Annotated in this window: 217 protein-coding genes, 1 tRNA gene and 2 pseudogenes (1 of these 220 running past the window's edge); 87 read left to right on the top strand and 133 right to left on the bottom strand. The window is 61.9% G+C overall.

Translation table 11 applies throughout. The features are described 5' to 3' along the window. From J5J10_RS11720 to J5J10_RS11675, 10 genes are all read left to right on the top strand, one after another. A partial coding sequence (locus tag J5J10_RS11720) for a glycoside hydrolase/phage tail family protein (RefSeq protein ID WP_249116723.1) occupies positions 1–3,816 on the top strand: 3,816 nt, incomplete at its 5' end. A gap of 20 nt (positions 3,817–3,836) precedes the next feature. Continuing rightward, a complete protein-coding gene (locus J5J10_RS11715; protein WP_211929999.1) occupies positions 3,837–4,043 on the top strand; it encodes a hypothetical protein in 207 nt (68 codons plus the stop codon). A 97-nt stretch (positions 4,044–4,140) separates the two neighbouring features. Continuing rightward, positions 4,141–4,410 carry a hypothetical protein gene (locus J5J10_RS11710; protein WP_208548955.1) on the top strand — a complete coding sequence of 90 codons (270 nt, stop codon included), beginning with the start codon at positions 4,141–4,143 and terminating at the stop codon, positions 4,408–4,410. Between the two features lie 58 nt (positions 4,411–4,468). Next, the gene (locus J5J10_RS11705; RefSeq protein WP_208548956.1) at positions 4,469–5,140 is read left to right on the top strand and encodes a response regulator transcription factor; all 672 of its coding nucleotides are present in this window, start codon (positions 4,469–4,471) and stop codon (positions 5,138–5,140) included. Continuing rightward, on the top strand, positions 5,130–6,530 hold the full coding sequence (locus J5J10_RS11700; RefSeq protein ID WP_208548957.1) for an ATP-binding protein: 1,401 nt from the start codon (positions 5,130–5,132) through the stop codon (positions 6,528–6,530). Before J5J10_RS11705 ends, J5J10_RS11700 begins: the two co-directional genes overlap by 11 nt. A 102-nt stretch (positions 6,531–6,632) precedes the next feature. Continuing rightward, complete coding sequence (locus tag J5J10_RS11695; RefSeq protein ID WP_211929998.1) at positions 6,633–7,061, top strand: hypothetical protein; 429 nt, start codon at positions 6,633–6,635, stop codon at positions 7,059–7,061. A 116-nt stretch (positions 7,062–7,177) separates the two neighbouring features. Beyond that, positions 7,178–8,344 carry a c-type cytochrome biogenesis protein CcmI gene (gene ccmI / locus J5J10_RS11690; protein WP_208548958.1) on the top strand — a complete coding sequence of 389 codons (1,167 nt, stop codon included), beginning with the start codon at positions 7,178–7,180 and terminating at the stop codon, positions 8,342–8,344. Then, entirely contained in the window at positions 8,341–8,793 is a 453-nt protein-coding gene (gene ccmE, locus J5J10_RS11685) for a cytochrome c maturation protein CcmE (RefSeq protein ID WP_208548959.1), read from the top strand. Before ccmI ends, ccmE begins: the two co-directional genes overlap by 4 nt. Beyond that, positions 8,790–10,781, top strand: coding sequence for a heme lyase CcmF/NrfE family subunit (locus J5J10_RS11680; RefSeq protein ID WP_211929997.1), 1,992 nt, complete (start codon positions 8,790–8,792; stop codon positions 10,779–10,781). The genes ccmE and J5J10_RS11680 overlap by 4 nt, the downstream gene beginning before the upstream one ends. Before the next feature lie 17 nt (positions 10,782–10,798). Next, complete coding sequence (locus J5J10_RS11675; RefSeq protein ID WP_211931216.1) at positions 10,799–11,266, top strand: cytochrome c-type biogenesis protein; 468 nt, start codon at positions 10,799–10,801, stop codon at positions 11,264–11,266. A gap of 5 nt (positions 11,267–11,271) precedes the next feature. Here the strand turns inward: J5J10_RS11675 and J5J10_RS11670 are convergent, their stop codons facing one another. The 7 genes from J5J10_RS11670 to J5J10_RS11640 form a co-directional block, all read right to left on the bottom strand. Further along, positions 11,272–13,263: an EAL domain-containing protein gene (locus J5J10_RS11670; RefSeq protein ID WP_249116721.1), complete on the bottom strand. Its 1,992-nt coding sequence runs from the start codon at positions 13,261–13,263 to the stop codon at positions 11,272–11,274. 109 nt (positions 13,264–13,372) lie between these two features. Next, positions 13,373–16,348 (bottom strand): bifunctional [glutamine synthetase] adenylyltransferase/[glutamine synthetase]-adenylyl-L-tyrosine phosphorylase, encoded by a 2,976-nt coding sequence (locus tag J5J10_RS11665; protein ID WP_211929996.1) that lies wholly within the window; start codon positions 16,346–16,348, stop codon positions 13,373–13,375. Between the two features lie 73 nt (positions 16,349–16,421). Continuing rightward, positions 16,422–17,804 carry a HAMP domain-containing sensor histidine kinase gene (locus J5J10_RS11660; RefSeq protein WP_211931214.1) on the bottom strand — a complete coding sequence of 461 codons (1,383 nt, stop codon included), beginning with the start codon at positions 17,802–17,804 and terminating at the stop codon, positions 16,422–16,424. Positions 17,805–17,830: 26 nt separating this feature from the next. Next, positions 17,831–18,568: a response regulator transcription factor gene (locus J5J10_RS11655; RefSeq protein ID WP_348646477.1), complete on the bottom strand. Its 738-nt coding sequence runs from the start codon at positions 18,566–18,568 to the stop codon at positions 17,831–17,833. Positions 18,569–18,695: 127 nt separating this feature from the next. Beyond that, positions 18,696–20,249, bottom strand: coding sequence for a Do family serine endopeptidase (locus J5J10_RS11650; RefSeq protein WP_211929995.1), 1,554 nt, complete (start codon positions 20,247–20,249; stop codon positions 18,696–18,698). 146 nt (positions 20,250–20,395) lie between these two features. Further along, on the bottom strand, positions 20,396–21,004 hold the full coding sequence (locus tag J5J10_RS11645; protein WP_349252063.1) for a DUF922 domain-containing protein: 609 nt from the start codon (positions 21,002–21,004) through the stop codon (positions 20,396–20,398). 51 nt (positions 21,005–21,055) lie between these two features. Then, the gene (locus tag J5J10_RS11640; protein WP_211929994.1) at positions 21,056–23,368 is read right to left on the bottom strand and encodes a PAS domain-containing sensor histidine kinase; all 2,313 of its coding nucleotides are present in this window, start codon (positions 23,366–23,368) and stop codon (positions 21,056–21,058) included. A gap of 230 nt (positions 23,369–23,598) precedes the next feature. Here J5J10_RS11640 and J5J10_RS11635 point away from each other — a divergent pair, with 230 nt between their 5' ends. Further along, positions 23,599–24,486, top strand: a complete 888-nt coding sequence (locus tag J5J10_RS11635; protein WP_211929993.1) for a DUF4344 domain-containing metallopeptidase — start codon at positions 23,599–23,601, stop codon at positions 24,484–24,486. Positions 24,487–24,571: 85 nt separating this feature from the next. Here J5J10_RS11635 and pepN read toward each other — a convergent pair whose 3' ends face one another. Continuing rightward, on the bottom strand, positions 24,572–27,223 hold the full coding sequence (pepN, locus tag J5J10_RS11630; protein WP_211929992.1) for an aminopeptidase N: 2,652 nt from the start codon (positions 27,221–27,223) through the stop codon (positions 24,572–24,574). A 185-nt stretch (positions 27,224–27,408) separates the two neighbouring features. Further along, complete coding sequence (locus J5J10_RS22640) at positions 27,409–28,518, bottom strand: methyl-accepting chemotaxis protein (protein ID WP_211929991.1); 1,110 nt, start codon at positions 28,516–28,518, stop codon at positions 27,409–27,411. A 317-nt stretch (positions 28,519–28,835) separates the two neighbouring features. Here J5J10_RS22640 and J5J10_RS11620 point away from each other — a divergent pair, with 317 nt between their 5' ends. Then, on the top strand, positions 28,836–29,774 hold the full coding sequence (locus J5J10_RS11620) for a DMT family transporter (protein WP_208548967.1): 939 nt from the start codon (positions 28,836–28,838) through the stop codon (positions 29,772–29,774). Between the two features lie 59 nt (positions 29,775–29,833). Here the strand turns inward: J5J10_RS11620 and J5J10_RS11615 are convergent, their stop codons facing one another. Beyond that, positions 29,834–31,081, bottom strand: coding sequence for an MFS transporter (locus J5J10_RS11615; RefSeq protein WP_211929990.1), 1,248 nt, complete (start codon positions 31,079–31,081; stop codon positions 29,834–29,836). Between the two features lie 352 nt (positions 31,082–31,433). Between J5J10_RS11615 and J5J10_RS11610 the strand changes: the two genes are divergently transcribed. Further along, entirely contained in the window at positions 31,434–32,315 is an 882-nt protein-coding gene (locus J5J10_RS11610) for a hypothetical protein (RefSeq protein WP_211929989.1), read from the top strand. Positions 32,316–32,397: 82 nt separating this feature from the next. Here the strand turns inward: J5J10_RS11610 and J5J10_RS11605 are convergent, their stop codons facing one another. From J5J10_RS11605 to J5J10_RS11595, 3 genes are all read right to left on the bottom strand, one after another. After that, on the bottom strand, positions 32,398–32,562 hold the full coding sequence (locus tag J5J10_RS11605; RefSeq protein WP_208548970.1) for a hypothetical protein: 165 nt from the start codon (positions 32,560–32,562) through the stop codon (positions 32,398–32,400). Between the two features lie 106 nt (positions 32,563–32,668). Beyond that, entirely contained in the window at positions 32,669–32,854 is a 186-nt protein-coding gene (locus J5J10_RS11600) for a hypothetical protein (RefSeq protein ID WP_208548971.1), read from the bottom strand. 144 nt (positions 32,855–32,998) lie between these two features. Beyond that, a complete protein-coding gene (locus tag J5J10_RS11595) occupies positions 32,999–33,889 on the bottom strand; it encodes a uracil-DNA glycosylase (protein WP_211929988.1) in 891 nt (296 codons plus the stop codon). Positions 33,890–34,147: 258 nt separating this feature from the next. Between J5J10_RS11595 and J5J10_RS11590 the strand changes: the two genes are divergently transcribed. Then, positions 34,148–34,822 (top strand): DUF5343 domain-containing protein, encoded by a 675-nt coding sequence (locus J5J10_RS11590; protein WP_211929987.1) that lies wholly within the window; start codon positions 34,148–34,150, stop codon positions 34,820–34,822. Beyond that, positions 34,815–35,303, top strand: coding sequence for a TIGR02391 family protein (locus J5J10_RS11585; protein WP_211929986.1), 489 nt, complete (start codon positions 34,815–34,817; stop codon positions 35,301–35,303). Before J5J10_RS11590 ends, J5J10_RS11585 begins: the two co-directional genes overlap by 8 nt. Positions 35,304–35,493: 190 nt before the next feature. Here J5J10_RS11585 and J5J10_RS11580 read toward each other — a convergent pair whose 3' ends face one another. The 3 genes from J5J10_RS11580 to J5J10_RS11570 all read right to left on the bottom strand — a co-directional run bounded on the left by J5J10_RS11580 (position 35,494) and on the right by J5J10_RS11570 (position 38,132). After that, positions 35,494–35,709 (bottom strand): hypothetical protein, encoded by a 216-nt coding sequence (locus tag J5J10_RS11580; protein WP_208548974.1) that lies wholly within the window; start codon positions 35,707–35,709, stop codon positions 35,494–35,496. A gap of 101 nt (positions 35,710–35,810) precedes the next feature. Further along, the gene (locus tag J5J10_RS11575) at positions 35,811–37,103 is read right to left on the bottom strand and encodes an Hsp70 family protein (RefSeq protein ID WP_211929985.1); all 1,293 of its coding nucleotides are present in this window, start codon (positions 37,101–37,103) and stop codon (positions 35,811–35,813) included. Between the two features lie 144 nt (positions 37,104–37,247). Beyond that, the gene (locus J5J10_RS11570) at positions 37,248–38,132 is read right to left on the bottom strand and encodes a LysR family transcriptional regulator (RefSeq protein ID WP_211929984.1); all 885 of its coding nucleotides are present in this window, start codon (positions 38,130–38,132) and stop codon (positions 37,248–37,250) included. Positions 38,133–38,241: 109 nt separating this feature from the next. Here J5J10_RS11570 and blaOXA point away from each other — a divergent pair, with 109 nt between their 5' ends. Further along, positions 38,242–39,060 carry a class D beta-lactamase gene (blaOXA, locus tag J5J10_RS11565; protein ID WP_211929983.1) on the top strand — a complete coding sequence of 273 codons (819 nt, stop codon included), beginning with the start codon at positions 38,242–38,244 and terminating at the stop codon, positions 39,058–39,060. A 1-nt stretch (position 39,061) separates the two neighbouring features. On the opposite strand, the gene J5J10_RS11560 is transcribed toward blaOXA, so the two are convergent. From J5J10_RS11560 to J5J10_RS11550, 3 genes are all read right to left on the bottom strand, one after another. Further along, on the bottom strand, positions 39,062–39,265 hold the full coding sequence (locus J5J10_RS11560; RefSeq protein ID WP_211929982.1) for a hypothetical protein: 204 nt from the start codon (positions 39,263–39,265) through the stop codon (positions 39,062–39,064). A 47-nt stretch (positions 39,266–39,312) separates the two neighbouring features. After that, positions 39,313–39,537, bottom strand: a complete 225-nt coding sequence (locus J5J10_RS11555) for a hypothetical protein (protein ID WP_211929981.1) — start codon at positions 39,535–39,537, stop codon at positions 39,313–39,315. Between the two features lie 97 nt (positions 39,538–39,634). Next, entirely contained in the window at positions 39,635–40,420 is a 786-nt protein-coding gene (locus tag J5J10_RS11550; RefSeq protein WP_211929980.1) for an SDR family oxidoreductase, read from the bottom strand. Positions 40,421–40,598: 178 nt separating this feature from the next. Here J5J10_RS11550 and J5J10_RS11545 point away from each other — a divergent pair, with 178 nt between their 5' ends. After that, on the top strand, positions 40,599–41,516 hold the full coding sequence (locus tag J5J10_RS11545; protein WP_211929979.1) for a DMT family transporter: 918 nt from the start codon (positions 40,599–40,601) through the stop codon (positions 41,514–41,516). A gap of 44 nt (positions 41,517–41,560) precedes the next feature. Here the strand turns inward: J5J10_RS11545 and J5J10_RS11540 are convergent, their stop codons facing one another. The 7 genes from J5J10_RS11540 to minC form a co-directional block, all read right to left on the bottom strand. Further along, positions 41,561–43,096, bottom strand: coding sequence for a bifunctional diguanylate cyclase/phosphodiesterase (locus J5J10_RS11540; protein WP_211929978.1), 1,536 nt, complete (start codon positions 43,094–43,096; stop codon positions 41,561–41,563). A gap of 151 nt (positions 43,097–43,247) precedes the next feature. Then, on the bottom strand, positions 43,248–43,547 hold the full coding sequence (locus J5J10_RS11535; protein WP_211929977.1) for a hypothetical protein: 300 nt from the start codon (positions 43,545–43,547) through the stop codon (positions 43,248–43,250). Between the two features lie 96 nt (positions 43,548–43,643). Next, positions 43,644–44,555, bottom strand: a complete 912-nt coding sequence (locus J5J10_RS11530) for an NAD(P)-dependent oxidoreductase (protein ID WP_211929976.1) — start codon at positions 44,553–44,555, stop codon at positions 43,644–43,646. A 117-nt stretch (positions 44,556–44,672) separates the two neighbouring features. Continuing rightward, a complete protein-coding gene (locus J5J10_RS11525) occupies positions 44,673–46,076 on the bottom strand; it encodes an FAD-binding oxidoreductase (protein WP_211929975.1) in 1,404 nt (467 codons plus the stop codon). Positions 46,077–46,217: 141 nt separating this feature from the next. Continuing rightward, positions 46,218–46,481 (bottom strand): cell division topological specificity factor MinE, encoded by a 264-nt coding sequence (gene minE, locus J5J10_RS11520; RefSeq protein WP_211929974.1) that lies wholly within the window; start codon positions 46,479–46,481, stop codon positions 46,218–46,220. Beyond that, on the bottom strand, positions 46,478–47,293 hold the full coding sequence (minD, locus tag J5J10_RS11515; RefSeq protein ID WP_208548985.1) for a septum site-determining protein MinD: 816 nt from the start codon (positions 47,291–47,293) through the stop codon (positions 46,478–46,480). Before minD ends, minE begins: the two co-directional genes overlap by 4 nt. 31 nt (positions 47,294–47,324) lie before the next feature. Then, positions 47,325–48,068 (bottom strand): septum site-determining protein MinC, encoded by a 744-nt coding sequence (gene minC / locus J5J10_RS11510; RefSeq protein WP_211929973.1) that lies wholly within the window; start codon positions 48,066–48,068, stop codon positions 47,325–47,327. Between the two features lie 259 nt (positions 48,069–48,327). Between minC and J5J10_RS11505 the strand changes: the two genes are divergently transcribed. The 3 genes from J5J10_RS11505 (at position 48,328) to J5J10_RS11495 (ending at position 51,223) form a co-directional block, all read left to right on the top strand. Continuing rightward, positions 48,328–48,630: an antibiotic biosynthesis monooxygenase gene (locus J5J10_RS11505; RefSeq protein WP_211929972.1), complete on the top strand. Its 303-nt coding sequence runs from the start codon at positions 48,328–48,330 to the stop codon at positions 48,628–48,630. A gap of 4 nt (positions 48,631–48,634) precedes the next feature. Further along, positions 48,635–49,387 (top strand): AraC family transcriptional regulator, encoded by a 753-nt coding sequence (locus J5J10_RS11500; protein WP_211929971.1) that lies wholly within the window; start codon positions 48,635–48,637, stop codon positions 49,385–49,387. A 171-nt stretch (positions 49,388–49,558) separates the two neighbouring features. Beyond that, positions 49,559–51,223, top strand: coding sequence for an electron transfer flavoprotein-ubiquinone oxidoreductase (locus tag J5J10_RS11495; RefSeq protein WP_211929970.1), 1,665 nt, complete (start codon positions 49,559–49,561; stop codon positions 51,221–51,223). A 3-nt stretch (positions 51,224–51,226) separates the two neighbouring features. Here the strand turns inward: J5J10_RS11495 and J5J10_RS11490 are convergent, their stop codons facing one another. Both J5J10_RS11490 and J5J10_RS11485 read right to left on the bottom strand, forming a co-directional pair. After that, positions 51,227–51,601 (bottom strand): type II toxin-antitoxin system VapC family toxin, encoded by a 375-nt coding sequence (locus J5J10_RS11490; RefSeq protein ID WP_211929969.1) that lies wholly within the window; start codon positions 51,599–51,601, stop codon positions 51,227–51,229. Continuing rightward, positions 51,598–51,804 (bottom strand): type II toxin-antitoxin system VapB family antitoxin, encoded by a 207-nt coding sequence (locus J5J10_RS11485; RefSeq protein WP_211929968.1) that lies wholly within the window; start codon positions 51,802–51,804, stop codon positions 51,598–51,600. The genes J5J10_RS11490 and J5J10_RS11485 overlap by 4 nt, the downstream gene beginning before the upstream one ends. Positions 51,805–52,012: 208 nt before the next feature. Between J5J10_RS11485 and J5J10_RS11480 the strand changes: the two genes are divergently transcribed. Continuing rightward, the gene (locus J5J10_RS11480) at positions 52,013–53,161 is read left to right on the top strand and encodes a low temperature requirement protein A (protein WP_211929967.1); all 1,149 of its coding nucleotides are present in this window, start codon (positions 52,013–52,015) and stop codon (positions 53,159–53,161) included. Positions 53,162–53,164: 3 nt separating this feature from the next. Here the strand turns inward: J5J10_RS11480 and J5J10_RS11475 are convergent, their stop codons facing one another. Then, positions 53,165–53,935: a helix-turn-helix transcriptional regulator gene (locus J5J10_RS11475; RefSeq protein ID WP_211929966.1), complete on the bottom strand. Its 771-nt coding sequence runs from the start codon at positions 53,933–53,935 to the stop codon at positions 53,165–53,167. A 99-nt stretch (positions 53,936–54,034) separates the two neighbouring features. On the opposite strand from J5J10_RS11475, the gene J5J10_RS11470 reads away from it, so the two are divergent. After that, complete coding sequence (locus J5J10_RS11470) at positions 54,035–54,955, top strand: DMT family transporter (protein WP_211929965.1); 921 nt, start codon at positions 54,035–54,037, stop codon at positions 54,953–54,955. Positions 54,956–55,067: 112 nt separating this feature from the next. Further along, a complete protein-coding gene (locus J5J10_RS11465; protein ID WP_211929964.1) occupies positions 55,068–55,679 on the top strand; it encodes a L,D-transpeptidase in 612 nt (203 codons plus the stop codon). 79 nt (positions 55,680–55,758) lie between these two features. Here the strand turns inward: J5J10_RS11465 and J5J10_RS11460 are convergent, their stop codons facing one another. Continuing rightward, positions 55,759–56,664, bottom strand: a complete 906-nt coding sequence (locus tag J5J10_RS11460; RefSeq protein ID WP_211929963.1) for a DMT family transporter — start codon at positions 56,662–56,664, stop codon at positions 55,759–55,761. 124 nt (positions 56,665–56,788) lie between these two features. Here J5J10_RS11460 and J5J10_RS11455 point away from each other — a divergent pair, with 124 nt between their 5' ends. Continuing rightward, complete coding sequence (locus tag J5J10_RS11455; protein ID WP_211929962.1) at positions 56,789–57,265, top strand: Lrp/AsnC family transcriptional regulator; 477 nt, start codon at positions 56,789–56,791, stop codon at positions 57,263–57,265. A 1-nt stretch (position 57,266) separates the two neighbouring features. Here J5J10_RS11455 and J5J10_RS11450 read toward each other — a convergent pair whose 3' ends face one another. The 3 genes from J5J10_RS11450 to J5J10_RS11440 form a co-directional block, all read right to left on the bottom strand. Then, entirely contained in the window at positions 57,267–57,575 is a 309-nt protein-coding gene (locus tag J5J10_RS11450) for a type II toxin-antitoxin system RelE/ParE family toxin (protein ID WP_211929961.1), read from the bottom strand. 1 nt (position 57,576) lies between these two features. Then, positions 57,577–57,822 carry a type II toxin-antitoxin system ParD family antitoxin gene (locus tag J5J10_RS11445; RefSeq protein WP_211929960.1) on the bottom strand — a complete coding sequence of 82 codons (246 nt, stop codon included), beginning with the start codon at positions 57,820–57,822 and terminating at the stop codon, positions 57,577–57,579. Positions 57,823–57,932: 110 nt separating this feature from the next. Beyond that, positions 57,933–58,949: a zinc-binding alcohol dehydrogenase family protein gene (locus J5J10_RS11440; protein WP_211929959.1), complete on the bottom strand. Its 1,017-nt coding sequence runs from the start codon at positions 58,947–58,949 to the stop codon at positions 57,933–57,935. Positions 58,950–59,071: 122 nt separating this feature from the next. Between J5J10_RS11440 and J5J10_RS11435 the strand changes: the two genes are divergently transcribed. Then, positions 59,072–59,497, top strand: coding sequence for a helix-turn-helix domain-containing protein (locus tag J5J10_RS11435; RefSeq protein WP_211929958.1), 426 nt, complete (start codon positions 59,072–59,074; stop codon positions 59,495–59,497). On the opposite strand, the gene J5J10_RS11430 is transcribed toward J5J10_RS11435, so the two are convergent. Next, positions 59,483–60,703: an MFS transporter gene (locus tag J5J10_RS11430; protein WP_211931212.1), complete on the bottom strand. Its 1,221-nt coding sequence runs from the start codon at positions 60,701–60,703 to the stop codon at positions 59,483–59,485. The two genes, J5J10_RS11435 and J5J10_RS11430, sit on opposite strands and share 15 nt — an antisense overlap. A gap of 233 nt (positions 60,704–60,936) precedes the next feature. On the opposite strand from J5J10_RS11430, the gene J5J10_RS11425 reads away from it, so the two are divergent. Continuing rightward, a complete protein-coding gene (locus J5J10_RS11425) occupies positions 60,937–61,869 on the top strand; it encodes a diacylglycerol kinase family protein (protein WP_211929957.1) in 933 nt (310 codons plus the stop codon). On the opposite strand, the gene J5J10_RS11420 is transcribed toward J5J10_RS11425, so the two are convergent. Then, complete coding sequence (locus tag J5J10_RS11420) at positions 61,854–62,288, bottom strand: RbsD/FucU domain-containing protein (protein WP_211929956.1); 435 nt, start codon at positions 62,286–62,288, stop codon at positions 61,854–61,856. The two genes, J5J10_RS11425 and J5J10_RS11420, sit on opposite strands and share 16 nt — an antisense overlap. After that, positions 62,272–63,522 carry an ROK family transcriptional regulator gene (locus J5J10_RS11415; RefSeq protein ID WP_211929955.1) on the bottom strand — a complete coding sequence of 417 codons (1,251 nt, stop codon included), beginning with the start codon at positions 63,520–63,522 and terminating at the stop codon, positions 62,272–62,274. Before J5J10_RS11415 ends, J5J10_RS11420 begins: the two co-directional genes overlap by 17 nt. Positions 63,523–63,756: 234 nt before the next feature. On the opposite strand from J5J10_RS11415, the gene J5J10_RS11410 reads away from it, so the two are divergent. The 4 genes from J5J10_RS11410 to J5J10_RS11395 all read left to right on the top strand — a co-directional run bounded on the left by J5J10_RS11410 (position 63,757) and on the right by J5J10_RS11395 (position 67,441). Next, a complete protein-coding gene (locus tag J5J10_RS11410) occupies positions 63,757–64,782 on the top strand; it encodes a sugar ABC transporter substrate-binding protein (RefSeq protein WP_208549003.1) in 1,026 nt (341 codons plus the stop codon). Between the two features lie 144 nt (positions 64,783–64,926). Then, on the top strand, positions 64,927–66,006 hold the full coding sequence (locus J5J10_RS11405) for an ABC transporter permease (RefSeq protein ID WP_208549004.1): 1,080 nt from the start codon (positions 64,927–64,929) through the stop codon (positions 66,004–66,006). After that, the gene (locus J5J10_RS11400) at positions 66,006–66,788 is read left to right on the top strand and encodes an ATP-binding cassette domain-containing protein (RefSeq protein WP_208549005.1); all 783 of its coding nucleotides are present in this window, start codon (positions 66,006–66,008) and stop codon (positions 66,786–66,788) included. Before J5J10_RS11405 ends, J5J10_RS11400 begins: the two co-directional genes overlap by 1 nt. Beyond that, positions 66,785–67,441 carry a nucleoside triphosphate hydrolase gene (locus J5J10_RS11395; protein WP_211929954.1) on the top strand — a complete coding sequence of 219 codons (657 nt, stop codon included), beginning with the start codon at positions 66,785–66,787 and terminating at the stop codon, positions 67,439–67,441. The genes J5J10_RS11400 and J5J10_RS11395 overlap by 4 nt, the downstream gene beginning before the upstream one ends. Here J5J10_RS11395 and J5J10_RS11390 read toward each other — a convergent pair. The 6 genes from J5J10_RS11390 to J5J10_RS11365 all read right to left on the bottom strand — a co-directional run bounded on the left by J5J10_RS11390 (position 67,411) and on the right by J5J10_RS11365 (position 73,351). After that, complete coding sequence (locus tag J5J10_RS11390) at positions 67,411–68,250, bottom strand: GNAT family N-acetyltransferase (RefSeq protein WP_211929953.1); 840 nt, start codon at positions 68,248–68,250, stop codon at positions 67,411–67,413. The genes J5J10_RS11395 and J5J10_RS11390 overlap by 31 nt on opposite strands. Before the next feature lies 1 nt (position 68,251). After that, positions 68,252–68,998 (bottom strand): aspartate/glutamate racemase family protein, encoded by a 747-nt coding sequence (locus J5J10_RS11385; RefSeq protein WP_211929952.1) that lies wholly within the window; start codon positions 68,996–68,998, stop codon positions 68,252–68,254. Between the two features lie 6 nt (positions 68,999–69,004). Then, the gene (locus J5J10_RS11380) at positions 69,005–69,823 is read right to left on the bottom strand and encodes an ABC transporter permease (RefSeq protein ID WP_211929951.1); all 819 of its coding nucleotides are present in this window, start codon (positions 69,821–69,823) and stop codon (positions 69,005–69,007) included. Between the two features lies 1 nt (position 69,824). Further along, the gene (locus J5J10_RS11375) at positions 69,825–70,730 is read right to left on the bottom strand and encodes an ABC transporter permease (RefSeq protein WP_208549010.1); all 906 of its coding nucleotides are present in this window, start codon (positions 70,728–70,730) and stop codon (positions 69,825–69,827) included. 186 nt (positions 70,731–70,916) lie between these two features. After that, a complete protein-coding gene (locus J5J10_RS11370; RefSeq protein WP_208549011.1) occupies positions 70,917–72,212 on the bottom strand; it encodes a PotD/PotF family extracellular solute-binding protein in 1,296 nt (431 codons plus the stop codon). A gap of 50 nt (positions 72,213–72,262) precedes the next feature. After that, positions 72,263–73,351: an ABC transporter ATP-binding protein gene (locus tag J5J10_RS11365; RefSeq protein WP_208549012.1), complete on the bottom strand. Its 1,089-nt coding sequence runs from the start codon at positions 73,349–73,351 to the stop codon at positions 72,263–72,265. A 255-nt stretch (positions 73,352–73,606) separates the two neighbouring features. On the opposite strand from J5J10_RS11365, the gene J5J10_RS11360 reads away from it, so the two are divergent. Next, entirely contained in the window at positions 73,607–74,320 is a 714-nt protein-coding gene (locus J5J10_RS11360) for a GntR family transcriptional regulator (RefSeq protein ID WP_208549013.1), read from the top strand. Between the two features lie 15 nt (positions 74,321–74,335). On the opposite strand, the gene J5J10_RS11355 is transcribed toward J5J10_RS11360, so the two are convergent. Beyond that, positions 74,336–75,682 carry a glutamine synthetase family protein gene (locus J5J10_RS11355; RefSeq protein ID WP_211929950.1) on the bottom strand — a complete coding sequence of 449 codons (1,347 nt, stop codon included), beginning with the start codon at positions 75,680–75,682 and terminating at the stop codon, positions 74,336–74,338. 200 nt (positions 75,683–75,882) lie between these two features. Here J5J10_RS11355 and J5J10_RS11350 point away from each other — a divergent pair, with 200 nt between their 5' ends. Then, entirely contained in the window at positions 75,883–77,250 is a 1,368-nt protein-coding gene (locus J5J10_RS11350) for an aspartate aminotransferase family protein (RefSeq protein ID WP_211929949.1), read from the top strand. Between the two features lie 98 nt (positions 77,251–77,348). Next, the gene (locus J5J10_RS22635; RefSeq protein WP_211929948.1) at positions 77,349–77,561 is read left to right on the top strand and encodes a ribbon-helix-helix protein, CopG family; all 213 of its coding nucleotides are present in this window, start codon (positions 77,349–77,351) and stop codon (positions 77,559–77,561) included. A 63-nt stretch (positions 77,562–77,624) separates the two neighbouring features. Here J5J10_RS22635 and J5J10_RS11340 read toward each other — a convergent pair whose 3' ends face one another. Both J5J10_RS11340 and J5J10_RS11335 read right to left on the bottom strand, forming a co-directional pair. Beyond that, a complete protein-coding gene (locus J5J10_RS11340) occupies positions 77,625–78,401 on the bottom strand; it encodes an SDR family NAD(P)-dependent oxidoreductase (protein WP_211929947.1) in 777 nt (258 codons plus the stop codon). Positions 78,402–78,504: 103 nt separating this feature from the next. After that, positions 78,505–79,500: an AraC family transcriptional regulator gene (locus J5J10_RS11335; protein ID WP_211929946.1), complete on the bottom strand. Its 996-nt coding sequence runs from the start codon at positions 79,498–79,500 to the stop codon at positions 78,505–78,507. 142 nt (positions 79,501–79,642) lie between these two features. Between J5J10_RS11335 and J5J10_RS11330 the strand changes: the two genes are divergently transcribed. Next, complete coding sequence (locus J5J10_RS11330) at positions 79,643–80,836, top strand: SEL1-like repeat protein (RefSeq protein ID WP_211929945.1); 1,194 nt, start codon at positions 79,643–79,645, stop codon at positions 80,834–80,836. Positions 80,837–80,908: 72 nt separating this feature from the next. Here the strand turns inward: J5J10_RS11330 and J5J10_RS11325 are convergent, their stop codons facing one another. Continuing rightward, positions 80,909–81,196: a DUF2218 domain-containing protein gene (locus J5J10_RS11325; protein ID WP_211929944.1), complete on the bottom strand. Its 288-nt coding sequence runs from the start codon at positions 81,194–81,196 to the stop codon at positions 80,909–80,911. A 2-nt stretch (positions 81,197–81,198) separates the two neighbouring features. After that, positions 81,199–81,777 carry a PadR family transcriptional regulator gene (locus tag J5J10_RS11320; RefSeq protein WP_211929943.1) on the bottom strand — a complete coding sequence of 193 codons (579 nt, stop codon included), beginning with the start codon at positions 81,775–81,777 and terminating at the stop codon, positions 81,199–81,201. A gap of 161 nt (positions 81,778–81,938) precedes the next feature. On the opposite strand from J5J10_RS11320, the gene J5J10_RS11315 reads away from it, so the two are divergent. After that, positions 81,939–82,412, top strand: a complete 474-nt coding sequence (locus tag J5J10_RS11315) for an OsmC family protein (RefSeq protein WP_208549022.1) — start codon at positions 81,939–81,941, stop codon at positions 82,410–82,412. A 9-nt stretch (positions 82,413–82,421) separates the two neighbouring features. Here J5J10_RS11315 and J5J10_RS11310 read toward each other — a convergent pair whose 3' ends face one another. Then, a complete protein-coding gene (locus J5J10_RS11310; RefSeq protein WP_211929942.1) occupies positions 82,422–83,306 on the bottom strand; it encodes a LysR family transcriptional regulator in 885 nt (294 codons plus the stop codon). Between the two features lie 99 nt (positions 83,307–83,405). On the opposite strand from J5J10_RS11310, the gene J5J10_RS11305 reads away from it, so the two are divergent. Beyond that, complete coding sequence (locus J5J10_RS11305; protein WP_211929941.1) at positions 83,406–84,509, top strand: aldo/keto reductase; 1,104 nt, start codon at positions 83,406–83,408, stop codon at positions 84,507–84,509. A gap of 36 nt (positions 84,510–84,545) precedes the next feature. Here J5J10_RS11305 and J5J10_RS11300 read toward each other — a convergent pair whose 3' ends face one another. From J5J10_RS11300 to J5J10_RS11290, 3 genes are all read right to left on the bottom strand, one after another. After that, positions 84,546–86,048 (bottom strand): AMP nucleosidase, encoded by a 1,503-nt coding sequence (locus tag J5J10_RS11300; protein WP_211929940.1) that lies wholly within the window; start codon positions 86,046–86,048, stop codon positions 84,546–84,548. Positions 86,049–86,186: 138 nt separating this feature from the next. Further along, positions 86,187–86,363 (bottom strand): hypothetical protein, encoded by a 177-nt coding sequence (locus tag J5J10_RS11295; protein WP_208549026.1) that lies wholly within the window; start codon positions 86,361–86,363, stop codon positions 86,187–86,189. Between the two features lie 28 nt (positions 86,364–86,391). After that, on the bottom strand, positions 86,392–86,547 hold the full coding sequence (locus tag J5J10_RS11290; RefSeq protein WP_211929939.1) for a hypothetical protein: 156 nt from the start codon (positions 86,545–86,547) through the stop codon (positions 86,392–86,394). Between the two features lie 186 nt (positions 86,548–86,733). Between J5J10_RS11290 and J5J10_RS11285 the strand changes: the two genes are divergently transcribed. Continuing rightward, positions 86,734–87,606 carry an alpha/beta hydrolase gene (locus J5J10_RS11285; protein WP_211929938.1) on the top strand — a complete coding sequence of 291 codons (873 nt, stop codon included), beginning with the start codon at positions 86,734–86,736 and terminating at the stop codon, positions 87,604–87,606. Between the two features lie 18 nt (positions 87,607–87,624). Here the strand turns inward: J5J10_RS11285 and J5J10_RS11280 are convergent, their stop codons facing one another. Next, the gene (locus J5J10_RS11280; protein ID WP_208549029.1) at positions 87,625–87,915 is read right to left on the bottom strand and encodes a hypothetical protein; all 291 of its coding nucleotides are present in this window, start codon (positions 87,913–87,915) and stop codon (positions 87,625–87,627) included. A 231-nt stretch (positions 87,916–88,146) separates the two neighbouring features. Further along, positions 88,147–88,596 carry a cupin domain-containing protein gene (locus J5J10_RS11275; RefSeq protein WP_211929937.1) on the bottom strand — a complete coding sequence of 150 codons (450 nt, stop codon included), beginning with the start codon at positions 88,594–88,596 and terminating at the stop codon, positions 88,147–88,149. 191 nt (positions 88,597–88,787) lie between these two features. On the opposite strand from J5J10_RS11275, the gene J5J10_RS11270 reads away from it, so the two are divergent. After that, positions 88,788–89,696, top strand: a complete 909-nt coding sequence (locus J5J10_RS11270; protein ID WP_211929936.1) for a LysR family transcriptional regulator — start codon at positions 88,788–88,790, stop codon at positions 89,694–89,696. An 18-nt stretch (positions 89,697–89,714) separates the two neighbouring features. Here J5J10_RS11270 and J5J10_RS11265 read toward each other — a convergent pair whose 3' ends face one another. Further along, positions 89,715–90,608, bottom strand: coding sequence for a LysR family transcriptional regulator (locus tag J5J10_RS11265; protein ID WP_211929935.1), 894 nt, complete (start codon positions 90,606–90,608; stop codon positions 89,715–89,717). Between the two features lie 105 nt (positions 90,609–90,713). On the opposite strand from J5J10_RS11265, the gene J5J10_RS11260 reads away from it, so the two are divergent. Genes J5J10_RS11260 through J5J10_RS11250 form a run of 3 tightly spaced genes read left to right on the top strand, consistent with a single transcriptional unit; the run spans position 90,714 to position 92,583 of the window. Then, positions 90,714–91,451: an SDR family oxidoreductase gene (locus J5J10_RS11260; RefSeq protein WP_211929934.1), complete on the top strand. Its 738-nt coding sequence runs from the start codon at positions 90,714–90,716 to the stop codon at positions 91,449–91,451. An 11-nt stretch (positions 91,452–91,462) separates the two neighbouring features. Then, complete coding sequence (locus J5J10_RS11255; RefSeq protein ID WP_211929933.1) at positions 91,463–92,359, top strand: SDR family oxidoreductase; 897 nt, start codon at positions 91,463–91,465, stop codon at positions 92,357–92,359. Between the two features lie 11 nt (positions 92,360–92,370). Beyond that, positions 92,371–92,583: a 4-oxalocrotonate tautomerase family protein gene (locus tag J5J10_RS11250; RefSeq protein ID WP_211929932.1), complete on the top strand. Its 213-nt coding sequence runs from the start codon at positions 92,371–92,373 to the stop codon at positions 92,581–92,583. 95 nt (positions 92,584–92,678) lie between these two features. Here J5J10_RS11250 and J5J10_RS11245 read toward each other — a convergent pair whose 3' ends face one another. After that, positions 92,679–93,014, bottom strand: coding sequence for a DUF2147 domain-containing protein (locus J5J10_RS11245; RefSeq protein ID WP_208549038.1), 336 nt, complete (start codon positions 93,012–93,014; stop codon positions 92,679–92,681). A 536-nt stretch (positions 93,015–93,550) separates the two neighbouring features. Between J5J10_RS11245 and J5J10_RS11240 the strand changes: the two genes are divergently transcribed. After that, the gene (locus tag J5J10_RS11240) at positions 93,551–93,817 is read left to right on the top strand and encodes a sel1 repeat family protein (protein WP_208549039.1); all 267 of its coding nucleotides are present in this window, start codon (positions 93,551–93,553) and stop codon (positions 93,815–93,817) included. Between the two features lie 185 nt (positions 93,818–94,002). On the opposite strand, the gene J5J10_RS11235 is transcribed toward J5J10_RS11240, so the two are convergent. From J5J10_RS11235 to J5J10_RS11225, 3 genes are all read right to left on the bottom strand, one after another. Beyond that, complete coding sequence (locus tag J5J10_RS11235) at positions 94,003–94,641, bottom strand: glutathione S-transferase family protein (RefSeq protein ID WP_211929931.1); 639 nt, start codon at positions 94,639–94,641, stop codon at positions 94,003–94,005. Between the two features lie 10 nt (positions 94,642–94,651). Further along, positions 94,652–95,761, bottom strand: a complete 1,110-nt coding sequence (locus tag J5J10_RS11230; RefSeq protein ID WP_211929930.1) for a pyridoxal phosphate-dependent aminotransferase — start codon at positions 95,759–95,761, stop codon at positions 94,652–94,654. Between the two features lie 101 nt (positions 95,762–95,862). Further along, complete coding sequence (locus tag J5J10_RS11225; protein WP_246745799.1) at positions 95,863–96,288, bottom strand: PilZ domain-containing protein; 426 nt, start codon at positions 96,286–96,288, stop codon at positions 95,863–95,865. Between the two features lie 227 nt (positions 96,289–96,515). Here J5J10_RS11225 and J5J10_RS11220 point away from each other — a divergent pair, with 227 nt between their 5' ends. Continuing rightward, a complete protein-coding gene (locus tag J5J10_RS11220) occupies positions 96,516–96,971 on the top strand; it encodes a host attachment family protein (protein ID WP_211929929.1) in 456 nt (151 codons plus the stop codon). A gap of 44 nt (positions 96,972–97,015) precedes the next feature. Here the strand turns inward: J5J10_RS11220 and J5J10_RS11215 are convergent, their stop codons facing one another. Further along, a complete protein-coding gene (locus tag J5J10_RS11215) occupies positions 97,016–97,369 on the bottom strand; it encodes a PilZ domain-containing protein (protein WP_208549043.1) in 354 nt (117 codons plus the stop codon). Positions 97,370–97,664: 295 nt separating this feature from the next. Between J5J10_RS11215 and J5J10_RS11210 the strand changes: the two genes are divergently transcribed. Beyond that, entirely contained in the window at positions 97,665–98,108 is a 444-nt protein-coding gene (locus J5J10_RS11210) for a glyoxalase superfamily protein (protein ID WP_211929928.1), read from the top strand. A gap of 66 nt (positions 98,109–98,174) precedes the next feature. Here J5J10_RS11210 and J5J10_RS11205 read toward each other — a convergent pair whose 3' ends face one another. Further along, a complete protein-coding gene (locus J5J10_RS11205) occupies positions 98,175–99,398 on the bottom strand; it encodes an acyl-CoA dehydrogenase (protein WP_249116720.1) in 1,224 nt (407 codons plus the stop codon). 159 nt (positions 99,399–99,557) lie between these two features. Continuing rightward, complete coding sequence (locus J5J10_RS11200) at positions 99,558–100,586, bottom strand: calcium-binding protein (protein WP_208549045.1); 1,029 nt, start codon at positions 100,584–100,586, stop codon at positions 99,558–99,560. A 180-nt stretch (positions 100,587–100,766) separates the two neighbouring features. Between J5J10_RS11200 and J5J10_RS11195 the strand changes: the two genes are divergently transcribed. Beyond that, positions 100,767–101,984 (top strand): FAD-dependent oxidoreductase, encoded by a 1,218-nt coding sequence (locus tag J5J10_RS11195; protein WP_211929927.1) that lies wholly within the window; start codon positions 100,767–100,769, stop codon positions 101,982–101,984. 16 nt (positions 101,985–102,000) lie between these two features. Here the strand turns inward: J5J10_RS11195 and J5J10_RS11190 are convergent, their stop codons facing one another. The 4 genes from J5J10_RS11190 to J5J10_RS11175 form a co-directional block, all read right to left on the bottom strand. After that, complete coding sequence (locus tag J5J10_RS11190) at positions 102,001–102,948, bottom strand: site-specific integrase (protein WP_208549047.1); 948 nt, start codon at positions 102,946–102,948, stop codon at positions 102,001–102,003. 223 nt (positions 102,949–103,171) lie between these two features. Further along, complete coding sequence (locus J5J10_RS11185; RefSeq protein WP_208549048.1) at positions 103,172–104,239, bottom strand: porin; 1,068 nt, start codon at positions 104,237–104,239, stop codon at positions 103,172–103,174. 159 nt (positions 104,240–104,398) lie between these two features. Continuing rightward, a complete protein-coding gene (locus J5J10_RS11180; RefSeq protein ID WP_211929926.1) occupies positions 104,399–106,918 on the bottom strand; it encodes a hypothetical protein in 2,520 nt (839 codons plus the stop codon). Between the two features lie 512 nt (positions 106,919–107,430). Further along, positions 107,431–107,521, bottom strand: a tRNA-Ser gene (locus tag J5J10_RS11175). Positions 107,522–108,152: 631 nt separating this feature from the next. Here J5J10_RS11175 and J5J10_RS11170 point away from each other — a divergent pair. After that, positions 108,153–109,160, top strand: coding sequence for a porin (locus J5J10_RS11170; protein WP_211929925.1), 1,008 nt, complete (start codon positions 108,153–108,155; stop codon positions 109,158–109,160). Between the two features lie 95 nt (positions 109,161–109,255). Here J5J10_RS11170 and J5J10_RS11165 read toward each other — a convergent pair whose 3' ends face one another. Continuing rightward, entirely contained in the window at positions 109,256–110,125 is an 870-nt protein-coding gene (locus tag J5J10_RS11165; protein WP_349252062.1) for an alpha/beta hydrolase, read from the bottom strand. A gap of 64 nt (positions 110,126–110,189) precedes the next feature. Further along, on the bottom strand, positions 110,190–112,256 hold the full coding sequence (locus J5J10_RS11160; protein WP_211929923.1) for a lytic transglycosylase domain-containing protein: 2,067 nt from the start codon (positions 112,254–112,256) through the stop codon (positions 110,190–110,192). A 218-nt stretch (positions 112,257–112,474) separates the two neighbouring features. Here J5J10_RS11160 and dapA point away from each other — a divergent pair, with 218 nt between their 5' ends. After that, a complete protein-coding gene (dapA, locus tag J5J10_RS11155) occupies positions 112,475–113,359 on the top strand; it encodes a 4-hydroxy-tetrahydrodipicolinate synthase (RefSeq protein WP_211929922.1) in 885 nt (294 codons plus the stop codon). Between the two features lie 336 nt (positions 113,360–113,695). Further along, complete coding sequence (locus J5J10_RS11150; protein WP_211929921.1) at positions 113,696–114,391, top strand: proteasome protein; 696 nt, start codon at positions 113,696–113,698, stop codon at positions 114,389–114,391. A 164-nt stretch (positions 114,392–114,555) separates the two neighbouring features. On the opposite strand, the gene J5J10_RS11145 is transcribed toward J5J10_RS11150, so the two are convergent. Continuing rightward, positions 114,556–115,986, bottom strand: coding sequence for a hypothetical protein (locus J5J10_RS11145; protein ID WP_211929920.1), 1,431 nt, complete (start codon positions 115,984–115,986; stop codon positions 114,556–114,558). 304 nt (positions 115,987–116,290) lie between these two features. Between J5J10_RS11145 and smpB the strand changes: the two genes are divergently transcribed. Further along, positions 116,291–116,770 carry an SsrA-binding protein SmpB gene (gene smpB, locus J5J10_RS11140; RefSeq protein WP_208549056.1) on the top strand — a complete coding sequence of 160 codons (480 nt, stop codon included), beginning with the start codon at positions 116,291–116,293 and terminating at the stop codon, positions 116,768–116,770. Positions 116,771–116,777: 7 nt separating this feature from the next. On the opposite strand, the gene J5J10_RS11135 is transcribed toward smpB, so the two are convergent. Then, entirely contained in the window at positions 116,778–117,656 is an 879-nt protein-coding gene (locus J5J10_RS11135; protein ID WP_211929919.1) for a LysR family transcriptional regulator, read from the bottom strand. A 91-nt stretch (positions 117,657–117,747) separates the two neighbouring features. On the opposite strand from J5J10_RS11135, the gene J5J10_RS11130 reads away from it, so the two are divergent. Continuing rightward, the gene (locus J5J10_RS11130) at positions 117,748–117,966 is read left to right on the top strand and encodes a hypothetical protein (RefSeq protein ID WP_211929918.1); all 219 of its coding nucleotides are present in this window, start codon (positions 117,748–117,750) and stop codon (positions 117,964–117,966) included. On the opposite strand, the gene J5J10_RS11125 is transcribed toward J5J10_RS11130, so the two are convergent. The 4 genes from J5J10_RS11125 to J5J10_RS11110 form a co-directional block, all read right to left on the bottom strand. Next, entirely contained in the window at positions 117,951–118,715 is a 765-nt protein-coding gene (locus J5J10_RS11125) for an isocitrate lyase/phosphoenolpyruvate mutase family protein (protein ID WP_211929917.1), read from the bottom strand. The two genes, J5J10_RS11130 and J5J10_RS11125, sit on opposite strands and share 16 nt — an antisense overlap. Then, entirely contained in the window at positions 118,712–119,806 is a 1,095-nt protein-coding gene (locus J5J10_RS11120; protein WP_211929916.1) for a trifunctional transcriptional activator/DNA repair protein Ada/methylated-DNA--[protein]-cysteine S-methyltransferase, read from the bottom strand. Before J5J10_RS11120 ends, J5J10_RS11125 begins: the two co-directional genes overlap by 4 nt. An 87-nt stretch (positions 119,807–119,893) precedes the next feature. After that, on the bottom strand, positions 119,894–121,399 hold the full coding sequence (locus J5J10_RS11115) for a globin-coupled sensor protein (RefSeq protein WP_211929915.1): 1,506 nt from the start codon (positions 121,397–121,399) through the stop codon (positions 119,894–119,896). A gap of 248 nt (positions 121,400–121,647) precedes the next feature. Further along, on the bottom strand, positions 121,648–122,229 hold the full coding sequence (locus J5J10_RS11110; protein ID WP_208549062.1) for an NYN domain-containing protein: 582 nt from the start codon (positions 122,227–122,229) through the stop codon (positions 121,648–121,650). 301 nt (positions 122,230–122,530) lie between these two features. Between J5J10_RS11110 and rpoZ the strand changes: the two genes are divergently transcribed. The 9 genes from rpoZ (at position 122,531) to era (ending at position 129,785) form a co-directional block, all read left to right on the top strand. Then, the gene (gene rpoZ / locus J5J10_RS11105) at positions 122,531–122,926 is read left to right on the top strand and encodes a DNA-directed RNA polymerase subunit omega (RefSeq protein WP_208549063.1); all 396 of its coding nucleotides are present in this window, start codon (positions 122,531–122,533) and stop codon (positions 122,924–122,926) included. A gap of 96 nt (positions 122,927–123,022) precedes the next feature. After that, a complete protein-coding gene (locus J5J10_RS11100; RefSeq protein WP_211929914.1) occupies positions 123,023–125,239 on the top strand; it encodes a bifunctional (p)ppGpp synthetase/guanosine-3',5'-bis(diphosphate) 3'-pyrophosphohydrolase in 2,217 nt (738 codons plus the stop codon). Positions 125,240–125,312: 73 nt separating this feature from the next. Further along, the gene (locus tag J5J10_RS11095; RefSeq protein ID WP_211929913.1) at positions 125,313–125,867 is read left to right on the top strand and encodes a hypothetical protein; all 555 of its coding nucleotides are present in this window, start codon (positions 125,313–125,315) and stop codon (positions 125,865–125,867) included. 162 nt (positions 125,868–126,029) lie between these two features. Then, positions 126,030–126,176, top strand: coding sequence for a DUF3563 family protein (locus tag J5J10_RS11090; RefSeq protein ID WP_208549066.1), 147 nt, complete (start codon positions 126,030–126,032; stop codon positions 126,174–126,176). Between the two features lie 146 nt (positions 126,177–126,322). Beyond that, the gene (locus J5J10_RS11085) at positions 126,323–126,838 is read left to right on the top strand and encodes a DUF2062 domain-containing protein (protein ID WP_249116719.1); all 516 of its coding nucleotides are present in this window, start codon (positions 126,323–126,325) and stop codon (positions 126,836–126,838) included. Positions 126,839–126,866: 28 nt separating this feature from the next. Further along, on the top strand, positions 126,867–127,271 hold the full coding sequence (gene acpS / locus J5J10_RS11080; RefSeq protein ID WP_208549068.1) for a holo-ACP synthase: 405 nt from the start codon (positions 126,867–126,869) through the stop codon (positions 127,269–127,271). Between the two features lie 86 nt (positions 127,272–127,357). After that, a complete protein-coding gene (gene lepB / locus J5J10_RS11075; protein ID WP_208549069.1) occupies positions 127,358–128,101 on the top strand; it encodes a signal peptidase I in 744 nt (247 codons plus the stop codon). Next, positions 128,098–128,811, top strand: a complete 714-nt coding sequence (rnc, locus tag J5J10_RS11070; RefSeq protein WP_208549070.1) for a ribonuclease III — start codon at positions 128,098–128,100, stop codon at positions 128,809–128,811. Before lepB ends, rnc begins: the two co-directional genes overlap by 4 nt. 11 nt (positions 128,812–128,822) lie before the next feature. Then, a complete protein-coding gene (gene era, locus J5J10_RS11065; RefSeq protein ID WP_211929911.1) occupies positions 128,823–129,785 on the top strand; it encodes a GTPase Era in 963 nt (320 codons plus the stop codon). A 6-nt stretch (positions 129,786–129,791) separates the two neighbouring features. Here era and J5J10_RS11060 read toward each other — a convergent pair whose 3' ends face one another. Then, positions 129,792–130,955: an AbrB family transcriptional regulator gene (locus tag J5J10_RS11060; RefSeq protein WP_211929910.1), complete on the bottom strand. Its 1,164-nt coding sequence runs from the start codon at positions 130,953–130,955 to the stop codon at positions 129,792–129,794. Between the two features lie 90 nt (positions 130,956–131,045). On the opposite strand from J5J10_RS11060, the gene J5J10_RS11055 reads away from it, so the two are divergent. Continuing rightward, positions 131,046–131,678: a TetR/AcrR family transcriptional regulator gene (locus tag J5J10_RS11055; protein ID WP_211929909.1), complete on the top strand. Its 633-nt coding sequence runs from the start codon at positions 131,046–131,048 to the stop codon at positions 131,676–131,678. 46 nt (positions 131,679–131,724) lie between these two features. Further along, a complete protein-coding gene (recO, locus tag J5J10_RS11050; protein WP_211929908.1) occupies positions 131,725–132,492 on the top strand; it encodes a DNA repair protein RecO in 768 nt (255 codons plus the stop codon). Here the strand turns inward: recO and J5J10_RS11045 are convergent. The 4 genes from J5J10_RS11045 to J5J10_RS11030 form a co-directional block, all read right to left on the bottom strand. Further along, on the bottom strand, positions 132,426–132,674 hold the full coding sequence (locus J5J10_RS11045; protein WP_211931307.1) for a hypothetical protein: 249 nt from the start codon (positions 132,672–132,674) through the stop codon (positions 132,426–132,428). The two genes, recO and J5J10_RS11045, sit on opposite strands and share 67 nt — an antisense overlap. A gap of 406 nt (positions 132,675–133,080) precedes the next feature. Continuing rightward, on the bottom strand, positions 133,081–134,304 hold the full coding sequence (locus J5J10_RS11040; protein WP_211929907.1) for an MFS transporter: 1,224 nt from the start codon (positions 134,302–134,304) through the stop codon (positions 133,081–133,083). Positions 134,305–134,414: 110 nt separating this feature from the next. Next, positions 134,415–135,263 (bottom strand): MOSC domain-containing protein, encoded by an 849-nt coding sequence (locus J5J10_RS11035; RefSeq protein WP_211929906.1) that lies wholly within the window; start codon positions 135,261–135,263, stop codon positions 134,415–134,417. Positions 135,264–135,272: 9 nt separating this feature from the next. Beyond that, positions 135,273–135,917 (bottom strand): HD domain-containing protein, encoded by a 645-nt coding sequence (locus J5J10_RS11030; RefSeq protein WP_211931210.1) that lies wholly within the window; start codon positions 135,915–135,917, stop codon positions 135,273–135,275. A gap of 246 nt (positions 135,918–136,163) precedes the next feature. Here J5J10_RS11030 and J5J10_RS11025 point away from each other — a divergent pair, with 246 nt between their 5' ends. The 4 genes from J5J10_RS11025 (at position 136,164) to nadC (ending at position 140,287) form a co-directional block, all read left to right on the top strand. Next, positions 136,164–136,508 (top strand): hypothetical protein, encoded by a 345-nt coding sequence (locus J5J10_RS11025; RefSeq protein ID WP_211929905.1) that lies wholly within the window; start codon positions 136,164–136,166, stop codon positions 136,506–136,508. Positions 136,509–136,661: 153 nt separating this feature from the next. Beyond that, positions 136,662–137,732: a quinolinate synthase NadA gene (gene nadA, locus J5J10_RS11020; protein WP_211929904.1), complete on the top strand. Its 1,071-nt coding sequence runs from the start codon at positions 136,662–136,664 to the stop codon at positions 137,730–137,732. Between the two features lie 32 nt (positions 137,733–137,764). Next, positions 137,765–139,357: an L-aspartate oxidase gene (locus J5J10_RS11015; RefSeq protein ID WP_211929903.1), complete on the top strand. Its 1,593-nt coding sequence runs from the start codon at positions 137,765–137,767 to the stop codon at positions 139,355–139,357. Between the two features lie 21 nt (positions 139,358–139,378). After that, positions 139,379–140,287 carry a carboxylating nicotinate-nucleotide diphosphorylase gene (nadC, locus tag J5J10_RS11010; RefSeq protein ID WP_211929902.1) on the top strand — a complete coding sequence of 303 codons (909 nt, stop codon included), beginning with the start codon at positions 139,379–139,381 and terminating at the stop codon, positions 140,285–140,287. Here nadC and J5J10_RS11005 read toward each other — a convergent pair. The 9 genes from J5J10_RS11005 to J5J10_RS10965 form a co-directional block, all read right to left on the bottom strand. Next, a complete protein-coding gene (locus J5J10_RS11005) occupies positions 140,284–141,180 on the bottom strand; it encodes a mechanosensitive ion channel domain-containing protein (RefSeq protein ID WP_211929901.1) in 897 nt (298 codons plus the stop codon). The two genes, nadC and J5J10_RS11005, sit on opposite strands and share 4 nt — an antisense overlap. Before the next feature lie 61 nt (positions 141,181–141,241). Next, a complete protein-coding gene (locus tag J5J10_RS11000) occupies positions 141,242–142,216 on the bottom strand; it encodes an NAD regulator (protein WP_211929900.1) in 975 nt (324 codons plus the stop codon). After that, positions 142,213–142,743 carry a tyrosine phosphatase family protein gene (locus J5J10_RS10995; RefSeq protein WP_211929899.1) on the bottom strand — a complete coding sequence of 177 codons (531 nt, stop codon included), beginning with the start codon at positions 142,741–142,743 and terminating at the stop codon, positions 142,213–142,215. The genes J5J10_RS11000 and J5J10_RS10995 overlap by 4 nt, the downstream gene beginning before the upstream one ends. Beyond that, positions 142,740–143,369, bottom strand: coding sequence for an HD family hydrolase (locus tag J5J10_RS10990; protein ID WP_211929898.1), 630 nt, complete (start codon positions 143,367–143,369; stop codon positions 142,740–142,742). The genes J5J10_RS10995 and J5J10_RS10990 overlap by 4 nt, the downstream gene beginning before the upstream one ends. A gap of 3 nt (positions 143,370–143,372) precedes the next feature. Next, positions 143,373–144,209: a folate-binding protein YgfZ gene (locus J5J10_RS10985; RefSeq protein ID WP_211929897.1), complete on the bottom strand. Its 837-nt coding sequence runs from the start codon at positions 144,207–144,209 to the stop codon at positions 143,373–143,375. A 336-nt stretch (positions 144,210–144,545) separates the two neighbouring features. Continuing rightward, the gene (locus J5J10_RS10980; RefSeq protein ID WP_211929896.1) at positions 144,546–145,313 is read right to left on the bottom strand and encodes a hypothetical protein; all 768 of its coding nucleotides are present in this window, start codon (positions 145,311–145,313) and stop codon (positions 144,546–144,548) included. A gap of 7 nt (positions 145,314–145,320) precedes the next feature. Then, positions 145,321–145,578, bottom strand: a complete 258-nt coding sequence (locus J5J10_RS10975; protein ID WP_208549085.1) for a hypothetical protein — start codon at positions 145,576–145,578, stop codon at positions 145,321–145,323. 101 nt (positions 145,579–145,679) lie between these two features. Then, positions 145,680–146,093, bottom strand: a complete 414-nt coding sequence (locus J5J10_RS10970) for a TIGR02301 family protein (protein WP_211929895.1) — start codon at positions 146,091–146,093, stop codon at positions 145,680–145,682. A gap of 1 nt (position 146,094) precedes the next feature. Beyond that, entirely contained in the window at positions 146,095–146,538 is a 444-nt protein-coding gene (locus J5J10_RS10965) for an NUDIX hydrolase (RefSeq protein WP_211929894.1), read from the bottom strand. Positions 146,539–146,637: 99 nt separating this feature from the next. On the opposite strand from J5J10_RS10965, the gene J5J10_RS10960 reads away from it, so the two are divergent. Further along, positions 146,638–147,405, top strand: a complete 768-nt coding sequence (locus tag J5J10_RS10960; RefSeq protein ID WP_211929893.1) for an SOS response-associated peptidase — start codon at positions 146,638–146,640, stop codon at positions 147,403–147,405. Positions 147,406–147,450: 45 nt separating this feature from the next. Here the strand turns inward: J5J10_RS10960 and J5J10_RS22630 are convergent, their stop codons facing one another. From J5J10_RS22630 to J5J10_RS10950, 3 genes are all read right to left on the bottom strand, one after another. Further along, on the bottom strand, positions 147,451–147,585 hold the full coding sequence (locus tag J5J10_RS22630) for a hypothetical protein (RefSeq protein WP_282959986.1): 135 nt from the start codon (positions 147,583–147,585) through the stop codon (positions 147,451–147,453). A gap of 159 nt (positions 147,586–147,744) precedes the next feature. After that, entirely contained in the window at positions 147,745–148,590 is an 846-nt protein-coding gene (gene pssA, locus J5J10_RS10955) for a CDP-diacylglycerol--serine O-phosphatidyltransferase (protein ID WP_208549089.1), read from the bottom strand. Between the two features lie 18 nt (positions 148,591–148,608). Beyond that, entirely contained in the window at positions 148,609–149,316 is a 708-nt protein-coding gene (locus tag J5J10_RS10950) for a phosphatidylserine decarboxylase (protein ID WP_348646478.1), read from the bottom strand. A 176-nt stretch (positions 149,317–149,492) separates the two neighbouring features. Here J5J10_RS10950 and J5J10_RS10945 point away from each other — a divergent pair, with 176 nt between their 5' ends. After that, on the top strand, positions 149,493–150,806 hold the full coding sequence (locus J5J10_RS10945) for a GGDEF domain-containing protein (RefSeq protein WP_211929892.1): 1,314 nt from the start codon (positions 149,493–149,495) through the stop codon (positions 150,804–150,806). A gap of 4 nt (positions 150,807–150,810) precedes the next feature. On the opposite strand, the gene J5J10_RS10940 is transcribed toward J5J10_RS10945, so the two are convergent. Next, positions 150,811–152,697, bottom strand: coding sequence for an ABC transporter ATP-binding protein/permease (locus J5J10_RS10940; RefSeq protein ID WP_211929891.1), 1,887 nt, complete (start codon positions 152,695–152,697; stop codon positions 150,811–150,813). Positions 152,698–152,818: 121 nt separating this feature from the next. Further along, positions 152,819–154,867, bottom strand: a complete 2,049-nt coding sequence (locus J5J10_RS10935; RefSeq protein WP_249116717.1) for a LysM peptidoglycan-binding domain-containing protein — start codon at positions 154,865–154,867, stop codon at positions 152,819–152,821. 159 nt (positions 154,868–155,026) lie between these two features. Here J5J10_RS10935 and J5J10_RS10930 point away from each other — a divergent pair, with 159 nt between their 5' ends. After that, positions 155,027–155,644, top strand: coding sequence for a TIGR00730 family Rossman fold protein (locus tag J5J10_RS10930; protein ID WP_211929890.1), 618 nt, complete (start codon positions 155,027–155,029; stop codon positions 155,642–155,644). Between the two features lie 15 nt (positions 155,645–155,659). On the opposite strand, the gene J5J10_RS10925 is transcribed toward J5J10_RS10930, so the two are convergent. From J5J10_RS10925 to J5J10_RS10815, 23 genes and pseudogenes are all read right to left on the bottom strand, one after another. After that, positions 155,660–155,806, bottom strand: coding sequence for a hypothetical protein (locus tag J5J10_RS10925; RefSeq protein ID WP_208549095.1), 147 nt, complete (start codon positions 155,804–155,806; stop codon positions 155,660–155,662). A gap of 133 nt (positions 155,807–155,939) precedes the next feature. Next, positions 155,940–156,265: pseudogene (locus J5J10_RS10920) on the bottom strand (DHCW motif cupin fold protein). Between the two features lie 35 nt (positions 156,266–156,300). Further along, on the bottom strand, positions 156,301–157,209 hold the full coding sequence (gene rarD / locus J5J10_RS10915; protein WP_211929889.1) for an EamA family transporter RarD: 909 nt from the start codon (positions 157,207–157,209) through the stop codon (positions 156,301–156,303). 150 nt (positions 157,210–157,359) lie between these two features. Continuing rightward, entirely contained in the window at positions 157,360–158,976 is a 1,617-nt protein-coding gene (gene cimA / locus J5J10_RS10910; RefSeq protein WP_211929888.1) for a citramalate synthase, read from the bottom strand. A 52-nt stretch (positions 158,977–159,028) separates the two neighbouring features. Continuing rightward, a complete protein-coding gene (gene pip / locus J5J10_RS10905) occupies positions 159,029–160,000 on the bottom strand; it encodes a prolyl aminopeptidase (RefSeq protein WP_211929887.1) in 972 nt (323 codons plus the stop codon). Then, positions 159,997–160,686 carry a hypothetical protein gene (locus J5J10_RS10900; RefSeq protein ID WP_211929886.1) on the bottom strand — a complete coding sequence of 230 codons (690 nt, stop codon included), beginning with the start codon at positions 160,684–160,686 and terminating at the stop codon, positions 159,997–159,999. Before J5J10_RS10900 ends, pip begins: the two co-directional genes overlap by 4 nt. A gap of 101 nt (positions 160,687–160,787) precedes the next feature. Next, positions 160,788–161,258, bottom strand: a complete 471-nt coding sequence (locus tag J5J10_RS10895) for a GFA family protein (protein WP_211929885.1) — start codon at positions 161,256–161,258, stop codon at positions 160,788–160,790. A 122-nt stretch (positions 161,259–161,380) separates the two neighbouring features. Then, positions 161,381–161,860: a GFA family protein gene (locus tag J5J10_RS10890; RefSeq protein ID WP_211929884.1), complete on the bottom strand. Its 480-nt coding sequence runs from the start codon at positions 161,858–161,860 to the stop codon at positions 161,381–161,383. Continuing rightward, a pseudogene (locus J5J10_RS10885) lies at positions 161,857–162,030 on the bottom strand (cysteine--tRNA ligase); the annotation flags it as partial. The pseudogene J5J10_RS10885 and the gene J5J10_RS10890, both read right to left, overlap by 4 nt. 8 nt (positions 162,031–162,038) lie before the next feature. Further along, positions 162,039–163,631 (bottom strand): cysteine--tRNA ligase, encoded by a 1,593-nt coding sequence (cysS, locus tag J5J10_RS10880; protein ID WP_211929883.1) that lies wholly within the window; start codon positions 163,629–163,631, stop codon positions 162,039–162,041. A gap of 211 nt (positions 163,632–163,842) precedes the next feature. Then, on the bottom strand, positions 163,843–164,253 hold the full coding sequence (locus J5J10_RS10875; protein WP_249116716.1) for a hypothetical protein: 411 nt from the start codon (positions 164,251–164,253) through the stop codon (positions 163,843–163,845). A gap of 123 nt (positions 164,254–164,376) precedes the next feature. Continuing rightward, the gene (locus J5J10_RS10870) at positions 164,377–164,721 is read right to left on the bottom strand and encodes an SMR family transporter (RefSeq protein ID WP_211929882.1); all 345 of its coding nucleotides are present in this window, start codon (positions 164,719–164,721) and stop codon (positions 164,377–164,379) included. Beyond that, on the bottom strand, positions 164,718–165,278 hold the full coding sequence (locus tag J5J10_RS10865) for a TetR/AcrR family transcriptional regulator (protein ID WP_211929881.1): 561 nt from the start codon (positions 165,276–165,278) through the stop codon (positions 164,718–164,720). The genes J5J10_RS10870 and J5J10_RS10865 overlap by 4 nt, the downstream gene beginning before the upstream one ends. A gap of 77 nt (positions 165,279–165,355) precedes the next feature. After that, on the bottom strand, positions 165,356–166,234 hold the full coding sequence (locus tag J5J10_RS10860; RefSeq protein ID WP_211929880.1) for a DMT family transporter: 879 nt from the start codon (positions 166,232–166,234) through the stop codon (positions 165,356–165,358). A gap of 83 nt (positions 166,235–166,317) precedes the next feature. Next, positions 166,318–166,935, bottom strand: coding sequence for a hypothetical protein (locus J5J10_RS10855; RefSeq protein WP_211929879.1), 618 nt, complete (start codon positions 166,933–166,935; stop codon positions 166,318–166,320). Between the two features lie 8 nt (positions 166,936–166,943). After that, the gene (locus J5J10_RS10850) at positions 166,944–167,171 is read right to left on the bottom strand and encodes a DUF2188 domain-containing protein (RefSeq protein WP_208549107.1); all 228 of its coding nucleotides are present in this window, start codon (positions 167,169–167,171) and stop codon (positions 166,944–166,946) included. Positions 167,172–167,249: 78 nt separating this feature from the next. Beyond that, complete coding sequence (locus J5J10_RS10845; protein WP_211929878.1) at positions 167,250–167,990, bottom strand: SDR family NAD(P)-dependent oxidoreductase; 741 nt, start codon at positions 167,988–167,990, stop codon at positions 167,250–167,252. Positions 167,991–168,097: 107 nt separating this feature from the next. Next, the gene (gene purF, locus J5J10_RS10840; protein WP_211929877.1) at positions 168,098–169,591 is read right to left on the bottom strand and encodes an amidophosphoribosyltransferase; all 1,494 of its coding nucleotides are present in this window, start codon (positions 169,589–169,591) and stop codon (positions 168,098–168,100) included. A gap of 126 nt (positions 169,592–169,717) precedes the next feature. Next, positions 169,718–170,329, bottom strand: coding sequence for a CvpA family protein (locus J5J10_RS10835; protein WP_211929876.1), 612 nt, complete (start codon positions 170,327–170,329; stop codon positions 169,718–169,720). A 95-nt stretch (positions 170,330–170,424) separates the two neighbouring features. Then, complete coding sequence (radA, locus tag J5J10_RS10830; protein ID WP_208549111.1) at positions 170,425–171,828, bottom strand: DNA repair protein RadA; 1,404 nt, start codon at positions 171,826–171,828, stop codon at positions 170,425–170,427. Between the two features lie 97 nt (positions 171,829–171,925). Beyond that, positions 171,926–173,092, bottom strand: a complete 1,167-nt coding sequence (gene alr / locus J5J10_RS10825; RefSeq protein WP_211931207.1) for an alanine racemase — start codon at positions 173,090–173,092, stop codon at positions 171,926–171,928. Positions 173,093–173,200: 108 nt separating this feature from the next. Continuing rightward, positions 173,201–174,634, bottom strand: coding sequence for a mechanosensitive ion channel domain-containing protein (locus J5J10_RS10820; protein ID WP_211929875.1), 1,434 nt, complete (start codon positions 174,632–174,634; stop codon positions 173,201–173,203). 4 nt (positions 174,635–174,638) lie between these two features. After that, positions 174,639–175,541: a DUF3365 domain-containing protein gene (locus J5J10_RS10815; RefSeq protein ID WP_211929874.1), complete on the bottom strand. Its 903-nt coding sequence runs from the start codon at positions 175,539–175,541 to the stop codon at positions 174,639–174,641. 185 nt (positions 175,542–175,726) lie between these two features. Between J5J10_RS10815 and J5J10_RS10810 the strand changes: the two genes are divergently transcribed. The 3 genes from J5J10_RS10810 to J5J10_RS10800 all read left to right on the top strand — a co-directional run bounded on the left by J5J10_RS10810 (position 175,727) and on the right by J5J10_RS10800 (position 177,654). Beyond that, entirely contained in the window at positions 175,727–176,587 is an 861-nt protein-coding gene (locus J5J10_RS10810; RefSeq protein WP_211929873.1) for an AraC family transcriptional regulator, read from the top strand. A gap of 72 nt (positions 176,588–176,659) precedes the next feature. After that, entirely contained in the window at positions 176,660–177,358 is a 699-nt protein-coding gene (locus J5J10_RS10805) for an AzlC family ABC transporter permease (RefSeq protein WP_211929872.1), read from the top strand. Further along, positions 177,355–177,654, top strand: coding sequence for an AzlD domain-containing protein (locus J5J10_RS10800; protein WP_211929871.1), 300 nt, complete (start codon positions 177,355–177,357; stop codon positions 177,652–177,654). The genes J5J10_RS10805 and J5J10_RS10800 overlap by 4 nt, the downstream gene beginning before the upstream one ends. A gap of 33 nt (positions 177,655–177,687) precedes the next feature. Here J5J10_RS10800 and ftrA read toward each other — a convergent pair whose 3' ends face one another. After that, entirely contained in the window at positions 177,688–178,683 is a 996-nt protein-coding gene (ftrA, locus tag J5J10_RS10795; RefSeq protein WP_249116715.1) for a transcriptional regulator FtrA, read from the bottom strand. Positions 178,684–178,766: 83 nt separating this feature from the next. Between ftrA and J5J10_RS10790 the strand changes: the two genes are divergently transcribed. Beyond that, positions 178,767–179,162 carry a rhodanese-like domain-containing protein gene (locus tag J5J10_RS10790; protein WP_211929869.1) on the top strand — a complete coding sequence of 132 codons (396 nt, stop codon included), beginning with the start codon at positions 178,767–178,769 and terminating at the stop codon, positions 179,160–179,162. 38 nt (positions 179,163–179,200) lie between these two features. Here the strand turns inward: J5J10_RS10790 and J5J10_RS10785 are convergent, their stop codons facing one another. From J5J10_RS10785 to J5J10_RS10760, 6 genes are all read right to left on the bottom strand, one after another. Continuing rightward, entirely contained in the window at positions 179,201–180,697 is a 1,497-nt protein-coding gene (locus J5J10_RS10785; RefSeq protein WP_208553336.1) for a replicative DNA helicase, read from the bottom strand. Positions 180,698–181,004: 307 nt separating this feature from the next. Next, positions 181,005–181,580 carry a 50S ribosomal protein L9 gene (gene rplI, locus J5J10_RS10780; protein ID WP_211929868.1) on the bottom strand — a complete coding sequence of 192 codons (576 nt, stop codon included), beginning with the start codon at positions 181,578–181,580 and terminating at the stop codon, positions 181,005–181,007. Between the two features lie 13 nt (positions 181,581–181,593). After that, positions 181,594–182,577, bottom strand: coding sequence for a DUF2232 domain-containing protein (locus J5J10_RS10775; protein ID WP_211929867.1), 984 nt, complete (start codon positions 182,575–182,577; stop codon positions 181,594–181,596). Between the two features lie 186 nt (positions 182,578–182,763). After that, entirely contained in the window at positions 182,764–183,009 is a 246-nt protein-coding gene (gene rpsR / locus J5J10_RS10770; RefSeq protein ID WP_208549121.1) for a 30S ribosomal protein S18, read from the bottom strand. A 12-nt stretch (positions 183,010–183,021) separates the two neighbouring features. Beyond that, positions 183,022–183,468 (bottom strand): 30S ribosomal protein S6, encoded by a 447-nt coding sequence (gene rpsF / locus J5J10_RS10765; RefSeq protein WP_211929866.1) that lies wholly within the window; start codon positions 183,466–183,468, stop codon positions 183,022–183,024. A gap of 289 nt (positions 183,469–183,757) precedes the next feature. Beyond that, positions 183,758–185,758, bottom strand: a complete 2,001-nt coding sequence (locus tag J5J10_RS10760; protein WP_211929865.1) for an EAL domain-containing protein — start codon at positions 185,756–185,758, stop codon at positions 183,758–183,760. A 278-nt stretch (positions 185,759–186,036) separates the two neighbouring features. Here J5J10_RS10760 and J5J10_RS10755 point away from each other — a divergent pair, with 278 nt between their 5' ends. Beyond that, a complete protein-coding gene (locus tag J5J10_RS10755) occupies positions 186,037–187,083 on the top strand; it encodes a class I SAM-dependent methyltransferase (protein WP_211929864.1) in 1,047 nt (348 codons plus the stop codon). Positions 187,084–187,169: 86 nt separating this feature from the next. On the opposite strand, the gene J5J10_RS10750 is transcribed toward J5J10_RS10755, so the two are convergent. Next, a complete protein-coding gene (locus J5J10_RS10750; RefSeq protein WP_349252089.1) occupies positions 187,170–188,081 on the bottom strand; it encodes a calcium/sodium antiporter in 912 nt (303 codons plus the stop codon). 132 nt (positions 188,082–188,213) lie between these two features. Next, positions 188,214–189,257, bottom strand: coding sequence for an aldo/keto reductase (locus J5J10_RS10745; protein WP_211929862.1), 1,044 nt, complete (start codon positions 189,255–189,257; stop codon positions 188,214–188,216). Positions 189,258–190,045: 788 nt separating this feature from the next. Between J5J10_RS10745 and fabD the strand changes: the two genes are divergently transcribed. The 8 genes from fabD (at position 190,046) to J5J10_RS10705 (ending at position 198,817) form a co-directional block, all read left to right on the top strand. Further along, positions 190,046–190,990 (top strand): ACP S-malonyltransferase, encoded by a 945-nt coding sequence (gene fabD, locus J5J10_RS10740; protein ID WP_211929861.1) that lies wholly within the window; start codon positions 190,046–190,048, stop codon positions 190,988–190,990. A 27-nt stretch (positions 190,991–191,017) separates the two neighbouring features. Beyond that, positions 191,018–191,755: a 3-oxoacyl-[acyl-carrier-protein] reductase gene (gene fabG, locus J5J10_RS10735; RefSeq protein ID WP_211929860.1), complete on the top strand. Its 738-nt coding sequence runs from the start codon at positions 191,018–191,020 to the stop codon at positions 191,753–191,755. A gap of 273 nt (positions 191,756–192,028) precedes the next feature. Then, a complete protein-coding gene (locus J5J10_RS10730; protein WP_120663470.1) occupies positions 192,029–192,265 on the top strand; it encodes an acyl carrier protein in 237 nt (78 codons plus the stop codon). A 111-nt stretch (positions 192,266–192,376) separates the two neighbouring features. Continuing rightward, positions 192,377–193,639 carry a beta-ketoacyl-ACP synthase II gene (gene fabF, locus J5J10_RS10725; RefSeq protein ID WP_211929859.1) on the top strand — a complete coding sequence of 421 codons (1,263 nt, stop codon included), beginning with the start codon at positions 192,377–192,379 and terminating at the stop codon, positions 193,637–193,639. A 143-nt stretch (positions 193,640–193,782) separates the two neighbouring features. After that, positions 193,783–194,949: an endolytic transglycosylase MltG gene (gene mltG / locus J5J10_RS10720; RefSeq protein WP_211931206.1), complete on the top strand. Its 1,167-nt coding sequence runs from the start codon at positions 193,783–193,785 to the stop codon at positions 194,947–194,949. Between the two features lie 19 nt (positions 194,950–194,968). Then, on the top strand, positions 194,969–195,859 hold the full coding sequence (locus J5J10_RS10715) for a YicC/YloC family endoribonuclease (RefSeq protein WP_208549130.1): 891 nt from the start codon (positions 194,969–194,971) through the stop codon (positions 195,857–195,859). 2 nt (positions 195,860–195,861) lie between these two features. After that, complete coding sequence (gene gmk / locus J5J10_RS10710) at positions 195,862–196,509, top strand: guanylate kinase (protein WP_211929858.1); 648 nt, start codon at positions 195,862–195,864, stop codon at positions 196,507–196,509. A 127-nt stretch (positions 196,510–196,636) separates the two neighbouring features. Beyond that, the gene (locus J5J10_RS10705) at positions 196,637–198,817 is read left to right on the top strand and encodes a methyl-accepting chemotaxis protein (protein ID WP_211929857.1); all 2,181 of its coding nucleotides are present in this window, start codon (positions 196,637–196,639) and stop codon (positions 198,815–198,817) included. Positions 198,818–198,854: 37 nt separating this feature from the next. Here the strand turns inward: J5J10_RS10705 and rsmA are convergent, their stop codons facing one another. The 6 genes from rsmA to J5J10_RS10675 form a co-directional block, all read right to left on the bottom strand. After that, positions 198,855–199,685 (bottom strand): 16S rRNA (adenine(1518)-N(6)/adenine(1519)-N(6))-dimethyltransferase RsmA, encoded by an 831-nt coding sequence (rsmA, locus tag J5J10_RS10700; RefSeq protein ID WP_211929856.1) that lies wholly within the window; start codon positions 199,683–199,685, stop codon positions 198,855–198,857. Next, positions 199,685–200,710 (bottom strand): 4-hydroxythreonine-4-phosphate dehydrogenase PdxA, encoded by a 1,026-nt coding sequence (pdxA, locus tag J5J10_RS10695; protein ID WP_211929855.1) that lies wholly within the window; start codon positions 200,708–200,710, stop codon positions 199,685–199,687. Before pdxA ends, rsmA begins: the two co-directional genes overlap by 1 nt. A 21-nt stretch (positions 200,711–200,731) precedes the next feature. After that, complete coding sequence (locus J5J10_RS10690; RefSeq protein ID WP_208549135.1) at positions 200,732–201,679, bottom strand: peptidylprolyl isomerase; 948 nt, start codon at positions 201,677–201,679, stop codon at positions 200,732–200,734. 160 nt (positions 201,680–201,839) lie between these two features. Then, positions 201,840–204,104 (bottom strand): LPS-assembly protein LptD, encoded by a 2,265-nt coding sequence (locus J5J10_RS10685; RefSeq protein WP_249116883.1) that lies wholly within the window; start codon positions 204,102–204,104, stop codon positions 201,840–201,842. Positions 204,105–204,202: 98 nt separating this feature from the next. Then, positions 204,203–205,285, bottom strand: coding sequence for an LPS export ABC transporter permease LptG (lptG, locus tag J5J10_RS10680; RefSeq protein WP_208549137.1), 1,083 nt, complete (start codon positions 205,283–205,285; stop codon positions 204,203–204,205). Next, positions 205,282–206,457 (bottom strand): LptF/LptG family permease, encoded by a 1,176-nt coding sequence (locus J5J10_RS10675; RefSeq protein ID WP_211929853.1) that lies wholly within the window; start codon positions 206,455–206,457, stop codon positions 205,282–205,284. The genes lptG and J5J10_RS10675 overlap by 4 nt, the downstream gene beginning before the upstream one ends. Before the next feature lie 334 nt (positions 206,458–206,791). Between J5J10_RS10675 and J5J10_RS10670 the strand changes: the two genes are divergently transcribed. Both J5J10_RS10670 and J5J10_RS10665 read left to right on the top strand, forming a co-directional pair. After that, complete coding sequence (locus tag J5J10_RS10670) at positions 206,792–208,288, top strand: leucyl aminopeptidase (protein WP_211929852.1); 1,497 nt, start codon at positions 206,792–206,794, stop codon at positions 208,286–208,288. 17 nt (positions 208,289–208,305) lie between these two features. Next, positions 208,306–208,755, top strand: a complete 450-nt coding sequence (locus tag J5J10_RS10665; RefSeq protein WP_208549140.1) for a DNA polymerase III subunit chi — start codon at positions 208,306–208,308, stop codon at positions 208,753–208,755. A gap of 45 nt (positions 208,756–208,800) precedes the next feature. Here J5J10_RS10665 and J5J10_RS10660 read toward each other — a convergent pair whose 3' ends face one another. Continuing rightward, positions 208,801–210,681 carry an ABC-F family ATP-binding cassette domain-containing protein gene (locus J5J10_RS10660; protein ID WP_211929851.1) on the bottom strand — a complete coding sequence of 627 codons (1,881 nt, stop codon included), beginning with the start codon at positions 210,679–210,681 and terminating at the stop codon, positions 208,801–208,803. 130 nt (positions 210,682–210,811) lie between these two features. Next, a complete protein-coding gene (locus J5J10_RS10655) occupies positions 210,812–211,861 on the bottom strand; it encodes a GGDEF domain-containing protein (RefSeq protein WP_211929850.1) in 1,050 nt (349 codons plus the stop codon). 626 nt (positions 211,862–212,487) lie between these two features. On the opposite strand from J5J10_RS10655, the gene J5J10_RS22415 reads away from it, so the two are divergent. Then, a complete protein-coding gene (locus J5J10_RS22415) occupies positions 212,488–214,077 on the top strand; it encodes a methyl-accepting chemotaxis protein (RefSeq protein WP_249116714.1) in 1,590 nt (529 codons plus the stop codon). Between the two features lie 60 nt (positions 214,078–214,137). Here J5J10_RS22415 and J5J10_RS10645 read toward each other — a convergent pair whose 3' ends face one another. Further along, positions 214,138–214,647, bottom strand: coding sequence for a DinB family protein (locus J5J10_RS10645; protein ID WP_211931204.1), 510 nt, complete (start codon positions 214,645–214,647; stop codon positions 214,138–214,140). Positions 214,648–214,782: 135 nt separating this feature from the next. Here J5J10_RS10645 and J5J10_RS10640 point away from each other — a divergent pair, with 135 nt between their 5' ends. The 3 genes from J5J10_RS10640 to J5J10_RS10630 all read left to right on the top strand — a co-directional run. Beyond that, complete coding sequence (locus J5J10_RS10640; RefSeq protein ID WP_211929849.1) at positions 214,783–215,466, top strand: glutathione S-transferase family protein; 684 nt, start codon at positions 214,783–214,785, stop codon at positions 215,464–215,466. Positions 215,467–215,583: 117 nt separating this feature from the next. Next, positions 215,584–216,006 (top strand): nucleoside-diphosphate kinase, encoded by a 423-nt coding sequence (gene ndk / locus J5J10_RS10635; RefSeq protein ID WP_113459297.1) that lies wholly within the window; start codon positions 215,584–215,586, stop codon positions 216,004–216,006. Between the two features lie 179 nt (positions 216,007–216,185). Continuing rightward, positions 216,186–216,392, top strand: partial view of an RICIN domain-containing protein gene (locus tag J5J10_RS10630; protein ID WP_211929848.1) — the beginning only. The gene runs 294 nt beyond the window's last position; 207 of the gene's 501 nt are visible here — the first part of the coding sequence; it begins with the start codon at positions 216,186–216,188; its stop codon lies beyond the right edge, outside the window.

Raw genomic sequence — 216,392 nt, 5'->3', positions numbered from 1 at the left:
ATATTCGGGCCTCTGGGCGCAATCGTCGGGCGGGCGGCGGGGGCGTTGGCGGGGAATGTGCTGGATAGGGCGCTGCTCGGGGGCGGGAATACCGTCACCGGGGCGCGGCTTGCGGTGGCGCGGGTGCCGGGTGCCTCGGAGGGCACGGCGATCAACCGGGTCTACGGCACGGCGCGGATCGGCGGCACGCTGATCTGGGCGACGCGGTTCGAGGAGGAGGTGACGGTCGAGCGCGTCGGCGGCAAGGCGGGCGGGACCAAGGTCGAGAACTTTCGCTACTTCGCCAACCTAGCGCTGGGTCTTTGCGAGGGGCCGATCGCGGGCGTGAGACGCGTCTGGGCCGACGGGCGGGAGATCGATCTCACCGAGATCGAGATGCGCGTCTATCGCGGCACCGAGAGCCAAGAGCCCGATCCGCTGATCGAGGCGAAGCAGGGTTCCGGGGCGGGAGGAACGGGCGGCGCGCCGGCCTATCGGGGGCTCGCCTATGTCGTGTTCGAACGGCTGCCGCTCGACGGGTTCGGCAATCGCATTCCGGTGCTGCAGTTCGAGGTGATGCGGCCGGTGGGCACGCTGGAGGGGCAGATCCGGGCGATCACGATCATTCCCGGCGCCACCGAACATGGCTATGCGACGGTGCCGGTGAAGGAGAAGACGGGCGCGGGTGCGGCGCGCATCATGAACCGCAACGGGCTGACGGCGGCGACCGACTGGGCGGCCGCGATCGACGAGTTGCAGACGCTCTGTCCGAACCTCGAACGGGTGGGGCTTGTCGTGACCTGGTTCGGCACGGATCTGCGGGCTGGCGAATGCCGCGTCGTGCCGGGTGTCGAGGTGCCGGCGCGGCGGGACGAGAGCCGGCCCTGGTGTGTATCAGGGATTTCGCGCGGGGAGGCGCATGTGGTGAGCCTGCACGACGGTTCGCCAGCCTATGGCGGCACGCCCGACGATGCGAGCGTGGTGGACGCGATCCGCGACCTGAAGGCGCGGGGGCTCGAGGTCTATCTCTATCCCTTCGTGATGATGGACGTGCCTGACGGTAATGACCTGCCGGACCCCTATGGCGGCGGAGAGCAGGCGAGCTATCCCTGGCGGGGCAGGATCACCTGCCATCCGGCGCCGGGACGGCCGGGATCGCCTGACAGAACGGCGGCGATCCGCGACGCGGTGGAGGCATTTTGCGGCGAGGCGGAGGTTTCCGGTTTTGGCGTCGGCGGGACGAGTGTCGCCTATGCCGGGTCTGACGAGGGCTATCGGCGGATGGTGCTGCATTATGCGCTGCTGGCCGAGGCGGCGGGCGGGGTGGACGGGTTTCTCATCGGGTCGGAATTGCGCGGGCTGACGACGCTGCGCGATGAAGACGACGATTTTCCGTTCGTGGCGGCGCTGGTCGATCTGGCGGCGGATGTGCGCTCCGTGCTGGGGGCGGGCACGAAGATCACCTATGGCGCCGACTGGAGCGAGTATTTCGGGCACCAGCCGCCGGACGGGTCGGGCGACGTGTTCTTCCATCTCGATCCGCTGTGGGCGAGCCCGGCGATCGACGCTGTGGGCATCGACAATTACATGCCGCTCGGCGACTGGCGCGACGACGATCTCGGGGCGGAGAACCCTGATGGCTTCCGGACGGCGGACGATCCCGATGGGCTCGAAGGGCAGGTGGCGGCGGGCGAGGGGTTCGACTGGTACTACGCAAGCGAGGCGGATCGGCGGGCGCGAGAACGGTCGCCGATCACCGATGGCGGAGCCGGCAAGCCCTGGGTCTACAGGTACAAGGATATCGAAAACTGGTGGGGCAACCGGCATTACGAGCGGACGGGCGGGGTGGAGAGGCCGACCCCGACGGCCTGGCAGCCGGGAATGAAGCCGATCTGGTTCACCGAACTCGGCTGCCCTGCGGTCGACAAAGGCGCCAACCAGCCGAACGTCTTTCCCGATCCGAAATCCGCCGAGGGCGCTAGGCCCTATTTCTCCAGCGGTGCGAGGTCCGACTCGGCGCAACGGCGCTTTCTCGAAGCCCATCACCGCTACTGGCGCCGGTCGGCGCGGCCGGCGGGCATGGTGGATGCGGATCACATGTTCGTCTGGGCCTGGGATGCGCGGCCCTATCCGGCCTTTCCTTTTGATCGCGACCTTTGGGCCGACGGCGACAACTGGCGGACGGGACACTGGCTGAACGCGCGGCTGGGGGCCGGCACGCTCGCAGACACGATCGCGGCGATCCTCGAGGATCACGGCATCGACGACGTGGATGTCTCGCAGGTCTCGGGCGATCTGACCGGCTATGTGCAGGGCACGGTCGCCTCGGCCCGCACGCTGATCGAGCCGCTGGCGGAGGCCTTCTCGCTCGATTTCTTCGAGCGGGGGAGCGGACTCGTGGTGCGCTCGCGCAATGCCGCGAGCCTGCCACCGCGGGCGGTGACGGTTCTGGCCGATCTGGAGGGTGAGGCGTTGTGGCGCGAGACGCGCGGGCATGATGGCGACCATGCCGGCGAGGCGATCCTGACCTTCTTCGACGAGGCGGGCGGCTACGTGGAGGCGAGCGTGCGTTCGCGGCGCGTGGACGCCGGCACCGACCGGGTGCTCGGACGCGATCTCGCGGCCGTGTTGCCGGAGGAGACTGCGGCGCTATCGGTCGAGGCCATGCTGCGCGATCACCGGCTGTCGCGCTTCCGGCTGGAGCTGTCGCTCGGGCCGGACAGGATCGACGTGGAGCCCGGCGACGTGCTGACCTTTCCCGACGGCCCCGTTGGTCGCTTTCTGGTGACGCGTATCGAAGATGGCGCGGCGCGGCGCCTCACGCTGACGAAGGTGGCGCCGATGGCCGGGCGTCCCGTTCCGGCCGTGACGCGGCCGCCGAAACCGGGAGGCGGCGGCAGCGACGGGTTCGCGCCCGAGATCGTGTTCATGGATCTGCCGCCCTACGAGACGGGCGACGTTACGACGTTTGCCCGCGTGGCGGCCCTGACGCGGCCCTGGCGGCGGATCGCGCTGTCGTCCTCGGTCGATGGCGAGAGCTATGCCAGCCGCCTGCTGCTGGAGCGCCCGGCGACGATGGGCCGGCTGACGGCGCCTCTGTCAGCGGGTCTGACGACGGAATTCGACCGGGCGAATGCCGTGGAACTGGACCTCGATTTCGGGGAACTGTCCTCGGCAAGCGAACTGGCGGTGCTGAACGGCGCGAACCGGATGGCCGTGCTGGCTGCAAACGGGGCCTGGGAGGTGCTGGGGTTCGTGACCGCGACGGAGATGGCGCAGAACCGCTGGCGGCTGACCGATCTGCTGCGCGGCCTCGGCGGCAGCGAGGGCGCGGTGGCGGCAGGGGCCGCTATAGGCGCGCGGGTCGTGCTGCTCGATCAGGCGGTGCGGCCGCTGGGGCTTCGCGAGGATGAGATCGGCTTGCCGCTTTTGTGGATCGCCGAGGCTGTCGGACGGACGGGGACGGCGACGGCGCCGGTCGAGTTCATCGGCGGCATGAGAGCGGCGACACCGCTTGCGCCAGTGCATCTGAGTGGCATGCGGCAGCCGGACGGTAGCGCGCGGTTCGAGTGGGTGAGGCGCGGACGGGTCGATGCCGACGGCTGGCAGGCGAGCGAAATACCGCTCGACGAGCCGTTCGAGCGCTACCGGATCGAGATCCTCGACGGCGGGGTCGTTCGGCGAAGCCAGGAGGTAACGCAGCCAGCCTTCGACTATCCGCTAGCCAGCGAGCTCGCCGATTTCGGCGCGGTCCAGCCGGCGATCGAAATCCGGGTGCGGCAGATCGGCCGCAGGGTCGCCGACGGATTGCCGGCCGAGACGATCATCGTGTTCTAAAGCGAAGAAGGAGAGACGACATGCAGGATGACAAGGAATGGTATCGGTCGAAGACGGTGTGGGGCGGGTTGATCGCGGTGGCAGCACCGCTGCTCGACCTCGCGGGCTTTCCGATAGACCAGGCAATGCAGGCGGACCTGTCCGACAAGCTGGCGCTGCTGGCGGCCTCCGTCGGCGGATTGCTGGCAATCTGGGGGCGGTTGACGGCCACTTCCACGATCCGCTGAGGATCGGCGGATCGTTTCGGCCCTATTCATTTGCCATTCAGAAGGGCTCCGGTACATAGTGCCCATACTGATTTCCTCGAAGTTGAAGAGCGAAAGCATGGCATTCTCAGTGACGACGGCCGCATTGGCCGCCATGATGGCATTGACATCAGCACCAGATCTTCCGGCGATTGCGTCGGAGGCGCCTGTCGTGTTTGTGCAGGCCTCGGGCGACTGCAGCGCCGCCGCGGCGGCGGCCGTGCGGGAAACGGGCGGCAAGCTTTTGTCGGCACGCCCCGTCGGCGGCAACAAGTGCGAGATCATCGTGCTGGTGCCCGGCAAGGGCAAGGATCGGCCGGAACGCCGCAAGGTGACCAAACCGATGTAATACGCCGTCCGCGATCATATCGCGGGCGGTTCTTTGGACGACAGGGGCAGGAATTTCGATGCGCATTCTCGTGGTGGAAGACGACCGCAATCTCAACCGGCAGCTCGCCGAGGTGTTGCAAGAGGCGGGCTACGTGGTCGACACCGCCTTCGATGGCGAGGAGGGTCACTTCCTCGGCGACACCGAACCCTATGACGCTGTTATTCTCGACATCGGCCTGCCCGAGATGGACGGTATCACCGTTCTCGAAAAGTGGCGCGAGGCGGGACGGGTGATGCCTGTGCTGATGCTGACGGCGCGCGATCGCTGGAGCGACAAGGTCGCCGGCATCGATGCGGGCGCCGACGATTACGTGACGAAACCCTTCCATGTCGAGGAAGTGCTGGCGCGCATCCGCGCCCTCATTCGTCGCGCGGCCGGCCACGCTTCGTCCGAACTGGTCTGCGGTCCGGTGAGGCTAGATACCAAGAGCTCCAAGGCGACGGTCAACGGAACCGCGCTGAAGCTCACCTCGCACGAATTCCGGCTGCTCTCCTATCTCATGCATCACATGGGGGAGGTGGTGTCGCGCTCGGAACTCACCGAACACATGTACGACCAGGACTTCGACCGGGATTCCAACACGATCGAGGTGTTCGTCGGACGGCTGCGCAAGAAGCTCGGTGTCGACATGATCGAAACCGTGCGCGGTCTCGGCTACCGGATCCAAGCGCCGGCCGATGCGGGTTAGATCGCTTACCGAACGGGTTCTTTTGCTGGCGACGCTGTGGTCGGCCGTGGCGCTGATCAGCATCGCGGTGGTGATTTCCGCGCTCTACCGACAGGGCGCGGAACGGTCGTTCAACAATCTGCTGCATGCCCACCTGTTCAACGTCATCAATGCCATATCGATCGGGGCAGACGGCAATCTGTCCGGCAATGCCGAACTGGGCAATCTGCGGTTCTCGCAGCCGGCCTCCGGGTGGTACTGGCTGGTCGAGCCGCTCGGAAGCTTCGCCTCCGTGCGGCTGACCTCCACATCCCTCGGCGTCAACAGTCTGACGGTCCCGAGCGTCGTCGAAGCGCCGTTCGACGAGAACTACGAGCGATACTATGAAATCGAGGATTATGCCGGGAACCGTTTGAGGGTGGTGGAGACGGAAGTCGTGCTCGACGGGGAAAACCACGCCGCGCGGTTTCGCGTCGCCGGTAACCTCACCGATGTCGAAGAGGACATCGCCGCCTTCCAGAGCCGCCTCTATATCGCGCTGGCGATCTTCGGCCTCGGCGGCCTCTTGCTCAATGCCTTCGCCATTCTCTACGGGCTGCGTCCGCTTGTCGGCGCCAAACGGGCGCTCGAGAAGATCCGGGCCGGCGAGGCAGCGGGGCTGGAGGGCGATTTTCCGCGCGAGATCATGCCGCTCGTCAACGAGGTCAACGCGCTGATCGAATCCAACCGCCGCATCGTGGAGCGGGCGCGTATGCAGGTCGGAAATCTCGCCCACTCGCTGAAGACGCCGATCGCCGTCCTGCTCAACGAATCGCGGGCGCTTCCGGGACAGAAGGCCGACGTGGTGCGCAGTCAGGCGGAGGCTATGCAGGCGCAGGTGACTTCCTACCTCAACCGCGCCCGGATCGCCGCCCAGCGCGAATCGGTGCTGGCGCGCTGCGAGCTCGATCCGGTGGCCGAGCGGCTGACGCGCGTGATGCGAAAGCTCAATCCGGGCATTGCCTTCGACTTCCGGCCGGAGCACCCGGGTCTGGCGCTTGCGATGGAGCAGCAGGACCTGGAAGAAATCCTTGGAAACCTGCTGGAAAACGCCGGACGCTATGCCCGCGAGCGCGTGTTGGTGACGGCGCGACCGATGCCGGACGAGGAGCCGAGCGCGGACGCCGTGCGGCGGCTCTGGATCGAGGTTCTGGTGGAGGACGATGGGCCGGGACTCGAGCCGGACCAGATCACCGAAGCGTTGAAACGCGGTCGAAGATTGGACGAATCCAAGCCTGGAACCGGGCTCGGACTTTCCATCGTCAAGGAAATTTCATCGGAGTATCAGGGAACCTTCTCACTCTCCCGCGCGTCTCAGGGCGGGTTGCAAGCCCGGCTTAAGCTGCCGGCGGTAACCCGCGAAAGCGCATGAGGGGGATTTCCATTGCTGACCGAACATGGCCATAATGATGCCACTTCGACTCCGCATCCGGAAAGCGGATCGATAATTGGCGATAAGCGACGGACGGGAAGAATGGCAGGAGCGATGATCAAGCAGGGGACGGTGATCGTTGCGGTGGTGTCGGTGCTGTCTGCCTGCACCACCTCGAGTGGGTCCTCCGGTGGCGGACTGCTCGGCGGACGCACGAACAAGAATTCAACCGTCTACATAACCGCACTGCAGGGCGGCATCGTCCAGCGCAGCGGCGTGCAACTGTCGTCCTCGGATCGCCAGCGGGCGCTTGAGGCCGAGTATCGCGCGCTCGAGGCCGCGCCCGGTGGCCAGCCGGTCGTCTGGAGCGGCGGAAACGTGCGCGGCGAGGTCGTCGCGGCGGCGCCCTATCAGGTCGGCGCCCAGAATTGTCGCCAGTACAGCCACAAGGTCACGACCGGCAGCCGGCTCGCGGAAGCCCGTGGAGCCGCCTGCCGCAACAGCGACGGAACCTGGACACCCTTGACTTAAATCAAGGTTGGTATTGTCTGGCAGGCCTAGAGGTCGCGTTGCGGCCAAACGCCTCAAATCTCCGTCAACGGGCGTTTGTCGATTGGAATGCCGCGCCCGTTACAGTATTTGAGCTCATGGTGTTCTGGATACTCTCTGCCGTCCTGACCTTCGCGGTCGCTGTTGCCCTTCTGGTACCCCTTTGGCGCGGGGCGGGGAGCCGTGTTCCGGCCGTCGCCGGCGAAACAGCCGTCTATCGAGACCAACTGCGGGAACTCGACCGCGACAAGGCCGAGGGTCTCATCTCAGCCGAAGATGCCGACTACGCCCGCGCCGAGATCGCGCGTCGGCTGCTGGCGGCTGCCGGTAGCGATGAAACGCAGCGGACAGGCAAGGGCAGGCACCTTGCGGCCCAGACATTCGTTCTTCTCTGTCTTCCCGCCATCGGGCTCGGTCTCTACCTCGAGACTGGCAGCCCCGGCCTGGAGGCGCAGCCGCTCGCCGCCCGGCTTGAAAACCCGGGCAACGACCTCGAATTGCTGGTCGCCAAGGTCGAGCGTCATCTGGCCCAGAACCCTGACGACGGCTCCGGCTGGGATATACTCGCGCCGATCTACGTGCGCATGGGCAGGGCCGAGGACGCCGAGCTCGCCTATCGCAACGCCATCCGGCTGGTTGGCCTCAGCGCCGAACGCCTGAACGGGCTGGGCGAGGTTCTGCTGGCAAAAAGCGGCGGCATCGTCACCGACGACGCGCGTTCTGCCTTCGAGGGCGTGTTGCGGCTGAGCCCCGGCAACCCGCAGGCGCAGTTCTATCTGGCGCTGGCACTGGAGCAGGGCGGCAAGCGCGAGGAAGCGAGGGCGGCCTACGAGGCGCTCGCCGCAGCGTCGCCCAAGGACGCGCCCTGGCTTGCCCTGGTCAATGAGCATATTGCCATCACCGGCGGCGCGCCTCTGGCGAATGCCGTTCCACCCGCCGGCGCACCGGCAGCGGGTTCCCCTGCGGCGCCGGGAAACCCGACCGGCGAGGATATCGCGGCGGCACAGCAGATGTCGGCCGAGGATCGCGACCAGATGATCCGCGGAATGGTGGAAAACCTTGACGCGCGGCTGAAGGAAGACCCGAACAATTTCGAAGGCTGGATGCGGCTCGTGCGCTCCTATGCCATGCTGAAGGAACCCGACCGCGCGCTGGACGCGCTGCGGCAGGGGCTCGCCGCGTTTCCGGCTGACGGAAACCAGGGCGGTCAGCTGGTGGCGATGGCGCGCGAACTGGGCCTGCCTGTGGAGGAAGCGCTGAAATGACCCGCAAGCAGAAACGTCTCGCCGTGATCGCCGGCGGCATGAGCTTCATCGTCGCCGCCGTGCTGCTGGTGATGTTCGCCTTCGGCCAGACCATCGCCTATTTCTACGTGCCGGGCGATCTCGCCAAGGTGCAGCTCGAACCGGGCACCCGCATTCGGCTGGGCGGCCTGGTCGAGAATGGATCGGTGAAGCGCGGCGAGGGCTCGACCGTGAGCTTCACGGTGACGGATACGCTGAGCACCGTGCCCGTGACCTATACCGGCATCCTTCCCGACCTGTTCCGCGAAGGGCAGGGCGTGGTTGCCGAAGGAAGCTTCCAGGCCGGCAGCTCCGTTTTCGTCGCCGACACGGTGCTCGCCAAGCATGACGAGACCTACATGCCGAAGGACGTGGCCGACCGGCTGAAGGCGCAAGGGGTGGAACTCTCGGGCAAGGAAGTGGTCAAATGATCATCGAACTCGGTCACTATGCGCTGGTTCTGGCGCTCGCCGCCTCGATCGTGATTTCCGTTTTGCCGGTGATCGGTGCGCGACGCGGCGACATGGCGCTGATGACGACGGCGGTGACCGGCACCTACGCGCTGTTCGCGCTGATCGTTCTGTCCTTCTCGGTGCTGACCTGGGCCTATGTCGTATCGGATTTCTCGGTGCGCAATGTCTGGGAAAACTCGCATTCACTGATGCCGACGATCTACAAGTTCTCCGGCGTCTGGGGCAATCACGAGGGATCGATGATGCTCTGGCTCTTGATCCTGACGCTGTTCAGCGCGCTCGTTGCCTACTTCGGCGCCAACCTGCCGGACCGCCTGCGCGCCAACGTGCTCGCTGTCCAGGGCTGGATCTCGACCGCTTTCCTGCTCTTCATCCTGCTGACCTCCAACCCGTTCGCGCGGCTCTCGCCGGCACCGGCGGAGGGGCAGGACCTCAATCCCGTCCTGCAGGACATCGGCCTCGCCATCCATCCGCCGCTGCTCTATCTCGGCTATGTCGGCTTCTCGGTCTGTTTCTCCTTCGCGATCGCGGCCCTGCTCGACGGCCGTATCGATGCCGCCTGGGCACGCTGGGTGAGGCCGTGGACGCTCGCGGCCTGGACCTTCCTGACCGCCGGCATCGCCATGGGCTCGTACTGGGCCTATTACGAACTCGGTTGGGGCGGATGGTGGTTCTGGGACCCGGTGGAAAACGCCTCCTTCATGCCGTGGCTTGCCGGCACGGCGCTGCTGCATTCGGCTCTCGTCATGGAAAAGCGCGAGGCCTTGAAGATCTGGACCGTGCTGCTGGCGATCCTGACCTTCTCGCTGTCATTGCTCGGCACCTTCCTGGTGCGCTCCGGCGTCCTGACATCGGTGCATGCCTTCGCGACCGATCCGTCGCGCGGCATCTTCATCCTTGGCATCCTGACCCTCTTCATCGGCGGCGCGCTGGCACTGTTTGCCCTGCGCGCCCCGCTTCTGAAAGCCGGCGGCCTGTTCGCGCCGATCTCGCGCGAGGGCGCGCTGGTGCTCAACAACCTGATCCTGACGGTCTCGACCGGTACGGTATTGATCGGCACGCTCTATCCGCTGATCCTCGAAACGCTGACCGGTGAAAAGATCTCGGTCGGCCCTCCGTTCTTCAACCTGACCTTCGGCCTGCTGATGGTGCCTCTGCTGGTCGCCGTTCCCTTCGGCCCGATGCTTGCCTGGAAACGCGGCGATCTGCCCGGCGCGCTGCAGCGGCTCTACGCCGCCGTGGCTCTGGCCTTCCTGACGGCACTGGTCGTCTACTACATCGAAAACGGCGGCCCGGTGATGGCGGTTCTCGGCATTGCGGCCGGCTTCTTCCTGGTCTTCGGGGCCCTGTCTGACCTCTGGTACCGCGCCGGCTTCGGCAAGCAGACGCTTTCCGTCGCCTGGCGGCGATTCAAGGGACTTCCCCGCTCGGCTTACGGCACGGCACTCGCCCATCTCGGACTCGGCATAACGGTGCTCGGCATCGTCGCGGTCACCACCTACGAAACGGAGACCGTTGTCGAGATGCAGCAGGGCATGTCGGCCGATGCCGGCGGCTACAGCGTGACCTTCGACGGAATGAAATCGGCGATCGGTCCGAACTTCACGGAGGAGCAGGGCCATTTCACCATCAGGCGCGCAGGCGTCGAGGTGGCCGATGTCTGGTCGTCCAAGCGCATCTACACCGCGCGGCGCATGCCGACGACGGAAGCCGGTATCGTCACCTTTGGCGTCAGCCAGCTTTATGTGTCGTTGGGCGATCCCATGGACACGGGCGGCATTGTCGTGCGCATCTGGTGGAAGCCGTGGATCCTCTGCATCTGGTACGGTGCTGTCATCATGATGGCTGGCGGCTTCGTGTCGCTCTCCGACCGCCGCCTGCGCGTCGGCGCGCCGACGCGGCGGACGAAGACTGTGTCGGCCCCGGCACTGGGGGCGGCGGAATGAGACGGTCACCGGTGGCGATCCTCAAGGCCCTTCTGGTTACAGTGCTGCTGTCGCTGTCGGCGCTTCCGGCTTTGGCCGTCAATCCTGACGAGATCCTGGCCGATCCGGTGCTGGAGCAGAGGGCGCGCGACCTGTCGGCGCAACTGCGCTGCATGGTCTGCCAGAACCAGTCGATCGACGATTCGAACGCCGAGCTGGCCCGCGATCTCCGGGTGCTGGTGCGCGAGCGGATCGTCGCCGGCGACAGCGATGAGGACGTGATCGACTACGTCGTCTCCCGCTACGGCGAGTTCGTGCTGCTCAATCCGCGCGTTTCGGCGAAGACCTATCTGCTCTGGGGAACGCCGGCCGTGCTGTTTGTCCTGGGGGCGATAGCGGTGTTCGTCTACACCCGCCGCCGTCCCGAGCCTGGTTCCGCCCGTCTGACGGCGGAGGAGGAGGCGCGGCTCGAAGCGTTGCTCAAGGACGATGCCGGGCGCGGCTGAAGCGGTCAGCCGGCCTGCCGGAGGTGATGTGCCGCATTGCCGGCGGCCGCGAGCTCGCGAGCTTCCAACGCCGGCATCGGGCGCGTGAAGTAGAAGCCCTGGACCCAGCGGGCGCCGAGCGTCCGCAGGACCTCCAGTTCCTCCGCCGTTTCCACGCCCTCTACGACCGCCTCGATACCCATGTCGGCGCAGAGCGCCAGCACCGACTTGACGATCTTGCGGCTCGGCTCCTCGGTATGGATGTTGCGCACGAAGCTGCCGTCGATCTTGATCTTCGACAGTGGCAGCCGGTGCACGTGGCTGAGGCTGGAGAAGCCGGTTCCGAAATCGTCGAGCGAGACCGACGTGCCGAGATGGCGCAGCATCTGGGCCGAGGCCTTGGCCTGGGCGAAATCGTGCATGACGGCGGTTTCGGTGATCTCGAAATTGATGCGGCGCGGATCGATGCCGCTGACGCCGACGGCGGCGATGATGCGCATGGTGCCGTCCTGCGTGGCCAGATCGTGCGGCGACAGGTTGAACGACAGATAGACGTCAAGCGGCCAATGCTTGGCCTCCGCCAGCGCCTTGTCGAGCAGGATGCGGGTGATCAGCGCGATGCGGCCGGCATGTTCGGCGATCGGGATGAACTCGGCCGGCGAGACGCTGCCGATCTGCGGACTGTTCCAGCGCGCCAGCGCCTCGAACCCGGCGCAGCGGCCGGTCGAAAGATCGATGATCGGCTGATAGGCGAGGGAAAGTTCGCGCGACAGGTTGGCCGCGAGCAGCGCTTCCTCGACCACCTTCTGGCGCGACAGCTCCTGAGCCTGCTTGTGATTGAAGATCACGGTGCCGGCACGCTGGTGGCGCTTGGCGGTGTAGAGCGCGTAGTCGGCGCGCTCGTAGAGATCCTGCCCGTTGCTGCCGACATCCGGATAGATCGCTACGCCGAGCGATCCCGTCACCTGGACGGTGGCATTGGAAATCTTCATCGGTTCGGCGATCGCGTCGCAGATCGAGACGCCGAGCGACATGATGTTGGTCTCGTCGACGTCGCCGATGATGATGAGAGCGAACTCGTCGCCGCCGAGACGGTGAACCTTGAGGCTCTCGCTCTCGAAACTGCCGAGACGGGCGCCTATCTCGACCAGCACCTTGTCGCCGGCGGCATGGCCATACATGTCGTTGATCGGCTTGAAGCCGTCGAGATCGATGACGCCGACGGCAAGGCGTTCGCCGGTTGCAGCAGCGCCCGAGAAAGCTTTTTCGAGATTGTGGAAGAAGCTGCGGCGGTTGGGGATCTGCGTCAGGCTGTCGAGGTTGGCGAGCCGCAGGTTCTCGTCCGACAGCGCCTGAATCGCCGCATTGCGCTCCTGCAGTTCCTGGCGGGAATGGCCGAGCTGGCGGAAATCGCGGTAATGGGTCAGCAGCACGACGATGAGCGCGAAGCTGACAAGGAGGATGTTGAGACCGGTGGCGACGAATGTCTCCTCGCCGGTCATCAGCATGGCGACGAAGAAGGGCACGTTCACCAGTACCGTCACCATAAAGGCCGCCGAGCGCAGGTGCATCAGGCAGAAGATGATGCCGATGACGGTGATCGCCATGTAGAAGGCGACATGCGCCTGCTGGTAGGCGTTTCCGGTCGGCAGCAACGCAAGCGACCAGCCGACGCACACGATGGCGATCGGCGCGGCGAGCCGGTTGGTGGCGGTGAGACCGGCATAGGCTTCCGCCGGCGTGACCTGTCGGTGGCGTTTGCGCAGCCAGCCGAGGCCGCGGATCAGGAAGATCGAACAGAGAGCGCCGGGAATGTAGAGGACAAGCGTGTCCGACGCGACGTTGCGGTGGGTCCAGGCGACCGACACCGTGTTGACGAACAGGATGAAGTAGAGCAGCGGTACCTGCTTCGAGAACGCCTCGAACTGGGCGAGCGTCAGGGCCGGGTTGTCATTGGGCACGCGCAGGAAATTCAGCGCGCGCCAAAGCCAGCTTTTCGGTCTGTCGTGTTCCGGCATGCGTGCATTCCCCCGGATAACCCGTCCCCTCGTTTGTGCTGTTTTAGCAGGCATTGAGTTAAGGATGGGTTTGGCCAGAAGAGCCTCTCTCCGGCCTTTTTTGGGGTGTTCACGCGGAAATGATGCCGTTGAAAATCTTCCGCACCGCCTTCGAAAGTCGTTTGACCTCGCCTTCCAGCGTCTTGAGATCGGGGCAGTCTCCGGCGCGGCAGACGAGGTCGACGAGGCCGGCAGGCACCGTCGGCGGATCGAAGGGGCCGTCGATGCAAAGCCGGGTGACCTGCGACAGTTCGGTGTAGAGCGAGAGTGCTTTCAAACAGGTGTCGAGATCGTTGCGGTCCATGAGGCGACCGCCGAGCTGGCGCAGGCTTTCGGCGGTGCTGACGCCGGACGTGCTGAGATCGACTCCCCGGCCGGGACCGACCAGCGCCAGGAACTGGGCGATGAATTCGAGGTCGATTAATCCGCCGGGGATGAGCTTGAAGTCCCAGATGTCGCGCGGCGGCTTTTCCTTTTCGATCAGCGCGCGCATTTCGCGAACGTCCGTGGCGATCGCCTTTTCGTCACGGGCTGAGCCCAGCACCGCGTTGAATACCGTTTCGGCCCGTTCGATGAGCCCGGCATCTCCCGCGATCATGCGGGCGCGGGAAAGCGCCATGTGCTCCCAGGTCCAGGCTTCTTCCCTCTGGTATTTCTCGAAAGCATTGATGCGGGTCGCGACGGGGCCCTTGTTGCCGGAGGGGCGGAGCCGCATGTCCACCTCGTAGAGCACGCCTTCGGCTGTCGGCGCCGAGAGTGCTGCGATCAGCCGCTGGGTGAGGCGGGTGAAGTAGCGCACGGCGTCGAGCGGCTTTGGACCTGTGGATTCAGCTGCGTGGGAGTCGTAATCGTAGAGCAGGATGAGATCGACGTCGGAACCGGCGGTCAGTTCGAAACTGCCGAGCTTGCCCATGCCGGCAAGTGCCACCTCGCCGCCCGGATAGAGGCCATGGGCACTTTCCATCTCGTCCCGGACGGCTTCAAGCGCGGCGCCGATGACGAGACCGGCGAGGTCGGTGAAGGCGTGCGCCGCCTGGGTGCCGCCGATCGAGCCGGTCAGCAGGCGGATGCCGATCAGGAAGCGCTGCTCGGCGGCGAAGATGCGCAGCCGGTCGAGGATGTCCTCGTAGTGCGTGGCACCCTGCAGGAAGGATGAGAGACGGGCCGACAGATAGTCCTTCGTCGGTATCTCGACCATAAGCGCCGGATCGAGCATGCCGTCGAAGACGTGCGGGCGGGCAGCGATGATGTCGGCAAGCCGTGGCGCCGACGACATGATCACGACCATAAGGTCGAGCAAAGCCGGGTTGTTGCCAAGCAGCGAGAAGAGCTGGATGCCGGCCGGAAGACCGGAGAGGAAGCTGTCGAAGCGCAGAAGCGCCTCGTCCGCGCGCCGGCTCTCGCCGAAGGCCTTCAGCAGTTGCGGCGTCATTTCGGTCAGCCGCTCGCGGGCTTCCACCGATTGCGTGGCGCGGTAGCGTCCGTAATGCCAGGTGCGGATGACGCGCGAGATGTCCTCCGGACGCTCGAAACCGAGCGAAGCGAGTGTCTTCAGCGTATCGGGATCGTCCCTCTGGCCGGTGAAGACCAGATTTCCGGTGGCCGACGACAGTTCCTCCTCCTGTTCGAACAGGCGGGCATAGCGCTTCTCGACGGTCCGGAGCACCTCTTCCAGTTCCTGGGAAAAGGCGGCGGTGTCGGCAAATCCGCTCATCAACGCGATGCGCTTGAGTTCCGCTTCGGTCGAGGGGAGCAGGTGGGTCTGCTCGTCGTGGACCATCTGGATGCGGTGTTCGACGTCACGCAGGAACCAGTAGCAAGCCGTCAGTTCCCGCGTCGTCGCCTCGTCGATCCAGTTGGCCTTGTTCAACGCCTTCAGGGCCTCCTCGGTGGCGCGGACCCGGAGCTCCGGCATGCGCCCGCCGGCGATCAGTTGCTGGGTCTGGGCGAAGAACTCGATCTCGCGGATTCCGCCGCGACCGAGCTTGACGTTGTGGCCCTTGACCGCGATGGCGCCGTGACCCTTGTGGGCGTGGATCTGCCGCTTGATCGAATGGATGTCGGCGATCGCCGCATAGTCGAGATACTTGCGGAAGACGAAGGGCGTCAGTTCCTTGAGGAAGCCTTCGCCAGCCATGAGATCGCCGCCAACGGGTCGCGCTTTGATGAAGGCAGCGCGCTCCCAGTTCTGCCCACGGCTCTCATAGTAGAGGAGGCCCGCCTCCATCGGCACGGCGAGCGGTGTCGAGCCGGGATCGGGCCGCAGTCTCAGATCGGTACGGAAGACGTAGCCGTCGGCGGTGCGCTCCTGGAGTATCCGCACCAGCCGACGCATCATGCGGCCGTAGATTTCGGTGCCATCATCGGGATCGGGCAGGATGCCGGAATTCGGATCGAAGAACACGACGAGATCGATGTCGGAGGAATAGTTGAGCTCGCGGGCGCCCATCTTGCCCATGCCGAGCACGATGAGGCCGCTGCCGCGCGACGGCTCGCTCCGGTCGGCGAGCCTGACCTTGCCTGTTTCGTCGCCGGCAAGCAGCAGGTGGTCGATAGCGGCGGCGACTGCGGCGTCTGCCATGGCGGTCAGCCAGTCCGTGGTGCGCCGGGCATCGAAAAGGTGGCCGAGATCGGCGAGCGCGACGAGGAAGGAGAGGCGACGCTTGGCGACACGCAGACGCGTCATCACCTGCGCCTCGGTCGGGACTACCTCTCCGTCTTCCGGCTTCCAGGCATCGCGCGCCGATGCCACGAGGGTTTGCAGGACAGGTTCCAGCGGCGCGGACAGCGCATCGGCCAGAAGCTTCGTTTCAACACGGGCCGTATCGCGCAGGTAGGGCGAGAGAGTGAAGGCGGCGGCGACAAACTGCCTGAGCGGGCTATCTCCTGCCACGAGCGCAGCGAGAGCCGGCTCGGCTTTGGCCAGATCCTTGAGAAGCGAGTTGACCGTCTTCAGTTCCGTCTGATTGTAGGGCCGGATGACCTCGGCCGGGACGTCCTCAAGCCTCGTCTCCCTGTCATCCGTCATCGTTTCCTCCCGAATCATTCCCCCGGTCCCTTATAACAAGGCCGGACGTCCGCCTCACCCCGCCAGTCGATGACGGATGATCGCGGCGGCTTCAGGCGCTGGGCGGAAAGACCATGGTGACGGTGAGCCCGGGGAAGTCGGTTGAGGCTTCATCGGTGGCGGAGAGTTCCAGCCGACCGCCGTGCAGGTCCATGACGGCCGATACCAGCGAGAGGCCAAGGCCCGTTCCGGGCTTGGAGCGGCTGGCATCGAGGCGGACGAACCGCTTGACGACGTCCTCTCGCTTATCGGCGGGGATGCCGGGTCCATTGTCGGCAACGGCGATCGCAATTTCCCCACCCCGGCGATCCAGCGTGAGGCGGATGAGGCGCTTGTCCGTGCCATCGGCATATTTGACGGCGTTGTCGATCAGGTTGGCGATGGCCTGTCCGATGAGTTCGCGATTGCCCCGGACGGAGAGGCCTGGCGCGATCCGGCTTTCCAGCGTGAGACCGGCATCCTCCGCGACGGGCTCGTAGAGTTCGACAGCGTCGGACGCGACAGCCGAGACGTCGAGATCGGTGAGTTCGGCGGCGATCGATCCGGATTCGACGCGAGAGATCATCAGCAGCGCGTTGAAGGTTCGGATCAACTGGTCCGACTCGGCGATGATGCCCTCAAGCGCCGTGCGTCGCGATGTCTCGTCGCTTTCCGAAAGTGCATCGGCGGCCTTGTTGCGCAGGCGCGTCAGTGGCGTCTTGAGGTCGTGGGCAATGTTGTCCGAGACCTGGCGCAGGCCCTCGTTGAGTTTCTCGATGCGGCAGAGCATCTCGTTGAGGTTTTCCGACAAACGGTCGAATTCGTCGCCGGAACCGCTGACGGGGAGGCGCTGCGACAGGTCGCCGGCAATGATCTTGCGGCTTGCGGCGGAGACCCGGTCGATGCGTTTGAGCGCATTGCGGCCGATTGCGAACCAGATGATCAGCGCGCCGCCGCCCATGATGGCGAGCGCCACCATCAGCGCCTTGCGCACGAGAAGCCGGAACTTGGCCGGCTCTCCGAGATCGCGGCCGACCATGATACGCAGGCCGTTGTCGAGCTTGAAGATGTAGGCAATCGCCAGATGCGGACGTGTGTCGCCGTTGTCGGTGAAGCGCTCATAGCGGAAGGGCGGCATCGTCCAGCCCTCCTTGTCGAACACGCCCGGCTGCACGGAGGCGACATTGCCGGCGAAAATCTCGCCGACCGGGCTCGCGATGACGTAGAGATTGGCGCCGGGCTGGCTGGCGCGGCGCTCCATCACCCGCATCAGGGTGGTCATGCCGCCACGATTGTAGGCCCGCTCGATGTCGGAGACTTCCGTCTGCAGGCTTTCGCGCGTCTGCTGGTCGAGCAGGCGCTCGGATAGGGCTGTGACATAGAAGACGAGGAAGGCGGCGCAGAGCGCGAACAAAATGATATAGAGCGCCGAAAGGCGCACCGCCGTGGATTTCATCACGGTACCAAGACGGCTGGCCAAGATCAGCCCTCGTCCTTGATCATGTAGCCGGCGCCGCGCACGGTCTTCAGAAGCGGCTTGTCGAAGTCCTTCTCGATCTTCGAGCGCAGGCGCGAGACGTGCACGTCGATGACATTTGTCTGGGGATCGAAGTGATAGTCCCAGACATGTTCGAGGAGCATGGTGCGGGTCACCACCTGGCCGGCGTTCTTCATCAGATATTCGAGCAGACGGAATTCGCGCGGCTGCAAGAGGATGTCCTTGCCGGCGCGCTTCACCTCGTGGGAGAGGCGGTCGAGTTCGAGATCGCCGACCCGGTAGACCATGTCCTGTTCCGGCGCGCCCTTGCGGCGGCCGAGCACCTCCACGCGGGCAAGCAGCTCCGAGAAAGCGTAGGGCTTCGGCAGATAGTCGTCGCCGCCGGCGCGAAGGCCGGTGACGCGGTCGTCCACCTGGCCGAGCGCCGAAAGAATGAGGACGGGCGTGTTGACGCCGCGCCGACGCAGCTCCGAGATCACCGACAGGCCGTCGCGGCGCGGCAGCATGCGGTCGATCACCATCACGTCGTAGGAATTCTCCGAGCCCATGAACAGGCCGCTTTCGCCATCGCTGGCGTGGTCCACCACGATGCCCGCCTCGCGAAAGGCTTTCGTCATGTAGGCGGCGGCTTCAAGATCGTCTTCGATTACCAGTATCTTCATGCGCGCGACATTACCGCCGTCGATCGGGGCGGCACAACCGGAATCGGTCGGGGCGTCGATGTTCTGCGATGGCGTCACGTGTCTTACTCCACTCCAAAAAGAAAAGGGGTGCCGCGGGCCTGGACCGCGCGGCACCCTCCAATGGCCCGGCGCAGGCGGGCGCCGGGTAAAGGATGCTCCGAAAGGATCAGCCCTGATCGAGCGGAAGCGCCACGAAGCGGTTTCCGTTGTCGGTCTGGATCAGCACCAGAACCTTGGTGCGACCGGCTTCCTTGACGGCTTCGATGGCCTTCTGCGCGTCGGCGACCGAGGAAACCTCCTCGTTGTTGACGGCAGTGATCCGGTCCCCGGCCTTCAGGCCGAGGTCGGCGGCTTCGGAGTCCGGATCGACGGAGACGATCGCGAGGCCCGAGCCGTCATCGGACGGCTGGACATCGAGGCCGAGGCCGGCAAGCGCCTGTTCGGTCGACGGTGTCGGCGCGGCCGGCTCGTCCTGCTGGTTGCCGGCCAGCTGCTGGTCGGTCGGGAAGGTGCCGAGTTCGACCGTCTTGGTGATCGACTTGCCTTCGCGCCAGATCGACAGCTCGACCTTGGTGCCGGGCGTCATCGTGCCGATACGCTTGGCCAGATCGCGGTTGTCCTTGATCTGCTCGCCATCGACGGCGACAATCACGTCACCCTGCTCGATGCCGGCCTTGGCTCCGGGCGAACCGTCCTGCGGAGCGACGACAATGGCGCCGGCAGCCTCGGCCAGGCCGAGCGAGTCGGCGATGTCCTTGCTGACGGCATCGATCTGGACGCCAAGCCAACCGCGTTCGACCGTGCCTTTCTCGATCAGGTCGTTGACGACGTTCTTGGCAAGCGACGCGGGGATCGCGAACGCGATGCCGACATTGCCGCCCGACGGCGAGAAGATCGCCGTGTTGATGCCGATGACTTCGCCGCTGAGGTTGAAGTCCGGACCGCCGGAGTTGCCGCGGTTCACGGCGGCGTCGATCTGGATATAGTCATCGTACGGACCAGAGCCGATGTCGCGGCCACGGGCCGACACGATGCCGGCGGTCACGGTGCCTCCGAGACCGAACGGATTGCCCACGGCCACGACCCAGTCACCGATCCGGGCGCCGTCACCGTCGGCGAACTTGACGTATTTGAACTTCTGCTTGGGTTCGTCGACCTTGAGGACCGCGAGATCCGTGCGGCTGTCCTTGCCGACCAGCGAGGCCTTGAGTTCGGTGCCGTCGTTCATGACGATCGTAAAGGCTTCGCCGTCGTTGACGACGTGGTTGTTGGTGACGATGTAGCCGTCTTCGGAGATGAAGAAGCCGGAGCCCTGCGAGGTCGGACGCAGCTTGCCCTTGCCGGCATGCGGCGCCGGACGCTGCTGACCTTCTCCGTCTGGCATCGGAATGCCGAATTCGCGGAAGAAGCGCTTCATCGGATGGTCGTCCGGCAGTTCATCGAAGCCGCGGCCACCCCAGCCAAAGGAAAAGCCGTTCCCGTCAGCGGCGGCCGGCTGAACGGCCGATTCGACACGAACGGAGACGACGGCCGGTGAAACAGCCTCGACGACATCGGCAAAGCTTGGAATATTCGGCGCCTCGACGCTGACGGGCTCGGCATAGGCGGGGGTAATGATCGCCGGAACGCCTCCCGCGACGATGGCGGCGGCGAGCCCCATGGCGGTGGTGCTCCTCAGGATTTTTGCCAGACGGTTCTGTCCAGTCACGCGGTTGAACATGGTAGCTCCCTTCGTCTTCAGTGTTTTCGTCACATCGGAGGTCGATGCGAGGCGGTGGATGGCCTTTGATATAGAGGGCGTCAGCTTACGATGAACTGTCCGGGGGATGAATTCTTGGTAATGTTCACCGGTCGCGTGTGGACCGATTACGGGCCGTTGACCAGCGCCAGGATAAGGCGCTGCACATTGCCGCCATTGGCGAACTCGACCTGATCGAATTCGCGCTGCTTCTGCCGCTCGGCGCGGGAGATTTCTCCGAGCACAGGCTGCATCTTCTCGCGAATCTTGCGGCATTGCGGATCGTTTGGTTCGGCAAGCCCGATCGTCGCCTTTTCGATTTCCTTGACCATCGCCTTGATGTGATCACCGTGCACGCGCTCGTGGGCTGTCACGCCGTCGATGAAGGTCTGCCAGCTTTGCTGCAGGGGGCCGGAAAGAGGCACTGCCGGTTTCGGCAGGACGGTGGTGATGACGAGCGTCGGCACGGCGGAGGCGAGCACACAGTCAGTGCCGCGGGTCTGATAGTCGCGCTTCCAGGTGAGCCGGAAGGAGGTATGCGCGATGGTGCGGGCGATGCCAAGCTTGGGACCGTTTTCGCCGATCGAGGCGTAGAGCTCGGCGCCCGTGCTGCCCCTGACAGGATAAGTCTCGACCTTGTCGATCGCCTGCCATTCGGCATTGGCCGACGTCACTGTCGCGCCGACCATAATGCCCGCGCTAAACGCAGCCTTTGCAAGTTTACGCAGTCTTGTCATCGTGGCGAACGCTACCGGTTTGAACCGGCATTGGCAATGCGCTGCCAAGGCTCACGCCCGCCGTCTCGCGGCCTCCGGCTGGTGCGGGATGACCATCTGCACCACGGTGCCGCAGCCCTCGCGTGAGCGGATCTTCAGACCGCCGCCATGGAGCGCCACCAGCGACCGGGAGATGGCGAGCCCAAGGCCGGAGCCGCCCTTGCTCTTGGCGTACTGGCTCTGCACCTGCTCGAACGGCTGGCCGATCTTGCCGAGCGCTTCCGAGGGGATGCCGATACCGGTATCGGCGATCGTCAGCGTCACGCCTTGTTCGCACTGGCGCGCCCGCAGCATCACCCGCCCGCCTTCATTGGTGAACTTGACGGCGTTCGACAGGATGTTGAGCAGCACCTGCTTCATTGCCCGGCGGTCGGCACGGACGGAGAGATCGGGCGCGATGCGCTGCTCGACGCGGATCTTCTTTTCCTCCGCCGGCATGGAGGTCAGTCGAAGGCTTTCGCTGATCAGCGTCGACATGTCGATGCTTTCGCAGCGGATCTTCATCTGGCCAGCCTCGATCTTCGACATATCGAGGATATCATTGATGACGTTGAGCAGATGCATGCCGCTCTCGTGGATGTCGCGGGCGTATTCCTCGTATTTCGGCGATCCGATCGGTCCGAACATGCCGTTCTGCAGGATATCCGAGAAGCCGAGGATGGCATTGAGCGGCGTCCGCAGTTCGTGGCTCATATTGGCCAGGAATTCGGATTTCGCCTTGTTGGCGGCTTCCGCGCGTTCCTTCTCGGCCTGGTACTTGGCGTTGGTTTCGGAGAGCTCTTCCTTCTGCCGTTCGAGCTTCTTCTGCGAGGCCGAGAGATCTCCGATCGTCGCCATCAGGCGGCGTTCCTGGTCGCGCAGCCGTTCCTGGTTCCGCTTCAGCTGCGAGATGTCGGTGCCGACCGAAACAAGGCCACCGTCACGGGTACGGCGCTCGTTGATCTGGAGCCAGCGCCCGTCGGCGAGTTGCACCTCCGTTGTGCGCGAATTGCCGCTCTGGTCCGGATCGACGACCCGGCGCTGGACAATCGGGCGCACCGTGGCGGCCAGTACCAGCGCGCGCTCGGTCCCCGGCACGAGCACGTCGTCCGGCAGGCCGTAGACCTTCTGGAAATGCGCGTTGCACATCACCAGCTTGTCGTTCTTGTCCCACAGCACGAAGGCTTCGGACGTGCATTCGATCGCATCCGCAAGACGCTGGTCGGCTTCCGCATAGCGCTGCGCCAGGCGGTGCTGCTCGGTGACGTCCATCGCGATGCCGATGACGTGGGTGCGGCCGGTCGACGAACGCAGCACCTGGGCGCGCGCCCGCATCCAGACGAAATGGCCCTTGTGATGGCGCATGCGGAAGACATGGTCGATGTGGCGGCTTTCGCCACGGGCCAGCTTGCGCGCGATGGCGTAGAGATTGCCGTCCTCGGGATGCATCATCCGCGCGGCGTCGCCGAAGCAGAGCGACTCGCCGGAGGGCTGCATGCCGAGCATTTCATACATCGAACGCGACCAGTAGAGACGGCGCGTGCTGAGATCGAAGTCCCAAAGACCGCAGCGTCCACGCGACAGGGCCGTTTCGACCCGAAGGTTGGACTCCATGAAGATGTCGTCGCTTTCCCGGGCGCGTTTGGCCTGCAGGAAATAGGCGTAGACGATGATCAGCAGGATCATCGAGACGCCGGCGAACAGCGTGACGTTGAGCGCCACTTCGCCGCGCCAGAAGTTGGCGACCCCCTGTAGCGAGTGGGCCGCGACGATCATCGCGCCGCTGTCCATCTCCTGGAACACGGCATAGTGCGGCGCACCGTTGATATGCGTTTCGACTGCGCCGGTGCGATCGGCAAAACGACGCACGGTTGCGACTTCCGGGAGCAGTGCCGTCAGCCTGTAGCCGACGAAGCCGCTCGCCGAGGTCGAACCGGCGAATACCTTGCCCGTTGTGTCGATGAGCAGCACGAAGGCCTGCGCGTCGAGACGCGCCTGCGGCAGGAACGATTTCAGCAAAGTCTCGGCCGCCTGTCTGTCGGCGGCGGCGAAGACCTCCTGTCGTTCGGCAAAGACGGCGGCTGCCACATTGGCCGACAGCGCGGTCGACTGCCTGACGGCGCCCTCCATACGGGCATGCTCTCCCAGGATGCCGATGGCGCGCGCCGTGGCGAGCACGACCAGGAACGCCACGATGAGAACGGGGATAGCCCTTCGGAAGAAAACCTCCGCCCGCCGCGAACTCACGCTACCCTCGGACACAAACTCGTCGATGTACCCAGATACCCGTGAAAACACCAGCCGCAGCCATTCGTCGGCTGCGGTTGCCCGCCGCGCGTTCGCCATTGTCCCGCCTTGTCCCTCGTGCGATTCAAGCGCCGCTCGCCCGAATCTGCGGTCAATGAATCAAAGGTGATTCGCCTTGTCCAGACCGTACGGGTGAACAAAATCTTAAGTGCTTAATCCGAATCGTCTTTTTTTCTCGGCAGCGCGGCAAAGCGTTGAATCTGAAAGAAAAGATTAGGCGATAGCGGCTAGTCTGGGCCAGTAGCCAGGGGCCGACGAAGGGGGCATGCATGAGATTTCGAAACGCGGCGGCGTGTCTTGCGCCAGTGAAGATGCTTATCGGTGCGACTGCGCTGTCGCTGGCCGCCGCAACCGCCGGCGCGGTCGAGCCTGAACAGCCCGAACTCTACGCCGAACTTTGGGACGAACAGATCGAGGAGGCCAACCAGTTCGTGATCAATACGGCGATCGCGACGGTCTTCCACGAGGCCGGCCACATGCTGGTGTCGGAGCTCTCGCTGCCCGTGCTCGGGCGCGAGGAGGACGCCGTCGATGGTCTGGCGACGATCCTGCTTCTGGAGGCCGAGGACGAGGAGCTCAATGTCGTGGTCGAGGACTGGGCGAATGTCTGGTTCCTGACGGCGGGCGCGGCCGACGAGGACGAGGAGCTGGCGTTTTGGGACACGCACGGGCTGGATGAGCAGCGCGCCTACAACACGATCTGCATGATGATGGGAAAGAACCGGAAGCGGTTCGAGGAATTCGCCGATTCGGTCGAGTTTCCGGACTATCGCAAGGAGCAGTGCGTCTACGAGTACGAAGGCCTGAGGACGAGCTGGGGAAAGGTTCTTGAGCCGCATAAGGCGGGCAAGGGCGACAGCACGGCATTCAAGATCGAGTACAAACCGACCACCGATCCACATCTTGCGTACTTCCGCGACATGATCGTCGAGGCCGGCCTGCTGGAAATGGTCCGCGACGTGTTCTCCGGCACGTACAAGCTGAAGGACGGCATCCGTCTGACAGCGACCGAATGCGGCGTCGCCAACGCCTTCTGGAGCGCCGGCGACCGCGAAATGACGCTCTGCTACGAGGATCTTCTGAACAGCGCCAATCTCGACGCGCAGTGGTACATCGACAATCCCGACGAGGATGAGGCGGCGGAAGGTGAGGAATAGGCGCCGGCGTCTTCAGGACGTACCCACGTTAAGCGCCGCGGGGGGGCTTCTCCCCGCCTGAGCGGGGAGAAGGAATAAGGCTTCGTCAGGCCTTCAGCATGCGTTCGACGATGTCGCGCACATCCGTCGAAAGGCTGGCAGCCGATTCGATCCGAACCAGCGCAGCGCGGGCCTTGTCGGCGCGCGACGGCTCCAGGAGGCGCCAGGAGCGCATCGAGGTCAGCAGACGGGCGGCAAGCTGCGGGTTCTTCTTGTCGATGTCCAGGATCTGCGACGCCAGCAGCTCATAGGCCGCGCCGTCGGGGCGGTTGAAGCCGGTGGCGTTCGAGAAGGCGAACGAGCCGATCAGCGAGCGGACCCGGTTGGGGTTGTCAGCCTTGTAATGCTTGTTCGACATCAGGGCGACGACACGGTCGAACGTGCCGGCGCCCGGAATGGCGGCCTGGATCGCAAACCACTTGTCGATGACGAGCGCGTTTTCGGCGAACCGCTTCTCAAACGAGGCAAGCGCTTCGGTGGCCTCTTTCGAGTCCGGGAAGTTGTGCACCAGGATCGTCAGGGCCTGGGCGAGATCCGTCATGTTGTCGGCCTCGGCGAACGCCTTTGCGGCCAGCAACGGTGTCTTTTCCGCAAGCGTCAGATAGGAGAGGGCGGCATTCTTCAGCGCTCTCCGTCCCGCACTCGCCGCATCCGGGCTGAATGCCCCCGTGGCGGATGACAGTGAGGCGAAGAGCCCACCGAAGATGTCCTTGCCGGCTACGGCAATGGCAGTGAGCACGGCCTGACGACCGTCGCGGATCGCATCCGGGTCGTTGTTCGCACCGAGTTCGCGAGCGACGTCGGCTTCGCTCGGCAGGGCGAGTGCCTGGGCGCGGAAGGCGGGCTCCAGAGCCTCGTTGCCGGCAATGTCGAGGAGTGCCTTGGTCAAGGCTTCGCCGACCACGACGGGCGCACCGTTGCGGACATTGGTTGCCGCCGCTGTGAGAGCCGGCAATGCGAGATCGGTGATGGCCTGCCAGCGGGCGAAGAGATCGCTTTCGTGGCGGGCGATGAGGCCGAGGTCGTCATCGCTCTGCGCGAAATGCAGGGTGACCGGGGCGGAAAAGCCGCGATTGAGCGACAGCACCGGACGCGAGCCTATGCCGGAGAAGACGAGTGTCTGTGCGCGATCCGTCAGATGCAGCACATCGCCCGTGACTTCGCCGCCCTCGATACCGCCGGGCGACATTTCCGATCCGTTGTCGGACAGCAGCGCGAACTTCAGCGGGATGTGCATCGGCTCCTTGGTCGACTGGCCAGGCGTCGCGGGCACCATCTGCTCGAGCGAGACGGTGAACGTCTTGGCCGAGGCGTCGTAAGCGGTGGAAACAGTGATCTGCGGCGTGCCGGCCTGGTGGTACCAAAGCGAGAACTGCTTGAGGTCGCGACCCGTCGCATCCTCGAAACTCTTGACGAAATCCTCGACCGTCGCGGCATCGCCGTCATGACGCTCGAAGTAGAGATCCATGCCCTTCTTGAAGCCTTCGGCGCCGAGGATCGTGTTGATCATCCGGGTGACTTCGGAGCCCTTCTCGTAGACCGTCGTCGTGTAGAAGTTGTTGATCTCGCGATATTTCGTCGGGCGAACCGGGTGGGCGAGGGGACCGGCATCCTCCGGGAACTGCTCCGAGCGCAGATGACGGACTTCGGCGATGCGCTTGACGGCGCGCGAGCGCATGTCAGCTGAGAACTCGTGGTCGCGATAGACGGTCAGGCCTTCCTTCAGGCAGAGCTGGAACCAGTCGCGGCAGGTGATGCGGTTGCCGGTCCAGTTGTGGAAGTATTCATGCGCGATGATCGCCTCGATATTCGCGTAGTCCTGGTCGGTTGCGGTTTCGGGATCGGCAAGAACGTACTTGTCGTTGAAGATGTTGAGACCCTTGTTCTCCATGGCTCCCATGTTGAAGTCGGAGACGGCGACGACCATGAAGATGTCGAGATCGTATTCGCGGCCGAAGACTTCTTCGTCCCACTTCATCGACCGTTTGAGCGCGTCCATGGCATAGGCCGCGCGGGCCTCCTTGCCGTGCTCGACGTAGATTTTCAGCGCGACTTCGCGGCCGGACATGGTCGTGAAGGTGTCTTCCACGATACCAAGATCGCCAGCGACCAGCGCGAAAAGGTAGCTTGGCTTCGGATGCGGATCGAACCAGGCGGCAAAATGCTTGTCCGGACCGAAGCCGGCGCCGCCGAGGAAGTTGCCGTTCGACAGCAGGAGCGGGTTGGCTTCCTTGTCGGCGATGATGTTGACCGTGTAGACGGACAGCACGTCCGGGCGGTCGGGGAAATAAGTGATGCGGCGGAATCCTTCGGCTTCGCACTGCGTGCAGTAGATGCCGTTGGAGCGGTAGAGACCCATCAGCTGGGTATTGGCCTCCGGATTGATCATCGTCACGACGGTGATCTCGAACGGTTCGGTCGCTGGCAGGTCACGGATGACGAGGCTGTCCGCGGTCGCGGTATAGCGATCGGTCTCCATCTCGATCTGGTCGAAGAGCAGGCTGGTCATCGTCAGGTCGTCGCCATCAAGCACCAGCGGCGCCGACGGATCGGCACCTTCACGCCGATGGAAGATCAGACGCGCTTCGACCTTGGTCTCCGTCGGGTCCAGCTCGAAGGTCAGATCGACCCGTTCCAAGACAAAGTCGGTGGGTCGGTAGTCTGCCAGATGAATGACCTGGCCCGTATCTGTTCGCATCGTCTGTCCTGATTATTTTAAGCTAGGTCCCTAGCTTCGTTCCGCCCCTGGAGCCAGTCTCCCACGAGGCCGGCAAGTCTAGGCGATGATTGCATCAATTTCTGAACGATTGTTAAAACACGCGACAAGTATTCCCGATTTTGCCCGCCGGAGCGGGCCTTTTTCGGACTTTGGCGCGGGTGCTTTTACTTGATGCCGAGGCTGGTGCGGACGGTTTCATCCGATTCTGTCTGCTGCACGATGACGCCATACCAGCCAAGCCCGTCATAATCTTCGTATCCAAGTGTCCGGGCATAGGCGACGATGCTGCCATTACTGTCGTAGTAGCTGCCGCGCGGCGCGCTACCCGGATTGTGGAGCGCGAAATGGGTGAAGCGGCGGGCCGGGTTACTGGCGGCGATGACGCGAAGATTGCCGTCGAGCAGCATCACCTCCGTGCGCGCGGCGACCGATGGCGGGAGGTTCGCTTCCTTCTCTACGATCGCGCGGCCCTGCTCCTGCCAGTCGAAATAGACGCCGAGCGTGCCGAGCAGAGCGCCATCGGTGCGGCCGCCCTCGCGGATACCGGTGGCGTAGACAAGGATGTCGCGGTTGTCGTGCAGGCTGCTCGATTTGACTTCGTCCACCACGTAATCGTCGCCGCTATTGCAACGACGGGCGGCCTTGAACCAGCTGTCGTCGGCGAGGTTGCGGTCCTTGAGCCCCCGCTGGTAGCGCGGATTGGCGGAGGCCACCACCTTGCCCTTGGCGTCGGTCATCACAAGGTCGAGATAGACGGTATAGAAACGGTTGATGACGCCGAGTCGTTCGGCCGCGTAGTCGGCGGCGGTTTCCGTCGGCTCCTGCAGCGCCTGCCAGAGTGCCGGGTCGGTCGCCCACCAGCGAACGTCGGCGGTTCTTTCGAACAGGTTGCGGACGATGAACTGGACGAGCGTCTGCGCCAGATCGGTCAGGCGCACGCCCTCCATCTCCTCGACGAGCGAGTCCGCCATCTCGCGGCCAAGCTCGATACGGCCGACGACGTTTTCCTGGAACCGCGCGGCGATATCGGCGGCATTCTGCGCCAGGCGCTGGACTTCGTTGGCGACCACCGCGAACCCCTTGCCTGTCTCGCCGGCGCGGGCCGCCTCGATCAGCGCGTTGATGGCGAGCAGCCTGATCTGCCGCACAACGTGGCGATTGTCTTCGCTGAAGCGTCCGACATCGGTGCCGATGCCTTCCGTCACCAGTCGCATCGCTCGAGGGGTCACCGGAACATCTTCGGTTAACTTTGCGACGGCCTGCTTTTCGGTCATGAAACTACTTTCGCGATAAAGCTGATGGAAGAAAGGGCTTGTATAAATCGGCGGATTAACTTGAATGGCTGGATAAAATTTATGATCTCTTGGTTTGCAAACCGTTAAAATCCAGCGTTTCCGGGACTTTTAACGGTTTGAATCGTCAAAAAAGTCGCCTTTTTGGCCTCTGATGGTGCGTCGCATCATCGACGGCTTTGGCCTTGCCTCCCCAAGGCCGGCATGCGAGTCTATCGCTCGTCGAACGTCTGCTTCGTCGAGACCAGCGGCTAAAGCCGCCCCGCCCAGCCGAATTGAAGGCCGCCAGCCGAGTGAGCATGCCACCCGATCAATCCAATCCGCTGCGGGGGATCCTGATGAAGGTGACCTCGATCGTCTTCTTTCTCAGCATGGCAACCTGCATAAAGCTTGGCGGTGTCGGCGTTCCGCCTGGCCAGATCACGTTCTACCGCTCCGCCTTTGCCCTGGTCCCGATCGTTGCGTATCTGGCGTGGCAGGGAACGCTGCGGGCCGGCATGCACACCAACAACCCGCTCGGCCACTTAAAGCGCGGGATGATCGGCATCTGTTCGATGGGGGCGGGCTTCTATGGCCTCGTCCTGCTGCCTCTGCCGGACGCGATCGCCATCGGCTATGCCATGCCGCTCTTTGCCGTCCTGTTTGCGGCCGTCTTTCTGCGCGAGACGGTGCGGCTCTATCGCTGGACGGCGGTGATGGTGGGGCTGGTGGGCGTGATGATCATCTCCTGGCCGAAGCTCACGCTCTTCGAGGAGCAGGGCCTGCAATCGACCGCCGCCGTCGGTGCTATATCGGTCCTGATCTCCGCCACGCTCGGTGCCGCCGCCATGCTGCAGGTTCGGCAACTGGTGCGAGAGGAGAAGACCCCGACGATCGTGCTCTACTTCTCGCTGATCGCCTCGCTGTTGTCGGCGCTCACCTGGTTCTTCGGCTGGGCGGTGCTGTCATGGGAGGCGCTCGGGCTCATGGCGATGGCCGGATTCTTCGGCGGCATCGGGCAGGTGCTTTTGACGGAAAGCTACCGTTACGCCGATGTCTCGACGATCGCGCCGTTCGAATACACATCGATCATCCTCGGCTCGGCGATCGCCTATGTCCTGTTCGACGAGGTGCCGACGCTGACGACGGCGGCCGGCGCCGCGATCGTTGTCGCAGCAGGCATCTTCATCATCTATCGCGAACACAGGCTGGGCCTCGAACGCCGCGCCGCGCGCAAGGCCTCGACGCCGCAAGGGTGATGTTCTCGTCTTTGTCGCAAGGCGCTGGCCGAAGCGGAACGGTTTCGGCTGCGAATGCTCTATCGGCTGTCCTCGGGGTCGCTCAGCAGCGTGTTCGGTGCGCCGGCGGGGTCCGTTCCAAGCACCGGGATCGGCATGGCCTGGAAGTCCGCCTTGTCCGACACCTGGCCGACACGACGCGTCATGCGCCAGCCGGAGTAGCCCGCATAGGCGGCAAAGGCAGCGGCAAGGAACCAGATGAGGCCGAGCGGACCGAACCATTCCATCAGAGTGCCCGCCATCAGCGGACCGGACACCGTGCCGAGGCCGTAGAGGATCATGATGGCGCTCGATATCGTCACATATTCGTCCGGCTCGGCCAGGTCGTTGGCATGCGCGGCATTGAGCGCGTAGACGGGGTAGAGAACGGAGCCGACGAAGAATCCGGCGATGTAGACCGGAACGGTGCCGACGCCCTGGAAGGCCGCCATCACGGCGCAGGAGAGGAAGCCGAAGGCGCCGGAGAAGATCATGACGTAACGGCGATCGATCCGGTCGGAGATACGCCCGAGCGGCACCTGCGCGATGGCGCCGCCCGCCAGGAAGGCCGAAAGCAGCGTGGCGCCCTGGGCGGTGTTCATGCCGATCGCCTGCGTGTAGACCCCGCCGAGGCTGCCCCAGGTGCCGGAGAGCGCGCCCGACAAGAGCGAGCCGATGAAGGCGACCGGCGAGCGGCGATAGAGCCGCATCAGGTCGAACCGCGCCTGGGCGATCGGAGCCGGGGATTGCGCCGTGGAGAGCGCCGTCGGGAACAGCGCCAGCGAGAAGATCAGCCCGCACAGGATGAAGAGTTCGAAGCCGTCGGGATTGCCGAGCGGTACGAGATACTGACCGCCGATCGAGCCGACGAGGCAGGTGACCATGTAGAACGAATAAAGCGCGCCGCGATTTTCGTTGGTCACCCGTTCGTTCAGCCAGCTCTCGATCACCAGATAGGCTCCGGCGATCGCGAAGCCCGCGATGCCGCGGAACAGGAACCAGGCCCGCCAGTCGACGACGAGCGCGCAGGACAGGATCGACACCGTCAGCAGGGTGATGAGCGCGCTGAACACGCGCACATGCCCGACGCGCCGCACGAAAATGGGTGTAACGATGCACGACAGCGTGAAGCCGAACGTGTAGCCGGTGGCGATCACCGAGATCGTGAAGGTCGACCAGCCCTCGGAAATGGACCGAAGCGGCACCATGAAGTTCATCAGTCCGAAGCCCGCCATCATCAGGAGGGTCGACAACATCAGTGTGGCGATCGAGGCGAAACTGGCGAACATCGGTGACTTTCCGGAAGCAGGTTTTTCAGCTTGCCCTTAATCGGTTTTGCATGGGCTGTCGATTGCGACACGCCAAGGCTTTCCTGCGGCCGCAACGTTGCCGCACGGGGAGGTTCTGCGGCAGCGCAATCGCAGCCGGCGGTAGAAAATTTGATTTAAGTCGTATTCTTCTAAACTTCCGCTTGCCAAGACACCGCGAGATACCGAAAATGGGCCAGAGTTAGCGGGGGCTGGCGAAGCTGAGTATCATGGGACGTGCGTTGGGTTCATGCCTGCCGGATCGCCTTTGGTTCGGCCTATCTGATCGGCCCGGTTGCTATGGTCGAGAGAATTATCTGCCGGGGGATCTGACATGGCATTGACAGCGACGGAGCTTCAGTCCTCGCCGCGCTTCGTGACGGCGCTGAAAGGACTGGCGACGCAGCTTCAGGGACAGTTCGACGGCAATCCGAAACTGTCGCGCTTCATGGCATCCCACCAGCGCTGGCTGCTCAGCCAGGCAGCATTCGCGCTGCAGCTCGAATACGATCCCGCCGTTGGCGGCAGCGGACTGACGACCGGCCGGCTCAAGGAGATGATCCTGACGGTCAAGGCGGCGAGCCGCAACACGGTCCTGAATTTCTTAGATCAGCTGATGGCCTATCGCTACATGCGGCGGGCCGACGACGGGGGCAGGCGGCCCCGTCGCTTCGAGGCGACGGACATCAGCACGCAGGCGATGTACAACTGGTTTCTTGCCAATCTCGCCGCGCTCGACTCCGTCGACGACGGCAACCGGGTCGCCGAGGCCGTGGCCGAGCCACGCATCTTCCGGCTTGCCCAGCCGCGCATCGCGAGGCACTGCATCGCCGACGACCGCTGGCGCGAGCCGCCGCCGCGCGTCGCACTGTTTCTGTGGACGGAATCCGGCGGTCTGGTGATGGACGAGATTGTCAGCCGGATCGAGGTTGGCGTCGACGAGGACCGTTTCGACCTCGGCCGGATCGATGCCCGCGCCATGGCAGGGCGGTTCCTGATGTCGCGTACGCATTTGCAGCGGCTGCTGCGCAAGGGCGTGGAGCTCGGCTGCCTTGCCTGGCACGACGAGGCGAAGAAGACGCATATGTGGATGACTCGCGACTACCTCGACGAATATTGCGGCTGGCAAGCGGTCAAATTCTCGATCGTCGACGAGGCCTTCGACTGGGCACGGGCCGAACTGAAGTCGCGCGCCGAACCGCAGCCGGCCGAATGAAAATGCAAAACGACCGCGCCGGACTGGCCGGGCGGTCGTCTACCGAGTATCTGAACCGGCGCCGCCGGGCTGCTATGACCGCTCAGAGCGGGATGAATGAACCCGACTGACCGAGACGGGTGTGCAAGACCCCGTTGCGGCGATCCTCGGCCGCGGCGCGGGTATATTCGGCCGAGGCGCTGACGGCGAACCCGATCTGGTCGAGCGTGTTTCGCAGCGCGGCGAGGGGGCGGAATTTCTGGCTCATCTCTGCAATTCCTTCATGGCTCGTTGGGTGTCGAGTTGCCGACGCGATCGCGCTGCGGACGTCGAGATTGTGCAATGCACAACAGGACGGCAGGTGCGTTTCGGCTTTAGAGAACGCGGGCGAGACCGGCGACAGGGCGGGCCACCCGGGTGGAATGGCCGGCTGCCATGGCCGTCATCTGCTCGTTGGTCGGAGAGGCGAAAGCGCGGCGTCCATCGCCCGGACGCATCCGCTCGCCTGCATGACGCAGACCGCCGAATTGGCAATGGATGGGACGGAAACGGGTGGTCACGACAAGGCTCCTTGCTACGTTGTCCTCCCGACACTGCCTATATTGCGCTGCAACATCGATTCGGCAAGCGGAGCGAGCGCGGGTCAGCTATGCGTTGAGCGCAAGCCTCTGTCATTTCGCTGACATGTTCTGCCGCTTTTTCGATCAATTGCCGCTGTCGATGCGCCGACGGAAGTCGAGCAGGTCGCGCCAGGCGAGCGCCTTGCCCGCCGGCGCGGCGAGGAGCTCCAGCGGATGAAGGCAGGCAAGTGCCGGCACGGCATGGCTGCCGCCGGCGATGTCGCGCCACTGGCCACGCAGGCCGTGGATCGTTTCCTGCGCGTTGAAGAAGAAGCGGGCGGTAAAATTGCCCATCAGCAGCACCAGCCGGGGCTCGGCGAGTTCGATCTGGCGGTCGATGAACGGCCGGCAGATGTCCGCCTCGAGCTTGGTCGGCGCCCGGTCGCCGGGCGGCCGCCAGGGGATGACGGTCGTCAGCACGATCCCGCTCCGTGCAAGGCCGATTGATGCGAGCATGCGGTCGAAAAGCTGGCCGGCGCGTCCCGAAAAGGCTTCGCCCTCGCGGTCGTCGTCGGCGCTTGGCATGCCGCCGATCACCATGATGCCGCCGGCGGGATCGCCATTGGCGAAGATCGTAGAGCGCGCACTGGTCTTCAGATTGCAGCCGGCAAAACCTTCCAGCGCCGTCTTCAATTCGGATAGCGACCGCGCGCTCTCGGCGGCGAAGCGCGCATCGGTGACGGCGTGTTCGTCCGGGATCGCCATGGCCTGTATGCGCTGCGGTTCGGCGGGTTTTGCGGCCGGACGCTCGCGGGCGGGCCGGTCGCGGGCTATGGGCGCACCGGCAGCGCCGGTCGCGTCCGCCACGCCACCGCGCGCGGCATCCACCAGCACCGTCTTCGCCTCTCTCTCGGCCAGGAAGGCTGCCACCTGGTCGACCGGCTCCTCCTCCACGAGCCACTCCACGCCCGCATCCGCATAAAAATGCAGAAGCGCGGCGAGCTCGGCAGGCGTCATGTCGCGGGCAGGGATCATGGCTTCGTTCTAGAGCAGAGCCGGGAGGAAGGAAACCGTTTCGTTATTAAACGCATCGGGGACCAGCGCCTGCATCTGCGCACTACCGAGTATTTCCGCGATGATACGAGGAAGCTCTGGCATTGAATGTAAGAACGGGATGCACACCGTTGAGGTGGAAAAGATACTCTCAAAACTTGTTAGTGGCTCAATATTGATTACTATAACATGTAGGAAAGCGTAATCGAATGTCATTGCAGGGCAGGAGGAGAGAGGAAATTGGCGTCGCATCCATATATTTCAGGCGCAGGCAATATTGCGCAGATGATTGGCTTTCTTCGCAAGAATTTCCCGGCCACGGTGAACTCTGAGACTGTGAAGAAATTTGGGCTAGCTTCAAACAACGAAAGCTATGTAATCAACGCGCTGCAATTCATCGGAGTGCTTGATTCAGAAAGCAAGCGTACGGAAAAAGGGCATGACGTATTTGTCTTGGACGATAGCCAATTTCCTAGTGCTTTCGAGGGATTGATCCGGGATGCGTACAAAGACCTCTTTGATTTGCGCGGCGACGATGCGTGGTCGCTCACCAAAAGCGAACTGACCTCATATTTTAGAACAACTGACAAGACGAGCGAAGCAATCGGTAGCAGACAAGCCTCTGTTTTCATAATGTTTCGAGGGATGGCAGGGCACGAACAGGCGGCCGACAGGGCGCCCTCCGTTGGGGCAAAGGCTCCATCCACACCGAAGGCAAAACCAACCGCGCAGAAGAAACCGGCTGTTGCTGAAGTAAAGGCGCCACAGTTGCGAAATGAAAATTCGCCCCCATCAGACGGTCGTAAGGATGTTGCGTTAACTGTAAGAATTGAAATAAATTTGCCCGCGAACGGATCTCAGGAAACGTACGACGCCATTTTCAAGAGCATTAGAGCCAACCTCATCAATGAGTAACGCCTTAACTAATTTTGAGAAGGTTGTCAGACTGGCCGGGGTGCTCGGAGTTGAGCGGCCCGAGGTGGAGCAGATAGCCGAGCAAACGCCGTCTCACCCCTTCGACGAGCGCAACATACATCCAAGCATCAGTTCGGTGTCGTTAAAGCTCTTTGATGACGGGCATTACGCCCAAGCTACATTCGAGGCTTTTAAGTGTCTTGATAACAAAGTAAAGTTCCTCTCTGGCATCAATGATAGCGGCTACAAGTTGATGATGTCGGCATTCGCAGAGGCCAATCCAAAAATAAAACTAACTGCCCTATCAACGCCTAGTGAGGTTGATGAGCAAATGGGGTACAAATTCATTTTTGCGGGCGCGATGTCAGCAATTCGTAATCCACGTGGCCACGACAACATTGTTGATCCAATTGAGCTTTGTTTGGATAATCTAACAATTGCCTCAGTACTAGTGCGCCGCCTAGAGAAGACGGTGCCCTGATATCCTCAAAGATTGGAAACGAGTCCACAATATCACCGACTGGGTGTGCGGAAGCAGTTCCGGGGGGGTAAAAAACAAGGATGGCGGGAGCCTGCTAGTCCCCTTGGGTGTAGAGGCCGGCGGAACCGCCTTCTCCGACTTAATGAAACATGTCAAGGCGATGAAAGCGGCGCGGCGCTAGGGCGGTCCGTTACCGCCGGCGGCGGCGCTGGAGGAGTTCGGACCAGACGAGCAGCGCAAAGCCGCCGACCAGGGCGGCTATGCCCCGGCCGATCCATTCCGATTGATCGACCACCATGGTCGCCCCGGACACCGGATAGTTGCCGAACCCCTGACCGACCCAGATGAACCCGATCAGGAGCGAAAGCGACCCGAGCACGATCAGCCCGAGTTTCGCCACCACCATAAGCCCGCCTCTCCTTTAGCTAAGGCCGAAGGATAGGGGGGAAGCGTTAAAAGTTCGGATGCATGCGACCGATGCCGGGCTACGGTGACGGTCCGATGCGCTCAGACCGTCCATTCGCCGATGTCGTCGCGCTCGCCGATCAGCGCGAGACCATGGGCGATGGAGACGAGTTCGCCACCGCTTTCGATGCGGGAGCCGTCGAAGCGTTCGGAGAAGATCCGCCGGACGGCGGGCACGAAGGACGTGCCGCCCGTGAGGAAGACGCGGTCGACATCGGCCGCCGTCGTCCCGGTGCTTGCGAACAGGCTGTCGAGGGCCGTTTCCATCTCGGCGAGGTCGCCGGCGATCCACCGTTCGAAATCGGCGCGCCTCACCATCTTGTGGCCGGCGGCACCAAGCGGTGCGAAGCGGAACTCCGCCTCTTCCGCCGAGGAGAGCGCCATCTTGGTCGCCGAGACCGCCTGGTAGAGCGGGTATCCCTCGTCGTTCTCGATCAGGTCGATGAAGAGCTCCAGCTTGTCCGGCTCCACCGCCTGGCGCACCAGCGATTTGAGGTCGGCATATTCCTTCGACGTCTTGAAGACGGACAACTGGTTCCAGCGCGAGAAGTTGATGTAGTAGTTGCTGGGCACGTCGAGCAGCTTGTCGAAGCTCTTGAACAGGCTGCCCCTGCCGATCTCGGGCGCCACGAGATGTTCGATGATGCGGGCGTCGAACTGGTCGCCCGCGATGCCGACGCCGGAATGGCCGAGCGGCCGGGCGGAGAGCCGTCCCGCCGACTTCTCGAACCGGATCAGCGAATAGTCCGTCGTGCCGCCGCCGAAGTCGGCGACCAGCACGGTGGCATCCGTCTTAAGCGTGCGGGCAAAATAGAAGGCCGCCGCCACCGGTTCGTAGACATAGTGGATTTCGGGAAAATCGAGGCGGGCGAGTGCGGCGTTGTAGCGCTCGACGGCGAGCGCCGGATCGGCGTTGGCGCCTGCGAAATGGACCGGCCGGCCGGCCACGACACGCCGCATGCCCCCCGGCCAACCGTCGCCTGCATAGGTTTTCAGCCGGTTGAGGAAGACCTCCATCAGGTCCTCATACTGGAAGCGCCGGCCATGCACGATCGTGCCCTGGAACAGCGGCGAGGCGGCGAAGGTCTTGATCGACTGCAGGAAGCGGCATTCGCCGGGATTGTCGATGAAGGCCCGGATTGCCGCCTGTCCGGCCTCCACCTTCAGCGCGCGGGCGCCAAGCTGCGGGTCCTTCAGGAACGATAGCGCGGTGCGCATGCTGTCCGTGGTGCCGGCCGGCGAGGTGAAGGCGAGCGACTGCGTCTCATCCGCACTTGCCGCGAGCGACAGCACCGTATTCGTCGTGCCGAAATCAAGCCCCAGCGCCTCAGCCATGACTGCCGCTCCTTCTGTCCGTAATCGTCGATGAACCGGCAAGGCCGGCGAAAGGCGGGCATCAAGCCCTGACTGCGAGGCCGGCCTTTTGGCATGTCGATCCGCCGGTGGCAAGGGCGCGTTCGGTTTTTGCGGGGAGCCTCGTCAGGTCGCCGACTTCACCCCTTGCGCGGCATCGTCGAGCCAGTTGCGGAAGGCGGTCATGGCTGGTGTCTCGGCCTTCGACTTCAGTCGCGTGAGCCAGTAGCAACCGGTCGCGACGGCGATCGGAAAGGGCTGTATCAGCGTTCCGGCGGACAGATGTCGGGCGAACATCAGCGGCGGGGCAAGCGCGATGCCGATGCCGCTCAGCGCGGCCTCGACCATGAGCGAGGAGGAATCGAAGACCGGCCCGTGCACCGGCGGAGCGACGCTGCCGGCCGCCGCAAACCACATCGGCCATTCGTCGCGGCGATAGGAGCGCAGCAGCGTGTGGCGGGCGATGTCGTCGGGCCGTTTCAGGCTCTGCGCAATCGCCGGAATGCAAAGCGGCGACAGCGGCGCCTCGAACAGGGAATGCGCCTCCGTGTCGTGCCAGGCGCCGTTGCCGAAGCGGATGGCGAAGTCGAGCCCTTCGGCCGCGATGTCGACGCGGTTGTTGTTGGTCGAGAGCCTGAGATCGACATGCGGATGGCGGGCGCGGAACTCGGCAAGGCGCGGCAGCAGCCAGCCGACGGCGAACGTGCCGACGGCGCCGATCGTCAGCACCTCGCGCAGATGCCCGCCCTCGAAGCGTTCCAGCGTCGCTGCCATCCGGTCGAAGGCGTCCTTCAGCACCGGCAGCAGAGCCTGTCCCTCCTCGGTGATCATCAGCCCGCGCGGCAGGCGGCGGAACAGGCTGACGCCAAGCCGCTCCTCTAGCACTTTCACCTGATGGCTGACGGCCGCCTGGGTCACGCAGAGCTCGATCGCCGCACGGGTAAAGCTCAGGTGCCGGGCAGACGCCTCGAAAGCGCGCAGCGCGTTGAGTGGCAGGTGCGGACGAACCATGACATTCCTCAAGCCCTAGAAAAATTGATGGCTCGCCGCAGATATCATCGTTTGTCGCCAGCAGCCATCGGCGATTAGAGAGGAGCGGCATTCAACGCGGGAGAGCAGCATGGTTTTGCGAAGGAAGTTTGTGGTGGCGCTTGGAATGGCCGCTTTCGGGGCATTTTCATTGCCGTCGGTCGCCTCTGCGAAGGATATCATCCATTGTACCGTTATCGCCGATCTCGACAGCGGCGACGTCCTGCACCGCGAAGGGACATGCGACAAGGGTTTTTATCCGCAGTCGACCTTCAAGCTGCCTTTGGCCATGATGGGTTATGACGCGGGCATCCTGATCGACGAGAAGACGCCGCGCTGGGATTACAGGCCGGAGTTCAACCGCTCGAAGCGCGAGCAGAAATCCGTCGATCCGACGATCTGGGAAAAGGACTCCATCGTCTGGTATTCGCAGGAGATCACCCGCAAGCTCGGCGAAAACCGCTTCGCCGACTATGTCCAGCGGTTCGGCTACGGCAATCGCGATGTTTCCGGCGGGCCCGGCTCCGACAGCCTCACGGAATCCTGGTTGATGTCCTCGCTTCTGATTTCGCCCGACCAGCAGGTCGATTTCCTGCGGCGCTTCCTCACGGGCGCGCTGTCGATTTCCGATGCGGCCCTTGATTATACGAAGGCGATCACGCCCCGGTTCGAGGCGAAGGACGGTTGGACGGTGAAGGGCAAGACCGGCAGCGGCTGGCTGCGCGACAATGCGGGCAAGACGGACCGCAACCGGCCCCTCGGCTGGTTCGTCGGCTGGGCCGAACGGGATGGCCAAACCCTGGTCTTCGCCCGCATGCGCGTCGCCGACCGGCCGCAGGAGGAACCGATCAGCTTCGGCACCCGCGACGGCCTGATCGCCGACCTGCCGAAACTGGCGGAAGACTTCTGAGCTAGCGCTGGAAGCGGCGGGAGACGAACATCAGAACGATGCCCGCCGCAGCCAGGAGGATGCCGTAGAGAACCCACGGCGCCTGGTTGATCATGAAGCTGGAGGCGGGGTAGGGGAAAAGTCCCGTGCCCTGGCCGACCCAGACAATGCCGATGATGATCGCCAGAAGGGCGACGATGCGGATGAGACGTCGTGCGATGGTCATGGAGCGCTACCTTCGACGGGCGGTGCCCGTCTGGACGGTCGCCGCATTCAGTGGATGTGGTTGCCATCCTTGCGCAGCAGGCGCCGGGTTGCAACCAGCACCAGGAGACCGAAGGCCGCGACGAGCGCGCCGTTGATCACCCAGACACTTTCCTTCGAGATGAAGCCGGTGCCGGGAAGGCTGATCGCGCCGGTGCCATGGCCGACCCAGAGCAGGCCGACGACGAGAATGAGACCGCCGATCACGGTCAGGCCGAAACGAATCTGTTCCATGTACTCCTCCGGTGGAGCGATTTGTCGCACCACTATAGCGCAGCTTCACCGTTTCACCAGAGGAATTTGCGACAACCGGTCGCAGGGCGGTTGTCGTTCAGAGCGACTTCGCCGCGCCGCCGTCGACCCGGATCATGCTACCGGTGATGTAGCTTGCCTGCACCGAGCAGAGGAAGGCGGCCGTCGCGCCGAATTCCTCGACCCGTCCCAGACGTCCCGTCGGGATCGACTTCAGTGCGTTTTCGCGGATTTCCTCGATCGGCGTGCCGGTCCGCTTCGCATTGGCGGCCTGGAGTTCGTCGATGCGATCTGTGTGGATCGAACCGGGCAGCAGCATGTTGGCCGTGACGCCATAGGAGGCGACTTCGGTGGCGAGCGTCTTGTTCCAGCCGACCAGTGCGCCGCGCAGCGTGTTGGAGAGCGCGAGATTCTGGATCGGCTCGAAGACGCCCGACGACGCCACAGTGACGATCCGTCCGAAGCCCTGCGTCTTCATCAGCGGTACCAGAGCATTGGTGAGCGTGATCACCCGCACCACCATGGACTGGAAGAAGGTGTAGAGCTTGTCCGCATCCATCTCCTCCGCCATCCCGGGCGTCGGGCCGCCGGTATTGTTGATCAGGATGTCGATGCCGCCGAGCTTGTCGTGCACGGCGTGGATCATCTGGTCGGCGAAATGCGCGTCGGCGATGTCGGCGACGACATAGTCCGCCTTGCCGCCCGCGGCCCGCATCTCCTCGACATTGGCCTTCAGCTTTTCTTCCGTACGGCCGCAGATCAGCACCTGGCAGCCTTCGGCGGCAAGCGCTTTTGCAATGCCGAGGCCAAGCCCCCGCGAGGCGGCCAGCACGAGAGCGCGTTTGCCCGACAGTCCGAGATCCATGGCGATTTCCTTCCAGAAATGATTTGCATTGGGCGGACCCTAGCAAGGGCGAGGGGCAAAAGAAAAGGGCGGGTGCGACCCGCTGTCGTGTTCTCGACAGGCAACGTCCTCAACCCGTTATGTTCTTCCCGTCACGGCGATGCTAGACGAGGATGAAAAACAGAGGGGGAAGCCCACCTTGGACAGCCGCAAGCCACTCGACATACGCGCCATCTCCTTGATGCTGCTGATCTGCTTCATCTGGGCGATCCAGCAGATCGGCCTGAAGGCGACCGAACCGCTGGCGGGGCCGGTGCTTCAGATCGGCATACGCTCGGGCGTCGCCGCGCTCTGTGTTTGGCTGCTTGTTCGGTTTCGGGGCGGCCATATCGCCTTTACCGGCCGGACGGCGGCCATGGGCGCTCTTGCCGGCCTGATCTTCGGCATCGAGTTCCTGATGGTCGGCGCGGCGCTGGAGCACACGACCGCCTCGCACGTCGTCGTCTTCATGTATACAGCGCCGATCTTCGCCGGCCTCGGCCTGCACTGGAAGCTGCCGTCGGAACGGCTGGCGTCCATGCAATGGTTGGGCATCGGCCTTGCCGCATGCGGTATCGCGATCGCCTTTCTGGGACGTGAGGGCATGGCGGCGGAAGGCGTCACACTGCGAGGTGATCTGATGGCCCTGCTCGCAGGCGCGCTCTGGGGCTCCACCACGGTGCTGATCCGCTCGACCAGCCTCTCCCGCATTCCCGCCACCCACACGCTGTTCTACCAGCTCGTCGGCGCCTTCGCGATCCTTGTGGGCACGGCGGTGCTGACGGGCAAGGCCGATATCGTGCCGACTGTGGCACTCTTTGCCCATCTTGCCTTCCAGTCGCTCGTCGTCGCCTTCTTCTCTTTCCTCATCTGGTTCTGGCTGCTGACGAAATATATGGCCTCGGCGCTCGGCGTCTTCTCCTTCATCACCCCGCTTTTCGGCGTGACGCTCGGCGTACTGCTGCTCGGAGATCCGCTGACGCCGCCCTTCTTGGCGGGCGCGGCGGCCGTGATCGCAGGTATCCTGATGGTCAGCGCCTGGCCGTGGGTGCGGATGAAACTGGCACGGTCATCCTGACCATGCGGTCGGGCACGGAGACTGCGGTGCGGAAACGGTGATGACTATCCGGCCGCTTGACCGGCGATCGACGCGACGGCGCGTGGCGGCTGCGCCTTGCCGTGGAGATAGCCCTGAAAGCGCACCGCCCCGGCAATGCGAGCGCAGGCGTGCTGTTCTTCGGTCTCTATGCCCTCCGCAACGACGGACATGCCGAGCGCCTTTGCGATCTCGCCGACAGCGGTGACGAAAACCTGGGATATCTTGTCGGTTTCGAGCCGCTGCGTATAGCTCTTGTCGATCTTGATGAAATCGACCGGCAGGTCGCGCAGCAAGGCAAAGGAATTATTGCCGGTGCCGAAGTCGTCGAGGGCGATCAGGAAGCCCATCGCCCGCAATTCGCGCAGCGTGCGCAACACTGCCGGCGTGGCCCGCAGCACAACCGTTTCGGTGATCTCAAGTGTGAAGCGCGAGGCGTCGCACCGGGTCTCGCGCAAGACGGTCCGCAGCATCGGCACCAGCCTGTCGTTCTTCAACTGCGCGCCGGAGACATTGACCGAGACACGTGGAAAATCGACCGCCTTGAGATCACGGCAGGCGCGTCGGAAGACCCACTCGCCCAGCCTGTCGATCATGTCCGACTGTTCGGCCACCCGCACGAACTTGTCCGGCGGCACGTAACCGCCGACATTGTTGCGCCAGCGTAGGAGCGCCTCGACGGCGGCGAGTTCGCCATCAAGACCGACGATCGGCTGGTAGTGAAGTTCGAGTTGATCGAGCAGCAGCGCCGCCTGAAGATCACGCGCGATCTGGCGCTGCTCGGCATGCTCGCGCTCCATATCCTTGTGGTAATATGTGATGTTGCCGCGACCGTTGCGCTTGCCGACATAGAGCGCGACATCGGCCTTGTTCAGCAGGTCATGGGAGTTGGCGGCATCGGCGGGGGCGCTCGCGACGCCAATCGAGACACCCTGGTATCCGCGCGTCTTTTCCTTGTCTCGAAGCTCGGCCGCGAGTTCCTGACAAAAGCGCCGGATGCGGTGATCGAGCGAACGGTGATCGGTGTCGTCCACGATGATGGCGAATTCGTCTCCGCCGAGGCGGCCGGCAGTCCAGCCGGACTCCGCGAGCGCCCGCCGCCCGAGTGCCCGTAGCACGTCGTCGCCGCTCGCATGACCGAAGCCGTCATTGATCATCTTGAAATGATCGACGTCGATCAGCAGCAGCGTCAGGTCTTGCGTTTGCTGTCTCCTGATCTGCCGGGAGGTGATGTCGGAAAGCCTCTGGTCGAGGATTTCCATGAAACGGCGGCGATTGAGGCAGCCCGAGAGATCGTCGATATTGGCGCGGCGTTCGGCCTTTTCCCGTTGTGCACGAAATTGTCGCCAGATCGAGGTGAAGGGCAGGACATGGGAAATCAGGGCGGCGCTGGCCAAGGCGCTGCAGAGCGCGGCCGCCGAAGCGAAACTCACGTCGGCCGTCGTCTCGGCTCTGGGCCCGATCAGCGCCATGAGGCCGAATCCGACGGCCGTGGTCGAGAGGCAGGTCGCGCCGACATAAGCGATGCGAATTCGGTGTATCACGCTTAGAACGTCGCGCACGCTCGCTTACCCGGTTGCTGGCCGTAACGTTGCCGTGAAGCGCGATCTGGATCACCCTTCCTCGGTCACGACAGTAGACCGAGTTCCGTTTCGGTCCGGTTAATCGACCATCAAAAAAGGATCTTGCGGGCTTGGTGGCAGCGCATCGGTCTCAAGACGGGGAAGGCACCGTCACCGCGTCCTCCGCGTTTGCCTTAGCACTCTTTCGCGGTTTTGGCGGCTTGCGGTCGAAGTCCCTCAGCTTCGTCTTCACAGCAAATGCCAGGATCGTGTTGAGCACGTTCCGATCGATCAGCTTCGGGTCCTCAAGGCCCAGAACGGCGGCGCGCAGGATCTTTCGCGCGGATGCATTCGGGCAGCGCTCAATGATGTAGCTGAAGAGGTCGCGGTCACTCCGCCCTTCCGTTGCCCCGTCGACCATCGCGGCATAGATGTTTTTTCTCTCCCCCAATGGGTGCTCCTGTTGCTGTCTGTCACAAAAAATTCATATAACAGAACCTGCTGATGGAAAAGCCTGAAACGGGAGGATACGCTCTCTGGCGCGCGTCTAAAGCTCCGCCGGAAAGCCGGGCGCTCGCAGATCGGTGCCGACGGCGTCCTCCAGGAGCTTCACCACCTGGGACGACCAAGCGTCGCCGCCGTAAACGGAACGGGCGCGGATGAAGGTTTGCAGGGCGTGGGAGGCGAGGTCGAGGGGGACGCCGAAGTCACGGCCGAAGCCCATCGCGAAGCCCAGGTCCTTGCAGGCAAGGTCCATGGTGAAATTGATGTTGTAGCTGCCGTTCAGGATCACCTGGCCCTCGGTCTCGTGCACGAAGCTGTTGCCGGAGGACGCCTTGATGATGTTGAAGGCGTCGGTGAGGTCGATGCCGCCCTTCTTGGCCAGCATCAGCGCCTCGCCGGTGGCGATCAGGTGGATGAAGGCCAGCATGTTAGTGATCACCTTGATCACCGCCGCCTTGCCGAGCGGACCGGCCCGGAAAATGCGTTTGCCCATGGCCTGGAAGGCCGGCAGGTGCAGGGCGTAGAGGTCTTCGTCGCCGCCGATGATCACGGTGATCTCCGCCGTCGCGGCGAGATGGACTCCCCCCGTCACCGGCGATTCGACCATACGCACGCCATGCTCTGCCGCGATTTTTGCAAGACGCAGCACCTCCTGCTCGTCGAGCGTGCTCATCTCGATCCAGGTGCCGCCGCTTTTGAGCCCTGAGAGGATGCCGCGCTCGCCGGTCAGGACCCGCTCGCTCACCTTGGGCGAGGGCAGGCAGGTGATGACGGCATCGACGGCCTCGGCGACCGCCTGCGGATCATCGGCCCAGCGGGCGCCTGCGTTCAGCAGGTCTTCCGCATTGCCACGGTCGAGATCGTTGACCACGACCGAAAAACCCGCCCGCACCAGACTGCCGGCCAGATGCCGGCCGAGATGGCCGAGGCCGATGAAACCGTATGTAATCGTCATTGCGCCGTTCCCCGTTTCTTGTGCCGGGAGAGTGCGCGAAACCGTGTCAGGCTTCAAACGGAGATTACGGTTCGGCTAGGTGATTTTTGGGGAGAGTGGACGCGGAGGTTGCGCGCCCTAGAAGGGTACTTTTCCCGGGTTGAAGAGACCCTTCGGATCGACCGCCTGCTTGACCAGCCGTGCCAGATCCCGCTTCGTCTTCGGCACGTTGGCCTCATAGGCATGCCGCTTCTCCAGCCCGACGCCGTGTTCGGCCGAGAACGAGCCGCCCGCCGCCTGCACCCCCGAATAGATCGCACCTTCCACCGCCAGCAATTCGCGCTCCGGTAGCGGTCCCGGCTTCTTCAGCGTCAGGTGCAGGTTGCCGTCTGCGATATGGCCGTAGACGTAGAAATCGTAGGACTCATCGATTGCCTTCAGCCGTTCGGCGACCCCCGCCACATAGGTGTCCAGATAACTTGGCGGCACGGAGATGTCGAAAGAGGGCGCGTTTGGGATTTCGGCGTAGTAGAAGCCTGAGTCTTCTCGGATGTCCCAGAATTTCCGGGCCTGGTCGAGCGACTGCGCGAGGATCGCGCCCCTGATGCCGACCGGCTCCCAGAGAGCCTCAAGCTCCTCTTCCAGAGCGGCAGAGGCGGCCTCCTCGGTCCCGGCCGAAACCGAGACCAGCAGGGCTCCTGCATCATCGCCGTCCAGCCACGAGAGGTCGAAGCCCTTGAGCGCCGCGTGGTCGCGGATATAGCGCGGCCACATCAGTTCGGCACCCTCCAGCAGGATGCCCGATCTCGAGCGAAACTTTCGAATGACGGCCAGCGCCGAAGCAGCGTCACCCACGCCGACAAAGGCTGTCGCGCGATGCGGTCGGATAGGCTCCAGTTTCAGCACGATCTTGGTGACGAAGCCGAACGCGCCTTCGCCGCCGATGAAGAGATGTTTGAGATCGGGGCCGGCGGACACTTTCACCACGCGCGTCAGGTCCGAATAGATCTCGCCCGACGGCAGCACGGCCTCCAGTCCCAGCACCTGATGGCGCATCACGCCGTTGCGGAAGGCGAGGATGCCACCGGCATTGGTGGACACCATGCCGCCCACCGTCGCCGTGCCGCGCGAGCCGAGATCGATGCCGGTCGTCAGGCCGTGCGGCAGCAGCGCCTGCTGCAAGGCTTCCAGCGCGACGCCCGCCTCGACCTCCACTGTCATCTCGTCGGCATGCACCGCAACGATGCGGTTGAGTCGCGACGACGACAGGATGACCTCGCCGGCGTGGCTGATATTGCCGCCGACGAGCCCCGTGAGTCCGCCCTGGGGCACGATTGCGACGTCGTTCTCACGGCACCAGCGCACGAGCGTCGCGGCGGCCTCCGTCGAGGCTGGCTGTGCCATGACGCCGCCCGCGAAATTGTCCGGATGTTCGCCCGGATGGCGCGACCGCAGGACCTCGGGTCCGAGGACGGTGAGATCGGGATGAAGATCGGCAATCTTTTCGAGGATATCTTCGGGCGTGAGAGGGGGGAGGGGCATGGGTGGCTCCGCTGGAAGAAGATCGAAAATCTGTAGCTCCGGCGGAGACCCTAGACAATCGGCGTTAGCTCTCGGCACAAAACGAAACCGCCGGCGCTCGCTTTTCGCGGACGCCGGCGGTGATGGTTGACAGGGCTAGCCTCAGGCCGCCTTCATGTCCTGCTGCAGCGGGATCTCGACGTCGATCTCCAGAACCGAGACGGTCGGGCCGCGATCCATCGTGACGACCACCTTCTCAGGGTCGATGTTGACGTGCCGGGCGATGACCGCGACGATTTCGCCGCGAAGAAGCGTCACGAGGTCGGACGGGTCGCCGGCGAGGCGTTCATGCGAGAGGAGCACTTGCAGACGTTCCCGAGCGGTTGGCGCCGAGCTTTCCCGGCGGAAAATCCGGAATATGTTCATGCCGCCCTCCGGCCGAAGAGCTTGTCGAAGATGCCGCGCTTGTCGCCAGGCATGGTGACCGGCACGTCCTCGCCGGCAAGGCGGCGGACGGCTTCGCTATAGGCCATGGCCGGAGCGGAACGCGGATCGGCGAGCGTGACGGGCGTGCCGAGGTTCGAGGCGCGCAGTACATCGGTGCTTTCCGGGATCACGCCGAGCAGTGGGATCGACAGGATTTCGAGCACGTCGTCGACCTTCAGCATGTCGCCGCGCTCGGCGCGGTTGACGTCGTAGCGGGTGAGCAGCAGGTGCTTTTCCATCCGCTCGCCGCGCTCTGCCTTCTGGGTCTTGGCGTCCAGCAGGCCGATGATCCGGTCGGAGTCGCGAACGGAGGAAACTTCCGGATTGGTGACGACAACGGCGGCATCCGCATGGCGCATGGCAAGTGTGGCGCCGCGCTCGATGCCGGCCGGGCTGTCGCAGACGATCCAGTCGAAATAGCGCTTCAGCTGTTCCATGACATCATCGACGCCTTCGGTCGTCAGTGCGTCCTTGTCGCGGGTCTGGGAGGCGGCGAGCAGGAAGAGGTTGTCGAGCCGCTTGTCGCGGATCAGCGCCTGCGGCAACTTCGCATCGCCCTGGATGACGTTGATGAAGTCGTAGACGACGCGGCGTTCCGCGCCCATCACGAGATCGAGATTGCGCAGGCCGACGTCGAAATCGATGACGACGGTGCGTTCGCCGCGCTGGGCGAGCGCGGCCCCGATGGCGGCGGTGGTCGTGGTCTTGCCGACCCCGCCCTTGCCCGATGTGACGACGATGACTTTGGCCATGTTCTTCTCCTCTGGTCCGGCCGCTGACGGCTCAGGCAATGGTTTCGGCAACGATCGATTCTCCGTCGAGCCACAGATGCGCGGGCTTGCCGAGCATTTCCGGCGGCAGGTCTTCGGCCGTCTTGTAGATTCCGTCGACGGCAAGCAGCTCCGCCTCGAGCTTGCGGCAGAAGATCGCCGCGCTGGGGTTGCCGGACGTGCCGGCGAGCGCGCGTCCGCGCAGCGTGCCGTAGACGTGGATCGAGCCGCCGGCGATGACTTCGGCACCCGAGGCGACCGAACCGAGCACGGTCACGTCACCCTCGGGGAAGATCACGGTCTGGCCGGAGCGCACCGGCTCGCGCAGCACCAGCGACGAGGAACCGTGTACCGCAAAAGCGGGGCCGGACTTCTCGGCGGCCTTCTGCACGGCGGCCGGCTTGCGTTCTCCTGCATTGTCTTCCGGCACTTCGATCTCGGCGCCTTCGAGCCCGCCCTTGAGCTGAGGCGGCATCGTGGCATCGAACAGCGACGGGCGACCACCCTCGATGCCCATGATCCGGACATTGCGGGCGGCGAGCTCGTCGATCAGCTCCCGCAACTCGGCACGGCTGATGTCGAGCTCGGCGATGTCGAGCACGACGGGGCGCGAGAGAAAGAAACCCGCCGAACGCGCGGCGAGGTCTTCCAGCCGGGCCAGCCAGTCTGCGACCGGCAGTTCCGGGGTCAGGACGACCGCGAGGAAGGAGCGGCCCTTGATGCGGATTGCACGAGCTTCTGTTAGCACTTTGCTCATCTCGGTTAAGAAATCATTTCGAAAATAGCTATCTGCGTCGTGGTTAACGAAGGGTTAACGCAGGCCATTCAAACGGCCCGTAATTTAAATTTCGTTCACACATGGTGAGGTGTTGCCGCGATGCATCGCAGGCGTGACGGGTGACTTGGGCGGTTTGGCAGATTGACGCGCGAAAATGTCCCTCCCGCGTTGGCGCGCCATGCCTCTTCCCGGCATGAGTGTCTGCGTGTTCATTCGCTAACGACAAGGACAAGGCACCATGCGCATCGCTCACCTCTTCTTTTCCGTCGATCCCGCTCGCCGCGCGGAGGCACTCGCCCTTCTGGTGGCCGAAGCGCCGGCCATACGCGCCATGAAAGGCTGTATGGCTTTCATGCCCTTCGCCGATCCGACGACCGAGACCGGGCTGGGCGTGCTGCACGAATGGGAAACCGACGCCGATTTCACCGCCTATACGGGCTCCGAGATCTTCGCCGAGACGGGACGGATGCTCCGCCCGATGATGTCTGCGGCGCCCGTCAGTCGCCGCTTTGACGCCGAACTCGTCCAGACGGTAAACTGACGGCATGGAGCCGGACGCCTATTGCTTTCACAGGAGCTTCGAACCCGCTGGCCCGACCGAATTCCGGACGGACCGGCATTATCTGCTCTATGCGCTGGAAGGCACGATCCGGCTGGAGGCCGGCGGACGGCGGTGGACATTGCCGCCAGCTCGCGCGGCCCTGATTGCGGCGGGCGAACCCATCACCATCTCGATCCTGTCGAAGCTGGTCTCTGCCTCCGTGCTGTTTTCACCGAGTTTCATGCCGGCGCCTGCTCGCGCGCTGACCGTCTTCGACGTCTCGCCGCTTGCCCGCGAACTCATCGCCGAATGCCGGCAATGGGGGCAGGAGACCAGTTCGCTCACGTCTTACGCCCGCCAAATCTTCAAGACACTTTCGACCGTTGCGCTTCGTCTCGCGGAAACGCCAAGTCCCTGCGTCCTGCCCGCCCCGGCAAGCGAGGGGCTGGCCCGGGCGCTGGCATTGACGGAGGAGAGGGCGCGCGGCGAGCCTGACTTCGACACAATCGCCCGCGACAGCGGCCAGTCGCCACGCACGCTCGCCCGCCGGTTTTCGGAGGAAATGGGCATGACCTGGCGCGAGGCGCTGCGCCGCATCCGCATCATCCGCGCCGTCGAGGCGCTTGCAATGACAGACGCCTCCGTCACCGATATCTGCCTCTCCGTCGGCTACACCTCGCTCTCCGCCTTCAACGCCGCGTTTCGCGACCTGACGGGCAAAACGCCCACCGAGTACCGCGCCAGCTTTCGGGCGTGAGGCGCCTTGTTTTTCGATCTTGTTGACGTTAACGTAAACGTAATTTCGCGCGCGACCTCTCCGCTGGAGATGAAATAGGCCATTGCCTGTCGCGTCGTGGCTCGACAAGCGGGCTTCGTTTTGCCAAGGAAGGAGGCAAATCGGGGCACCAGGAAAGAAAAAGGTGAGGATATGACCGAGGCGATGGAACTGCCTGAGCGCGAGAGCATGGAATTCGACGTGGTGATCGTCGGCGCGGGGCCGGCGGGCCTGTCTGCCGCGATCCGTCTCAAGCAGGTCAATCCGGACCTGACGGTCGTCGTGCTCGAAAAGGGTGCTGAAGTCGGCGCCCATATTCTCTCCGGGGCCGTGGTCGATCCGATCGGTGTTGACGCGCTGCTGCCCGGCTGGCGCGAGGAAGAGGGCCATCCCTTCAAGACGGAAGTTACCGACGACCACTTCCTGTTCCTCGGCCCTGCCGGCTCGATCCGCCTGCCGAACGCCTTCATGCCGCCGCTGATGAACAATCACGGCAATTACATCGTCTCGCTCGGCAATGTCTGTCGGTGGCTTGCGACCAAGGCGGAAGAACTTGGCGTCGAGATCTATCCGGGCTTTGCCGCATCCGAAGTGCTCTATAACGACGAGGGCGCCGTGATCGGTGTCGCGACCGGCGACATGGGCATCGAGAAGAATGGCGAGCCGGGTCCCAACTATACGCGCGGCATGGAACTGCTCGGCAAGTATGTTCTGATCTCGGAAGGCGTGCGTGGGTCGCTGGCCAAGCAGCTCATCGCGAAGTTTGATCTGTCGAAGGACCGCGAGCCTCAGAAATACGGCATCGGCCTCAAGGAACTCTGGCAGGTCAAGCCGGAGAACCACAAGCCGGGTCTCGTGCAGCACTCCTTCGGCTGGCCGCTCGGCATGAAGACGGGTGGCGGCTCCTTCCTCTATCACCTCGAGGACAACATGGTCGCCGTCGGCTTCGTCGTGCACCTGAACTACAAGAACCCCTATCTCTACCCCTTCGAGGAATTCCAGCGCTTCAAGACGCATCCGGCGATTGCCTCGACCTTCGAGGGCGGCAAGCGGCTGTCCTACGGCGCCCGCGCCATCACGGAAGGCGGCTACCAGTCGGTGCCGAAGCTCTCCTTCCCGGGTGGTGCGCTGATCGGCTGTTCCGCCGGCTTCGTGAACGTGCCGCGCATCAAGGGGTCCCACAACGCCGTGCTGTCGGGCATGCTGGCGGCAGAGAAGATCGCCGAGGCGATCGCCGCCGGCCGGGCCAATGACGAGCCGGTCGAGATCGAGAACGCCTGGCGCTCCACCGCGATCGGCAAGGATCTGAAGCGCGTGCGCAACGTCAAGCCGCTGTGGTCGAAGTTCGGCACCGCGATCGGCGTCGCGCTCGGCGGCCTCGATATGTGGACCAACCAGCTGTTCGGCTTCTCCGTCTTCGGCACGCTGAAGCACGGGAAAACCGATGCCGAGAGCCTGGAGCCGGCGGCGAACCACAAGCCGATCGACTATCCGAAGCCCGATGGCGTGCTGACCTTCGATCGCCTGTCGTCGGTGTTTCTCTCCAACACCAACCACGAGGAGGACCAGCCGGTTCATCTCAAGGTGAAGGATATGGACCTGCAGAAGCGCTCCGAACTCGGAGTCTATGCCGGCCCTTCGACCCGCTACTGTCCGGCCGGTGTCTATGAATGGGTAGAGAAGGACGGTGACGAGGTTTTCGTGATCAACGCCCAGAACTGCGTCCACTGCAAGACCTGCGACATCAAGGACCCGAACCAGAACATCACCTGGGTGCCGCCACAGGGCGGCGAGGGGCCGGTTTATCCGAATATGTAAGACTCAGTGCAGGTAAACCGGCGCGGCCACCTTCAGCGTGGTCGCTATCCGGTGAAGTCTCTTGTCGCGCGTCCACAATTGATGTTCGGGAACTAGGTTCACGGAAGCGAGAAGGTGTGCATCCACATAGCCTATTCCTGTACCGAACAGGCTTTTGCTGCGGATGAGATGACGAACCTCGGTGTCATGCGCGGTAGCTATCGTGGGAAGGTCGGCCAGCATGGTCATGATCTGGTCGTATCGGGGAATATGCCCGAGCGACAGTTCCCCAATCACAAAGGGATGAATGATCACCTGTTCGCTGTTCAGCAGGGCCTGCAGGCCAGGGTCGACCGATCGCAGGTGATCGATCCAGATGGAACTATCCGCCAGGATCATTCAGTGTCCACGGGATCAAAGCGACGCCTTGGCGGGGCTTCTAGGTCGGGTGCGGAACCTCCCAAGAGTGCAAGGCGCCGTGCCGCTTCCCGCTGCACCAGGGATTGCAGCGCCATGCGGACAAGTGTGGGGGTTTCTTCTATTCCCGTGTAGTCGCGGGCTTTTGCAAGCAAATCATCGTCGATGGTAATCGTCGTTCGCATCCGCGTTCTCCTGATGCATCAAAAATAGCATCACCTGATGCGGCATTCAATGCGGGCTGCCTCGCGCTCGTGGCGAGATTGTCCTTTGGGCGCACCTCTAAAATGCCTTCCTCTGGGCGACAAAATCCTCTCGCCACGCGACCGCAACCACTGGACAGATACGCCCGCACGTTGTTTTCTTCCGGGATGACGCGGCGGCGGAGGTTGCATGTCCGGCATGAGCGAGCACCCGGCGCCCTTCCGCGCCCAGACCATCGAACTGTTTTTCGACCTGGTCTTCGTTTTCACGATCACGCAGATCACCCACCTCGTCGAGCACGCCCATGGGGCGGTCGACTACCTCTATGCGCTCTCCGTGCTGATGCTGGTCTGGTGGATGTATGGCGGCTACATCTGGCTGACCAATCACGCGCACACGCCAAAGACCATGCGGCTGGTACTGGTCGCGGCGATGGCGGGTTTCCTTGTCATGGCGCTCGCCATCCCCGAGAGCCATGGCGATGGCCGGCTGGTCTTCGGTCTTGCCTATCTCTACATCGTCGCCCTGCATTTCCTGGCGTTTTTCTGGCAGGGCGGCAAAGCTGCCGCGCGGGCCATGCTGCGCATCGTGCCCTTCAACATCGCCGCAGCCCTGCTGGTGATCGCCGCCGGCATGATCGAGGCGGACTGGTCCTGGATCCTGCTCCTGGCACCGGCGCTCCTCTACGTCGTCGTGACAATCGCCAATACGGGGGATGGCTTCGCGCTCGATGCCGGCCACTTCGTCGAGCGCCACGGCCTGCTGCTGATCATTGTGCTCGGTGAGATCATCATCGCCGTCGGCAGCGGCTTTGGTGGCCTGCCGCATGACCTCAATGCCTTTGCCATGCTTCTCCTGGCTGTCGCGCTCGTTGCCACATTGTGGTGGAGTTACTTCGACCGTGACGATGCGCTGGCGGAACACCGCATGCTGCAGGCGGACAACAGGAAGCGGACGCGCATCGCTCTGTTCGGTTATAACGGGGCGCATCTCTTCATGATCGCCGGATTGATTCTGATCGCGGCCGGGCTGAAGGCGGGCACCGCCGCGCTCGCGGTTGCCGACGCGGCAGGGCACGGTGCCGATGCGGCTCACGGCTCCGACGCCATCCTGCTGTGGGGCCTGGCGCTTTATCTCCTTGCCGATGCCGCCTTTCGCGCGTTCGCCGGTCTAGGTCCGCTCGTGCTCCGATTGCTCGGAGCGATCGTCTTCGGGGCGCTGGCCGCGTTCGTTCATGGAATTCATGGCACGCCCCTGGTGGCGCTGGCGCTTGGCATCCTTCTTCTCCTGCTCGTGGTCGAGGCCATGCTATCGCGGGGCAAATCCGCGATCGCGTGACTGTCAGAGCCCGGCGCGCCCGGCCTTGGGGCTCGTTCCCGTCAGCCGCCGGAACATGGCAATGAACGCCGATGGATTGCCGTAGCCGAGGCGGCGCGAAATGGCCTGGACACTGTGACCGTCCTCCAGAAGCGACAGGGCGGCCAGCACGCGCAACCGCTGTCGCCAGTCGTTGAACGACATGCCAAGCCTCTCCTGGAACCTGCGCGACAGGGTTCTCTCCGTTTTCCCCACAAGCCGTCCGAACTCCGCCAGTGATCTCCGGTCCCCGGGGTTCTCCTGCAATTGCAGGAGGATTGGTGCGACGAGCGGGTCGTCGGAAACGGGCAGATAGTGATCGAAACGGCGCGCCGAGCGGATGCGGTCGACGATGACCATCGCCAGCCGCAAGTCCTCCTCCGTTCGGGGATGCCGGATACCGCGCTCGGCGAAATCCGCATGGATCGCCTTTAGAAGCGGCCCAAGCTCCAGCATGCATGGCTTTTGTGGCAGATCGTGGCAGAGGTCGCGCGCGACGTAGGTGGTGACATAGCGGATGTCGCGACGGTTGCTGGCATCATGCTCGGCGTCTGGCGGAATCCAGATCGCATATTGCGGCGGCGACAGATAGCGAACGCCCTCGACCGTGATCTCTGCAACGCCCTGCAGCGCATAGTTCAACTCGCCCCAGACCTGCCGCTTCGGCGGGAAGACCATGCCCGCCGGATAATACTCGGTGCGGAAATAGATTGGCTCCGGAGGCTCGCCATCAACTCCACCGTACTCGATGACCATGACCGGACTCCGTCATATGATTTCCGCTATTCGCTATATAACGCGTTTTCGACAGTTGCTAGAGGAGAGACCCGAAGCGCGGACGGCAGGAGCAGACCAATGGTGGATACGGCAATAGGTGAAACTCGGCCTGCCGCTTTGGCCGATGCTTTCTACCCCATCGCCACGATTCTGATCTGGTCGGGCAACACGATCGTTACCAAAGCATCCGCTGGTGTCATCGCGCCGGAATCGATCTCGTTCTATCGCTGGGTGATCGCCCTTGCCGTGCTGACTCCGCTGGTTGCTCCGAGCGTCTGGCGCCACCGAGCGCTCGCTTTCGCGCACCTGCCCAAGCTTTTCGTGCTGGGCATGCTCGGCATGGTCATCTACCAGTGCCTGGCGTATGTGGCGGCGGAGACGACAACGGCGGTCAACATGGGCGTGCTCGTTGCGTCGATGCCGCTGATCTCGGTGCTGCTGGCGTCGGCGCTCGCGGGCGAGGGGCTGACATCCCGGACGATTCTCGGCGGGCTTGTCTCGCTCGTCGGTCTCGTCTTTCTCGCCGCACGCGGCGATCTTGAAGAGCTTGTGCGAAGCGGTTTCCATATTGGCGACGTACTGATGCTGGTCGCCATTGTGGCGAATTCCTTCTACGGCGTGCTGTTGCGGCGCTGGTCGCTGGCGCTTCCGATGTGGCCGCAATTGTGGTGGCAGATCGGGTTTGCGGTTCTGGTGCTCTTTCCCCTCTGGCTGATGAGCGATATCTCGCCGGTCACGGCGGAGAGCCTGCCGCTGGTGCTGTTCGCCGCGCTCCCGACCTCGCTGCTGGCTCCGTTTCTGTGGATGCAGGCGATCCGCAAGCTGGGAGCGGCACGCAGCGCGCTTTACATCAACCTTGTCCCGGTGTTCGTCGCGACGCTTGCCTGGCTGGTGCTGGGCGAAGCCCTCCAGGGCTACCATCTCCTGGGCGGCGGTTTGGCCTTGCTCGGCGTGGCGGTCGGGGTGTCGAGCCGCCGTCCGATGGCGAAGGCTGGCTGAAGCTCCCACATTTTCGACGCATTGATGAACGCATTGCGACCTGCATTAGCAGTTCATTAACCATAAAATCCTTAGTTTGCGTCAACTCCGACGCATTACCAAGGATCATCCGATGACGATTTCCCGCCGTGGCCTCCTGATTGGCCTGCCGCTGTTTCTTGCCGGCTGCCAGACCAACAGCGATCACGCCAATTACGGTCAGGTTGAGGACAATGGCTACAAGATCGCCAAGATCCCGCTCGACAAGTTCGACAAGGACCTGCGCCGGCAGGAAGTCGCCTACACCACCTCGCACGACGCCGGGACGATTGTCGTCGATACGCCGGCGCGGCGGCTCTACTACGTGCTCGGCGGTGGACGCGCCATGCGCTACGGCATCGGCGTCGGCCGCAACGGCTATGCGCTGGCCGGCACCGCTTATATCGGCCGCAAGGCGGAATGGCCGAGCTGGACGCCGTCGCCGAACATGCTGCGCACCAATCCGGAAAAGAACATGAAATATGCCGGCGGCGTGCCCGGCGGCCCGAACAACCCGCTCGGTGCCCGCGCGCTTTACCTCTATCGCGGCGGCAACGACACCATGTTCCGCATCCACGGCACCAACCAGCCCTGGTCGATCGGTCAGGCCATGTCGTCCGGCTGCGTGCGCATGATGAACCAGGATGTTATCGACCTCTACCAGCGCGCCAAGGTCGGCGGCAAGGTCGTCGTCCTCCAGGCCTGAGGTCGGCCGGCGCTGACAGTTTGGAAAACCCCGTCGGAGTGAAGCCACCGGCGGGATTTTACATTCATGCAGTATGTATCTAAGTTCGCCGCGATAGAATCCCGGTCGACAGAAGCACACCGACCCCGGTGATCATCGCGGCCGTGATCGTCGCCCAGCCGAGTGGCTCTCCGAGAAAGAACGCGCCCCCAAAGGCGGCGGCGGCCGGCGTCACGGCGGTATAGGCGGCGGCCTGCGTGCCTCCAAGCGACCGCACGGCGGCTCCATAGAGCACGGTCGCGGCGAGACCCGACAGCAAGCCCTGCGTCACCACCTGCAATCCGATTTCGGCCATCGGTGCCTCGTGCAGGTGCGTGCCGAGGAACGGCAGAAGCAGGAGGTTGATGACCGTCGACCAGAAGCAGATCAGCGCGCCGCCCTCGAACGCCGTCAGCCCGGAATGGCGGAAGGCGTGGGTGTAGACCGCCCACAGCGTCGCGCCGATCGGCAGGATCACGAAGCTTTTCCACGTCAACCCGGCATCGGCGGAGCCACCGAACAACAACAGCAGCCCGCCGGCGAGGATCGCGAGAATGCCGAGACGGCGCAACGGATCCGGTCTTTCTCCAAGAACCAGAATGCCGATGAGGGCCGCGGCGAGCGGCATCGTGCCGGGAAGCAGGACGCCCGCCGCCGATGCCGGTGTTGATTGCATGCCGAAGCCGACGATCTGGAAGAAGAGCGCACCCGATCCAAGAACCATCAACACGAGTGGCAACTTCTTGACCCGCTTCGGCCAGATGCCTGTCCGCATGAGAACAGGCGTCAGCACGATTGCGGGAATGCCATAGCGCAAGAGGCTGAGGTCAAGTGCGGTCAGGGAGGTTCCGACGCTGTGACGCGTCGAGACCAGCCACGCGGCCCAGATGAGCACCACCGAGAGTGCGGAAATGGCGCCAAGGCCGGCGGACAGGGAAGGGGAAGCGGCGGGGGTGGCTGCGGTCATGGTCGGGTCTCCGGAAGCGCTTTGATAATACCCGGTGCTGCACTGACATGTCCTTGCCATTTCTGCCGCATAATCTTATCTGGTTGGCAGAATATTGCGCTGATGCGGCTTAAAGGTGGGGCTATTGCCAAAACTCGATGAATTCGATGTCGCGATAATAGATGCTCTGCAGGACAATGCGCGGGCGACCAATGTCGAGATCGCCGAAAAGGTGAACCTCTCCCAGTCCCCATGTCTCAGGCGCATACGGGCATTGGAGGAGCGCGGTGTGATCAGGGGATACCGCGCCGACCTGGATCGTCAGGCGGTAGGGCTCGAGCTTACCGTTTTCGTCGCCTTCAAGGTGATCCGCCACAGCCGGGAGAACGCACAGGAGTTTCAGCAGGCGCTGATGGAAATCCCGGAGATCGTCTCCTGTTACATGATTTCCGGCGATCTCGATTTCCTGGCGGAAGTCGTGGTCGAAAACCTCGCCGCCTACGAACGCCTGCTGACCGAGCGCCTGCTCGTCCTGCCCCAGGTGACAGATATCCGCTCGAACTTCGCCATCCGCTCGGTGAAGACCGGCGGCCCGCTGAAGCTGCCGCCGCCGAGGGGGTAGATTATCCGTCCTCGCCGAAGTGATTATCGATATCGCGATGCCCTTCCAACACGGCGACAACCTCCAGCACATCGTCGACGTAGCGAAAAAAGATCACATAACCGCGATGAGCGAAGCTTCTGACATCGGTGCGAAGTTCGGGTCGAGGACGGCCAAGTTCTCCGGGCAAACTGGCAAGGTTCCTGCACTGCGCGCGCAGTCTGTCTACGAAGCTGCGGGCCAGAGCCACATCGCCGCTCTGGCTGGCAATGTAGGTCATGATGTTCAGCAGGTCGGCCTTAGCGCTCTCGAGGTAGCGCAATCGCCGCATTTCAACGAGCCTTTTGCCCAAGCTCGGCGGCCCTGACATCGAGAGCGGACGCAAGGTCTTCGTCGTCGATCGAGCCACCGGTTTCGATGGCGTTGTTCAGGTGGCTTCTGAGCGCCAGGAGCCTTGCCTCCCGCTCCTCCAACAGGCGCAAGCCTTCGCGCACGACTTCGCTCGCTGAGCTGTAGCGCCCGGTTCCGACGGTGTTTTCGATGAATTTTTCCCAGCGTTCGCCGATCGATACGTTCATGACCATCATCCAACAGACTGGCTGGAGGATATCATCGATAACATAAAGGGCGCAATTGTTGGTGTTGACCGGCGGACCTGAAGCTGCCGCCGGCCAAGGTCTAGGCGCGATCAGAAGCCTTCCAAAACGATCTTGCCACGGGTGCGGCCGGACTCGACGGCCGCGTGGGCCTTCTTGAGGTTCTCGGCGGTGATCGTGCCGAAGGTGTCGGCGAGCGTCGTGCGGACTGTACCGGCGTCGATCATATCGGCGACCTTGTTGAGAAGCCGGTGCTGCTCGATCATATCAGGCGTCTGGAAGACGGCGCGGGTGAACATGAACTCCCAGTGCACCGACACGGCCTTGCGCTTGAAGCGCATGATATCGAAGCCACCCTTCGGATCGTCGATGATCGCGATCCGGCCCTGCGGTGCGATGATCTCCGCGAAGGCATCCGCATGCTGCTCGCTCTGCGTCAGCGCGTAGATAAAGGCGGGCGCGCCGATGCCGGGAGCGGCATATTCGGCCGCCAGCGGCTTCGAGTGGTCGATGACATGATGAGCGCCCAAGGCCTTGACCCACTCGGCGGTCTCTGGTCGCGACGCCGTCGCGATGATCGTCAAGTCGGTCAGTTGTCGGGCGAGCTGGATCGTGATCGAGCCGACACCGCCGGCGCCGCCCGTGATTAGAATCGCATGATTGGCCCCCGGTACCTTGTCCTCGACCCTCAGCCGGTCGAACAGCGCCTCGTAGGCGGTAATCGTCGTCAGCGGCAGGGCGGCAGCTTCGGCGAAGCCGAGGCTCTTCGGTTTGAAGCCGGCAATCCGCTCATCGACGAGGTGCAGTTCGCTGTTGGTGCCGGGGCGTGCGATGGAGCCGGCATAGTAGACCTCGTCGCCGGGCTTGAAGAGGCTCACATTCTCACCCACCGCCTTCACGACGCCGGCGGCGTCGAAGCCGAGAATGCGGTATTCGCCGTCGACCGGGGCCGCGCCGGAGCGGACCTTTGTGTCGACCGGGTTGACGGACACGGCCTTCACCTCGACCAGCAGGTCGTGGCCGGATGCGACCGGGTCAGGCAGGGTTATGTCGACGAGTGACTCGGGTGACGTGATGGGGCCGGGCGTCTTGTATCCGACAGCGCGCATGGAAAGCTCCTTGGTTGTTTGCACCCGATCCTGTTGATGCATATAATCGCATTACACAAGAATGCACATTTTTTGAATATACCGACAATTTCTGTTGGTAGTATCAAAAAGGATACCGTGAAATGTCACGCCCTCGCGCGAAGCTGAGCAGCAATTTTCCAGGCTGCCCCGTCGAATCGACGCTGAGCCTGCTCGATGGCAAGTGGAAGGGCGTGATCCTGTTCCATCTGTTTAAGAGCGGTACGCTGCGCTTCTCGGAGCTGCAACGGAGCCTCCCGAGCATCACGCAGCGGATGCTGACCAAGCAGTTGCGCGAACTGGAGGACAACGGCCTGGTCGAGCGTAAGGTCTACCCGGTCGTGCCGCCCAAGGTCGAATACAGCCTCACCCGCATCGGGCGCAGCCTGGAAGATGTGATCATGGTGCTGGCGAAATGGGGAAACACCCACGTCATCTGCGAGGACGGACGGAAGTATGTGAGCTTGCCGGACGATCCGTCCTCGATGCTGGAGCTGCCGATTTCGGCCGAGCGCTCAGCGGCTGCCTGAGGCCCGCTTCTCCGTTGCGATCGAGATCAGGAAGATGATGAGGCCGACGGCCGAGAAGCCTGCGCCGACAAATCCGGTCGAGGCATACCCATAGCCCCAGGCGATCGCGAGCCCCCCGAGCCAGGCGCCGAGCGCATTGGCGATATTGAAGGCCGAATGGTTGGAGGCGGCGGCGAGTGTCTGCGCATCTGCCGCGACGTCCATGATCCGTATTTGCACGGCCGGGCAGGCGGCAAAGCCGAAGCCGGTCAGGAAGACGCAGACGAACAGCATCACCGGGTTGTGCGCCGTCAGCGAGAAGACCGACATCATGCCGATGTTGAAGGCGAGCATTCCGCCGATCGTGCCCTTCAGCGACCAGTCCGCCAGCCGGCTCCCAAGCACGTTTCCGACATTCATGCCGATGCCGAAGAGCGCCAGGACGAGCGCCACCGTCGTGGCGGGCAGACCGGCCGTATCCGTCGTCGTCTTGGCGATGTAGCTGAAGATCGCGAACATGCCGCCGAATCCCGTCGCGGCGACGGCAAGCGTCAGCCAGACCTGCAGCCGGCCGAAGGCGCCCAGTTCCCGGCGGATGCTGGCGCCGGCGGCGACCTCGTCTCTCGGCAAGAACAAGGCGATGAGCACCACCGTCAGCGCACCGACGCCGCCAACCAGGAGGAAGGCGGAGCGCCAGCTGAGCATCTGCCCCAGGAAGGTCGCGATCGGCGTTCCGATGAGCGTGGCGATGGTCAGGCCAAGCATCACGCGACCCACTGCGCGCGCCCGGCGATGCGGCGGAACCATGGACGCCGCCACCAGCGCGGCGACACCGAAATAGGCGCCATGCGGCAGCCCGGTGATGAACCGCAATGCCGTGAAGCTAAGGAAATCGGGCGCGATTGCCGAGAGCGCGTTTCCGAGAGCGAAAAGCCCCATCAGCATCAGCAGGAGGGTCTTGCGCGGCAGCTTGGCGGCGAGCGCGGCGATGACAGGCGCCCCCACCACGACGCCCAGCGCATAGGCGCTGATGACGCGACCGGCTTCTGGAACGCTGACATCATAGGCCGTCGCGACCTCCGGCAGCAGGCCCATGATTGCGAACTCCCCGGTACCGATGCCGAAGCCGCCGACCGCGAGTGCGACTTCGATCAGGATTGCGAGCGAGGGCGAGATCGCCGTGTCAGGACGCGCCGGCTCGGCTGCGGACGGGGAAAGCGCGGTCATGTCGGTCATGTGACGTCCTGGAAAGAGCAGGTCAGCGCTGGTTGATGGCGCCGCCAAATCGGTTCGGAAGAATACTTAGCATTTATCATCCTTTTGTGCGTCGCCGCAAAGCAAAAGCTTGAAATGGCCCCACCCTCTCCCGATTTGTGGAAGACGCGGTGAAACAACGGCGGACGCCACGCGTTTGTGTCGCGCTGTGACCGGTCACCGAAATGAAGATCGAACGAGGCATCATGAAGCTGAGAGCAGTGCTGAACCGTGACGGTGGCACATTCCGCACCACCGACATGGCCGATTTCTGCGCCCGGACAACGGAGGCGTTTGCCCGTGCGGACAAGGAGCTTGAGTGCCGGATCGTGGCCGGCTCCGAGGTTGTCGGCGCCCTCGAGGAGGCATGCGCCGATTCCGGCCTCGACGGCGTCATCGCCGGCGGTGGAGACGGAACGATTTCTGCTGCTGCGGGGCTGGCTTGGCGTGCGGGCCTTCCGCTTGGCGTTATTCCGGCGGGAACGATGAACCTCTTCGCACGCGCGCTGAAGATGCCATTGGATATCCACCAGGCGGTCGAAGCGCTGGCGACCAGCCCTGTCCGATCGGTCGATATTGCGACAGCTAATGGCCGCCCTTTCGTCCACCAGTTTTCGGCCGGCATGCACGCCCGCATGGTCCGTATGCGCAACCAGATGGAATTCGCCAGCCGGCTCGGCAAGATGCGGGCGAGCTCGCAGGCGATTCTCGGTGTTATTCTCGACCCGCCGCGGTTCGAGGTTGCATTCGACCTTGACGGTGACGGAAAGCCGGAAAATCGCGATGTATCGGCAATCTCGGTATCGAACAATCCGTTCGGGGCGAACGCTCTTCTCGTGCAGGACGATCCCGCAGGCGGCAAGCTCGGCGTCTATTTCGCCGCGCCCGTTCCGTCTGCAGGTGTCGCAAAGCTCGCCTTCGATATCCTGCGGGGACGGCTGAAGGACAATGAAGCGGTCGATCATGGCACGGCGCGGACGGTGCGGCTGCACTTTCCGAAATACCGGAAGGGAGCTCTCTGCGTTCTGGATGGCGAACTGCTGCGCATGCCTGAATATGTGGAGATCCGTCAGCATCCCGGAGAATTGCGGGTCATCGCTCCGGCGGCCGTCGCGACTTTGGCTCAGGCTGCCGGATAAATCACGCCCTTCCGCAAAATCATGTTGGCATAGAGCGCCGGCTCGCTGGTGTGCACCACCGTGTGGGCAGCCTTGACCCGGTCATAGAAGGCGGCGCCGACGAGCGGGGTGATCGACCGGCCGGGCGCATGGCGTTCGCATACCTCGATCATCTCATGGTGAATGGGATCAAGGCGCTCGGCATCCGGCCCGACCGTCGACCGGAAAAGCGCCTGATCGACGAAATCGTCGACCGGCAGCACGCTGAGGATCGCGTCGAGAACCCGCACGATTCCATGGCCATCGGCCCGGATCAACCGCCGGCCATGTTCCAGTGCCGGATAGTTCCCGTCGACGACGGCGATTTCGTCGCCGTGTCCCATGGCCCGTAATGTGGCCAAAAGTTCCGGTCCGAGCAGCGGGTCAAGCCCCTTCAGCATTCTCGATCTCCTTGAAAAGCACGGTCTGGTCTATGTGGTAGCGGTTGAAGATCGGCAGGCTGGCGCCGCCGATCGCGCGCGCCTGGGCGCCAACCTGTCCCTCGACGATGTCGGGCACGACGATGCCCTGCAGGTCGAGCTTGTTCAGCTCCTCCACGGTCGCCCGCACCAGCCGTTCGCGCACCCAACCGGGAAACCCGCCGTCGATCACGGCGGCGGAAAAGTCGATGATCGATGATGCGGCGACGATCGCCTGGGCAAGCGCGGCGGCACTGTCGCGAATCCAGATTTCCAAAGGCTCGCCGAAGTCGATCCACTGGTCAGCCGCATACCAGAGCGGCTGCGGGTCGATGCCCCTGTCCCGCAGCAGCCGTTCCAGCACGAAGATCGACGCGATTTCGAGCAGCTGCCGGGTCTCGCCGTGTTTGTTGCGCACCGGCAGCGGGCCGATCGCGCCGGCTGTGCCGGTGCGGCCGACGAACAGCGCCGAATTGAGCACGATGCCGCCGCCGATGAAGGAACCGACGTAGAAATAGACGAAATCCGGATAGCGCGGCCCGATGCCGAAGACGAGTTCGGCCCCGCAGGCACTGGTCGCGTCGTTCTGGAGATAGACGGGATAGGGGAGACGGGCCGCGACCTCGGCCTGAAGGTCGAAGCCCCGCCAGGCATCCATTGCCCCGGCCGGCGCTCCCACCTCGGGTGCCCAGTTCCACAGTTCGAATGGCGCGGATATGCCAACGCCGGCGATCGCAGCACGCTGCGTCGTCGAGAGCTTTGTCTCCAGGTCGGCAATGCCGCGCGTCACGAAATCGATGATGCGTCTGGGATCGGGGTAGGGATAGGTGAAGTGGCGGTTGAGACGGATCTCGCCGACGAAATCCATCAGCACCAGATCTGCGCTGCGGCGGCCCATCTTCAAGCCGAAGGAGTAGACGGCATCCGGATTGAGGCGCATCGGCACCGAAGGCTGCCCGACGCGTCCACGCGTCGGCTCGCCCCGCATTAGGAGGCCGTCCTTTTCCAACGACCGCATGATGACGGAGACCGTCTGTGCCGACAGTCCGGTAAGTCGGGCGATCTCGGCTTTGGAAACGCCCGCATTGCGTCGGACGAGCGACAGCACGAGCCGCTCGTTGTAGGCCCGCACGCGCACCTGGTTCGCACCGCCGCCGGTCGTGGTGACCAGCGTCGAAGCATCGCCCGCGCCGGGGATGTTGTCCGAGAATGTCATGGCCGCATCCTCCCTCGATCCGCCCGGCCCTTGTTAGCGGATCGGCCGTAGAATGTCACAGCGAATTAATAATTCAACTGGATTTATTTATTGACAATCAGAAAACTCTGATGTTCATTCTGGGCCGTGGAGGAGAGGCGAGCCGGGAAGCTCGTCGGCCGGCGTGGAGGCGCCACAAAGCCACGTGAAGGGTCCGCGGGTGCGGATCTCTAACGCCATTTCGGGAGGAAAATCATGAAGAAGTCCCTGTTCGCAGCATCCATGGCAGCGCTTGCGCTCGGTTGCGTCTTTGCCGCTCCGGCAAGCGCCGCCGACGTTTCGGCCTGCCTCATCACCAAGACCGACACCAACCCCTTCTTCGTCAAGATGAAGGAAGGCGCGACCGCCAAGGCCGCCGAGATCGGCGTGACGCTGAAGTCCTATGCCGGCAAGATTGACGGCGATTCCGAAAGCCAGGTTGCGGCAATCGAAACCTGCATCGCCGATGGCGCCAAGGGTATCCTGCTCACCGCATCCGACACCAAGGGCATCGTACCAGCGGTGCAGAAGGCCCGTGACGCCGGGATCCTCGTCATTGCTCTCGACACGCCGCTCGAGCCTGTCGATGCCGCTGACATGACTTTCGCCACCGACAACCTGCTCGCCGGCGAACTGATCGGCAAGTGGGCCGCCGCAACCCTCGGCGACGCCGCGAAGGATGCCCGGATCGCCTTCCTGAACCTGACCCCGTCGCAACCGTCGGTCGACGTTCTGCGCAACCAGGGCTTCATGAAGGGCTTCGGCATCGACGTGAAGGACATCAGCAAGATCGGCGACGAAGATGACCCGCGCATCGTCGGCCATGACGTCACCAACGGTAACGAGGAAGGCGGCCGCACCGCCATGGAAAACCTTCTGCAGAAGGATCCGTCGGTCAACGTCGTCCACACCATCAACGAACCGGCTGCCGCCGGCGCCTATGAAGCGCTGAAGGCCGTCGGCAAGGAAGGCGACGTGCTGATCGTCTCGGTCGATGGCGGTTGCCCGGGCGTCAAGAACGTTGCCGAGGGTGTGATCGGCGCGACCTCGCAGCAATACCCGCTGCTGATGGCATCGCTCGGCATTGAGGCGATCAAGAAGTTCGCCGACACCGGCGAGAAGCCTGCGGCCACCGAAGGCAAGGACTTCTTCGACACTGGCGTTGCCCTTGTCACCGACAAGCCCGCGGCCGGCGTCGAATCCATCGACACCAAGGAAGGCATGGACAAGTGCTGGGGTTGATCTGACTTAGCCCGTGAAAGACTATGAGTGGCGCGGTTGGTTGGTCCTTTCCGCGCCGCAACGGGCAGCGACCGATCGCCTGGGCGGACGGGAGATCGGTCGCTTTTTATTTGCACGGGACGGATGCATCAGGGAGGACGAAACATGCAGCAAGAGGTGAAAGCCGCGGGGCCGAGCCAGGAGTTCGAGAAGGTGCTGGGCGGAAGCTCCAACCAGGTCGCCTCCTTCGAACGGAACAAGTCGGTCATAGAGCGCTTCCAGCATTTCCTTCATTCAAGCCCGGCGGCGGTGCCGCTGATCGTGCTCATCCTGTCCCTGGTCGCCTTCGGCGCGATCCTCGGCGGCAAGTTCTTCTCCGCCTTCACGCTGACGCTGATCCTCCAGCAGGTGGCGATCGTCGGCATCGTCGGCGCGGCCCAGAGCCTTGTCATCCTGACCGCAGGTATCGATCTTTCTGTCGGCGCGATCATGGTGCTGTCCTCCGTCGTCATGGGGCAGTTCGCTTTCCGCTACGGTCTTCCACCTGAAATCGCCGTCCTGTGCGGCTTCATCGTCGGTGGCTTTTGCGGCTGGATCAACGGCGCGCTGATCGCCTGGATGCGCCTTCCGCCCTTCATCGTCACGCTCGGCATGTGGCAGATCGTGCTGGCGTCCAACTTCCTCTATTCGGCCAATGAGACCATTCGCGCCCAGGATATCGAGGCCAACGCGCCCATCCTGCAATTCTTCGGCAACAACATACGCATGGGCGGAGCGGTCTTCACCTATGGCGTCATTGCCATGGTGCTGCTCGTCGCCCTGCTCTGGTATGTCTTGAACAGGACGGCTTGGGGCAGGCACCTCTATGCGGTCGGTGACGATCCGGATGCGGCGGAACTGGCGGGCGTCAACGTCAAGCGCATGCTGGTCTCCGTCTATACGCTGTCCGGCCTCATCTGCGCGCTGGCCGGCTGGGCCCTGATCGGCCGTATCGGTTCGGTCTCGCCGACCGCCGGCCAGTTTGCCAACATCGAAAGCATCACGGCCGTCGTGATCGGCGGTCTCTCGCTCTTCGGCGGGCGCGGCTCGATCCTCGGCATGCTCTTCGGGGCGCTGATCGTCGGTGTCTTCTCCCTCGGCCTGCGCCTCATCGGCACCGACCCGCAGTGGACATACCTCTTGATCGGCGTGCTCATCATCGGCGCCGTGGCAATCGACCAGTGGATCAGAAAGGTAGCAGGCTGATGACCAGGGAACCCATTCTCACCGCTCGCGGTCTGATCAAGCGCTACGGCCGCGTGACCGCCCTCGACCAAGCCGATTTCGACCTCTACCCGGGCGAAATCCTCGCCGTCATCGGCGACAACGGCGCCGGAAAGTCCTCGCTGATCAAGGCGATTTCCGGTGCCGTGACACCCGACGAAGGCGAGATCCGCCTGGAGGGGCGGCCTGTGCATTTCCGCTCGCCGATCGAGGCCCGCAAGGCCGGGATCGAGACCGTCTACCAGAACCTCGCGCTGTCGCCGGCGCTGTCGATCGCCGACAACATGTTCCTCGGCCGCGAACTCCGCAAGCCGGGCGTAATGGGCAAGGTTTTCCGCAGCCTCGACCGTCCGGCGATGGAAAAGTTCGCCCGCGACAAACTGTCGGAACTGGGGCTGATGACGATCCAGAACATCAACCAGGCAGTGGAAACCCTGTCCGGCGGCCAGCGCCAAGGCGTTGCCGTCGCCCGCGCCGCTGCGTTCGGCTCGAAGGTGGTGATCCTCGATGAACCGACAGCTGCGCTTGGGGTCAAGGAAAGCCGCAAGGTCCTCGAACTGATCCTCGACGTGCGCGCCCGTGGCCTGCCGATCGTGCTGATCTCGCATAACATGCCGCACGTGTTCGAGGTGGCGGACCGCATCCATGTCCACCGGCTCGGCAAACGCCTCTGCGTGATCAATCCGAAGGACTACACCATGTCCGACGCGGTCGCCTTTATGACCGGCGCCCGCCCGGCGCCTGACGAGGGTATCGCTGCGTGACGCCCACGCCTGACGCCATCGCCGATGACATCATCAGCCGGGCGGGCTCCGCCCGGCGTTTTCTCGTCGCCATCGCCGGTCCGCCGGGAGCCGGCAAGTCGACGCTCGCCGAGCGGCTGCGGGACATCCTGGTCGCCCGTGGCGAGGCCGCCGTTGTGCTGCCGATGGACGGTTTCCATATGGACAACGCCATTCTCGAAGCGCGCGGGCTGCTGCCCCGCAAGGGTGCGCCTGAGACCTTCGACGTGCGCGGCTTCGTCGACATCGTCAAGGCGGTCAGGGCAGGGGGCGAGGTGCTCGTACCGGTCTTCGACCGCGACCGCGAGATCACCATCAACGCCGCGCGGGAAATTACACCCGGAGACCGGATCATCCTGGTGGAGGGTAACTACCTGCTGCTCGACCGAGACCCCTGGCGGCAACTTGCACCACTCTTCGACTTCACGATTTTCGTCGCCCCGTCGATGGACGAACTCACACGCCGACTGACCGCCCGCTGGCAAGGCTACAACATGGATGCCGACGGTATCGACTGGAAGCTGAACGGCAATGACCTGCCGAACGGGCGGCTGGTGATCGAGGAAAGCAGCAAGGCGGATGTGATGCTGGAGAGTTTCGACGATCAGCCCAGTTCGAGCGTCGTCACTCCGTAGACGCCGGCAAGCGCAACAACCGGCGCCTTGCCTCGATACATCCGCGCGGTGGTGAAGCCGGGCGCAAAGCCCGCGTGTTCCAGCGTTTCCGCGAATCCGACCTGATGCTGGGGGACGTCGATCGCGAGCAGGCTGTCGGGCCGACTGGCGAGGCAGGCGGCGAACAGGTCCTCCGCCGTATCCTCGTCGGTCGCGAACAGCGGGCCTATCTTGGCGCCGTCTCCACAATCGCGAACCACGGCGAAGCCGGTGATCTGGCCATGCGCCTCGCGGACGAAAGCCGAGCGTGGGGCCGCAAGCCATGTCTTCAGGAACCCCGTCCTGTCCGCCGGAAAATGGCGCCGGTCGAGCTGGGCGAGGGCGGCAAGGTCGTCATCGGTCGCCAACCGGACGCTCTGCGGCGTGGCCATACTCTTAGGTGCCACGCCCGACCAGCGCACGGTCTCGTAGAGCGGAGCAAAGCCCATGCTGGCGTAGTTCCCCTGCTGCTCCGGCACACCGTCGAGACCGATGACGCGATCGCCGAGATAGCTCATGCCGGCATCCCAGACCCGCCGGCCGAAACCTTGGCCGCGGAACATGGGTCGACAGATATAGAGGCCGATGAAGCCGAAGCTCGTGTCGTAGGCGATGGCGGCGATACCCGCGGCCAGTTCGCCGTTGACGAAGCAGCCTATGAAACCGTCCGGATCTGCGGCGCGGAAGGCCTCGGCATCCCCGAGACCCGGATTCCAGCCTTCGCCGGCCGCCCAGCCGACAAGGTTCGTCACCTCGGCCGGCTCCAATGTCCGCACCACAACGCCGCCCATGTCACGCCGTCCCTATAGCAGCCGGGGAAAACGGTTCCAGCGCTCCGATATAAGGCTTGTGGATCGGCGAGGCATAGGCGCCGCGCTTTGCGGTCGAAAGACCCAGCGTCACGAGGCTCTCCGCCTGCTTGACCGCCGCCGCGACCCCGTCGATGACAGGCACGCCGAATTCACGTCTGAGCTCGAGCGTCAGGTCCGCCATGCCGGCACACCCAAGCACGATCGCCTCGGCCTTGTCCTCCCGCAGCGCGGTCGCGATCTCGTTGCGCAGCCGGTCGCGGGCGTTGGATTGCGGGTCCTCCAGGGAAAGCACCGGAATGTCGGCGGCCCGAACCTTGACTTTGCCGGTCATGCCGTAGCGATGGACGAGATGTTCGAGCGGCAGTCGCGAGCGTTCCATGGTGGTGACGACGGTGATGCGCTGGGCGATGAACGACGCGGCCGACAGCGCGGCCTCGCAGATGCCGAGAACGGGAATATCTGCAAGCGCACGGGCTGCATCAAGCCCGGTATCGTCGAAACAGGCGATCACGGCGGCAGAGGCGCCGTTGCGCTCTGCCCTCGAGATCTCCAGCAGAAGGCCGGGCAGCGCCAGCGCCTCGTCATAGTAGCCTTCGATGGAGACCGGCCCCATGGATGAGGTGATCGCGTCGACGGTCGTGGTGTCGCTTGCCACCCTCCGGGCGGCATCCGCGATGGTCGCGGTCATGCTGGCCGTGGTGTTGGGATTGATGACGGCGATTTTCATGCTGGATCAACCCCGGCTGCGGCGACGATTGATGCCGATGAGCAGCGCCAGGGTCCCGCCGATCACCAGGAAGGAAAACAGCGTGGTCACGGTGCCCAGCGCATAGAGCACCGGCGTCGTCACGTTCGTGGTCATGCCGTAGATTTCGAGCGGCAGGGTGTTGTAGGTGCCGGATGTCATCAGCGTGCGGGCAAACTCGTCGTAAGAAAGCGTGAAGCCGAACAGGCCGACGCCGATCAGGCTCGGCAGGATCATCGGCAGCACCACATGGCGGAAGGTCTGCCACGACGTCGCGCCAAGATCGCGGGCCGCTTCCTCGTAGGACGGCGAGAAGCGGTTGAAGATCGCGAACATGATCAGCACGCCGAAGGGCAGCGTCCAGGTGAGATGCGCGCCGAAGCCGGAGGAATACCAGGCCGGCTGCAGGCCGAGCTGTGAGAACAGCACGCCGATGCCGAGCGAGATGATGATCGACGGCACGACGAGGCTCGCGACAGCGAGATAGAAGAGCGGCGTGGCACCGATGAACTTGCGGCGAAAAGCGAGCCCCGCCAGCAGCGACACGATCACCGTGACGATCATCACCATCAGGCCGAGCGCGAAGGAGCGGCGGAAGGAACCGCCGAAATCTCCGACCGCCTGCTGTTCGAAGAGGTTGAAAAACCAGTGCACCGACACGCCGTTGAGCGGGAAGGTGAGGCCGCCGTTCGGTCCCTGGAACGAGAGGATCAGGATCGCCGACAGCGGGCCATAGAGGAACAGCACGAAAAGGGTGAAGAAGATCGCCAGAATGTAGAATTCGCGGGAGCGTTTGTCCGAATTCATCTCAAAGCTCCTTGCGGATGTCGACGACGCGCAGAATGGCGGCGACCATGAGCAGCACGAGCACCAGCAGCACCACGGCATTGGCGGCCGCCGCCGGATACTGCAGCAGCGACATCTGGTTCTTCATCATCAGCGCGACAGACGCGCTCTGGCCGCCGGACATCACCTGCACCGTCGAAAAGTCTGCCATGACGAGGGTGACGACGAAGATCGTGCCGATCGCCATGCCGGGCTTGGACAGCGGAATGATCACATTGGTCAGGATCTGCAAGCCGGAGGCGCCGGCATCGCGCGCGGCCTCTACCAGCGAACGGTCGATACGCATCATCGTGTTGAAGATCGGCGTCACCATGAACAGCGTGTAGAGGTGCACCATGGCAAGCACGACGGCGAAATCGGAATAGAGCAGCCATTCGATCGGCTGGTCGATGACACCGGCACTGACCAGCGAGCTGTTGACGATGCCGTTTCGCCCGAGCACCGGGATCCAGGAGATCATGCGGATGATATTCGATGTCAGGAACGGCACGGTGCAGACGAGAAACAGCACGCTCTGCATGGCGGCGGTGCGAATGTGGAAGGCGAGGAAATAGGCGACCCAGAAGCCGATGAAGAGTGTGATCGCCCACACCATGAAGGCATATTTCAGCGTGTTGAGATAGGTTTTCCAGGTGACCCAGGAGCCTAGCGTCTCGGTGTAGTTGAAGGTCACGAAATCGGGATACATCTGGGCGAAATCGTAGTCCCAGAAGGAAACGGTCGCGATCATCAGGATCGGCAGGAGCAGGAAGGCGCCGAGGATCAGCGCCAGCGGCGTCGCCTGCAGGTAGGAGGCAAGCCACACCGGCAGCCTGATCTCGCGCTTCGGCCGAGGCTCGCCGGCGCCGATAAATCGCACTTCCACCATGGCACTGCGTCTCCTGTGGTTTCCGAAAGAACCGGACCGGGGAGGTGGCCCCTCACCCGGCTGCCGCCACCTTCTCCCCGTGGAACGGGGAGAAGGGACTTGTGGCACTGTCGGCGCTCCATCCCCCTTCTCCCCGCTGGCGGGGAGAAGGTCCCGGCAGGGGGATGAGGGGCAGGCGCCTCAGCATTACGCCGCGATGAACTCGTTCCAGCGGCGGACCATGTAGCGGTCCTCGTCCATGACCGAGTTCCAGCAGGCGACCTTGCCCATGCGTTCCTCGAAGGAACCGCCATCGCGGACGGCTCCGGCCTTTTCCATGACCTTGCCTTCCGGAGACATGATGTCGCCGGTCGCCGGCTTGCCCTCGATCCAGTAGCCCCATTCGTCGGCCGACATGAATTCCTTGGCGGTTTCCATGCAGGCAGAGTAGTAGCCCTGGCGATTGAGGTAACCGCCGACCCAGCCGGACGTGTACCAGTTGATGTACTCGTAGGCGGCGTCGAGCTGAGCGCCAGACAGGTGCGACGCAAGGCCGAGACCGCCGCCCCACGAGCGGTAGCCTTCCTTCAGCGGCTGGTACTTGCAGGCGATGCCCTTGGAGCGGACAGCGGCGACGGCCGGCGACCACATCGACTGGATGACCACTTCACCAGACGCCATCAGGTTGACGGACTCATCGAAGCTCTTCCAGAAGGCGCGGAACTGGCCCGCCTGCTTGGCCTTGATCAGGAAGTCGATCGTTGCATCGATCTCTTCCTTGGTCATGTTGCCCTTGTCGGCATAGGTGATGTTGCCCATCGCCTCCATGATCATCGCGGCGTCCATGATGCCGATCGACGGAATGTTGAGGATCGAGGTCTTGCCCTTGAAGGCCGGGTCCATGATGTCGGCCCAGGTGGTGATCTCGCGGCCGACCAGGTCCGGGCGGATGCCGAGCGTATCGGCGTTGTAGATCGTCGGCATCATCGTGAAGAACTCGGTCTCGCCCGATGCAAAGGTTTTGGCGTCCTTGCTTTCGACATAGCCAACCGTATGCGGCGCCGTGCCCTGCGCGATCACGCTGTCGGGCAGCAGTTTGCCTGTTTTGAAGAGCGGCACGACCTTGTCGTAGTATTTCAGCTTCGAGGTTTCCATCGGCTGGATCACGCCGGTCGGATAGACCTTCTTCAGGATCCAGTACTCGATGTCGGCGATGTCATAGGAGTTCGGCTGCGTGACGGCGCGCTGGGCGGCGGCGTCAGAATCGGTAGCCGTCATCTCGAGCGTGATGCCGAGGTCGGCCTTGCACTTCTCGGCGATGGCATTGATGTTCGACACGCCGGTGCCGAACTGGCGAAGCGTGATCGGGTTCTGCGCCCAGATTGTCGGGAAACCGGTGATGGCACCCGAACCGGCGGCGAGTCCGGCGGCGGCAGAAGCGGTCTTCAACAGGCTGCGGCGGGTGATCCCGCTGCCGGCGGTGGTGGTTTTCTTCTTGGTCATGTCCCAGTTCTCCTCAGAGGTTTGTTGGTTTCGGGCATGCATGCGCGCGATCAGATCCCGGAGGTGCCGAGAACGATCACATCCGACGCCGCCCAGGAGAGCGGCACGGCATCGCCGACCTTGACGGGCAGCGCGAAGTATTCGGCGTCCGTGAGGACGACCGTGAAATCCTCGATGCCGGCCCCGTTCACCGCGATCTTCACGGAGGAGCCGAGATATTCGACGTTCGAGACGACGCCGTTGAAACCGAGTAGGGGCTCGGGTTGGGTGCCGATGTGGATGCGGTCCGTGCGGATCGCGAGATCGAGTGGCGCGCCGACCTCGGCCGGCGACGGTCCGGCAGCGAAACGGCCGCCACCGACGACTTCGATGATTGTGGAGGTCTCGCTCTTTTCGGCGACCTTGCCGGCTATAACGTCGTGGTTGCCCATGAAGCGGGCAACGAAGGCCGTTGCTGGCTGTTCGAATACGGTTCGCGGGGTTGCCGCCTGCTCGATCCTGCCGCCGCTCATGACGACGATCAGGTCGGCCAACGCCATCGCCTCTTCCTGGCTGTGGGTGACGTGGATGAAGCTGATGCCGAGCGACGTTTGCAGCTTTTTCAGTTCGGCGCGCATGCGGATTTTCAGGAACGGATCGAGGGCCGAGAGCGGCTCGTCGAGCAGCAGCGCCTCCGGCCTGGTGATCAGCGCACGGGCCAGCGCGACGCGTTGCTGCTGTCCGCCCGAAAGCTGGGCCGGCCGACGGCTGGCATACGGCTCCAACTGCATCAGCTTGAGCATATCCAGCGCCTGCGCCCGGCGCGCCTCCTTCTCCGCCCCCTTCATCTTCAGGCTGAAGGCGACATTGTCGACGAGATCGAGGTGCGGGAAGAGCGCGTAGGACTGGAACATCATCGCCGTGCCGCGGGCGGCTGGCGGCAGGTCGGTGACATTGGCGTCGCCGAGCAGGATGTCGCCGGACGAGACGCTTTCGTGCCCCGCGATCATCCGGAGTGTTGAGGTCTTGCCGCATCCCGATGGCCCGAGCAGGCAGCAATAGGTTCCGGCAGGTATCTTCAGGCTGATCGGATGGACGGCGGTCGTCGTTCCATAGACCTTCGATACGGCGGCAAGTTCGATATCGGCGCTCTTCGTCATGACAGGCTCCAGTGCTGGAACATGTCATGCATAAGGCGTGCCATTTTGCTGCGGCGCACCTAACTTACTGAAAGATTAAGGTTTCGACGTGGTTGTTGAGTTGCATACGTATGCTACGCAATAGTGCATGCATAAAAATCACGCGAACGCATACAATTTATGTGCAACTTTGTCGGCAATGTGAGTGGATCGGATCTTAGGGTGCTATTTCATTTGTCCGGCATCAGCGATACAAGAAGGCAACTGGAGCCAAAGATGAGAGCTGTTTCCAAAGCCGTGACCGTGTCCGACATGCCGCAGGAGGACCGCGCCCGCGCCATTCGCGATGCCCTGCGCGACGCGATCGTCGATCGACGGCTGGCGCCCGGCACGAAGCTTTCCGAAGCCGAGGTCGGAACACTCTTCGACGTCAGTCGCACGGTGGTGCGTGATGCCCTGCAGATGCTCGCCTTCGAGGGCCTGGTGAAGACGGAGCGAAACCGGGGCGCTTTTGTATCCAATCCTTCGCCGGAGGAGGCGCGACAAGTCTTTGCGTCCCGCCGGCTGATCGAGCCGGGGATTGTCGCCGCCGCAGCCGAACGCCTCACGCCTGCCGATATCCAGCTGTTTCGTGAGCACCTGAAGGAGGAGGCCCGCCACAAGAGCGAGCGCGGCGCCAATGCCCGGCGTGCCGAGATCAAGGCGTCTGGCGATTTTCACCTGTTGCTCGCGAGATTCTCCGGCAATGCCATTCTCGAAAAGTTCATGGACGAACTCGTCGCGCGTTCATCGCTGGTGATCGCGCTTTACGGCCGCACTGGGATCTCGAGCTGCGGCCATGACGACCACACCGAAATCCTCGACGCGTTGGAGCAGGGGGATGTGGCGGCTGCGACCGACCATATGCTGCACCACATCGCCCACATCGAGTCGGATCTAGACCTGCGCGAGGTTGAGGCAATGACGCTGAAGGACGCGCTGTCGCTTTGACGGACGGCTGCCGCGTCAGATGCGTGGCAGGTAGGTCTGGTAGTCGAAGCTGGAGACGGTGCGAAGGAACGCCATCGCTTCCTTGCGCTTGGTGTCGCCATAGATGCGCTGGTACTCCGCCCCGAAGATATCCCGGATGAAGTCCGAGGCCCGGAAGCGCTCGACGGCTGTCAGGAAGTCGTAGGTCAGCATATCAGGATTTTCCGGCGCGCTGTCGGGGCTCGTCACCGGGCCGGGATCGAGATCCTCATCGAGACCGAGCAGAATGCCGCCGAGGATAGCGGCGAGCAGCAGGTGCGGATTGGCGTCGGCACCGGCGACTCGATGCTCGATACGCGCCGCCGGGCCGTCCTTGTCCGGAATGCGGATCGCCGTGCCACGATTGCCGAAGCCCCAGTCGATCTTGTCGGGCGCGAAAGAGCCCGGCTGGAAGCGGCGGTAGGAATTGGCAAACGGCGCGAAGATCAGCTGCGCCTCCTGCATGCTCTTCAGCATGCCGGCGGTGATCGATTTCAGCTTCGCCGGATCACCGCCCTTGGCATCGAGGATGTTCTTGCCGTCCTTGTCTATGATCGAGCAGTGCACGTGCAGACCAGAGCCGGCATGGTCGCCATAGGGCTTGGCCATGCAGGTGGCTTTGAGGCCATGCCGGCGGGCGGCGAAATCGGCGACGCGCTTCAGGTAGATACAGTCGTCGGCGGCTGCCATCGCATCGGCCTTGTGCAGCAGGTTCACCTCGAACTGGCCGGGGCCGAACTCGGCGGTGGTCGCATCGGCCGGCAGGCCCATGTCGTCGCAGTAGCGGCGGATGGTTTCGAGATAGTCTTCCATCGCGGCTGTCGCCCGCATGTCGTAGAGCTGGAAGCCTTCGACCTCGCCGTTCATGACCAGCGCCTTCGGTGGCATTGGCTTGCCCGTGTCGCGAAAATCCGGCTCGACCACATAGAATTCGAGTTCGGTCGCAACGACAGGCGTCAAGCCCTTGGCCTCGAAGCGTTTCAGCACGTTGGCAAGGATTGCTCGCGGGCAGATCTCGTGCGGCTTGCCATCCAGCTTATGCATGGTGGCGAGAACCTGCTTCGAACCTTCCGGACCCCAGGGCAGGGTCGTCAGCGAGTTGCGGTCGGCGACGCAGATACCGTCGGGATCGCCGAGTGTCAGCGATATCCGGGTGATGTCGTCGTTGTCGTCGCCCCAGATGTCGAGCGACTGGGTCGAGGCCGGCAGACGCACGGTATTTTTCCAGACTTTGTCCTCGGCCTTTATCGGGATCATCTTGCCGCGCAGGTCGCCGTTCATGCCGACGAGGAGAACTTCGATACGGGCTGACGATGCGTCGGCGGCCACAGGCTTTTCAGTCATGAAACGGCGTCTCACTGGCTTGTTTTAGAGATACTTGGCCGCAGTGAACCGCTGGTCGGTGCCCTTGCCAAACGCATCCGGGAAGGTCATGTTCGTAGCCGATAACCAACCGCCTTTCAATCAGGCACGGGTAAGGACCACGGAGAGGGAGATGGGCCCCTGTCCGCCGGTTTTCTTGCGCTTGTCTAGGAGATACCGTCATGACCAAGACTGCAGCATTGTCCAATCTCGCCGCCATCGATGCCGCCCATCACCTGCATCCCTTCTCCGACATGAAGAAGCTGAACGCGGCGGGCACCAAGATCATCAACCGCGCCGAGGGTTGCCATATCTGGGATTCCACCGGCAAGCAGTACATCGATGCCTTTGCCGGCCTCTGGTGCGTCAATGTCGGCTACGGCCGCAAGTCGATCGCCGATGCGGCCTATGCGCAGATGCAGGAACTGCCCTACTACAACACCTTCTTCGGCACGACGACGCCGCCCGCCACCCTGCTCGCCCAGAAGATCGCCAGCCACACCGGCGGCAAGCTCAACCATGTCTTCTTCACCAATTCCGGCTCGGAAGCCTCCGATACCTGGTTCCGCATGGCGCGCGTCTACTGGAAGGCGCTTGGTCACGAGACGAAGACCCAGGTGATTGCGCGCAAGAATGCCTATCACGGCTCCACCGTCGCCGGCGCCTCGCTTGGCGGCATGAAGTGGATGCATGAACAGGGCAACCTGCCGATCGACGGCATCCACCACATCGGCCAACCCTACTGGTATGCCGAGGGCGGCGACCTGTCGCCGGAAGCATTTGGCCTCAAGGTCGCGAAGGAACTGGAGGATAAGATCCTCGAACTCGGCGAGGACAATGTCGCCGCCTTCGTCGCGGAGCCGATTCAGGGCGCCGGCGGCGTCATCGTGCCGCCGTCGACCTACTGGCCGGAAATCAAGCGCATCGCCGCAAAGTACAAGATCCTGCTGGTCGCCGACGAAGTGATCAGCGGCTTCGGCCGGCTCGGCACCTGGTTCGGCCACCAGTACTACGATTTCGAGCCGGACCTCGCGCCGATCGCCAAGGGTTTGTCATCCGGCTACCTTCCAATCGGCGGCGTGCTTATCTCGGAACGGGTTGCCAAGGTCATGGTCGAGGAACTCGGCGATTTCTACCACGGTTACACCTATTCCGGTCACCCGGTTGCCGCGGCGGCCGCGCTGGAAAACCTCCGCATCATCGAAGAAGAGGGACTGGTCGAGCGCGTGCGTGACGATGCCGGTCCGTATCTCGCCAAGGCGCTCGCCTCGCTGGCCGACCACGACCTCGTCGGCGAGGTGGTCAGCGTGGGCCTGATGGCCGCCGTCCAGATCGCCGCCGACAAGTCGACTCGCCGCCGCTATGCCAAACCCGACGATATCGGGACGCTGGTGCGCAACCAGTGCGTCGACGCCGGCGTCATCCTGCGCGCCACCGGCGACCGCATGCTGTTCTCCCCGCCGCTGATCATCTCGCACTCCGAGATCGACCAGGCTGTCGAGACCCTGCACAAGGGCCTCGACTGGCTGAAGGACAATCACCGGGAATAGCTCTCGTTCGAAGGCGCGTCTCCCGATTGGGAGACGCATCTGAGCCGCGTTGCTCAATAATATGTGTTATATAGTGGCGGTCTCACCTGAGGGTCGCCATGAGAATACGTGTCGATATTCCGCGGTCCCATCTGGACGGGCTCGATAGGCTTGCGAGCGAACGCAAAGTGTCCCGCGCCGCGCTTATCCGCGCAGCAGTCGATGAATTGCTCAGTAAAGAGAGGACCGAAACCGTCCGCGACGCCTTTGGTCTTTGGAATGGCGAGCTTAACGGCCTCGCATTCCAGCGAAAGCTGCGTCATGAATGGTGATGATGCTGTTCTACACCGACGTGCTCATCAACTACCTGAACTGGGTATGATCATTCGTATGCCTCACGGCATGATCTGCCCGCCATTGACGTCGATCGTCTGCCCGGTGACGTAGCCCGAGAGCATGTCCGACGCCAGGAAGAGATAGGCGCCGACGCAATCCTGCGCCGTTCCCGTCCGTTGCAGCGGCACGCTTCCCGCGACGGAATCAAGCTGGCCGGGCAGGGCGTACTTGTCCTGGAATGGCGTGGTCATGACGCCGGGCGCCACGGCGTTGACGCGGATCTTGTGCTTGCCGAATTCCAGCGCCATGCCCTTGGTCACCGCCGCGACGAACGCCTTGGACGAACCATAGACGCCGGAGCCGGCCGTGCCGCCCGTGCGCGCCGCGACCGAGGTCGTGTTGGTGATAAAGCCGCCTTGTTTTTTCAGGTAGGGCAGGGCCGCGCGGCTGGTCGAGATCACCGAGCGCGCGTTGACGTCCATGACCTTGTCGTAGTGCTCGTCGGTCATCTCCTCGTAGAGCACGCGCGCGATCATGCTGCCGGCATTGTTGATGACGCCATCAAGCCGTCCGAAGGTCTTCGCGACCTTCTCGACCGCCGCCACCATCTTGTCCGAAATCGCCGCATCGCCCTGCGCCAGCACGACAGCGCCGCCAGCCTGCTCGATATCCCGCGCGATCGCATGCGCCGCTTCCGTGTTCGAGTTGTAGTGCAGGCCTATGAGAGCGCCTTGCGCCGCAAACGCATAGGCAAGCGCCGCGCCGATCCCGCTCGACGCGCCTGTGATCAGCACGGCCTTGCCGCGGAGGTCGGGGATGATAAGGGTGTCGGTCATGGGGGGCTCCTTCCGTTGAACGGAGACTAGCCCATGTCCGGTTGTCTGACCACCCGCGTGGAGCAGTGATGCAGCAGCCGGGCATGAGGCGTTGGCGCGTCCCCTACAGTACGGCCAGCCAGCGGTCGAAGACGGGCCGATCGGACGACGCCGTCAGCAGGGTCGACCGGTCCCGTCCGCCGCTTGCCCACGCGTGGCGGGCTTCGCTTGGCGAGCAGTCGAACAGCGTCCGGAAGGCACGGCTGAACTGAGCTTCGCTGGAAAAGCACAGTGCATCGCTGATCTCGCCCAGTCGCAGCTGCGGTTCTCGTGACAGCATCCTGGCGGCCTCCCGAAGCCTTGCCTCCCGGATGCAGCTCGCGACACCGCCGCGCGGTTCGAACAGACGGTAGAGCACGGAGCGGGAGATACCGATGGAGCGCGCGACATAGTCGGGATCGAGTTTGGGATTGTGGAGGTTGGCATTGATGAACGCCCTGGCCTTGTCGAGCGCGACGAGGTTCAAGCCGCCGCTGGCGAGTGCTGCGTGGCGCTCCGCAGGGTTGAGGCAGGCTGCAATGACGGTGGGGGTCAGTGCCGTGATGGACTCGATCGATCCCGCATCGAGATTGGGCCCGTGCCGCATCAGCGCCGCGACATGATCCGCAAGAACCATGGCCGAGCCGTGGTTGAGCGACAGCGCATGAAAGTCGCTCAGACGCCCGCTGTCGCTTCCAAGCATGCGACGCGGCACCACGAGAGACAGGTTGCGGCCCGGCGTGATGCTCTCCTCGGTCACTTGCGCCAGATCGATGATGCGCAGGGAGGCCGGTCTCTTCATGTCGTCGAGATCGACCCTGATCAGCAGATGATCGAGGAAGTCTTTCAGGGTGCGCCTGCGGGACCGGCTGTGGCGAAAGCTCCGGCTTTCCATCGAACTGACAAGCATCGAACCGAGATGCAGGCTGACGATTTCCCCGGAGAAAGACTGACTATCCTCGCGCTGAAGCGCTTCCATGTCGAACATGGTCCCGATCCGGGCGCGGAAGGCGTCGAACCGATCCTCGGCTGCATGAGCATCGGTGGAAAAGCGCTGTGTCGCGACGAGTCCTGGTCGCATCGTCCTCCTCCCAGCGGTCGATATCTGAACTTCGGGACGCAGACGCAAGGCTGCGCAGCCGAAAGGGACACCCTGCTTAGGCGAATTTGGACGCCAGGGCTATATCCCGCTCCATCCATTTTGGGGCGGAAGGGGAGATCCGATGAGAATGCTGATCCTGTCTTTGCTGGTCACCGTCGCCGTTTTGCCGCTCGGCTCGCAAGCCGTTGCCGGCGATGTCGCCGCTCTGTGCGATCGCTTTGCGGCAAGCCCGAACGACCGTGATCTAGGCGCCGCCGGTATTCCTCTGGGGCAAGTGGACGGACTGAAGGCGAAAGAGGCCTGCGAGCCGGCGTTAGCCGCCGATCCTATGAATGCGCGTCTTGCGTTTCAGCTCGGGCGGACCGAGGAAAAGCTCGGCAACTATAAACGGGCCCGCCAGCTTCTCGAGCAGGCATCGGCCGGCGGTTATGCCCTGGCGGACATCGAACTCGGTATCTTCCACGAGGATGCGCTGGGCGGGCTCGAACAGGATTATGCGAAGGCGATGCAGTCCTACCTCAAGGCATCGGCCGCCGGTTATGCCGTGGCCGACAACAATATCGCCGTCCTCTACGAGAACGGATTGGGAGTGTCTGCGGATCCGGCAAAGGCACTTGAATGGTACCGCAAGGCCGCAGCCGCCGATTATATCTCGGCCGTGGGCAATCTCGCCTGGTTGCTGGAGCACAATCCGGACCTGTCAAAAGATCCCTCCGAAATGGTGGAGGCCTACAAGCGCGCTGCTGCGGCCGGTATCGACTATGCGCTGACGCGGCTTGGCGTCTTTTATCGTGATGGCCTTTTCGGCGTCGAACAGGATGCCGGCAAGGCGGTTGCGGCCTTTGAGGCGGCTGCGGAAAAGGGTGACGGTTGGGCCGAGCTCTATCTCGCGCAGGTCCTGCTCTCTCCCTATCCGGGGGTGGCCAATGCCGTGCGCGCCCAGGACATACTGCAGTCGCTGTCCGACAACGACGACGCGGCGCTTCGCGCGGAGGTGCTGGTCACACGGGCGATGGCTGTGCTCCGGAATGGCGGAACGAGAGCCGAGGCAAGGGACCTCGTGAGGCAGGCGATAGAGGCGGACCCCGATAGCGCGGCCGTTCATGCCGCCAGAGCTGAGGTGTTGCGGCGGGAAAGCGACCTTCATGCGGCCGACGACGCCCTCGCGGAAGCGATCGCTGTCGATCCGGGCTTCAAGCCTTTTTATGTCGCCAGACAGTCCGTCTTGCGGGAGCTTGGGCGCGACGAGGAAGCGGCTGCTCTTGGCAAGGATATGGAACACGCCCGATATGGCGCGTTCTTTGCCGGTCTGTGACCTGTCGGCAGTGGTTTTGCGGAGTCGGAGCGTCCTTCATCGGAAGGGCGCTCCCGGTTTCATCTGGCGGATTTAAGCCGCCTTCCAATCTAATGGCAGCGGTGCCTCGCGGAAGGCGAAGCGGTCGAGGTGGCTCGACACCACGCCCTTCATCCGCTCCAGCACCTCAGCGGAGACCGCTTCGAGTTCGACGGTGAGGGCACCGGCATCCGCCGTCATCACGGCCGTCGCCTCGAGGAATTTTACGATGCCCCTCGGCTCTTCCAACTCAACGTCGAGCTTGTGGGCCCAGTGCTTGCAGAGTTGCTGCAGATATTTCCAGCCGTTTTCGGTCGGCACGGTCGCGATCGCCTTGGTCATGATCAGAGCCTCTCGATCTTGCCGACGGCCTCGTCGAGAATGCGGGCGACCTCGAGCTGGATATCCCGCGTCACGCCATCCTGGGACAGGCGTTCGTGGAGCGCCGTCTTCAGGTTCTGCATCGCCCGGCGGACCGGCGCAGCGTCGGTGCGTTCTGTCACCTTCGCCAAGGCCGCGAGGCGAGCCATTGCCGTGTGGACCTCATCCGCACGCTCCACCAGATGCTGCCGTCCGGCCTCGGTGATGGCGAGCAGCTTGCGCGGCCCGTCGGACTGCTGTTCGTCGGCAAGCCCCATGTCGATCAGCAGCGTCATCGTCGGATAGACGACGCCGGGGCTCGGTGCATAGGCGCCGCCGGTCCTGCTCTCGATCTCGCGGATCAGGTCGTAGCCATGCCGCGGCTGTTCCTCGATCAGTTTCAGCAGGACCAGGCGAAGCTCACCCCCTTCGAACATCCGCCGGCGCTCGCCGCGTCCGCGTGGTCCGCCGCCAAAGGGGCCGCCGAGGAAACCGCTGCGCATGGCATGAATCGCCTCCCGAAATTGCTGGTGGCGGGCATCGCCACAATGAAAATGTCTCATGTCTATCTCCGTTCGCTTTAAACTGCATCTAAGATATATCTTAATGTTATCTTTTCAAGCGCAGGTGAGAAGTTTTTCCGTTCCACGCCGACCTTGTCTTGGAGAGGGCGGGCGGCTTGACCTATGGTTTGAAAAAAGGACTCAGCACCGGGAGAAACGCCATGTCTGAACGCAAGCACGAATACAGGGTCACCGTGCGGTGGAAGGGCAACCTTGGTACCGGCACGTCAGGTTATAGGGCCTACAGTCGCGATCATGTCATCTCGGCTGCGGGCAAGCCGGATATCGAGGCATCTTCCGATGCCGCGTTCCGCGGCGACCCGGCGCGGTGGAACCCCGAAGACATGTTCCTCGCTTCGCTCTCTGCCTGTCACAAGCTCTGGTATCTGCATTTCTGCGCCGTCTCCGGTGTCGTCGTCATGGAGTACGAGGACAATGCCGAGGGGGTGATGGAGATGGACGAGGAGGGCAGCGGCCGATTCACCGACGTGGTGCTGAAGCCACGCGTGACGATCAAGGCCGGCACCTATCCGGACATAGCCCGCGAACTGCACGAGGATGCGCATGAGAAGTGCTTCATCGCCAATTCGGTGAACTTCCCGGTCCGCTGTGAACCGGTGATCATCGAGGCCTGAACGGTCGGGTTACTCCCTCAGGGCGGCGATCAGCGCACGCAGAGCCGGCGGCGATTGTCGTCGGCTCGGATGATAGAGGTGAAGGCCGGGAAAGGGCAGGCACCAGGCGTCGAGCACCTGCACCAACCGCCCGGCCGCGATGTCGTCTGCGACCTCTTCTTCCATCATGTAGCCCAGTCCCGCGCCGGCGCGAACGACCGCCGCCATCAGGCCGCCATCGTTTGCAACGAATTGGCCGGTGGTGCGCACGCGAAATTCACGGCCGCCCTCGTCCATGTCCCACGCCATAAGCGCGCCGCTCTTCATGCGGAAGTTCACGCAGACATGGTTTGACAGATCGGCCGGCGTCCTGGGTGGTGGGTGCCGTTCGAAATAGCCGGGCGTGCCGACGACAATAGTGCGCAGCGGCGGACCGATCGGGATCGCGATCATGTCCTTGTCGACGGACATATGAAAACGGATGCCGGCATCGAAGCCCTCGGCGACGATGTCCGCCAGACGATCCTCGACGTTTACCTCCACCTTCACGTCCGGGTGGTCGAGCAGGAAACGCGGCAGTTTCCGCATCAGCACCGTCTGCGCCGCATAGGTCGAAGCGGTGATCCGCACGGTTCCGGAGACGCTGTCGCGCCAATGGGACAGCGCGGCGAGCCCATCCTCGATACTCGCCAGCGCCGGGTTGATCGAGTGGAGCAACCGTTCACCGGCCTCGGTTGGCGCTACGCTGCGCGTTGTGCGCGCCAGTAGTCGGACGTCGAGCCGCTGCTCTAGATTTCTCATGGCATGGCTGAGCGCCGAAGCGGAAATTCCAAGCCTGGCGGCAGCCTTCGTGAAGCTGCATTCCCGCGCGACGGTGGCGAATGCCAGAAGATCGTTGAGTTCGTTGCGCTCCATTCATGCAAATTTCTCACAAACCCATACGGCCGGCAAGCGCTAATCCCGAGCACACGGGCGCACTAACTTCTGTCCTCACTCAATAAAAGGAGCGACCACATGAGCCTCACCCAATATCGCACACTTGGCCGATCCGGTCTTATCGTCAGCCCGCTGGCTCTTGGCACCATGACCTTCGGAGCCGGGCGATGGGGGGCCGGCGAAAAGACGGCGCGTGCTCTTTTCGATGCCTATGTGGGAGCCGGCGGCAACTTCATCGACACCGCCGATATTTATTCCGCCGGTCGCAGCGAGGACATGCTGGGCGATTTCGTCGCCCACAGTGGCCAGCGCGACCGGTTGATCATCGCAACCAAGTCAGGCTTCCCGCGTGGTGAGGGGACGCCACTCTGGGGCGGAAACGGCGCAAAGAACATTCGGCTCGGGATCGAAGGCTCCCTGAAACGCCTGAAGACCGACTACATCGACATGTACTGGATGCACGTCTGGGACCGCGTCACGCCCGCCGAAGAAGTTATCGATACGCTGGCGACCGCCCTGCGATCCGGCAAGATCCTGCACTATGGCTTCTCCAACACGCCGGCCTGGTACGTGTCGAAGGTCGCAACCCTAGCCGCCGCCCATGGGCTCCCGGCACCGGTCGGCTTGCAATATTCCTACTCGCTGATCGAGCGTGGCGTCGAGCTGGAAGTCCTTCCCGCCGGCGAAGAATTGGCGATGGGTCTGGTGCCTTGGAGCCCGCTGGCCTTTGGTCTTCTGACCGGGAAATACGGCCGTGACATGCTGGATCATGCCAGCCGGGCGACCGAGCTTCCCAACAAGGACGGCGAGGTTACCGAGAACGATAGCGACGGTCGCCTGAACGGCGACAACCCCTATGGTGGCATACTCTTTACCGAGCGCAATTTCAATATTGTTGACGTTGTGAAGGAGATCGCCGGCGAATTGGGCCGCTCCCCTGCGGAGGTGGCGCTCGCTTGGGTTACCAAGCGGAAAGGCGTCTCGTCCGTCCTGATCGGAGCGAGCCGTGTTGAGCAACTGACCCAGAACATCGCGTCGCTTGACATCACCTTCGCCGACGACCAGCTTCGCCGGCTGGACGAGGTCAGTACCCTGCCGCTGCTCAATCCCTATTTCATCTTCCAGATGCCATCCGAAGCGCTGTTCGGTGGCTCGAAGGTGACTGGCTGGCGGCAAGGTTAAGCGGTTTGACGGCGATCCTGCGGGATCGCCGTCAATTTATTGGAATGCCGTCTCGTAGAAGCTGCGCAGCTTGCGGGAGTGAAGCTTCTCCGTCGGCATTTCCGAGAGTTTCTGCAGGGCCCTGATCCCGATCTGCAAATGCTGGCTGACCTGTGTCTTGTAGAAGGCCGTCGCCATGCCCGGAAGTTTCAGCTCGCCGTGCAGCGGTTTGTCGGAGACGCAGAGCAGCGTGCCGTAGGGAACGCGGAATCGGAAGCCGTTGGCGGCGATGGTTGCCGATTCCATGTCGAGCGCGATGGCGCGCGCCTGGGAGAGGCGCTTGACCGGGCCACGCATGTCGCGCAGTTCCCAGTTGCGGTTGTCGATCGTGGCGACCGTGCCTGTGCGCATGATCCGCTTGAGCTCGAAGCCCTCGTAGCCCGTGATTTCCTCGACCGCATCCTCAAGCGCGAGCTGCACTTCCGCAAGCGCCGGGATCGGCACCCAGACCGGCAGGTCGTCGTCGAGAACGTGGTCCTCGCGCATATAGGCGTGCGCCAGGACATAGTCGCCAAGCCGCTGGCTGTTGCGCAGGCCGGCGCAGTGGCCGAGCATCAGCCAGGCATGCGGTCTGAGCACCGCGATATGGTCGGTGATCGTCTTGGCGTTCGAAGGACCGACGCCGATATTGACCATGGTGATGCCGCCGTGGCCGCGCATCTTGAGGTGATAGGCCGGCATCTGCGGCAGGCGTCCGAGCGGCGTGCCGCTGTCTGGCGCGCTCGCGCCCGCCGGCGTGATGATGTTGCCGGGCTCGACGAATTCGGTGTAGCCACCGCCGCCTTCCGCCATCAGCTTGCGGGCATAGTTGCAGAATTCGTCGACATAGAACTGGTAGTTCGTGAACAGCACGAAATTCTGGAAATGCGCGGCGCTGGTCGCCGTGTAGTGCGACAATCGGGCCAGCGAATAGTCGATGCGCTGCGCGGTGAACGGCGCAAGCGGGTGCGGTTCGCCGGGACGCGGCTCGTATTCGCCGTTGGCGATCTCGTCATCCGTGACGGTCAGGTCCGGCGTATCGAACACGTCGCGCAACTGCATGTCGACGAGGCCGGTCGCCTCAGCCTCCACATGCGCGCCCTCGGCGAAGGCGAAATGCAGCGGGATCGGCGTTTCCGACTGTGACACGACCACCGGAACCTGATGGTTGCGCATCAGGTGGCCGAGCTGCTCGACAAGATAGTGGCGGAAAAGCTGGGGCCGGGTGACGGTGGTCGTATAGAGGCCGGGCGCGGTGACATGGCCGTAGGAAAGGCGGGTGTCGACATGGCCGAAACTCGTCGTTTCGATGCCGACCTGCGGGTAGAAGGCACGGTAGCGTCCGGTGACCGGGGCGCCCTTCGCCAGCGAGGAAAACGCATCGATCAGGAAGGTCGTATTGCGCTCGTAGAGGCTCGCAAGCGTTTCGACTGCGGCCTTCGGGTCATCGAAGACCTGAGGCTCGAACGGCTCGGGGCATATGAAATTGACGGGGGTGAGGGGAGAGATTCGCTTGTCCATGCGCCATTATATATGGAAGCTTTTGACAAGCAAACGACGGCCGAGAAGCGAAAAACGGCCGCCGAAGCGACCGTTTTCCTCTCCCGGAGCGATATGCGGCGACAGTTTCGCCCCGAAAGCCCTGAAAATCGCGAGGGCTCAGCTCATCGACTGGCGCTGGAGGCTGACGAAGAGAACGAGGCCGGCGCCGCGCTTCTCCATCGCGATCACGTCGGACTTGGCGATGGCGAGGGCTGCGACCGGGCCGAGCATGATGCCGGCGAGCAGCAGGAGCCGGAGACTGGAGGCGGCGGCGGAGCGGATCGTTGCGGTCATCGTCTTGTTCCTTCTTCGGTCGTGTCGTTCACAGTGCCGCAAGGCACGAGAGCGATGATGTGAGCGGGCAGTGGACTGCGGCGGAAAGGCCGCGCGTCTCCCGGTTGACGAGGGCGGAGACCGTGAAGGCAAAGATCGTCATCGTCAGCGTGAGGATCGTCAGTCGCCGTGCGATCTTTGCCATGTTGCCCGTCCCGTCGTCTTAATCGGTGGATCGATGATGACGTTATGAAGGATCCCGGCTGAACCTTCTCTGAGACGGGAGTTCATTTGGCGTTCAGGGTTGTTAACGGCCTCCCGCAGGCGGTCTCGGGAACGAAGATCAAGTCCGACCGTTCATCGGTTGCCATGAAAGAGCCGGGGACGGATGATGTTCGACACCTTCAAGCTGGAGATGATAGACCTTCCCGAGACGACTTTGCGTGTTCGCCATGGTGGGGCCGGTCCGCCGGTTCTCCTCCTTCACGGTCATCCACGGACGCATACGACGTGGTATCGGGTAGCACCCCTGTTGGCCGAAAGCTTCACGGTGATCTGTCCGGATCTGCGCGGCTTCGGCATGTCGGCCAAACCCGATCCCGATGACGATCACGCCTCCTCCAAGCGGGCAAAGGCGCGCGACTGCGTGGCGCTGATGGAGAAACTGGGCTTTGAGCACTTCAGCATCGCCGGTCACGACAGAGGCTGTTATACGGCCTTCCGCACGGCGATGGACCACCCGGATCGGGTGCAGAAGTTCGCGGCGCTCGACGGCGTGCCGATTTTGGACGCGCTCGAGCGCTGCGACGCCCAGTTCGCTTCCCGCTGGTGGCACTGGTTCTTCTACGCTCAGGTCGACAAGGCCGAGCGCGCGATCCTGGCCGATCCGGAACGCTGGTACGGCGGACACACGGAGGCCATGGGCGAGGAAAACTATCAGGACTTTTGCGCGGCGACCCGCGATCCGTCGGTGGTTCGCGGGATGCTCGGCGACTACCGCGCCGGCCTTCGTGTCGATCCTCTCCATGATCAGGAAGACCGCCGGCTCGGACGGAAGATCCAGTGTCCCGTGCATGTGTTGTGGTCGCGCAGGGACGATCTGGAAGAGCTCTATGGCGATGTTCTCTCGATCTGGCGTCCCTGGGTCAAGGGCGATCTGACCGGTACAGGTATCGACAGCGGCCACCACATGGCCGAGGAGGCTCCGGACTTACTCGCAGCGGAACTGTCGCGGTTTTTCGACTCCTCTGCCGAAGATCTCTGATCACCGGCATGGGCGACCCTAGTCGTGGTCGCTCACAAGCAGCCGCACGCTCCTGTCGACGACAAGGCGGACGCGGCCACGTTCGGGACGCTCGAGCCGAATATTCCCTCGCCGCTCGTCCAGGCGACGCGTCAGGAGAATGAGCCTCGTCTCCAGATTATCCTTGTAGTCCGGAAGAAGCAGCGATTGATGACGACGGATTTCCTTGTTGAAGAAGTCCGTTGTGCCGCTTTCGGTGAACGCTTGGAGGAAGTGCCGGAAAAGCCGACCGGCCACGCCCCTGATCAGGTATTCGTCGTTCAGAAACACGGACCCGTCGCGCGGATAGAACCGAACCCGCAAGGTGGGTGGGGTGGCTGCCGCAGCGGAATAGCTGCTGACGCGCCGTGGAAAAGGACGAGCAAGGGGGACGGGGTTCCCACGGGAGAACCAGAAATTTAAATCGAACATGACGTGAATCTCAATCAACCATGGCTATTTGAAGGGTGTTCGGCGAGAGGGCGGGACGCACGCCGTCCGTGCGTCCGCCGTTGCCTGATCTCAGTCGATCGGCGGTCCGACGAATTCGATGCCGTTACGATTGCAGAGCGCGAAGAGCCTCTGCTGATCTTCGGGTGCGAATGGCACCTGCGGAGGGATTTCAGGGCGTTCGGCTGCAACAGACGCTTCGCGGACCATGCTTTCGAAGCGCCCGTTGGTGATCGTGAGAAAGCGGCCACGCGGTGACAGCACCTTGAAGGCGTGCGTCCTGCCGCCCTTGACGTGCAGCGTTGCGCCGCTCGCCAGTTCCGAGATCTGTCCATCGAGCATGAAGCGGAACGAGCCTTCGAGAATGTAGAAAGTCTCGTCTTCGTGGTGGTGGACGTGAGGCGGAACGAAGAAACCGCCAAGCATGTCATGCTCTATCAGCGAAACGCCTGCGGCGCTTTCCGTCTGCGAGAGCAGGATGTTGAGATATGCATTCATAAACCAGCGACCGTTGTCGGACATGGCGAAAACCTCTGATAACCGGTGCCGCCAAGGCGACACACTCTGATGGGGGATAGGATAAGCAATCTTCACATCGCGAGACTTGCTCGCGCCGGTCGACGCGGCCGTCGTCGTCGGGTGACGCTTACCTAGCCAAAATCGGGGGACTTGATAAGATCAATGATCACGCATCACTGTTCGGATAATCTACCATGAAGACTATCGACCCCCTCTCGGGTATCGCCGCGTTCCTGAGTGTGGCCCAAAGCCTGAGTTTTACGAAGGCGGCGGAAGAGCTGCAGATGTCGCGCGCGACGGTCAGTGCGCAGATACACGACCTCGAAACGCGGTTGGGCACCCGGCTGTTGCAACGCACGACGCGCGCCGTGTCATTGACGGAAGCCGGGACGGCGTACCTACAGGCGCTGAGCGGTGTCCTGCCGCAGATCAGGGAAGCGGAACGTGCGGCCGCGTCGTTCCAGCAGGAAGCGGTGGGACGGATGAGGATCTCCACAGCGCCGGATCTGGGGCCGGATCACGTCGCGCCCGCCGTCGCGGCGTTTCTGAAGCTCAATCCCGGGCTTTCTATCGATCTCGACCTGTCACTCGACACCGTCAACCTGGTGGAGGAGAACTTCGATCTGGCTATTCGCGGGACAATATCCCTGGAGCCAAATGTCATCACGCGGCAGATTGGATCGTCACCGGTTGTCGTGTGCGCTGCCCCCGATTATCTCGCGCGTCATGGGGTGCCCAGCCATCCAAACGATTTGACGAAGCATGCATGCCTGCACTTCTCGAAGCTCAGATGGGGAAGGGTGTGGCACTTCAGCCGTGGGGAGACAAGTCTGCGTGTACCGGTGCTGCCGAGGCTGGAATGCAATGACGGTCGCACCCTGTTTGCGGCGGCGGTGGCCGGCGCTGGCATCGTGCTGGAACCCGCCTTCGTGGTCGGGCCCGCGATCAGGGAGGGAAAGCTGGTGGCGGTCCTGCCGGAGTGGTCGATCACGACAATCCCCGTCCACGCCGTCTATCCCGCCAACCGCCATATAGCCATGAAGGTGAAGTCCTTCGTATCTTTCCTCATTGACCATTTGTCCGGCCACCCCGACTTGACGTAGTCGGAGGTGACAGTCGGTTCAGAGATCGGCGGCGGCAAAGATGCCGGCAACCCAGTCGAGGAAAACACGCACCCGGGCGGATGTCTGGCGGTTCTGCGGGTAGAGCGCGGTCAGCGGCGTGGGCGAGGGTGGGTAGTCGATCATCACCTCCACCAGGCTGCCATCGGCAAGGTCGCGCTGGAGCCGGTAGCGCGGCGCCTGGATGAGGCCGAAACCGAGGCGGGCGAGGTCGCTCATCGTGTCGGAATTATTCACTGTCACGCGGCTTTTTACAGGGACCAGCCTGACCTTCCCGGCCTCCATGAACTCCAGCGGCATGACCTCGCCCGTGCGGGAAGACACGAAGCCGACGCAGAGATGGCTGGCGAGATCATCCGGACGTTTCGGCAGGCCATATGTTTCCAGGTAGCCGCGACTGGCGCAGGTGATCTCCGTGATCGTCGCCAGCCGCCTGGCGATCATGCCGCTGTCCGGCAGGTCTCCCGCGCGGATCACGCAATCCACACCCTCCCGCACCAGATCGACCAGCCGATCGCCCTGGCCGATATGCAAATCGAGTTCCGGATAGCGCGAAAGGAATTCCGGCAGGTGCGGCAGCAGGAAAGTACGTGTCAGCAGCGGGTGGGCATCAATCCGCAGCAGGCCACGCGGGCGCGCATCGCGAAACGCGTTATCGGCCTCCTCGACCTCCGACAGGATCGCGACGCAGCGCTCATAATAGGTCCGTCCCTCCAGCGTGGTCGTCACATGCCGCGTCGTGCGCTCAAGCAATCGAACGCCGAGATCGGCTTCGAGACGCTTGATCGCTTCCGTCGCCGTCGAGCGGGAGAGCCCGAGATCGGTGGCCGCCGCCGAAAAACTCCGGCGGTCCACGACGCGGACAAAGAGGGTCATGCGGTCGAGACGGTCCATGGTAATTGTTCGTCACAGACGAATTGAGATGTCAATTACTGGATGATTGTTTTCAGAGAGCGACACGACATTTTATGTCCAGACACCAACGGAAAGGACAAAATCATGTCAGACACACCCAAAACCGCCATCGTCACGGGCTCGTCGAAGGGGATTGGTGCCGCCATTGCCAAACGCCTTGCGCGTGACGGGTTTGCGGTCATCGTCAACTATGCACGTGGCGCCGATGCCGCCGAGGCGGTGGTGGCCGATATTCACGCCGCCGGTGGACGCGCGGTTGCCGTCCAGGCCGATATCGGATCCCCCGAGGGATTGAAAACTCTCTTCGACGCAGGGGAACAGGCCTTCGGCGGCGTCGATGTCCTGGTCAACAATGCCGGCATCATGCAACTCTCCCCGATCGCCGAAACGGCGGACGAGGACTTCGAGCGGCAGGTCTCCATCAATCTCGGCGGCGTCTTCCGCGGCGCGCGCGAGGCGGCCAAGCGGCTGCGGCAGGGCGGTCGCATCGTCAATTTCTCCTCCAGCGTCGTCGGTCTCTACCAGCCGACCTACGGTGTCTACGCCGCCACCAAGGCCGGCGTGGAGGCAATCACCCATATCCTCGCCAAGGAACTTGGCCCGAAAGGCATCACCGTCAATGCGGTGGCTCCGGGACCGGTCGAGACGGATCTGTTCATGACCGGCAAGCCCGAGGACCTTGTGAAGACCATCATCGGCATGAACCCGCTGAAGCGCCTTGGCCAGCCGGAGGACATCGCCAACGTCGTGTCTTTCCTCGCCGGTCCGGATGGCGGCTGGGTCAACGGCCAGGTCATCCGCGCCAATGGCGGCGTGGTGTGAGGGAGGTAGCCATGGAAAAGACGATTCTGATTACCGGCGCGTCGAGCGGCTTCGGCGCGATGATGGCCCGCACGCTTGCCCGCGCCGGTCACCGGGTCTACGCCTCGATGCGGGACCTGAAGGCCCACGACGGCAAACCCGTCGCGGAAATCGAGGCGCTGGTCGCCGCCGAGAACCTGAAACTGCTGCCGATCGAACTCAATGTGACGTCGGATCATTCGACTGAGACGGCAATTGCGCGGATTACTGAAGAGGCCGGCGGTCTTGATGTTCTGATCCACAATGCCGGCCATATGGGTTTTGGCCCTACGGAAGCCTTCACACCGGAACAACTGTCCCGGCTCTACGACGTCAATGTCGTGGGCGCCCACCGCATCAATCGTGCGGCACTTCCGTCCATGAGGAACCGCGGCAAGGGACTGGTCGTGTGGATCGGCTCCAGCAGCACCCGCGGCGGCACGCCGCCGTTCCTCGCCGCCTATTTCGCCGCGAAGGCCGGCATGGATGCGCTGGCGCAGAGCTACGCGCTGGAACTGGCGCGCTTCGGTATCGAGACGACGATCGTCGTACCGGGCGCCTTCACCAAGGGAACGAACCACTTCGCCCATGCGATGCAGCCGGCCGATGGCGTCCGTGCCGACGCCTATTGGAACGGCCCCTATGCAGGGGTCGACAAGACGGCGCTCGAAGGCCTAGCGAGCCTGGAGCCGGCCGATGCCGATCCCGAGTCGGTTGCACGTGCCGTTGTGGAGATTGTCGCCATGCCGCACGGCAAACGTCCGTTCCGTGTCCACGTCGATCCGTCGGAGGATGGCGCCGAGATCGTCAATGGCGTCGCCGATCGCGTCCGTGCGCAACTGCTCGAACGCATAGGCCTCCGAGACCTGCTTCATCCCGCAACGAAGTGAAAGGAAAGACCATGCCCTTCGTCAATATCAAGACACCCGAAGCCGCCCTCACCAGGACGCAGAAGGAAGAGATCGTCCATCGTACCACGGATATGCTCGTGGAATATTTCAGCGAAGCGGCGAGGCCGCATACCATGGTGTTGATCGAGGAAGTGAAGGACGGCGGCTATGCGCGCGCCGACGAGGTCTTCATCCTGCCGGACGCATATCGCGCCGCCGATTGACGACGAGAAACAAGAAGGCCACCCCCCCAGGCGAACAGGCGGGTGGCCTTCACGTGCGCGGCCCGGTACCCCTGCCGCTCCGCGCGCGCTGTCGCTTAAAGCCGCGTCCAGGTCTGGCTTTTGCAGAAGACGGACATGACGCATCCCTTCATCTGCAGCGAATTGCCTGACACGCTGCCAGAGCCGGAATAGGTCTTGTCGGCCTCGGGATCGGTGATCGTTCCCTTGTAGGTGCCGCCGCTGCCGGCCATCTTGCCGATCTGCTTGCCGGAATGTTTGCCGGACTTGAGTGTCACGCAGTAGCTGCCGCCGCAGGGCGCGATCTGCGCCGTGGCGCCGCTCGCCGTTTTCCAGTTGCCGACGATCGGCTCTGCCGACTGGGCGCTCGCCGCCGTGAATACCAGCGCTGCCGCAAGTAGAATTGCTCGCATCTTCAGTAGATCCTCCCGTGAAAGCCATATCTCGCCGCCCCGGTCATCCGTTTGCGGCTCTCCGGTGCGCGCGTCGCCTCCCGCGAGGCCGTTCCGGAGGTTAAGAAATATCTTACGCAAACGTAAAGGTAAATGGGTTTCACAGACCAAATTCCACCGAAGCAAACGTGGAAGAAGCCGGAAAATAAAGGCTTTCGGATTTTGCGAGTGTTTTTCGTGGTTAGCAGTCGGTTTACGGCGCCGCATGAATATTGCGTAAATTTTTCGATGAATTCCCGCAATTGCAGGCAATGTAGTGCTTAACGGAATCCGAAGTTTACGAACGGTTTGTACTTTGTTTTCAGCAAATTAATCATGCATTTTAAGCGAGCGTTGAAAGCTGTTTGGCATAGTTGGTCCATCAAACGAGCAGGGAAAACCTGCCGGGCTTAAAAGGTTCAAAGACAGTCGCGAAAGACGACAAGGACCTCGAAGGCAGCTCCTCAAGGGGCAAAACAGGGATAGACGAGACAACAGGCTAAACAGGGACAAAACCAATGGCACGCTTTGAAATGCACAATTCCGAAATGGCCACCATGGGTGGCGAGACCAAGGCTGATGTTTTCCGCGACATGGGCCTCATGTATGCGACCGGCCGTGGCTGCCAGGTCGACCTGGTCTCCGCGCACAAGTGGCTCAACATCGCCGCGATCAAGGGCTGCGACCGCGCCGCCGAGCTTCGCGCCGATCTCGCCCAGACCATGTCGAAATCCGAACTCGCAGAGGCGCTGCGCGCTGCCCGCGAATGGATGACGATGCACTGAGCCGACAGGCACAGACAAGTTTCTAGGGCGCCCATGACGGGCGCCTTTGGGAGGCAGAAGAAGAACCCTCTTGCGAGGGGACCGTGGTGGGGGACCTTTGGACGGGGCCATTGCCAACACATCGAAAGCCGCGACCGGCAGGAACAAGGCCGGCGCGGCTCTTTCTTTGGGCGATGCGGGGATAGTCAGATGGTCGGCAGCGTCTGCCGGAAGCTGTCGCGGGTCGTCATCCGTTCCCACCAGCGAACAAGCCCCGAATGTTCAGCAAACATGTCGCGCCCTTCCGGGACCTTCAGCAAGTAGTCGATCATCGGTGCGACGTGCAGGTCGGCGAGCGACAGGCTCTCCCCGGCGAACCAGGCCTTAGACCCTACGATGTCCGAAAGAGCTTTTAGGCAGACTGGAGCAAGTTCACGCGCCCGCTCCAGGCGGGCGGTATCCGGCAGTTCGCCGCCCTCGGCCTTGGAGACCAGTTCGACATAAAGACCCCAGACGAGATGTGGATAGAGATAGCCGTCGGCAATGCTGATGACCTGGTTCATCCGCGCGCGCGGCTGCGGATCCGACGGCTGCAACGCCGGTCCGGCAAAGGCCTCATCGATGTAGCGGGTGATGGCCCCGGTCTCGTAAAGCCGAAAACCGTCATGCTCGAATACCGGAATCTTGCCGAACGGATGTCGCACGAGATGTTCGGGGGATGGACCGCTTGGCGGGAACACGTCGACCGAAATAAGGTCATGATCCACGCCCTTTTCGTGAAGGGCAAGACGGGCACTGCGCACATAGACGCTGTAATCGGCTCCGAACAGTCTCGGCTTGTCCATCGCTAGCCCTTCAGAGGCCTTTCAGCACCTGTGGAAGCGCCGCCTCGAACAGCGCCATATCGGCATCGACGCCGGTTGAAACGCGGATGCAGCGGTTGAGCGGAGCGACACCCGGCATGCGGATGAAAACGCCAAGCTCCATCAGACCGTCGACGATGCGTTTTGCATGGTCGCCGTCGCGGCCGCAGTCGATCGCCACGAAATTCGTCGCGGAGGGAAGCGGCTCAAGCCCGTTGGCGCGGGCGATGGCGGAAATCCGCTCGCGCGATGCATGTATCTTCGCGATAACCTGCTGGAGGTAGGTCTGGTCTTCCAATGCGGCGAGCGCGGCGATGACCGACAGGCGCGGCATTCCGAAATGGTTGCGGATTTTGTCGAAGGCGGACACCGTGCCGGGCGTGCCGATCGCATAACCGACGCGCGCCCCGGCCATCCCGTAGGCCTTCGAGAAGGTGCGCGTGCGAATGACGTTCGGCAGGTCAATAAGGGTTAAAAGCGATGGAACCGATCCCTGCGGTGCCGTCTCCGAATAGGCTTCGTCGAGGATCAGCAGCGTGGTTTCCGGAAGAGAGCGTGCAAACGCCACGATGCTGTCGGCATCCCACCAGCTTCCCATCGGATTGTCCGGGTTGGCGAAATAGACGAGTGGGGCGTTCTCGCGCTTTACCGCCGCAAGCAGGCCGTCGAGGTCTTCGCGGTCGTTGACGTAAGGCGTCGTCACCAGCCGTCCGCCGAACCCGTTGACGTGAAAGTTGAACGTCGGATAGCCGCCGAACGAGGTGACCACTGGCATTCCGGGCTCGATGACCAGCCGTACGATGAGGCCGAGAATGTCGTCGATGCCCTCACCGATCGCGAAATTCGACGGGTCGAGAGCGAGATGTTCCGCGAGCGCCTGCTTCAGCGCGAAATTCTCCGGATCGGCATATCGCCAGATGTCGCCGGCGCGGTCGCGGATCGCCTGCAGGACGGACGGTGCCGGCCCGAAACCGCTCTCGTTGGCGCCGATGCGGGCCTGCACCTTAAGCCCGCGATTGCGCTCGATGGCTTCGGGGCCGACGAAGGGGACAGTGGAGGGAAGGGCGGCGATCAACGGCGTGAAGCGCGAAAAACTCGACATGGCAGGTCCTGGCAGTTCCGAAAGCGACCCACAATAGGACGGAAAATCCCCCGCGCAAGTTCACGCGGGGGGCGTTCCTGACGTATTCGCGGAAGAATTTTTCAGTAGTCGCGTCGTGGCGCCCGGCCCATGCCCGGCGGGAATCCGATCGTCGGCCCTGGTCGTTTCTGTCTGATGTCGTCGCCTTCCAGGAAGTCGGCACGGATGATCCGGTGCAGCATGTCTTCCGGGATCGGCGCGATGAATTTTACGCCGACGCGGCTGCCATTACGGTAGATTTCCGCACAGCCGATGCGTCGGGCAAGGCCGATGACCTCGAGATAATAATGCTGCGTCAGGCCGATCGTGGTCGACATCTCGATCCCGGCGCCGCCTTGCGAAATATCGAGAAGCTCGCAATTGCGCATCGAAATGCGGCTCAGGCAGGGGCTGACCGCCATGATGCGAGCCGGACGTCGCACATGGAAGCGTTCCCACTTCCGGGTGTACATCTCCGAGTCGATTGCTGCCAGATGCGTGCCTTGCATGGTCTTCCCTCGTTTGACCGCGATGGTGCACGTTCAGGCTCGCCTAAAACTCTTCCATTGCGGTGAAGGGAAACGCTAAAGCTTTAGCGTTTCTTAAAAAATGCGGAGCTCCTCCTGATTTTGCGGGCTTTCGCATCTCGCGATGCGGATCACCGTGTCGCCACATGGATCGATTAAGCTGTTGGAAACGTTAGGGAGAGGCAACGTCAACCAGAAGGGAGAGACGCATGAAGTTCAACATACCCTGGAAATCGTGGGTGATCGTCTGCGACGGCGCCAAGCTGCTGCTTCTCAGGAATGAAGGCGACACAGAAATCCTTAATCTGGCTGTTGTCGATCAGGACAACCAGCCGAACCAGCCGGACCGTGAACTTGCAGCCGACAAGCCCGGGCGGAGTTTCGCGTCTCACGGAACCGGACGGAGCGCGATGGAAGAAACCTCGTTTCATGCACAGGCAGAAGAAGATTTTCTGAAGGGCGTGGCCGAGATGCTGAACGCGAAGGTCTATTCGAAGGAGATCGAGCGCTACGTCCTGGTGGCGCCGCCCGGCGCTCTCGGTATCCTCCGCAAGTCCCTAAACCAGGGCGCAATTGACGCCATGAGCGCGGAATTGCCGAAAGACCTCGTCAAAATGCCGGTATACGACATTGAAAAGCATCTGAACGCGGCAAAGGCCGCCTGACATTCGGCTGGCGGGACAGCGTGGTACGCTGGGCCGCCGGCCGCTCAGTTATGCAGTTCGAAGGACAGCCTGACGACGTGGTGCAGGTATTCCGGATCGATCAGCATATTGAAGCCGACGGTGAGCTTTTCGGCCTCGCGGCGGATCACCGTGCAACCGATTTCATCGCGCATGCCGAGGATTTCCAGGAAGAAATTGCTCGGCACCGGCACATGCGGGCTGACCTCGATTTCGGCGCCATGCAGCGAAATCTTCCTGATCAGGCAGCGCATGCTGTTTTTCGTGCTCAGATGATGGCCGACGAAGATGATCCGACCCGGCCGGTCGATGGTGAACTTCTCGTAAATCTGGTCCGGCGGGATCTTGTCTTTTGCGTCCCTGTAAACCTGCAAGGGCATGGCGCCCTCCCTAGACTTGTTATCAGGGTCTCATAATAGCTCAGCTTCCCTGACGAAACCTGAAGATGGTCGTTAAAGTCCGAGTGAAGCGCGGCGCGCTGTCGCAGTGTCCAGCGCTGTTGACAGCTGGAGGTAATGCTCCCATATGTGCGGCCGGTTGAGGCGCCGGCCGCCCGCGGGTGAGAACCCTTGGTGAAGTCCTCCTTGTTCATGACAGACCCGTTGCGCGCATGCGTCGATGGGGCAATGCGGGCCCCCGATTGTGAATACGCATGCCACCAAAATGGAGGCTGCCATGACCATGGCCCATGTAACGACCGATGACCTGAAATCCCAGGCACGACGGCTGCGCGACGCGATGTCCGCTGCCGGCACGCCGTTAACGCATAGTGCCGCCCTGGAGATGATCGCCAAGAGCCACGGCGCCCGCGACTGGAACACGATCGCGGCGCAAGCGAAGCGCAATGATAATGCACCCATGCCGCCGGCTGTCGTCGGTGCGACCGTGACCGGGGAATATCTGGGTCAGCGGTTTCGCGGCAAGGTGCTCGCCCTGTCCAAGCTGTCTCAGAGCGAATACTACTCGGTTACGCTTCATTTCGATGAGCCGGTCGATGTCGTCACCTTCGACAGCTTCTCCGCCTTCCGGAGCAGGGTCAACGCGACGATTGACGGTAAGGGCGTGTCGCCCCGCCATACCTCGAACGGCAAGCCGCATCTCGTGCTGGACCACGACTGAGCCTGGCGACGAACAAAAAAGACCGCGGCGATTGAAGCCGCGGTCTTTGCCGATGTCTTGGAAGACTTACTGGAACGCCTGAAGACCGGTCTGTGCCCGGCCGAGGATCAGCGCATGGATGTCATGTGTGCCCTCGTAGGTGTTCACGGCTTCCAGGTTCATCACATGGCGGATGACGCCGTATTCGTCGGAGACGCCATTGCCACCGTGCATGTCGCGCGAGACGCGGGCGATATCCAGCGCCTTGCCGCAGTTGTTGCGCTTCATCAGCGAAATCAGCTCCGCCGGCGCCCGATGTTCATCGAACAGCCTGCCAAGGCGCAGGCATCCCTGGAGTCCGAGCGCGATGTCCGTTTCCATATCGGCGAGCTTCTTCTGGATGAGCTGGGTCGCGGCGAGCGGCTTGCCGAACTGCTTGCGGTCGAGCGTGTATTGGCGTGCGGCGTGCCAGCAGAACTCGGCGGCACCCATGGCCCCCCAGGCGATGCCGTAGCGGGCGCGGTTGAGGCAGCCGAAAGGTCCCGCCAGGCCGGACACGTGCGGCAGCAGGTTCTCCTCCGGCACGAACACCTCGTCCATCTGGATCATGCCGGTGACGGAGGCCCGCAGAGAGAACTTGCCCTCGATTTTCGGCGTCTCGAAGCCCTTCATGCCTCGCTCGAGGATGAAACCCTTGATCTTGTTGTCGTGCGCGTCGGACTTCGCCCAGACGACGGCAACGTCTGCGATCGGCGAATTGGTGATCCAGTTCTTGGCACCGGAGACGAGATAGCCGCCATCCACCTTCTTTGCGCGGGTGATCATCGACGACGGATCGGAGCCGTGGTCCGGCTCTGTGAGGCCGAAGCAGCCGACCCATTCGCCCGAAGCGAGCTTCGGCAGGTATTGGGCGCGCTGCTCGTCCGTTCCGTAGGCGAAGATCGGGTGCATGACGAGTGATGACTGAACGGACATGGCCGAGCGATAGCCCGAATCGACCCGCTCGACCTCGCGCGCCACGAGACCGTAGGATACGTAGTTGGCGCCGACGCCGCCGAACTCCTCGGGGATCGTCGGGCCAAGAAGGCCAAGTTCACCCATCTCGCTCATGATTTCGCGGTGAAAGATCTCATGGCGGTTTGCCTCGGTCACCCGGCTCATCAGCTTGTCCTGGCAGTAGGCCCGGGCTGTGTCGCGAATCATACGCTCTTCATCGGAGAGCTGATCCTCCAGCATAAACGGATCGGCCCAGTCGAATGGCGCCATCTTGGCGCGGGCCTGTTCAGGTGTTGCTGAGTGATGCTCGCTCATGGGTTCGTCCTTCCCGGAATAGCTACGGCGTTTGACGCTATAGCTACACCAGGTTTGGATCGAGGAAAAGCCTTGTGATGCAAGGTGTTTAAGGAAAAATAATCGGCTTCGGACGGACTGAGGTCATTCCATTTTCGAATGATCTTGTCGCTGCCCTTGTCAGAGAATGAAATCGCCCGAACTCATGGAGGTGAGACCGGAAACCTTGATCTGGAAGTCGGAGACGCCATCGCCGTTCACGTCGGCGAAAAGCACGCCGCCTGAAAAGCGCAATTCGCCCGCGTCCCCGCTGAAGCTGGACCGTCCGATGAAATCGAACGCCTGATTGCCGCCGCGTGTGGTATCCGCATCGATCGCGGACAGATCGATATAGTCATGCTGGCTGCGGCTGAAGTCGGTGATCGTGTCACGCTGGCTGCCGGGACGCGAGTCCGACAGGGAAGTGAAGATGAAGGCGTCGCTGCCGGAGCCGCCGGACAGGCTGTCGCGACCCGAGCCGCCGACGAGCAGGTCATTGTTGGCGCCGCCCGACAGGGTGTCGTTGCCCGATCCGCCGTAGAGGCGGTCGTTGCCGCCGTAGCCGCGCAGCACATCACTGCCGCCATCGCCCCAGAGGCGGTTTGCGCCATCGGTCCCGAGGATGGTATCGCCATAACCGGTTCCGACTGCATTTTCGATGCTGATCAGCGTCTCGTCTTCTTTGTCGGTAGCCGTTGCGAAGCCCTTGTAGAGGTCGACGTACACGCCGTAACCGCGCAGGTCGCCGTCATCGTCCTGGATTTCGTAGCTGATCGTATCGGTGCCGCTGCCGCCGTGGAACGTGTTCGCCCAGCCGACGGAGAAGAACACGTCGTTGCCGGACTCACCGTTATAGATGCTGTGATAGGTTTCGGCGTAGATGGTGTCGTTGCCGGTCCCTGCATTGATGGTGTCGACATAGCTCGACGCGGTGGAATAGCCACGACCGTAGTAGACGTCCGCACCGTCGCCCAGGTAGATGCCGTTGCCGCCTTCGAATGTGTTGTAGACACGGTCGTTGCCGCTGCCCGCCGACACATAATTGAAGCCGCCATAGCTGCCGATATAGATCCGATCGTTGCCGCCATAGGCATAGATGTTGAGGTCCGCGCCGTAGTCATACGCGTCGATGATGTCGGAATAGCTGGTGCCGTAAACGTTCAGTGCCATGGGTCAGCCTCGTCGGGTTCATGTTCTGTTGATGGTCATGAAACAACATCGTGCCTGAATGGTGGCTGAACGGTGGTATCGTGTTGATTTTTCCGTTTCTTGACGGGAGCCATGGGCCACGCTACCGCTGCAATCGTCCTTTGAATCCTTTTGGATATCGAGTGAATCAAGGAGTGTGGCGTGACCGGCAGGCTAGTGATCATCGGAGCAGGGCAGGCGGGATTCGCGCTTGCGGCGAAACTGCGTGCTTTGAAGGACGCACGCCCGATCACGATCATCGGCGGCGAGGCTGAATATCCCTACCAGCGACCGCCTCTCTCCAAGAAATACCTGCTGGGCGAGATGAGCTTTGATCGACTGCAGTTCCGCACGTCCGACTGGTATCCGGAAAACAATGTCGAGGTGTGGCTGTCGACCTTTGTCGAGGCGATCGACAGGCAGGCGAAGTCGGTCCGCTGCGGCGATGGCCGCAGCCTCGATTACGACACGCTGGTCATTGCAACGGGATCCTCACCCCGTCGGCTCCCCGACGAGATGGGCGGTTCGCTCGGTGGCGTTTATGTCGTCCGCGACAAGCAGGACGCCGATCGTCTGGCCGCAGAGATGAAGCCCGGTCGCAAGCTTCTCGTGATTGGCGGCGGTTACATCGGTCTCGAGGGGGCGGCCGTCGCGCGGCATCTAGGTCTCGAGGTGACCGTGATCGAAATGGCCGAACGCATTCTCCAGCGCGTCGCGTCAAAGGCGACCGCCGATGCAATGCGGGCAATCCATGAAGCCCACGGCGTCTCGATCCGCGAGAAGACGGGGCTGACGCGCCTGCTGGGTGTCAATGGTCATGTAACGGCCGCAGAACTGGCGAGCGGCGAGGTGATCGATGCCGATCTCGTTATCGTCGGCATTGGAGCGAGCGCCAACGACGCGATCGCCACGGCGGCCGGCATCGAGACCATGAACGGCATCGTCGTCGACGAATTCGCGCGCACTTCGGACCCGAACATCTTCGCCGCCGGAGACTGCGCGCTCCTGCCGTGGGATGGCGGTCGTGTCAGGCTCGAATCGGTTCAGAACGCTGTCGATCAGGCGGAGGCAATTGCCGCTATCCTTGCGGGCGGACACGACCCTTATAGGCCGAAGCCGTGGTTCTGGTCCGATCAGTATGACGTGAAGCTGCAGATCGCCGGTTTCAATCTCGGCTATGACAGGACCATCGTTCGGCCCGGCGCCCGCGAGGGCAGTCAGTCGATCTGGTATTACAAGGACGGCATTCTCGTCGCCGTCGATGCGATCAACGACGCCAAGGCCTATGTCACGGGAAAGAAACTGCTGGAATTGGGCCGAAATGCCGATCCGGCCGTCGTCGCCGACGCCTCGTCCGACCTCAAGCAACTGATTGCCTGAGGCCGGGGAGGGAGGTTTAGTTGAGGCTCGACTTGTCGACGCTGCGTTCCAGGATCGGAACGCACATGTCGAGATCGTGCGACGCCAGATGCGCGTAGCGCATGGTCATCGAGAGCGTCTGGTGGCCGAGCCACATCTGCACGCGGCGGATGTCGATGCCACCCTGGACCAGTCTCGACGCGCAGGTATGACGCAGCACGTGCGGCACCACATCCTTGTCGTCGGAAAGCCCGATCTCGTCCTTGGCGGCGTGCCAGGCGATCCGGAACTTCTGCTGGTCTATTCCGGCGAACGGTCCGGCGCGACGCTTGTCGCCCGTCTCGATCACCTTCTGTGCTCTGGCCGTTAGCGGGACAGAGCGGCTGCGGCCGGATTTGGTCACCCAGAAGGTCACGCGTGATCCCTGGATGTCGTTCCAGCGCAGTCCCAAGCCTTCGCTAAGCCGGGCTCCGGTATCCACGAGGAAAACACAGAGCCGGTAGTAGTCTTCCGACTTCGCCCGGATCGTGGAGAAGAGTTCGAGTTCTTCGTCACGGTCGAGGAAGCGGATTCGTCCTGCTTTCTCCTTCTGCCGTTTGAATTCCGGCAGACTGTGAATGTCGCCCATCTTTAGCGCCTTCCGCAGCAACTTGCTGAGCGCCGCCATCTTCCGATTGATGGTTGCGTTGCTGTTACCGCGCTTGCGCAGAGCGCCTATCAATGCGTCGAGCATCTCCTGGTCAAAGGAGGAAAACTCGCGAGGGACGAGGAGATCGTTCAGCTCCCCGATGAAGTTCGTCACATTGTATTTGTGACTGCCGTTGGTCCAGAGGATGTCGCCATACTTCTGAAACAACTGCTGGAGGGATGTATCCCTGACGACCTTGAACCTGGACGTTTGTCCATAGTGATAGTTCAGATTGTAGACCGGAATCTCGACGTCCCTTTCGAAATCCTGTCTGCCGTCTATTAACGCATTGCTCAAACTCAGTTCCCCTCAGATCGGTCCAGCCTTCCTGGCTGATCACCATGAGTGTCAGAGCAAAAGTTATATATGAAAACTAATTTTGTAAACAACAATTATGATGGCAACAATTTCCCTTCAGCGGCACGCGTGTCATGCGTCCCTCTGTCTGATTGATAATGCCCTGCCAGTGTTGAAACGAGAAAGCCCGGTCGAGACCGGGCTTTCGTGGATCGATGTTCGATTAGAACGAACGCTGCAGGCGGAGGAAACCATCCCACTGGCTGTCGGCGTCGTCGACGTCGGTGTACTGGATGCTTGCCTTGGTGGTCAGGCCTTCAGCCAGCTTGTAGTCGAAGGTCAGACCTGCGCGCCATGCGCTCGGGCCGAAGTAGTCACCATCGGCATCGTAAACGATGTTATCCCAGTACTGGGCGCCGGGGGTGATCGTCAGACGCTCGGTAGCCTTGATGGCGTACGAAGCAGCGATCGACCATTCCGAGAAGTCCCAGTAACGGCTGGCGCCGGACGACCATACACCAGCAACGCCGAGAGTGCCCGGGCCGAGTTCGGCGGTGAGCATAGCGCGGACTGCACCGTCTTCGAAGCCGAAGTCGTAACCGCCGTTGATCGACAGGTTCACGCCGCCGAAGGTGGCGCCGATCTTGCCTTCAACGCCGACGTCGTCGCCTTCGTTGGTCTTCCAGCCGGTGCCCGAGTCGAAGTTCGAAACGGCAGCAGCAACCAGGAAGGCGTCAGAGCTGTAGGTGTAACGGATCGTGTCGTTCAGCGTGTTGCCGCCGACATAGTCGCCGCCCGGCAGGACGCCAGCTGCGCCAACCGACGAGAGCGGGCCGCCGTCGAACATATCTGTTTCGCCGTTCAGACCTTCGTCCCAGAAGTTGTAGAAGTAACCAACTTCAAGGCCGCCAACGGTGATGACAGCGGTGTCGATGAATGCGTTGGTGCCGTTGCTGCGCGAGTCAGCTTCGAGAGCAACGTAAGCGCCGACGGTGCCGAGCTCGGAGTCAGACTTCGCGTCGAACTCGAGGTAAGCGCGGCTGTTGGTGCGGTAACCGCTGTCGAGGAAGTCGTTCTCGCCGCGGAAGTCGATCTGCGTACGGACGTAGCCGCCGATCTTGAGGCAGGTTTCGGTGCCGGGGATGTAGAAGTAGCCGGTGCCGAATGCGTCGCAAACGCGAACGTATTCCATCGGCTCGGGCTCAGCAGCGACGATTGCGTCGGCAGCCTGAGCGCCGGAAACTACTGCCAGAGCAGCAGCGGAGCCGATAAGAAGGCTCTTGATGTTCATATTGACCTCCAGTCAATTATAAACCCGAAAGCCCGGAAAACCGGGCTTTTTGGGCTGGAGGGGCAAAATGACCGTCGGTTTGCGGTGGCGCACGGCAATCAGGCCTCGCGAAGGGTTAGGGAGGCCACCTCGTATGGCGGGCGCCGTTTCGCTTCGGAACTAAAGCGCCTGGTACGCTGCGATGATGATCTCGACCTGGTCGGGCTTCATCACCTGGACCTGCTCCAGCGTCAGCGCCAGCAGTTGCGCGCTGCCAAGCCCGGCGATGTGATCGGTCGAAAGTCCCGGTATCGCTTTGGTGCTGATCGCGGCGATATCGTCGGTCGAGAATGCCTCGATATCCTCCATCAGCATCGCCGCGATCTGCGCGGAGGTCAGTGCGCCTGTCTGCTCGGTCGAGAACGCGGCGATCTGGTCGGCGCTCAAAGCCTGTATCTGATCGCTGGTCAGACCTGGCACGGCCTTCAGCGACAGCGCAACGACTTGATCCGTGTCGAGCGCTCCGATCTGGTCCGACGTCAGTGCCGCCACCTGCCGCCCCGTCAATGCGGCGATCTGGTCGGTTCTGAGATCGACGATCTGGCTGTCGGTGAAGGCGGCGATCTGCTCCATCGTCATCGCCGCGACCTGCGCTGTGGTCAGGGCACCCATCTGCTCGGAGGTCAGCGCCGCGATACTGTCCGTGGAGAGACCGGAAATCGCCCGAAGATTGGTCGCCGCGATGTCCTCGGTCGAGAAACTGCCGATGTCGTCGGCGGCCATGGCGGCGATCTGGACCTTGTTGAGCACCGCAACCTGCTCCGACGTCAGCGCCTGAACCTGATCGACGCTGAGCGCCACGATCTGGTCCGACGCCAGGCCGCTGAGCGCCTTCGTGCTCAAAAGCCCGATCTGGCTCGTCGTCAGCGCGCCGAGTTGATCGCTCGAAAGCGCCCTGATCTGTCGGGCAGTCAGCGCGCCGAGCTGATCGCTGCCGAGGTCGGCGATCTGCGTTTCGGACAGCGCTGCGATCTGATTGTCCGCAAGTGCGGCAATCTGCTTGGTCGTCAGCGCGGCAAACTGGGCGGTCGTCAGTTCCGTGATGATATCTGTGGAGAGCCCTGAAATGGCACGGACGGAGATGGCGGCGATGTTGTCGGTTGAAAACGCGGCGATATCGTCGCTCGACATGACGGCAAGCTGCGCTGAGCTGAGGGCCGCGGTCTGACTGGTTGAAAAGGCGCCGATCTGGTCCACGGTCAGGGTTGCCACCTGCTCTGTGGACAATCCGGAAATTCCCTTGGTCGCAATTGCCGACACCTGGTCGGTTGTCAGAGCCCCGATCTGGTCGGAGGACAGAGCGGAAATCTGCCGCGCCAGCATGGCGGAGATCTGGCTGGTGCTGAGTTCTGCAATCTGTCCGGACGCCAGTGCTGCCACCTGCGCCGTCGTCAGAACGGCGATCTGGCCGGTCGAAAGTGCGCCAAGCTGATCGGTCGAAAGTGCGGCGATGCTTGCGGTCGAAAAGCCTGCGATTGAGCGAGGTGCGGTTGCCGCAATGTCGGCTGTGGAGAACGATTCGATGTCCTCGACCGCCATCGCCGCCAGCTGGGCCTTGCTGAGAACGCTGGTTTGCGTCGTGCTGAAGGTCTCGATCTGCTCGGCGCTGAGTGCCTCGATATGATCCGATGTCAGGCCCATGAGGGCCGTTGTGCTGAGAGCCGCGATCTGGACGGTGGAGAAGGCCGCGACCTGCTCGGTCGACATCGCCTTGATCTGCCGGCCGCTAAGCGCGGCCACTTGTGTCGTATTGAAGTTGCTGATCTGGCTATCGCTGAAAGCGCCGATCTGCAGTGCCGTGAGTGCCGCGATCTGCCCGCTGCTCAACGCGCCGAGTTGCGCGTTCGTAAGGGCTGAGACGCTGTCGCTGGAAAGTCCTGACATTGACTGCGTACCGATGGCGGCGATCTTGTCCGTCGAGAAGGTAGCGAGATCATCGTCGCCAAGGGCTGCGATCAGAACTCGGCTCAGGGCGGCAATCTGGCTGGTGCCGAGAGCAGCAACCTGCGCCGTGCCGAGTGTCTCGAGCTGCGCCGATGTCAGTCCGGCGACCGCGTCGGTGCTGAGCGACGCGATCTGCTGCGTCGTCAGCGCCGCTATCATATCCGTCGAGAAAGCCTTGATCTGTCGTCCTGTGAGAGCCGAGATCAGGTCGGTGGGAAGTGTCGAAACGATCGATTCCTGCATTGCGCCGAGCGCCCGCGGGCTCATCACGGCGATTTCGTCGGCCGACATGGCCGCAAGGTCGTCTGCGCTCATGGCCGCGACCTGTGAAGAGGTGAGCACCCGGACCTGGGCTGCGCTAAAACCCTCGATCTGGGTAGAATTGAGGGTCGAGATCTGGTCGCTCGTCAGGGCGGCGACCTGCGAGGAGATCAGGCTCGAGATTCGCGCGGCATCGAGAACTGCGAGATGCGTGGCTGTCAGTCCCTTGATTCCGTTGGCCGACAGCGCCCGCAGCTGATCGCCGCTGAGGGCCGTAATATCTTCCGCTTCGAGCGCGGAGACCTGCGACGAGCTCAGCACGCGGATATGCGCGGTGCTCAGCTGGGATATTTCCTCGCTCGACAGCGCGGTGATCGCCGATTCGGAGAGCGAGCGCATCTGGCTGACGGTGAGTGTGGATGTGATCGACGTCATGAATTTACGCTCGCGAAATGTTTCCTGCCTCGCCACCACGCATCTGTCGTGGTGATGTAATCGGACGGCTCAATCCGTCACCGGCCGGCATCCTGGCGAGATCCGCTTTCGCGGGCGATCGCCATGGCAAGTTTTTGAAAAGCATGGCTTCTGTAAGCCTGGCCGCGGGTTGCGTCATGCAGACGAAGAATCCCCCGTCTCCCGGCCTCGCTACGCCGTCGGTCCCTCGGTACCGACGCAATCAGATCACTCGTCGAATCGTCATCCTGAACAACGGCCAAAACCGCACCGACTTTCCGCAGTTTCGGATGTTATTCATTGGGATGGCTGGTAAATTTTGAGTTAACGCCGAGGTCTTTCCTGGCGTTTGGCCAATCTAGAACCAGTTATGGTCGCTCCAGCCGGGACAGCGTAGGCCTGGCCTTCCCCCCAGACGAGCCAAACCGCAGGCGAGCGAATAACGCTCATGACCACGAGGCTGCTTGAAAAGAGTGGTTCGGACAAAGGGAGAATGGCGGAGAGGAAGGGATTCGAACCCTCGATACGCTTTTGACGTATACTCCCTTAGCAGGGGAGCGCCTTCGACCACTCGGCCACCTCTCCGGTGCCGCCTGATTATTTGCTTGAATCACCGATTGCAAGGCTTTTCCGCACGCGCTCCCCATTTCGTTTTGGATGGCTCTTCGGTTGATTTGACTTGATGCCGATCAGCGCGTCCGCGTGCGGATATCGTTTGCCGACGATGACGCTGTGCGAATCCGTTCCGAATCGGCACAAGCGGAATCAGTGGCTTGGGCGCGAAAAAGGCGGCGTGATTGATGTCGACGCGACGCCTCGGGCCTTCAAACCCATCGCCAGCTGCCGCGCTGAACCGCCCGCGTACGTATATATATAAGGCTGAACGACCTATCTCCCTTGCTAAGGGCATACCGCAATGCCGCTGGCGCAGACCGTCTAAATGCAGCAAACAAAAGGATTTTCTTAACAAAGGGTAAAGCAGCGGCGCGGGCCGGAGGCGTGTTTGTGTCCTTTCCGCAACACGACCGGGGGAAGGCAGCCTGAATTCAAATCATCCGACTGTTTGGTGATTGCATGACCGGCGGCGTTTTGTATTTTCAACCCCGGAAGCGAGGCGGTGGATCGTCCGTCTTCTGAAACCGACGGGGATGGGGCAGGGAACGCTGTCCTTCAGCCAAAGAACCCAGACCCAAATTAAACTTGACTGGAGGTCAATATGAACATCAAGAGCCTTCTTATCGGCTCCGCTGCTGCTCTGGCAGTAGTTTCCGGCGCTCAGGCTGCCGACGCAATCGTCGCTGCTGAGCCCGAGCCGATGGAATACGTTCGCGTTTGCGACGCATTCGGCACCGGCTACTTCTACATCCCCGGCACCGAAACCTGCCTCAAGATCGGCGGCGAAATCCGTGCGTCGGTTTACTTCGCTGATCCGGACTTCGTAAACGACGACAACGCTGACGATAACGGTCCGTGGGAATCGGAAGTTCGCGCTCGCGTCACGATTGAAGCCAAGAACGACTCGGAAATCGGCACCATCGGTTCCTATATCCGTCTGCAGGGCTACGGCGACCTCGACTACAGCGACTCGTCTGGCGCCTTCTCGCTCGACCAGGCCTACATCACCGTTGGCGGCTTCAAGGTCGGTTACGCTCTGGCATTCTGGGATGACGTTGGTATCTCGGGCGAAAACGACGCCTTCACGAACGACACCAAGTTCAACCTGATGAGCTACACCTACTCGTCTGACGCCTTCACCGTTGGCCTCGGCATCGACGACCTGAGCCCGTCTTACCTCGACAACAACGTCGGCGTTGAAGCCATGGTTTCCGCTTCGCTCGGCGCTGCCACCGTTTCGCTCTATGGCGTTTACGACTTCGAAGCTGAAGAAGGCGCAATCGCTGGTATCCTGTCGGCTGACGTTGGCCCGGGCACCTTCGAACTGTACGGCGCATACGCTTCTGACGTGAGCGTTTACGCTAACGTCGCTGAGTGGACCGTTGGCGCTGCTTACGGCTTCAAGGCTACCGACAAGCTGACCATCACTCCTTCGGTTAACTACTGGAGCGATGTTGGTTTCGTCGACGGCGACGCTTGGGGCGCAGGCATCCTGGCCGAGTACGCTCTTGCTGAAGGCCTGACGGCTGCTGCAACCGTTGACTACTTCGACGCCGACGGCGCCGACGACGTCTGGACCGGCTTCGTTCGTCTGACCCGCTCGTTCTAATTCGATCGCGAGATCGGTTAGAGGAAGCCCGGCCATTGGCCGGGCTTCTTTCGTTTGAAGAACCTGGAAGCTTGAGCCCAGAGCCTGGAGGCGTCTCAGGCGTGGTTCCGGAGGAAGTCCCGGATCTGTCTTTCCAGTCCGCCGAGATGAAGGATCGGCGCGTGTCCCTGGCCGGTCGCCGTCACTGCCACCAGCTTCGGGTGGCGTTCCGCCATCTCCGCAACGGTCGCCTTGCTCAACAGTCGCGAATGCTCGCCCCGGATCACCATCATCGGTACCTTTCCGAACGCATCGAATTGCGGCCAGAGGTCTGGCAGTGGTTGGCTGAAATCGGCTGCCGCGAACTGTTCACCGATGGCCGGATCGTAATCGGCGACCGGTCTTCCGTCCGTTTCGCGGTAAAGAGCCCGCGCCATCTCGCCCCAATCGTTGTCGCCCAGCAGTGGGAAGCTTGCCGCATGGTCATGTTTCACCGCGGCGACGGCCTCGTCCCAATCGCGCGGCGGCGACCGTTTTTGCCCGAGATAGGCCTGGATCTGCTGTAGTCCCTCCAGATCAAGCACCGGGCCGACATCATTGAGGGTCACGCTGGCGAGAAGCGCAGGCCGCAGACCAGCCATCAGGTGCAAAAGCAGGCCCCCGCGCGAGGTGCCAATGAAATGTGCGTGTTCGATTTCAAGATGGTCGCAGACATCGAGGACATCATTGGCTTCGACCACGAGATTATAGCGGCTCTTGTCTTTATCGCGGTCGGAAAGACCGCGCCCGCGCGAATCGATCGCAACGACCCGCGCGCCAAGACCCAGATCCGAGGACAGAAATTCCGCCAGTTGGTGAAAGTCGCGCCCGTTGCGCGTCAGGCCTGCAAGGCAGACGACCGTACGCGCCGCACCCTCGGGTCCGTAAGACCGGGCATGAAGGGTGAGGCCGTCACTCGTCTTGATGAAAGTCTCTTCGAACGCCACGGCCGCCACCTCTTGTCTTTTACGTGCAGTCTGTATCTAAGACGCGGCCGCCGCGACGAAAACCTCACCGCCCGTATCGCAGATCCTTCTCGATCTCCGCCGTCTGTCCGAGCCTCGCCTTGTAGACCTGATAATTCTCCATCACCCGCTGCACATAATTGCGTGTCTCGGGGAAGGGGATGCGCTCGATCCAGTCGACCACCTCGTCGATCGGCAGGCCGCGCGGGTCGCCGTAGCGGGCGATCCATTCGGGCACGCGTTTGGGCCCGGCATTATAGGCGATGAAGGTCAGGATGTAGGAGCCGCCGAAGCTCGAGATCTGCTCGCCGAGATAATGCGCGCCGAGCGTCGCGTTGTAGCCGGGGTCCGTCGTCAGCTTCGCCTCGGAATAGGCAAGACCATGCCGCGTCGCGACGCCCTTGGCCGTTCCGGGCAGGATTTGCAGCAGGCCGCGCGCGTTTGCCGGCGAGACAGCCGCCGGATTGAAGGCGCTTTCCTGCCTGGCGATCGCATAGGCCAGCGCCTTGCCGGAACCGGCAATGTCGGCATTCCCAGGGATGACGCCGACCGGAAAGGCCAGCGCCGGCACGTCGACGCCGCGGCCATAGGCAATCTTGCCGATCTGCAGCGACAACTGGTGATCGCCAATGCGTTCGGCTTTGGCGGTCAGCAGCGCCAGTTCGCCGGGGCTGTCCAGCTGCTGGGCCAGTGCCCGGTAGAGACTGCCCGCCCGCCAGCCGTGTCCCGCGAGTTCGAAACGGTCGATCGCCTGCACCGCCTCGCGCGCGGCAAACCGCTGGCGTTCGCTCTCGGAGGGCGAGGGGTAGCGGATATCGAGGAGATTGCGCTTCAGCCGTGCTGCGGCGAGCTGGCCATAGAATGTGCTCGGGAAATTCGCTGCCTTGACGAAATTCTCCTGCGCGAGCGTCTTGTCGCCGGCGGCCTCGGCCGTGCGCCCCAGCCAGTACCAGGCGCGGGAGACGGACAGCGGTCCGCTGGAGACGCTGAGGATTTTGGCGAAGTGCCGTTGGGCGACGTCCGGCTTCTTAAGTCCGCGCAGCGCATACCATCCGGCGTGGAACTCGGCATCGACCACATCGGTCGGTTCGGTCGCCACATGCTTGGCGGCAATCTCGTAGGACTGCGCAAACTTTCCTCGATCCGCCAGCCCGCGCGCCACTATGCGCTGCTCGTTCCACCATTCGCCGGCATTGATCAGTTTCTTTTCGTCCCTCGGCGCCTCGGAGAGTAGCTTGGCCGCCTCGGCATATTTGTCCTTCTGCCTGAGACGCTCGATGCGAATGAAAAGGTAGGCAGGATCGGACGCCCAACTCTTGTCGACCTGCGCGATCAGCGCATCGGCCTTGGCCGAGCGAGCATGTACGGCGGCCCAGGCATTGTAGAGCGACTGCGCCTCGCCGAGGCTTGAAAACCGCTTCGCCTGGCTCACGCGCCCGCGATACATCAGATAGTCCATCCGCGCCTTGTGATCGGCCTTCGAGAAAAGCGCGGAAAAATCGGCGAGGATCTTGTCCTCGGTCCCGGTGTCGAGCGCCTCGCTGTGCCAGAACTTCCGCAGCGAGCGCCTAGCGTCGTCAGTATGTCCGCCGGCCATCTGGGCCTTTGCGAGCGCCATGGCGCCTTCGACCGTCTCCGGCAGCGTCTCGCCGAAGGCGGCGATCACCTCGCGCGCCGGCGGCGCCTCGCGATAGAGCGCCCGTTCGGAATTGGCGCGGAAGGCGGAAAGTCCCGGCCATCCCTTCAATTCGCGCTGGGCGGCGGCGATTTCGGAGGAGGGGACGTCCCGGAGGCCCGACATGGCGATCGACCAGGTCAGCATGTGCCGGTCGAGCGATTGCGGCATGCGGTTGCGAATTGAGATCGCCCGTGCCGCATCCTTGTCCGACAGCGCATCTAGCCCGGCCTTGAGTTCGCTGGCGGCGGGAACGACGCGCCCCATGCGCGGAATGGTCCCCGTCACCTCCATGGTCGGCGCAACGGTGCTCTCCTGCGGCAGTCGCGGCTTCTTCATCGGAACCGGCACGGCCTCGGCAACAGCGCCGGACACGCCGGCGAGCAGCAGCGCGGCCGAAAGACCGAGAACGGAGATGGAGAGACTGGACCGCTTCATGCCGGATGCCTGTTCAGGGATGGTCGTCCTCTACATTAGTTTGGCGTCAGATTAACGAAACCTTACCGAAACACCACGAATTGGAATGTTTCCTGGTCCGATTCCGTCACGAATCCGTCAGAGACGCGCTTGTCGCGCGAAAACGGGCAAAGTAATGTGCCGCCGTCATAATAGAGGAATACGGCCGAAGCGTGAGCGGGGTCGTCAGGAGTTTTTGCATGTTCCAGGGATCCATTCCCGCGCTCGTCACGCCGTTCACCGATCAAGGTGCGGTCGACGAGGCGGCCTTTGCCGCCCATGTCGAGTGGCAGATCGCCGAAGGATCGACCGGTCTCGTGCCGGTCGGCACCACGGGCGAATCGCCGACTTTGTCGCATGACGAGCACAAACGGGTGGTGGAACTCTGCGTCGAGGTGGCGAAGAAGCGCGTTCCTGTCATCGCCGGCGCCGGATCGAACAACACGACCGAGGCGATCGAGCTTGCCCAGCATGCCGAATCCGTCGGCGCCGACGCGCTGCTGGTGGTCACGCCGTATTACAACAAGCCGACCCAGAAAGGCCTGATGGCGCACTACGGCGCCATCGCCGATGCCGTGAAGCTGCCGATCATCATCTACAACATTCCGGGCCGTTCCGTCGTCGACATGACGCCGGACACCATGGGTGCCATTGTCAAGGCGCACAGGAATGTCATCGGCGTCAAGGATGCCACCGGCAAGATCGAGCGGGTCTCCGAACAGCGCATCACCTGCGGCAAGGATTTCGTCCAGCTCTCCGGCGAGGATGCGACGGCGCTGGGCTTCAACGCCCATGGCGGCGTCGGCTGCATCTCGGTGACCGCCAATGTCGCGCCCAAGCTCTGTGCCGAGTTCCAGGCGGCGACGCTATCAGGCGATTACGCCAAGGCCCTCGACTATCAGGACCGCCTGATGCCGCTGCACAAGGCGATCTTCATGGAACCCGGCCTCTGCGGCGCGAAATATGCGCTCCACCGCATCCGCGGCATGAACCGCACCGTCCGCCTGCCGCTTCTGCCAACGCTGGAAAGCGGCACGGAAGCCGCGATCGACGCGGCGCTCAGGCATGCGGGGCTGATGAATTGAGGGAATGAGGAAAGGCCGGCGGAGACGCCGGCCTTCTTGCTTTCAAGGCGGTGAAACCCAGTTCCGCATTTCGCTCGGTGACAAATCCTCTCCCATCGATGCATCCGCTCGCCGACGACGCGCGCAACGGTCCACCACGCAAATTCTCTGTAGCTTTTCAGAGGTCCCGCGCTACGCGCTACCGCGCATGTTGGCGTCGAAAAAAGCCCTCTGCATGGAACGGTATCCGGCCGGAAGGCGTATAGGCCGGTGAGAAATGCGCCATGCGCATTGCCCCGCATGGTCGAGAGCGTGTTCTCCGGCCATGCCGAGACGCTGAAGAGAGAGGAATGCCGTATGACAGTCGTGCTTGCCACCGCGTGCAAAGATGGTGTGGTTTTGGGATCGGATTCGCAGATCACCGACAAGGGGCGCGGCATGACCTATCCGGCCGAGAAGCTGCATCCTCTGGGCGAGGCCGCCGCCTGGGGCGGCAGCGGTGCAAGATCGGTTTTGACCGATGTCGAGCGCTGCTTCAATGAAAACAGCGCCGCGATCCTGGAAGCCCCCGATATCGGCCGCGCGCTGCAGGGCCATGTCCTGCCGATCCTGCGCCACCACTACGAGACCTTCATCCCCGATGTCCCGGGCGAGGAAGGCGGCGGCACGCCCTCGGCCTATGTCATGGCCGCCGGCTGGCGGAATGGCGAGCCCTGGATCGTTGAGATCACGCCCTCGGGCATGATCGGCCATTATGCCGATATCGGCTTTCACGCGATCGGCAGCGGCGCGCCCATGGCCCAGCAGGCGGGTGCGCTTCTCTCCCACTTCCACCTGACGGAACGCTCCACCCGCTTCGGCTGCGCCGCCGTCCTGCGCGTGTTGCAGGCGCTCGACCTCACCTCGGCCAGCGTCGGCAAACCCTTCAGCCTCTGCCGCATCGACGCCGACGGCGCCCATCACCTGAGCGACAAGGAGATCGAGGAGGTCGCCGGCATCGTGCGCAAATGGGAGGAGGCGGAGCAGAAGGTGATCGGGGATATTTTTGATTGATGCGTGGTGCAAAGCGGCGCCCGCGGATGCCGCTGTGCGAGGGCGATCTTAATGGAGCCCGGCCTCTTTGGGGCTTTAGGGATTGTTTTCGCGTGCCTCAGATTTTCAGGAGTGTCTATTGTTTCGCAGAAGCTTTGGCCAAGAGATAGCGAAGATATCTGGATTCACTTCCATCGAATATAGTCCTTCGAAAGCTGTTTGAAGTCGGTACTGTCAACGCAAGCCGAACTGTCAGCAATACGGTCGATAAGATAATCGAGGCATTCCGCGATCCTCTGGTTTATCACCACACTGCGAACTATCTGGAGCGCATCCTTCGCGTGAGCACGACAACGGCTATTTCCGAAGCGTGCCTTTATCTCGTAGTGGGCCAGTGCAGCCATTACATGCGGAGCAAACTTATCACCTGCGATTCCAAGGATTTTATCGTAGTAAAGTTTTCCGCCTGGAGACACACCGGACTGATATGTGACACCATTGCCGATGCGGCAAGTCAAGATCACCTTAAACAAACGGCTAGCTTGGTTGTCAATAATGGAAGCTTGGTCAGGAATAAATGAGTATAGCTCCGCTGCTATCGGAGGTTCATGATGAAAATTGTCCCAAGCGTTGTGCGTATTAATAAGATTTGTAAGAAGGTTGTCGACTATTATCGCACGCTCGGTTGGCGACCGGAAGGCCTGTCCGCCTACGACGTCGAAAAATTGACACCCTAATTTATGCTTATCTTGGTATAGGTTGACATTGTATCCCTCCAGCAAAATTCCTAGCTTGAATCGTGTTTCATCAATACATGCATCCCATAGCTTCGGTGCGAATAATGAAATATTCTTCCGAACCAAGGGATCAGTATCGTTGGCAACATAAATTCCGAAGACAGTACGAAGCAGGTTTCCGCACAAATGTGTAGGTAGTTCGGTAATTTTATTCTCAATGGACTGCTTAGTTGTGCTGTCAAGTGGGGTCGTTAAAGACTTCAAGTTCGCGATAAAGCCTTGGATTTGCAGTGCTGCCGCCGTTGGATTGTCATTCAGCACATCTTGGACGCAATTCTGCAGATATCCGAGCAGTTCAAACGCATTAATAGAATAATTGGTTGGGTGCGAAATACCTGTGTCGTTTCGCATGTCCAAAATATGTTTAAGTTTCTTATAGGTAGTGTCTGATATTAATTCTAGTTTTCGGCATGTATCAAGTAATACCGAATCCTTAAGAGATGACAAGTGTTCTTCAGTGGAGTAAAATTCTCTTGCCTTGCTGCCGCCAACGGCGGCATCATAAAAGATATCAAGGCCATACATTACAGCCTTTGTTCTCAGGTTGAGAACGACCTCGTTCCAAATTGCATTCAGAGAATAGTCAAATAGGCCAAATCCAGCCCCAACCACAAATTTTGAAAGATAAACTGCGTCTTTGCGATGCTCTAATGGGATTGAGTTTATGAGGCTTTCTAAGTTGTTACCGATGATGGAGCGCTCGCTCTGGTCGGCAATGATGTTGTGCGTAGGCAATCCCATGTTTTGGAGGAAGTCAACGATCAGCTGCGCTTGTGGGTCAATGAGTTCGTTTGCCTTTACGATTACGATTTCTGACATGCTGTCCTCAATTGCATTGGCCAAAGTACGCCTTTAAGGTGTAAACTTCAGAGATTTGGAGCGGTTCGTCAACAGCCTAGGCGAGAAATCTGACTTGTCTCACGTGTCGAAGTAGATGATAGGGAAATCGGCCGGTTTTGCTGGTTCGTTGTGCCACAGCGATAAGGGCGGCATCGATATAGCCCACCCACCCCCATCTTTATTTCCCCCCCATCCTCCATTACATACTGATGACAACCGCCACGCCCTGCCCGGGCGCTAGGCGACACACGACAAAATCACGGGCGAAACGGAAGAACAGGCCATGGCCCCCAAAGGCTCACAGCGCGTCGTCAACAAGATCGTTGCGGAAAACCGCAAGGCGCGCTTCAATTATGAGATCGTCGACACCTACGAGGCAGGTCTGGTTCTGACCGGCACGGAGGTCAAGTCGCTGCGCGAGGGCAAGGCCAACATCGCCGAATCCTATGCCTCGGACGAGGGCGAGGAGATCTGGCTGATCAATTCGCATCTGCCCGAATATCTGCAGGCCAATCGCTTCAATCACGAGCCGCGCCGTCGTCGCAAGCTGCTGCTCTCCAAGCGCGAGATCAACCGCCTGCGCGCCTCGATCAACCGCGAGGGCATGACGCTCGTCCCCTTGAAGATCTACTTCAACGAAAAGGGCAGGGCGAAGCTGGAACTGGCGCTCGCCAAGGGCAAGAAGCTGCACGACAAGCGCGAGACCGAGAAGGAACGCGACTGGAACCGGCAGAAGCAGCGGCTGATGAAGACCGCCGGCTGACGGCGGTTCATTCCGCCGCTTCGGCCGACCTACCTCCCGAAAATTCGACGGCATGGCTCCTCAGAAGCTCGGCCACGCGATCGATCATGGTGCGCACCTCCGGCCTTGAGCGGTCGTCGTCATGCATGGTGATCCAGAGATCGGCCGAGAGTTCCTCGATCGGCGCGTCGACGCGCACGAGGCCGGGCTCCGCATCGCCGATGAAGCAAGGCAACACGCCACGGCCGCCGCCGGAGCGCAGAAGTTCGAGTAGGGTCGGTGTCGTCGTCGTCCAGATGCTGATCCATTTGTCCGGCTGCTTCGAGATCCACCGGTCGGCCGAGGTCGAGGCCTGTTCGCGGCCGATGGAAATCCAGCGCTCTGATGGCTCCGCCGCCACCTCCGGCGTCGCATAGGCGGCAAAGCGCATGCGCACCGACTGTCGTGCCGCGAGATTGCCGGCGACCGGCCGGCGGGTGGTGAGCGCGATTTCCGCCTCGCGGAAGATGAGGTCGACCTCCTGTTCCGACGCCTTCACGCAGAGCCGGAAGGGATCGTCCGGCGTCCAGAGATGCGCACGGTTTCGGGCGAGAAACAGCGAGAGCCAGCCATCGGAGGCGATGGAGACGATCGGCTGGCAATAGCCGTTTTCGTTCCAGCGGCGGATGGAAACGGCCTGCGCCTCCATGGCTTTCACGTGCCGGAGCAACACCTCGCCATCGGGCGCCAGCGTGTATCCCTTGGTGTGGCGCAGAAACAGGCTGTGTCCCGTGGCGCGCTCCAGCGCCAGCATGCGCCGCCCGATCGTCGGCGCGCTGATCCCGGTCTTGTCCGCCGCCCCGACAAGGCCGCCCTCGGTCGCCACGTGCAGGAAGAGCCGAAGGTCGTCCCAGTTCTCGTCTTTCATGGCTGAAACGATCCTTTCATTCTCGCGTCTACCCGCTGCAAATCCAAAGGCTTACCTCTCGTAAGACTACTGCATTCGAGAGGAAATGGCGATGTTGCTGAACTGGCTTCTGATTTTCGAGCATGCCCGCAAGCGGCAGGGCGCTCGCCGCGAGCATCCCTTGGCCGATCCGCTGGAGCGCCCGGAATGGCAGGGTCTCGGCTGGGTGGTGGCGATCTTCGCCCGCGTTTCCCGCCGGCGCAGGACGGTGAAGCGCGCCGCGCCGGAGCGCGCTTGCGCGCCGGTCGAGGACTGTCACGTGCCGGCGTAAACCGCGCGCGCAGCGTCCGTGATCGCAGCCATGGCCTTGCGGTAGGGGCCAGGGCCATGGCTGACGCGGGCGACGCCGAGTTCGCCGAGGCGGGACAGTGACGGTGTGCGCGTCATCGCCATGATATTGATCGGCAAGGGGACTGCCTCGCAGACCTGCGCAATCAGTCCTTCATCCGAGAGACCGGGGACGAAGAAACCGCTGGCGCCGGCCTTGGCATAGGCGCGGCCTCTATCGATGGCATCGGCGAGATGATCGGCATGTCTGGCGGGATCGCCTTCGATCAGGAAGTAATCGGTACGGGCGTTGATGAAGAGCGGAACACCTTCCGCATCGGCCATCGCCCGGATCGCCTCGATGCAGGCGACCTGTCGCTCGACGCTATGCATGCGGTTTTCGCCGATACCGTCCTCGAAGTTGATGCCGATCGCGCCGGCCTTCACGATCCGCCGGACATTGGCCGCGACGTCATCAGCCTCCCGCGCATAGCCGCTCTCGAAATCGACGCTAAGCGGCAGGTCGACCGTGGCGCTGATACGCGAGACGATGGTTTCCAGAAGCTCGAGCGGGATTGCCTCGCCGTCGGCATAGCCATGCGCGGCCGCCACCGACCAACTGCCGGTGGCGAGCGCCGCAGCACCGGCATCCGCGACGGCCTTGGCGGAACCCGCATCCCAGATATTGTAGAGGACGAGCGGCCGCCCCTTTTGGTGAAGGGAGGAAAAGGTTTTGGCTTTCTCGGCGGTCATGCGCGTCGCTCCTGCAAATCCGTGGTGGACGTCTCGATGTTGGCGACCATGCGTTTTTCATGCTCGAGAAGCCAGCGCTTGCGCCACAGACCACCGCCATATCCTGTCAGCAGACCGTTGGCGCCGAGCACCCGATGGCAGGGGATGACGATGGCGATCTGGTTGGCGCCATTGGCGCGCGCCACGGCTCGCACCGCACTGGTCCGTCCGATGGCGCTGGCCTGTTCGGAGTAACTCCTGATAGAGCCTACGGGAATGCGCCGCAGTTCGTCCCAGACCACGCGCTCGAATGGTGTGCCATGGCCCGCGAGTTTCGTGGAGAAGCCCTCGTCGTAGCCGTCGAAATAGCGGCGAAGTTCAGCCTCGATCTGGTCGGTCACGGATGTACGGCCCATCACGATGCCGCAGCCGTTCGTCTTCTGCAGGCGCCGGATCTCGGTTGGCAGGGCAGGGCGGTCGATGAATTCGAGGAGATGAAGCGCGTGACCGCAGGCGATCGCCATCATCGGCCCGATCGGGGTCTCGATCCAGTCGGCTTTCAGCAGCGTTTTTCCGCGCAGGCCCTGCGGCGCTTCCCCGAACAACTGGGTGATCGCGGCGCGGAAGCCGCTTCCCGATTCGAAGCCTGCGTCGAGCTGTGCCTCGATCACATCGGCGCCCGTCACGAGGCTTTCGACCGCAAGGCCGACCCGTCTCTGGCGGGCAATTTCCAGAAAGCTCATGCCGAACTGCCGCTTGAAGGCGCGCCGTACTGTGGAGAGATCGAGCCCCAGCGCTTCGATATCGCTCTCCCGCCACCGGCGCTGCGGCTCGCGGTCCAGCGCGTCGAGCAACTGCGCCACCGTTGGCTCGTTGCCCTTCATCCTAAGCATTGGTCGGCAGCGCTTGCAGGCCCGGAATCCGGCATCGAGGCATTCCGCCGTCGTTTCGCGGAACACGCAGTTCTCTTTCTTCGGCTTCCGCGCCGGGCAGGTGAACCGGCAGAAAATGCCGGTCGAGGTGACACAGACATAGGCGAAGCCGTCATAGGCGGCATCGCGGCGGATCAGGGCGTCATAGTAGACGTCGTCGGAGGGGCGTTCGAGCAACATGGCGCCATCCTAGCGCAATGTGAGGCCGCCGCCGCCGAAAAAGAGGCGCCTATTTTTGGGAAGGCGCCTCTCTTTTCATCCAGTCGCTTAGGCGGCGCGCGCGTTTCGGTGCTGCGTCGTCGTGCTAGCCCGGCGCCCGACCTTGAACCGCTGCACCAGGCCGATCAGGTGTTCGGCGACGCCGCGCATGTTCTGCGTCGAGGCATTGGTCTCCTCGACCATAGCGGCGTTGCGCTGGGTCATCTGGTCCATGTTGTTGATCGCCGAATTGATCTCGCGCACGCCGGTCGACTGCTCTTCCGACGCCGTCGCGATCGCCGCGATATGCTGGTTGACCGCCTCGACCTGGTCGCCGATCTTGCGAAGGGCCTCGCCGGTCCTGTTGACCAGCGACACGCCGGTTGCCACGTCCTGCGAGGATCGGTCGATCAGCTGCTTGATTTCCTTGGCAGCACTTGCGGACCGCTGGGCAAGCTCGCGCACTTCCTGGGCGACCACGGCAAAGCCCTTTCCGGCTTCGCCGGCGCGCGCGGCCTCGACCCCCGCATTGAGCGCCAGAAGATTGGTCTGGAACGAGATTTCGTCGATCACGCCGATGATCTGGGTGATCTTGCGCGAGGAGTCCTCGATCGCGTCCATCGCCTGCACGGCGTCCTCGACGATCTTGCGCGAACGCTGCGCTTCCTGCGCCGAGACGCTGACGGCGTCGCGGGCTTCCTTGCTGCGCTCAGCCGTCTGATGGGTGACGGTGGTGATTTGCTCAAGCGCGGCGGCGGTCTCTTCCAGTGCCGAGGCCTGCTGTTCCGTACGCTTCGCCATGTCGTCGGTCGCGCTCGACAGCTGCCGTGCTTCGCTGGCCGCCTGGTTCGCCTCGTGCACGATGTCGGCGAACGCGACGCCGAGCGCGGCAACCGCATTGTTGTAGTTCTGGCGCAACTGTTCGAACTTCGGCGACAACGGCACGTCGATCTCGGCCGTCAGATCACCCTGCGACAGGGCCGAAAGCGCCTGGTCGAGAGCTGCAAGGGCCTGCTCCTGCTCCGCCTCCAGCGCTTCGCGGGCGCGCTCCGCCTCGGCCCGCTGCTCGGCCTGGGCTTCCAGGTAGGTGGAGATCGAATAGTCCATGTCGAGCATGGCGGCCTTGACGATGACCGAGAGGTTTTCGCTGAGCCGCGTCGCCTGCTTGTCCTTCAGGAACCCCTTGAGCTCATCCTTGACGATGGATTTGATCAGTTCCTCGACGATCAACGCGTAGCCGCCGATATACCAGCGGGGCTCCAGACCGAGTCTGGCATGGGTACGCCCGATGGTCGTGACGGCCTCGACATAGCTGTCGTCGATGCGGCCGGAGCCGAGCCGCTCCCAGTGGATTTCCTGCCGCTGCTTGGCGTGGCGGATATGCGCATCGCTGGAAAAGAACCGCGCCGTCTGCGGATGACTCTTTGCCTTGTTGTAAAAGACGTCGAGGGCAGGCGAAATCGACTTGCGGACAAGCGGCGACAGGGCTTCCAGCTTCGCCCGCTGCTCGGGATCAAGGCCAAGGAAGTTCAGGCGGTCGTGAAGATCATGCGAAGTTTGCGACGGGCGGTTCATAAGCGGCACCAGAAATCGATAGCTGAAATTGCACCGACATTAGCCCCGGATTTCGAAGGAGCGAGCCTCCGATCCGAACAGGGTTAATGCCTCGCCATCGATTAGGGTGCGACGTCCTAAGAAAGTGATAAAGATCAAGCAGGCAACCAAAACGGCAGCCCGGCTGCGCCGAATCAGAACAGCCAGCTCAGAGCGACAGGCCGAGAACCGGACCGATGACCGCCGTCACAATCAGAAGCTGCGCGTGATCAACTGTCGGCGTCCGCCTGGGCCGTATCCACCGCCGCGCGAACGGGGCGGTCGCCGGGGTCTCGTCCGATTTCCGCCTTGAGACTCACGAGATCGATGAAGTGATCCGATTGGCGACGCAGGTCGTCGGCGATCATCGGTGGCTGCGTTGCCATCGTGGACACCACGGACACCTTGCGTCCGCGCCGTTGCAGCGCCTCGACCAGTGTGGTGAAATCGCCGTCTCCGGAGAAGATCACCAGATGATCGACAGTCTCGGACTGTTCCATGGCATCGATCGCAAGTTCGATATCCATATTGCCCTTGACCTTGCGGCGTCCCATGGAATCCGTGAATTCCTTCGCCGGTTTGGTAATGACCTTGTAGCCGTTGTAGTCCAGCCAGTCGATGAGCGGACGGATCGAAGAATATTCCTGGTCCTCGATAAGCGCCGTATAATAGTATGCCCGAAGCAGATAGCCCCGCTTCTGGAACGCCTTGAGAAGTTTTCGGTAATCGATGTCGAAACCCAGCGACTTCGATGCAGCGTAAAGATTTGCGCCGTCGATGAAGAGGGCAACTTTTTCCCGTGGGTCGAACATTATGCAAATTTCCTCATATTCATAAAACGAAAAACTAGGCGCAGGAACTGACCGATCAAGAGTGTCACTTACATGGGCAGCAGACCCTGGTAAATTATGATTTCGTCATATACGAATGTGTTTAGGATAGGTTTTGGTTTATTCCAAGCACGCACAGGTTGTGATGGCGCTGAATTGGAGCAAAATTGAAACTTTCGCAGCACTAAAATTGGTACGTGACAGGAAAAACTTGAATTTGCTGCCCGTTGATTGTATCGGGCACGTTAATCCCCCACGAGAACGTGATTGCAAAGGACAGGCAATGGCCCGTGTCACAGTTGAAGATTGCATCGACAAGGTAGACAACCGCTTCGAGCTCGTTTTGCTCGCCAGCCATCGCGCGCGGCAGATTTCGCAGGGTGCGCAGATCACCGTCGACCGCGACAACGACAAGAACCCTGTGGTGGCGCTTCGCGAGATCGCCGACGAAACGCTTTCGCCCGGCGACCTGAAGGAAGACCTCATCCATTCGCTGCAGAAGCACGTCGAGGTCGACGAGCCGGAACAGGAAGCAAGCGCTGCTCTTGCAAGCACGCTCGCGACCAAGGAAGACGACGAGGATCTGCCGGAAACCCTCACCTTCGACCAGATGTCGGAAGAGGAGCTTCTGGCCGGCATCGAAGGTCTGGTGCCGCCGGAAAAGAGCGACGATTACTAATCGTCAAGCTTTTGCGGCCTAGTCTGGCCGCAATGAGAGTTGATTGTGCGCCAATCCCTGCGGTTGGCGCGCTTTTCGTTTGAGGAGCTGTTCAGGATGATGCGGCAATACGAACTCGTGGAACGGGTTCAGAAATACAAGCCCGACGCCAACGAGGCGCTCCTGAACAAGGCCTACGTCTACGCCATGCAGAAGCATGGTCAGCAGAAACGAGCGAGCGGCGACCCCTATATCTCCCATCCGCTCGAAGTCGCCGCCATCCTCACCGACATGCATCTCGATGAATCGACCATCGCCGTCGCTCTTCTGCATGACACCATCGAGGATACGACCGCCACCCGCCAGGAAATCGACGAACTCTTCGGCGAGGACATTGGTCGTCTCGTGGAAGGGCTCACGAAGCTCAAGAAGCTCGATCTGGTGACCAAGAAAGCCAAGCAGGCGGAAAACCTGCGCAAGCTTCTGCTGGCGATTTCCGATGACGTGCGAGTGCTTCTCGTCAAGCTCGCCGATCGTCTGCACAACATGCGCACGCTGGAGCACATGCGCGACGACAAGCGCGCCCGTATCTCCGAGGAGACGATGGAAATCTATGCGCCGCTGGCCGGCCGCATGGGCATGCAGGACATGCGCGACGAACTGGAAGACCTTTCCTTCCGCTACATCAACGCCGAAGCCTATGAAACGGTCACCCGCCGGCTCGAGGAGTTGTCGCAGCGAAACGACGGACTGATCAAGAAGATCGAGGACGAGCTGCAGGACCTGCTGGTCGCCAATGGCCTTCTCGGCGCAACCGTCAAAGGGCGGCAGAAGAAACCCTACTCCGTCTTCCGCAAGATGCAGTCGAAGTCGCTGTCGTTCGAGCAGCTCTCCGACGTCTATGGCTTCCGCATCGTTGTTGAGGACATTCCGTCCTGTTATCGGGCGCTCGGTATCGTGCACACACGGTGGCGCGTCGTGCCCGGTCGGTTCAAGGACTATATCTCGACGCCGAAGCAGAACGACTATCGTTCTATCCACACCACGATCGTCGGCCCCTCGCGCCAGCGCATCGAGCTTCAGATCCGCACGCGTCGCATGCACGAAATCGCCGAATACGGTATCGCGGCCCACGCGCTCTACAAGGACAAGGAAAGTGACGGCGATCTGCTGTCGCCGGAAAGCAATGCCTATTCCTGGCTGCGTCATACGATCGAGGCGTTGGCCGAGGGCGACAATCCGGAAGAGTTCCTGGAACACACCAAGCTCGAACTGTTCCAGGATCAGGTGTTCTGCTTCACGCCCAAGGGCAAGCTCATCGCCCTGCCGCGCGGCGCGACCCCGATCGATTTCGCCTACGCCGTCCACACCAATATCGGCGACACGACCGTCGGCGCCAAGATCAACGGTTCGATCATGCCGCTCGTCACGCGCCTGTCGAACGGCGACGAAGTCGAGATCATCCGCTCCGGCGTCCAGGTGCCGCCGGCCGCATGGGAAGAGATTGTGGTCACCGGCAAGGCCCGCGCCGCGATCCGCCGCGCAACGCGCTTGGCGATCCGCAAGCAGTATGCCGGCCTCGGCCACCGCATCCTGGAACGCACCTTCGAGCGTGCCGGCAAGATATTCTCGAAGGAAACGCTGAAGCCTGTGTTGCATCGGCTCGGCCAGCGCGACGTCGAGGACGCGATCGCCTCTGTCGGTCGCGGCGAAACCTCCTCTCTCGACGTGTTGCGGGCGGTTTATCCTGACTATCAGGATGAACGGGTGACTGTTAAGCCGGCGGCCGACGATGGCTGGTTCAACATGCCGAGCGCGACCGGGATGATGTTCAAGCTTCCGGGCAAGGCAAAAGGCGGAGAGGGCAAGGATGGCGAGGCCCCCGAGCCGCTGCCGATCCGCGGTCTGTCCGGCAATGTCGAAGTGCACTTTGCACCGGCCGGCGCCGTGCCGGGCGATCGCATCGTCGGCATCCTCGAGGACGGCAAGGGCATCACCATCTATCCGATCCAGGCGGCGATGCTGCAGCGCTACTATGACGAGCCGGACCGCTGGATCGACGTCCGTTGGGATCTGGACGAGGCCAACAAGTCGCGCTTTGTCGCGCGGCTGATGCTGAACGCCATCAACGAGCCGGGAACGCTTGCAACCGTTGCCCAGACGATTGCCGGTCTCGACATCAATATCCGTACGCTCAGCATGGTGGGCGTCGCCACGGACTTTACCGAAATGGCGATTGATGTCGAAGTCTGGGATCTGCGTCAGCTGAATCAGTTGCTGGCGCAGCTGAAGGATCTGGAGTGCATCTCGACGGCGAAGCGCGTCTACGATTGAGATCATCGCGGGCGGCTGGACGATACAACGTTCAAATGCTGATATGATCCGGCAGACGAGCTTGGAGATCACAATGCGCCGCACGATCCTGATTGGCGTTTTCACCATGGCATCCTGTGCCCGCCTGGCCGCCGGGGAGGGCGATGAGAACCTCCTCTACGGTCGACCTATCGGCGCAGACGAGATCGCGTCCGCCTGCTTCTCGCGAAACTACCGTCCTGCTCATCTCCGAGCGCATCCGGACCAGAATGTCACGAACGTAAAAATGCTCGCCTACCGACCCGTGTGGGAGCATCGGGTCAGCGTCGTCAACCTGGAGTTCAGGTTCCGCGGGGTGGTCGAGCCCGTGCGCCTGTCGGGAGAATGTAAGCCTGCCGGAAAAGGCGCGAACACGATTGAGTGTGGTATCGAATGCGACGGTGGCCGGTTCGCGGTCATGCGGGGAGCGCAAGGTTCGCTGCTCCTCGATGTGCCCGAAGGTTTGTCACTCTGCGATGGCGAAGAGGCACTGGATTCCGTTCCATCTTTCGGTCTCGACGACAAGCGTTTCCGGTTGAGCCCGGTCGCGGCTCCGGATTGCTCGGAACTGGTTTTCGATGACGAGCTTCGTGATGTTCTGACCAAGTGAGCGCTATCCTCCGCGCTTTGTGCATTCAAAACAGGCAAATTTGATCTGAATCACTCAGAGCATTGCGTTTTGCGCATAGCTGCGATCATGCTCTGTCTCTGGTTGTTTGTGCGTCGCACAATTATATTCAACACAACCAGAGAGAAAGAAAGAGAGACGAAAATGTTCGAGCCCATCAGAAAGATCGCCCGCGCCCTCCGTGCGCCCAGCCGCGCCGAACGCGAAATGGCCTACCTCAACGACGCCCGCGACTGCGTGGACCTGGAGTACCGCCAGCGCCAGATCGATCGCGGCCTGTTCCGCGGCTGAAGCAGGACCGGTTTAAAGGCGGGTTGGGCAAAAAGCAGCCTTGTCGTGTGTCGGTGACCTCTTGGCCCTTGTCAGGGGCGAAAACGATCCACTACATGTGACGCATGCCGTTTCGCCGCAGGACGCCAGCCCGGTTTAAAGACAGATTGCGTGGCCTGATCTGGCCGCGCGGTGGACTGGCGAGAGTATTTCGCTACTTCAAGATTCGCATCGTGCGCCTCACGGCGTCGCCCCATGCAATCGCCGCCGGTGTCGCAGCCGGAATCATGGCGTCCTGGACGCCGTTCATTGGCTTTCATTTCCTCCTTGCGTTCGCAATCGCTTTTCTGCTCGCCGGCAACATGGTCGCCGCAGCACTTGGCACCGCTTTCGGTAATCCGCTGACCTTTCCGTTCATCTGGGCCGCGACCTGGGAAATCGGCAATCGCATCCTGGGCGAGACCGCCAGGCGGGGAGGTCGACATCTCGATCTCGTCCGCCTGCTGGAGCACGCGGACCTGAAACAGGTATGGGACCCCGTGTTGAAGCCGATGCTGATCGGCTCCATTCCTCCGGCATTGCTGAGCGGGCTCGCCATCTATCTTCTTCTGTTTCTTGTCGTTAGAAACGGCCAGGCGAGACGCCGGCGACAGTTGGCCGCAGGCCGGTCAAAAAGCGCATAGAGCTCGGCGGCCGCAAAGGAGACAGCTTTTGATCATCGGCATCGGCAGCGACCTGATCGACATCACCCGGATCGAGAAGTCGATCGAGCGCTTTGGCGAGCGCTTTGTCCAGCGATGTTTCACCGACGTCGAGCAGGCGAAATCCGATCGCCGCGCCAATCGGGCGGCCTCATACGCCAAGCGGTTTGCCGCGAAGGAGGCTTGCTCAAAGGCGCTCGGCACCGGGATATCGGAAGGCGTCTTCTGGAAGGACATGGGCGTGATCAATCTCCCGGGTGGCAAGCCGACGATGAAGCTGACTGGTGGAGCCGGCGAGCGTCTTCTCGCTCTTATGCCTTCAGGCCACGAACCGGTTATCCATCTCACCATCACCGACGAATACCCCTACGCGCAGGCCTTCGTGATCATCGAAGCCCGACCGGTCCCTGGCTGATCCATGGTTTTGCTTGCCTAAACCGTTGCTCGCGGACTGCGAAGCGACTAGGAAGGTCGGGAATTGCAGGAAAAGGAAAATAAGGCGTGACCGATACAGCGGAAAAGAAGCAGAGCGCGCTCTGGGAAAACATCAAGGTGATCATCCAGGCGCTGTTGCTCGCCGTGGTCATCCGCACCGTGTTCTTCCAGCCCTTTACCATTCCCTCGGGCTCCATGATGCCGACGCTGCTCGTTGGCGACTACATCTTCGTGAATAAGTTCTCCTACGGCTATTCGAAGTATTCGCTGCCGCTGTCGCCGAACCTGTTTTCGGGCCGTATTTTCGGTAGCGAACCGGAGCGGGGCGACATCGTGGTGTTCCGCTTCCCGCCGAACCCCGACATCGACTATATCAAGCGCGTAATAGGTCTGCCTGGTGACCGCATACAGGTGATCGATGGCGTGCTGAACGTGAACGGCCAGCCAGTGCCCAAGCAGCCTGACGGCACCTTCACGTCCGACTATCGCCTCGATCCCGGTTCCGACGTTCCGGTCTTCCGCGAGACGCTCGACAATGGCGTCACCTATGACACGCTCGACCAGTCGCCGAACTCTCGGGGCGACAACACCCGCGAGTTCATCGTGCCGGAAGGCCACTATTTCATGATGGGCGACAACCGCGATAATTCGCTCGACAGCCGTTTCGATGTCGGTTTCGTGCCCGCCGAAAATCTCGTGGGCAAGGCATCCGTCATCTTCTTCTCGCTCGGCAACGACACGTCGTTCCGCGAGGTCTGGAAGTGGCCGACGAATATGCGCTGGGATAGGCTGTTCAAGAGCGTCGAATGAGCAAGAAGAATGTGGCAGCGGAGATGAGGGAGCGTGCCGAGAGCACGCTCGGCCACGTCTTCGCCGATAAGTCCCGGCTCGACCGGGCCTTGACCCATTCGAGCGCCCGTCCGCAGAAGGGCAGCGACTATGAGCGGCTTGAGTTTCTTGGCGATCGCGTGCTTGGCCTCTGCGTCGCGGAACTTCTGTTCAGCACCTTCCGCAACGCCACCGAGGGAGAGCTCTCCGTTCGCTTCAACCAGCTCGTCAGCGCGGAAACCTGCGCTGCCATCGCCGACGAACTGGAACTGCACCGCTTCATCCGCACCGGCTCGGATGTGAAGAAACTGACCGGCAAGGCCATGCTGAACGTTCGCGCCGACGTCGTCGAAAGCCTGATCGCGGCGATCTATCTCGACGCCGGGCTGGAAGCGGCACGCGCCTTCATCGTCAGGCACTGGTCCTCAAGGGCCACGCGAGAAGATGGCGCGCGACGGGACGCCAAGACCGAATTACAGGAATGGGCGCACGCGAAATTTGCGACGACGCCGAACTACCGGGTTGATGACCGCAGCGGACCGGATCATGATCCGCGCTTCACGGTGACGGTCGAGATACCCGGACTGCCGCCCGAAACCGGTGTGGACCGCTCCAAGCGGGCCGCCGAACAGGTGGCGGCGACGAGACTGCTGGAGCGCGAAGGCGTCTGGCAGACATCCCCCGCAGATTGATTGGACCGAGAATGAGCGACCACGACGAAATTCCTGCCGAAGGCGAAGAGGCCTCCGGCGCCACCGAGACCCGTTCCGGCCCGACCCGATCCGGCTTCGTCGCATTGATCGGTCCGACGAATGCGGGCAAGTCGACGCTGGTCAATCGTTTCGTCGGCGCCAAGGTCTCGATCGTCAGCCACAAGGTGCAGACGACGCGGGCCGTCATGCGCGGCATCGCGATCCACGACAATGCCCAGATCGTCTTCATGGACACCCCTGGCATCTTCAAGCCGCGCCGCCGGCTCGATCGCGCCATGGTCACGTCGGCCTGGGGCGGTGCCAAGGATGCCGACCTGATCCTGCTCCTGATCGACAGCGAACGTGGCCTGCGCGGCGATGCGGAGGCAATCCTGGAGGGGCTGAAGGAGGTCCACCAGCCCAAGATCCTCGTTCTCAACAAGATCGACCAGGTCAATCGCGAGCAACTGCTGAAGCTGGCTTCCGCAGCCAACGAGGCAGTCAAGTTCGAGCGTACATTCATGATCTCGGCGACCACCGGGTCGGGGTGTGAGGACGTCATGGATTATCTGGCCGAGACCCTGCCCGAGGGGCCGTGGTATTATCCGGAAGACCAGATTTCGGACCTCCCAATGCGCCAGCTCGCCGCCGAGATCACCCGCGAAAAGCTGTTTCTCCGGCTGCACCAGGAACTTCCCTATTCCTCGCATGTCGAGACGGAGAAGTGGGAGGAGCGCAAGGACGGGTCAGTTCGTATCGAGCAGGTGATCTACGTCGAGCGCGACAGCCAGAAGAAGATCGTGCTCGGCAAGGGCGGTGATGCAATCAAGTCGATCTCGACCGCCTCCCGCAAGGAACTCTCGGAAATCCTGGAGCAGCCCGTCCACCTGTTCCTGTTCGTCAAGGTTCGCGAGAACTGGGGTGACGATCCGGAGCGCTTCCGGGAAATGGGGCTCGAATTCCCCAAGGGATGACGTCACTTACAGCCCTGATGGTTCAGTCTGCCCGATCCTGCTGACGACGAAGCGCGTGAGCGATGGCGTGATCAGCAGGACCAGGATCAGACGCATGGTCTGCAAGGCCATGACGAAGGATATATCCACATCGGTTGAGGCCGCGATAATCGCGATCGAATCGAGCCCGCCGGGGCTGGTGGCGAGGTAGGCCGTCAGCGGATCGATGTCCATCAGCCACCAGAGCAGGAAGGCAAGGCCGCCGCAGAAGGCCATAAGGACCGCGATGGAGCCCGCCACCTGCGGCAGCGCATGCGCGGCGTGGCGCAGAATGCGGCGGGTAAAGCCGAGTCCGATGCGCCAGCCGATGATGCCATAGGCGAGCGCCAGCAGCCATTCCGGTAGCTCAATGCTAATCAGGCCGGCGAGATGCATTGCGCTTGTTGCGATCAGCGGCAGCAGCATCGTTCCGGCCGGAATCTTGAAGCGTGCGCCGATAAAGGCCGCCACGAAAGCGACGGCAAGCGTCTTGGCCAGTTCCAGCGCATCCAGTGGCGGAAACCATGCGACGCTGCGGGCGGCACCTCCCGGTGTCGAGAACACGAAGGCCGCGATCAGCGAGGCGGCCGAAGCGACACAGACGACCCGCAGATACTGCATGAAGGCGACGAGCCGCGCATCCGCGCCATGCGCCTCGGCCATCAGCATCATCGCCGATGCCGCCCCGGCGGATGTACCCCAGACCGCGGTGGTTCCGGGCAGGATCTGTGAGCGGGCCATCAGATAACCCAGCAGGCTGCTTGCGCCGATCACCGCGACCACGATGGCGAGGAAGACCGGCCAGCCGCCGATCACCGTCTTCAGCGTGTCGAGGTCGAGGGCCCCGGCGATGACGCAGCCGATCATCGAATGAGACAGGATATAGGGCACCTTGGGGACGCTGAGCCGCGCCCCGTTCGTGGCGACAAGGATCGCCGCCAGCATCGGGCCGATCAGCAGAGATCCCGGAATATGAGCCTCGTGTAGTCCCCAGGAGGCCAGCACCGAAAGTGCCGCCAGCAGACCCCAGCGTGCTGGTGCCGGCAGGTTCGTCAGCAAGCCGGGCGGTGGCGGGTTGCCGGTTTCGGTCTGCGAAGCGGCGGAGGTCGCTGCGATGGAGTGTTCTTCGCCGGCGGAGAGGGGAGTGCTCATGATAGGTGCCGCGGTTACCGGCCTGTCGGAGGGGACTGGACGAGGCCTCGTTTTATGAGATAAGTGAGGCTGTCCTCACAAAACGGTTTTATGAGAGTGTCCTCGCAAAAGTCAAGTTCGGCCACCCAGCCGGTCGCGAAAATTCCGACGCGAAAGCGAGGGATCGAGCGTGTCGCAAAGCTGTTGGACGCAGCCGCCGCCGTTTTCGCCGAGAAAGGTTACAAGACGGCGACAATGACCGAGATCGCCCAGAAGGCAGGGGCGCCGATCGGGTCACTATACCAGTTCTTTCCCAGCAAGGACGTGATCGCTGACGCCCTGGTGGCCCGATACATGGAGCATGTCGGCGGCGAGTTGGACGGCATTCGATCGGCTGCCGCAGGCCGATCCGCCCAGGAACTCGCCAACCAGCTTCTCGACGTCTTCATCCATCACGCTCACGAACGCAGTCTGGCGCTCAGCCTGCTCGATGCGCGCTGGGAACAGCCGGGGCTGCGACCGGGAATGCTGCGATTCGATCTCCGTGCCAGCATTGCCGGAATCGTCCGCGCGTGGCGTCCGTTGCTTGATGACGGCGATGTCCAGCTCTTGTCGGTCTTCCTGCTCCAGACGATGAAGTCGCTCGTGCAACTCCATGATGACAAAGGTTATCCGGGTCGCGAAAGGGTGCTGAGCGAGTGGCGGCGTTGGGTGGCAGGCTATCTCGCGGAGATCGGCCACTGATCCTGCGTGATGGCGTCGGCCCGCACAATGCGCTAGAACCTGCTCCATGCAATGGACCGACGAGGCAATCCTTCTGGGCGTGCGCCGCCACGGCGAAACGAGCGTCATCGCCGAGGTGATGACCCGTGATCGGGGACGTCATCTCGGAATGGTGCGCGGTGGCCGTTCGCGGTCGATGCAGCCTGTCCTTCAGCCCGGCAACCGGTTCGATGTGACCTGGCGCGCGCGACTTGACGAGCACCTCGGCGAGTTTCGCATCGAGCCGGTGAAACTGCGGGCCGCCCAATTGATGGAGCGCGCGCAGAGCGTCTATGGCGTCCAGGCTCTGGCCGCGCTGGTCCGGCTCCTGCCCGAGCGCGATCCCCACCCGCATCTCTACGAGGCGCTCGATATCATTCTCGATCACCTGGATGAGCCAGCGGCGGCGGGCGAACTCTTCATTCGGTTCGAGCTCGCGGTGTTGAACGATCTGGGTTTCGGGCTGGACCTCGACCAGTGCGCGGCAACCGGGGAGCGGCGGGATCTGATATACGTGTCTCCAAAATCAGGTCGCGCCGTCTGTCGCGATGCGGGTCGGCCCTATGCCGACAAGATGCTGGCACTTCCAGGTTTCCTCTCTACGGAGACCCGGGTCTCGGCGGATCGAGAAGGACTATTGGAGGGCTTCCGGCTGACCGGGCATTTCCTGGCGCGGCATGTCTACGAGCCGCGCGGGATTGAACCCGGCGCGGCGCGCGAAGGCTTTCTTCAGGCCACGTTGAAGGCCTTGGCGACCTCTGACCTTGCTGGACCGGCACCAGCAGCGAACGGCTGAGATGCACCGGATGTGGATTGCATGTGCACGTGTATGGCACGCTGCAACTCCTCGATATTGCCATAGGTGGCGCCGTCAAGATCGATGACTGGAAACTTGACAGCGATGAACTTGATCCTATCACCCTCGGCAACCGAAATCCCGACAGGGATGCCGGCATATTCCACGACTTGCTTTTCCATAATAAACTTCCCCGCCTGTGCGCTGTCGCACCGGGCCTGAGCTTTCGAATTTTGATGTGTCGCTAAACTTCGATCAGGTCACATTCGACAGGTTTTTCGCCACATGGCGTTCGACTCGTCGAGCGGGATAAGATGCCAGGAGCACGTAGCTTGGCGGGATACATCGCGCATGTCGCTAACCTCCTTCACGGCGTTATTTCCAAAAAAGCCGCGCTGTTGCGTCGGCTTGTGTCTGCGCTTGTGCCGGTTCAATCCGGCGAGATTAAGGTAGGTAGTCGCCTGCCGGCCGTCAACGGTCCAACTTGAATAAATAAAATCATTTTCTGTGACTGCCTGTCACATAACTGCAATGCAGCAAAAAACCTCCCTGAATATAGGGAGGTTGAGATTCATGTTCGAATGGTGCTCAGGCGGAGGCAAGCATGGGACGGTCGACGGCGCGCTCCCGGATCGGCCAGTGAACGACGGCCGCGAAGAGGCCGAGCGCCACGCCGAACCACCATACGCCGTCATAGGACCCAAACCGGTCGTAGAGTTCTCCGCCCATCCAGACACCCAGGAACGATCCGATCTGATGGGACAGAAACACGACGCCGCCCAGCAGGCCAAGATGGCGCGTGCCGAACATGATGGCGACAAGCGCATTGGTGGGCGGAACGGTCGAGAGCCAGAGTAGACCCATGACACCGGCAAAGATGATCACAGAAGCCGGGGACTGCGGCAGGAGCAGGAATGCCGTGATGGCGATAGACCGGCCGATATAGATAAGCGCCAGGAAATAGGGCTTTGAATAACGCTGCCCGATCACGCCGGCGGCTAAAGAGCCGATGATATTGAAGAAGCCGATCAGTGCCATGGCGATCACCGCGTATCGCGCCTCGATCCCGATGTCGCCGAGATAGGCCGGGAAGTGGGCGGTGATGAATGCGACCTGGAAGCCGCAGACGAAGAAGCCGCTGATGAGCAGGACGTAGCTGCGGTGCCCGAGCGCCTCGCGCAACGCCTCTGATACGGTCTGCTGGACGCTTGTCTGTGACTGGCTGCCGGAGTTGGCATTGCCGCGTAGAGGGATCGCAAGCAAAGGCACCAGCAGCATCAGGATGCCGAGATAGACGAGGCTGTCCGACCATCCGAATGTCGAGATCAGGCCCTGGCTCAGCGGTGCAAAGAGAAACATGCCAGCCGACCCGGCCGCGGTGCCGATCCCGAAGGCGAGTGAACGCTGCGCCGGTGTTACGTTACGGGCGAACGCGGACAGGATGATGCCGAACGAACCCGAGGCGACGCCCAGGCCGACCAGCACGCCGCCGCCAATGTGCAGCCAGACCGGATCGGTCGCATGCGCCATGATCAGCAGGCCGCTGGAGTAGAGGACGGCCGACAGCGCCAGCACGCGGCCGGTGCCGTACCTGTCCGCCAAGGCACCGAAGAACGGCTGTCCAAGACCCCAGCAGAGGTTCTGTATCGCCATCGCTAGCCCGAAGGTGGAGCGATCCCAGCCGGTATCGGCAAGCATCGGCAATTGGAAGAAGCCCATGGCCGATCGCGGCCCGAAGGTCAGCATCGCGATCAGCGAGCCGGCGATGATGATGAGCCAGGGCATGGAGGCGCGTGCGGAGGCGGTGTTCATGGCGGAGTCGTCCCTTTATCGTGGGAGGACGATAAAACGACACCCGCCGGCCGACCAGCGCATTCTGGTGAACGGTGGATCAGCCGAATTGATGATGATCAGGCCGGGCCTTATCGTTGCTTGAACGCCCAACCCTCGGGCCGTTCCGCGACGACGCGCACGCTGTCGCCGATGGAAATCCGGCCGGCCCCCTGCGGCACGGCGTTCCAGCCGAACAGCGGACCGGGCACCCGGCGGTCGGCAGACATGCGGATGCGGCCCATGGCGGGCATCGGGTCGGCGCCGTCCCTCAATCCGGTCTGCTGGTCCTGCGTGGTCATGATGCAGCGCGGGCAGGGTTTGACGAGGTCGAGCCGGAGGCCGGCAATCTCGATCGCCGCCCATGTATCCTCCGCCCAGGGTTCATCGTGTTCGATCACGATGTTCGGGCGGAAGCGGTCCATGCCGACACTGCCTTCTCCGTGGGCCGCCATGTCGGCGTTCAGCGCTTCGAGCGATCCCGTGGTCGTCACGAGAATCTGGTATCCGTCGGAGAAGGTGACAGGGCTGTCGGCGCCGGCCCATTCCGCGCTTGCTGTTCGCTGCGCACCGCCGTCGAAGAAAACCAGCCGGACCTCCCGTCCGAACCATTCCGATAGCCTGGCATTGACGGTATCGGCCGCGACGGCGGCGTTGACGATCGACTTCCAGATCGCCACATCCATTCGCCGGTCGGGATGCGGCGGGGCCACCATGATCTCGCGTCCGTCATCGAGCCGCAGCGTCAGGGTCGCATTGCCCGGGATCGCGGTCAGCCGCGCCAGGGCGGGCAATTCGCGCTGGGTGATGAAGTGGCCTGACGGGTCGACCAGCATCATCCGCCGGTCGCCGAGCAGGCCGCGTGCGTCGACCTCGGCGGCGGGAATTGCAATTCCACGTGCGCTCTTGAAGGGGTAGATATTAAGGGCGCTGACCTGCATGGTTTATCCTCAGATTTCGTCGAGAAAGAGCTCGAGTATCGTCTCGAGCCTCTGGTGGCGCTCGCGCGCGATAATCCGACCGGTGTCGGTCTGGAAGCCATCCGCGAGCTTGAAGAGCTTGGCGGGAAAATGATCGATTGCAAAGGTCTTGTCGTCTAGTGGACGGTTCTCGGCCTTCGGGTCGAACGGGTCGTACAGCGACGAGCCCATACGTCCGGCGATGTAGAAGCACCGGGCGGCGCCGACCATCCCGATCGCGTCTAGTCTGTCCGCATCCTGCAGGATTTTTGCCTCGATCGTCTCAGGTCTAATGCCGGCGGAGAAGCTGTGTGCGGCGATCGCGTGGGTGACGGCCTCGACGTCTCTCGCGCCCCAGCCGAGTTCCGCGAGCAGCTGTCGCGCCTTCTCCGCAGCCAGCCTTGAGGCCTGGGACCGTAGCGGCGAATTCTTTTCCACCGAAACGCAATCGTGCAGCAGCACCGCTGCCGCCAGAATGCGTCCGTCTCCGCCTTCATTCGCATGAATTCGCATGGCGTTACGGAACACCCGGACGAGGTGGGCGAGGTCGTGTGCGCCGTCATCGGCGGAAAAGGCATGTCCGAGCAGGGCTCCGGCAAGCTCTTCGAACGGCGCGAATGCCCGTGTCGCTTCCATGTCTGTCACGCCTTCTTCCGGAATCGTTGCCTGCATCCCTCCTTACTGGCACGGAGTGACGGCTGCAAACACGGCAGATGCCGTTTTGCGCGCCAGTTCCATCAAGAATAGTGGGCATGAACCTAATTCTAGTGAACAATTATTCGCGTTTTGACCAGTCGCCGGAATCTCCGTAACTCGGTCTAGCCTTCAGGAGTCCGAGTAGGAGGGCGATTCTTTTTCAAAATCCTTTTTCAGGAGGTATGCATGACTAGCATCACTTCACTGCCGGGTTCGGCTAGCCTGAATTCCACGCTGGGTCTCGACCGCAACGGCGACGGCGTCGTCAGTGCGGAGGAGCAGGCGGCAGCCGGCGACACCGGCGGCAGAACCCAGGATCCGACGGTTCTTGTCGAAAATGCCGCTACCGGAGCCTCGGCGAAGATTTCCTCGTTGAGTGTCACGGATCCTCTCGCTACGGGGGCGGCGAGTGGCGACGATACCGTCAGTCTGTTCGACGTGCTCGACCAGATTGCCGTCATCGTCGACAGATACCGCACATTCGAAGAGACCGGCGGCGACGCGTCCGGGGAGGTCTCTTTCAATCTCTGACGTCTTCTGTTTGCAGAAGGGCGCCATAGGCCAGGGGGGCGGCGCCCTTGCAATCTGTCACAAAACTTTCTAAATCGAATGCACCGGCGATCGCCGGTTTTCTTTGGAATAACTTATACTCAATTTGAGTATAAGTTAGGGAGTGAGGTTGATATGGCTGGAAACCTGAGCGCACGTGTGCGCGAAAACACACCTTCCGCCGCCGGCCGCTTCGGGGTTCTCGAACGTCCCGATCTGCGCTACACACCCGCTGTCGCCAAGGAAACCGAACATCTCTACGAACGCGTTCGTGATTTCATTCCCGCCATCGAGTGGCCGGTCTTCGCGCCCTATGTGCACGCCATCAACCGGCTGAAGAAAGAGCGCAACGCCGTCATCCTCGCGCACAACTACCAGACGCCGGATATCTTCCACTGCGTTGCCGACATCAAGGGCGATTCGCTGCAACTCGCCCGCGACGCAACGCGGGTCGATGCCGAGATCATCGTCCAGTGCGGCGTTCACTTCATGGCCGAGACCTCGAAGCTCCTCAATCCGGACAAGACGGTTCTCATCCCGGACAGCCGAGCCGGTTGCTCCCTGTCGGAATCGATCACGGGCGCCGATGTGCGTGCCCTCAAAGCCCGTTATCCAAGCGTTCCCGTGGTGACCTACGTCAATACGTCGGCCGACGTGAAGGCCGAGACCGACATCTGCTGCACCTCTTCCAATGCCGTCGCTGTCGTCGACAGTCTGGAGAGCGACACCGTCTTGTGCATTCCGGATGAATATCTGGCCATGAACGTCGCCCGCCAGACCAAGAAAAAAATCCTCACCTGGAAGGGGCACTGTGAGGTCCACGAGCGGTTCACCGCCGAGGAACTGCTCGCCTACAAGGAGGCCGATCCGTCGATCGAGATCGTCGCCCATCCGGAATGCCATCCAAGCGTGCTGGAGGTCTCCGACTATGCCGGCTCGACATCCGGCATGATCGACTATGTCCGGACAAAGCGTCCGGGCCGCGTGTTGCTCGTCACGGAATGCTCCATGGCCTCCAATATCCAGGCCGAAGTTCCCGACGTCGACTTCGTGAAGCCTTGCAATCTCTGTCCGCACATGAAGCGCATCACGCTGCCGAAGATCCTCGACAGCCTGCTCAACATGACGGAGGAAGTGACCGTCGATCCAGCCATTGCCGGTCGGGCTCGCCTTGCGGTCGAACGGATGATCAACCTGAAGAACTGATGTGCCGGCAGCCGCCGGAGAAGTGACAGTCCATGGCAACCAATATCGAATCCATCCGGCCGCAGTCCTGGCAGGGCATCGACGACATCGTCATTGTCGGCGGCGGCCTTGCTGGCCTGTTCTGCGCCCTGAAGCTCGCGCCGCGTCCGGTAACGGTGCTCGCGGCCGCGCCGATCGGTCATGGCGCTTCTTCTGCCTGGGCCCAGGGCGGCATTGCTGCGGCGATGAGCGAGGGCGACAGCTACGACAAGCACCTCGCGGACACACTGACGGCGGGCGCCGGCATTGTCGACGAGAAGATGGCGCGTCTGATGGTGTCCGAGGGACCGGAACGGATCCGCGACCTGCTTGGTTACGGCGTCCCGTTCGACAAGGACCTTGAGGGACACCTCCTGCTGTCGCGGGAGGCAGCCCATTCGGAGCGGCGCATCGTCCGGGTGAGGGGAGACATGGCGGGCAAGGCGATCATGGAGGCGCTGATCGCCGCCGTCCGCAACACGCCGTCGATCCGGGTCATGGAAGGCTACGTGGTCGAGGAGATCATGACCGAGGGTAAGTTCGTCGCCGGCGTCGTCGCACGGCCAGACGCCGGCCAGTCGAAGACCCGCGTCGCGTTTCCCGCCCGTGCTGTCGTACTCTGCTCCGGCGGCATCGGCCATCTCTATCAGGTCACGACCAATCCGGCCGAGGCACGCGGTACCGGTCTCGGCATGGTGGCTAAGGCCGGCGCCATGATCGCCGACCCGGAATTCGTGCAGTTCCACCCGACCGCCATCAATATCGGCAACGATCCGGCCCCGCTCGCCACCGAGGCCTTGCGTGGTGACGGTGCGATCCTCGTCAATGCCGCCGGTGAGCGCTTCATGGCCGCCCTTCATCCGGATGCCGAACTCGCCCCCCGTGACGTCGTCGCCCGTGGCGTTTTTGCCGAAGTGGCGGCCGGGCGTGGCGCCTTTCTCGACTGCACGAAGGCGATAGGCGCCCGCTTCGCCGAACTCTTCCCGACCGTCTATTCCTCCTGCCGAGCGGCCGGCGTCGATCCCTCGTCGGAACCGATCCCGGTCGTGCCGGCGGCTCATTATCACATGGGCGGTGTCCTGGTGGATGCCGATGGCCGCACCACGATCGACGGTCTCTACGCGGCCGGCGAGGTGACCTCTACCGGCGTCCACGGCGCCAATCGTCTGGCCTCCAACTCGCTGCTCGAAGCGGTCGTCTTCGCAGCTCGCATCGCCGAAAGCATCAAGGGCATGCTGCCCGAAGCAAGCCTCTACGAATGGCCGAAGACGGCCGGGGAGAATGACGAACTGGTGACGCTGGAGGACAGTCCGCAACTCAAAGAGCTGCGCGCGGCCATGTCGACCCACGCCGGCGTTATCCGCAATCGCGCCGGCCTGTGCGCACTGTCGCGGACGATCCTTCGACTGGAAAAGGAAAACGGTCGTATCCGCTTCGCGGCGATCGCCGCGACCGCGAAACTCATCGCCGCCGGCGCTCTTTCGCGTGAGGAAAGCCGCGGCGGCCATTACCGCTCTGATTTCGCCGAACCCCGTGATATCTGGCGCCACCGGACATTCATGACACTGAAGGAAGCCGATCGCATTGTCAGCGAAGCCGCAGGCTGACACGCCGATCAAGGAGTAGACATGACCACTGAACCGCTTCGCCCCGTTCTCCCGCCGCTGATGGTCGAGGATCAGGTGCGCGCCGCCCTCATCGAGGACTTAGGTCGGGCCGGTGATATCACCACCTATTCCACCATTCGCCCTGAACTGACGGCGACAGCCAAATTGAACACGAGGGAGCACGGAGTCGTCGCTGGCATCGAAATCGCCCGGACGGCATTCAGGCTCGTCGATGCAGAGGTTTGGTTCAACGCGCTGGTGAAGGATGGCGATACGGTGACCCCAGGCCAGCCGCTGGCGGAAGTCAGCGGACCGGCAAGGTCGATTCTCTCCGCCGAACGCGTCGCTCTGAATTTCCTTATGCACCTGTCCGGCGTCGCGAGCTACACCGCCCGTTTCGCCGCCGAGATCGCCCATACCCGCGCCCGTGTCACCTGCACTCGCAAGACACTGCCGGGTCTGCGCGCGCTTGAAAAATATGCCGTGCGACTTGGTGGCGGCTCGAACCACCGCTTCGGCCTCGATGATGCTGTCCTGATCAAGGACAACCACATCGCCGTATCCGGTGGTGTGGCGAGCGCCGTTCTGGCCGCGCGGGCCTATGTCGGGCATCTCGTCCGCATCGAGGTGGAAGTCGACAGCCTCGACCAGATGCGCGAAGCGCTGACGGCCCGGCCGGATGTTATCCTGCTCGACAACATGGGGCCGGACCTCTTGCGCCAGGCGGTGGAGATCAACCGCGCGCATGCTGGACTTTCCGAGGTGGATTATGACGCCGCGGCCTCGCGCGTTCAGCTCGAGGCATCCGGCAACGTCAACCTGCGGACCATCGGCGCGATCGCCGAGAGCGGGGTCGATTACATCTCGACATCGAAAATCACCATGGCGGCACCAACACTCGACATAGGCCTCGATGTGGAAATTGCCTAGACGTCGACCTCTCGCGGGCGGGCATCCTCCTCGCGAGGCGGCTCGATCTTGGCAGCCAGCGCGCCGCTGTAGGTAACCTGCGGGAACGGGATGGAAATGCCGTTCTCGTCGAAGGCGATCTTCACCGACTTGATCAGATCGCGGGATGTCGGCCAGAAGTCCGCCGCGGCGGTCCAGTAGCGCAAGGTCAGCACGACGGCGCTGTCGCCGAGTTCGAGAACAAATGTCTCCGCTGCCGGATCGGCAAGCACGCGCGTGTCGGCATTGGCGAGGTCAAGCATGATCTCCTGAGCTTGCGAGATATCGTCCTCGTAGCCGATGCCGATATTGAGATCGAAACGCCTGGTCTTTTCGCGGCTGAAATTGGTGATCGGCACGTTCCAGAGCGTCGAATTCGGCGCCAGCCGATACATGCCGTCGGGCGTCTTGAGTTCGGTGGCGAAGAGGCCGATCTCCCGAACGATACCCGAGATGCCACCGGTATCGATGTATTCACCTACGCGGAACGGGCGGAGAACCAAGAGCATGATCCCTGCGGCGATGTTCTGCAGCGTTCCCTGGAGCGCAAGGCCGATCGCCAGGCCGGCCGCGCCGAGCGCCGCGATGATCGACGCCGTCTGTACGCCGAACTGGCCGAGAACGGCGATGAAGACCAGGATCAGCAAGGCATAGCGGATGAAGTTGGCGAAGAAGGCAGCCAGTGTTTCGTCAATCCCTCTGACTCGCGCCATCCCGCGTCTGGCCCAGCCGGCAATCAGAGAAGCGGCCGTCCATCCGATGACTAGAAGCAGAACCGCTCCGATGATCGAGAATGAATATTCGACAGCCAGCGCACTGGCCTGACTTAATGCTGCGCGAGTGGCGATAAAGAATTCTGTGGCCTGATCTTCCATACGGCGGGAGCTCCTCGTTGTTCCGTCTGGCGACGGTGAACGGGTGCGCGCCTGTGGCTTTCTAGCGACTGCCGACCTTGAGGCCGGGGGCGGGGCGTTCCTCGAGGATTTGCCGGCGAAAGCGGAACAGCGCGGCCGGTCGTCCACCGGTCGCCGTTGTCGAAACGCCTGTCGGTTCCACCAGTTCCGCGCCTTCCACCAGCCGGCGGAAGTTCTGCTTGTGCAGGTGCCGCCCGGAGATCGCCTCAACGGTCGCCTGCAACTCGGTCAAGGTGAACTCGGGCTGCATCAGTTCGAAGACCACGGGACGGTATTTGATCTTGCCGCGCAGGCGCGCGAGCGCCGTGGCCGCGATGCGTCGGTGGTCGAACCGCATAGCAAGCCCAAGCGGCGGTGATACCTTGTCCGCCTCGACCCGACCGTCGGCGACCGCCTCCTGCAGAAGACCCGCCTCATAGAGAAGTTCGTAGCGCTCCAGTACTCTTTCGTCATCGAAGGGAAAGTCATCAAGCCCAAAGGCGAGGCGAATGCGGGCTCGTCTCGATGCGGTCGGCTCGCGGCTTGCCGCCGTCGCCGGTGTCTCAGCCCATGTGGCAAGCTGGGGAAGGATCACACTGTCCAGCAGGTCCGGACGGCCCTTCCGCCAGTCTTCCCAGGGTAGATAGGCATACCAGTCCCGCCAGTGGACACCTGATGTCAGAAGGCGACTGCTCTGGTCGGCGTCGCCGCGCGTCAGGGCCAGATAGCCGACCGAAACGAGGTGAGGACCGCTTTCGCCCGCCTGCCGGTATCGCCCTCGGTCACCGAAGGTATAAAGTTGTTCTATGTAACCGAGATGGAGCGCTGTCTGCGCCTCCACGGTTGCGCGCAGAGACATTTCCATCGTCCTGTGCCGCTCCGGATCGAAAGGACCGAACGGCAGGCTGCCGAGGTCGCCAGCGTCACCCACCACCAGTATCTTCGGGCTCTTCTCGCTGACCGCGACAATTGCCGCATTAAGGCCGATTTCGATTTCCGGACGGGGTTGGCCGCTCATGCCATTGCCGGCGTGTAGAGCGGCAGCACGAAAGGCGCGTCTCCATCCGCATCAGCACCGCGCCCCATCGCCTTCACGGCCGCGATCAAGCGTCCCTGGCGTTCCAGACGGGCATCAGCGAATGCGATGAGGCGCGCGTTCGGCGTCGCGAACGGTGAGGCTGTCCTGAGACGCTGAACGAGTGCCCCGTCGTCCTCGTCCGGAGAAATGGCAAGCGAAGCGATCAGGGCCGCTGCCGGCGAGCGAGAGACGCCCATCCAGCAATGGATGAGCAGCGGCGTCTCCCGGTCCCAACTGCGGGCGAAGGCGATGATCTCATCGACATGGCTTTCGGCGGGCGCGATGAGATCGCCGGTTCCCGCAAATGCGATGTCGTTCATGCCGAGCTTCAGGTGGCGCTCCGCGCGGATCACCGCCGGCCGATGAAAGTCCTGTTTCTCTGCCAGCAGGCTGATCATGTCGCGGGCGCCATGACGCACCGCCATCTCGGCGATCCGTGACAAGGGAGAAACGATGATCGCGCTCATCTTGCGGACTTTCCCTCCTGTGCCCGTTCGTCCTCGATCTCTGTGAATCGTTGGGCGAAGCGCGCCTGTGCCTCCGGTGCCGCCATCGGCTCGATCGGCAGCATATCACGGGTAAAGCCGCGCGGCTGCCCGAAGAATTTCCGTGCTTCGGCTTCCGAAAAGCCGGCAAGTGCGGTCGCTTCGAAATAGGCCGCGATCTGGTCCGCCTTCTTGATCTGTGCCTTGAGATCCTTGCCCGGATGCGCCGGCAGGCCGAAACGAAGATGAACCGCCGCTTCCAGTCGCTTCTCGACCGTCTTGTATCCGCCGCCGACCACGGCCTTGAATGGAGAAATCATGTCGCCGATGACGAATTCCGGGGCGTCGTGCAGAAGGGCCATCTGCTTCTCGTCCGCAGTCCCCTTCGGATTGCAGTGGGTAAAGATCATTTCCACAAGAAGCGAATGCTGCGCGACGGAAAACGCGTGGTCGCCATGCGTCTGTCCGTTCCATCGGGCAACGCGCGCGAGACCATGGGCGATATCGGAGAGTTCGACGTCAAGCGGTGAGGGGTCTAGCAGGTCAAGCCGCCGACCCGACAACATGCGCTGCCAGGCCCGCACGCTCGATTGAGGCGCATCCGCCATTGCTCACGCTTCCTCGGACGACGTCGGAAAGGAGAGGCCGGTCCAGCTCGGAAGCATGGCATCGACTGGCGTGTCGCCTGCAAGAACGGCCGCGCCGCTTGCCAGGGCTTCTCCGGCCCGGTCGATCCTGACGATTGCAAGACCGCGCGTGCCCGCCACCGTGCCCAGTTCCCCGATCGGTTTGCCGGCTGCGGTGATGGTGGTTCCGGCGGGTGGCAGAGGTGCTTCCGCTGACAGGATGACGGTCCTGCGTCGCGCGGTTCCCCGATGCTGCATTCGCGAAACCACCTCCTGGCCGACATAACAGCCCTTCTTGAAGGAAACACCACGATTGAGATCGAAACCGATATCGTGCGGGAAGGCATCCTCGAGCGTAAAATCATGGCCCGATTCAACGATACCCGCGAGGACGCGCAGGGCCTCGTAGCCATCGCGCGGGTGCTCGCCATGGCGGCCCGGCAGGCGCGCCACCGGAATGCCTGCGGCGGCGAACCGTGCATCTTCCACCGCCCCATCCGGATAGGTGTCTCCCCAGATAACGGTGACGCCCGGATCCTCTGCCGGCGTGATCTCCACTTTGCTTCTGAGCTTATACATTGTCAGCCGCTTGATCAGCCCATCCCGCTGGCTGTCGGTCGTATCCAGCGCGAAACCATCTCCCTCGCGCCATACGATGAAGTCGAACAGGATCTTCCCCTGCGGTGTCAGAAGCGCGCCGGGCACGGCCTCTCCCGTCGGCAGGCTTTCTACGTCGGTGGTGATGAGGTTCTGCAGGAAGTGTTCTGCTTCCGGGCCGGTGACCCGGATCAGCACATGGTCGGGCAGGAAGGCTGCGGGCATTGTGTGAGCATCCGATTGGGTGATGAAAGAGAAGTAAGTCTTTGATGTGACATGGGCAAGTCATGCACATCACAGCCCGGTTCGGCGAGGGCCGAATTCGTCGATTCTTTCAGTTCAGTAAACAGAATATGTAGATCTGCCGAAGCATTTGTAAGGTCAGGGAAACGGGACAGGGCATCTGAAAATGTAATCCCTGTCAGTGGTCCACTGCAATCCGCGAAAGCTGCAGAAAACGACGATCTGGATGCAGCACTCAACTGTGGATAACCTGCCGGCGGAACGATACCGCGCCGCCACTGCTTCAAGATCGAAAACCGACGGCAACAGTCGCCGGGTCTAGTCCCCGGCCGTAAAGAATTTCCATTCGCCGTCGGGTGTGATTCCAACGCGGAAGAAATTGTAGTTGCCATACTCCTGCATGCCCTCAAGATCACCGGCCGTGACGATTCTCAAGAGTTCCACCTTTTCTGGTGGCGTCAGGTTGCCGATCTGCTTTTCGGCAAAATAAGGCCAGACATAGACTTCGTCAGAGGTTCCCGCATCGATCCGCACGAAGCCGGTCTGCAGGATGTCGAGCAGGATCGCCAAGATCTCCACCCCGTCGGAATCGCCAGACAAGCTCTTCAGCGTCTCGACCAAGTCTTCCTGGTCGCCGATGACGGGAATCTGTGTCTGGTTCGGACCAGGGTTCAGAAGCGGGCGGATCCGCTCAATGTCGCCGGAGGCGGCTGCCTCGACGATCAACGCGCGCATGCGCCGAACCGGCTCAGGCGCGGCCTCGATGTCGAAGAGGTATTCGACAGTGGGATCAGAGGTGGAAACATCCGCTTCCTCTCCGGGCACAGTCTCACGATTGACGAGTGGATCGGGATCAGGAATTCCCATGCCTTCGGCCGGCAGGTCGTCTTCCTCAGGCGCCACGGGTACGACAGGTGAGGTCGGCGGCGACGCCGGTGTCTTGGTTGTGGAGCCTGGATTCAGTTCGGAGAGAGCGTGCGAGGCCGGGGCTTGCATGACAGCAAGCAGCGCCGCCAACGCGACAGTTGGGAAATACCGGTTAACCCGTCCTGCGGGAAGCAGAAGGTTTGCGGCAAGCCAACGCATGGAGCGTCTACTGAAGCGGCCGCGTTGGCGAAAACTCTCCGGCGAGCAGCCGCTCCCGAAGGGATTCCAGAATGGCTTCAGCACCGTCTTCACCGTGGATCCGAATGGTCTCGCGCATGGCGAGAGCAAATGCGGCATCGGCAATGATTTCCGGCTCGATGCCATCAGCCACGCCGTCTGCCCATGCCTCGTTCTGGTATTCGAGCGCCACTTGCATCTTCTCATGCACGATCATGTCGTCGATGTCGTTTCGGCGCGGTTCCATACTATTTCCTCGCATGATGCGGTTCTTACTCACCTGTTAACAACATTAACAGCCTTTTCCTAAAACGACACGGCCAGCCGCCGAAACCGGTTAATTATTCGCTAATTTCCGTATCTGCCCGTTATTTCAACGGCGAGTGTTGCGCCTTCGGCACGGTATTGCTCCTCGGCCGAGATGGCGGCTGGGGTGCAGACGGAGTGGGTGGCGGCGAACGATCGATAGCCGCGATTGAACGCCGCGACGAGACGCGCTCGGCGTGCCGGCTCGCTGGCGGTCTCCGTGTCGAGCAGCTTTTGCGCGGCCTCGCGCCAGCCTGGTTCCTCGTCGCCATTGCAGAGATTGCGCAAATAGTGAAGCGAGCCGAGTATTTCCGACAGGCGCGCCAATTGCTCGTCGTAGGGTGCCGGTTTCTCTGCTGCGGCTGGTGCTTCCTCGACCACGGACTGAGCCACCGCAATGCCGCTTACCAGAAATGAGAGCGTTACGAAGCCGAATATGAAAAGGCGCTGCGTCATGTCAGGGTCTCCTGCCACTCAGTTCATCTGACAGTCGCCCAACACATTCGAGCACCGAGGCAGGGACGGGAAGAAGAGGGATGTCTTCAACGGCGAACCAGCCCGCTTCCAGCGCGTCATCGGCCGCCATCACCTCACCGCGTTCGACCATCTCGACCCTGAAGACGGACAGGAAAAAATGTGTCGATTGCCCCGGCGCATCGCCTTCGCCCTTGAGATCGTAGACCGCAAAGAGGGAGGGGCTGTGTCCCCTGACGCCGGTCTCTTCGAACAGTTCGCGCAGCGCCGTCTCCTCTGGTGTCTCACCGGGTTCGGACCGTCCACCGGGAAATGCATAGAGATCGGCAGCGGGCGGATTGCGGCGCTTGACGAGAAGCAGACGCCCATCCTGTTCCACGATGGCGGACGCGGCGGCTTGCGGTGGAGGGGAAATGGATGAGTGCATCGTTTCGGTTTGCTGGAGCAGTCTCTTTCGAGTCACTATAGACCGAAAACGGCGGCGGTGGCAGCCGGAAGCTGAAGACGTCGAACGAGGAACAAGACCATGTGTGGCCGCTTTGCGCTGACATCGACACCGGAAGAGGCAGCAGAGTTCGCCGGCGTGGCGTCTCTCGAGGCGTTTCCGCCACGGTACAATATTGCGCCCACGCAGCCGATCCTGACGATCGTCGCAGCCGACCCGCCCGGGCCGGGAAGCAATCTTCCAACCCGTCGCGCGCTCCTGACCCGATGGGGCCTCATACCGGGCTGGGTGAAGGATCCCCGTGACTTTCCGTTGTTGATCAATGCGCGTTCGGAGACGGTGATCGACAAGGCCTCGTTTCGCGCCGCGATGCGTCATCGGAGGGTGTTGATTCCCGCCTCCGGCTTCTACGAGTGGCACCGGCCGGGAAAGGATAGCGGACGAAAGAGCCAGGCCTACTGGATCCGGCCGAAGCACGGCGGACTGGTGGCGTTCGCCGGCTTGATGGAAACCTGGTCCGCCGCAGAGGGATCGGAAATGGATACGGCTGCCATCGTTACCTGTGGCGCCAACGACAGTATCGGCCGCATCCACGACCGCATGCCGGTCGTCATCCAACCCGAGGATTTCGCCAGATGGCTGGATTGCAAGACCCAGGAGCCCCGTCAGGTTACGGATCTCATGCGACCCACCGACGAGGATTTTTTCGAAGCGGTCCCGGTGTCCAACCTTGTGAACAAGGTCGCGAATATGGGGCCGGAACTGCAGACAGCCGTCGCCGAGGACAAGGCATCAACGCCCCCTGCTGCCAAGCCTGATGCCGGTGGTGGACAGATGTCGCTGTTTTGAAATCAGAACTGCAGGCCGCCGATCCCTCGGCGGGTGCGGCTTCCGTCAGGCCGCTGCCTTCGCCTTCGTCGGCCGCTTCAGCATCAGCGCCGCTGCGAGCACAGCCTTCAGGCCGAGAGGTCGGTAGTTTGACGCGAGATCGGTTTTTGCCGGTTGGGGGGCGTTACTCTTCGTCGACATTGACGGCTTTCCTTGCTGTTTCCCGTATTTTTTCTTGGACATGCGTCCGTTCGGCGCTGTCTCGCCGCAGATCATGACAAATCCGTGACGGACGCAAGTCAAATTAAGAAAAAATCGAGCACAATTCGCGAGCAGGGCCCGGAAGTTACTTCCAGAGGATCAAATGCCACGATCCATGTCGCTATCGTTGGCGTCGCTGGGCTCTTCGTCGACCGTCAGCGTGCCATAGCGGCGGTGCCAGGATCGGGCGCCAAGCGGCAGGGTGGCGAGATAGAGAATCACCGTCACCACGAGGACCTGCCAAGTGAAGCTCATCAGCAGCGCCACGTAGAGCACGACCGCAAGGATCATCGGCAGAACCAGATCGCGGCGAATCCTCTGGCTGTCGGATTTTCCGGACCAGACGGGAAGGCGGCTGATCAGAAGGAAGGCGATCAGGATGGTGTAAACTGCGCCGGCATAGGCAAAGGTCTCGTTGAGCTCCATGCCGAGGAAACCGACATAGACCGGAAGCAGGACGAGGAAAGCTCCGGCAGGGGCGGGAACGCCGACGAAATATTCCGACTGCCACTTTGCCTTCTGCTCGCGCTCCGCCATTACGTTGAACCTGGCAAGGCGCAGACCGGCGGCGATGGCGTATATGAGGGCGGCGATCCAGCCCAGCGATCGCGCCTGATCCAGAACGTAGACATAGAGAACCAGGGCGGGGGCGACGCCGAAATTGATGATGTCGGCGAGCGAATCCATCTGTGCTCCGAATTTGGAGCTCGCCCGCATCATCCGCGCAACGCGCCCGTCGATGCCATCGAGAAACGCCGCCGCCAGAACCATAGCAACGGCCAGTTCGTAACGACCTTCGAAGGCGAGCCTCACACCTGTGAGGCCGGCGCAGATCGCCAGAACGGTGATCAGGTTCGGAACGATAAGCCGGAGAGGAATTTCTCGGAGCCGCGGTCCCCGGGCCTCGTCATTGCCGCTACCGATATCCGACTTGGGCGATTCCATGCTGGCCTCCCTGTTGCGTCAGCTGCGGCGGCTGAGGACCGGTCCCTTCGCGGAGCCGAACTCGGCAAGTACGGTTTCGCCGGCAATCGCGGTCTGGCCGAGCGAGACGCGTGGTTCCGCACCGGCTGGCAAAAACACATCGAGGCGCGAGCCGAAGCGGATCAGCCCGAAGCGCTCGCCTGCCTCGACCGCGTCGGACGGGTTGGACCAGCAGACGATCCGGCGGGCGACCAGGCCGGCGATCTGCACGACGCCGATATTGCCGTGAACGGTTTCGATGACGAGGCCGTTGCGTTCGTTTTCCTGGCTGGCCTTGTCGAGTTCGGCGTTGAGAAAGCTGCCCTCGCGGTAGACGATGTTGGAGATGCGGCCGCGCATGGGCGCGCGGTTTACATGGCAGTTGAAGACGTTCATGAAGACCGAAATCCGCAGCATCGGCTGGGTGCCGAGATGGAGTTCTTCCGGCGGAGTGACCATCTGGATCGACGAGACCCGGCCGTCGGCGGGGCTGATCACCAGATCGGTGTCCTGTGGCGTCACGCGCTCCGGATCGCGGAAGAAGTAGGCGCACCAGGCGGTCAGGATCAGGCCGATCCAGAACAGCGGTTCCGCGATCCAGCCGAGCAGGAACGATCCGGCAAGGAACGCGGCGACGAACGGATAGCCTTCCTTGTGGACGGGAACGATCGTGCTGCGGATGCTGTCGAGCAGGCTCATGAACCCTATTCTCCATTGCTTGTATCGAGGCCTGACTACAGGGAAAGTTGTCGCGGGGCAATGCCGCAGTCGTTCCGTGCCACTGGCCTTTAACGGCACGTTCACCACAATAAGCCGACACCGAAAAAGGTCCGCTGGATGGGTGTAACAGTTACCTCCATGGTAATGCTCTTCGGGCCAATTTCATGGCGCCCGAAACGAGAACAGAGAGGTTCGCCATCCCGATGCCGGTGTCTGGGTTACCCGTCCGTCCCGATATGCCGCAGATCGTCTGGTACTCCAGCCGGGCGGCCGCGCCGCCAGCGGTGTTGGAAGCAACGGTCGGGGTGATGACGGACGTGCGTTCGCCGCTGGCTGCGCCGGGGATCTGCCTCTTGGACGTGGCGGATATGGAAAACGGCGGGACGGCTGGGACCATCCGCCGCACCGTCTGCTCCGAAGCCTATCTCGTGGGGATCGTCGATGACGGAGGAAGTCGAGGCATACTGCCTGCGCTCATCGACAGCGGTCTGGACGATGCCGTGTTCATTGGCGACGAGGACGGTCTGAGGGCCGCGGTGGCACGCGGCCGCCGCGTCCTCGCGGACCGGAAAGTGTCGCATGCCCATCGCCAGAGGCAGGATCTGGAGCGCGAATATTTGCAGGCCTGTATCGACAACCTGCCGACGCCGATCTTCTTCAAGAACGGGCGGGGCGTCTATGTCGGGTGCAACACCGCGTTCGAGGCCTTTATAGGTCGACCGTCGGAGGAAATCATTGGCCGCACCGTCTGGGAGATCGCTCCGCCAGAGCTGGCCGCCGCCTATGAAGAGGCTGATCGGGCTTTGATTGAGCGCGGCGGTGTCCAGGTCTACGAGGGGCAGGTCTGCCGGGATGCCGAGTTGCGGCGCGATGTCAGCTTCCACAAGGCGGTCATCGTCGATGGTCAGGGTGCGGTCAGGGGCATCGCCGGTGCGATGCTGGATATCACCGACCGTAAGATGCTCGAGCGCGATCTGAAGCGCGCCGCTGAGCGGGATCCCCTGACGGATCTCTATAACCGTCGGAAATTCTTCGACTATGCAAGCGCCTTGACGCCGGCAACCCCTGAGGCGTTCGCGCCGACATCTATCGCAGTGATGGACATAGATCACTTCAAGGCGATCAATGATGGCTATGGTCATGCCGTGGGGGACGAAGTGCTCCGGCGGGTTGCCGCGGAAATGAAAGCAGCCTTCGAAGATATTGGGATCGTTGCCCGGGCCGGCGGCGAGGAGTTTTACGCGCTGCTGCCGGGGCTCTCGCCCTCTGCGGCATCGGCGCATCTCGAGGGTCTCCGCCAGAACATCGCGGAGATCAACATCGATGCCGATGGCACCCCGATCGGTGTCACGATCAGCATCGGCGTAGCCGGGTTTGACCCGCAGCGGGAAGCGCCTTCAGAAGGTTTGAAGCGCGCCGACCTGGCGCTTTATCGCGCCAAGAATGCCGGTCGAAACCAGCTGATGCGAGCTGCCTGAAGCTCTAGTTGGCCGGCGGCTTGCGGACGATGATGCCGATATCGTCGCTTTCCCTGACCTGTCGCAGATGTTCCTCTGCCTCGGTCGCTTCGCGCTGACGGTTCCACATCGATGCGTAGAGCCCGTCGTGTTCGAGCAACTGGGCATGGGTCCCGCGCTCGGCGATCTCGCCGCCCTTCAGGACGATAATCTCGTCGGCACCGACGACGGTCGACAGCCGGTGGGCGATGACGAGCGTCGTCCGGTTTTTCGATACCACGTCGAGCGCCGACTGGATTTCGTGCTCGGTGGTCGTGTCGAGCGCGGATGTCGCTTCGTCAAGGATAAGGATCGGCGGTGCTTTGAGAACCGTCCTCGCGATTGCCACGCGCTGCTTTTCGCCGCCAGACAGCTTAAGGCCGCGTTCACCGACCATCGTCTTGTAGCCCTGCGGCAGTTCGCGGATGAAGTTGGCGATCTGTGCGACCTCGGCGGCCTGCTCTATATTGGCCTCTGAAGCGTCGGGTCGGCCATAGCGGATGTTGTAGGCGACAGTGTCGTTGAAGAGCACCGTGTCCTGCGGAACCATGCCGATCGCCGCACGAAGGGATTGCTGTGTCACGTCGCGAACCTCCTGACCGTCGATCGTGATCGACCCGCTCTGGATATCGTAGAAACGGTAGAGCAGGCGCGAGATGGTCGACTTGCCGGCACCGGACGGTCCGACCACAGCAACCGTCTTTCCGGCGGGCACCTCGAACGAGACACCCTTCAGGATCGGCCGCTCGGGGTCGTAGCTGAAATGTACGTCCTTGAATGCGATCGCGCCCTGGGCGATCGCAAGCGGCCTTGCGTCGTCCTTGTCGACCACCTCGGGCCTGACCTGAAGGAGATCGAACATCTCCTCGATGTCCGTCAGACCCTGGCGGATTTCGCGATAGACGAAGCCGATGAAGTTGAGCGGGATCGACAACTGCATCAGCATGGCATTGACGAACACGAAGTCGCCGATCGTCTGCGTGCCATTGCGAACCGCGAGCGCGGACATCACCATGATGACCGCGGTACCCACGCCGAAGATCACGCCCTGGCCGAAGTTCAGCCAGCCGAGCGAGGTCCAGACCTGAGTGGCGGCCTTCTCATAACGCTCCATCGACGAGTCGAACCGCTTCGCCTCCATTTCCTCGTTGCCGAAATACTTCACGGTTTCGAAGTTCAGCAGCGAGTCGATCGCCTTGGTATTAGCGTCGGTGTCGCTGTCGTTCATGGCGCGACGGATGCCGATGCGCCAGTCGGACGCGCGGATGGTGAACCAGATATAGGCCCATACGGTGAAGGCAGTGACCGCAAGATACGAAAAGCCGTAGGTCCACCAGAAGATCACGGCTGTCAGCAGGAACTCTATAAGGGTCGGCACGGTGTTGAGGATGGTGAAACGGACGATCGTTTCGATACCCTTCGTACCGCGCTCGATGATTCGCGAAAGCCCACCGGTCTTGCGTTCGAGGTGGAAGCGCAGCGACAGCTGGTGCATGTGAACGAACGTCTTGTAGGCCAGCTGCCGCACGGCATGCTGCCCGACACTCGCAAACAGCGCATCCCGCAACTGATTGAGACCCACCTGCAAAACGCGGGTGAGATTGTAGAAGATCACGAGCGCGACGGCACCGAGCAGGAACGCCGGCAGCAGCCCGACCATGTCCAGCTTTCCATCAAGCGCATCGGTCGCCCATTTGAAGAAGTAGGGCACGAGGATCAGCACGAACTTCGATGCGATCAGGAAGACGGTCGCCCAAACCACGCGCATCTTCAAGTCGAAGCGGCCTTCGGGCCACATATAGGGCCACAGGTTGACGAGCGTGCCGAGCGGATTGCTGTCGTCAGCCGAAACGGTCTTCTTTTTGTCTGCCATTCTGTTGCCCCGGACGCTTTGCATAAAAAAGGCCGGCGGTCCTTTCGGGACCGCCGTTAAGACGCAAATAGAGTTTCCGGCGGCTCAAGACAACGGGCCGTCCCCGAACACACTGTTCGTGTCAGTTCAATGGTTGGCCCCTCAGACGCTTGCGGTGTATCTCTTCCGCATTCGGGAGGGCATCCGTCGGCACCTTGAAGATCTGCCCCGGTTCGATCAGGTCGGGATTGATAATCTGATCCTCGTTGGCGAGGTAAATGGTCGTGTACCGCACCCCCTGACCATAGACGCGACGCGAGATCTGCCACAACGTGTCACCCCGGCGGATGATGACGCTGTTGTCGCTCGCCTCGAGCGGAGCCTGCTTGATCGTCGGCGATGACGACTCGGCAATAGCGGGCTCGGACGCTGCAGGTGTCTCGGTTGCTTGCTGCGCTATCGGTGCGGCCTCTGTCGGCAAAGCGGGCGCGGCCTTGAGCACGGCATCGATCAACGACGCCAGCCGCGGCATAGCTTCACGCACCGCCTCGACGTCACGCGGCAGCGCCTGGATCGTGGCCAGCGCAGTCTTCGCAGCAGCTGCCGTTTTGCCGACAGCGTCCGTCAGCGGTGCGGACGCGCCGTCCGACAGGCGGAAGTCGGCGAGGGCGCCGAGCGCGATCTCCGTTGACGACCGTGCCGCTGCGACATCATCCATGGATGGCTTGCCATTGTCAGCGAACAGCGACTGAAGGATTCCGAAGGCCTTGGCCAGCGTGTCGCGTTGCTTGTCAAACGCGCCACGCTCCAGCGGCACCATCGTTCCGTTGGCGGCATCGGCCGGCGGCGCGACGACCGCAACCTGAGACCCCTCCGGCCGGTTGAACGGTACCGAGGCGGCGACGATGATGTTGCCGTCGGCACCCACCAGTTCGACCCGTATCGTGTGGGCGCCGACCGCAAGCGCCATCTGCCCTTCCACGACAAAGTTGCCGGCACCATCGATTGCCGCTTCGCCCACGGCCTGCTCGTTCACGAGCGCGCGAACCGTACCTTTCGTTGAGGCGGTCCCCGCAATGAAGATGCGGTCATTCTCGATTTCGACCGCCGTAACCTGGATCTTTTCCGTGACTGTCTCAGCCGTCGCAATGTCAGTGGAAACAGCGCTTTCCGTCCCCGCGGCAGCGTCGGCTCCAATCGGCGGCGCGGCTGTCAGCGCGGTGGATGCGGCCGGCAAGTCCGGTAATGCCGAGGATGGATCTTCCGCGGCAATGCGCGGCTGCTTATCGGCTTCGTTGACGGTTTCGGGCATTGTCACGATGCGGCTGGGTTCGCCGGGCTTGCTCACCATAGCCAGGAGCTTGCCGTCGGGCGAGGCCGGCACCGAAACGCTGGCGACCTCCTCGGAGACGACGGGAGTGCCATCAGCGCCGGTGGAACGCAGCGCAAGGGCGTGGTCTCCTGGAGGCAGAGGTGTGTCGAGCACGGCCGCAAAGTCTCCGCTCGGGCCGGCTTCAACGGACGCGATGACGGTTTCTCCGTTCAGAACCTCGATTTTTGCGCCAGGGGCAGCATTGCCGGCGATAACGGTCGAGCCATCCGGTTCTACGCGAAGAACGTCGAATTTGGGCATGATGGAGGCGGAGTTGGCGTCGGCTGCAGGCTGCTCGGCAGCAGGTGTCGCCTCCGCAGGCGCAGGAGCGTCAGGCGTCGGTGAAGGCGCTTCCTCACCCTTCAGCGCGCTGACGATTCCAGCAATGGCAGAGGCTGCCTGCTGCGGGTCGGTGGGCAGGTTGCGGAGGAGCGAAAGCGTTTCCTCGGCGTAACCGCGGACAGTCGTCATCTGCTCTTTGATCGCCGAGTCCAGAGCTTCGGGTATTTCGAGTGCCGCGAGAGCCGAAACGGCGCTTTCTGCGGTTGCGCGTGCGGCTGCGAATGCTTCGGTCGTTGGTGTCTTTCCATCGGCGAACAGGCCAGACAGACCTTCCACCGATGACGTTGCCGTGGTGACAAGCCGTCCCATCTTCTCGAGCGCCGCCGAGCCGTCTGAAATTGTCGTCTCGATCGGCGGTGCAATTGGTGCTGTTGCCTCCTGCTCCGGCTCGGATATCCGAGGTATGACAAAAAATACCATCAGCAGCGTCGCGATCACGAGCACCAACAGAGCCAGCCAGCCGGCACGGTTTTTCATAATCCATCTCTCCGGGCGGAAAAGCCGCCATTTCCCCTTCGAATTGCTAGCGTTATCCTTCCGGATGCACAAGCATTCTCGGCCTCTGGCACCACTCGTAAACAGGGTTTTCCGTCAATTTTGTTGACGTGAAAGCGCGAACGTAGTCTGTTGATTTCCATGCTCGAAAATACATCCGTGAAATCAATCTGCGTTTACTGTGGCTCTCAACCCGGACGTGATCCCGCCCACATGGCCGCCGGAAGAGCCCTCGGTCGCTCTATCGCTGTACACGGGCTGCGGCTTGTCTACGGCGGAGGCACGAAAGGGATCATGGGCGCCGTTGCCGCCGGTGTGCTCTCCAACGGCGGTCAGGTCACCGGGATCATCCCGGAGTTCCTGATGGACATGGAAGCAACCCGCCATTCGCTCGGCCAGCTCAACGAGCTTATCGTGACGAAGGACATGCACGAACGCAAGCACAAGATGTTCGAGCGCGCCGACGCCTTCGTGACCCTGCCGGGTGGGATAGGGACATTGGAAGAGATCGTCGAGATCATGACCTGGGCGCAGCTCGGTCGTCATGAGAAGCCGATGGTCTTCGCCAACGTAAACGGGTTCTGGGATCCGATGCTGGAACTGGTGAGCCACATGCGCTCGCAGGGTTTCATTCACACCGCGCACCGCGTTCAGCCGATGGTGGTCGACAATGTCGAGGACATCGTTCCTGCAATCGTCGACAAATGGCAATCGGTCTCCGATCCAGAGGGTATGGACGAAGTCATCGCACGGCTTTGAACGCCGGTAGAGCGCTCAGCCACCCAGATACTGGAAATAGGCCCAGGCGGCGACGAGTGCTGCGATCACGCCGAGGATGACAAGCAATCTGGTTCGCTTCGGATTCGGCGGCTTCGGCTCTTCCGGTTTCGGGGGACGCTTGAACTCGACGACGTTCGACACTCTGGCACGTCTCCTTGCAAATCGCTGTTCTGACTTGAACTGCGCTTATATTAGCGCAGTCGGCAACCCGCAACGCCTAGTTCGTCCGGGTGTTATCCCATCTGGAGACGTGTCTGCCTGACGTCGGCTGGAGTTAGTCGACGACGAAAAGCACGGCTCCCACCTGTGTCGAGGATCGGTGAGGCTCCGCATTGTCGGCGACCTGATAGCTCATGCCGGGCTTCAGCACGAAGACGCGGCCGTCTTCAAGCTCTGTGGTAAGCTCGCCGGAGATGCAGAAGAGAATGTGCCCCTTCACGCACCAGTGGTCCGCAAGATAGCCGGGCGTATATTCCACCATACGAACACGGATGTCGCCGAAATGCTGTGTACGCCACGAAGCGGTACCTGTTTCGCCGGCATGTTGCGTGGGACCTCGCTCCACTCGGTGGTACCGAACGGAATATCTGTCATTTTCATGGCGCCAGCCTCCTCGGTTCGGTGCGTTGTTTGGGTCAGGACTTCCGCAGGGCGCGCAGCATCGGCCACGAATAGATCACGAGCGCCGCCCAGATCAGGGGAAAGGCAATCGCCCGCGCGGTGCCGAACGGCTCCCTGAAGATGAACACGGCGATCAGGAAAATCATGGTCGGCGCGATGTACTGCATGATTCCGATTGTCGACAGCCGGAGCAGCTTGGCGCCGTTCGCGTAGATCATCAGCGGGCCGGCGGTGATGATCCCGCTTGCCAGGAGCAGCAGCGTGTCATGGTTGTTGGACAGGAAGTGCGCCTTTCCGCTGGCCTGCATGTAGGCCATGATGCCAAGGGCTACCGGCGTCAGCAGGAGCACCTCCAGAAAGAAGCCCTGGTTGGGGCCGACCGGCAGCGTCTTGCGGAAGAAGGCGTAGAACCCCCAGGAGAACGTCAGGGCCAGGGCGACCCAAGGCAGGGTCCCGGCCTCGATTGTCAGAATCGCGACGGCGATCGCGGCCAGAGCGATTGCGGCGATCTGGGCCGGCTTCAACGGTTCTTTCAGCAGCACCGCGCCCAGAAAAATCGAAAATAGCGGATTGATGAAGTAGCCCAGCGCCGTATCCAGCGCGCGGCCCGCCCCGATCGCCCAAACATAAATGCCCCAGTTAACGCTGATCAGCGCGGCGGTGAGCCCTGCCATTAGCAGCGTACGGGGAGACCGAAGCGCCCGCTTGACGTCGGCGGTGCGCCCGAGGATGAGCAGAACAACGCCCGCGATCGGCACCGACCACAGAATGCGGTGTGCAATCACCTCGACCGGAGAGATGTGCGCGACCGCCTTCATGTAGAGCGGCAGGAAACCCCACAGGAAATACGCCGTCAACCCGAAGGCGAAGCCGCGCGGCGTATCCTCGTTCTTGGGCACCGACACCGCGTCGCTATTCGCCATGATTGTTTCCTCGTTTTATTATTTAGGCGAGCGATAACCCACGCCGGAGAAATGAACAAATTCATTCCGGTGAAGCATTGCTTCCGTAAGTTGAGGGGTCCTGCGATCGTACAGGCGGCTATGCGTTGCAGCGAATGACTGTTCGACGCGTCACTCCGCCGCGATCTTCCCCGCGAGGCTGCGGTTCTTCATCAGCTTGTAGACGATCGAATCCATCAGCGCCTGGAACGATGCGTCGATGATGTTTTCCGAGACGCCGACGGTCCACCAGCGCACGCCGGTGGCGTCGGTCGATTCGATCAGCACCCGCGTGATCGCCTCCGTGCCGCCGTTCAGGATGCGCACCTTGAAGTCGACGAGTTCGAGGTCGTCGATCTCGTTTTGGTACTTGCCGAGATCCTTGCGCAGAGCAAGGTCGAGCGCGTTGACCGGACCGTCGCCTTCCGCGACCGACATGATACGCTGGCCGTCGATCTCAAGTTTGACGACGGCTTCGGAAACGGTCTTCAACTGGCCATTGGCGTCGAACCGGCGTTCGACCATGACGCGGAAACCCTCGATGCCGAAGAACTCGGGCACAGAGCCAAGCGTGCGGCGTGCCAGGAGTTCGAAGCTCGCATCGGCTCCCTCGTAGGCATAGCCGGACGCCTCCCGCTCCTTCACGATCGAGATCAGTTTGTCGAGTCTGGGATCGTTCTTGTCGACCTCGATACCGCGGCGCTTCAACGCGTTGATGAAGTTCGCCTTGCCGCCTTGGTCGGAGACCATGACCTTGCGGAAATTGCCTACACTCTCCGGCGTGACGTGCTCGTAGGTGCGGGGATCCTTCAGGAGCGCCGAAGCGTGAATGCCGGCCTTTGTCGCGAAGGCGGAGGCGCCGACATAGGGCGCCTGATGGTCCGGCGAACGGTTCAGCAACTCGTCGAACGCGTGCGAAAGCCGCGTGAGATCCACAAGCTTTTCCGTGTCGATAGAGGTCTCAAAGCGGGAAGAGTAGCTCTCTTTCAGACAGAGCGTCGGGATCAGCGTCACGAGGTTGGCATTGCCGCAGCGCTCGCCGATCCCGTTCAACGTCCCCTGGATCTGACGCACACCGGCCTCGACCGCCGCGAGCGAGTTGGCGACCGCCTGTCCGGTATCGTTGTGGGCGTGGATGCCGAGCGACGAGCCCGGCACGCCGGCGGCGATCACCGCAGCGACGATCTCGCGGATTTCCGGCGGCTGCGTCCCGCCATTGGTGTCGCACAGCACCACCCAGCGGGCGCCCGCGTCATAGGCGGCCTTGGCGCATGCCAACGCATAGTCCGGATTGGCCTTGTAGCCGTCGAAGAAATGTTCGCAATCGACCATCGCCATCTTGCCGGCGGCGGTTGCGGCCTCGACGCTCTCGCGGATCGAGGCAAGGTTCTCCTCGTTGGTGCAGCCAAGCGCGACCTTCACATGATAGTCCCAGCTCTTGGCGACGAAACAGATGGCATCGGATTTCGACTGCAGGAGTTCGGCGAGGCCGGGGTCATTGGAGGCGGAGATGCCGGCGCGCTTGGTCATCCCGAAAGCCACGAAAGCGGCCTTCTCCGTCCGCTTCTTTGCAAAGAAAGCGGTGTCGGTCGGGTTGGCGCCCGGATAGCCTCCCTCGACATAGTCGATGCCGAAATTGTCGAGCATCGCCGCGATCGCGATCTTGTCCTCGACGGAAAAGTCGATGCCGGGGGTCTGCTGACCGTCCCGGAGCGTCGTGTCGAAGAGGTAGATCTTTTCGCGTGTCATGCTGCAATCCTAAAAGCAAACGGCAGTCTTGGGAGCGCCTTGGGCACCATCATCATTGCTTCCCGGCAAACCGGTCCGTCGCACGGATCAGCTTGTCGAGGATGCCGGGCTCAAGGAACGCATGTCCGGCGCCCTCGATCAGGTGGAAATCCGCCTTCGGCCAGGCCTTGTGCAATTGCCAGGCATATTTGGCGGGGCAGGGCATATCGTAGCGACCGTGAATGATGACGCCGGGGATGTCCTTGAGCTTCCAGGCGTCGCGCAGCAGCTGTCCTTCTTCAAGCCAGCCGGCATTGACGAAGAAGTGGTTCTCGATGCGGGCGAACGCGATCGCGAACTCGTCCTCGCCGAAATGGGCGGCATAAGCGGGGTTGGGCAGAAGCGTGATCGTCTCGCCTTCCCAGGTGCTCCAGGCGATGGCGCATTCCAGCTGCTTCTTGCGGTCGTTGCCGGTCAGGTACTTCCGGTAGGCGCCCATCATGTCATGGCGTTCGTTTTCAGGGATCGGCGCCACGAAGCGCTCCCACTTGTCGGGGAACATTTCGGAGACGCCGAACTGGTAGTACCAGAGCAGTTCCGCCTTTGTCAGCGTGTAGATGCCGCGCACCACCAGCTCCGAGACCCGGTCAGGGTGTGTCTCGGCATAGGCGAGCGCCAGAGTGGAGCCCCAGGACCCGCCGAAGACGAGCCATTTATCGACGCCCATCATCTCCCGCAGTCGCTCGATGTCGGCGACGAGATGCCAGGTGGTGTTTGCCTCCAGCGAGGCATGCGGCGTGGACTTGCCGCAGCCGCGCTGGTCGAACAGCAGCACGTCGTAAAGTGCCGGATCGAACACGCGCCGCTGCGTTGGCGTCACAGTGCCGCCGGGACCGCCATGCAGGAAAACAGCGGGTTTCGCACCCTTGGTGCCGACCCGTTCCCAGTAGACGGTGTGACCATCGCCGACGTCGAGAAAGCCTGTCTCGTAGGGTTCGATCTCGGGGTAAAAGCCGCGCAGGTCGTTGTTGTGTTCATGGGTCATCGGATTGTCCTTTGCGCCGCTTGATGACGGAGCCGCCGGAGGATGAAGCTTGAAAGGGTCGCCGCCAGCAGCAGCAGCGGTATCAGCAGTTCGAGGAACTCCTCGGCAAGCGCCGCCTTGGCTGCCAGGGCGGGATCGATGGAAATGCCGAGCGGCGCGAGTTTCCGATCGATGCCGTCGAGAGACGTCGAGACGACCCCGAGAGCGATCGCAGCGACGACACCCCACGCCCACGGCGTGCGGGACCGAAGGGCCTCAATGAATATCCCGGCATTGTATCGCAGAAGCCTGACGACGATCGTGATCGTGACGGCGATGACGACAATGCCGAGGATGCGTTCCATCATGGGCGCTTCCGCTGAGAAATAGAGCTTGCTTTGCAGAAGGCCGATGGATGTCAGTTTCTTGTCGAGGTCGAGCTCACGACCCATCATCATCAGCATCACGGCGGGCAGCTGCCAGTGAACGCGCCACTCATCGCCGGATCGGGTCCACAGCCAGACGACAGCCGTATAGCCAAAGAGCAATGCCGTGGCCAACTCCAAGCCGCCCGACTCGCGAACGAGCGAGCTGTCGATCTGCTTTGTCATCACGTCGATGAGGATAAGGACCACGCTTCCAAGGACGGCCGCGAGAGCAAAGCCCCACGGCCGTTCGTATCCGAGCTTGTCGTTCGCATAGGCCAAATCCAAAATCCTCCCGTTCATGGTCTTTTTAATTCTTCGGTATTCGGCCGTTCGCGCCTGCTTCTGGCCGAACACGCCTTTCCGTTCCGTGGCGGCGTCTATCACTGTTCCTCCGCCGGGGGCCAGACTTTTGTGTCGTGATCGGGATGCTGGAGGGAGACGACGGAAGCATGCAGATGCTCCATGCCGGTGCTGGTAAAGGTCGGCTTGTCCAAAAGGGTATCGATCCAGGGCAGCCGTTTGTGATGATTGACCTGCACCTGCGGCTCGAAAAGCTGAGGGTCGTCCAGCGTGCCTATAGCAAGTTCGATGCCCCCTGTGTGCCGATAGGCGAGGGGCGTGCCGCACCGATGGCAGAAGCCCCGTTCGGCCACGTTGGACGAGCGGAACCAGTTCGGCTCATGACGCGGAAAATGAAGGTCGCCGTCATAGGCGGTGATGAAGGCGCCGAAGAAGCTTCCGAACTGCTTCTGACACATGCGACAATGGCAGATCGACGGACGACCAAGCTTCGTTGCCTTGAACCGCACGGCCCCGCACTGGCATCCACCGGTAAATTCGCCCTCGAACATGGTCTCCTCCTTAGCCGAGCGTTACGTAGGCAACGACACCTGCGGTGATCAGCGCAATCAGCGCACCCTTGGCAATCAGGCCGTACAGGAGCCACTTCGGCATCTGCGTGTTCGGATTTCTCTCAACCATCGTCGTTCTCCGTTGGCCAGCCGTCGGTGTCATGATCCGGATGCTGGTAGTTGACGAGGTTGGTCAGAAAGGGAGCCGAGTCGATGTCATCCATTGTCACGTGCTGCGGCAGCGTGTGCAGCCGGTCGACGAAACCGATCTTGCCCTCGACCCCGTATTGCACGACCGGCGGCAGGCGGGACGGATCGTCGAAAGCGCCGGCGGCAATCGCTATCCCGTCCGGTGCCTCGTAGGTGAGCGGCGTGCCGCAGTTTTCGCAGAAGCCGCGAGACACGTAGTTGGAGGATCGGAAATGCTTCGGCGCCCCGCGCGTCCAGACAAGCTCCGCCCCGCGCGTCGAGACGAGCGGCGCGTAATAGGCGCCGAATGCCTTCTGGCACATGCGGCAGTGGCAGATCGAACTGTCCTTGAGTTCGCCTGAGACACGGAAGCGGACCGCGCCGCACTGACAGCCGCCGGTGTGGATCGTCATCTCTTCACCTCCCACGTCGTCACCCTCTCGCCCGTCTCAGGGTCCTTGCCATCCTTCAGCTGAATGCCCTTGGCAGCGAGCTCGTCGCGCACCTTGTCGGCCTCGGCGAAATTCTTCGCCTTCAGCATTTCGAGCCGCATGTCGACGAGGGCTTGGATGGCGGAGGAGAGGTCGTCGGTCATCGACGAAGCTCCCACGTGGTCGCCCGCTCGCCAGTTTGCGCATCTTTGCTGTCTTTGAGGTGTACACCGGATGCTGCCAATTCATCTCGAATGCGGTCTGCTTCCGTAAAGTTTTTAGCCTTGAGGTATTCTAGACGCTGCGAGATGCGCTCACGCACAAACCTAGTATCTAGATTTAAGTCGGTGAGCCCTGATTTTGGGTCTGCCGATTCCGCACTTCTTTGAAAAACAAGGTGCTCTTTATGGAGGAACTCAGAATCAACGAGCCCAAGAAAGTCCATGCCTTCAAGAAGCCGTCTGCCATCCTTTAGATCGTATGACTTTCTGAGGTCTGTGATCAAACTCCACGTGTCAAGATCGTCAGCCAGATAGCGAGCAAGTTCATCAGTGTTCCCTGTTTTGACGGTCGGATCGGTGTTTCCGTCTTTGAGAAGTTCATACCACTTGACCAACTCGTTGCTCGACTGAGCAAAGCGCTGTGCAGTCCAATCGATAGGTTCACGGTATTTCGTCTGCAGCATCGAATAACGTGCTGCAAGTCCGTTCCATCGCCGCTTCAACGTAGAACTATCAAAATTGCTTTTGGTGTCCGCCATCAAAGGTACTGGAGTTTCCAGCAACTCGTTGATCGTGACGAAATTGCCCTCCGACTTCGACATCTTTCGGCCTTCGACCTGCAGGAAGCCGTTGTGCATCCACACGGTCGCCATCAGGTCGTTGTCGAAGGCGCAGCAGGATTGGGCGATCTCGTTTTCGTGGTGCGGGAAGATCAGGTCGAGCCCGCCGCCGTGGATGTCGAACTGGTGCGGCTTCGCCTTGGCCTTTGGCGACAGGCGATCCTTGATCTCTTCCCAGAGATAGCGGTCGGCCATGGCCGAGCACTCGATGTGCCAGCCGGGCCGGCCGTAGATCGGATTCGCCTTGCCCTCGAAGGTGAAGGTTGCGGCCCAGCCCGGCTCCGTATCCGCGGACTGCTTCCAAAGCACGAAGTCGGCCGGGTTCATCTTGTGGCCTTCAACGGCAACACGCGCACCGGCCTGCTGATCCTCAAGCTTGCGCTTCGACAGCATGCCGTAATCGGCCATCGAGGCGGTCGAAAACAGCACCTCATGCCCCTCCGAGCCTTCGGCCACATAGGCATGACCCAAGTCGAGCAGTCGCTGGATGATCGTCTTCATCTGATCGATATTATCGGTCGCACGCGGCTCGTGCGTTGGCTTCAGGCAGCCGAGCGCGGCCACGTCCTCGTGGAATTGGCTCTCCGTCTTGCCGGTGACGGCACGGATCGCCTCGTTGAGGCTCATCGAGCCATCGGCAATCTTCGAGCCGAAGTCCCTAAGTGCCCGGGCGTTGATCTTGTCGTCGACGTCGGTGATGTTGCGGACATAGGTAACCTTGTCGGCCCCGTAGAGGTGTCGCAGCAAACGAAACAGCACGTCGAAGACGATAACGGGACGCGCATTGCCGATATGGGCGAAATCGTAGACGGTCGGGCCGCAGACATACAGGCGCACATTGTCGGGATCGATCGGCTCGAAGTCGACCTTCTCCCGTGTGAGCGTGTTGTAAAGCTTGAGGCCGCTGGCCATGTAAAACTCCCAGAATGATGTACCCGGCTGGACCGGGTCGTTTGTCATCTGGGTCTGTCAGGAGACGAAAACGGCCGGGCCAGCGCTTGCGCTAGCGAATAATGATCCCGCAAATGATGCAGAGGCTCGTTTTCATGGGCGCTGTTATGGCGTGCGTCGCGATTTTGGTCAAGGGGCGGCAAGCGATGCTGCAAGCCCGCGAAACCCGCGCTCAGGGATAGACGTAGGTGTAGAGCGCGCACATATCGTCATTGCTCTGCGGCGGCTCTTCCGTCTCGAAGACGGCGACCATCGTGACGTCGCCATCGAGCCAGGATGCGAGATAGGTGACGGGTGCGGTGCCGCACAGGCGGTTGTCGTTGAGCAGGACCGGCGAGCTTGGATTGTCGATGCTGTAGACCGAAGCGGGCACTTCATTTCCGTCGACGACGAAGCTGTCGGCGATCAGATCCTTGAAGGCCAGGCTCTCGCCATTCTCGAACACGATCTCGTAGTCGTCGAAGCTGATGTCGCCGGTGATCGACATGGCAGTGTTGCTCAACGCGGCATAGTCATCGGCATGCGCGGTGGCGGTGGCACAAAGCAGCGAGAGCAGGGCAAGGGCATATCGGAGAGTGGTCATTGTCGAATCCATCAGCAACAGGCGGGCGTCGTCGCCAGCGCCGATAGCTCTTGCACGAAAGCCGTGCGTCGGCCATCGGCCTGCGTACCTTTGCCCAATTATGGTCGTGGAGGAAAGGTCGGCTCAGTGCGAGATTGTCTTGGAAAACACGTTGACGATGACGATCCCGAGGATGATCAGCGCGAGCCCGATAACCGCAGGCATATCGAGGCTCTGGCGGAAGACGAACAAGCCGATCGCGGAGACGAGGACGATACCAAACCCGCTCCAGAGCGCATAGGCGATCCCGACCGGAATGGTTTTCAAAGCGAACGACAGCACATAGAAGGCGATCCCGTAGCAGAGCAGGCTGCCGATCGAGGGCCATAGCCGCGTGAATTGCTGCGTCTGCTGCAGGAGCGTCGTTGCGACGACCTCGAACGCAACGGCGATGGCGAGTGCTGCGTAGGTAAAGGCGAGGGGGCTCATAGGGATGGCTTTCGTGTGAGGGCCCGCAGCCGCTCCATTGTTTCTCTCGTCTGGCGCTCCTCAAGCCCGCTACCGGTAATGGCGGCGAGCCAAAGCCCGTCGGCGGCCAGCCGCGCCAGGCGCAGGTCAGGATCGTCCGCCTCGCCATGATCGGCAAGCTGGCCATCAAGCCATTCACCCCAGTTCGCCCGGAGTTCGGCATCGGTGAGCGCCGACAGGCAAAGAGCTGCCCATAGCGGCTCGCTTCCGGCCTTTCCCGGCGCGACAACGGCTTCGACATAGGCGCGGCTGAAACGACCGAGTGGTTCGATATCCGCCGCCATATGCTCCGCCAGTTCCGTCTCGAAACGTTCCAGAAGGTCGGCAAAGACCGCATTCACGAGGCTCGCCTTGCTGGGAAAATGGTGGAAGAACGCGCCCTTCGTCACGCCGGCCTCCAGGCAGACGGCATCCACGGTGACATCGGCGATCCCGCGATGCGTCGCGATCCGCGCCGCAGCATCGAGGAGGGTGCGCCGAACCTTTTCCGGCTGCTTCTTGCGCTGGTGTGCATTCATGGAAAAAAGATACCAACTGAACGGTATGTTTCAAGTGGAATCGGCGACGCGTGCGCCGATCTTCATTGCGACTTCAGTCAGGCGACCCGGCGTCGCAGAGGCAGGAGTCCGAGTACCATTGCGCATCCACCGATGATGACGGCCGCGCCGACGATCTGGATCGCCGTCAGGTCTTCGTGCAGGACGAACGCGCCGACGAGAACCGCGACCACCGTCACGGCGAACTCGACGCTGATTGCCCGCGTCGGACCGATCCGCCCGACAAGCCAGAAGTAGACGACGTAGGTGAGTGCGCTCATCAATGCAGCGAGCGAGACAAGGTAGAGATAGTCGATCGGCTGCGGCGTTCCCGGGACCGGCACGAGAAGCAGAAACGGAAGGGTCATCACTCCGCCGGCGAAGAACGAACCGATCGTTACTTCCCAGGGGCTGGCTTTGGTCAGGAAGCGAGCGGCGTAGTTGGAGCCGAAGGCGGCCGAGAAGGTGGAAAACACCATGCCGATACAGCCAAGCACGAATGTCGTATCCACCGGCACCGCCGGAAAGCCAACCAGCATGATGATCCCGACAGTACCGAGCGCGATGCCTGCAACGCGCGGCGGTGTGATCCGCTCCATGCCCCAGAGCTGGGCGATGACCATGGAAAACATAGGGATGGTCGCGACGAAAATCGCGGCCATGGCCGTGCCGATCAACGGTGTCGAATAGGAAAGGCCGATCAATTGCCCGGCAACGGTCGTCGCGCCAACGGCGACATAGTGCCACCACTTGGCCTCGAAGGCCAGCCGCCGGCGTGTGAGTCGAGCGGCGGCGTAAAGCAGCAGCCCGGCGATCAAGCACCGGAACGTCACGGCCCCGATCCAGCCAAAGCCGTCGACCACCTTTAACAGAAGCAGAAAAGAAAGCCCCCAGGCGAATGCGAGGAAGGTGTAGGCGGTAATTTCGCGAGCTTGCATGATACTCTGATAACGTTTCGGATGCGATGTTCTCTAAGGCAGATGCGATGAGCGCAAGTCCTATGCGCGACAATATTTCGTCTTCAGGCAGGTTGTCCCGCTTGCATCCACTCCTGCATCGCGTCGATCACGTCCACGGTGGGATATTGGCGAATATCGTCGTCGGACGCCCCTGCCGCTAATTCGCGCATCCAATACCATTGTTGAAAGACGACATATTTGCTTTCAATAAGTGTTGCGCCGAAATTGGGCGCGGCAGCTTGTCGTATGAGCCACCCACGAACCTTTCTGATGGCTTGTTGATAGTCCGCAGCGTGCGCCTCAATGTCCCATCCAGCTATATCGGAAAGAGTCCTTTGATAATCGTAACGGCTCTCTTCAAGGACAAGTAACGACTTGTTGGCTAATTGCCCGGTGCCGAAACGTTTACATCCGTAATCAACGCCGAGTTCAAAAGGCATGTTCATACGTGCGAACTCGCCGATCGACGAAGCTTTGCAACGGCTCAAATCATGGATGCCGTATTTTGAAGTCCTGATGATTTCCTCGATCCGGCTTAGGCGATTTGCTGCGTTGTCGGCATTTTGCGGAGCCAGACGAGGGGAGAAGCCGAGATATATGACACAAAAGGCAATCGCCTGAAGTATCGGCGCATAGTCTTCATCAAATGGGCAATTTATGAAGACCGACCTGTCAAACATGGATGGAGTCAGCCCTTCGGAGGCAGCGGATCGCTTCCATAGGTATTCCGCTCCCGGATGCGGCCATCCTTTCCGTGAATGTAGAGTTCTGTCTTGTGAGACTTAGCGATCTGCCTAGCGGTCTCGATGGCCTCCGATTGCGTCAAATGAACGCTGCTCGCCCTCGACGCGCCGGATGTAAGAACTCCCCACTTACCAGATCTAGGTACTACATGCTGAGCTTTTGACTTGGACATCTTCCGATCCCCGTAGATAGTGCAATATAGTTGATCTGCTGTAAGACCACCAGAGCCTGCGTCGCCCCAAGCTCACTCTCATTCCGGCAAACGGTAATCCTTGAGCTTGTCCTCCCGGACCACATAGAGCTTGCCCGTCTCCGTCAACTCTGCACCGCAGAGCGGCAGGAGCTTTGCGGCAACTTCGGAAGGGTGCGGCAGCGTCTCCGGATCTTCGCCCGGCATCGCCTGGGCCCGCATGGCTGTCCGCGTGGCGCCCGGATCGATCGATACGATCCTGAGAGGCAGGCGCTGTGTCTCGGCTGCCCACGTACGGGCAAGTGCTTCGACGGCGGCCTTGGAGGCCGAGTAGACGCCCCAGAACGGGCGGCACTTGTGAGCGGCGCCTGACGAGAGAATGAGGGCGCGGCCCTGGTCGGACTTGACGAGCAGCGGCTCGACGGAGCGGATCAGCCGCCACGTCGCTGTGACGTTGACCGTCATTACCTTCTCGAACACCTTCGCCTCGATATGTCCAATGGGTGAAATGACACCCAGCATCCCGGCATTGGCGACGAGGATGTCGAGTTTGCCCCAGCGCTCGTGGATCGAGGCGCCGAGCGCGTCGATCGCCTTCATGTCGGTGAGATCGAAGGGAACGAGCGTGGCCGAGCCGCCGACCGCCTTGATCGCGTCGTCGAGTTCCTCGAGGCCGCCAACGGTACGGGCGCAGGCGATTACGTGGGCGCCCGCCTTGGCGAGTTCGATCGCGGTGAAATAGCCGATGCCGCGCGATGCGCCTGTGACCAGGGCAATCCGCTCCTTCAAGTCGATCGTCATTGTGTCGATCCTGTCCACGAGATGTCGTTTGACGGCCAAAAAAAGAAGGCCGCGTTTCCGCAGCCTTCTAGAGTGTTTTATGCGGAAGGCAAATGCTTCCCTTCGTCTCAGCCGGTGGTGGCGAGCAACGAGACCTTGCGGCCGACATCCTGTTCGCCCTGCTTGTCCAAGAGACGGGTCGGGTAGTCGCCCGTGAAATAATGGTCGGTGAACTGTGGGTTCGCAGCATCGCGAGGCTCGCCGCCAACGGCGCGGTACAGGCCATCGATCGACAGGAACGCGAGCGAATCGGCACCGATGAATTCGGCCATCGCCTTTTCGTCGGCATACTGGTTGGCGAGAAGCTTGTCGCGATCCGGCGTGTCGATACCGTAGAAGTCCGGATAGAAGATCATCGGGCTGGCGACCCGGATATGCACTTCCTTTGCCCCGGCATCGCGGATCATCTGCACGATCTTGACCGAGGTCGTGCCGCGCACGATGGAATCGTCCACCAGCACCACGCGCTTGCCCTCGATCATGGCCCTGTTGGCCGAGTGCTTCAGCTTGACGCCGAAGGCGCGGATTTGCTGCGTCGGCTCGATGAAGGTGCGGCCGACATAGTGGTTGCGGATGATGCCGTATTCGAACGGGATACCGCTCTCCTGCGCGAAGCCCAAGGCCGCCGGTGTGCCGCCATCCGGAACCGGGACGACGACGTCTGCTTCCAGCGGCGATTCCTTGGCGAGGTTCACCCCCATGTTCTTGCGCGTCTGATAGACGTTGCGACCCGCCACGACGGAATCGGGACGTGCGAAGTAGACGTATTCGAACAGGCAAGGACGCTCGGGCTGCGGGCGCGCCGGCAGTCGCGATTCAATGCTGATCGAGCCATCGGGCTGGATTTCGCAGATAACCACTTCGCCGTTCTTCACATCGCGGATGAACTTGGCGCCGATGATGTCGAGCGCGCAGGTTTCCGAGCAGAAGATCGGCTTGCCATCGAGCTCGCCCATGACCAGCGGGCGAATGCCGATCGGGTCGCGGGCGGCGATCAGTTTCGTCCGGGTGAGCGCCACCATGGCATAGCCGCCTTCCATCTGCCTGATGGCATCGATAAAGCGGTCGGTTGTCGAGGCGTGGCGCGAGCGCGCGATGAGATGAAGTACCACCTCGGTATCGGAGGTGGACTGACAGATCGCGCCGGTGGCGATGATCTGCTTGCGAAGCGTCAGGCCGTTGGTGAAGTTGCCGTTGTGCGCGACGGCGATGCCGCCTTCCTCCAGCTCGGCGAACAGTGGCTGCACGTTGCGCAGCGCGACTTCACCGGTCGTCGAATAGCGGGTGTGGCCGATCGACATTGCACCGGGCAGCTTCGCGAGCGTTGCCGGGTCTGTGTAGTGATCGCCAACGAGCCCCATGTGTTTTTCGGTGTGGAAGTGTTTACCGTCGAACGAGACGATACCGGCCGCTTCCTGCCCCCGGTGCTGCAGGGCGTGCAGGCCCAGAGCCGTCAGCGTCGCCGCGTCGGGATGGCCCAAAATGCCGAACACCCCGCATTCCTCATGCAGGGTGTCGTCGTCGAGACCGCATTCGGAAACGGCTGAATTACTCTGGTTCATCGAGGTTCGCCTTTGCTCGCTCGGGAGATCAACAGGTGGAATTGTCTTAACACGACAGCGCCGGTCTGTCCCGATCCGGCCGCCGCCTCAGTCATATAGGAAGCGCGGCGGCGCGCCGCATCCCCCTTAGTCGCCGGCTGCCGGCGCGTCGGTCGGAGCCTGGGTCGGCGGCGCCAACTCCGCCGGTGCCTGCTCCGCGGGAACTGGCTCGGCCGCGTCGTCTTCCTTGCCGAGAATACGGGCGCGCAACTGCGGCTCGATGTCATCGGGCAGGACGCCTTCGAGCTTGAGGACCAGCGCGTCGAGGAAAGGCTTCGACTTCGCTTCGTTGACCCAGGTCGGGCGATGCTTCGCGTCGATCAGCCAATTCCAGAAGGCAACGGCCACGACGATCAGCAGCAGGCCGCGGGCCGCGCCAAACAGGAAGCCGAGCGTCCTGTCCAGCGCGCCGATGCGGCTGTCGATGATGAAGTCGGCGATCCGGGAGGTGATGAACGAGATCACGATCAGTGCGATCAGGAACACGATGCCGGCGGCGCCGGCCATCGCGATCCGATCGTCCGTCGTGTAGTTCTTGATGTAGGGCAGGATAAACGGGTGGAGATAGTAGGCCGCCGCGACAGCACCAACCCAGCTGGCGATCGACAGCACCTCACGCGAAAAACCGCGCACCATGGCGAGCACGGCTGAAAACAGGACGACGCCGATGACAATACCGTCGAAGATCGTGATGGGCATAAATTCAGAACTCCAAGTCCGGGCCGCAGGCCGCCGGTTTTCCGCCGCTTGCGAGGCGCCATCCCTTTAAATTCCCGTCCCGAAAGACGCAAGGATCAATGCTCGTCCGCCTCCGAGGAAGCGCGCAATCGCGAGCCCGCAATCATCGCCACAAGATCCGGCAGGCTCCCGATCTCGCTCAGACGTCCCATCGCACCTTTGGGCAGGTCGGCTGATGCAGCCGGCAGCACGGAGGCGGAAAAGCCGAGCTTTTCGGCTTCTTTAAGGCGTTGCGCGGTGTGAGCCACCGGCCGGACGGCGCCCGACAGGCTGACCTCGCCGAAATAGACGCAATCCGCGGGCAGGGCAAGCCCGGCGAGCGATGAAACCAGTGCGGAAGCGATGGCGATATCGGCAGCCGGCTCGGAGATGCGGTAGCCGCCGGCGACGTTGAGATAGACATCGTGCTGACCGAGCCTGATTCCGCAGTGCGCTTCAAGGACAGCGAGGATCATCGCCAGTCGCGACGAGTCCCATCCGACGACTGCGCGGCGTGGCGTACCAAGTGAAGTCGGGGCCACCAATGCCTGCACCTCGACAAGCACCGGCCGCGTCCCCTCGATGCCGGCGAAGACGGCGGCGCCGGGCGATTTCTCGTTGCGTTCACCCAGAAAGAGCTCGGAGGGATTGGCGACCTCGCGCAGCCCCTTGTCCGACATTTCGAACACGCCGATTTCGTCCGTGGGTCCGAAACGGTTCTTGACGGTGCGCAGGATGCGATAGTGATGGCCGCGATCGCCCTCGAAATACAGGACCGCGTCGACCATGTGCTCGACCACGCGCGGGCCGGCGATCTGGCCTTCCTTCGTGACGTGCCCGACCAGCACCATGGTGGCGCCGGTCTGCTTGGCGAAGCGGATCATTGCCTGCACGCCGGTCCGGACCTGGGTCACGGTTCCCGGAGCCGAATCGGCAGTATCGCTCCAAAGCGTCTGGATGGAGTCGATGATCACCAGATCGGGGCGCTTGCCTTCCGAGATCGTGGCGAGGATGTCCTCGACATTGGTTTCCGCGGCGAGCAACACGTCCGTTTCTGCCGCGCCAAGGCGTTGGGCGCGAAGACGCACCTGCGCGACCGCTTCTTCTCCCGAAACGTAGATCACCCGGTTGCCCTTGCGCGACAGCGCCGCGGCCGCCTGCATCAGAAGGGTCGATTTGCCGATGCCGGGATCGCCGCCGATCAATACCGCCGATCCGCGCACGAAGCCGCCACCAGTTGCCCTGTCAAGTTCGCCCATCCCGGTCGGGATGCGTGGCGCTTCCTCGATCTCGCCTGAAAGAGAGGTGAGGGTGACGGCGCGTCCCTTCTTCGGCACCTTGCCTGGGCCGGAGCCGATGCCGCCCATCGGGTCCTCCTCGACGATGGTGTTCCATTCACCGCAGCCGTCGCACTTTCCGGCCCAGCGAGAGTGCACCGTGCCACAGTTCTGGCAGACGAATTGGGTTCTGGTCTTGGCCATGAAGCGCTTCTCGGTCATTGTTCCTGAGCGGAACAAAATGTGAATCATGCGTCACAGATAGGCGGAACGATACGACCAATGCAAGGGTGGCGTGGGTTCATTCTGCCGCGTCGACGTAGAGCCGCTCGTATCGAAGCCCGAGCCCGGTCAGCATCTCGTAGCCGATGGTGCCGGCCGCGCGAGCGGCTTCGTCCAGCGAAACATTGGAGCCGAAGAGCTCGACATAGTCACCGGTTCGCACTGCGTTTTCCGGGACGTCGGTCACATCGAAGATCGTGATGTCCATTGTCACGCGCCCGGCGACGGGCACTTTGCGCCCCGCGATGAAACCTGTTGCTCCTGTTATTCCGGTTTCCCTCAGAGGTACGCCGCTGCCCGAGAGGTTGCGCATCCAGCCATCGGCGTAGCCGACCGAGGCGACCGCTAGTCGGCTGTCACGGGCAAGCTTGAGCGTGCCGCCATAGCTGACGGTTTCTCCGGCTTTCGCCTCGCGCACCTGAAGAACGCGGGCTTCGGCCTTCACCGCCGCCCGCATTGGATTGGCCACCCCGTTGACCGCTTCTCCGCCGTATAATGCGATACCGGGACGGGTGAGGTCGAAGTGGTAGTCCGGGCCGAGGAAGATGCCGGCCGATGCGGAAAGACTTGATTCAATGCCTTCGAAAGCATCGCTAACCTGCCGGAAAAGCTGGAGCTGTCGTCCATTCATCGGTGACGAGGGATCGTCACCGCAGGCGAGGTGGCTCATTACGAGCACTGGCGAGAAACTGGCGGGGCGCGACACGTCTGCGGCAAGCGCCAGCGCATCCTCGAGCGGCAGACCCAGCCGGTTGAAGCCGGTATCGATTTGCAGCGCGCAAGGATAGTCGCCTCGCTCGGCGATCACCGACATCCAGAACGCCAATTGCTCCTCCGAAGCGATCACCGGCACGAGATCGTTCTCGAAAAATATTTCCTCCTGCCCCGGCCAGATCCCGCAGAGGACGAAAATCCGTGCTTCGGGCGCGTAGGCGCGGAGCGTTGCTCCTTCGGAGGGCACCGCCACGAAGAAGTCGCGGGCGCCTGCATGGTAGAGCGTTTGCCCCACGTCCTCGATGCCCAGTCCGTATGCATCCGCCTTGACCACCGCAGCGGCGCGCGCCTTGCCCGAACGCTTCGCCATGTCATGCCAGTTATCCGCAATCGCGCCGAGGTGAACGGTCAGGCGGAGGGGGGCAGAGGCGAAAGCGTCCTCGGGTTCATGATAGGCGGCGAAGTCGGTCATCGGGGAGGTCCAGTGGAGGGTAGACCCCATCTAGCACGTCTTTTTGGTCGCTGTTGAGGCAAACAATTCAGAAATGGCCGACCTTGCCCAGATTTCGCAGGTTATCGCCTACTGCTTCGCCAGCTCCGCATCGAGCACCTTCAACTTCTCCAGCGTGAGAAGATCGGAGTCGACGACTTGTTTGACGGTATTCCTGTCGAAGTAGAGCAGTTCGCAGCGACGGTTTGCTGTCATCAATGGCTGCTCCCCGCGGAGAAGTCCAAGCGCCCGGCCGAAACCGACATGGGCCCCGATCGAGAGCCGCCGTGTGATCGTGGAGGGCGCCATCGACAGGAAGCGGGTCTTCTCAGGACCGTTCTCCATGTGGCTGGCAAGCGCAAGGTAAAGCAATCTCGGGTCGCCAGTCCGTCGCGCGTAGCTTTCCGCCAACTCGCGGGCGTAGGGGCCTATGACCATGGTGGCGCTTTGGCCGACCTCGTCGAGAAGCGCAACCGGCATCAGGATCGGGGCGTCCGGATCTTCTTCCATGCCCACGAGCTCCGCCAGACGCTCGCGTTCGACATTTTCGTTGTGCGGAAGCTCCTCCCGCGCCGATCCGAGAAGAATGACGGCCGCGCCACCATCGAGATCGATCGTTTCACCGGGCCCGTAACGCCGCCGCTGACCGCGAACCGCCAGATCGTCCGATATCGGCAGACCGTTTGTCACATTGCTGGAGGCGGGGGCGGCGATGAATATGCCTTCGCGCGAGAGCGCATACCAGAGCCTTATCTGCAGCTGTGACTTAATCGTGTCGCGTTCTGCCCAGTCGGACGAGGAAAAGCGCACACCATAGGAAACGCATTTATTGTCGGCGTCAAAGCCCAGCAGTGTGGCATCCGGGCGGGGCTCTTCGAGAATGCCGGGAAAGCCCTTCAGCAACTCGTCCTCGATCACGGCCAGCACGTTCATCGGCGGCACGTTTGCATCGACGGTAAAGGCGATGGTCAACCGTGGCATATCCCCGCGGCGGACGATCTCAAATGCTTCCGTGCTCAGTACGCTGTTGGGCAGCACGACGGTGCTGTTGTTGTCGGTGCGCACGAAGATTGAACGCCATTTGAGCGCCACGACTTCACCCGACACACTGCCGCAACTGATGTGGTCGCCGACCCGCAACTGGCGCTCGATTTCCAGCGACAAGCCGGTGAAAAGATTACCGAGCGTGGCCTGGAGCGCGAGACCGACGATCACCGTGGCGACAGCCGATGTTGCCAGAAGTCCGGAAACATCAAGGTCGAAGGCGTAGTGCAACCACAACATTACGGCCGCGGAATACAGCACAAGGGACAGCATGGTGTGCAGCCGGTCCGACCTGCCGCTCCGCGCCGAGCCGCCGGCCACGAGAATGAAAATCTGCTCGACGAACCGCGCAAGCGAGATTGCGCTCATGCCGGTCGCCATCATGAACAGGGCCGATGTGCCGAATGCGGGCTCGCCCGGCGACGTGAGCACCAGCAGCCAGCACAACGCCGTGATGGAAAACAGCGCCAGCGACATCATCGGCTCATTCCTTGTCCGGATCCGGCTTCGTGGCGCGCGTCGCGCCGATGGCTTCGTTCAGGCTCTTCTTCAGCCGGAGGATCGCGCGTTCGAGATCATGGAACTGGCCGTCCAGCTCTAGACCGGTTTCCACGGTTTTGCCGCCCGATGACAGGCTGACGTCATGGGCAACCTCCGTGATCGTTTTAAGTGGGCGGGTCACGTAGCGCCGCAGCAGGAAGAGGAAGATGGCACTCGTCAGTACGAAGACGCAGGTCAGCGACCCGACGGTCGTCACGACCCCCTTGATGGCGCGTTCCGTGATAGGGCGGAGCGGCACTTCCACAATCTGCATGCCGATGACATCGCCGAGTTTCCAGTTGAAACCACCGCCGGTGCCATATTTGGCGATCATTGCTTTCGGTGCCGCTTCCGGGGTCGAGTGGCATTGCAGGCAGGCGGGATTAGTCATGCGCAATGGTCGGCTGACATAAAAACGTCTCTGGCCCAGTTCGCCAATTTCGCCGTTTAATTCCTTCAGTTCCGCATTTTCCTGAAACTGCCGCAGCAGGCTGACCTCGAAGTCGTCTGCCCGATCCGCGATATTGGTCGGGTTCAGGGAACGCTCGTGATAGCTGTAGTCGGGGAACTGTGTCTTCAGTCCCCGCAGCGTTGTCTGCGCGCCATATGAAGGAACGATCTCCGGGTGGAATTCGCTGCCATCCTGCAAGCGGTTGATGATCGGCGCGATCTGTTGCCCGGTGTAGTTCCGGATCGATAGCGCGATCGACAGAAGAACATTGGCTTTCTCCGTCACCTCTTCACGCGCCTGCCGAAACTCCAGCGTGAAAGAGATGTAGCCGGCGACCAGCACGCCGAACAGGAAACAGAACGCGAGGATAATACCAAAGCGGGCTTCGATGCGCATCACGGTACCCGGGGAGTGGGAGAGGATGAAAGGCGAGATTCGGAAAACCCTTAAGCAGCTGTCATGTTTTCCACAACGACGCTTTTTGGGTGTATTTCGCCTAGGGGGTTGATCCCCATGATCGGTATCCGCAGCCTGTCACTTTTGTTCAAGACGCTGACCTTTGCCGGCGATATGCTGAACGGATGCACAATGTTTCGCAGGAACAGGCCACGATCGCCATGCCAACGCGCCCTTCGGAGCGGACGCGCTTCTGGCGCGATCGGCGGTTTCGCCACATGGAATGCATGGAGGCGACGTTCGTTACGCATGAATTCGCGCCGCATTCGCACGATACGTTTTCGATCGGGGCAATTGAAGCCGGGCGGCAGGTCGCCATGATCCGAGGCGAGCGGGAGCACACAGGTCCTGGAGCGCTTTATCTCATCAATCCGGGAGAGACCCATGACGGGCAGCCCGGGACGGAGACGGGCTATAGATACAGGATGATCTATCCCGACGCCGGATTGTTCACTGAGATCCTGGAGGAGGCGACTGGCCGGGCCTTTCATGGCTCCCCAAGTTTTTCCCGGCAGTTGTTGACCGACCCGCATCTGGCGGATGCCTTCATCCGCGCGCATCGCAAGCTCGACGATGGCTCCAGTGAACTGGAGAGCGAGGAATCGATGTACTCGGTGCTGTCGGCGATGTTTGCCCGCCACGGCAGCGCGATCATCGTTCCGCGCGATCTTTCGGAACCGGTCGGAGTGCGGCGGGCGAGGGATTACATAGACGCACATTTCAGCGAGGAGATCGGACTGGAGGCGCTGGCACGTCAGGCGGGTCTCAGCCGTGCCCACCTCATCCGCGCCTTTCGAAAACATTATTTCATCACCCCGCACGCGTATCAGACGGATCTGCGAATCCGCCACGCTCGCCACCTGCTGCGCATCGGTACGTCGCTGGCCGATGCGGCCGCGGGCTGCGGTTTCGCCGATCAGGCGCATCTGACGCGGCACTTCAAGGCGCGGGTCGGGCTGACGCCGGGACAGTTTCGGCAGTCCTGATCACTTTCGTTCAAGATCGGTTCCTTGCGTTTGAAGTATCTCCCTCCCATCCTTGAGGAGAGAGCGCTGCCAATGTCCTGGAATGTCTCGGAAATCACCGCCGGAACGCGGGCGATTGCGCCACTCGTGGTGGCGGTTGTGCCGATCGGGCTGGTGTTCGGTGCGGTCGCGGCGACCAAAGGGCTGTCACCGGCGGAAGCGCTGCTGATGAGTGCGCTGGTCTTCGCTGGCGGCTCGCAATTTGTCGCCATGGACATCTGGACCCATCCGGCAAGCGTCGCCGGCCTCGGCATTGCCGCGTTGCTGGTGAACATCCGCCATACGCTGATGGGCGTTTCCCTTGGCACGAAGCTGGACGCGTTTTCGTCGTCACAGAAGATCGCTGCCATGCTGTTCATGGCCGACGAAATCTGGGCCGTCGCCGAATTTAGGGCGAGGGCGGGAAGACTGACGCCTCTATGGTACCTCGGCGTCGTTGCGCCGTTTTACTCGGCCTGGGTTTTGTCCGGTTTCACCGGTGCATTGATAGGGGCATTACTGGGAGATCCCGTCGTTTACGGTCTGGACTTCGTCTTTCCGGCGATTTTCATCGTGCTGGTCATGGGGTTTTGGAAGGGCAGCGAAACGGGTGCGGTTCTGGCGGCCAGCGCGGCAGCAGCGCTAACCGTGAACCACTATGTTCCGGGCGTCTGGTCCATCTTGGCAGGGGCTCTTGGCGGCCTCGCAGCGGCCACAGTCGCAGTCCTCTGGTGGCCGGGAGCTGGCGAATGACCGTCGATTCAAATACCCTGCTGGCCATAGTCGCTATGTCTCTCGCGACTGCCGCAACGCGCCTTGCCGGTTTTGTCATCCTTCGGGCCTTCACGCTGTCGCCGGAGGTCCAGCGCGTCCTGCAGGCCATTCCGCCGTCTGTGCTGATGGCCGTCGTCGCTCCCACGGCCCTTGCCACCGGCTGGCCCGAAACCATCGCCTGCGCCACGGTTGCAGTCTTGGCGCTCCGGTTTCCGATGCTTCTCGCGGCGGCGACCGGAGTCGCCGTTGTCGCCGTTTTGCGATCGATAAGTTAGCCGGTTGAACGCTTCAGCGACGATCCGCGGGAATCACTGCGGGTGAGCGAGTTCACGGGCTTCCGCGAGGAAGCGGGTGCGGTATTCGGTTGGACTGATGCCGATCTTTCGCCGGAAGTGGTGTCGAAGGGTGTGCGCTGAACCAAATCCCACGGCACTTGCGACATCGTCGATCCGCGCGCCGGCGCCGCACAGAAGATCCTTCGCTATAGCCACCCGTTCTGCCGTCAGCCATTCGCCTGGCGTGGTGCCTGTCGCTTCCGCAAAGCGGCGCAGGAAGGTACGCTCGCTCATCCGGCATCGATGCGCCATTTTTCCAATCGTCCAGTCAAGCGCTATGTCCGCTCGCATCGCGTCGAGCAGGGGAGATATCTCTGAGCCTTCCCGCTGGGCGACCGGACGTTCCAGAAATTGTGCCTGTCCGCCGGTCCGGTGGGCCGGCATCACGAGCCGGCGGGCCACCGAATTGGCCGCGGGCGCGCCGAAATCCTGCCGGATGATCTCGATCAGCAGGTCAATACCGGCGGCACTGCCCGCCGCCGTGAAGATCGCATCGTGCGACCGGTAGAGCGACGCCTCATCCACATCTATCGAAGGAAATCTGTTGCGGAGAGCGTCCGCATAGCGCCAGTGCGTCGCGGCAACGCCCCTATCCAGCAACCCTGTCGCCGCCAGAACGAAGGCCCCGGAACAGAGAGAGACAAGACGGGCGCCGCGTGCGTGGGCATCTCGCAACCGTTCACAAAGGTTTTCGGGTACAGGGCTGTCGATGCCGCGCCAGCCGGGTACGACGATGATCTCGGCCGCGTTGAGCCGCTCGATCTCGCTGTCGGCCGAAACCGTGAGGCCGCCGTGTGCCCTGAAAGGACCTTGCTCTATGGCGACGCTTTCGAACCGGTACCATCCGCTTCCCATCTCCGGGCGCGAGAGGCCAAAAATCTCCGCCACGATGCCGAATTCGAACGTGCAAAGCCCGTCATAGACGAGTGCCGCGACGAGAGGGCCGGTAAGGTAAGAGGATTTTGTCATGATCTTTACGTCTATTGTCATTCACGCCAATTTTCAACAGCGGTTCTCCGTTGGATTATCGATCCATCAACAAGGAGACAGCCATGCCGACTGCCGTAACGACCGTCAAACCCGCGCCCAGCGAGGTCGCTCGCGAACACTTCGCCGCCGAGTTCGAATTCGAGACCGATTGCTGGGATGTGCATGATGCTCTGTCAAAGGGACCTGACTTCGTCCTGCTGGATGTGCGCGGTCCCGCGCTCTACGCCAAGGGCCATGTGCCAGGGGCGATCAGCCTGCCTCACGGGAAGATCACGGCGCATCGCATGTCAGCCTGGCCGGAAGATACGATATTCGTGACGTACTGTGCCGGACCGCATTGCAATGGGGCCGCCCGCGGTGCGCTTCGCCTGGCCGAACTCGGGCGCCCCGTCAAAATCATGGCGGGTGGAGTGACAGGTTGGATCGATGAGGGTTTCCCGCTCGCGACCGGCGAGTAGCCGGAAAACGAAACCCGCCTTTGAGGCGGGTCTCATGCTTAGTGTTCTTCGTACTGGGTGAAGCTCGGATCGGCGAGGTCCGCAAAGCGCGTGAACTGCGACTGGAAGGCGAGCTTGACGGTGCCGGTCGGTCCGTGGCGCTGCTTGGCGATGATGACGTCAGCAGTGCCGCGCACCCGCTCCATATGGGCCTCCCATTCCGGGTATTTCGGGTCCGACATGTCGCGGGGTTCCATGCCGAGCACGTAGTATTCCTCGCGGAACACGAAGAGCACGACGTCGGCGTCCTGCTCGATCGAGCCGGATTCACGCAGGTCGGAAAGCTGAGGACGCTTATCCTCTCGGCTTTCCACGCCACGGGAGAGCTGTGATAGCGCAATGATCGGGACGTTGAGTTCCTTGCCCAGCGCCTTCAGCCCCGTGGTGATCGCGGTGATTTCCTGGACGCGGTTTTCCCCTGATTTGCCGGTGCCGGTCATCAGCTGGATATAGTCGACCACCAGGCAGTCGAGGCCGCGCTGGCGCTTCAGACGGCGTGCACGCGCCGACAGCTGGGCGATCGAGATACCGCCGGTCTGGTCGATGTAGAGCGGAACCTTCTGCATCGTCTGGGAAAAGCCGACCAGCTTTTCGAATTCATGCTCGGTGATGTCGCCGCGACGGATCTTCGAGGAGGACACTTCGGTCTGCTCGGACATGATACGCGTGGCAAGCTGTTCGGATGACATTTCGAGGGAGTAGAAGCCGACCACGCCGCCGTTCTTGGCCTTGAACGATCCGTCCGGAAGCACCTCGGGTTCATACGCCGCGGCAATGTTCCAGGCGATGTTGGTGGCGAGCGAGGTCTTGCCCATACCCGGACGACCGGCAAGAACGATCAAGTCGGATCGCTGCAATCCGCCCATCTTCGAATCCAGCGATACGATCCCGGTGGAAATACCCGAAAGGTTGCCGTCGCGCTCGAAAGCCGCGCCCGCCATGTCGACGGCAAGCGCCACGGCATCGGAAAACGCCTGGAAGCCGCCATCATAACGACCGTTCTCCGCCAGCGCGAAGAGACGCCGCTCGGTATCCTCGATCTGTGCCTGTGGCGGCATGTCGAGCGGCGCGTCGTAGGCGATGTTGACGACGTCCTCGCCGATCTGGATCAGCGCCCGCCGCAGCGCCAGATCGTAGATGGCCCGGCCATAGTCCTCTGTGTTGATGATCGAGACGGCTTCCGAGGCAAGACGAGCAAGGTACTGTGCGACCGTGAGGTCGCCGACCTTTTCATCCGCGGGAAGGAACGTCTTGATGGTGACCGGATTGGCGGTCTTGCCCATGCGGATGATTTCCGACGCGACCTCGAAAATCTTGCGATGCAGCGGTTCGTAGAGATGCTCGGGCTTGAGGAAGTCCGACACCCGGTAATAGGCATCGTTATTGACGAGAATGGCGCCGAGAAGGGCCTGCTCCGCCTCGATATTGTTCGGAGCTTCGCGGTAAAGCGGCTCGGCGGCCTGCGGGGGCGTCATCTTGCGAACGGCATCGATCATGGTCACAACGGTCTTTTCAGTTTCGGCTGGATCATCCGGGTTTGGCCACCTCGGCTCTCGCAGTCAACAGCCATGACCCCTTCATTCGGCTTTTTCGTGTTGTCCACGTCTATCAACAGGCCGCTGAATGGTGGGCTTGACGGCAATCGAGGGAATCATGCCGGAGAAGCCATTCTATGCTGTGGGATGATTCTCTAAAATAGCAGGAAAAGCGTAGCGGCGGGCCGAAGCCGCAAAATACAAGAGACCCGGCCCGCAAGATGCAGGACCGGGCCCCAGATTGTTCGTTCGATGAACGAAACCGCGGTTAGCGGTCGTCGTCTTCGTCTTCGGCTTCCGGATTGAAGAAGTCTTCCGGACGCAGCGCATCTTCGTCGACGCCGTAGATGGCGTCAGCCGAGGTGAGGCTTTCGCCCTTGGCCTGGCGCTCGGCTTCTTCAGCCGAACGGGCGACGTTGAGCTCAACGGTCAGTTCGACTTCCGAATGCAGGTGCAGGGTGACCTGGTGCAGGCCGATGGCCTTGATCGGGGTGTTGAGCTCGACCTGGCTGCGGCCGATGTTGAAGCCTTCGGCGGCCAGGATGTCGACGACGTCGCGAGCAGCAACCGAACCGTACAACTGGCCGGTTTCACCAGCCGAACGCACGACGATGAACGACTTGCCTTCGAGGGCTTCGGCAACCTTCTGGGCTTCCGACTTGCGCTCAAGGTTGCGGGCTTCGAGCGTGGCGCGTTCCTTTTCGAAGCGGGTCTTGTTGGCGGCGTTGGCGCGCAGCGCCTTGCCCTGCGGCAGCAGGTAGTTGCGTGCGAAGCCGTCGCGAACCTTCACGGTTTCGCCCATCTGGCCGAGTTTGGAGATGCGTTCAAGAAGAATGACTTCCATTGTCTTGTTCCTTTCAGTCTTGTGTTTCGTTGTTGTCTGATTTCGTGTCGGCCTTTTGAGCCGGCGTGAGGGCCACGGTCCGGCGCGCATCGGCCAGTCCGAGAATGAGAATGATGAAAGCCGGCAGCAGGAAAAGAACCGACAGGTATGCCAGCACGAGAACCGGCAGGCGCCAGTCTTTGCCGCGGGTCCGCAGATGCAGGGAGGCAAAGCCGGCCATCAGAAAACCCGCGCCGAATGTCCCGCACACAGTGACGCCAACAAGGCCGATCGGGCCGCCGACGAAGGCTGCGAGCAGGCCGGCCAGGAAGATCAGCATCGCGTTGCGATTCATGCGCAGCGCCGACGGCATGTCCTCACGAGGGCGCTTGGCCCGGCCGGATGCCGTGACGATGCGCATGGCGAAGTAGTAGGTCGCGGTGAGCATCATCACCCACATGCCGCCCTGAACAACGGGCAGAAGCACGAGCATCAGCCGTTCGATCTGGGCGATGTCATCCGCAGTCGGCTGGAACGCCCCTTCCTGGGCGGTCGCTGCCGTCATCACGGCATTCACCAGTTCTCGAATGAACTCAGGGCCGTAACCGATCATGACGCCGAGGAACATAACCGCAAGCGCGATGAGCGCGCACAGGTGCATCAGAATGTCGGAGAGCGGATACCAGGCGATGAGATGATCGGGACCGCCAATTTCAGACGCGGGACGCGCGAGGCTGGCGAGATGACTGACCCAGCCGGCCGGCAGCAGGGTGAAAATGGCCATGGAAGCCGCGAAGAGCGGCGACACGGCGATCGAGCCAAGCGCTGCTGCGGTAACGATCGCGGCGATTGCCGCGACATTGCCCCAGCCCAGGCCGGCGATCAGGATCGGCATTGCGGATGCTGCATATAGAAAAGACGACAGAGACGGCTGCGCGTTCGCCGCCAGCACCAGCAGTGCAGCGGTCAGTCCGGCGAGCATGCCGGTGGTCAGCAGTTTTCCGTCCAGTTGTTTCACGTTCGCTGTCCTGCCGTTCAAGCAGTTAGGGGATTGCCCGGACCATTTCCGGATCCCCAACATGGGATTTTCCGGTCCCCGGCGCGTTTCGTGAACGGCTTGCCGGAGGCGGGGTGGTGTTCCGATCCGCGCCCAACGCGGAAGGGGAGGCGGGCAGCCGACGTTAACCGGCGGCCCGCATGGTCATTATGCTACGACGTACGGCAGCAGGCCGAGGAAGCGGGCGCGCTTGATCGCCTTGGCCAGCTCACGCTGCTTCTTCTGCGATACGGCGGTGATACGCGACGGAACGATCTTGCCGCGCTCGGAAATGTAGCGCTGCAGGAGACGAACGTCCTTGTAGTCGATCCTCGGAGCGTTGGCGCCGGAGAACGGGCAGGTCTTGCGACGGCGGTGGAACGGGCGGCGAGCCGCGGACGATGTTTCAGCCATTGTCAGTTCTCCTTATGCACGATCTTCGCGCGGGCGGCGCTCGAAGCCACCTTCACGCGGGCCACGGTCCGGACGCGGTCCACGATCGCCGAAGTCACGGCGCGGGCCACGGTCATCGCGCGGACGGTCATCGCGGTCGCGCTTCTGCATCATAGCGGACGGGCCTTCTTCGTGGGCCTCGACAGCAATGGTCATGTAACGAAGAATGTCTTCGTTGATGCGCATCTGGCGCTCCATTTCATGGACGGCAGCTGCCGGAGCGTCGATGTCCATGAGGGCGTAGTGAGCCTTGCGGTTCTTCTTGATGCGGTAGGTGAGGGACTTCAGACCCCAGTTTTCTACGCGCCCGACCTTGCCGCCGTTAGCTTCGAGAACACCCTTGTACTGTTCGACGAGGGCATCAACCTGCTGAGCGGACATATCCTGCCGGGCAAGGAATACATGTTCGTAAAGAGCCATTGTAGACTTGCCTTTCTTGCGGTTGTCACACCCGGATCCGGCGCTAAGCCTCAACGACTGCTCCTGATCGGATGAACCGAGGCAAGAAAAGCGTTGTTCGAGACGGTCGAGAGCGGAGACACGGGAGACCGGAACCCTCTGGTTCCTGCGGCTTTCACGACGAAAACCAGCCCTCCGTTCAGCCACCAGCCAAATGACCGGGTGTTGTGAACAGCGCGCTTATACGGATTTTCCGAGGAAAGGCAAGGGCTTTGCGAACATCGCTGCGCCGCTCAGGTCGCGGGTCTTCCTACCGGCGCACGGACGACTTGCGGCGTGCCACTGCCTCGACCTTCTTCGGCGCTGCTGTGAACTGCTCGACCGGCACGGGGCGACCGACATGGTAGCCCTGCAGGTGGTCGATCTTGTACTCTTCCATGAGAGCCTGTTGCTCTCCCGTCTCCACGCCTTCGACCAGGATGGTACGGGTCCTGTTCCGCAGCAGGCTGATGATGTCCTGCATCATCGTCCGGCCACGCTTCTGGTCGCAGTCATGCAGGAAGGAGCGGTCGATCTTCACCGTGTCGAAGTCGATCAGCCTAAGCCACGAGAGACCGGCGAAGCCTGTGCCGAAATCGTCGAGCCAGATCTGGACGCCCATCTTCTTCAGGTCGCTGATGCAGCGCAGGATATCGGAGTTCATCTCCATTTCCACGCCTTCGGTTATTTCGAAAGCGAGGCGCCCGCCGGAGACACCGGTTTCGGCGAGGATAAGGGCCACAGATGCGGCGAAACCGGGCATCTTGAGCTGTATGGGCGAGACATTGACGCTGACGACCTGCACGAGGTCCTTCGCCAGAAGGTCGACGCAAACCGTCCGGATCGCCCATCGCCCCAGTTCGATAATGGCTCCTGTCCGTTCCGCGATAGGGATGAACACCGCCGGGGACACGGGCGCTCCGTCCAGCATCTTCAGCCGCATCAGCGCCTCGGCAGCTTCTATCGTGCCGCTCTGCACGCCGCGGATCGGTTGATAGACGAGCGACACAAGCTTTTGCTCCAGGGCGATCTTCAGGATCGCCGCGATATGCTCGCTTTCGTCGCTGCTCTGCGGGTCGTCCGGATCGAAGAGCTTCACCCCGTTGCGGCCGTTGGCCTTGGCCGTGTAGAGGGCACGATCGGCCTCGTGGATGATCTTTTCGAGCTTGACCGACTGGCCACGCGTCAGGGACGCACCGACGCTCACGGTGACGATCGAAATACCGTCGCGGCGCTGTCCGTGCGGCAGCGCCATTTCACGTACGGACCGGCATATGGTCTCGGCAAGGTCCGCGACCTCTTTCTGATCCTCGACCCGCGCGATGACGATGAACTCCTCGCCGCCATATCGCCCGATCGCCGCGTCATAATGGGATATGGCGTCGTACAGACCTTTCGCCACGGTGGTGAGGCAGCGATCGCCTTCCTGGTGTCCATAGCAGTCGTTGTAACGCTTGAAGAAGTCGACATCGACAAGCAGCACGGCGAACATCACGCCGTTTTCCTGCCAGTCCTGCCAGCGCGTGCGAAGTCGCTGATCGACCGCGCGTCGATTTTCGAGCCCGGTCAGTGGATCGGTGTTCGAGAGCCTGAGGAGCGCCTTGCCCCGTTCCTCCGATGCATTCTGCTGCAGGCGGGCCTCGAGCGCGTTCAGGAAGACCTTGAAACGCTCACGGTTCAGTTGGAGGTTCACGTAGGACGTAAACACGAAGCAGGATATGCAGAAGGCGCCAAGGATAAGTTTGTAGATCAGATCCATGGGCATGTAGGCGTAGAGCGACCCGAGGAAGATCGCCATCGTCGTTGTCGAGGCGGCGAGTGCCACCGGAAAGCGGAAGCTGAAAAACAGGTTTAGGCTCATCATGAAGATCGCGCCAAAAACCATGTAATAGGAGAATGACGCCGTCTCCGCAGTGTTCCAGCCGGTTAGAAGCCAGACCACGTAGCCGCTGAGAACGGCGGTGGCCGCCAGGACGTCCACCAGATTGGCGCTCGCCCGCAGGCGCAATGTCAGTTCCAGAAGGCAGAGCGAAACGATACCCACCGCAAACCGGCCCGCGACCGTCTGCGCGGCGACGTCTCGCAGGAACAGGACGTCTGTGAGGGAGTAAAGCAGGTATGCTGCGACAGCGATCCACAGACCATGCCGAGTGACCTGCTTGCGCTTGCTTTCACTTTCGCTGTCGTAAAGCGAGCGCAAGGATTCCGGAGCCGGCTTCATCGGCTCGCTGCGAAAGTCGGTCTCGATCATATCGGCCAATACATGCGTCATGCATTATCACCACCAGCCCTACGCCACCTCGCGAGAAACCTGCGTCTCGGGTGCAGCCGCCGCACTAACTCAAACCCTAAAAATTTCGTCTGCGCCGGCCGTTCAAAGGCCCTTTATGTGACACACACTACCTACATCGCGTTAACGTTTTCCAAATTCATTGAAATTGTAGGGGTCAAATTGGGAATTAACCAATCCTTGCGAATTCCAAGGCCCAAGCTGGCGTCGCTGGCAACTTTAGGGGTACAGTTAACTGTATATTAACCAGTGAGGCTCCCATGGCTGAACTCAATTTTGCACTTGATGGCGAAAGCCTTATTACCCCCCAGTCTGTAAGCAAGGAACTTTCCTCCTCGTCTTCCGTCGACCAATTTGCCGAGCAGCTTCCCACTGCGAAGGCCGAGCTTGCGCTGATCATGCGCTTTGCAATGCAGCGTATTGAAGATCGGGTGGACCCCGCCCAGACTGTCAAATGGCTCATCGGAGCCCTTCATGACATCCGCCACAAATTCGGACCTGCCATCTGGATGGAACTCATCCCGATCGTCCAGGCCCACCCTTCGGCCAGAATTTTCCAGCAGTGCCCGTTCACCCGCTGGTCTTTCGAAAAGCCGAGAGGCTACTCGGGCGATGCGAGCCTGATCGACTTCATCTACGGTCATCAGGATGTGGCGCACGAGGTGGCGAAGTCGACACCGCTTGGTCTCGGCATCTTCGAGTACACGATTAACGCGCCCGGCCCGGTTGCCGTGCGTGAACGGCGGGATATCCTCACGCAGTACGTCGATGACATCGCCGCCGAGAAGGGGCCGGATACGGAAATCCTGACCGTTGCCGCCGGCCATCTTCGCGAGGCCGAAAAATCGGTCGCGCTTCGCAATGGCGGCATCAAGCGCTGGGTCGCTCTTGATCAGGATCCGATCAGCATCGGCACCATCTCCAGCCAGTTTGACGGCACCTGCATCGAGGCGATCGACGGCTCGGTGCGTGGGCTTCTAGGAAAGAAGCACCAGATCGGCAAGTTCGACTTCATCTACGCGGCCGGTCTCTACGACTATCTGGCCGACAAGGTGGCGATCAAGCTCACCCAGGTCTGCATGGAGATGCTGAAGCCTGGCGGTGTCTTCCTGTTTGCGAACTTCACCGATGAAATGGCCGATGATGGCTACATGGAGTCCTATATGAACTGGGAGCTCCTGCAGCGTTCGGAGGCGGACATGTGGCGCGTGATCAACTCCAGCGTTGAACGTAACACCGTGGACGCCCGCGTGTGGTTTGGCGACAACCGCAACATCATCTACGGAACGGTCCGCAAGCGGTCGTAAAGTAGTGGCAGATTAGAAGTCATGGCCCGCCATTGGCGGGCCATTTCATTTTAAGGCACTACACTTGCAGAGTGTGCTGGCCCAGGTCACACCTGAACCAGCGCGACCGTGTAGGCACCGTAAAGCACGAGCATCGCTGCGGCCACGAGCCTTTTGACGCCCACATGCGTGAGGAGCAGGGCGGCGAACCCGAGCGTCACCACAAGCATCACCGGCACATCAAACATGCCGAACCGCGGATCGACGCCGATCGGCTGTATCACCGAGGTAACCCCGAGGATGAACAGGATGTTGAAGATATTCGATCCGACGATATTGCCGATCATGATGTCGGAGTGCTTGCGCAGCGCCGACATGACGCCGGTTGCAAGTTCGGGCAGGGAGGTGCCGACGGCGACCACCGTCAGGCCGATCACCGCTTCGGAGACGCCGAAATCGCGGGCAAGGCTTGTGGCGCCGCGCACCAGAAGCTCCGCGCCGACAAAGAGCGTGGCAAGACCGCCGAGAATGAGGAGCGCCATGAATCCCGGACCAAGCGTTTCGTGGCGAACGTCCTCATCCGCCGCACCCTTGCCCTGCACATACGCATAACCGAGATAGGCCGCCAGAACCGCGACCATCGCCAATCCGACGATCCGGCCAATCTCCCCGAACTGAACCAACCCCAGCAGCAGCAGCGATGCACCTATCATCACATAGGTGTCGCGCTTCACGCCTTTGTCCCAGTGCGTAATCGGGAAGATCATCGCGCAGGCGCCGATGATCAACAGGATATTCGCCGTATTCGATCCGACCACGTTGCCGATCGCAATATCCGACGAGCCGGAGAGTGCGGCGCGGACGGAAACCAGAAGCTCCGGCATGGATGTGCCGAAGCCGACGATCACCAACGAGACGATCAGGGTGGGAAGGCCGAGTTTTTGCGCCAGCGCTATTGCGCCGCGCAGCAGCCATTCCGCACCAAAATAGAGACCGACCAGGCCCCCGAGAACCAGCACATAATCCAAGAAAATCCCCTTCTATTCGGGCGCGGGCGCCCTGCATCGACCGGAGAGCAGGTGGTAATCGGGTGTGTGTCTTTTCAAGAGCGACACGTTCACGAAAATGTTGGTCCGTGCTGACGGTACCTCTCAGATGGCCATGGGATACATGCGGTGCACCTTGGCAATCTCCCGCAACACATCCTCGGACAGCGTCATATCGGCCGAGCCGATGTCGATCTTCAACTGCTCCATGCTCGTTGCCCCGATGATGACCGAGGCCATGAACGGACGAGTCAGGCAAAAGGCGAGCGCCATCTGGGAAGGATCGAGACCGTGATTGCGGGCGATATCCACATAGGCCCTCGTTGCCGGTTCCTGCATCGGCTTCAATCGCCCGCCGATGTCGCCGTTGATCGACGCTCTTGAGCCGGCGGGCTTTTGCCCGTCGAGATACTTGCCGGACAGGATACCGCCAGCGAGAGGTGAATAGGCGAGAAGACCGACCTCCTCGTGATGCGAAAGTTCCGCCATGTCGAGGTCATGCGTTCGGTAGAGAAGATTATATTCGTTCTGCACCGTCGCCACGCGCGGAAGCCCACGGCTTTCGGCGAGCGAAATGAATTTTTGTGTTCCCCACGTCGTCTCGTTAGATAATCCGATCGCACGGACCTTGCCTGCCTTGACGCAGACATCGAGCGCTTCCAGCTTTTCCAGCATCCCGTCGATCGCAGCCTGCCGGTCCTGCGTCGAAGGATCGTATGTCCAGACCTGCCGGAAGTGGTAGTGGCCGCGGTTCGGCCAGTGAATCTGGAAGAGATCGATGTAGTCGGTCTGCAAACGCGTCAGGCTCGCATCGACCGCCTCTATGACGGTCTGGCCGGTGATTGGTCGCCCTTCCCGAATATAGGACCGCCCCGCGCCGGCGACCTTGGTAGCAAGCACCACATCCTTCCGTTTGCCGGTCTTAGCAAACCAGTTGCCGATGATCTTTTCGGTATGAGTGTAGGTTTCCGGGGAAAGGGGAGTGGTCGGATAGAGTTCCGCGGTGTCGAAGAAATTCACGCCGTTTTCCACGGCATAATCCATCTGCGCAAAGGCCTCAGCCTCGGAATTCTGCGAGCCCCAGGTCATGGTGCCGAGGCAGATTTCGGACACGGAAATGCCAGTGCGGCCGAGTGTGTTGTGTTTCATAGGGAGTCCCGATGTTGGAGCCGGTCGAAGGCCTTGGGAGAGGCGAGGCAAATCTAAGGCGGTTTTGAAAGAGTGCAAGCGGCGATCAGCGTCTTGATACGCTGAATTCGCTGTATGGCTTCCGAGGGTGAAATCACACGTTGCGGAGGTAACTCGTCCTTCAATGTTGGCGTCTAAGGGCTGGGAGCGGATATGCAAGGTGACGGGAGTTGAGCCGTGGATCGCGCGAGTGTTGCAACTAATATTTTCGCGCTGCTTTGCGCGCTATCGCTCTCCTGGCTGATGCTGGACTCTATGATTGCAGATAAGAACTCCGCAGAACGACTTCTGGAATTCGGAACGGTGACCCAAACGACGGTTTTCCGAGAGACGAACAGGCGAAGGAAACGATGTTGGCACCGCGTTGCATATTCCTTCCAAACACCAGACGGCCATATGATAAGCAGGATTGCCTCGTTTCCTTACGAACGAAACGGATGGACGCCCTTCTCAGGGTGCATCCCGCTACCCGACATTCTGGAAGTCGTTTATGAAGAGACAAACCCATCCAACTCCCGTTTGGTGTTGGAGGCCGAGAGCGATTTGAATCCACCCTTCTATTTGCCTCCAGTTATCTTTCTCGTGACATGGATATTTCTGTACCACGGGGCGCGGCGGGCAATCGCCTGGGCTATGACGTTACCTTAACGGGCTTTTCGTCGTTGCCCCTGGGCGCGGCAAAGCTTCTCCCCTTGACTCACAACGCCCGAATGTGAATTGACAGGTAAAAACCAAGGGAGAAATGCCCCATGTCAGTCGCATTCACGTTTCCAGGCCAGGGCAGCCAGGCCGTCGGCATGGGCAAGGAGCTCGCCGAAACCTACGCCGAGGCCCGCGCCGTATTCGAGGAGGTCGATGAGGCGCTCGGTGAGAAATTGTCGGCGGTGATGTTCGACGGGCCGGAAGAGACCCTCACCCTCACCGCGAATGCCCAGCCCGCCCTGATGGCCGTTTCCATGGCCGTGATCCGCATTCTGGAGGCGAGGGGCCTCAACCTCAAAGACAAGGTCTCCTTTGTTGCCGGTCATTCGCTTGGCGAATACTCAGCACTCTGCGCTGCCGGAACCTTCTCGCTAGCCAATACCGCGCGGCTCCTGCGCATCCGGGGCAATGCGATGCAGGCCGCCGTCCCGTTTGGTGAAGGCGCCATGGCGGCGATCATCGGCTTGGAGCACGGTGACGTAGAGGCCGTGTGTCAGGAGGCGTCCACCGCCGGTTCATGCCAGATCGCCAACGACAACGGCGGTGGCCAGCTGGTGATTTCCGGCGCGAAGGCCGCCGTAGAAAAAGCCGCCGCGCTTGCGTCGGAACAAGGCGCAAAGCGCGCTATCATGCTGCCGGTCTCCGCCCCCTTCCATTCCGCGCTGATGGCGCCTGCCGCCGATGCCATGCGTGAGGCTCTTTCCAAGGTCGAAAAGAAAAGCCCGGTCGTGCCGCTGATCGCCAATGTCTGCGCCGCCCCGGTAACGGACGCCCAAGAGATTGCCGCATTGTTGGTGGAGCAGGTCACGGGTCAGGTTCGCTGGCGCGAGACTGTTGAATGGTTCGGCGCCAATGGCGTGACGACCCTCTATGAGTTGGGCTCCGGCAAGGTGCTAACCGGCTTGGCCCGACGCATCGACAAGACCGTCAATGGCATCTCCGTCAATACGCCGGCAGATATCGACGCCGCTCTGGCGACGATGCTCGGCTGACCACGTTCGAAAGAAAAGGATAGGAACATGTTCGATCTTTCAGGCCGCAAGGCCCTTGTGACCGGCGCGACCGGCGGCATCGGCGAGGAGATCGCCCGCCAGTTGCACGCGCGTGGCGCCATTGTCGGCCTGCACGGCACCCGCGTGGAAAAGCTCGAAGCGCTCGCCGCCGAGCTAGGCGAGCGTGTGAAGATCTTCCCGGCCAACCTGTCGGATCGTGACGAGGTCAAGGCGCTCGGCGAGAAGGCCGAAGCCGAACTTGAGGGTGTCGACATTCTTGTCAACAATGCCGGCATCACCAAGGATGGCCTTTTCGTCCGCATGTCCGATGCCGACTGGGATGCGGTGCTTGAGGTCAACCTCACCGCCGTCTTCCGTCTGACGCGTGAACTCACCCATCCAATGATGCGTCGTCGTTTTGGCCGTATTATCAACATTACATCTGTCGTCGGCGTCACCGGCAATCCAGGCCAGGCCAACTACTGCGCTTCCAAGGCTGGCATGATCGGCTTCTCAAAGTCCTTGGCGCAGGAGATTGCCACCCGCAACGTGACCGTCAACTGCGTCGCTCCGGGCTTTATCGAAAGCGCGATGACCGGCAAGCTGAACGACAAGCAGAAGGAAGCCATCATGGGTGCCATACCCATGAAGCGTATGGGCACCGGTGCCGAAGTCGCGTCCGCCGTGGTTTATCTCGCTTCCAACGAGGCCAGCTACATGACAGGTCAGACACTGCATGTGAATGGCGGCATGGCAATGATCTGATCCGCCTTAACCACCTGCAAAATTGGGTGTTGAGCGGATCGAACACGCACATTTTCTGGCTTTGCGACGGGAGTAAACCGTGTTAAGCGGGCCATGACTGTGAACAGTCGCCCCTTCAAGGGCATACGGCAATTGCGTTTTTCCACGATGTTGCCGAATGTGGACGGGGCCGAACGGGTTTGCCGGACGATAGGCAGAAATGCGTTGTCCGGCTTTGACAGGCAAAGGGTCCATCATGGACCTTTGTGATGATTAAAGGTCGAGGAAACCGACATGAGCGATATCGCAGAACGCGTAAAGAAAATTGTTGTAGATCACCTGGGCGTTGAAGCCGACAAGGTCGTTGAGAGCGCCAGCTTCATTGATGATCTGGGCGCGGATTCGCTCGACACGGTCGAACTGGTCATGGCGTTCGAAGAGGAATTCGGCGTCGAAATCCCGGACGATGCTGCTGACTCGATCCTGACCGTCGGCGACGCTGTCAAGTTCATCGAGAAAGCCCAGGCCTGATCGAGCGCGATCCGAAATGGAATGGGCAGTCGCTGCCCGTTCCCTCTGGCCCGCTTAGTGCGGGCCTCTCTGTTTTGAGTGGCATCTGCGAATAGGTGGGGTCAGCCGACGATGAGACGTGTCGTTATCACCGGGACCGGGATGGTATCCCCCTTGGGATGCGGAACGGAAGTGACGTGGTCCCGGCTTCTGCAGGGGCAGAGCGGTGCTCGCCTCGTGACGGAATTCGAGGTCGATGACCTCCCCGCCAAGATTGCCAACCGCATTCCGGTCGGCGATGGAAGTGACGGCACGTTCAATGCCGATGACTGGCTGGAGCCCAAGGAACAGCGCAAGGTCGATCCCTTTATCATTTATGCGATCGCGGCCGCCGACATGGCGCTGGCCGATGCTGACTGGCACCCGCAAACCGATGACGACCAGATTGCCACCGGCGTTCTGATTGGCTCCGGCATCGGCGGAATCGAGGGCATTGTCGAGGCTGGTTACACGCTGCGCGACAAGGGCCCCCGTCGCATATCGCCATTTTTCATCCCGGGCCGCCTGATCAACCTCGCCTCTGGCCAGGTTTCGATCAAGCACAAGCTGCGCGGTCCCAACCACTCCGTTGTCACCGCATGCTCGACGGGTGCCCACGCCATCGGTGACGCCAGCCGTCTGATCGCTCTCGGCGATGCCGACGTGATGGTGGCCGGAGGCACGGAGTCCCCGATCAGCCGTATATCGCTTGCCGGCTTTGCCGCCTGCAAGGCGCTGTCCACGGCCCGTAACGACGAGCCGACCAAGGCGTCGCGTCCCTACGATCGCGACCGTGACGGGTTTGTCATGGGCGAAGGAGCGGGCGTTGTGGTTCTTGAGGAACTCGACCACGCGAAGGCACGCGGCGCGAAGATCTACGCCGAAGTCGTCGGCTACGGACTGTCGGGCGACGCGTTCCACATAACCGCTCCGTCTGAAGACGGTGAGGGCGCCTACCGCTGCATGACGATGGCGCTGAAGCGCGCGGGTCTGGGCGCCTCCGACATCGACTATATCAATGCCCACGGTACTTCGACCATGGCCGACACGATCGAGCTCGGGGCCGTTGAACGCCTTGTCGGCAATGCCGCGTCGAAGATCTCGATGTCGTCCACGAAGTCCGCGATAGGGCATCTGCTCGGAGCGGCGGGGGCGGTCGAAGCCATCTTCTCTGCGCTCGCGATCCGTGACAATGTCGCTCCTCCAACGCTCAATCTCGATAATCCCGACGTCGAGACGGCGCTAGACCTTGTCCCGCATGTGGCGCGCAGACGCGACATCAATGTTGCGCTGTCGAACTCCTTCGGCTTCGGCGGTACCAACGCTTCGCTCGTGTTGCGTCGTTACGAAGGTTGACGAGCGGCCTGCGGGCCGCGCCGGATTGTGGATCGCTCCCGTCGAGGCTGGCCGAACCGGTATTTTGCCGCAATGCTCGGCGAGACAGCGGAGCCGATTACTTTGAGAGGACTGCCGTGACCGATAACAGTCAGAACGATGGGATGCAGTTTGGCCGAACCGGTGATGCACCGCGGCCTGCGAGCGGACCCATCATTCCGAAGTCGCCGACAGAAGCGCTCCGGCCGGAACGCGTTCCGCAGCCGCCGCGTCGCTCCCGCAAGGCGCGCAGCCAGTTGGTCATTTTCCTGAACTTCCTGATGACCTTGGCGGTCGCCGTGTGTGTCGTGGCCGTCGCAGGCTTCTACTATGTCATGTCCGCCTATCAGGAGCGCGGACCGCTCCCGACCAATGCCCACTTCGTCGTGCAGAATGGTGCCGGCCTTGCGGCCATCGCCAACAGTCTCGAGCGCAACGGCCTGGTGTCGGACGCGCGTATCTTCCGTTATGTCACGGCGACCTACCTTCGTGACGGCGAGACGCTGAAAGCGGGAGAGTACGAGATCAAGGCGAATGCCTCCATGAAAGAGATCATGGAACTGCTGAAATCAGGTAAGTCGATTCTGTACGCCTTCTCGGTGCCCGAGGGACTGACTGTGAAGCAGGTTTTCCAGCGCTTGGCCAACGACGAGATTCTGGAAGGTGAGGTGCCTGAGGACTTGCCTGCGGAGGGCAGCCTGCGTCCCGATACCTACAAGTTCTCCCGAGGTACCACCCGCGGCGAAATCGTCCAGCAGATGCTGGCGGCGCAGCAGCGGCTTGTCGACGACATCTGGGAGCGGCGCGATCCGGATCTGCCGATCAAGACCAAGGAAGAGTTTGTGATACTCGCCTCCATCGTCGAGAAGGAGACCGGCAAGGATGACGAGCGCGCCCATGTGGCGTCCGTCTTCATGAACCGCCTGAGCAAAGGCATGCGCCTTCAGTCGGATCCCACCATCGTCTACGGTTTGTTCGGCGGTGACGGGAAGCCTTCTGATCGTCCTATCTATCAGTCGGACCTGAAGAAGGAGACCCCGTACAATACCTATGTCATCAAGGGTCTTCCGCCAGGACCGATCGCCAATCCAGGCAAGGCCGCGCTTGAGGCTGTGGCGCAGCCGTGGAAGACCGAAGACCTGTATTTCGTGGCTGATGGCACCGGAGGGCACGCTTTTGCAGCGACGCTTGACGAGCACAACGCTAACGTCCGCCGCTGGCGCAAGATAGAAGCCGAGCGCGGCGTCGACCCCGATGTGGTGGTCGAGGCCGGGAGCGAAGACGCCAACTGATACGGGAAGGGAACCTGCCATGACGCTGCAATCCATGACCGGCTTTGCCCGCAGCGAAGGCACCAGTGGGCGCTACCGCTGGGCGTGGGAGTTGCGCTCCGTCAATGGCAAGGGTCTGGATGTGCGGCTTCGCCTGCCGTCCGGCATGGAAGGCTATGAAGCCGAGGCCAAGCGTCTCGTCTCCGAGAAGTTCTCCCGCGGCAATCTGCAGGTCTCGTTGACCGTGTCCGTGGCCGAGACCAGGATCGAGGCGGTGCTCAACCGCGACGCGCTGGCGGCTGTCCTGGCGCTGCGCGAGGAAATCGGACCAGAGCTTATCGATATGGCGCCGATGAAGCTGGACACGCTCATGGGCATTCGCGGTCTCGTCGAGTTGCAGGAAGCTCCGGACAGTGACGAAGCCGTCGAAGCGCGAGAAGCAGTGATCCTTGCAGGCCTGGCCGACGCAGTCGATTCTCTGCGCCTGATGCGTGAAGGCGAGGGCGAGGCATTGAAAACCGTGCTCGCCGCTCATGTGGATCGCATCGAAGAACTGACGCGCACCGTCGAGCAGGATCCATCCCGCACACCTGCTGAAATTATCAGGAAGCTGGAGAGCCAGATATCCGCCCTGATCGACAGCGCCCCGTCTCTTGATCGTGACCGTCTCCATATGGAGGCGGCTTTGCTCGCCACCAAGGCCGATCTGCGCGAGGAAATCGACCGGCTCAATGCCCATGTTTCTGCCGCACGGGAACTCCTGGAGAAGGGCGGGCCGATCGGGCGCAAGCTCGATTTCCTGGCGCAGGAATTCAATCGCGAATCGAATACTATCTGTTCCAAGTCGAATTCTGTCGCTGTCACGGCGGCCGGCATCGAACTGAAGGTCGTGATCGACCAGTTCCGCGAGCAGGTTCAAAATCTGGAGTAGTTATGGCGACGGGGCAGATGGGGGCGATCGAGGTCGCCAGGCGGGGACTGATGCTGGTGATTTCCTCCCCCTCAGGGGCGGGAAAATCGACGATTGCGCGCACTTTGCTTGAGAAGGATCGCAACATCGGCATTTCAGTCAGCGTCACGACGCGCGAACGGCGCCAGAGCGAGATCGAAGGCGTGCACTACCACTTCGTCTCCAAGCGGGAATTCGAGCGCCTGAGGGATTCCGACTCGCTGCTCGAATGGGCCGAGGTGCACGGCAACTTCTACGGCACCCCGCGTGAACCGGTCGAACGGGCCATGTCGGACGGCCGCGATATGTTATTTGACGTCGACTGGCAGGGTGCCCAGCAGATGCAGGACAAGATGGGAGCGGACATTGTCTCGATCTTCATCCTTCCGCCCACGATGGCCGAGCTGCAGTCCCGCCTTCATCGTCGTGCGGAGGATACCGAGGAGGTTATCCAGACGCGCCTTGCAAATTCGCGGGCGGAGATCGCCCATTGGCGCGAATACGATTACGTGATCATCAACGATGATCTCAACAACGCCTTCGACGCCGTTCAGTCGATCGTAAAGGCCGAGCGCCTGCGCCGGGATCGTCGGCATGGGTTGTTCGATTTCGTAAACGACCTTGTAAAATAGCGCACAAGACTAGCCGTCAGGTTGTGGCTGAATATTTTTCCACCTGTAAAATTCAATTTAACTAAAGTTAAACATAATACGCGCACAGATTGTGTCGAACTTATCGCTCGACCTGATGGGGGACAACGTGCGCCTTATCGATATTCCCGTGAAGTGGCGGTTGCTGGCGGCGCTGGCCGTGCCTTTGGCCGCTGCAGCGACTCTTTCCTATCTGCAAGCCGTGACGACGTTTCAAAGTTACAGAGATGCGAAACATCTGCAGGATGTAGGATCCGACTTGGCGGTTATTGGCGATCTCGTCCACCAATTACAGGGCGAACGCGGTATGACCGCCGGCTTTTTGAGCTCCAAGGGACAGAAGCTCGGCAAGGAGATGATGGCCATGCGCGAGAAAGCGGGCCCACAACTCCAATCGATGAACACGGTGATCGACCACATTTCAGCTGAGGGAGAACCGGCTCTCATCCGTCATGTTGACACCATCCGTACCGAGCTTGCCATGATCGCTGACATTCGCGGACGGATCGACAGACTGGAGGTGGAACGCGGCGAAGCCTTTGCCTACTACACCGGAACGATCATCCACCTCATGAATCTCTCGCGAGAGTTTTCCCTGGCAGTAACGTCCAAAAGCGTGACCGGCAAGCTGGTCGCCTACAGTCTGCTGATGAACGCTAAGGAGGTGGCCGGCCAGGAGCGTGGCATGGGCAATGGCTATATCACCGCCGGCGCCTTCGACGCGAAGACCTATCTCCAGTTTATCGGTCTGCACGGCGCCCAGCTGGCGCTTCTGAACCAGTACATAGAGCTCTTGCCAGAAGATGTGCGCCCGCAGTTCAAGGCCGAAATTGAGAGTGAGGATGCGAGGAAAGTTCAGGAATATCGGAGCCGGATGCTGTCACTCGAAGCATCCAGGGATCTTTCCGGGCTTGATGCACGGGAGTGGTTTGACTTCACCACCCGGCGCATCGAACACCTCAAGGAAATCGAAAACGAAACGTTGGCCGGTATCATAGAGGATGCCAAAAGCTTGGCCGATTCCGAGTTGCGGCACCTTCTTGTTGTTGTGTCGATCGTCGGCGGGGGTTTCGTGCTTGCGTTTCTCATGACCGGCTCGTTGACCTATACCGTGGTTCGCCCTCTTGGCATGCTGACGGACGCTGTGCAGCGGCTGGCGGCGGGAGAGGTTGACGTGCATCTGATCCACTCCGAGGGCAAGGACGAGATTGGTCGCATGGGACAGGCGATCCGTCAGTGCATCGCGAACTCGGAGGAACAGGCGGCGCGCGAACGTGAGGAGGAGCTTCGACAGATCGCGGCGAAGCAGGCGCGTGAGCGGGAAGCCGAGCAGGAGCGGGCCCTGCGCGCCGAACAGATCAGCTTCGCTGTGGATCAATTGGCCGGAGGCCTGGACGCGCTTGCCGCCGGCAATCTCGGTTACCGGGTAAACCGCTCCTTCGCGCCGGACCTCGACGCATTGCGGCAGAATTTCAACAGTTCCATGGACAGGCTGCTGGACGTCATGTCGACTATCAGCGACGGGACGCGGACAATTCACGGTGGAACCAAGGAACTGCAGCAGGCAGCGAACAGCCTCGCTCAACGAACTGAAAGACAGGCCGCCGCCCTTGAGGAGGCATCCGCCTCGCTGGGAGAGGTTACCGGCACCTTGAGAGACTCCGCCAAGCGTGCCGAACAGGTCGGTATGCTGGTCGGGCGGGCGACCGTGGATGCGCGTCGATCCGCCGAGGTGGTGGTGAGCACGGTAGAAGCCATCGGCCAGATTGAGCAGTCTTCAGGCCAGATCAGTCAGATCATTGGCGTCATCGATGAAATTGCATTCCAGACCAATCTTCTCGCGCTGAACGCCGGCGTCGAGGCGGCTCGCGCGGGCGAGGCAGGAAAGGGATTTGCTGTCGTCGCCCAGGAAGTCCGAGAGTTGGCCCAAAGATCGGCCAGTGCCGCGCGTGAGATCAAACAGCTCATAGAGCGCTCGGCGCGCGAAGTGAAGGCAGGCGTTGATCTCGTTGGCGAGACGGGCCAGGCCCTAAAGGGGATCGAGGAACATGTTGCGCGCATCAACGATGAAGTGTCCGCGATTGTCCGCGCCACGCAGGAACAGTCGGCGGCACTCGGCGAAATCACGGCCGCGATCAACCAGATGGATCAGGTGACGCAGCAGAACGCGGCGATGGTCGAGGAAACGAACGCCTCAACCCATGGGCTCGCGACGGAGGCGGATCGTCTGAAAGAGCAGATGAGCGTGTTCGACATCCGGACCGCACCGCCTTCGGCGCAGGCTGCCTGAGCGAAGTCTATGTCGAATGTCCGCAGAACGCCGTTGGTCAAAGTAGATTGGCGAGCCTTACGAACTCTTCGACCGAGAGTGTTTCCGCCCGGCGCGCCGGATCGATGTCCGCCTTGAGGAGCAACGCCTCGCCGCCGAGCGGTTTCAGGCTCTGGCGGAGCATCTTGCGGCGCTGGCCGAAGGCGGCGTGCGTCACTCTCTCGAGCTTGCCCGCGTCGCACGGCAGTGGCGAGGGGCGCGGCACCAGATGGACCACGGTGGACGTCACCTTCGGCGGCGGCGTAAAGGCCTGAGGCGGAATGTCAAATGCCATGTGCGCGTCCGTTCGCCAACCACAGAGCACCCCGAGGCGGCCGTAGTGGTCGTCGTCCTCGCGAGCAACGATGCGCTGGCCTACTTCCTTCTGGAACATCAGCGTCAAGGACTGCCAGAAAGGTGGCCACCGACCGGGAAGGAGCCAGTCGATGAGCAATTGCGTGCCGACATTATAGGGGAGGTTCGCGATGATCTTCACCGGCTCTTCGGCTGGGACCAAGGCTGCAAAGTCGGTTTTAAGAGCGTCGCCCTCGATCACGTCCAGCCGTCCCGGATAGTGACCAGCAATCTCGGCAAGCGCCGGCAGGCAACGGCTGTCGCGCTCGACAGCGACAACCTTCTTTGCACCCAGTGCCAGAATGGCGCGCGTCAGCCCACCAGGACCGGGACCGACCTCGAATACCGTCACGCCTTCCAGCGACCCGGCGGTGCGCGCAACCTTTTGCGTCAGATTGAGGTCGAGCAGAAAATTCTGGCCGAGCGCCTTACGGGCGTCGAGCCCGTGCCGCGCGATGACATCACGCAGCGGCGGCAATCCATCGAGCGCCGCCATCAGGACGTTGCCACTGTTCGACCGGTGATGCTGTCGGCCAGCTTGAGCGCCGCGATCAGGCTGTTCGGTCTAGCTATTCCCGTTCCCGCCAGGCCAAACGCAGTGCCGTGATCGGGCGACGTGCGAACGAACGGCAGGCCAAGCGTCACGTTGACCGACTCGTCGAAGTCGAGTGCCTTGACCGGAATGAGCGCTTGATCATGATACATACACACGGCGACGTCGTAACGTCGGCGGGCATCATCGTGGAACATCGTGTCCGCAGGTAGCGGCCCGAATGCGTCAATGCCGAGATCGCGCACCTTCATAACGGCCGCATGGACGATATCTTCGTCCTCGGTCCCGAGTGCGCCGCCTTCACCCGCGTGGGGATTGAGACCCGCGACCGCCAGCCTTGGAGAAGCAAGTCCAAAACGGGCCTTGAGATCGGCCGAGACAATGCGGCAGGTTTCGACAATCGCATGCTCCGTCAGTGAACCCGGCACATCCTTGAGAGGAATATGCACGGTCACGGGAACAGCCCTGAGCTTGGGCCCGGCCAACATCATCACGGGTCGATAGGCTTCATTCGTTCGCCGGCTTGCCAGATCCGCCAGAAATTCGGTGTGGCCCGGAAACTTGAAGCCGGACTCGTAAAGGACGGATTTTGCAATAGGATTGGTCACGACGCCGCGCATCTTGTCCTCCATGCAGAGGGCAACCGCCGTCTCGATCGCAGCGATAGTGGTTTTTGCGGTGGCCACATGCGGCTGGCCGGCGACCACGTCGATACCGCCACGTAGCGGAAGAACGGGCATGGCACCGTCAAACACGGCGGTCGTTTCGTTTACGTCCGTTTCGTGGATCGGCACATCCAGCTCCAGCTGGCGGGCACGAACTGCCAACACTGCAGGATCGCCGATATAAATAAAGGGCGGGATCGCCTTCTCCCGCCTCTGACTCCACGCCACCAAGGCGATGTCAGGGCCGATACCTGCGGGGTCCCCTTGGGTGAGGGCGAGGGGACGGTCTGAGCTGGCGGCCATATGCTGTCTTTCAGTCGACGATCAGCGATACACGATCTGCGCTTTGCTTCGCAGTTCTTCGATATACTTCTCGGAATTCGGATCGTCGCCCTTTTTCTCCTTGCCGATATCCTCGGCACGGAACACTACCTCTGCCGCAACATCGTCCGAGACCTGGCGCTGATTGCAGATCGCCAGATACTCGACGCCTTTTTCGGTGACGCGCGTGGCGGTCGTGCCGTTCGACGCCTTTTCGATCAGCGGCTTCCACTCGTCCGGCAATTCGGGTGCCATCACGCGGCCGAGATTGCGGATCGAGACATCCAGGTAATTCCGGGCAAAGTCCATGGCCCCGTCGCAGCCGGGAAACTTGGAACGCGATGCTTCCGCCTCGGCCTTACGTTTGCCGGTGATCGCATTCCGTTTCGATGCGGGCACGACGAAGATGACCTGCTTGAGGAAGTACTCGGTCGTCACTGGCTTCTGCTTGTTCTCAAGCATCTTGGCAATCACGTCCTGCTTGCTCAGTCCACCCGCCCGTCCGCCGTAGCGGGCATTGACGAGGCGAGGCCAGCTCATCTGCACCGCGAGGAATGACTTGAAATGCTCCACACCGACACCAGCCTGTCCGAGGATTCCTGCCATCTGCTTTGGAGAAAGCTTGTTGGAGGCGGCAAAACGCTCGAAAGCCTTGTCTACTTCGGTGACACTGACGGAGGCGCCGACACGGGCGATCTCCTGCCGCTTCAGCGCTTCGGTGACAAGTTCCTCCAGCGCCAGCTTGTTCAGATTTCCGCTCCGGCGCTGCAGGCGCAGGAATGCTGCGCGCTTCGCCACGTCGCCGCTCGTGATCGCGGTCTTGTTCACAACCGCCCTGATCTGACTCGCAGCCACAACAGGCGTCGGTACGAACGCCACGGAGGAGGCGACCGACACGGCCAGGAAAGCGGAAAGGATCGCCGCGCTCACGCCCTTGCGTCCATTGATCATCGAAAACCCCTTGCATTGCGTGCCAATTCACTGATGAACGTCATCAGCCGGGCACGGCGAGTATAATGTCACTCTCCGATTGCACAATCCTTTGGGCAAAACAATGACATGTGACCCTTAAGGCGTAACGCGATCGATCAAGCCTGTATCCGCAGCCGGATCAGCCGTCGAAACCGTCAATATCCGGGCTCCCGATCTGCACGTCGCCGAGTGTGCGGAAGGTGAGGCGTGCGCCGATCGACCAGTCGCTTGCTGACTCGTTCGTGATGTCTCGCTTGCTGCTGTAACCGATCGAGAAGATGGTGCATTCGTCGGCATAGGAGATACCAATTCCGTGACGGTTGATCACGGCATTATTGATGTCCCAGGTCATGGAACCGAAAAGCGACCAGTATTCGTCCACCTTGACCGAGCTCGATGCCTGGAGTTCGTCGTTGTCAGACGTAAAGCCATACTCTGGCTGAGCCGCGATCTGCGTGTATGTCAGATTTGCCTGCAGGTCCTCGTTTGCAAACGACAACGTGGCGTCTGTCCGCCGCAGTGACAGATCGTCCTCGTCCAGACGCGCGTTCGCCGCCAGAGAGACACCATTCGGCAAATCAATCGCGGCCATGCCGACGTAGTCCGAGACGTCTGTCTCAAGTCCTGAGTCTGCGCCGACCATCACGAGGTCGTCCGTCGCGAATGAGTTCAACCCTGCAAGGTGATAGGACTGACCGACAATGCTGCGGAGACCTATTCCGTTGTCGAAAGAGCCGGTGTAGCGGATACCGACATTCGCCCGGGTGCCGCCCTCGACCCTGTCGAAGCCGGAAAATTTGTCCCGTTCGAAAAGGTTGGTGGCATCGAATACAAAGCTCTGAGCATCCTCGTTCGGCAGGCGTCCCGCCAGCCGCTCGTCGTTGCGCGCGTAGACCTGCGCAATCGGCTCGAAGATATGGGTGCTGTTGTCAGTGGTCACGAGCAGCGGGTACCGCGCCTCAAGCCCAGCGGTCAGCATGTAGCGGGAGGCGGTGTCTTCTTCGTAGTAATTGCCCGTATATCCACCCGGATTGTCCATCGCCAGGCCATAGCCGTCCCCACGCGCGGCGAGCAGAGGGGTCAGTTGCAGGCCGCCCGGCATATTGATGCTGCGCTTCCACTCCGCTTCTGCTGTCAGGCGGGTGACGTTACCTTTCAGGCCGCGATAGCGCGTCAGGTCGTCGATACCGTCGCCGTTCGTGTCGACACTCGGATCGTCGGTCTTGAAGCGGGAAACCGACGTAAAGTTGAACGTCGCCGACAACTGTCCGCCTGCCACCGGCTCCGGAGCATAATACTCGTAGTCAACGACTGGCAGAACGGTCGGCTGCTGCTTCTCCGCATTCTCCTCGGGATCGGCATCCTGCACGTCGAAATAGTAACCGCGCATGTCGAACGAGTTACGTTTCCCCAGTCCTGTCAGGTAGATCTGGTTGGTATGCGTGGTATCGTCGAGGCCATCGAGTTCGTAGGTGCGCGCGAAGTTGTTGTCGGTTTGCGCCATCACGTCCCAGCCGAAAGACCAACGCGGATTGATCTTGAATTCGCCCTTGGAGGACACCATCCCACGCCAGTCTTTCTCGGCGTCGCTCGTTCCCGCATCGAACTTGTCAGGGTTCATCTGGTTGATGCCGGCGATGCGTAAAGAGGCGCTGCCCTTTTCGAAGCGCTGACGTATCTCGCCGTCGAGAAGCACGCCCTGCGAGGTAAAGCCGGTCGCGCTGACAGTCGCGTCCATGTGGTTGGAAATGGCGTAATAGTAGGGGATGGTGATGCCGAAGCCGATGTTTTCGGCCGTCCGCATGGTCGGGAACAGGAAGCCCGACTTGCGCTTGACGGTATGGTCCGGAACTTCGATTGCCGGAACCGTCGCGATCGGTCGGCCGAACAGTTCAAAACGCGCTTTCTCGAGCCGGACGGTGTGCTTCTCGCCGTTCTGAATGACGCGCTCGGCCTTGACCTGCCATAGCGGCGGTTTCTCCGGATGTTCGGCGCAAGGCAGGCAGGCGGTGTAAACCCCCTTGTATAGAATCAGATCGGTTCCGTTGACCCGTTCGCCCCGCTCAGCCGCCAGGCGGGTGTTGTCCGTCGTCTCGATCCGCAGCGCACTGACGAAGCCGTCAGCGAAGTTGTCGGTTACATCCAGCGTATCGGCATACATGCGGTTGCCGTTTGGCTCGACCAGCTCGATATCGCCATAGGCCATCATTCGGCCGCTCTTCTGGTCGTAGACGACGCGGCGCGCGACCATCTGGTAGCTGGCGTAATTGATCTGCACGCCTCCGACTGCGGTGATACGCTCTGCATCACGGTCGTAGAGCAGCTCGTTTGCCGCAAGTATGAGCTTCGCGTCGGCCGGAATGGTCGGTTCAAGCGCGCTAACCGAATTGTTCTGCTGAGCCATTGCAGGCTGATACGCAGGCGCGACAAGAAGCGCAGCCGTGCTTGTCAGCAGAGCCGCGAGGAGCCGCCTGATCGTTTTGCGATCACCTGCTGCCGCCACTAACCGTCCTCCTGATGAAGCAGAATCGTCGCCCCGAGCGAGAGCGCTACGACCACTGGAACCCAGGCCGCCACGAAGGGCGGAACGACGCCACTGCTTCCGAATGCTCTCACGAGCACCGAAACGACATAAAGCACGAAGCCGGATAGGATTCCACCCAGAATCACCGAGCGGGATTGGTTGAACCTGCTGAATTTCAATGAAACAGTTGCGGCAATAAGTGTCATGGCCACCAGGAGTAGGGGCAGGGAAATCAATGAATGATACTGTGTCTCAAGCGCCTTTGTCGACACACCGAAAGATCGTGCAACTGCGATTTTGTTAGAAAGATCATAAAATGCAACGGTTTCCGGCGTGGCCAGGCGCTCCTGAACAAATTCTCTTTGTAGATTGGTATCGACCTTGGCTGTGGCGAGCCTTGTGGGAATTTCACCCGGCCGAGTCTCGGTCACGTCGTTAAGGAGCCAGTAACCCTCTTTCAACTTTGCCGAGGCGGCGTCCTGTCGGAGGATGATTCGACCGTCCCCGTCGAAGTGGATGAGAACCGCGTCGACAAGAAGCGTTCCTTCTTCCATGACGGTTCTCGCCCCGAGAATGACGTCCTGATTGCCGCTGATCTGTCTCAACCACGGGATTGATCGGGAGCTCGCATTGTTTCCGGATTGGCGCCATTCCGACTGCGTCTGCAGGGCCTGTCGCTGTCCCCACGCGGCGAGCGGATTGAGCGCGAATGTTGTGACCAGACCCACGACGAATGCGCCCAACACAAAGGGTGTCATAAACTGCCACACCGAGATGCCGGCGGCTCGCGCCACGACCAGTTCCGACTTCCGGTTCAGCGCGATCAGTACCGTCATACCCACGAAAAGCGTGATGAATGGCACCGTCTGCTGAAAGATAAGCGGAAGCCGCAGCGCCGTCAGATAAAGCGCGCCGGCAACCGTAAACCCGTCGAGGTCCGAGAAACGTCCCGTTGTCTCGCTGAAATCGATCAAGAAGGTGATCGAGGCCACGCCAAGGAAAAACCACAAGGTCACCACGACGTAACGCTTCAGAAAATACCGGCCGAGCGTCGTGATCATCGCGGCCCACCCTTGGGGTTGTCGATCCCGTCGATCCTTGCCTGCACGGCGCTCAGCCACCCGGAGCTGTGTCGCGTGAAGGCTGCCGGCATGCGCAGGGCTCGTCCGCGCAACAAAACAAGAAGCGCGCCACCACCAGCCACCAGTGGAACCAGATAAGGAAGCGGCGTGTAGGCGGGACTGCGCTCAACAAGGTTCACGGTGTAGCTTGAAAGCCAGTAGAGACCGAGTGCGGTTGTCAGTGTGATCGCCATCGGATGGAGCCGCGCTTCCCGATGCGAGCGAGCATCTCCCGCGATGACCAGCGATATCAGGGCGACGACCATCGGCATAAGCCAGCCTGTCAGCCGCTCGTGAAACTCAGCACGATATTCACCCGGTGATTTGATAACGTCAGGGTCCGTGGGGTCCGGCGACAGAAGAAAGAAAAGATCCCGATCATTGGCCTTGTAACGAGCCTGGCCGCGAGTCTGAGACAATTCCGAAAGATCGAAGGAGTAGGAATCGAAGCGAACGACCGACACGTTCCCGTCCGGCGCCTTCCGCTGAACTTCACCGTCCCGCATCACCAGAGCCTTTCCGCTTTCGTCGACGGCCCCTTCGCGTGCGTAGTAGATAAGGTCGAAGTTGGGATCTCGCGAATCGGCGACGAACAGCCCCTTGAGGATGCGCCCCGACAGCCGCTCGGAAATCTGGACGTAAAGGCCGTCACCAACCCGTCGAAATGTCTTTTCCTCGATGACCGAGGAGAGAAGGTCGGCATAGGCCGCCGCGATCATGTCACGCGCAGCCACCCTGAGCTTCGGTTCGACGAAATTGCTCAAGGTGAATGAGAAGGCGCAGAGCGCGGCGGCGAGAACGATAACGGGGCGGTTGATGATGCTTCGTGGCGCTCCGGCCGCGTCGATGACCGGCAGTTCGGAGTCGTTGTTCATGGCAGTCAGCGTCTGCGTGATTCCGATGACCAGCGCGAAAGGCATCACGGCCGGGATGAGCGTCGGCAAAATAAGACTTGCGAGCTTCATGAACGAACCGATCGACTGCCCGCTATCGGTCACCAGGTTGATGCGTGCCAATACCTGGGTCGTCCATATGATCGCCAGCACAGGCAGCAACGCGGTCAGAAACATCTGCCAAACGCGTTTGAGAACATAGGCTTCGAGAAGCTTCATCCGGTAACCTGATTTGCCCAACTGGGACGATAACATCCAATTCGACCGGCTTATTACGCTGTCGAAACCGTTTTGGCGACAGGCAACATGAACGCCAGAACATCCTCCCCGTCGGTTCCTCGGACACGCGGCAGCAAAGACACAGGACGCACCGACGGCCGAGTGCCCTCGCTCTTTCACCGGGATTGAGGCGATAATCGGAACAGTCGCGCAGCGCGGTGTGCCCAAGCCCATGCATCAAGGGGTTGGGAAGTAAAATGTCGAACCGCTCTTGCCTTGCCGGCCGAAACCGACATGATCGCGCCTGACAGATAGCATACCTGATGGAGTGATCATGGCTGCCAAACTCGATATTTCCTTCGCTAAATCGGCACGTCTCGCAGGAGCGACCGCGATCCTTCTTCAGACGGCGGAGGCAGGCCCGGCAGGATTGTCGGACGCTGATCCGGCCGGCGTATACGACCGGGCTGCGACTGTAAGAAAATTCAAGGCGAAGGCCATCTCGACCCTCGATATCGTGGCACCCCACGGCTCCGAAGCCGACCGGATCGTCGTCCTGGGCCTTGGCAAGGGCGACGTGCTGAAGGCGCATGATTGGCTACGTGCGGGCGGCACCGCGGCGTCCGTTCTCAAGGGCTCTGAAAAGGCCATCGTCTACACCGACGCCCCCGGCGCAAATGTTTCCGCAAACGCTGTGGCTGACTTCGCGCTTGGCATGCTTCTGCGTACCTACAAATTCGATACCTACAAGTCCGCCAAGAAGAATGACGAGGACGAGGCCCCCTCAAAAGAGAAGACGTTAAAGGTTACCATCGTCACAGCCGATGTCGCCGCCGCAAAAAAGGCCTTTCAGGTCGCGGAAGCAGTCGCCGAAGGCGTTATCCTCGCGCGCAATCTCGTCAACGAGCCGGCGAATATTCTTGGTCCTGAAGAGTTCGCGGCGAAGGCGCGCGAACTGGAAAAGCTGGGAGTCGAGATCGAAATTCTCGGTGAGAAGGAGATGAAGAAGCTCGGCATGGGCGCCCTGCTCGGCGTTTCCCAAGGCTCGGTTCGGCCGCCACGTCTGGTGATCATGCAGTGGAAGGGCGGCAAGCCCAAGGACAAGCCGCTCGCTTTTATCGGGAAGGGAGTCGTTTTCGATACCGGCGGCATCTCGATCAAGCCCGCCGCCGGCATGGAGGACATGAAGGGCGACATGGGCGGCGCGGCCGCCGTGACCGGACTGATGCACACGCTCGCCGCGCGCAAGGCGAAGGCGAATGTCATCGGCATCATCGGTCTGGTCGAGAACATGCCTGATGGGAACGCCCAGCGTCCGGGGGACATCGTCACCTCGATGTCGGGGCAGACGATCGAAGTCATCAACACCGATGCCGAAGGCCGGCTCGTGCTCTGCGATGCGCTTTGGTATTGCAACGACCGGTTCAAGCCCGAGTTCATGATCAACCTTGCCACGCTGACCGGCGCGATCATGGTCGCGCTCGGCAGCCATCATGCCGGCCTTTTCTCGAATGACGACAGGTTGTCGGACGCGCTGCTGAAGGCGGGTATGACAAGTAACGAACGCCTCTGGCGCATGCCGCTCGGCGACGAGTACGACAAGATGATCGATTCCAAGTTTGCCGACATGAAGAATACCGGCGGCCGCTACGCCGGCTCGATAACCGCTGCGCAGTTTTTGAAGCGCTTCGTCGGATCGACGCCGTGGGCGCATCTTGATATCGCCGGCACCGCGATGGGGTCGCCGTCGGATGAGATCAATCAGTCCTGGGGTTCCGGCTTCGGTGTCCGCCTGCTCGATGAGTTCGTTCGCGCCAATTACGAAGCCTGAGAGGGACGTGGACGGTCTTGGCCGAGATCCTGTTTTACCATCTGACTGAATCCAAATTGGAGAACGCCCTCCCGCCCTTGCTTGAAAAAAGCGTTGAGCGGGGCTGGAAGGTTGCCGTGCAGACTGTCGATGAACCGCGGCGGGATGCGCTCGACGCGCATCTGTGGACATGGCGTGACGAGAGTTTTCTGCCCCATGGGACCGACGCAGCACCGGATGCCGAGGATCAGCCGATCCTGCTGACGACGGAAACGGACAATCGTAACCGCGCCACCGTGCGCTTCGTCGTCGACGGCGCGGAGCCGCCGCCGACCCTTGACTATGACCGCGTGGTGTTCGTCTTCGACGGACATGACCAGAGCCAGCTTGAAGCTGCGCGCGAGCATTGGAAGCGGCTGAAGGGCGCGGGGCACGCGCTTACCTACTGGCAGCAGACGCCAGAAGGGCGATGGGAGAAGAAGGCCTGATTGTTCACGCGAGACCGGTTCTGGCTGCTTGCCGTTGCAAGCGTCTCATCCAGCCATTGCTTCCTCGTACTCGGTCGACAGTTCTAGCCATTCTTCCTCGGCAGCCGAGAGTTTTGCCGCTGCCTCGCCACGCTGCTTCGCTTTTTCCGCTGCCTTGGCGGGAGCCTTCTCGTAGAGAGCAGGATCGGCAAGTTCGGCATCAAGCGCCTGAATCAAACTCTCCAGCTTCTTCGTCAACGTCTCGATATCGTTGATCCTTTTCCTGAGCGGTGCGAGCGAGGCACGCTTGTCGGCGGCGGCCTTGCGCTGGTCGGCCTTGTTGACCTGAAGTCCCGCGTCGAGCTTCTCCTCGGCCTTTTTCGGCGAAGCGACGACAAGGCTGCGATAGTCCTCCATGTCGCCCTCGAAGACGCTGACGGTCCCGCCGTTGACCAGCCAGAGCCGGTCGACGGTCGCCTCGATAAGGTGCCGGTCGTGGGCGATCAGGATGACGGCGCCGTTGTAGTCGTTGAGAGCCTCGATCAGCGCCCGGCGGCTGTCGATGTCGAGGTGGTTGGTCGGCTCGTCGAGGATAAGCAGGTTCGGGGCATGAAATGCCGAAAGCCCCATCAGCAGACGCGCCTTTTCCCCACCGGACAGGTCCTTCGCCGCCGTCGCCATCTTCTCCGTCGAGAGCCCCATCTGCGCGACGCGGGCGCGCACCTGCGCCTCGCCGGCCAGCGGCATCAGCCGGCGCACGTGGTCCACAGGCGTTTCGTTCGGAATGAGATCGTCGAGCTGGTGCTGGGCGAAGAAGCCGACCGAGAGGTTCGGGGCCAGCTTCATCTCGCCCGCCTGCAATTGAAGTCTACCGGCAATCAGCTTGGCGAAGGTGGACTTGCCGTTGCCGTTCGAGCCGAGCAGCGCGATGCGGTCGTCGTTGTCGATCCGCAGGTTGATGCCCTTCAGGATCGGCTTCCCCGGTGCATATCCCACCGCGCCGCCGTTGATGGCAACGATGGGGGAGGCGGGCTGCTTCTCCGGCTCCGGAAAGGAAATCGGCTGGACGTGGTCCTCGATGACGGATGCCACGGTCCCGAGACGTTCCAGCGCCTTCACGCGGCTCTGCGCCTGCCGGGCCTTTGACGCCTTCGCTTTGAAACGGTCGATGAAGCTCTGAAGATGCTTGCGGGCCGCTTCGTTCTTGGCCTTTGCCTTCATCTGCAACTCGTCGGCCTCGGCCTTCTGCCGCTCGAACTGGTCGTATCCGCCGCGATAGAAGGTCAGTTTCTTCTGGTCGAGATGGATAATCGAGTTGACGGCGGTGTTGAGAAGGTCGCGATCGTGGCTGATGACGATGACGGTGTGCGGATAACGTCGCACATATTCTTCCAGCCAAAGCGTACCTTCAAGATCGAGATAGTTGGTGGGTTCGTCGAGCAGCAGCAGGTCCGGTTCGGAGAACAGCACCGCCGCCAGCGCGACGCGCATGCGCCAGCCGCCGGAAAAGGACGAGGCGGGCCGCAACTGCGCCTCGTGATCGAAGCCGAGACCAGAGAGAATGGTCGCGGCGCGCGCTTCCGCCGAATGGGCACCGATATCTGCGAGCCTCGTCTGGATTTCGGCGATGCGGTGCGGATCGGTGGCCGTTTCGGCTTCCGCTAGCAGGGCCGCCCGTTCCTTGTCTGCGGCCAGCACGATCGAGATCAGCGAGTCTTCGGTTCCCGGCGCTTCCTGGGCAACCTGGCCGATGCGCGCATTCTTCGGGATCGACACGGCTCCACTTTCGGCCGCAAGGTCGCCGGTGATGACACGAAACAGCGTCGACTTTCCCGCTCCGTTACGGCCGACCAGGCCGGCTTTCGCCCCAGCCGGCAGTGACAGGGTCGCATGGTCTATGAGAAGGCGCCCGGCGATACGGGCGGAAAGGTCGGTTATCGTAATCATGTCACGGCTTTTGCCCCAAGGCCAAAGCCAAGACAAGTGTCTGCTGACGAGATCAGAACGGCGGAATGCCGACGTTTAGGCTGTAGCCACGCACGGCCGTCAGGCAACGGCTTCGACGTTGCCCGTCGGTCTAGCGTCCGAAGCGCATGATCGGATTACGGCTCTCCTGGCGCGCGCCTTTCAGTGCATGCTCGGCCTGTGCCAACAGATCGTCGGGGCGTACCGCGTTATCGGCGAGGGAAAAGCCGACGGCCAGTTGCACGCCGCCGCCGTTCAGTTCGTTTTCCGCGGCGTAGATCAGGTTCGTTTCGACGGCGTGCCGCAGCCTTTCGCCGATCGCCACGACGTCATCCTGACCTACTTCGTGGAAGATGAAGAGAAACTGGCTGTCATCGTTGCGCGCGACGAAATCGTTCTTCTTGATCGTCTTTCGGAAGATCGCGGCAAGTCGCTTCAGCATGCGGTTGGCGGCATCTTCGCCATATTGGCGGCGGATCGAATCCAGATCGTCTGCTTCGGCCGCGACAACGGCGATACGAGGCTGGGTGGCGGCGCTGTAGATATCCTCCAGCCGACGGGTCATCGCCACCCGGTTGGGCAGGCCCGTCAAGCGGTCGCGCAGGGCTGCTTCGTGAGCCTGTTTTGCCGCCTTCTCGGCCGTTTCGATCTTTGCCAGTCCCGATTTGAGCGTCTCCGCAAGGTCCAGCTCGGCCTGGCCGAGTTCGGTCGCCGATGCGTTGAGGAAATCCAGCTCGTCGATCAGGCTCGCCAGGCTGCGCTGCTCGTCCTCGCGCAGCGCGTTAGCGATCATGTCCAGAGAGCGGACGAAAGTCTGTTTTCGCTCAATACCGCTCGCGAGCATGTCGGACAGGTTCTTAAGGATTGTCACCGCATCGCGCTGGATCTTCTCTTCCGCCAGTCCGCAATGGCTGACGAGACGGTACTTGAGGCCCAACTGGTCGAGGTGGAGCTGAGAGGGACGGCTGCCGAGCGCCTCAAGGTCACGGCCGAGCGCCGGATCGTGCCCAAACATCGATTCGTAAAACAGTTCGTAGTTGCGCGGCAGGCCGGCCACCTGGCGTCGCGCCATGTGCTTGGCGACCTTCTGAAGCGTTTCGATGCCAAGGCTCGGCGTATGTTGATCCGTCCTGGCGGTCTTGCCTCTCGTCATAACATCCATTTTTTTCACCAAACCATGCCAGCGGGCTGGCTCTAAAAGTCGTTTTCAAATCGTGCCTGGAATACTCCCGTCAGGTTCTTGAAATTTATATAAAATACGAGTTCACGGCGGTTCGGCCGGATGCTTTCGGAACTCAGGGTTAATGCACGGTTTCCGCTTTGCAACCCGCTGTCTCTCACCCAGATGGCAATTAAGACATTCTTAGCGCCGCACTATTAAATTGCTGAATAGGGAAGAATACGTTCGATCGAAGTGTTCGGACGCAGGAGGGTGGGCTTGACCCGGCGGGCGACAATTTCTCAACCGAGGGTGCGACCGGGGGAGGCGGCGATAGACAAGAGGGTCGTCGCCACGTTTTTCGTTTTATTTCTCATTCTGGTTCTCGCCTTGTGGTCATCGCCGAGCGGGCGTTTCGTCCTGGTTCTCACCAGTCCGGCGGCGACAGCCAGTGACACCCTGGAGGTAATTGGCTCGGCAGGCGGCTCCTTCGTCTCTGCCGGGCGTCTTCCCTGGATGGCCGTAGCCTATTCTGACGCTGACGATTTCCCGGCCCGCCTCATGCAGGCGGGAGCGATGCTGGTCCTTAACCACCAACTGGCCGTAGGCTGTTATCAAAGGAATTTGGAATGAACTCCCTAGCAATGCTACGCCAGAAGGCGTCAGTTGGCATCATAGCGATCTTGTGGTTGAACTTTGCTTTAACGTTCGCTCGCGAAGTATTCCGGGCCGATGGCTTCGACTACATGACAGTGCTGGCGAGTGCCATCATCGTCGGTTCGTCCTCGCTTCTGTGGGCTAAGGACCGTACGGGTCCGAACACGCGCGTGGTGACATCCATGGCGCATGCGGCAACCGTTGCGCTGCTGGTTTATGCTTTCCAAGGCTCGCCGCTCCAGATCGATATTCATATGTACTTCTTCGCGTCGCTCGCGATCTGTTCGATCTGGATCGATTGGCGCGCACTCGTCGGCTATGCCGCGTTGGTCGCCGTACATCATCTGCTTCTGTATTTTGTCATGCCGCTCGCCGTTTTCCCGGGCGAGTCGGACTTCTCGCGCGTCGTGCTTCATGCCGTCGTTCTCGTGCTGCAAACAGGCATCCTAATCGCACTTTCCTACGCCGTCGTGAGAGCTTTCGTTTCCTCTGACGCAGCCGTGGAGGCTTCGACTTCCGCTGAGCGAAACGCGACCGATATGGCCGACCGCGCGCGCCAAGCCGATCGTCAGGCTACCGAACAGCGCGAACTGCGTGAGCAGGAAAAGGCGCGTGAGGCCGCTGCCGTACATGCGGCCGTAAGCGAGCTCGGAGATGCGCTGTCGGCGCTCGCCAACGGCGATCTCGCTTACCGAATTGGGAAACCGTTCGAGGGTGAGCTGGACAAGCTGCGAGGCTTCTACAATGCCTCAATGGAGAACCTTGAGGCTGTTCTCGGCAGGGCCGGCCAGGTCGTCGAGACGATTCGCGCTGGTGCTGGCCAGATCAGCCACGCCAATGGTGACCTCTCTGCGCGAACCGAGCGTCAGGCCGCTTCGATCGAAGAGACAGCCAGTGCGCTTGGCTTGGTCACCGGCACCGTCAAGGAAACCGCTCGCGTTGCCGAGGAAGTCGGACGTCGGGTTTCGCATGCCCGTGACGGCGCGGAGAAATCCGGAGCGATCGTAACGAGTGCGGTCGAGGCCATGAGCAAGATTGAAGCCTCTTCACGCGAGATCAACCAGATCATCAGCGTGATCGACGAAATCGCGTTCCAGACCAACCTGTTGGCGCTGAATGCCGGTGTCGAGGCCGCACGCGCAGGTGAAGCCGGCAAGGGGTTCGCGGTCGTTGCGCAGGAGGTGCGCGAACTGGCTCAACGTTCGGCCAAGGCCGCGAAGGAGATCAAGGCGCTGATCGGCGCCTCGGCTGATCAGGTGAAGAGCGGTGTCGGTCTCGTTGACCAGACCGGTGAGGCGCTGCACGTCATCGCCGAAGAGGTGAAGAGCATCAGCGCCGAGATCGAGAAGATAGTCAGCGGCGCGCGCGAACAAGCCCAAGGCCTGGTCGAGATCGACAGTGCGATTGGAGATATAGATCGCAACACCCAGCAGAATGCGGCCATGGTGGAAGAGTCCACTGCGGCGATTACAACGCTGGCCGCTGAAGCCGCCGCGCTGGAAAATCTTATGCGGCGATTTACCTTCAGCCAGGTCAACGCGTCGCACCGAAAAGCGGCGTGAGACGACAGAGCAAGGTCATCAGGAAATCGGTGCGGCGCTCATGAGGCGCCGCGCCACGATTCATAGCCATTCCTTGCCATCGCTCCTCAGGAAGTAGATCAGGTCAAGGCTCAGGCTTGGTTTGCCGAGCGCCGTCAATGTCGAATGGCATTGGCCACGGTGATGGGTCTGGTGGTTGAAGAAATGTGCCACCGCGGGAGCGAGCTTGTGCGTGATCGGCGTCGGATTGGTCACCGGCGTGTAGGTGAAGGTCTGCGAAAGCTGCTCCGGCGTCAGCGTATCCGCCCATCGGATAATGCGCTCGTCTTCCGCCTGGCGGGCGATGGACAGTGCCCCGAAATCCGCAAATGGCTTCTCGTCAAGAGTCCGATGTACCGGGCCTTCGCCCGTGAACCGATGCATCCATAGTCGGTCAGCGACCACAAGATGCGTCAGCGTGGCGAACAAAGAGCCGAAGAATGCGCCTTTGTCGGCGTGCAATTCCCCGTCCGACAGGCCCTCGGCAGCTGTGTAGAGCAGGCCGTTGGCCCAAGCGTTATAGGCGGCGAACATGCGATAGTGTTCCGTCATCATGCGATCCTCCGGTCCTTCATCTTTGCGTCGAGATTTAGCGGAAGTCGTCGTGATGAGTCTCATGAATTAAGCTGATTTGATCTGCCCGCGATCGGCGGCGATAATGCACGCTGTTTGACCCAAGGAGTCCCGATGTCCATCACCCTCTACTCGCTATGCGGCGCCGATCGCGGGCGCCCGTTCTCCCCGCATTGCTGGAAAGTGGTCATGGCGCTGCGGCACAAGGGACTCGATTACGTCGAGGAGCCCCTGGCCTTCACCGCCATACCCACGATCGAAGGCGGTGCGACGAAGACCGTGCCCCTTCTGCGCGACGGGGACCGACTGGTTGCGGACAGCTTTTCGATCGCAGACTATCTCGATCAGGCCTATGCGGATCGCCCGACCTTGTTCGGAGGGGAGGCGGGTCGTGCTGCCGCGCGGTTCGTGGAGAGTTTCTCCCAGTCTGTCGTCCATCCTGCGATCACCAAGATCGCCGTCATGGACATCCACGACATGCTGGACGACGTGGACCAGTCCTATTTCCGCGAAAGCCGTCGCCAGCGGCTGGGACGCGACATCAGCGAATTTGTGCCGGGCAGGCAGGCGGAGATCGAAGCCTTCCCCGCAAAACTGCAGCCGCTTCGCGTAATGCTCGGCCATCAGCCGTTCATCGGCGGCGCTTCGCCCCTCTTCGCCGACTACATCGTCTTCGGCGCGCTGCAGTGGCTCAGGATCACGACAGGGTCGGTTCATCTGCCTGGAGACGACCCGGTCCAGTCCTGGTTCGAGCGGCTGCTGGATCTTCACGAGGGTGCGGCGCGCAAGGTTGCCTGATCGCGCCTGTGCCTTCCATTGTGACGCCTGCGTGAATTTCGCCGATCCCTCTTGTCTTCGTGATTCGGGGCGGGTAGATACCGCCCACTTTCCCTGACAGACAAAAGGATGAGACTGATGGCGATTGAACGCACCTTCTCGATGATCAAGCCCGATGCCACCAAGCGCAACCTGACCGGCGCCATCACCAAGGTCTTCGAAGACAACGGCCTGCGTGTCGTCGCTTCCAAGCGCGTCTGGATGAGCAAGCGCGAAGCCGAAGGTTTCTACGCCGTTCACAAGGAACGCCCCTTCTTCGGCGAACTGGTTGAAGGCATGACCTCGGGCCCGACCGTCGTTCAGGTTCTCGAAGGCGAAAACGCCATCCTGAAGAACCGCGAGATCATGGGCGCCACGAACCCGGCCAACGCCGATGAAGGCACCATCCGCAAGATGTTCGCCCTGTCGATCGGCGAAAACTCGGTTCACGGTTCGGACGCTCCGGAAACCGCTGCCCAGGAAATCAAGTACTGGTTCGCCGACACCGAGATCGTCGGCTGAACTGATCCTCGCGGTCTTTCCGGCGATTGACGATGAATTCGAAACCGGTGCCGAAAGGCGCCGGTTTTTTGTTGTGCCCTCCCGTTCCGTCAGGAGCGGCATTCATGCAAACTTTGGTCGGGATTTCGCGGCGGTTTCTGCTAAAGCCTTGGGCCTTGCAAAGCGATCCCGGAGGCAACATGACTTTTTGTACCCGCTTACTTGGCGTCTCTTTGGCGATATCGACCATGCTCGTTCCCGTCGTCGCTGCCGCCGAGTCGATAAGGCTCGCGACGCAGTTCACCGGCACCGGTTCGGTCATGCAGGTTTGGACCGACGGACCCTTTCAAGGGATGGCGCAGATGGTGCCACGCAATGGCGACCGGGGTCAGAACTGGATCGTGACA

It is taken from the genome of Ciceribacter sp. L1K23 (assembly GCF_018122705.1).
Lineage (GTDB): Bacteria > Pseudomonadota > Alphaproteobacteria > Rhizobiales > Rhizobiaceae > Allorhizobium.
The sequence above is the reverse complement of the archived record's forward strand: the minus strand, read 5'-3'. Positions and strand labels throughout refer to the sequence as shown.

Excerpts from the sequence above, each read along its gene's own strand:
- J5J10_RS11715 (WP_211929999.1), top strand. The coding sequence starts at position 3,837 with ATGCAGGATGACAAGGAATGGTATCGGTCGAAGACGGTGTGGGGCGGG.
- J5J10_RS11710 (WP_208548955.1), top strand. The coding sequence starts at position 4,141 with ATGGCATTCTCAGTGACGACGGCCGCATTGGCCGCCATGATGGCATTG.
- J5J10_RS11705 (WP_208548956.1), top strand. The coding sequence starts at position 4,469 with ATGCGCATTCTCGTGGTGGAAGACGACCGCAATCTCAACCGGCAGCTC.
- J5J10_RS11700 (WP_208548957.1), top strand. The coding sequence starts at position 5,130 with ATGCGGGTTAGATCGCTTACCGAACGGGTTCTTTTGCTGGCGACGCTG.
- J5J10_RS11695 (WP_211929998.1), top strand. The coding sequence starts at position 6,633 with ATGGCAGGAGCGATGATCAAGCAGGGGACGGTGATCGTTGCGGTGGTG.
- ccmI (WP_208548958.1), top strand. The coding sequence starts at position 7,178 with ATGGTGTTCTGGATACTCTCTGCCGTCCTGACCTTCGCGGTCGCTGTT.
- ccmE (WP_208548959.1), top strand. The coding sequence starts at position 8,341 with ATGACCCGCAAGCAGAAACGTCTCGCCGTGATCGCCGGCGGCATGAGC.
- J5J10_RS11680 (WP_211929997.1), top strand. The coding sequence starts at position 8,790 with ATGATCATCGAACTCGGTCACTATGCGCTGGTTCTGGCGCTCGCCGCC.
- J5J10_RS11670 (WP_249116721.1), bottom strand. The coding sequence starts at position 13,263 with ATGCCGGAACACGACAGACCGAAAAGCTGGCTTTGGCGCGCGCTGAAT.
- J5J10_RS11665 (WP_211929996.1), bottom strand. The coding sequence starts at position 16,348 with ATGATTCGGGAGGAAACGATGACGGATGACAGGGAGACGAGGCTTGAG.
- J5J10_RS11660 (WP_211931214.1), bottom strand. The coding sequence starts at position 17,804 with ATGAAATCCACGGCGGTGCGCCTTTCGGCGCTCTATATCATTTTGTTC.
- J5J10_RS11650 (WP_211929995.1), bottom strand. The coding sequence starts at position 20,249 with ATGTTCAACCGCGTGACTGGACAGAACCGTCTGGCAAAAATCCTGAGG.
- J5J10_RS11645 (WP_349252063.1), bottom strand. The coding sequence starts at position 21,004 with ATGACAAGACTGCGTAAACTTGCAAAGGCTGCGTTTAGCGCGGGCATT.
- J5J10_RS11640 (WP_211929994.1), bottom strand. The coding sequence starts at position 23,368 with ATGGCGAACGCGCGGCGGGCAACCGCAGCCGACGAATGGCTGCGGCTG.
- J5J10_RS11635 (WP_211929993.1), top strand. The coding sequence starts at position 23,599 with ATGAGATTTCGAAACGCGGCGGCGTGTCTTGCGCCAGTGAAGATGCTT.
- pepN (WP_211929992.1), bottom strand. The coding sequence starts at position 27,223 with ATGCGAACAGATACGGGCCAGGTCATTCATCTGGCAGACTACCGACCC.
- J5J10_RS22640 (WP_211929991.1), bottom strand. The coding sequence starts at position 28,518 with ATGACCGAAAAGCAGGCCGTCGCAAAGTTAACCGAAGATGTTCCGGTG.
- J5J10_RS11620 (WP_208548967.1), top strand. The coding sequence starts at position 28,836 with ATGCCACCCGATCAATCCAATCCGCTGCGGGGGATCCTGATGAAGGTG.
- J5J10_RS11615 (WP_211929990.1), bottom strand. The coding sequence starts at position 31,081 with ATGTTCGCCAGTTTCGCCTCGATCGCCACACTGATGTTGTCGACCCTC.
- J5J10_RS11610 (WP_211929989.1), top strand. The coding sequence starts at position 31,434 with ATGGCATTGACAGCGACGGAGCTTCAGTCCTCGCCGCGCTTCGTGACG.
- J5J10_RS11605 (WP_208548970.1), bottom strand. The coding sequence starts at position 32,562 with ATGAGCCAGAAATTCCGCCCCCTCGCCGCGCTGCGAAACACGCTCGAC.
- J5J10_RS11595 (WP_211929988.1), bottom strand. The coding sequence starts at position 33,889 with ATGATCCCTGCCCGCGACATGACGCCTGCCGAGCTCGCCGCGCTTCTG.
- J5J10_RS11585 (WP_211929986.1), top strand. The coding sequence starts at position 34,815 with ATGAGTAACGCCTTAACTAATTTTGAGAAGGTTGTCAGACTGGCCGGG.
- J5J10_RS11580 (WP_208548974.1), bottom strand. The coding sequence starts at position 35,709 with ATGGTGGTGGCGAAACTCGGGCTGATCGTGCTCGGGTCGCTTTCGCTC.
- J5J10_RS11575 (WP_211929985.1), bottom strand. The coding sequence starts at position 37,103 with ATGGCTGAGGCGCTGGGGCTTGATTTCGGCACGACGAATACGGTGCTG.
- J5J10_RS11570 (WP_211929984.1), bottom strand. The coding sequence starts at position 38,132 with ATGGTTCGTCCGCACCTGCCACTCAACGCGCTGCGCGCTTTCGAGGCG.
- blaOXA (WP_211929983.1), top strand. The coding sequence starts at position 38,242 with ATGGTTTTGCGAAGGAAGTTTGTGGTGGCGCTTGGAATGGCCGCTTTC.
- J5J10_RS11560 (WP_211929982.1), bottom strand. The coding sequence starts at position 39,265 with ATGACCATCGCACGACGTCTCATCCGCATCGTCGCCCTTCTGGCGATC.
- J5J10_RS11555 (WP_211929981.1), bottom strand. The coding sequence starts at position 39,537 with ATGGAACAGATTCGTTTCGGCCTGACCGTGATCGGCGGTCTCATTCTC.
- J5J10_RS11550 (WP_211929980.1), bottom strand. The coding sequence starts at position 40,420 with ATGGATCTCGGACTGTCGGGCAAACGCGCTCTCGTGCTGGCCGCCTCG.
- J5J10_RS11530 (WP_211929976.1), bottom strand. The coding sequence starts at position 44,555 with ATGACGATTACATACGGTTTCATCGGCCTCGGCCATCTCGGCCGGCAT.
- J5J10_RS11525 (WP_211929975.1), bottom strand. The coding sequence starts at position 46,076 with ATGCCCCTCCCCCCTCTCACGCCCGAAGATATCCTCGAAAAGATTGCC.
- minE (WP_211929974.1), bottom strand. The coding sequence starts at position 46,481 with ATGAACATATTCCGGATTTTCCGCCGGGAAAGCTCGGCGCCAACCGCT.
- minD (WP_208548985.1), bottom strand. The coding sequence starts at position 47,293 with ATGGCCAAAGTCATCGTCGTCACATCGGGCAAGGGCGGGGTCGGCAAG.
- minC (WP_211929973.1), bottom strand. The coding sequence starts at position 48,068 with ATGAGCAAAGTGCTAACAGAAGCTCGTGCAATCCGCATCAAGGGCCGC.
- J5J10_RS11505 (WP_211929972.1), top strand. The coding sequence starts at position 48,328 with ATGCGCATCGCTCACCTCTTCTTTTCCGTCGATCCCGCTCGCCGCGCG.
- J5J10_RS11500 (WP_211929971.1), top strand. The coding sequence starts at position 48,635 with ATGGAGCCGGACGCCTATTGCTTTCACAGGAGCTTCGAACCCGCTGGC.
- J5J10_RS11495 (WP_211929970.1), top strand. The coding sequence starts at position 49,559 with ATGACCGAGGCGATGGAACTGCCTGAGCGCGAGAGCATGGAATTCGAC.
- J5J10_RS11490 (WP_211929969.1), bottom strand. The coding sequence starts at position 51,601 with ATGATCCTGGCGGATAGTTCCATCTGGATCGATCACCTGCGATCGGTC.
- J5J10_RS11485 (WP_211929968.1), bottom strand. The coding sequence starts at position 51,804 with ATGCGAACGACGATTACCATCGACGATGATTTGCTTGCAAAAGCCCGC.
- J5J10_RS11480 (WP_211929967.1), top strand. The coding sequence starts at position 52,013 with ATGTCCGGCATGAGCGAGCACCCGGCGCCCTTCCGCGCCCAGACCATC.
- J5J10_RS11475 (WP_211929966.1), bottom strand. The coding sequence starts at position 53,935 with ATGGTCATCGAGTACGGTGGAGTTGATGGCGAGCCTCCGGAGCCAATC.
- J5J10_RS11470 (WP_211929965.1), top strand. The coding sequence starts at position 54,035 with ATGGTGGATACGGCAATAGGTGAAACTCGGCCTGCCGCTTTGGCCGAT.
- J5J10_RS11465 (WP_211929964.1), top strand. The coding sequence starts at position 55,068 with ATGACGATTTCCCGCCGTGGCCTCCTGATTGGCCTGCCGCTGTTTCTT.
- J5J10_RS11460 (WP_211929963.1), bottom strand. The coding sequence starts at position 56,664 with ATGACCGCAGCCACCCCCGCCGCTTCCCCTTCCCTGTCCGCCGGCCTT.
- J5J10_RS11450 (WP_211929961.1), bottom strand. The coding sequence starts at position 57,575 with ATGCGGCGATTGCGCTACCTCGAGAGCGCTAAGGCCGACCTGCTGAAC.
- J5J10_RS11445 (WP_211929960.1), bottom strand. The coding sequence starts at position 57,822 with ATGAACGTATCGATCGGCGAACGCTGGGAAAAATTCATCGAAAACACC.
- J5J10_RS11440 (WP_211929959.1), bottom strand. The coding sequence starts at position 58,949 with ATGCGCGCTGTCGGATACAAGACGCCCGGCCCCATCACGTCACCCGAG.
- J5J10_RS11435 (WP_211929958.1), top strand. The coding sequence starts at position 59,072 with ATGTCACGCCCTCGCGCGAAGCTGAGCAGCAATTTTCCAGGCTGCCCC.
- J5J10_RS11430 (WP_211931212.1), bottom strand. The coding sequence starts at position 60,703 with ATGACCGCGCTTTCCCCGTCCGCAGCCGAGCCGGCGCGTCCTGACACG.
- J5J10_RS11425 (WP_211929957.1), top strand. The coding sequence starts at position 60,937 with ATGAAGCTGAGAGCAGTGCTGAACCGTGACGGTGGCACATTCCGCACC.
- J5J10_RS11420 (WP_211929956.1), bottom strand. The coding sequence starts at position 62,288 with ATGCTGAAGGGGCTTGACCCGCTGCTCGGACCGGAACTTTTGGCCACA.
- J5J10_RS11415 (WP_211929955.1), bottom strand. The coding sequence starts at position 63,522 with ATGACATTCTCGGACAACATCCCCGGCGCGGGCGATGCTTCGACGCTG.
- J5J10_RS11410 (WP_208549003.1), top strand. The coding sequence starts at position 63,757 with ATGAAGAAGTCCCTGTTCGCAGCATCCATGGCAGCGCTTGCGCTCGGT.
- J5J10_RS11405 (WP_208549004.1), top strand. The coding sequence starts at position 64,927 with ATGCAGCAAGAGGTGAAAGCCGCGGGGCCGAGCCAGGAGTTCGAGAAG.
- J5J10_RS11400 (WP_208549005.1), top strand. The coding sequence starts at position 66,006 with ATGACCAGGGAACCCATTCTCACCGCTCGCGGTCTGATCAAGCGCTAC.
- J5J10_RS11390 (WP_211929953.1), bottom strand. The coding sequence starts at position 68,250 with ATGGGCGGCGTTGTGGTGCGGACATTGGAGCCGGCCGAGGTGACGAAC.
- J5J10_RS11385 (WP_211929952.1), bottom strand. The coding sequence starts at position 68,998 with ATGAAAATCGCCGTCATCAATCCCAACACCACGGCCAGCATGACCGCG.
- J5J10_RS11380 (WP_211929951.1), bottom strand. The coding sequence starts at position 69,823 with ATGAATTCGGACAAACGCTCCCGCGAATTCTACATTCTGGCGATCTTC.
- J5J10_RS11375 (WP_208549010.1), bottom strand. The coding sequence starts at position 70,730 with ATGGTGGAAGTGCGATTTATCGGCGCCGGCGAGCCTCGGCCGAAGCGC.
- J5J10_RS11370 (WP_208549011.1), bottom strand. The coding sequence starts at position 72,212 with ATGACCAAGAAGAAAACCACCACCGCCGGCAGCGGGATCACCCGCCGC.
- J5J10_RS11365 (WP_208549012.1), bottom strand. The coding sequence starts at position 73,351 with ATGACGAAGAGCGCCGATATCGAACTTGCCGCCGTATCGAAGGTCTAT.
- J5J10_RS11360 (WP_208549013.1), top strand. The coding sequence starts at position 73,607 with ATGAGAGCTGTTTCCAAAGCCGTGACCGTGTCCGACATGCCGCAGGAG.
- J5J10_RS11355 (WP_211929950.1), bottom strand. The coding sequence starts at position 75,682 with ATGACTGAAAAGCCTGTGGCCGCCGACGCATCGTCAGCCCGTATCGAA.
- J5J10_RS11350 (WP_211929949.1), top strand. The coding sequence starts at position 75,883 with ATGACCAAGACTGCAGCATTGTCCAATCTCGCCGCCATCGATGCCGCC.
- J5J10_RS22635 (WP_211929948.1), top strand. The coding sequence starts at position 77,349 with ATGAGAATACGTGTCGATATTCCGCGGTCCCATCTGGACGGGCTCGAT.
- J5J10_RS11340 (WP_211929947.1), bottom strand. The coding sequence starts at position 78,401 with ATGACCGACACCCTTATCATCCCCGACCTCCGCGGCAAGGCCGTGCTG.
- J5J10_RS11335 (WP_211929946.1), bottom strand. The coding sequence starts at position 79,500 with ATGCGACCAGGACTCGTCGCGACACAGCGCTTTTCCACCGATGCTCAT.
- J5J10_RS11330 (WP_211929945.1), top strand. The coding sequence starts at position 79,643 with ATGAGAATGCTGATCCTGTCTTTGCTGGTCACCGTCGCCGTTTTGCCG.
- J5J10_RS11325 (WP_211929944.1), bottom strand. The coding sequence starts at position 81,196 with ATGACCAAGGCGATCGCGACCGTGCCGACCGAAAACGGCTGGAAATAT.
- J5J10_RS11320 (WP_211929943.1), bottom strand. The coding sequence starts at position 81,777 with ATGAGACATTTTCATTGTGGCGATGCCCGCCACCAGCAATTTCGGGAG.
- J5J10_RS11315 (WP_208549022.1), top strand. The coding sequence starts at position 81,939 with ATGTCTGAACGCAAGCACGAATACAGGGTCACCGTGCGGTGGAAGGGC.
- J5J10_RS11310 (WP_211929942.1), bottom strand. The coding sequence starts at position 83,306 with ATGGAGCGCAACGAACTCAACGATCTTCTGGCATTCGCCACCGTCGCG.
- J5J10_RS11305 (WP_211929941.1), top strand. The coding sequence starts at position 83,406 with ATGAGCCTCACCCAATATCGCACACTTGGCCGATCCGGTCTTATCGTC.
- J5J10_RS11300 (WP_211929940.1), bottom strand. The coding sequence starts at position 86,048 with ATGGACAAGCGAATCTCTCCCCTCACCCCCGTCAATTTCATATGCCCC.
- J5J10_RS11295 (WP_208549026.1), bottom strand. The coding sequence starts at position 86,363 with ATGACCGCAACGATCCGCTCCGCCGCCGCCTCCAGTCTCCGGCTCCTG.
- J5J10_RS11290 (WP_211929939.1), bottom strand. The coding sequence starts at position 86,547 with ATGGCAAAGATCGCACGGCGACTGACGATCCTCACGCTGACGATGACG.
- J5J10_RS11285 (WP_211929938.1), top strand. The coding sequence starts at position 86,734 with ATGTTCGACACCTTCAAGCTGGAGATGATAGACCTTCCCGAGACGACT.
- J5J10_RS11275 (WP_211929937.1), bottom strand. The coding sequence starts at position 88,596 with ATGTCCGACAACGGTCGCTGGTTTATGAATGCATATCTCAACATCCTG.
- J5J10_RS11270 (WP_211929936.1), top strand. The coding sequence starts at position 88,788 with ATGAAGACTATCGACCCCCTCTCGGGTATCGCCGCGTTCCTGAGTGTG.
- J5J10_RS11265 (WP_211929935.1), bottom strand. The coding sequence starts at position 90,608 with ATGGACCGTCTCGACCGCATGACCCTCTTTGTCCGCGTCGTGGACCGC.
- J5J10_RS11260 (WP_211929934.1), top strand. The coding sequence starts at position 90,714 with ATGTCAGACACACCCAAAACCGCCATCGTCACGGGCTCGTCGAAGGGG.
- J5J10_RS11255 (WP_211929933.1), top strand. The coding sequence starts at position 91,463 with ATGGAAAAGACGATTCTGATTACCGGCGCGTCGAGCGGCTTCGGCGCG.
- J5J10_RS11250 (WP_211929932.1), top strand. The coding sequence starts at position 92,371 with ATGCCCTTCGTCAATATCAAGACACCCGAAGCCGCCCTCACCAGGACG.
- J5J10_RS11245 (WP_208549038.1), bottom strand. The coding sequence starts at position 93,014 with ATGCGAGCAATTCTACTTGCGGCAGCGCTGGTATTCACGGCGGCGAGC.
- J5J10_RS11240 (WP_208549039.1), top strand. The coding sequence starts at position 93,551 with ATGGCACGCTTTGAAATGCACAATTCCGAAATGGCCACCATGGGTGGC.
- J5J10_RS11235 (WP_211929931.1), bottom strand. The coding sequence starts at position 94,641 with ATGGACAAGCCGAGACTGTTCGGAGCCGATTACAGCGTCTATGTGCGC.
- J5J10_RS11230 (WP_211929930.1), bottom strand. The coding sequence starts at position 95,761 with ATGTCGAGTTTTTCGCGCTTCACGCCGTTGATCGCCGCCCTTCCCTCC.
- J5J10_RS11225 (WP_246745799.1), bottom strand. The coding sequence starts at position 96,288 with ATGCAAGGCACGCATCTGGCAGCAATCGACTCGGAGATGTACACCCGG.
- J5J10_RS11220 (WP_211929929.1), top strand. The coding sequence starts at position 96,516 with ATGAAGTTCAACATACCCTGGAAATCGTGGGTGATCGTCTGCGACGGC.
- J5J10_RS11215 (WP_208549043.1), bottom strand. The coding sequence starts at position 97,369 with ATGCCCTTGCAGGTTTACAGGGACGCAAAAGACAAGATCCCGCCGGAC.
- J5J10_RS11210 (WP_211929928.1), top strand. The coding sequence starts at position 97,665 with ATGACCATGGCCCATGTAACGACCGATGACCTGAAATCCCAGGCACGA.
- J5J10_RS11205 (WP_249116720.1), bottom strand. The coding sequence starts at position 99,398 with ATGAGCGAGCATCACTCAGCAACACCTGAACAGGCCCGCGCCAAGATG.
- J5J10_RS11200 (WP_208549045.1), bottom strand. The coding sequence starts at position 100,586 with ATGGCACTGAACGTTTACGGCACCAGCTATTCCGACATCATCGACGCG.
- J5J10_RS11185 (WP_208549048.1), bottom strand. The coding sequence starts at position 104,239 with ATGAACATCAAGAGCCTTCTTATCGGCTCCGCTGCTGCTCTGGCAGTA.
- J5J10_RS11180 (WP_211929926.1), bottom strand. The coding sequence starts at position 106,918 with ATGACGTCGATCACATCCACACTCACCGTCAGCCAGATGCGCTCGCTC.
- J5J10_RS11170 (WP_211929925.1), top strand. The coding sequence starts at position 108,153 with ATGAACATCAAGAGCCTTCTTATCGGCTCCGCTGCTGCTCTGGCAGTA.
- J5J10_RS11160 (WP_211929923.1), bottom strand. The coding sequence starts at position 112,256 with ATGAAGCGGTCCAGTCTCTCCATCTCCGTTCTCGGTCTTTCGGCCGCG.
- dapA (WP_211929922.1), top strand. The coding sequence starts at position 112,475 with ATGTTCCAGGGATCCATTCCCGCGCTCGTCACGCCGTTCACCGATCAA.
- J5J10_RS11150 (WP_211929921.1), top strand. The coding sequence starts at position 113,696 with ATGACAGTCGTGCTTGCCACCGCGTGCAAAGATGGTGTGGTTTTGGGA.
- J5J10_RS11145 (WP_211929920.1), bottom strand. The coding sequence starts at position 115,986 with ATGTCAGAAATCGTAATCGTAAAGGCAAACGAACTCATTGACCCACAA.
- smpB (WP_208549056.1), top strand. The coding sequence starts at position 116,291 with ATGGCCCCCAAAGGCTCACAGCGCGTCGTCAACAAGATCGTTGCGGAA.
- J5J10_RS11135 (WP_211929919.1), bottom strand. The coding sequence starts at position 117,656 with ATGAAAGACGAGAACTGGGACGACCTTCGGCTCTTCCTGCACGTGGCG.
- J5J10_RS11130 (WP_211929918.1), top strand. The coding sequence starts at position 117,748 with ATGTTGCTGAACTGGCTTCTGATTTTCGAGCATGCCCGCAAGCGGCAG.
- J5J10_RS11125 (WP_211929917.1), bottom strand. The coding sequence starts at position 118,715 with ATGACCGCCGAGAAAGCCAAAACCTTTTCCTCCCTTCACCAAAAGGGG.
- J5J10_RS11120 (WP_211929916.1), bottom strand. The coding sequence starts at position 119,806 with ATGTTGCTCGAACGCCCCTCCGACGACGTCTACTATGACGCCCTGATC.
- J5J10_RS11115 (WP_211929915.1), bottom strand. The coding sequence starts at position 121,399 with ATGAACCGCCCGTCGCAAACTTCGCATGATCTTCACGACCGCCTGAAC.
- J5J10_RS11110 (WP_208549062.1), bottom strand. The coding sequence starts at position 122,229 with ATGTTCGACCCACGGGAAAAAGTTGCCCTCTTCATCGACGGCGCAAAT.
- rpoZ (WP_208549063.1), top strand. The coding sequence starts at position 122,531 with ATGGCCCGTGTCACAGTTGAAGATTGCATCGACAAGGTAGACAACCGC.
- J5J10_RS11100 (WP_211929914.1), top strand. The coding sequence starts at position 123,023 with ATGATGCGGCAATACGAACTCGTGGAACGGGTTCAGAAATACAAGCCC.
- J5J10_RS11095 (WP_211929913.1), top strand. The coding sequence starts at position 125,313 with ATGCGCCGCACGATCCTGATTGGCGTTTTCACCATGGCATCCTGTGCC.
- J5J10_RS11090 (WP_208549066.1), top strand. The coding sequence starts at position 126,030 with ATGTTCGAGCCCATCAGAAAGATCGCCCGCGCCCTCCGTGCGCCCAGC.
- rnc (WP_208549070.1), top strand. The coding sequence starts at position 128,098 with ATGAGCAAGAAGAATGTGGCAGCGGAGATGAGGGAGCGTGCCGAGAGC.
- era (WP_211929911.1), top strand. The coding sequence starts at position 128,823 with ATGAGCGACCACGACGAAATTCCTGCCGAAGGCGAAGAGGCCTCCGGC.
- J5J10_RS11060 (WP_211929910.1), bottom strand. The coding sequence starts at position 130,955 with ATGAGCACTCCCCTCTCCGCCGGCGAAGAACACTCCATCGCAGCGACC.
- J5J10_RS11055 (WP_211929909.1), top strand. The coding sequence starts at position 131,046 with ATGAGAGTGTCCTCGCAAAAGTCAAGTTCGGCCACCCAGCCGGTCGCG.
- recO (WP_211929908.1), top strand. The coding sequence starts at position 131,725 with ATGCAATGGACCGACGAGGCAATCCTTCTGGGCGTGCGCCGCCACGGC.
- J5J10_RS11045 (WP_211931307.1), bottom strand. The coding sequence starts at position 132,674 with ATGGAAAAGCAAGTCGTGGAATATGCCGGCATCCCTGTCGGGATTTCG.
- J5J10_RS11040 (WP_211929907.1), bottom strand. The coding sequence starts at position 134,304 with ATGAACACCGCCTCCGCACGCGCCTCCATGCCCTGGCTCATCATCATC.
- J5J10_RS11035 (WP_211929906.1), bottom strand. The coding sequence starts at position 135,263 with ATGCAGGTCAGCGCCCTTAATATCTACCCCTTCAAGAGCGCACGTGGA.
- J5J10_RS11030 (WP_211931210.1), bottom strand. The coding sequence starts at position 135,917 with ATGGAAGCGACACGGGCATTCGCGCCGTTCGAAGAGCTTGCCGGAGCC.
- J5J10_RS11025 (WP_211929905.1), top strand. The coding sequence starts at position 136,164 with ATGACTAGCATCACTTCACTGCCGGGTTCGGCTAGCCTGAATTCCACG.
- nadA (WP_211929904.1), top strand. The coding sequence starts at position 136,662 with ATGGCTGGAAACCTGAGCGCACGTGTGCGCGAAAACACACCTTCCGCC.
- J5J10_RS11015 (WP_211929903.1), top strand. The coding sequence starts at position 137,765 with ATGGCAACCAATATCGAATCCATCCGGCCGCAGTCCTGGCAGGGCATC.
- nadC (WP_211929902.1), top strand. The coding sequence starts at position 139,379 with ATGACCACTGAACCGCTTCGCCCCGTTCTCCCGCCGCTGATGGTCGAG.
- J5J10_RS11005 (WP_211929901.1), bottom strand. The coding sequence starts at position 141,180 with ATGGAAGATCAGGCCACAGAATTCTTTATCGCCACTCGCGCAGCATTA.
- J5J10_RS11000 (WP_211929900.1), bottom strand. The coding sequence starts at position 142,216 with ATGAGCGGCCAACCCCGTCCGGAAATCGAAATCGGCCTTAATGCGGCA.
- J5J10_RS10995 (WP_211929899.1), bottom strand. The coding sequence starts at position 142,743 with ATGAGCGCGATCATCGTTTCTCCCTTGTCACGGATCGCCGAGATGGCG.
- J5J10_RS10990 (WP_211929898.1), bottom strand. The coding sequence starts at position 143,369 with ATGGCGGATGCGCCTCAATCGAGCGTGCGGGCCTGGCAGCGCATGTTG.
- J5J10_RS10985 (WP_211929897.1), bottom strand. The coding sequence starts at position 144,209 with ATGCCCGCAGCCTTCCTGCCCGACCATGTGCTGATCCGGGTCACCGGC.
- J5J10_RS10980 (WP_211929896.1), bottom strand. The coding sequence starts at position 145,313 with ATGCGTTGGCTTGCCGCAAACCTTCTGCTTCCCGCAGGACGGGTTAAC.
- J5J10_RS10975 (WP_208549085.1), bottom strand. The coding sequence starts at position 145,578 with ATGGAACCGCGCCGAAACGACATCGACGACATGATCGTGCATGAGAAG.
- J5J10_RS10970 (WP_211929895.1), bottom strand. The coding sequence starts at position 146,093 with ATGACGCAGCGCCTTTTCATATTCGGCTTCGTAACGCTCTCATTTCTG.
- J5J10_RS10965 (WP_211929894.1), bottom strand. The coding sequence starts at position 146,538 with ATGCACTCATCCATTTCCCCTCCACCGCAAGCCGCCGCGTCCGCCATC.
- J5J10_RS10960 (WP_211929893.1), top strand. The coding sequence starts at position 146,638 with ATGTGTGGCCGCTTTGCGCTGACATCGACACCGGAAGAGGCAGCAGAG.
- J5J10_RS22630 (WP_282959986.1), bottom strand. The coding sequence starts at position 147,585 with ATGTCGACGAAGAGTAACGCCCCCCAACCGGCAAAAACCGATCTCGCG.
- pssA (WP_208549089.1), bottom strand. The coding sequence starts at position 148,590 with ATGGAATCGCCCAAGTCGGATATCGGTAGCGGCAATGACGAGGCCCGG.
- J5J10_RS10945 (WP_211929892.1), top strand. The coding sequence starts at position 149,493 with ATGGCGCCCGAAACGAGAACAGAGAGGTTCGCCATCCCGATGCCGGTG.
- J5J10_RS10940 (WP_211929891.1), bottom strand. The coding sequence starts at position 152,697 with ATGGCAGACAAAAAGAAGACCGTTTCGGCTGACGACAGCAATCCGCTC.
- J5J10_RS10935 (WP_249116717.1), bottom strand. The coding sequence starts at position 154,867 with ATGAAAAACCGTGCCGGCTGGCTGGCTCTGTTGGTGCTCGTGATCGCG.
- J5J10_RS10930 (WP_211929890.1), top strand. The coding sequence starts at position 155,027 with ATGCTCGAAAATACATCCGTGAAATCAATCTGCGTTTACTGTGGCTCT.
- rarD (WP_211929889.1), bottom strand. The coding sequence starts at position 157,209 with ATGGCGAATAGCGACGCGGTGTCGGTGCCCAAGAACGAGGATACGCCG.
- cimA (WP_211929888.1), bottom strand. The coding sequence starts at position 158,976 with ATGACACGCGAAAAGATCTACCTCTTCGACACGACGCTCCGGGACGGT.
- pip (WP_211929887.1), bottom strand. The coding sequence starts at position 160,000 with ATGACCCATGAACACAACAACGACCTGCGCGGCTTTTACCCCGAGATC.
- J5J10_RS10895 (WP_211929885.1), bottom strand. The coding sequence starts at position 161,258 with ATGTTCGAGGGCGAATTTACCGGTGGATGCCAGTGCGGGGCCGTGCGG.
- J5J10_RS10890 (WP_211929884.1), bottom strand. The coding sequence starts at position 161,860 with ATGACGATCCACACCGGCGGCTGTCAGTGCGGCGCGGTCCGCTTCCGT.
- cysS (WP_211929883.1), bottom strand. The coding sequence starts at position 163,631 with ATGGCCAGCGGCCTCAAGCTTTACAACACGCTCACACGGGAGAAGGTC.
- J5J10_RS10875 (WP_249116716.1), bottom strand. The coding sequence starts at position 164,253 with ATGACCACTCTCCGATATGCCCTTGCCCTGCTCTCGCTGCTTTGTGCC.
- J5J10_RS10870 (WP_211929882.1), bottom strand. The coding sequence starts at position 164,721 with ATGAGCCCCCTCGCCTTTACCTACGCAGCACTCGCCATCGCCGTTGCG.
- J5J10_RS10865 (WP_211929881.1), bottom strand. The coding sequence starts at position 165,278 with ATGAATGCACACCAGCGCAAGAAGCAGCCGGAAAAGGTTCGGCGCACC.
- J5J10_RS10860 (WP_211929880.1), bottom strand. The coding sequence starts at position 166,234 with ATGCAAGCTCGCGAAATTACCGCCTACACCTTCCTCGCATTCGCCTGG.
- J5J10_RS10855 (WP_211929879.1), bottom strand. The coding sequence starts at position 166,935 with ATGTTTGACAGGTCGGTCTTCATAAATTGCCCATTTGATGAAGACTAT.
- J5J10_RS10850 (WP_208549107.1), bottom strand. The coding sequence starts at position 167,171 with ATGTCCAAGTCAAAAGCTCAGCATGTAGTACCTAGATCTGGTAAGTGG.
- J5J10_RS10845 (WP_211929878.1), bottom strand. The coding sequence starts at position 167,990 with ATGACGATCGACTTGAAGGAGCGGATTGCCCTGGTCACAGGCGCATCG.
- purF (WP_211929877.1), bottom strand. The coding sequence starts at position 169,591 with ATGAACCAGAGTAATTCAGCCGTTTCCGAATGCGGTCTCGACGACGAC.
- J5J10_RS10835 (WP_211929876.1), bottom strand. The coding sequence starts at position 170,329 with ATGCCCATCACGATCTTCGACGGTATTGTCATCGGCGTCGTCCTGTTT.
- radA (WP_208549111.1), bottom strand. The coding sequence starts at position 171,828 with ATGGCCAAGACCAGAACCCAATTCGTCTGCCAGAACTGTGGCACGGTG.
- alr (WP_211931207.1), bottom strand. The coding sequence starts at position 173,092 with ATGACCGACTTCGCCGCCTATCATGAACCCGAGGACGCTTTCGCCTCT.
- J5J10_RS10820 (WP_211929875.1), bottom strand. The coding sequence starts at position 174,634 with ATGATGTCGCTGGCGCTGTTTTCCATCACGGCGTTGTGCTGGCTGCTG.
- J5J10_RS10815 (WP_211929874.1), bottom strand. The coding sequence starts at position 175,541 with ATGCGCATCGAAGCCCGCTTTGGTATTATCCTCGCGTTCTGTTTCCTG.
- J5J10_RS10810 (WP_211929873.1), top strand. The coding sequence starts at position 175,727 with ATGCACAATGTTTCGCAGGAACAGGCCACGATCGCCATGCCAACGCGC.
- J5J10_RS10805 (WP_211929872.1), top strand. The coding sequence starts at position 176,660 with ATGTCCTGGAATGTCTCGGAAATCACCGCCGGAACGCGGGCGATTGCG.
- J5J10_RS10800 (WP_211929871.1), top strand. The coding sequence starts at position 177,355 with ATGACCGTCGATTCAAATACCCTGCTGGCCATAGTCGCTATGTCTCTC.
- ftrA (WP_249116715.1), bottom strand. The coding sequence starts at position 178,683 with ATGACAAAATCCTCTTACCTTACCGGCCCTCTCGTCGCGGCACTCGTC.
- J5J10_RS10790 (WP_211929869.1), top strand. The coding sequence starts at position 178,767 with ATGCCGACTGCCGTAACGACCGTCAAACCCGCGCCCAGCGAGGTCGCT.
- J5J10_RS10785 (WP_208553336.1), bottom strand. The coding sequence starts at position 180,697 with ATGATCGATGCCGTTCGCAAGATGACGCCCCCGCAGGCCGCCGAGCCG.
- rplI (WP_211929868.1), bottom strand. The coding sequence starts at position 181,580 with ATGGAAGTCATTCTTCTTGAACGCATCTCCAAACTCGGCCAGATGGGC.
- rpsR (WP_208549121.1), bottom strand. The coding sequence starts at position 183,009 with ATGGCTGAAACATCGTCCGCGGCTCGCCGCCCGTTCCACCGCCGTCGC.
- rpsF (WP_211929866.1), bottom strand. The coding sequence starts at position 183,468 with ATGGCTCTTTACGAACATGTATTCCTTGCCCGGCAGGATATGTCCGCT.
- J5J10_RS10760 (WP_211929865.1), bottom strand. The coding sequence starts at position 185,758 with ATGACGCATGTATTGGCCGATATGATCGAGACCGACTTTCGCAGCGAG.
- J5J10_RS10755 (WP_211929864.1), top strand. The coding sequence starts at position 186,037 with ATGGCTGAACTCAATTTTGCACTTGATGGCGAAAGCCTTATTACCCCC.
- J5J10_RS10745 (WP_211929862.1), bottom strand. The coding sequence starts at position 189,257 with ATGAAACACAACACACTCGGCCGCACTGGCATTTCCGTGTCCGAAATC.
- fabD (WP_211929861.1), top strand. The coding sequence starts at position 190,046 with ATGTCAGTCGCATTCACGTTTCCAGGCCAGGGCAGCCAGGCCGTCGGC.
- fabG (WP_211929860.1), top strand. The coding sequence starts at position 191,018 with ATGTTCGATCTTTCAGGCCGCAAGGCCCTTGTGACCGGCGCGACCGGC.
- J5J10_RS10730 (WP_120663470.1), top strand. The coding sequence starts at position 192,029 with ATGAGCGATATCGCAGAACGCGTAAAGAAAATTGTTGTAGATCACCTG.
- fabF (WP_211929859.1), top strand. The coding sequence starts at position 192,377 with ATGAGACGTGTCGTTATCACCGGGACCGGGATGGTATCCCCCTTGGGA.
- mltG (WP_211931206.1), top strand. The coding sequence starts at position 193,783 with ATGCAGTTTGGCCGAACCGGTGATGCACCGCGGCCTGCGAGCGGACCC.
- J5J10_RS10715 (WP_208549130.1), top strand. The coding sequence starts at position 194,969 with ATGACGCTGCAATCCATGACCGGCTTTGCCCGCAGCGAAGGCACCAGT.
- gmk (WP_211929858.1), top strand. The coding sequence starts at position 195,862 with ATGGCGACGGGGCAGATGGGGGCGATCGAGGTCGCCAGGCGGGGACTG.
- rsmA (WP_211929856.1), bottom strand. The coding sequence starts at position 199,685 with ATGGCGGCGCTCGATGGATTGCCGCCGCTGCGTGATGTCATCGCGCGG.
- pdxA (WP_211929855.1), bottom strand. The coding sequence starts at position 200,710 with ATGGCCGCCAGCTCAGACCGTCCCCTCGCCCTCACCCAAGGGGACCCC.
- J5J10_RS10690 (WP_208549135.1), bottom strand. The coding sequence starts at position 201,679 with ATGATCAATGGACGCAAGGGCGTGAGCGCGGCGATCCTTTCCGCTTTC.
- J5J10_RS10685 (WP_249116883.1), bottom strand. The coding sequence starts at position 204,104 with ATGGCTCAGCAGAACAATTCGGTTAGCGCGCTTGAACCGACCATTCCG.
- lptG (WP_208549137.1), bottom strand. The coding sequence starts at position 205,285 with ATGATCACGACGCTCGGCCGGTATTTTCTGAAGCGTTACGTCGTGGTG.
- J5J10_RS10675 (WP_211929853.1), bottom strand. The coding sequence starts at position 206,457 with ATGAAGCTTCTCGAAGCCTATGTTCTCAAACGCGTTTGGCAGATGTTT.
- J5J10_RS10670 (WP_211929852.1), top strand. The coding sequence starts at position 206,792 with ATGGCTGCCAAACTCGATATTTCCTTCGCTAAATCGGCACGTCTCGCA.
- J5J10_RS10660 (WP_211929851.1), bottom strand. The coding sequence starts at position 210,681 with ATGATTACGATAACCGACCTTTCCGCCCGTATCGCCGGGCGCCTTCTC.
- J5J10_RS10655 (WP_211929850.1), bottom strand. The coding sequence starts at position 211,861 with ATGGATGTTATGACGAGAGGCAAGACCGCCAGGACGGATCAACATACG.
- J5J10_RS22415 (WP_249116714.1), top strand. The coding sequence starts at position 212,488 with ATGAACTCCCTAGCAATGCTACGCCAGAAGGCGTCAGTTGGCATCATA.
- J5J10_RS10645 (WP_211931204.1), bottom strand. The coding sequence starts at position 214,647 with ATGACGGAACACTATCGCATGTTCGCCGCCTATAACGCTTGGGCCAAC.
- J5J10_RS10640 (WP_211929849.1), top strand. The coding sequence starts at position 214,783 with ATGTCCATCACCCTCTACTCGCTATGCGGCGCCGATCGCGGGCGCCCG.
- ndk (WP_113459297.1), top strand. The coding sequence starts at position 215,584 with ATGGCGATTGAACGCACCTTCTCGATGATCAAGCCCGATGCCACCAAG.